170 protein-coding genes, 5 tRNA genes and 1 riboswitch are annotated in these 164,049 nt (G+C 63.5%); of the genes, 51 read left to right on the top strand and 124 right to left on the bottom strand.

The window, feature by feature from the left end:
• Positions 1-111 precede the first annotated feature (111 nt).
• Positions 112-888, bottom strand: a complete 777-nt coding sequence (locus tag HDG34_RS31155) for an enoyl-CoA hydratase (protein ID WP_184065709.1) — start codon at positions 886-888, stop codon at positions 112-114.
• Positions 889-1,023: 135 nt separating this feature from the next.
• Between HDG34_RS31155 and paaN the strand changes: the two genes are divergently transcribed.
• The 4 genes from paaN (at position 1,024) to paaK (ending at position 5,562) form a co-directional block, all read left to right on the top strand.
• Positions 1,024-2,724: a phenylacetic acid degradation protein PaaN gene (paaN, locus tag HDG34_RS31150; RefSeq protein ID WP_184065706.1), complete on the top strand. Its 1,701-nt coding sequence runs from the start codon at positions 1,024-1,026 to the stop codon at positions 2,722-2,724.
• Positions 2,725-2,890: 166 nt separating this feature from the next.
• Positions 2,891-3,682, top strand: coding sequence for a 2-(1,2-epoxy-1,2-dihydrophenyl)acetyl-CoA isomerase PaaG (gene paaG / locus HDG34_RS31145; RefSeq protein ID WP_184065703.1), 792 nt, complete (start codon positions 2,891-2,893; stop codon positions 3,680-3,682).
• A gap of 1 nt (position 3,683) precedes the next feature.
• Complete coding sequence (gene paaI / locus HDG34_RS31140) at positions 3,684-4,145, top strand: hydroxyphenylacetyl-CoA thioesterase PaaI (protein ID WP_184065700.1); 462 nt, start codon at positions 3,684-3,686, stop codon at positions 4,143-4,145.
• Between the two features lie 112 nt (positions 4,146-4,257).
• A complete protein-coding gene (gene paaK / locus HDG34_RS31135; protein ID WP_184065698.1) occupies positions 4,258-5,562 on the top strand; it encodes a phenylacetate--CoA ligase PaaK in 1,305 nt (434 codons plus the stop codon).
• 188 nt (positions 5,563-5,750) lie between these two features.
• Here the strand turns inward: paaK and HDG34_RS31130 are convergent, their stop codons facing one another.
• Positions 5,751-6,869, bottom strand: a complete 1,119-nt coding sequence (locus HDG34_RS31130) for a murein transglycosylase A (protein ID WP_221309309.1) — start codon at positions 6,867-6,869, stop codon at positions 5,751-5,753.
• Between the two features lie 28 nt (positions 6,870-6,897).
• Here HDG34_RS31130 and HDG34_RS31125 point away from each other — a divergent pair, with 28 nt between their 5' ends.
• A complete protein-coding gene (locus HDG34_RS31125) occupies positions 6,898-7,059 on the top strand; it encodes a hypothetical protein (protein ID WP_176078910.1) in 162 nt (53 codons plus the stop codon).
• A 145-nt stretch (positions 7,060-7,204) separates the two neighbouring features.
• On the opposite strand, the gene apaG is transcribed toward HDG34_RS31125, so the two are convergent.
• Positions 7,205-7,579 (bottom strand): Co2+/Mg2+ efflux protein ApaG, encoded by a 375-nt coding sequence (gene apaG / locus HDG34_RS31120; RefSeq protein WP_184009102.1) that lies wholly within the window; start codon positions 7,577-7,579, stop codon positions 7,205-7,207.
• Between the two features lie 327 nt (positions 7,580-7,906).
• On the opposite strand from apaG, the gene rpe reads away from it, so the two are divergent.
• From rpe to HDG34_RS31080, 8 genes are all read left to right on the top strand, one after another.
• Positions 7,907-8,590: a ribulose-phosphate 3-epimerase gene (gene rpe, locus HDG34_RS31115; protein WP_018420129.1), complete on the top strand. Its 684-nt coding sequence runs from the start codon at positions 7,907-7,909 to the stop codon at positions 8,588-8,590.
• Positions 8,591-8,603: 13 nt separating this feature from the next.
• Complete coding sequence (locus tag HDG34_RS31110) at positions 8,604-9,320, top strand: phosphoglycolate phosphatase (protein WP_184065695.1); 717 nt, start codon at positions 8,604-8,606, stop codon at positions 9,318-9,320.
• A gap of 376 nt (positions 9,321-9,696) precedes the next feature.
• Positions 9,697-11,190: an anthranilate synthase component I gene (gene trpE / locus HDG34_RS31105; RefSeq protein ID WP_184065692.1), complete on the top strand. Its 1,494-nt coding sequence runs from the start codon at positions 9,697-9,699 to the stop codon at positions 11,188-11,190.
• Between the two features lie 13 nt (positions 11,191-11,203).
• Positions 11,204-11,821: an aminodeoxychorismate/anthranilate synthase component II gene (locus tag HDG34_RS31100; RefSeq protein ID WP_184065689.1), complete on the top strand. Its 618-nt coding sequence runs from the start codon at positions 11,204-11,206 to the stop codon at positions 11,819-11,821.
• A gap of 19 nt (positions 11,822-11,840) precedes the next feature.
• Positions 11,841-12,872 carry an anthranilate phosphoribosyltransferase gene (trpD, locus tag HDG34_RS31095; protein WP_184065686.1) on the top strand — a complete coding sequence of 344 codons (1,032 nt, stop codon included), beginning with the start codon at positions 11,841-11,843 and terminating at the stop codon, positions 12,870-12,872.
• An 18-nt stretch (positions 12,873-12,890) separates the two neighbouring features.
• Positions 12,891-13,676: an indole-3-glycerol phosphate synthase TrpC gene (gene trpC, locus HDG34_RS31090; RefSeq protein ID WP_090802017.1), complete on the top strand. Its 786-nt coding sequence runs from the start codon at positions 12,891-12,893 to the stop codon at positions 13,674-13,676.
• Between the two features lie 62 nt (positions 13,677-13,738).
• The gene (locus tag HDG34_RS31085; protein ID WP_090802018.1) at positions 13,739-14,365 is read left to right on the top strand and encodes a CYTH domain-containing protein; all 627 of its coding nucleotides are present in this window, start codon (positions 13,739-13,741) and stop codon (positions 14,363-14,365) included.
• Between the two features lie 85 nt (positions 14,366-14,450).
• Positions 14,451-15,266: a uracil-DNA glycosylase gene (locus tag HDG34_RS31080; protein WP_184035969.1), complete on the top strand. Its 816-nt coding sequence runs from the start codon at positions 14,451-14,453 to the stop codon at positions 15,264-15,266.
• 126 nt (positions 15,267-15,392) lie between these two features.
• On the opposite strand, the gene HDG34_RS31075 is transcribed toward HDG34_RS31080, so the two are convergent.
• From HDG34_RS31075 to HDG34_RS31055, 5 genes are all read right to left on the bottom strand, one after another.
• Positions 15,393-15,989, bottom strand: a complete 597-nt coding sequence (locus HDG34_RS31075; RefSeq protein ID WP_184065683.1) for an FMN-dependent NADH-azoreductase — start codon at positions 15,987-15,989, stop codon at positions 15,393-15,395.
• A gap of 191 nt (positions 15,990-16,180) precedes the next feature.
• Complete coding sequence (locus tag HDG34_RS31070; protein WP_184065680.1) at positions 16,181-17,971, bottom strand: M61 family metallopeptidase; 1,791 nt, start codon at positions 17,969-17,971, stop codon at positions 16,181-16,183.
• 145 nt (positions 17,972-18,116) lie between these two features.
• The gene (locus HDG34_RS31065; protein ID WP_090802025.1) at positions 18,117-18,842 is read right to left on the bottom strand and encodes a DsbC family protein; all 726 of its coding nucleotides are present in this window, start codon (positions 18,840-18,842) and stop codon (positions 18,117-18,119) included.
• 205 nt (positions 18,843-19,047) lie between these two features.
• Positions 19,048-20,220 carry a UbiH/UbiF family hydroxylase gene (locus tag HDG34_RS31060; RefSeq protein ID WP_184065676.1) on the bottom strand — a complete coding sequence of 391 codons (1,173 nt, stop codon included), beginning with the start codon at positions 20,218-20,220 and terminating at the stop codon, positions 19,048-19,050.
• A 235-nt stretch (positions 20,221-20,455) separates the two neighbouring features.
• A complete protein-coding gene (locus tag HDG34_RS31055) occupies positions 20,456-20,824 on the bottom strand; it encodes a hypothetical protein (RefSeq protein WP_260321397.1) in 369 nt (122 codons plus the stop codon).
• A gap of 268 nt (positions 20,825-21,092) precedes the next feature.
• Here HDG34_RS31055 and ychF point away from each other — a divergent pair, with 268 nt between their 5' ends.
• Positions 21,093-22,187, top strand: coding sequence for a redox-regulated ATPase YchF (gene ychF / locus HDG34_RS31050; RefSeq protein WP_184009123.1), 1,095 nt, complete (start codon positions 21,093-21,095; stop codon positions 22,185-22,187).
• Positions 22,188-22,264: 77 nt separating this feature from the next.
• Here the strand turns inward: ychF and HDG34_RS31045 are convergent, their stop codons facing one another.
• Positions 22,265-22,504 (bottom strand): hypothetical protein, encoded by a 240-nt coding sequence (locus HDG34_RS31045; RefSeq protein ID WP_184065673.1) that lies wholly within the window; start codon positions 22,502-22,504, stop codon positions 22,265-22,267.
• A gap of 317 nt (positions 22,505-22,821) precedes the next feature.
• On the opposite strand from HDG34_RS31045, the gene ugpB reads away from it, so the two are divergent.
• The 6 genes from ugpB to HDG34_RS31015 all read left to right on the top strand — a co-directional run bounded on the left by ugpB (position 22,822) and on the right by HDG34_RS31015 (position 30,261).
• The gene (ugpB, locus tag HDG34_RS31040) at positions 22,822-24,147 is read left to right on the top strand and encodes a sn-glycerol-3-phosphate ABC transporter substrate-binding protein UgpB (protein WP_184052405.1); all 1,326 of its coding nucleotides are present in this window, start codon (positions 22,822-22,824) and stop codon (positions 24,145-24,147) included.
• Positions 24,148-24,219: 72 nt separating this feature from the next.
• Entirely contained in the window at positions 24,220-25,104 is an 885-nt protein-coding gene (ugpA, locus tag HDG34_RS31035) for a sn-glycerol-3-phosphate ABC transporter permease UgpA (RefSeq protein ID WP_184065670.1), read from the top strand.
• Entirely contained in the window at positions 25,101-25,946 is an 846-nt protein-coding gene (ugpE, locus tag HDG34_RS31030) for a sn-glycerol-3-phosphate ABC transporter permease UgpE (protein ID WP_184065667.1), read from the top strand. Before ugpA ends, ugpE begins: the two co-directional genes overlap by 4 nt.
• 50 nt (positions 25,947-25,996) lie before the next feature.
• A complete protein-coding gene (locus HDG34_RS31025) occupies positions 25,997-27,085 on the top strand; it encodes a sn-glycerol-3-phosphate import ATP-binding protein UgpC (RefSeq protein ID WP_184065664.1) in 1,089 nt (362 codons plus the stop codon).
• Between the two features lie 230 nt (positions 27,086-27,315).
• Positions 27,316-28,980: an energy-dependent translational throttle protein EttA gene (gene ettA, locus HDG34_RS31020; protein ID WP_184035945.1), complete on the top strand. Its 1,665-nt coding sequence runs from the start codon at positions 27,316-27,318 to the stop codon at positions 28,978-28,980.
• 156 nt (positions 28,981-29,136) lie between these two features.
• Positions 29,137-30,261 (top strand): DUF748 domain-containing protein, encoded by a 1,125-nt coding sequence (locus tag HDG34_RS31015; RefSeq protein ID WP_184065661.1) that lies wholly within the window; start codon positions 29,137-29,139, stop codon positions 30,259-30,261.
• Between the two features lie 14 nt (positions 30,262-30,275).
• Here the strand turns inward: HDG34_RS31015 and HDG34_RS31010 are convergent, their stop codons facing one another.
• Genes HDG34_RS31010 through HDG34_RS31000 form a run of 3 tightly spaced genes read right to left on the bottom strand, consistent with a single transcriptional unit; the run spans position 30,276 to position 33,044 of the window.
• On the bottom strand, positions 30,276-30,899 hold the full coding sequence (locus HDG34_RS31010; RefSeq protein WP_184065659.1) for an HAD family hydrolase: 624 nt from the start codon (positions 30,897-30,899) through the stop codon (positions 30,276-30,278).
• A 33-nt stretch (positions 30,900-30,932) separates the two neighbouring features.
• Positions 30,933-32,747 (bottom strand): aminopeptidase P family protein, encoded by a 1,815-nt coding sequence (locus tag HDG34_RS31005; protein ID WP_184065656.1) that lies wholly within the window; start codon positions 32,745-32,747, stop codon positions 30,933-30,935.
• An 18-nt stretch (positions 32,748-32,765) separates the two neighbouring features.
• Positions 32,766-33,044, bottom strand: a complete 279-nt coding sequence (locus HDG34_RS31000) for a hypothetical protein (RefSeq protein ID WP_184009140.1) — start codon at positions 33,042-33,044, stop codon at positions 32,766-32,768.
• Positions 33,045-33,273: 229 nt separating this feature from the next.
• Between HDG34_RS31000 and HDG34_RS30995 the strand changes: the two genes are divergently transcribed.
• From HDG34_RS30995 to HDG34_RS30965, 7 genes are all read left to right on the top strand, one after another.
• The gene (locus tag HDG34_RS30995) at positions 33,274-33,984 is read left to right on the top strand and encodes a response regulator transcription factor (RefSeq protein WP_184065653.1); all 711 of its coding nucleotides are present in this window, start codon (positions 33,274-33,276) and stop codon (positions 33,982-33,984) included.
• A 79-nt stretch (positions 33,985-34,063) separates the two neighbouring features.
• Positions 34,064-35,350, top strand: a complete 1,287-nt coding sequence (gene hemA, locus HDG34_RS30990) for a glutamyl-tRNA reductase (protein ID WP_090802047.1) — start codon at positions 34,064-34,066, stop codon at positions 35,348-35,350.
• A gap of 121 nt (positions 35,351-35,471) precedes the next feature.
• The gene (gene prfA / locus HDG34_RS30985) at positions 35,472-36,554 is read left to right on the top strand and encodes a peptide chain release factor 1 (RefSeq protein ID WP_184065650.1); all 1,083 of its coding nucleotides are present in this window, start codon (positions 35,472-35,474) and stop codon (positions 36,552-36,554) included.
• An 11-nt stretch (positions 36,555-36,565) separates the two neighbouring features.
• Positions 36,566-37,453 carry a peptide chain release factor N(5)-glutamine methyltransferase gene (gene prmC / locus HDG34_RS30980; protein WP_184065647.1) on the top strand — a complete coding sequence of 296 codons (888 nt, stop codon included), beginning with the start codon at positions 36,566-36,568 and terminating at the stop codon, positions 37,451-37,453.
• A gap of 112 nt (positions 37,454-37,565) precedes the next feature.
• Positions 37,566-37,877, top strand: a complete 312-nt coding sequence (grxD, locus tag HDG34_RS30975) for a Grx4 family monothiol glutaredoxin (RefSeq protein WP_018420101.1) — start codon at positions 37,566-37,568, stop codon at positions 37,875-37,877.
• Positions 37,878-37,917: 40 nt separating this feature from the next.
• Positions 37,918-38,520: a UbiX family flavin prenyltransferase gene (locus HDG34_RS30970; RefSeq protein WP_184065644.1), complete on the top strand. Its 603-nt coding sequence runs from the start codon at positions 37,918-37,920 to the stop codon at positions 38,518-38,520.
• Positions 38,521-38,654: 134 nt separating this feature from the next.
• Positions 38,655-39,440 (top strand): class III extradiol ring-cleavage dioxygenase, encoded by a 786-nt coding sequence (locus HDG34_RS30965; protein WP_184065641.1) that lies wholly within the window; start codon positions 38,655-38,657, stop codon positions 39,438-39,440.
• Positions 39,441-39,557: 117 nt separating this feature from the next.
• Here HDG34_RS30965 and HDG34_RS30960 read toward each other — a convergent pair whose 3' ends face one another.
• Positions 39,558-41,153, bottom strand: coding sequence for an APC family permease (locus HDG34_RS30960; RefSeq protein WP_184065637.1), 1,596 nt, complete (start codon positions 41,151-41,153; stop codon positions 39,558-39,560).
• A gap of 431 nt (positions 41,154-41,584) precedes the next feature.
• On the opposite strand from HDG34_RS30960, the gene HDG34_RS30955 reads away from it, so the two are divergent.
• Complete coding sequence (locus HDG34_RS30955; protein ID WP_007180251.1) at positions 41,585-41,788, top strand: cold-shock protein; 204 nt, start codon at positions 41,585-41,587, stop codon at positions 41,786-41,788.
• A 134-nt stretch (positions 41,789-41,922) separates the two neighbouring features.
• On the opposite strand, the gene HDG34_RS30950 is transcribed toward HDG34_RS30955, so the two are convergent.
• Entirely contained in the window at positions 41,923-43,173 is a 1,251-nt protein-coding gene (locus tag HDG34_RS30950) for an Hsp70 family protein (RefSeq protein ID WP_090802057.1), read from the bottom strand.
• 188 nt (positions 43,174-43,361) lie between these two features.
• Here HDG34_RS30950 and HDG34_RS30945 point away from each other — a divergent pair, with 188 nt between their 5' ends.
• A complete protein-coding gene (locus HDG34_RS30945) occupies positions 43,362-44,855 on the top strand; it encodes an MFS transporter (RefSeq protein WP_184065633.1) in 1,494 nt (497 codons plus the stop codon).
• Positions 44,856-44,958: 103 nt separating this feature from the next.
• On the opposite strand, the gene HDG34_RS30940 is transcribed toward HDG34_RS30945, so the two are convergent.
• Positions 44,959-45,576, bottom strand: coding sequence for a nitroreductase family protein (locus HDG34_RS30940; protein ID WP_260321396.1), 618 nt, complete (start codon positions 45,574-45,576; stop codon positions 44,959-44,961).
• 169 nt (positions 45,577-45,745) lie between these two features.
• Positions 45,746-47,029 (bottom strand): MFS transporter, encoded by a 1,284-nt coding sequence (locus HDG34_RS30935; protein WP_184065630.1) that lies wholly within the window; start codon positions 47,027-47,029, stop codon positions 45,746-45,748.
• Positions 47,030-47,182: 153 nt separating this feature from the next.
• Between HDG34_RS30935 and HDG34_RS30930 the strand changes: the two genes are divergently transcribed.
• The gene (locus HDG34_RS30930) at positions 47,183-47,830 is read left to right on the top strand and encodes a TetR/AcrR family transcriptional regulator (protein ID WP_184065627.1); all 648 of its coding nucleotides are present in this window, start codon (positions 47,183-47,185) and stop codon (positions 47,828-47,830) included.
• 58 nt (positions 47,831-47,888) lie between these two features.
• Positions 47,889-48,443 (top strand): DUF1415 domain-containing protein, encoded by a 555-nt coding sequence (locus HDG34_RS30925; protein WP_184065625.1) that lies wholly within the window; start codon positions 47,889-47,891, stop codon positions 48,441-48,443.
• A gap of 20 nt (positions 48,444-48,463) precedes the next feature.
• Here HDG34_RS30925 and HDG34_RS30920 read toward each other — a convergent pair whose 3' ends face one another.
• The gene (locus tag HDG34_RS30920) at positions 48,464-49,306 is read right to left on the bottom strand and encodes an SAM-dependent methyltransferase (protein ID WP_184065621.1); all 843 of its coding nucleotides are present in this window, start codon (positions 49,304-49,306) and stop codon (positions 48,464-48,466) included.
• A 388-nt stretch (positions 49,307-49,694) separates the two neighbouring features.
• Between HDG34_RS30920 and HDG34_RS30915 the strand changes: the two genes are divergently transcribed.
• Positions 49,695-50,015 carry a DNA-binding protein gene (locus HDG34_RS30915; protein ID WP_090802066.1) on the top strand — a complete coding sequence of 107 codons (321 nt, stop codon included), beginning with the start codon at positions 49,695-49,697 and terminating at the stop codon, positions 50,013-50,015.
• A gap of 132 nt (positions 50,016-50,147) precedes the next feature.
• Here HDG34_RS30915 and HDG34_RS30910 read toward each other — a convergent pair whose 3' ends face one another.
• Positions 50,148-50,357: a DUF1059 domain-containing protein gene (locus tag HDG34_RS30910; RefSeq protein WP_090805487.1), complete on the bottom strand. Its 210-nt coding sequence runs from the start codon at positions 50,355-50,357 to the stop codon at positions 50,148-50,150.
• A gap of 442 nt (positions 50,358-50,799) precedes the next feature.
• On the opposite strand from HDG34_RS30910, the gene HDG34_RS30905 reads away from it, so the two are divergent.
• Positions 50,800-52,071, top strand: coding sequence for a TIGR03862 family flavoprotein (locus HDG34_RS30905; RefSeq protein ID WP_184065618.1), 1,272 nt, complete (start codon positions 50,800-50,802; stop codon positions 52,069-52,071).
• A 15-nt stretch (positions 52,072-52,086) separates the two neighbouring features.
• On the opposite strand, the gene HDG34_RS30900 is transcribed toward HDG34_RS30905, so the two are convergent.
• Complete coding sequence (locus HDG34_RS30900) at positions 52,087-53,211, bottom strand: class I SAM-dependent methyltransferase (RefSeq protein ID WP_184065615.1); 1,125 nt, start codon at positions 53,209-53,211, stop codon at positions 52,087-52,089.
• Positions 53,212-53,398: 187 nt separating this feature from the next.
• On the opposite strand from HDG34_RS30900, the gene HDG34_RS30895 reads away from it, so the two are divergent.
• A complete protein-coding gene (locus tag HDG34_RS30895; protein WP_184065612.1) occupies positions 53,399-53,632 on the top strand; it encodes a hypothetical protein in 234 nt (77 codons plus the stop codon).
• A 10-nt stretch (positions 53,633-53,642) separates the two neighbouring features.
• On the opposite strand, the gene HDG34_RS30890 is transcribed toward HDG34_RS30895, so the two are convergent.
• The 7 genes from HDG34_RS30890 to HDG34_RS30860 all read right to left on the bottom strand — a co-directional run bounded on the left by HDG34_RS30890 (position 53,643) and on the right by HDG34_RS30860 (position 58,763).
• Positions 53,643-53,718 (bottom strand) — tRNA-Thr (locus HDG34_RS30890).
• 19 nt (positions 53,719-53,737) lie between these two features.
• Complete coding sequence (locus HDG34_RS30885) at positions 53,738-54,244, bottom strand: ClpXP protease specificity-enhancing factor (protein WP_184065609.1); 507 nt, start codon at positions 54,242-54,244, stop codon at positions 53,738-53,740.
• 66 nt (positions 54,245-54,310) lie between these two features.
• Entirely contained in the window at positions 54,311-54,922 is a 612-nt protein-coding gene (locus tag HDG34_RS30880) for a glutathione S-transferase N-terminal domain-containing protein (RefSeq protein WP_006052302.1), read from the bottom strand.
• A 95-nt stretch (positions 54,923-55,017) separates the two neighbouring features.
• On the bottom strand, positions 55,018-55,773 hold the full coding sequence (locus HDG34_RS30875; protein ID WP_184065606.1) for a cytochrome c1: 756 nt from the start codon (positions 55,771-55,773) through the stop codon (positions 55,018-55,020).
• 23 nt (positions 55,774-55,796) lie between these two features.
• Positions 55,797-57,176 (bottom strand): cytochrome bc complex cytochrome b subunit, encoded by a 1,380-nt coding sequence (locus tag HDG34_RS30870; RefSeq protein WP_184065603.1) that lies wholly within the window; start codon positions 57,174-57,176, stop codon positions 55,797-55,799.
• Positions 57,176-57,796, bottom strand: a complete 621-nt coding sequence (gene petA / locus HDG34_RS30865) for a ubiquinol-cytochrome c reductase iron-sulfur subunit (protein ID WP_184065716.1) — start codon at positions 57,794-57,796, stop codon at positions 57,176-57,178. The genes HDG34_RS30870 and petA overlap by 1 nt, the downstream gene beginning before the upstream one ends.
• Positions 57,797-58,016: 220 nt before the next feature.
• Positions 58,017-58,763, bottom strand: a complete 747-nt coding sequence (locus HDG34_RS30860) for a Nif3-like dinuclear metal center hexameric protein (protein ID WP_090802074.1) — start codon at positions 58,761-58,763, stop codon at positions 58,017-58,019.
• A gap of 19 nt (positions 58,764-58,782) precedes the next feature.
• Between HDG34_RS30860 and HDG34_RS30855 the strand changes: the two genes are divergently transcribed.
• Entirely contained in the window at positions 58,783-60,006 is a 1,224-nt protein-coding gene (locus HDG34_RS30855) for a Do family serine endopeptidase (protein WP_184065600.1), read from the top strand.
• A 90-nt stretch (positions 60,007-60,096) separates the two neighbouring features.
• Here the strand turns inward: HDG34_RS30855 and tatC are convergent, their stop codons facing one another.
• The 28 genes from tatC to HDG34_RS30715 all read right to left on the bottom strand — a co-directional run bounded on the left by tatC (position 60,097) and on the right by HDG34_RS30715 (position 81,941).
• Positions 60,097-60,882 carry a twin-arginine translocase subunit TatC gene (tatC, locus tag HDG34_RS30850; protein WP_184065597.1) on the bottom strand — a complete coding sequence of 262 codons (786 nt, stop codon included), beginning with the start codon at positions 60,880-60,882 and terminating at the stop codon, positions 60,097-60,099.
• A 34-nt stretch (positions 60,883-60,916) separates the two neighbouring features.
• Positions 60,917-61,459 carry a Sec-independent protein translocase protein TatB gene (gene tatB, locus HDG34_RS30845; protein WP_090802078.1) on the bottom strand — a complete coding sequence of 181 codons (543 nt, stop codon included), beginning with the start codon at positions 61,457-61,459 and terminating at the stop codon, positions 60,917-60,919.
• A gap of 48 nt (positions 61,460-61,507) precedes the next feature.
• On the bottom strand, positions 61,508-61,753 hold the full coding sequence (gene tatA, locus HDG34_RS30840) for a Sec-independent protein translocase subunit TatA (RefSeq protein ID WP_184065594.1): 246 nt from the start codon (positions 61,751-61,753) through the stop codon (positions 61,508-61,510).
• Positions 61,754-62,021: 268 nt separating this feature from the next.
• The gene (locus HDG34_RS30835; protein WP_184035806.1) at positions 62,022-62,387 is read right to left on the bottom strand and encodes a histidine triad nucleotide-binding protein; all 366 of its coding nucleotides are present in this window, start codon (positions 62,385-62,387) and stop codon (positions 62,022-62,024) included.
• Positions 62,388-62,480: 93 nt separating this feature from the next.
• Positions 62,481-62,876 (bottom strand): hypothetical protein, encoded by a 396-nt coding sequence (locus HDG34_RS30830; protein WP_184065591.1) that lies wholly within the window; start codon positions 62,874-62,876, stop codon positions 62,481-62,483.
• A 90-nt stretch (positions 62,877-62,966) separates the two neighbouring features.
• On the bottom strand, positions 62,967-63,362 hold the full coding sequence (locus HDG34_RS30825; RefSeq protein WP_184065588.1) for a phosphoribosyl-ATP diphosphatase: 396 nt from the start codon (positions 63,360-63,362) through the stop codon (positions 62,967-62,969).
• A complete protein-coding gene (hisI, locus tag HDG34_RS30820; protein ID WP_184065584.1) occupies positions 63,359-63,769 on the bottom strand; it encodes a phosphoribosyl-AMP cyclohydrolase in 411 nt (136 codons plus the stop codon). Before hisI ends, HDG34_RS30825 begins: the two co-directional genes overlap by 4 nt.
• A 1-nt stretch (position 63,770) precedes the next feature.
• Positions 63,771-64,544 carry an imidazole glycerol phosphate synthase subunit HisF gene (gene hisF, locus HDG34_RS30815; protein ID WP_184065581.1) on the bottom strand — a complete coding sequence of 258 codons (774 nt, stop codon included), beginning with the start codon at positions 64,542-64,544 and terminating at the stop codon, positions 63,771-63,773.
• 246 nt (positions 64,545-64,790) lie between these two features.
• The gene (gene hisA, locus HDG34_RS30810; protein WP_090802089.1) at positions 64,791-65,543 is read right to left on the bottom strand and encodes a 1-(5-phosphoribosyl)-5-[(5-phosphoribosylamino)methylideneamino]imidazole-4-carboxamide isomerase; all 753 of its coding nucleotides are present in this window, start codon (positions 65,541-65,543) and stop codon (positions 64,791-64,793) included.
• A 181-nt stretch (positions 65,544-65,724) separates the two neighbouring features.
• The gene (hisH, locus tag HDG34_RS30805) at positions 65,725-66,366 is read right to left on the bottom strand and encodes an imidazole glycerol phosphate synthase subunit HisH (RefSeq protein ID WP_184065578.1); all 642 of its coding nucleotides are present in this window, start codon (positions 66,364-66,366) and stop codon (positions 65,725-65,727) included.
• A gap of 161 nt (positions 66,367-66,527) precedes the next feature.
• Complete coding sequence (hisB, locus tag HDG34_RS30800; RefSeq protein ID WP_013090696.1) at positions 66,528-67,115, bottom strand: imidazoleglycerol-phosphate dehydratase HisB; 588 nt, start codon at positions 67,113-67,115, stop codon at positions 66,528-66,530.
• 115 nt (positions 67,116-67,230) lie between these two features.
• On the bottom strand, positions 67,231-68,301 hold the full coding sequence (hisC, locus tag HDG34_RS30795; protein ID WP_184065575.1) for a histidinol-phosphate transaminase: 1,071 nt from the start codon (positions 68,299-68,301) through the stop codon (positions 67,231-67,233).
• A 253-nt stretch (positions 68,302-68,554) separates the two neighbouring features.
• Complete coding sequence (gene hisD, locus HDG34_RS30790; protein ID WP_184065572.1) at positions 68,555-69,889, bottom strand: histidinol dehydrogenase; 1,335 nt, start codon at positions 69,887-69,889, stop codon at positions 68,555-68,557.
• Between the two features lie 58 nt (positions 69,890-69,947).
• A complete protein-coding gene (gene hisG / locus HDG34_RS30785; RefSeq protein WP_090802096.1) occupies positions 69,948-70,649 on the bottom strand; it encodes an ATP phosphoribosyltransferase in 702 nt (233 codons plus the stop codon).
• The gene (gene murA, locus HDG34_RS30780) at positions 70,646-71,908 is read right to left on the bottom strand and encodes a UDP-N-acetylglucosamine 1-carboxyvinyltransferase (RefSeq protein WP_090802097.1); all 1,263 of its coding nucleotides are present in this window, start codon (positions 71,906-71,908) and stop codon (positions 70,646-70,648) included. Before murA ends, hisG begins: the two co-directional genes overlap by 4 nt.
• A 111-nt stretch (positions 71,909-72,019) precedes the next feature.
• Positions 72,020-72,259 carry a BolA family protein gene (locus HDG34_RS30775; protein WP_008918725.1) on the bottom strand — a complete coding sequence of 80 codons (240 nt, stop codon included), beginning with the start codon at positions 72,257-72,259 and terminating at the stop codon, positions 72,020-72,022.
• 15 nt (positions 72,260-72,274) lie between these two features.
• Complete coding sequence (locus tag HDG34_RS30770; RefSeq protein WP_184052306.1) at positions 72,275-73,039, bottom strand: ABC transporter permease; 765 nt, start codon at positions 73,037-73,039, stop codon at positions 72,275-72,277.
• Positions 73,036-73,968: an ABC transporter ATP-binding protein gene (locus HDG34_RS30765; protein WP_090802100.1), complete on the bottom strand. Its 933-nt coding sequence runs from the start codon at positions 73,966-73,968 to the stop codon at positions 73,036-73,038. The genes HDG34_RS30770 and HDG34_RS30765 overlap by 4 nt, the downstream gene beginning before the upstream one ends.
• Before the next feature lie 191 nt (positions 73,969-74,159).
• Positions 74,160-74,480 carry an STAS domain-containing protein gene (locus HDG34_RS30760; RefSeq protein ID WP_184065569.1) on the bottom strand — a complete coding sequence of 107 codons (321 nt, stop codon included), beginning with the start codon at positions 74,478-74,480 and terminating at the stop codon, positions 74,160-74,162.
• The gene (locus tag HDG34_RS30755) at positions 74,477-75,109 is read right to left on the bottom strand and encodes a phospholipid-binding protein MlaC (protein ID WP_184065566.1); all 633 of its coding nucleotides are present in this window, start codon (positions 75,107-75,109) and stop codon (positions 74,477-74,479) included. The genes HDG34_RS30760 and HDG34_RS30755 overlap by 4 nt, the downstream gene beginning before the upstream one ends.
• A 114-nt stretch (positions 75,110-75,223) precedes the next feature.
• On the bottom strand, positions 75,224-76,204 hold the full coding sequence (locus HDG34_RS30750) for a VacJ family lipoprotein (protein WP_184065563.1): 981 nt from the start codon (positions 76,202-76,204) through the stop codon (positions 75,224-75,226).
• Positions 76,205-76,223: 19 nt separating this feature from the next.
• A complete protein-coding gene (gene mlaD / locus HDG34_RS30745) occupies positions 76,224-76,754 on the bottom strand; it encodes an outer membrane lipid asymmetry maintenance protein MlaD (protein WP_187612918.1) in 531 nt (176 codons plus the stop codon).
• A gap of 90 nt (positions 76,755-76,844) precedes the next feature.
• Positions 76,845-77,612 carry a lipid asymmetry maintenance ABC transporter permease subunit MlaE gene (mlaE, locus tag HDG34_RS30740; protein ID WP_018420057.1) on the bottom strand — a complete coding sequence of 256 codons (768 nt, stop codon included), beginning with the start codon at positions 77,610-77,612 and terminating at the stop codon, positions 76,845-76,847.
• Positions 77,609-78,433 (bottom strand): ABC transporter ATP-binding protein, encoded by an 825-nt coding sequence (locus HDG34_RS30735; RefSeq protein WP_018420056.1) that lies wholly within the window; start codon positions 78,431-78,433, stop codon positions 77,609-77,611. Before HDG34_RS30735 ends, mlaE begins: the two co-directional genes overlap by 4 nt.
• A gap of 91 nt (positions 78,434-78,524) precedes the next feature.
• The gene (gene thiE / locus HDG34_RS30730; RefSeq protein ID WP_184065558.1) at positions 78,525-79,628 is read right to left on the bottom strand and encodes a thiamine phosphate synthase; all 1,104 of its coding nucleotides are present in this window, start codon (positions 79,626-79,628) and stop codon (positions 78,525-78,527) included.
• The gene (locus HDG34_RS30725; protein ID WP_184052290.1) at positions 79,625-80,440 is read right to left on the bottom strand and encodes a thiazole synthase; all 816 of its coding nucleotides are present in this window, start codon (positions 80,438-80,440) and stop codon (positions 79,625-79,627) included. The genes thiE and HDG34_RS30725 overlap by 4 nt, the downstream gene beginning before the upstream one ends.
• Positions 80,441-80,547: 107 nt before the next feature.
• The gene (gene thiS, locus HDG34_RS30720; protein ID WP_026225709.1) at positions 80,548-80,745 is read right to left on the bottom strand and encodes a sulfur carrier protein ThiS; all 198 of its coding nucleotides are present in this window, start codon (positions 80,743-80,745) and stop codon (positions 80,548-80,550) included.
• A gap of 59 nt (positions 80,746-80,804) precedes the next feature.
• Positions 80,805-81,941, bottom strand: a complete 1,137-nt coding sequence (locus HDG34_RS30715; RefSeq protein WP_184065555.1) for an FAD-dependent oxidoreductase — start codon at positions 81,939-81,941, stop codon at positions 80,805-80,807.
• A gap of 221 nt (positions 81,942-82,162) precedes the next feature.
• Positions 82,163-82,286: riboswitch (TPP riboswitch) on the bottom strand.
• A gap of 431 nt (positions 82,287-82,717) precedes the next feature.
• Here HDG34_RS30715 and HDG34_RS30710 point away from each other — a divergent pair.
• From HDG34_RS30710 to HDG34_RS30690, 5 genes are all read left to right on the top strand, one after another.
• Positions 82,718-84,469 (top strand): ABC transporter ATP-binding protein/permease, encoded by a 1,752-nt coding sequence (locus tag HDG34_RS30710; RefSeq protein ID WP_184065552.1) that lies wholly within the window; start codon positions 82,718-82,720, stop codon positions 84,467-84,469.
• Positions 84,466-85,269, top strand: coding sequence for an SDR family NAD(P)-dependent oxidoreductase (locus HDG34_RS30705; protein WP_090802109.1), 804 nt, complete (start codon positions 84,466-84,468; stop codon positions 85,267-85,269). The genes HDG34_RS30710 and HDG34_RS30705 overlap by 4 nt, the downstream gene beginning before the upstream one ends.
• Before the next feature lie 205 nt (positions 85,270-85,474).
• Positions 85,475-85,948: a hypothetical protein gene (locus tag HDG34_RS30700; RefSeq protein WP_184065549.1), complete on the top strand. Its 474-nt coding sequence runs from the start codon at positions 85,475-85,477 to the stop codon at positions 85,946-85,948.
• A gap of 64 nt (positions 85,949-86,012) precedes the next feature.
• Positions 86,013-86,681 (top strand): hypothetical protein, encoded by a 669-nt coding sequence (locus HDG34_RS30695; protein ID WP_184065548.1) that lies wholly within the window; start codon positions 86,013-86,015, stop codon positions 86,679-86,681.
• Positions 86,682-86,782: 101 nt separating this feature from the next.
• Positions 86,783-87,526 carry a response regulator gene (locus HDG34_RS30690; protein ID WP_184065545.1) on the top strand — a complete coding sequence of 248 codons (744 nt, stop codon included), beginning with the start codon at positions 86,783-86,785 and terminating at the stop codon, positions 87,524-87,526.
• A gap of 94 nt (positions 87,527-87,620) precedes the next feature.
• On the opposite strand, the gene HDG34_RS30685 is transcribed toward HDG34_RS30690, so the two are convergent.
• The 4 genes from HDG34_RS30685 to HDG34_RS39935 form a co-directional block, all read right to left on the bottom strand.
• On the bottom strand, positions 87,621-88,292 hold the full coding sequence (locus tag HDG34_RS30685; RefSeq protein ID WP_184035706.1) for a flagellar basal body L-ring protein FlgH: 672 nt from the start codon (positions 88,290-88,292) through the stop codon (positions 87,621-87,623).
• A gap of 121 nt (positions 88,293-88,413) precedes the next feature.
• Positions 88,414-89,127, bottom strand: a complete 714-nt coding sequence (locus tag HDG34_RS30680; protein ID WP_184065542.1) for a hypothetical protein — start codon at positions 89,125-89,127, stop codon at positions 88,414-88,416.
• A 3-nt stretch (positions 89,128-89,130) separates the two neighbouring features.
• The gene (locus tag HDG34_RS39940) at positions 89,131-89,328 is read right to left on the bottom strand and encodes a DUF6726 family protein (RefSeq protein ID WP_184070632.1); all 198 of its coding nucleotides are present in this window, start codon (positions 89,326-89,328) and stop codon (positions 89,131-89,133) included.
• A 15-nt stretch (positions 89,329-89,343) separates the two neighbouring features.
• Positions 89,344-89,535, bottom strand: coding sequence for a hypothetical protein (locus tag HDG34_RS39935; protein ID WP_260331864.1), 192 nt, complete (start codon positions 89,533-89,535; stop codon positions 89,344-89,346).
• Positions 89,536-89,927: 392 nt separating this feature from the next.
• Between HDG34_RS39935 and HDG34_RS30670 the strand changes: the two genes are divergently transcribed.
• Entirely contained in the window at positions 89,928-90,668 is a 741-nt protein-coding gene (locus HDG34_RS30670; protein ID WP_184065535.1) for a response regulator, read from the top strand.
• Positions 90,665-91,972, top strand: coding sequence for an ATP-binding protein (locus HDG34_RS30665; protein WP_184065532.1), 1,308 nt, complete (start codon positions 90,665-90,667; stop codon positions 91,970-91,972). The genes HDG34_RS30670 and HDG34_RS30665 overlap by 4 nt, the downstream gene beginning before the upstream one ends.
• A gap of 190 nt (positions 91,973-92,162) precedes the next feature.
• Here HDG34_RS30665 and HDG34_RS30660 read toward each other — a convergent pair whose 3' ends face one another.
• A complete protein-coding gene (locus tag HDG34_RS30660) occupies positions 92,163-93,038 on the bottom strand; it encodes a tyrosine-protein phosphatase (protein ID WP_184065529.1) in 876 nt (291 codons plus the stop codon).
• Between the two features lie 353 nt (positions 93,039-93,391).
• On the opposite strand from HDG34_RS30660, the gene HDG34_RS30655 reads away from it, so the two are divergent.
• Complete coding sequence (locus tag HDG34_RS30655) at positions 93,392-94,651, top strand: MFS transporter (RefSeq protein WP_184065526.1); 1,260 nt, start codon at positions 93,392-93,394, stop codon at positions 94,649-94,651.
• Positions 94,652-94,678: 27 nt separating this feature from the next.
• Positions 94,679-95,944 (top strand): D-amino acid dehydrogenase, encoded by a 1,266-nt coding sequence (locus HDG34_RS30650; protein WP_184065523.1) that lies wholly within the window; start codon positions 94,679-94,681, stop codon positions 95,942-95,944.
• Between the two features lie 197 nt (positions 95,945-96,141).
• Here HDG34_RS30650 and HDG34_RS30645 read toward each other — a convergent pair whose 3' ends face one another.
• From HDG34_RS30645 to HDG34_RS30635, 3 genes are all read right to left on the bottom strand, one after another.
• On the bottom strand, positions 96,142-97,611 hold the full coding sequence (locus HDG34_RS30645; protein ID WP_184065521.1) for a glutamate synthase subunit beta: 1,470 nt from the start codon (positions 97,609-97,611) through the stop codon (positions 96,142-96,144).
• Positions 97,612-97,717: 106 nt separating this feature from the next.
• Positions 97,718-102,421: a glutamate synthase-related protein gene (locus HDG34_RS30640; RefSeq protein ID WP_184065518.1), complete on the bottom strand. Its 4,704-nt coding sequence runs from the start codon at positions 102,419-102,421 to the stop codon at positions 97,718-97,720.
• Positions 102,422-102,773: 352 nt separating this feature from the next.
• Positions 102,774-103,481 (bottom strand): transposase, encoded by a 708-nt coding sequence (locus tag HDG34_RS30635; protein WP_013090727.1) that lies wholly within the window; start codon positions 103,479-103,481, stop codon positions 102,774-102,776.
• A 187-nt stretch (positions 103,482-103,668) separates the two neighbouring features.
• On the opposite strand from HDG34_RS30635, the gene HDG34_RS30630 reads away from it, so the two are divergent.
• Positions 103,669-104,394: an OmpW family protein gene (locus HDG34_RS30630; RefSeq protein ID WP_184065515.1), complete on the top strand. Its 726-nt coding sequence runs from the start codon at positions 103,669-103,671 to the stop codon at positions 104,392-104,394.
• A 367-nt stretch (positions 104,395-104,761) separates the two neighbouring features.
• A complete protein-coding gene (locus HDG34_RS30625; RefSeq protein ID WP_090802126.1) occupies positions 104,762-105,142 on the top strand; it encodes a YqjD family protein in 381 nt (126 codons plus the stop codon).
• A 103-nt stretch (positions 105,143-105,245) separates the two neighbouring features.
• Here HDG34_RS30625 and HDG34_RS30620 read toward each other — a convergent pair whose 3' ends face one another.
• The 7 genes from HDG34_RS30620 to pilM form a co-directional block, all read right to left on the bottom strand.
• On the bottom strand, positions 105,246-106,448 hold the full coding sequence (locus HDG34_RS30620) for a deoxyguanosinetriphosphate triphosphohydrolase (RefSeq protein ID WP_311734890.1): 1,203 nt from the start codon (positions 106,446-106,448) through the stop codon (positions 105,246-105,248).
• A 144-nt stretch (positions 106,449-106,592) separates the two neighbouring features.
• A complete protein-coding gene (gene aroB, locus HDG34_RS30615; protein ID WP_184065510.1) occupies positions 106,593-107,678 on the bottom strand; it encodes a 3-dehydroquinate synthase in 1,086 nt (361 codons plus the stop codon).
• The gene (locus tag HDG34_RS30610) at positions 107,678-108,229 is read right to left on the bottom strand and encodes a shikimate kinase (RefSeq protein WP_090802131.1); all 552 of its coding nucleotides are present in this window, start codon (positions 108,227-108,229) and stop codon (positions 107,678-107,680) included. Before HDG34_RS30610 ends, aroB begins: the two co-directional genes overlap by 1 nt.
• A gap of 114 nt (positions 108,230-108,343) precedes the next feature.
• Entirely contained in the window at positions 108,344-110,062 is a 1,719-nt protein-coding gene (gene pilQ / locus HDG34_RS30605; RefSeq protein ID WP_184065507.1) for a type IV pilus secretin PilQ, read from the bottom strand.
• The gene (locus HDG34_RS30600) at positions 110,059-110,991 is read right to left on the bottom strand and encodes a hypothetical protein (protein ID WP_184065504.1); all 933 of its coding nucleotides are present in this window, start codon (positions 110,989-110,991) and stop codon (positions 110,059-110,061) included. Before HDG34_RS30600 ends, pilQ begins: the two co-directional genes overlap by 4 nt.
• A complete protein-coding gene (locus HDG34_RS30595) occupies positions 110,988-111,674 on the bottom strand; it encodes a fimbrial assembly protein (protein WP_184065501.1) in 687 nt (228 codons plus the stop codon). The genes HDG34_RS30600 and HDG34_RS30595 overlap by 4 nt, the downstream gene beginning before the upstream one ends.
• The gene (pilM, locus tag HDG34_RS30590; RefSeq protein ID WP_184065498.1) at positions 111,671-112,660 is read right to left on the bottom strand and encodes a pilus assembly protein PilM; all 990 of its coding nucleotides are present in this window, start codon (positions 112,658-112,660) and stop codon (positions 111,671-111,673) included. Before pilM ends, HDG34_RS30595 begins: the two co-directional genes overlap by 4 nt.
• A gap of 270 nt (positions 112,661-112,930) precedes the next feature.
• Here pilM and HDG34_RS30585 point away from each other — a divergent pair, with 270 nt between their 5' ends.
• Positions 112,931-115,327 (top strand): penicillin-binding protein 1A, encoded by a 2,397-nt coding sequence (locus HDG34_RS30585; protein ID WP_184065495.1) that lies wholly within the window; start codon positions 112,931-112,933, stop codon positions 115,325-115,327.
• Between the two features lie 94 nt (positions 115,328-115,421).
• Here the strand turns inward: HDG34_RS30585 and cyaY are convergent, their stop codons facing one another.
• A complete protein-coding gene (cyaY, locus tag HDG34_RS30580) occupies positions 115,422-115,742 on the bottom strand; it encodes an iron donor protein CyaY (protein ID WP_184065492.1) in 321 nt (106 codons plus the stop codon).
• Positions 115,743-115,777: 35 nt separating this feature from the next.
• On the opposite strand from cyaY, the gene lptM reads away from it, so the two are divergent.
• Positions 115,778-116,122 (top strand): LPS translocon maturation chaperone LptM, encoded by a 345-nt coding sequence (gene lptM / locus HDG34_RS30575; RefSeq protein ID WP_184035642.1) that lies wholly within the window; start codon positions 115,778-115,780, stop codon positions 116,120-116,122.
• A 9-nt stretch (positions 116,123-116,131) separates the two neighbouring features.
• Positions 116,132-117,394, top strand: coding sequence for a diaminopimelate decarboxylase (gene lysA / locus HDG34_RS30570; RefSeq protein ID WP_184065489.1), 1,263 nt, complete (start codon positions 116,132-116,134; stop codon positions 117,392-117,394).
• 111 nt (positions 117,395-117,505) lie between these two features.
• Here lysA and msrQ read toward each other — a convergent pair whose 3' ends face one another.
• The 5 genes from msrQ to HDG34_RS30545 all read right to left on the bottom strand — a co-directional run bounded on the left by msrQ (position 117,506) and on the right by HDG34_RS30545 (position 123,612).
• Positions 117,506-118,201 carry a protein-methionine-sulfoxide reductase heme-binding subunit MsrQ gene (msrQ, locus tag HDG34_RS30565; protein ID WP_184065486.1) on the bottom strand — a complete coding sequence of 232 codons (696 nt, stop codon included), beginning with the start codon at positions 118,199-118,201 and terminating at the stop codon, positions 117,506-117,508.
• Positions 118,202-118,211: 10 nt separating this feature from the next.
• Entirely contained in the window at positions 118,212-119,207 is a 996-nt protein-coding gene (gene msrP / locus HDG34_RS30560) for a protein-methionine-sulfoxide reductase catalytic subunit MsrP (RefSeq protein WP_184065483.1), read from the bottom strand.
• Positions 119,208-119,413: 206 nt separating this feature from the next.
• On the bottom strand, positions 119,414-120,625 hold the full coding sequence (gene ccsB / locus HDG34_RS30555) for a c-type cytochrome biogenesis protein CcsB (protein ID WP_184065481.1): 1,212 nt from the start codon (positions 120,623-120,625) through the stop codon (positions 119,414-119,416).
• A gap of 4 nt (positions 120,626-120,629) precedes the next feature.
• A complete protein-coding gene (locus tag HDG34_RS30550; RefSeq protein ID WP_184065478.1) occupies positions 120,630-122,840 on the bottom strand; it encodes a cytochrome c biogenesis protein ResB in 2,211 nt (736 codons plus the stop codon).
• Between the two features lie 118 nt (positions 122,841-122,958).
• A complete protein-coding gene (locus HDG34_RS30545) occupies positions 122,959-123,612 on the bottom strand; it encodes a cytochrome c (RefSeq protein ID WP_184036008.1) in 654 nt (217 codons plus the stop codon).
• A gap of 220 nt (positions 123,613-123,832) precedes the next feature.
• Here HDG34_RS30545 and yihA point away from each other — a divergent pair, with 220 nt between their 5' ends.
• Together yihA and hemB are read left to right on the top strand one after the other, a co-directional pair.
• On the top strand, positions 123,833-124,495 hold the full coding sequence (gene yihA / locus HDG34_RS30540) for a ribosome biogenesis GTP-binding protein YihA/YsxC (protein ID WP_018420165.1): 663 nt from the start codon (positions 123,833-123,835) through the stop codon (positions 124,493-124,495).
• Positions 124,496-124,773: 278 nt separating this feature from the next.
• Positions 124,774-125,772 (top strand): porphobilinogen synthase, encoded by a 999-nt coding sequence (gene hemB, locus HDG34_RS30535; RefSeq protein WP_184065475.1) that lies wholly within the window; start codon positions 124,774-124,776, stop codon positions 125,770-125,772.
• Positions 125,773-125,895: 123 nt separating this feature from the next.
• Here hemB and dsbD read toward each other — a convergent pair whose 3' ends face one another.
• The 49 genes from dsbD to HDG34_RS30290 all read right to left on the bottom strand — a co-directional run bounded on the left by dsbD (position 125,896) and on the right by HDG34_RS30290 (position 163,849).
• Positions 125,896-127,776, bottom strand: a complete 1,881-nt coding sequence (gene dsbD, locus HDG34_RS30530; protein WP_184065471.1) for a protein-disulfide reductase DsbD — start codon at positions 127,774-127,776, stop codon at positions 125,896-125,898.
• Positions 127,769-128,101, bottom strand: a complete 333-nt coding sequence (gene cutA / locus HDG34_RS30525) for a divalent-cation tolerance protein CutA (protein WP_409259630.1) — start codon at positions 128,099-128,101, stop codon at positions 127,769-127,771. The genes dsbD and cutA overlap by 8 nt, the downstream gene beginning before the upstream one ends.
• A gap of 189 nt (positions 128,102-128,290) precedes the next feature.
• Positions 128,291-128,683, bottom strand: coding sequence for a 50S ribosomal protein L17 (gene rplQ, locus HDG34_RS30520; protein ID WP_013090750.1), 393 nt, complete (start codon positions 128,681-128,683; stop codon positions 128,291-128,293).
• Between the two features lie 192 nt (positions 128,684-128,875).
• Complete coding sequence (locus tag HDG34_RS30515; protein ID WP_007730697.1) at positions 128,876-129,853, bottom strand: DNA-directed RNA polymerase subunit alpha; 978 nt, start codon at positions 129,851-129,853, stop codon at positions 128,876-128,878.
• A 124-nt stretch (positions 129,854-129,977) separates the two neighbouring features.
• A complete protein-coding gene (rpsD, locus tag HDG34_RS30510; protein ID WP_013090752.1) occupies positions 129,978-130,601 on the bottom strand; it encodes a 30S ribosomal protein S4 in 624 nt (207 codons plus the stop codon).
• A gap of 147 nt (positions 130,602-130,748) precedes the next feature.
• Entirely contained in the window at positions 130,749-131,153 is a 405-nt protein-coding gene (rpsK, locus tag HDG34_RS30505; protein WP_006052224.1) for a 30S ribosomal protein S11, read from the bottom strand.
• 28 nt (positions 131,154-131,181) lie between these two features.
• On the bottom strand, positions 131,182-131,547 hold the full coding sequence (rpsM, locus tag HDG34_RS30500; RefSeq protein WP_013589830.1) for a 30S ribosomal protein S13: 366 nt from the start codon (positions 131,545-131,547) through the stop codon (positions 131,182-131,184).
• Positions 131,548-131,588: 41 nt separating this feature from the next.
• The gene (gene rpmJ / locus HDG34_RS30495; RefSeq protein ID WP_004199844.1) at positions 131,589-131,705 is read right to left on the bottom strand and encodes a 50S ribosomal protein L36; all 117 of its coding nucleotides are present in this window, start codon (positions 131,703-131,705) and stop codon (positions 131,589-131,591) included.
• 20 nt (positions 131,706-131,725) lie between these two features.
• Complete coding sequence (gene infA, locus HDG34_RS30490; RefSeq protein ID WP_004521905.1) at positions 131,726-131,944, bottom strand: translation initiation factor IF-1; 219 nt, start codon at positions 131,942-131,944, stop codon at positions 131,726-131,728.
• An 8-nt stretch (positions 131,945-131,952) separates the two neighbouring features.
• On the bottom strand, positions 131,953-133,299 hold the full coding sequence (gene secY / locus HDG34_RS30485; protein WP_090802158.1) for a preprotein translocase subunit SecY: 1,347 nt from the start codon (positions 133,297-133,299) through the stop codon (positions 131,953-131,955).
• A gap of 46 nt (positions 133,300-133,345) precedes the next feature.
• Positions 133,346-133,780, bottom strand: a complete 435-nt coding sequence (rplO, locus tag HDG34_RS30480; RefSeq protein ID WP_075303261.1) for a 50S ribosomal protein L15 — start codon at positions 133,778-133,780, stop codon at positions 133,346-133,348.
• A gap of 29 nt (positions 133,781-133,809) precedes the next feature.
• Positions 133,810-133,992 (bottom strand): 50S ribosomal protein L30, encoded by a 183-nt coding sequence (gene rpmD / locus HDG34_RS30475; RefSeq protein WP_008923335.1) that lies wholly within the window; start codon positions 133,990-133,992, stop codon positions 133,810-133,812.
• 11 nt (positions 133,993-134,003) lie between these two features.
• A complete protein-coding gene (rpsE, locus tag HDG34_RS30470; protein WP_184065468.1) occupies positions 134,004-134,522 on the bottom strand; it encodes a 30S ribosomal protein S5 in 519 nt (172 codons plus the stop codon).
• Positions 134,523-134,536: 14 nt separating this feature from the next.
• Complete coding sequence (gene rplR, locus HDG34_RS30465; RefSeq protein WP_134169729.1) at positions 134,537-134,902, bottom strand: 50S ribosomal protein L18; 366 nt, start codon at positions 134,900-134,902, stop codon at positions 134,537-134,539.
• Positions 134,903-134,914: 12 nt separating this feature from the next.
• The gene (gene rplF, locus HDG34_RS30460; protein WP_018420154.1) at positions 134,915-135,445 is read right to left on the bottom strand and encodes a 50S ribosomal protein L6; all 531 of its coding nucleotides are present in this window, start codon (positions 135,443-135,445) and stop codon (positions 134,915-134,917) included.
• A gap of 18 nt (positions 135,446-135,463) precedes the next feature.
• Positions 135,464-135,859 carry a 30S ribosomal protein S8 gene (rpsH, locus tag HDG34_RS30455; protein WP_006052216.1) on the bottom strand — a complete coding sequence of 132 codons (396 nt, stop codon included), beginning with the start codon at positions 135,857-135,859 and terminating at the stop codon, positions 135,464-135,466.
• 14 nt (positions 135,860-135,873) lie between these two features.
• Positions 135,874-136,179, bottom strand: a complete 306-nt coding sequence (gene rpsN, locus HDG34_RS30450) for a 30S ribosomal protein S14 (RefSeq protein WP_090802162.1) — start codon at positions 136,177-136,179, stop codon at positions 135,874-135,876.
• A gap of 7 nt (positions 136,180-136,186) precedes the next feature.
• Complete coding sequence (gene rplE, locus HDG34_RS30445; RefSeq protein ID WP_090802163.1) at positions 136,187-136,726, bottom strand: 50S ribosomal protein L5; 540 nt, start codon at positions 136,724-136,726, stop codon at positions 136,187-136,189.
• A 16-nt stretch (positions 136,727-136,742) separates the two neighbouring features.
• Positions 136,743-137,051, bottom strand: coding sequence for a 50S ribosomal protein L24 (rplX, locus tag HDG34_RS30440; RefSeq protein WP_184035555.1), 309 nt, complete (start codon positions 137,049-137,051; stop codon positions 136,743-136,745).
• Positions 137,052-137,060: 9 nt separating this feature from the next.
• The gene (gene rplN, locus HDG34_RS30435) at positions 137,061-137,429 is read right to left on the bottom strand and encodes a 50S ribosomal protein L14 (RefSeq protein WP_006998478.1); all 369 of its coding nucleotides are present in this window, start codon (positions 137,427-137,429) and stop codon (positions 137,061-137,063) included.
• 290 nt (positions 137,430-137,719) lie between these two features.
• Complete coding sequence (gene rpsQ / locus HDG34_RS30430; RefSeq protein WP_007180129.1) at positions 137,720-137,992, bottom strand: 30S ribosomal protein S17; 273 nt, start codon at positions 137,990-137,992, stop codon at positions 137,720-137,722.
• Positions 137,989-138,183 (bottom strand): 50S ribosomal protein L29, encoded by a 195-nt coding sequence (gene rpmC, locus HDG34_RS30425; protein ID WP_007180130.1) that lies wholly within the window; start codon positions 138,181-138,183, stop codon positions 137,989-137,991. Before rpmC ends, rpsQ begins: the two co-directional genes overlap by 4 nt.
• Positions 138,184-138,193: 10 nt before the next feature.
• The gene (rplP, locus tag HDG34_RS30420; protein ID WP_008923342.1) at positions 138,194-138,610 is read right to left on the bottom strand and encodes a 50S ribosomal protein L16; all 417 of its coding nucleotides are present in this window, start codon (positions 138,608-138,610) and stop codon (positions 138,194-138,196) included.
• A gap of 2 nt (positions 138,611-138,612) precedes the next feature.
• Positions 138,613-139,419 carry a 30S ribosomal protein S3 gene (rpsC, locus tag HDG34_RS30415; RefSeq protein WP_012434570.1) on the bottom strand — a complete coding sequence of 269 codons (807 nt, stop codon included), beginning with the start codon at positions 139,417-139,419 and terminating at the stop codon, positions 138,613-138,615.
• An 11-nt stretch (positions 139,420-139,430) separates the two neighbouring features.
• Entirely contained in the window at positions 139,431-139,760 is a 330-nt protein-coding gene (gene rplV / locus HDG34_RS30410) for a 50S ribosomal protein L22 (RefSeq protein WP_004199272.1), read from the bottom strand.
• Between the two features lie 12 nt (positions 139,761-139,772).
• Positions 139,773-140,048: a 30S ribosomal protein S19 gene (rpsS, locus tag HDG34_RS30405; RefSeq protein WP_006998484.1), complete on the bottom strand. Its 276-nt coding sequence runs from the start codon at positions 140,046-140,048 to the stop codon at positions 139,773-139,775.
• A gap of 10 nt (positions 140,049-140,058) precedes the next feature.
• Positions 140,059-140,886: a 50S ribosomal protein L2 gene (gene rplB / locus HDG34_RS30400; RefSeq protein ID WP_184065465.1), complete on the bottom strand. Its 828-nt coding sequence runs from the start codon at positions 140,884-140,886 to the stop codon at positions 140,059-140,061.
• Between the two features lie 2 nt (positions 140,887-140,888).
• On the bottom strand, positions 140,889-141,203 hold the full coding sequence (gene rplW / locus HDG34_RS30395) for a 50S ribosomal protein L23 (protein WP_008923345.1): 315 nt from the start codon (positions 141,201-141,203) through the stop codon (positions 140,889-140,891).
• Positions 141,200-141,820: a 50S ribosomal protein L4 gene (gene rplD / locus HDG34_RS30390; RefSeq protein ID WP_090802165.1), complete on the bottom strand. Its 621-nt coding sequence runs from the start codon at positions 141,818-141,820 to the stop codon at positions 141,200-141,202. The genes rplW and rplD overlap by 4 nt, the downstream gene beginning before the upstream one ends.
• On the bottom strand, positions 141,820-142,479 hold the full coding sequence (gene rplC / locus HDG34_RS30385) for a 50S ribosomal protein L3 (RefSeq protein WP_090805499.1): 660 nt from the start codon (positions 142,477-142,479) through the stop codon (positions 141,820-141,822). The genes rplD and rplC overlap by 1 nt, the downstream gene beginning before the upstream one ends.
• Before the next feature lie 201 nt (positions 142,480-142,680).
• Positions 142,681-142,992, bottom strand: a complete 312-nt coding sequence (gene rpsJ / locus HDG34_RS30380; protein ID WP_006998489.1) for a 30S ribosomal protein S10 — start codon at positions 142,990-142,992, stop codon at positions 142,681-142,683.
• Positions 142,993-143,119: 127 nt separating this feature from the next.
• A complete protein-coding gene (gene tuf / locus HDG34_RS30375) occupies positions 143,120-144,310 on the bottom strand; it encodes an elongation factor Tu (protein WP_090802167.1) in 1,191 nt (396 codons plus the stop codon).
• Positions 144,311-144,358: 48 nt separating this feature from the next.
• Positions 144,359-146,461: an elongation factor G gene (gene fusA, locus HDG34_RS30370; RefSeq protein WP_184065462.1), complete on the bottom strand. Its 2,103-nt coding sequence runs from the start codon at positions 146,459-146,461 to the stop codon at positions 144,359-144,361.
• 131 nt (positions 146,462-146,592) lie between these two features.
• A complete protein-coding gene (gene rpsG, locus HDG34_RS30365; RefSeq protein WP_006053291.1) occupies positions 146,593-147,063 on the bottom strand; it encodes a 30S ribosomal protein S7 in 471 nt (156 codons plus the stop codon).
• 181 nt (positions 147,064-147,244) lie between these two features.
• Positions 147,245-147,625, bottom strand: coding sequence for a 30S ribosomal protein S12 (gene rpsL, locus HDG34_RS30360; RefSeq protein ID WP_006053290.1), 381 nt, complete (start codon positions 147,623-147,625; stop codon positions 147,245-147,247).
• A 218-nt stretch (positions 147,626-147,843) separates the two neighbouring features.
• Complete coding sequence (recQ, locus tag HDG34_RS30355) at positions 147,844-149,691, bottom strand: DNA helicase RecQ (RefSeq protein WP_184065459.1); 1,848 nt, start codon at positions 149,689-149,691, stop codon at positions 147,844-147,846.
• A gap of 224 nt (positions 149,692-149,915) precedes the next feature.
• Positions 149,916-154,154 (bottom strand): DNA-directed RNA polymerase subunit beta', encoded by a 4,239-nt coding sequence (gene rpoC, locus HDG34_RS30350; protein ID WP_184065456.1) that lies wholly within the window; start codon positions 154,152-154,154, stop codon positions 149,916-149,918.
• Between the two features lie 21 nt (positions 154,155-154,175).
• Complete coding sequence (rpoB, locus tag HDG34_RS30345; protein WP_090802173.1) at positions 154,176-158,282, bottom strand: DNA-directed RNA polymerase subunit beta; 4,107 nt, start codon at positions 158,280-158,282, stop codon at positions 154,176-154,178.
• 369 nt (positions 158,283-158,651) lie between these two features.
• Complete coding sequence (gene rplL / locus HDG34_RS30340) at positions 158,652-159,029, bottom strand: 50S ribosomal protein L7/L12 (protein ID WP_018420143.1); 378 nt, start codon at positions 159,027-159,029, stop codon at positions 158,652-158,654.
• 63 nt (positions 159,030-159,092) lie between these two features.
• The gene (rplJ, locus tag HDG34_RS30335) at positions 159,093-159,596 is read right to left on the bottom strand and encodes a 50S ribosomal protein L10 (protein ID WP_062129470.1); all 504 of its coding nucleotides are present in this window, start codon (positions 159,594-159,596) and stop codon (positions 159,093-159,095) included.
• Between the two features lie 304 nt (positions 159,597-159,900).
• Positions 159,901-160,599 carry a 50S ribosomal protein L1 gene (gene rplA, locus HDG34_RS30330; protein ID WP_184065453.1) on the bottom strand — a complete coding sequence of 233 codons (699 nt, stop codon included), beginning with the start codon at positions 160,597-160,599 and terminating at the stop codon, positions 159,901-159,903.
• Complete coding sequence (rplK, locus tag HDG34_RS30325; RefSeq protein ID WP_008922976.1) at positions 160,600-161,031, bottom strand: 50S ribosomal protein L11; 432 nt, start codon at positions 161,029-161,031, stop codon at positions 160,600-160,602. It lies immediately after the preceding gene.
• 161 nt (positions 161,032-161,192) lie between these two features.
• On the bottom strand, positions 161,193-161,750 hold the full coding sequence (gene nusG, locus HDG34_RS30320; RefSeq protein ID WP_075303275.1) for a transcription termination/antitermination protein NusG: 558 nt from the start codon (positions 161,748-161,750) through the stop codon (positions 161,193-161,195).
• Between the two features lies 1 nt (position 161,751).
• Entirely contained in the window at positions 161,752-162,132 is a 381-nt protein-coding gene (gene secE / locus HDG34_RS30315; RefSeq protein ID WP_184040841.1) for a preprotein translocase subunit SecE, read from the bottom strand.
• A 34-nt stretch (positions 162,133-162,166) separates the two neighbouring features.
• A tRNA-Trp gene (locus HDG34_RS30310) sits at positions 162,167-162,242 on the bottom strand.
• A 64-nt stretch (positions 162,243-162,306) separates the two neighbouring features.
• Positions 162,307-163,497: an elongation factor Tu gene (gene tuf / locus HDG34_RS30305; RefSeq protein ID WP_090802167.1), complete on the bottom strand. Its 1,191-nt coding sequence runs from the start codon at positions 163,495-163,497 to the stop codon at positions 162,307-162,309.
• A 62-nt stretch (positions 163,498-163,559) separates the two neighbouring features.
• Positions 163,560-163,634, bottom strand: a tRNA-Thr gene (locus HDG34_RS30300).
• A gap of 16 nt (positions 163,635-163,650) precedes the next feature.
• A tRNA-Gly gene (locus HDG34_RS30295) sits at positions 163,651-163,724 on the bottom strand.
• Between the two features lie 39 nt (positions 163,725-163,763).
• Positions 163,764-163,849, bottom strand: a tRNA-Tyr gene (locus HDG34_RS30290).
• Positions 163,850-164,049 lie beyond the last annotated feature (200 nt).

Genomic DNA, 164,049 nt, shown 5'->3' with positions numbered 1-164,049 from the left:
CCCACGCCATCAAAGGCTTCCCGCTTCTCCGCACCCCGGCGTCCGGAGCGCGAAAGTGCGGAATTCTAGTCGCCGACATCGGGACTTGCAAGCGATATTTTGACAAGCGTATTAACGGTGCTTGAAAACCGGTTTGCGCTTCTCCACGAACGCGGCCATGCCCTCTTTCTGGTCTTCGGTGGCGAAGAGCGAATGGAACAGGCGGCGCTCGAAATGCACGCCCTCCGCGAGCGTCGTTTCAAAGGCTCGGTTGACCGACTCCTTGACCATCAGCACCGCCGGCAGCGGGAATTCCGCAATGGTGGCGGCCGCGCCGACCGCTTCGTCAAGCAGCGATGCCTCCGGGATCACGCGCGAAACCAGTCCGGCGCGCTCCGCTTCGGCGGCATCCATGAAACGGGCGGTTAAACAGAGGTCCATCGCCTTCGCTTTTGACACCGCCCGCGGCAAGCGCTGCGTGCCGCCCGCGCCCGGCATGATCCCGAGCTTGATTTCCGGTTGACCGAACTTCGCCGTGTCGGCGGCGAAAATGATGTCGCACATCATCGCCAGTTCGCAGCCGCCGCCGAGCGCGAAGCCCGCCACCGCGGCAATGATCGGCTTACGGATCGAGCGAACCGTTTCCCAATTGCGCGTGATGTAGTCGCCCTTGTAGACATCCATATAGGAGTACGACGCCATCATCCCGATGTCCGCACCCGCCGCGAATGCTTTCTCGCTGCCCGTCACGACGATTGCGCCAATCGACTCGTCGCCGTCGAACTCGCGCAACGCTGCGCCTAGTTCGTCCATCAGCGCGTCGTTCAGTGCATTCAGAGCCTTCGGACGGTTGAGCGTAATCAGTCCGACCCGTCCCCGCGTCTCAACCAGAATGTTTTCGTAAGCCATGCCGCCTCCATAAGGGTTAATCGCACGCGAAAAACGCTTCGCGCATCGTCTGTGGTGATGCTACCATTCCCCAACCAACCGGTCGGTCAATTATTCGACAGGTATTTCCCCAACGTACAGCCGAGCCTCTTTGCCATGACACATCCGCTATTCACCAAGCACGAAGACACGCTGCACAAAGCGCTCGCCGCGCTCGAAACGCGCGGCTACTGGAGCCCGTTCGTCGAGATGCCCAGTCCGAAAGTGTACGGGGAAACAGCTAACGCGGACGGCGAAGCCGCGTTCAAGGCGCTTCTAGACAAAACGTTCGACCTGGACCAACCGTCGACGGGAGAGACCGTCGGCGCAGAGGTTTCGCCGTTCGGCTTCCAGCTCGGCGTGCGTTACCCGAAAGCCGACCCGAGCGCGCTCATCGCCGCATCTGCCGCGGCGCAACGCGATTGGCGAGCCGCCGGCTCGCAGGCATGGATCGGCGTGAGCCTCGAAATCCTCGCGCGCCTGAATCGCGCCAGCTTCGAGCTCGGCTACAGCGTGATGCACACGACCGGTCAGGCGTTCACGATGGCCTTCCAGGCAGGGGGCCCACACGCGCAGGATCGCGCGCTCGAAGCGGTCGCGTATGCCTGGGATCAGCTGCGCCGTATCCCCGCCGACGCGTACTGGGAAAAGCCGCAAGGCAAAAACCCGCCGCTCGCGATGCACAAGCGCTACACCGTCGTGCCGCGCGGCATCGGCCTCGTGCTCGGCTGCTGCACATTCCCGACGTGGAACGGCTATCCGGGCCTGTTCGCCGATCTGGCCACCGGCAACACGGTGATCGTCAAGCCGCATCCGGGCGCGATCCTGCCGCTCGCGCTGACCGTGCGCATCGCGCGTGACGTGTTGCGCGAAGCAGGCTTCGATCCGAACGTCGTCACGCTGCTGGCCACCGCCCCGAACGACGGCGCCCTCGTCCAGCAACTGGCCCAGCGCCCCGAGATCAAACTGATCGACTTCACGGGCAGCACCCAGAACGGCACCTGGCTCGAGCGCAACGCGCACCAGGCGCAGGTCTACACCGAAAAAGCTGGCGTCAATCAGATCGTCATCGACTCGGTCGACGACATCAAGGCGGCCGCGCGCAACATCGCGTTCTCGCTGGCGCTGTACTCAGGCCAGATGTGCACCGCGCCGCAAAATATCTACGTACCGCGAGACGGCATTCGCACCGCGGAAGGCACGCTCAGCTTTGACGATGTCTCCCAGGCGCTTGCCGGCGCGGTGCAAAAGCTCGTCGCCGATCCGGCCCGCGCCGTCGAACTGCTCGGCGCGATCCAGAACGAAGGCGTCGTGCAGCGCATCGACGAAGCCGCCGGGCTCGGCCGCGTTCTCGTCGCGAGCCAGACGCTCGACCATCCGTCCTTTCCGGGCGCTCGCGTGCGCACACCGCTCGTATTGCAACTCGACGCCTCGACCGACCGCGCCCAGTTCACGAGAGAATGGTTCGGGCCGATCTCGTTCGTCATCGCGACGGACTCGACCGCGCAGTCACTCGACCTCGCTGGCGACATTGCTGCCGAGCACGGCGCGCTAACGCTGGCGGTCTACAGCACGGACGACGCCGTGCTCGACGCCGCGCACGAAGCGTCGATTCGCGGCGGCGTCGCACTGTCGATCAACCTGACCGGTGGCGTGTTCGTCAACCAGTCCGCGGCTTTTTCGGACTTTCACGGCACCGGCGCCAACCCGGCCGCGAATGCCGCGCTTGCCGATGCCGCTTTCGTCGCCAACCGCTTCCGTGTCGTTCAAAGCCGCGTTCATGTTGAACCGAAAGCGGCGCCCGCGGTAGCTGGCTGAACGGCATAAGAAGGCTTCAGCGCAACGCACGACTTCGTCCTATGCCGTTCGGCGGATGGACCGAGTCGTGCGCTCTGACTAACATCAGACATCGGATCGGCATCACGCGCCGACGCTAGTCGAGCGACCGTGCCCATCGGCCAAAGAGAGTTTGAGGAGACACCCCATGTCATATGAAGCGATCCGGCTGGACATCGACTCATCGAGCCACGTCGCCACCATCACGCTGAACCGCCCGGACAAGCTCAACAGCTTCACGCGCGCGATGCATCAGGAACTCGGCGCGGCACTCGACCAGGTCGAAAAGTCCGGCGCCCGTGCGCTCGTGCTCACCGGCGCGGGACGCGGCTTCTGCGCCGGCCAGGATCTCGCCGACCTCGATTTCACGCCCGGCGCGATGACCGACCTCGGCGCCGTGATCGATGAATACTTCAATCCGTTGATCCGCCGTCTGCAAGCGCTACCGTTTCCGGTGATCGCCGCGGTCAACGGCACGGCCGCCGGCGCGGGCGCCAATCTCGCGTTGGCCTGCGACCTGGTGCTCGCAGCTCGCTCCGCGAGTTTCATCCAAGCGTTCGTGAAGATCGGCCTCGTGCCGGATTCGGGCGGGACGTGGTTCCTGCCGCAACGCGTTGGCATGGCACGCGCGCTCGGCCTCGCGATCACCGGCGACAAGCTCAGCGCCGACACAGCCGAAAGCTGGGGCTTGATCTGGCAAGCGCTCGACAACGCCGAACTGGCTCCGGCCGCGGCAAAACTCGCGGCCCAGCTTGCCCAGCAACCGACGCGCGCGATCGCCGCGATCAAGCAGGCGATGCGTGCCGGCACGACGCAATCGCTCGACCAGCAGCTCGATCTCGAGCGTGATCTGCAGCGCCAACTAGGCGCCTCGCACGATTACGCGGAAGGCGTGCAGGCATTTATCGAAAAGCGCGCGCCGCGCTTCGAGGGGCGTTGAGATGTCCACGCAAACCACCCGCCCCGACCAGATGACTGCCGACGAACTCGCCCGCGCGACAGCTGCCGCGATGTACGAAAACGACGCCTGCAGTCGCGCTATCGGGCTCGAGATTCTCGACGTGCGCCCCGGCTATGCGCGGCTGCGCATGGCGGTGCGCGACGACTTCCTGAACGGCCATCAGATCTGCCACGGCGGCCTGATCTTCACGCTCGCCGATTCGACCTTCGCGTTCGCCTGCAACACTTACAACATCAATACGGTTGCCGCCGGCTGCTCGATTGAATACCTCCGGCCGGTCTACGGCGGCGACGTGCTGAGCGCCGAAGCGGTCGAGCAGACATCGAGCGGGCGCACTGGCATCTACGATATTCGCGTCACGAATCGCGCCGGCGAGACCGTCGCGATGTTTCGCGGCAAGTCGGCGCAAATCAGGGGCCACCTGATTCCCACCGGCGACTGACATTGAGCGGCGGCAAGCCAGAGCCGCCCTCGCGGACGACTGTCTGCGTGGCTCTCTGACGCCAACGCGTTACATATCAAACTCAGATACTGAGGCAGCAAGGAGACATTCGATGAGCACCGCTCTTCCGCTCGATCCGATCGAGACCGCCAGCCGCGACGAGCTCGCCGCGCTCCAACTTGAACGGCTCAAATGGTCACTCACCCATGCGTATGAAAATTCGCCGGTGTACCGGCGCAAGTTCGACGAAGCCGGTGTTCATCCGGGCGATGTCAAGTCGCTCGCGGACCTCGCGCGCTTACCGTTCACGACGAAGAAGGATTTGCGCGACAACTATCCGTTCGGCATGTTCGCGGTGCCGCAGGAGCAGATTTCGCGAATCCATGCATCGTCTGGGACGACCGGCAAGCCGACCGTCGTCGGCTATACGGCGCGCGACATCGACACGTGGGCGAATCTCGTCGCCCGTTCGATACGCGCCGCCGGCGCGAAGCGCGGCGACAAGGTGCACGTGAGCTACGGCTACGGCCTCTTCACGGGCGGCCTCGGCGCGCATTACGGCGCCGAGCGCGCGGGGCTCACCGTGATTCCGTTCGGCGGTGGTCAGACCGAAAAGCAGGTGCAGCTGATCCAGGACTTCCGGCCGGACATCATCATGGTGACACCGAGCTACATGCTGTCGATCGCCGACGAACTCGAGCGCCAGGGTATCGACCCGGCTAGCTGCTCATTGCGCATCGGCATCTTCGGCGCTGAGCCGTGGACCAACGAAATGCGCGAGGCGATCGAAAAACGCATGGGCATCGACGCGGTCGACATCTACGGTCTCTCCGAAGTGATGGGCCCGGGCGTCGCCTCGGAGTGCATCGAGACCAAAGACGGCCCGACGATCTGGGAAGACCATTTCTATCCCGAGATCATCGACCCCGAAACGGGCGAGGTGCTGCCCGATGGCGAACTCGGCGAACTCGTGTTCACGTCGCTGACGAAAGAAGCGCTGCCGATCATCCGCTACCGCACGCGCGATCTCACGCGCCTGCTGCCGGGCAGCGCCCGCACGATGCGGCGTATGGAAAAAATCACGGGCCGCTCGGACGACATGATGATCGTCCGTGGCGTCAATGTGTTCCCGACGCAGATCGAAGAGTTGCTGCTCAAGCAGCACGCGCTCGCGCCGCACTATCAGATCGTACTGACGAAGGAAGGGCCGCTCGACGTGTTGACGCTGAACGTCGAACCGTGCCCCGAAAGCGCGCCGGATACTTCCGCGCTAACCACCGCGAAAAACGCGCTGGCGTACGACATCAAGGCGCTGATTGGCGTAAGCGCGGTGGTGAACGTGCTGGCCGTGAATGGGATCGAGCGCTCGGTGGGCAAGGCGCGGCGGGTGGTCGACAAGCGCAGTTCGGGGCTCTAAGTCAGGCAACGGGCAGCGACGCGCAGCGTAAGAGCCCAACAAAAAACGGCGTCACGCACGGATCCTGATCCAAACGTGACGCCGATTTCCACGACTTCTATTAGCGGCTTCGCGGCAGCCTCCAACCCGCCTCCCGAAAACCGCTCTAACTCAAACGGCAGTCACGCTTCCGCCTGCGCCCCACCGCCTCACGAATTCGGCAGCAGCAACCACATCCGGCCACCCTGCTTCATCTTGCCAGCCAGATCACCGGCATCGTCGCCGAGGCCCCAGAAGTAGTCGGCGCGCACGCCGCCTTTGATCGCGGTGCCCGTGTCCTGCGCGAACACGAGGCGGTTCATCGGCGAGTTCGTCAGCGGCCGTGTGGTCTGCAGGAACACCGGCGTGCCGAGCGGAATCGCGCTCGGGTCGACCGCAATCGAGCGCTCCGGCGTCAGCGGCACGCCGAGCGCGCCGATCGGACCGTCCGCGCCACCGCTCGGCATACTTTCGGCCGACGGCATCTCGCGAAAAAACACGAAGCGCGGATTGGTGTCGAGCAATCCATCGACGCGCGTCGGATTCGCGCGTGCCCATGCCTTGATGCCCTGCATCGTCGCCTGCGCGGGTGTGATCTCGCCATGATCGAGCAGCCAGCGCCCGATCGACTTGTACGGCTGATCGTTGGTACCGCCAAAGCCGACGCGCATCACACTGCCGTCTTCCATCACGATGCGCCCGGAGCCCTGCACCTGCAAAAAGAATGCTTCGATCGGATCGTCGACCCACACGAGTTCGTTGCCGCTGAGCGCGCCCGAGCGTTCGAGTTGGGCGCGCGCCGGCAACGGCGCCCCCACGCGATAGCCGGCGGGCCAGCGGTACAGCGCGGTCTGATATACCCCATGCCGCGTGCGCGAGCCCCGCAGCAGTGGCTCGTAGTAACCGGTGACCAGACCGTCGAGCGTGCCGTCGCTATTCGCGAGCTGGAACGGCGTGAAGTAGGCTTCGAAGAAGGCGCGCGCGCCGGTGACGTCGAGATCGTCGATTTGCGCGGCGGCCGCGCATGCACGCGACCAGTTCGGCTGACGCGCGAGCCTCGTGCAGTTTTGCCGCAACGCGGCCGTCGCGCCGATCAGCGAGTCGTCCTGCCAGCCCGGCACCTGCTGCCACGCAACCGCGGTCAAGCGCGACGACGCGATCTGGCCGGGGATGATCGCAGCGCCGCTCGGCGGCGAAGGCCGGAGCGCGCCGCCGCCACCGCAGGAGGCAAGCAACACCGCAACCGACAATGCACCGACCCACGCGCCGGCTCGGCGGACAAAACGCATACAATGTTCGTTCTTGATGGAAACCGCCATGTCTGATTTGTTCGACGAATACCCGATGCTCATCTTCGCGCTGGAATCGCTGCTCGCGCTGTTCCTGCTCGTCTTTATTGTTGTGTGGACGTCGTCTGGCAAGAAAAAAGCGCGACGTGCCAAGCCGGCGGAACGGTCCCAACAGCAAAAGCCGCAGTGACCCTGGCCGGCGGGTTGCATACAGAACCGCGCAACCCCTCGCGCCTCAAGCGCTCGTCTGAGCGCTCATCCAACCACCCACTCAACTGCCCGCTGCGCCGCGCGCCGATACGAACTCATTAAAGACCGCGCAACACCGCGCCGGTTCAATGCAACGTTCGCGGCATGCGCAACACGAACTCCGGCACCGGCGCCTCGAAGCGCTCACCATCCTCCGCCACGCAGAAGTAATCGCCGCGCATCGTGCCGACCGGCGTCGCGATCACTGCCCAACTCGTGTATTCGAAATGCTCGCCCGGCTTGAGCAGCGGCTGATGACCGACCACGCCCAGACCTTTGACTTCCTGGACGGTGTTTTCGCTGTCGGTGATGATCCAGTGACGCGCGATCAACTGTGCGGGCACCTGGCCGGTGTTACGGATGGTCAGCGTGTAGGCAAAGGCGTACTGGCGACGCTCCGGGTCCGATTCTTCGGGCAGGTAGTGCACCTGCGCCGAGACGCTGAATTCGTACTGGCTCATCCTGATTCCGATCTGATCAAACGGGCTGTGAAAAATCGTGGAAGGCCCGAACGCCAATGGTCTGCGGGTGCAGCGGCGATGCGGCGCTCATGGAATGGCATTCTGCTTGATGCGCGGCATGGCCGCAACCGGATACGCCTTTCGGCCAGCTGTGTCTAAGACGTTGGGACACGGCTGCTTTGCCGCGCCCAGTCTCCATGTCGTTTTTGCGCCGGTACTTTGCGAAGTTTCATCGCGCGATTCCGCCACGCCAACCGCGGCCAGCACCCCGGTCTGCACGCGCAAAACCGGTAAAATGGCGCTTTCCCGCTTGCATCGGCCCCTGTCATGACGCAATTTCGCATCGCCCCCAGCATTCTCTCCGCCGACTTCGCCCGCCTGGGCGAAGAAGTCCGCAACGTCGTCGCCGCCGGCGCCGACTGGATCCACTTCGACGTGATGGACAACCACTACGTGCCGAACCTGACCATCGGCCCGCTCGTATGCGAAGCGATCCGCCCGCACGTGGACGTGCCAATCGACGTGCACCTGATGGTGCGTCCCGTCGACCGCATCGTGCCGGACTTCGCGAAAGCCGGCGCGAACCTGATCAGCTTTCACCCGGAAGCGTCGGATCACATCGACCGCACGCTGTCGCTGATCCGCGACCACGGCTGCAAGGCCGGCCTCGTGTTCAATCCGGCGACGTCGCTGAACTATCTCGATCATGTGATGGACAAGGTCGACCTCGTGCTGATCATGTCGGTGAACCCGGGCTTCGGCGGCCAGTCGTTCATCCCCGAGGCGCTCAACAAGCTGCGCGAAGCGCGCAAACGCATCGACGCGTACACCGAGCGCACCGGCCGCGACATCCACCTCGAAGTGGACGGCGGCGTGAAGGTCGACAACATCGCGGAAATCGCGGCGGCCGGCGCGGACACGTTCGTGGCCGGCTCGGCGATCTTTGGCCAGCCCGATCACAAGGTCGTGATCGACAAGATGCGCGCCGCCCTCGCGACCGTCCAGCGTTAAAAACCAGCGCCTCATGACCACTTCGTATCCCGCCCCGACGTTTACCGGCGCGCGCCTCGAAGCCGCGATCATCGACCTCGACGGCACGATGATCGACACGGCCGACGACTTCACCGCCGGCCTGAACGGTATGCTCGCTCAGCTCGACGCGGAGGAAACGACGCGCGAGGAAGTGGTCGGCTACGTCGGCAAGGGTTCGGAGCATCTGATCCGCAGCGTGCTTGCGCCGCGCTTCGAAGCCGAGCACGCGCAAGAGCGCTTCGACGAAGCGCTCGCGATCTATCAGGCCGAGTACGCGAAGATCAACGGCGTGCACACGCGGCTTTATCCAGACGTCGAGGCCGGTCTGCGCGCGCTGCGCGACGCGGGCCTGAAGCTCGCCTGCGTGACCAACAAGCCGCACCGCTTCGCGCTCGAATTGCTGCAGCAGTACCGGCTTGCACCGTATTTCAGCGTCGTGCTCGGCGGCGACAGTCTCGCGAAAAAGAAACCGGACCCGCTGCCGATGCTGACCGCCGCCGCGCAGCTCGGCGTCGAGCCGAGCGCCACGGTGGCGATCGGCGACTCGGAAAACGACGCGCTGGCGGGCCGCGCGGCCGGTATGGCGACGCTGACCGTGCCCTACGGGTACAACCACGGCCAAGCTATACAAACGATAAAATCCGATGGTATAGTTGCCTCGCTGCTCGACGCCGCCAGGGCGATCGCAGCGCATCAATCCACGACTTAACAGTCCTTCATCCTCATGTTTCTGAATAAAAAACGGAGTCTGATTAGCATCGACCGGGGAGCCTGGCCCTGGCGTCGCTGGTCGCGCTAACCTCGCCTGAGGTACGCTGAAGCTCGTCTTCGGCAACCGTTTTTTACTTCGCTGCGCTCACGCGCTTTTTCCATCGATCTGTTTTTGCGCAGCTGCATCGGCTGATTGAGCCTGCGCGTACCCGCAAGGTACCGTTGCTCGCCCGCACCGCTCGCACGCGCCGATGGAAGACCCGCGCCGGTCGGTATCATTGTGTCGAGAACGTCGACCCACGCCCTGACCGGAGGCGCTTAGCCCCGCTTTGCCCGACGCTTGCTGCCGCCGGACCACCGTACAGGATCGGAACATGACCGAACTCGAATTCCAGTCCCTCGCCAACGAGGGTTTCAACCGCATCCCGCTGATCGCCGAAGCGCTCGCCGACCTCGAGACGCCGCTGTCGCTGTACCTGAAGCTCGCGCAGACCGAGCGCAACGGCGCGAACTCGTTCCTGCTGGAGTCGGTGGTCGGCGGCGAACGCTTCGGGCGTTATTCGTTCATCGGCCTGCCGGCGCGGACTCTCATGCGCACGCGCAACGGCGTGTCGGAAGTGGTCCGCGACGGCAAGGTCGTCGAGACGCACGAGGGCGATCCGCTCGCGTTCATCCAGCAATTCCAGGCGCGCTTCAAGGTCGCGCAACGCCCGGGGCTGCCGCGCTTCACGGGCGGTCTCGCCGGCTATTTCGGCTATGACGCGGTGCGCTATATCGAGAAGAAGCTCGCGCACAGCGCGCCGAAAGACGACCTCAATCTGCCCGACATCCAGCTGCTGCTGACCGAGGAAGTCGCCGTCATCGACAACCTCGCCGGCAAGCTCTATCTGGTGGTCTACGCCGACCCGACCCAGGCTGAGGCCTACACGAAAGCGAAGCACCGTCTGCGCGAACTGCGCCAGCGGCTGCGCGTCACCGTCGAGCCGCCCGTCGTGTCGGCCAGCGTACGCACCGAGATCTACCGCGAATTCGCGAAAGACGATTACCTGGCGGCCGTGCGCAAGGCGAAGGAATACGTCGCCGCCGGCGAACTGATGCAGGTGCAGGTCGGTCAGCGCCTGATCAAGCCGTACCGCGACAATCCGCTGTCGCTGTATCGCGCGCTGCGCTCGCTGAATCCGTCGCCGTACATGTACTACTACAACTTCGGCGACTTCCACGTGGTCGGCGCGTCGCCGGAGATTCTGGTGCGCCAGGAAAAGCGCGGCGAGGACCGTATCGTCACGATCCGCCCGCTGGCCGGCACCCGTCCGCGCGGCAACACGCCCGAGCGCGATGCCGCGCTCGCTACCGAGCTGCTGAACGATCCGAAGGAAATCGCCGAGCATGTGATGCTGATCGACCTCGCGCGCAACGACGTCGGCCGCATCGCGCAGATCGGCTCGGTGGTCGTGACCGACAAGATGGTGATCGAGAAGTACTCGCACGTGCAGCACATCGTCAGCTCGGTCGAAGGCAAGCTCAAGAACGACATGACCAATTTCGACGTGCTGCGCGCCACCTTCCCGGCCGGCACGCTGTCGGGCGCGCCGAAGGTCCGCGCGATGGAGCTGATCGACGAGCTCGAGCCCGTCAAGCGCGGCCTGTACGGCGGGGCGGTCGGCTATCTGTCGTTCACCGGCGAGATGGATCTGGCCATCACGATCCGCACCGGCGTGATCGCGAACGGCAATCTGTATGTGCAGGCGGCCGCGGGCGTGGTCGCCGATTCGGTGCCCGAATCCGAATGGCAGGAGACCGAGAACAAGGCACGCGCGGTAATGCGCGCCGCCGAGCAGGTCCAGGACGGCCTCGATAGCGACTTCTGACCGGAGACACACCATGCTGCTCATGATCGACAACTACGACTCGTTCACCTACAACCTGGTGCAGTACTTCGGCGAACTCGGCGAAGACGTGCGCACCTATCGCAACGACGAAATCACGCTCGACGAAATCGCCAGGCTGAACCCCGAGCGCATCTGCCTGTCGCCGGGCCCAAGCAATCCGCAACACGCGGGCATCACGCTCGACGTGCTGCGCGAATTCGCCGGCAAGACGCCGATTCTCGGCGTGTGCCTCGGCCATCAGGCGATCGGCGAGGCGTTCGGCGGCCGCGTCGTGCGCGCGCAGACCATCATGCACGGCAAGGTCAGCACGATCGAAACCGACTGCAAGGGCGTATTCGAAGACCTGCCGAAGCATTTCACGGTGACGCGCTACCACTCGCTCGCGATCGAACGCGAATCGCTGCCCGACTGCCTCGAAGTATCGGCATGGACTGAAGACGGCGAAATCATGGGCGTGCGCCACAAGGAACTGGCCGTGGAAGGCGTGCAGTTCCACCCGGAATCGATCCTGTCCGAACACGGCCACGCGCTGCTCGAAAACTTCGTCAAGCAGTCGAAGCTCGCCGTCGCCGGCAAGGCCTCGCATCACGCGGCGCCGCGCAATGCCTGACACAAAGGGAGACGAGATCATGTCCATTACGCCCCAGGAAGCCTTGCAGCGGACCATCGAGCACCGCGAGATTTTTCACGACGAAATGCTGCACCTGATGCGCCTCATCATGCGCGGCGAACTCTCGCCCGTGATGTCGGCGGCGATCATCACCGGCCTGCGCGTCAAAAAAGAGACCATCGGCGAAATCACCGCGGCCGCCACGGTGATGCGTGAATTTGCCCGGCACGTCGACGTGCAGGACAACTCGAACTTCGTCGATATCGTCGGCACCGGCGGCGACGGCGCGCACACGTTCAACATTTCCACCGCGACGATGTTCGTGTCGGCCGCGGTGGGCGCGAAGGTCGCAAAGCACGGCAATCGCGGCGTATCGAGCAAGTCGGGCAGCGCGGACGTGCTCGAAGCGCTCGGCGTCAACATCGATCTGCAACCGGAGCAGGTCGCGGCATCGATTGCGGAAACGGGCATGGGCTTCATGTTCGCGCCGAACCATCATCCGGCGATGAAAAACGTCGCGCCGGTACGCCGGGAACTCGGCATCCGCACGATCTTCAATATCCTCGGGCCGCTCACCAATCCGGCCGGCGCGCCGAATCAGCTGATGGGCGTGTTTCACCCCGACCTCGTCGGCATTCAGGTGCGCGTGATGCAGCGCCTCGGCGCCAAACACGTGCTCGTCGTGTACGGGATGGACGGCATGGACGAAGTGTCGCTCGGCGGCGCCACGCTGGTCGGCGAGTTGCGCGACGGCGAGATCCGCGAGTACGAGATCCATCCGGAAGACTTCGGCATGCAGATGGTGTCGAACCGCACGCTCAAAGTCGCCGACGCGGGCGAGTCGAAGGTCATGCTGCTCGACGCGCTCAGCAACAAGCCCGGCGTCGCGCGGGAAATCGTCACGCTGAACGCCGGCACGGCACTCTATTCGGCGAACGTCGCGGCCACGATCGCGGACGGCATCGAGCTCGCGCGCGAAGCGATCGCGAGCGGCAAGGCACGCGCGAAGGTCGACGAACTGGTGCGCTTCACCCAGCAATTCAAGCAGTAATCACGTAGCGAGACATTTATGAGCGACATCCTCGACCGCATCATCGCGGTCAAACGCGAAGAAGTCCGGGCGGCCGAGCAAAGCGTGCCGCTCGAAGAACTGCGGCTCGAAGCGTCGTCGCGCGATCTCCGCGACTTCGTCGGCGCATTGCGCGCCAAGCACACGGCGGGTCTCGCCGCGGTGATCTCCGAAGTGAAGAAGGCGAGCCCGTCGAAGGGCGTGCTGCGCGAGCACTTCGTGCCGGCCGACATCGCGCGTTCGTATGAGAAGCACGGCGCGGCGTGTCTGTCCGTGCTGACCGACGTGCAGTTCTTCCAGGGCAGCGTCGCCTATCTGCAGCAAGCGCGCGCCGCGTGCCAGTTGCCGGTGATACGCAAGGACTTCATCGTCGATCCGTATCAGGTGGTCGAAGCACGCGCGATGGGGGCCGACGCGATCCTGCTGATCGCCGCCGCGCTCGAAACCGCCGAGATGCAGGACCTCGAAGCGCTCGCGCATTCGCTGGGTCTCGCGGTGCTCGTCGAAGTGCACGACAGCGATGAACTCAAGGAAGCGCTGACGCTGAAGACGCCACTGATCGGCATCAACAACCGCAATCTGCGCACCTTCGAAACCTCGCTCGACACGACGCTCGGCATGCTCGACGCGATTCCCGACGATCGCATCGTCGTGACCGAATCGGGCATCCTGTCGCGCGACGACGTCGAGCGCATGCGCGCGCGGAATGTGCATACCTTCCTCGTCGGCGAAGCGTTCATGCGCGCGGACGAGCCGGGCGTGGAACTCGCGCGGATGTTTTTCTGAGCGTCGTATCGACGTATCCGCGTATCGGGCGCAGAGAAATCCACGCAACGAGGACACCCAGCATGGGCATGGAACGCGAAATCAAGCTGGCGCTGCCGGCTTCGCAGGTGCAGGCGGCGACGCAGTGGTTCGCCGCGCGCGCCGGCAAGAACGGACGCGCGATCAAGCTCGTGAACATTTACTTCGATACGCCGCAGTTGACGCTGGCGTCGTCAAAGAGCGCGCTGCGTCTACGGCAGACCCCGGACGGCTGGCTGCAGACCTTCAAGACGGTCGGCACGGCGACGAACGGCTTGCATAGCCGGCACGAATGGGAATTGCCGGTCGCGGGCGCGAAGCTCGAAATCGAATCGTTGCTGAGCGCTTGCGACGAACCCGCCGCCGCGGATGCACTGAAACAGGCCGCGCCTGCGCTGATCGAGCTGTTCCACACCAATTTCACGCGCACGCTATGGCTGCTCGACTCCGACGGCGCTCAGATCGAGGCGGCGATCGATCAGGGCGACGTGCTTGCCGAAGTCGACGATGAAGCGCGCCGTGCGCCGATCTCGGAGATCGAGCTCGAACTGAAATCGGGCGACGAAGCGGCGCTTCACACGCTCGCCGCCGAACTCGGCAAACGGATTGCCGGCCTCGCGCCGGATGACATCAGCAAGGCGCAGCGCGGGTATCGGTTGCGCGCCAGGTGAGCGCGTTGCCCGAAACCCGCGGCACCTCATGCGCTCGCTTGCCGCAACTTGAGCTAGTCCGCGTTTGCTGCGACACTTCCCCGCCATGACCTCCGCTTCCCGCACCCGCTCCAGTTTGCCGCAGGCATCGCTGTTCGACGATGTCGCGCCCGCCCCGGCCTCTGCCGCCCCCACCGCCGCCCCGCCCACGCTCGAAGCACAATTCGCCGCGCTACCAGCGGCCTGGCGCGCGCACCTGAAACCCTTCATCGACAGCGACACCTACGCGCCGCTGTGCCGCTTCGTCGACGGTGAGCGTGCCGCCGGCAAAACGATCTATCCGGCCGACGTGTTCCGCGCGCTCCGCCTGACGAGCCCCGACGAAGTGAAAGTCGTCATCCTCGGCCAGGACCCGTACCACGGCGAAGACCGCGGCACGCCGCAGGCGCACGGTCTCGCGTTTTCGGTCGCGCCGCACGTGCGGCCGCCACCGTCGCTGCGCAACATCTTCAAGGAAATCGCCGCGAGTCTCGGTCACCAGACGCCGCAGCACGGTTGCCTCGACAGCTGGGCCAAACAGGGCGTGCTGCTGCTGAACACGGTGCTGACCGTCGAGCGCGACAGCGCCGCGAGCCACGCGAAACGCGGCTGGGAAAAATGTACCGACACGCTGATCCACGAACTCGCGACGCGGCATCAGAACCTCGTGTTCATGCTGTGGGGCGCGCATGCGCAGGCAAAGCGCGCGCTACTCGGCGGCAAGTCGCACTATGTGCTGGAGGCGCCGCATCCGTCGCCGCTGTCCGCGCATCGCGGCTTTCTCGGTTGCGGGCATTTCGCGAAGGCGAACGAATATCTGTTGCAGCACGGGCGGGAGCCGATCGACTGGCGTCTACCGGACGACGCGCAAATGCTTGCGTGAGAGCGTCGTCGTCAGAAGATTGCGATACACAACGAAAACGCCACGGAGGATGAACCCATCCGTGGCGTTATTCTTTTCACCGCTCGCGCCGCATCGAAGCTGCGCAATGCGGCAGGACAAACCCGCTTAAACCGCGGCGATCGCTTCGCGTGCCGAGCTCAGCGCGGCGTTCGCGGCGTCCGGGCCCAGGTTCAGGCCTTCGGCGTAGATGAAGTTCACGTCGGTCATGCCGAGGAAGCCGAGGAAGCTCTTCAGGTACGGCGTCTGGCTATCGTTCGGCGTGCCGAGATACTTGCCGCCGCGCGCCGACACGACGTGGACCTTCTTGCCCGTCACGAGGCCTTCCGGGCCGGTCGCGGTGTAACGGAACGTGATGCCCGCACGTGCGATGAAGTCGAAGTACGTCTTCAGTTGCGACGAGATGCCGAAGTTGTACATCGGCGCACCGATCACGATGACGTCGGCGGCTTGCAGTTCGGCGATCAGCGCTTCGCTGCGTGCGGCGATGGCGGCCTGTTCCCGGGTGCGCTGGTCGGCCGGCGTGAAGAACGCGCCGAGCACGGCGTCGTCGAGGTGCGGCAGCGGTTCGGCTTGCAGGTTACGGACGACGACTTGCGCGCCCGGATTCGACTGTTGCAGCTTTTCCGTCAGCTCGTTGACGAGAAGCGTCGAGTTCGCGCCTTGCGAACGGGCTGCCGAGTTGATTTGCAGGATCGTGGTCATGGTTGACTCCAGTAGGGGCGCGCAGTGTTGCGCGAGTGAAGTCATTGTGTTTTTTTACCGGCCGGCGAAAAAGCCGTCCGGCGGCGAAGGATTGTTGCATGGGTAGAACAATCAACCGCCCTCCTCCGCCGATTGACGACGGGACAGGCGACGATCGGTGGACCGTCCGGTGCGGCCCACCACCACGCCGATCACTTCGTCAGCCAGCGCTCAAGGGCTTTGCGCGCGGCGGGACGGTGATCGCTGACCGTGAGCTTGTAGCGCGCCACTTCGGGACCGTCGAGCTTCACCTGCGTGACGCGCAGCTCGTCGCGGCGGAACGCGTGCACGTCGACTTTCGCGCCCGGCTGATAGCGCGACAGCAGAGCATCGATATTCCCGCCGGTCACGCGCAGACCATCGATCGCGATCAGCACGTCGCCAGCGGAGAGGCCGGCCTTCTGCGCGGCGCTGCCCTCGTGCACGGTCGCGAGCGCGCAATCCGCGCCGCCGCGTAGCCGCACGCCGAGCGACGGCTTGCCGTTTTTGTCGACGTCCGGCGCGAGCGCCACGCCGAACGGCGCGAGCAGCGCGTCGAGCGGCAGATCGCGCGTGCCGCGCACGCCCTCGGCGAACAGTTCGGCCAGTTGCGCGCCGCTCGCTTCCGCGAAAATCGCCTCGATCTCGCTTTCGTCGACGCCGACCGGCTTGCCTCGATAAAAGTCACGGCCAAAGCGCTTCCACAGCAGACGCATCACGTCGTCGAGCGATTTCTGGTTGCCGGTCTGCGCGCGGATCGTCAGGTCGAAGGCGAGCGCGATCAGCGAGCCCTTCGTGTAATAGCTGACGATCGCGTTCGGCGCGTTCTCGTCCTGCCGGTAGTACTTGACCCACGCATCGAACGAGCTTTCGGCGACGCTCTGCTTGAGGCGCCCGCTGCCGCGCTGCACCCCGCCGATCACCTTGCCGACCAGGCCGAAATAGTCGTCCTGCGAGATCACGCCGCTGCGTACAAGAATCAGGTCGTCGTAATACGACGTGAAGCCCTCGAACAGCCACAGCATCGACGTGTAGTTTTCGACGCCGAGGTCATACGGCGCGAACACGGCCGGCTTGATCCGCTTCACATTCCACGTGTGGAAATACTCGTGGCTGCACAGACCGAGATAGGTCCGGTAGCCCTCGCTCATCGGCTCGCGGCCCTGCACCGGCAGATCGGTGCGATTGCAGATCAGCGCGGTCGACGCGCGATGCTCGAGCCCGCCGTAACCGTCGGTGACAGCCTGCGTCATGAACACGTAGCGCTCGACCGGCGCCTTCTTCGACTTCGGTTCGAACAACGCGATCTGCGCTTCGCAGATGCGCTTCAGGTCCTTGCACAGACGCTCCATGTCGAGCCCGATCACGCGACCGCCGATCACGACGTCGTGCGGCACGCCGTGCGCCTTGAACGTCGCGAGCGCGAATTCCCCGAGCGTCACAGGATGGTCGATCAGTTCGTCGTAGTTCTGCGCGCGGTATTCGCCGAAGCCGTAGCGCTTCGTGCCGCGCGCTTCCGGCAGCGCGGTCGCGACGCGCCAGCCGCGATACGCGGCGCCCTGCGGCTTCTGGATATCGACCACGCACTGCGCGTCCTCATGGCCGAGCGGCGACAGGAACACGCTGGTGCCGTTGAAAAAGCCGATCGTGTCGTCCAGATGCGCGGCGCGCACCGACAGGTCCCATGCGTACACCTCGTAGCGCAGCGTCAAGGCTCCCTTGACCGGCGCGGCCTGCCACGTGTGCTTGTCGATCTTCTCGACGCGCACCTTGCGGCCCGCGTCGTTCACCGCGCGCAGCGTGACGATGTTGCGCGCGAACTCGCGCACCATGTAGCTGCCCGGAATCCACACCGGCAGCATGAAACGCTGGCCGGCCGGATCGGGATCGGCGACGGTCACGGTGACTTCGAACAGGTGGGCGGCGGGGTTACCCGGAACGATGGTGTAGCGGATCGGCTTCATCGGCGGCGCTTGGGAGTGTCAGGAGAGTGAGGCGGAGAAGTTCGGGGCTCGATGCGAAAGGAGGCGCTGCGTGCGCCTCCTTCAGTTTGAACGTTGCATCTGTTGCGCGCCCGGGGCGGGCGTGGCGCTGTGGCCAGCGCGCTGTTCAGTGCACGGCCGACAGTTCCTTGTCGAGCCGATCTGCCGGCACCGCGCCGGGCAGGCGGCGACCGTCGGCGAGAAACACCGTCGGCGTGCCTTCGACGTTCATCGAACGGCCGAGCGCGAGGTTCTTGTCGATCGCGGCGGTGTCGCAGGTGGCGGCGGCGGTCGGCGCCTGACGGTCCTGCATCCACGATTCCCACGCCTTCGCGCGATCGGCCGAGCACCAGATCGACTTCGACTTGGCCGTCGAATCGGGCGACAGCACCGGGTACAGGAACGTGTAGACCGTCACGTTGTCGATCGACAGCAGCGTTTTTTCGAGCTGCTTGCAGTACGGGCAGTTCGGATCGGAGAACACCGCGATCTTGCGCGCGCCATTGCCGCGCACGACCTTCACCGCGTTGCCGAACGGCAGGCTCGCAAAGTCGATGCGGTTGGTTTCCGACAGGCGTGCCTCGGTCAGATTCTTGCGCGTCTTCGAGTCCACCATGTCGCCGAGCATCAGGTAGTCGCCGCTCGCATCGCTGTAGACAATCTGCGTGCCGAGATTCACTTCGTACAGGCCCGCGATCGGCGTCTTCGACACGCTTTTGATCGTCACGTCGGAAAGACGGGTTTGCAAGGTGGCCTTGAGCTTGTCGGTGGTCTGGTCGGCCTGCGCCGAGCAGCCGAGCATAGCGGCACCGATCGCGAGCGCGGCGGCGGCGATGCGGAAGGTCTTTTTCATGCTGGAGTCCTGGAGTCAGTCGCGCACCTGCGCGTTTTTTACGTTCCGGCCGCGAGTTTCGGCCGCCTATCTGTTCAATCAGGCTCGATCAGGTTCGATCGGGGGTCGGATAAGGGGCGGATCGCAGCGCTTCGATCCGGTCATGATACCTGTCCCGGGCGCCGGTGACCGGCCATCGGCTATCCGCCCGACGCCTCGTCGCGGTTTACCCCAGCGCGGCCGACACGAGCCAGCGCTTGATGAATGGCTGCGCGCCGACGAACGCCATGCCGGTATTGCGCACGGCGCGCGCGAGCGGACCGGGCACCGAGAACAGTTTCTGCAGACCGTCGGTGGCGATCATCAGCGCGCGAATGTCTTCGCGGCGCGCGCGTTCGTAGCGACGCAGCAGCACCATGTCGCCGAGATCGCGGAACGACTCCTTGCCGCCGATCGTGCTCGCGAGCGCGGCGACGTCGCGCAAGCCGAGGTTCATGCCCTGTCCTGCCAACGGATGGATCAGATGTGCGGCATCGCCGACCAGCGCGACCCGCGGGGCGACGAGCCGGTCCACGGTCTGCAACGCGAGCGGGAAGCCCTGCGCGGGCGTCACGCAGTCGAGCGCACCGAACTGTTCACCGCTCACGTGCTCGACTTCGGCGGCGAGCCGCTCGGGATCGAGCGCGAGCAACTGCTCGGCGTGTTCGGTGCGCGCCGACCAGACCAGCGACACGTGGCCGTCCGGCATCGGCAGCAACGCGATGATCTCGCCCTCGCGGAACCACTGATACGCGGTTTCGCCGTGCGGCTTCGCAGCCTTGAAATTGGCGACCACACCGATCTGTCTGTAGTCGCGGCGCACCATCTTCGAGCCGATCTGCGCGCGCACCCACGAGTGCGCGCCGTCCGCGCCGACTATCAGATCCGCTTCGAGCACGCTGCCGTTCGCGAGGCCGACGCTCGCGTTGTCGACGGAGAAATCGAGCGCCTGCGCGCGCGTGTCGATCCACGTGAGGTTCGGCTGGAAGCGCAGCGCGGCATCGAGCGCGCGCTCGATCACCGACGACTCGACGATCCACGCAAGCTGCGGCACCGATGCCTGAAACGCCGAGAAATGCAGCTCGGCGTGCGCGTCGCCATAGACGCGCATGTCGTAGACGGGACCGAGCCGTGTGTGATCGAGCGCCTGCCAGACCCGCAGCCGTTCGAACAAGGCCTGCGAACTCGACGACAACGCGTAGACGCGCGAGTCGAAGACAGCACCGGCGGGCAGCGCCGCGCAAGGCTGCGCGAGCAGTGCGACGCGCAGTCCGGCTTGCGTGAGCGCGAGCGCCGCGGTCTTGCCGACGAGCCCGCCGCCGATCACGGCGGCATCAAAGGTCTGGTGGTGTGCGTTCATGCGCGCATTATAGCCGCGGGGGTGCGGGGGACGGATCGACGGGCGCGGCCGTTGGGCGCTGTGCGCGGGGCCTCGCGGGCTCGTGCCGGACATGGTGTCTGGGGGCAGAGCCTGAGGTTGTCGGCGGGACTGTGCGAGTCTGACGCCGACCGCTCGCGTAACCCGCACTTCATGCGTTGGCGGCCACGCGCATTTGAGTCCCGGGCCGCTGGCCGCGCGGCCTCGATGCGTCGTGCTAATGCGTCGCGGCGCTTGCCGCGAGCGCCGCGTTCGCCTCGCGCATGCGCATGAAGTCGCGATTGGACGAGAGGTTGCGCCACGCGGCCGCCTCGAGCTCCGCCTTGCGATCGCGCTGATCGCTGCGTACCGCGCAGTCGGGGAACACGCGGTCGAACACGCGCCATAGCGAGTCGTAGTCGTTCTTATCGGCGAACCGCGCGATGTCGGCGTGATCTTCGTGCGACAGGTGGGTCGTCAAACAATCGATGGTCTGCCGGTCCGTGGTGGCCTGCGCTTCGTCGAAATTCGGCGCGACCCATGTCGCGACCGAGCCCACCACGACCGCGGCGACGACGCCGATCCCAACCCATCTGATGAGTCCCACGTTGCTCCCCCGGAAATTGAGCGCTGCCGACTCTGAACTGACGATTCTACAGTGGCTTCGCGCCAATGCGCCGGCGGGTCCGCGCGGGCGAACGGGTTACAATTGCGCTTTCCGTGAAAACTCGCACTCAATCGTCGAGCCAACGCCCCGATTCGGTGTCTTGTCCGCTCCGCTGAGCCCGCCGCGCCCCACCTTACGCGAAGGCTGTCCGAATCCGCGCGCAGCGTCGAGCGCATCACGCAACCTACTGATTCACTGAAGGATTTCCATGAGCCTCAAATGCGGCATCGTCGGCCTGCCCAACGTCGGCAAGTCCACCCTGTTCAACGCGCTGACCAAGGCGGGAATCGCCGCCGAAAACTATCCGTTCTGCACGATCGAGCCGAACGTCGGCATCGTCGAGGTGCCGGACGCGCGGCTGAAGGCGCTCGCCGAAATCGTCAAGCCAGAGCGCATCCTGCCGGCCGTGGTCGAGTTCGTCGACATCGCCGGTCTGGTGGCCGGCGCGAGCAAGGGCGAGGGCCTCGGCAACCAGTTCCTCGCGAACATCCGCGAAACCGACGCGATCACGCACGTCGTACGCTGCTTCGAAGACGACAACGTGATTCACGTCGCGAACAAGATCGATCCGCTGTCGGACATCGAGGTGATCAACACCGAGCTCGCGCTTGCCGACCTCGCCACCGTCGAGAAGGCGCTCGCGCGCTATTCCAAGGCGGCCAAGTCGGGTAACGACAAGGAAGCCGCGAAGAACGCGGCGGTGCTGGAGAAGGTCCGCGCGCAGCTCGACCAGGCGAAGCCGGTCCGCGCGCTCGATCTGACCGATGAAGAAAAGGCTACCCTCAAGCCGTTCTGCCTGATCACCGCCAAGCCGACGATGTACGTCGCCAACGTGAAGGAAAACGGCTTCGAGAACAACCCGCACCTCGACGCGATCACGAAGTTCGCGGCTGCTGAAGGCGCGCCGGTCGTGGCCGTGTGCGCGGCGGTCGAAGCGGAAATCGCCGACCTCGACGAAGCCGACATGGAAGTCTTCCTCGCCGACATGGGCATGCATGAGCCGGGCTTGAACCGCGTGATCCGCGCGGGCTTCAAGCTGCTCGGCCTGCAGACCTACTTCACGGCCGGCGTGAAGGAAGTGCGCGCGTGGACGATCCACGTCGGCGACACGGCGCCGAAGGCGGCCGGCGCGATCCACACCGACTTCGAGCGCGGCTTCATCCGCGCGCAGACGATCAGCTTCGACGACTACATCACCTACAAGGGTGAACAAGGCGCGAAGGAAGCCGGCAAGATGCGCGCGGAAGGCAAGGAGTACGTCGTGCATGATGGCGACGTGATGAACTTTTTGTTCAACGTCTAAGCGCGAAGCAGCGCAAACTGCGCTGCGCGCTTAAGGCCCGCGAACCCTCAGGGGTTGCGGGCTTTTTTGTTTGCGCGCTACGACCTCCGCAACGCGTCGAGACAACGGACCTTGGCAGTCGTGACCGCCGAAACACCGTGCAACGCTTTGGCCTTGTAGTTTTTCGGCGCATCGTCAATAAACGGAATGCCGCACACACGCGATACCGCGAGAATGTGACTGTCGCCTTCGACAGGGTCTACGACCTTCAGCACAGCTGTGGGATTTCTCGGCAACGCATAGGCAAGAGCGATTCCCGGATTAGGCGTCAATGGCATGCCGAAAGCTCCGACATGATGGGAATGCCTTGGCGACCCAATCGTGTACGAACCTTCAGGTATCGGCCCGACCGATCGGACGTGTTGCATGAGGCGATTGCTTTTGCCCGCGCCGTGGCCCGAGTTGCATCACCCGTGATCTTCCCGAATAGATTCCCGTTTATTTCCTTTCCGTGACAGCCAATGCTAAATTTCGGCTTCCGGCGCGCCGCCACCCTTGGTCCGCGCCGCCCGGCGCGCCGCCGCCGGAATGTCATCGAACACAACTAGAATCGCGCGATTCGCGTCCGCGCCCCTTCCGAACCGGAGACAAATCGATGAATTACAAGCCGCTGTTCCGTTCACTTTCCGTCGCCGCTGTATTGAGCATCGGCGTCAGCCAGGCGGCTCACGCCGCGACCGAAATCCAGTTCTGGCACGCCATGGAAGCCGCACTGGGTGAACGTCTGAACGACATCGCGAACGACTTCAACAAATCGCAAAACGACTACAAGATCGTGCCCGTGTTCAAGGGCACCTACGACCAGACCCTCGCCGCCGGCATCGCCGCCTATCGCAGCGGCAATGCGCCCGCCATCCTGCAGGTCTACGAGGTCGGCACCGCGACGATGATGCAGGCGAAGAAAGCCATCGTCCCGGTCACGCAGGTATTCAAGGATGCGGGCCTGCCGCTCGATCAGAAAGCCTTCGTGCCGACCATCGCGAGCTATTACAGCGACTCGAAAACCGGCGAACTGATCTCGATGCCGTTCAACAGCTCGACGCCGGTGCTGTACTACAACAAGGATGCGTTCAAGAAGGCTGGCCTCGATCCCAACCAGCCGCCGAAGACCTGGGCCGAGTTGCACACCGATGCGCAGAAGCTGAAGGCCTCGGGCATGTCGTGCGGCTACTCGTCGGGCTGGCAAAGCTGGATTCAGCTCGAGAACTACAGCGCGTGGCATGCGGCGCCGTTCGCGTCGCGTAACAACGGCTTCGACGGCATGGACGCGCAGCTCGAATTCAACAAGCCGCTGCAGGTCGCGCACATCCAGTTCCTGCAGAACATGGCGAAGGACGGCACGTTCACCTATGTCGGCCGCAAGGACGAACCGGTGTCGAAGTTCTATAGCGGCGACTGCGGCATCATCACGAACTCGTCAGGCTCGCTCGCGACGATCAAGAAATACGCGAAGTTCAACTTCGGCACCGGCATGATGCCGTACGACGACAGCGTGAAGGGCGCGCCGCAGAACGCGATCATCGGCGGGGCGAGCCTGTGGGTGCTGTCGGGCAAGGATCCGGCCGTCTACAAGGGCGTCGCGAAGTTCCTCGCCTATCTGGCCACGGCGCCAGTCGCCGCGAAGTGGCATCAGGACACCGGCTATCTGCCGATCACGACCGCCGCGTATGACCTGACGCGCCAGCAGGGCTTCTACGACAAGAACCCCGGCAGCGACACCGCGATCCGCCAGATGCTGAACAAGCCGCCGCTGCCGTTCACGAAGGGCCTGCGTCTGGGCAACATGCCGCAGATCCGCACCGTGATCGACGAAGAACTCGAACAGGTGTGGGCGGACAAGAAGACGCCGCAACAGGCGCTCGACTCGTCCGTCGCGCGCGGCGACGACCTGCTGCGCCGCTTCGAAAAGGCCGGTAACTAAGCATCGCCTGCAGGCAGGGTTCCGGCGCTCCCGCGCGGGAACCCGTCGTTGCAGCACACTCTGGACATTCCGATGGAAAAGCGCCCCTACTTCGGCACCAGCGTGCTGCCCTACCTGCTCGTCGCGCCGCAGCTGCTCATCACGCTCGTGTTCTTCCTGTGGCCGGCGGGCGTCGCGCTCTGGCAATCGACGCAAACCCAGGACGCGTTCGGTACGTCGAGCGCGTTCGTCGGACTCGCGAACTTCAAACAGCTGTTCGCCGACCCGCTGTATCTGGCGTCGTTCAACACGACAATCGTGTTCTGCACGCTCGTCACCGTGTCGGGCCTCGTGATCTCGCTGTTGCTCGCGGTCTGCGCGGATCGCGTGACGCGCGGCGCGAAGGCCTATCAAACGCTGCTGATCTGGCCGTACGCGGTCGCGCCCGCGATCGCCGCGGTGCTGTGGTCGTTCCTGTTCAACCCGAGCATCGGCCTCGTCACGTATGCGCTCGCGAAATACGGCATCGTGTGGAATCACGCGCTAAACCCCGGTCAGGCGATGTTCCTCGTCGTGCTCGCGTCGGTCTGGCAGCAGATCAGCTATAACTTCCTGTTCTTCTATGCGGGCCTGCAGGCGATTCCGCGCTCGCTGATCGAAGCGGCCGCGATCGACGGCGCCGGTCCGGTGCGCCGCTTCTTCGGCATCGCCCTGCCGCTGCTGTCGCCGACCACGTTCTTTCTGCTCGTGATCAACATCACCTACGCGTTCTTCGACACCTTTCCCGTGATCGACGCGGCGACCGGCGGCGGCCCCGGCCAGGCCACCCGCACGCTGATCTACAAGATTTTCGCCGAAGGCTTCCAGGGGCTCGACATCGGCAGCTCGGGCGCGCAGTCGGTCGTGCTGATGATCATCGTCGTGGCACTGACCGTCGTGCAATTCCGCTTCATCGAACGCAGGGTTCAATACTCATGATCGAGAACCGACGCGGTTTCGACCTGTTCTGTCACGCGGTGCTGATCATCGGCGTCGCGCTGGTGGTGTTTCCGGTGTACGTCGCGTTCTGCGCGGCGACGATGAGCGAGCACGAGGTGTTCACGGTGCCGCTGTCGCTCGTGCCGAGCACGCATCTGTTCGAGAACATCGTCACGATCTGGACGCAGGGCACCGGCAACGCCGCGGCGCCGTTCAATCGCATGCTGATCAACAGCCTCGTGATGGCGCTCGTCATCGCGATCGGCAAGATCGCCGTGTCGATGATCTCCGCGTACGCGATCGTCTACTTCCGCTTTCCGTTTCGCACGCTCGCGTTCTGGCTGATCTTCATCACGCTGATGCTGCCGGTCGAAGTGCGGATTTTCCCGACCGTGCAGGTGGTGTCGTCGATGCATCTGAGCAATACATATACCGGTTTGACGCTGCCTTTGATCGCGTCGGCGACCGCGACGTTCCTGTTCCGCCAGTTCTTCAAGACGCTGCCGGACGAGCTGATGGAAGCCGCGCGCATCGACGGCGCGGGCGCGCTGCGCTTCTTCTGGGACGTCGTGCTGCCGCTGTCGCGGACCACGATGGCGGCGCTCTTCGTGATCACGTTCATCTACGGCTGGAACCAGTATCTGTGGCCGATCCTGATCACCAGCCAGCAGTCGCTGATCACCGCGGTGATCGGCATCAAGGGAATGATCGCCTCGGGCGATACCGCGACCGAATGGCATCTGGTGATGACGGCCACGCTGCTCGCGATGCTGCCCCCGCTCGCCGTCGTGCTGACGATGCAGCGCTGGTTCGTGCGCGGCCTCGTGGATTCGGAAAAATGATCCGGTATGGCGGACAGCGACAAGCACTCAAAATCAAAGGCTAGAACGGCATGGCTGCACTGACTCTGCAAAGCGTTAAGAAAACCTACGACGGCAAACAGTTCGTGTTGCACGGCATCGACGTCGACGTCGCCGACGGCGAATTCGTCGTCATGGTCGGCCCGTCCGGCTGCGGCAAATCGACCTTGCTGCGGATGGTCGCCGGGCTCGAGCGCATCTCCGACGGCAGCATTTCGATCGCCGGCAAGGTCGTCAACGAGCTGGAGCCGAAGGATCGCAACATCGCGATGGTGTTCCAGAACTACGCGCTGTATCCGCATATGAGCGTGGCCGAGAACATGGGTTACGCGCTGAAGATCGCGGGCGTCGATCGTGCGCAGATCGCGAAACGCGTCGAAGCCGCCGCGCAGATTCTCGAGCTCGGCGCGCTGCTGCAGCGCAAGCCGCGCGAGTTGTCGGGCGGGCAGCGGCAGCGCGTCGCGATGGGCCGCGCGATCGTGCGCGAGCCGGCGGTGTTTCTGTTCGACGAGCCGCTGTCGAATCTCGACGCGCGTCTGCGCGTGCAGATGCGCCTCGAAATCCAGCGCCTGCATGCGCGCCTCAAGACCACGAGTCTGTACGTCACGCACGATCAGATCGAAGCGATGACGCTGGCGCAGCGCGTGATCGTGATGAACCAGGGCCACGCCGAGCAGATCGGCGCGCCGACCGAAGTCTACGAGCGGCCGGCCACGGTTTTCGTCGCGAGCTTCATCGGCTCGCCGGGGATGAACCTGCTCGAAGGCCGTGTCGCGGACGACGGCTCGACCTTCGACGTCGCCGGCAACGGCCCGAAGCTGCCGCTCGCGGGCGTGCCGTCGATCGGCCGCGAAGTCGCGACAGGCCGCGAGTGGACGCTCGGCATTCGCCCCGAGCATCTGAGCCCGGGCACGGCCAACGCACCGTTCGCGACACTGAGCGTCGATTCTTGCGAAATTCTCGGCGCGGACAATCTCGCGCACGGCCGCTGGGGCAAGCACGATGTGACCGCGCGGCTGCCTCACGCGCATCGTCCCGCGGCCGGCGAGGCGCTGCAGGTCGTGCTGCCCGCGCAGCATCTGCACTTCTTCGATCCGGCGACTGGACGGCGCGCGAACTGAGACGCCCGCGGCGCGACGCGACGGCGGCCCGCCGCCGGCCCCCCTGCCGCCCGGCCCTCGCCGCGAAGTACAATGCCACCTGAACCACATGCCGCGCGCGGCAGCGTCGTCGAATCCGACGCCGCGCCGGCCGGCGCCGGGTGTTCCGCCCGGCCCTCACACCGACTACCCATTCACCCCCGACTGCCCGCCCGCACGCGGCCGGCGTCGTCAACGTCTACTGCAAGCTAATGGCCCAATACGTTTTCACCATGAACCGGGTCGGCAAAATCGTGCCGCCCAAGCGCCAGATCCTGAAAGACATTTCGCTTTCGTTCTTCCCCGGCGCGAAGATCGGCCTGCTCGGCCTGAACGGCTCGGGCAAGTCGACCCTGATCCGCATCATGGCCGGTGTGGACACGGAGATCGAAGGCGAAGCGACACCGATGCCGAACCTGAACATCGGCTATCTGCCGCAGGAGCCGCAACTCGATCCGCAGAAAACCGTGCGTGAAGCGGTCGAGGAAGGCCTCGGCGACGTATTCAAAGCGCAGAAGAAGCTCGACGAAATCTACGCGGCCTACGCGGAGCCGGACGCCGACTTCGACGCGCTGGCCGCCGAGCAGGCGAAGTACGAAGCGATCCTCGCAACGACCGACGGCAGCGCCGAGCAGCAGATCGAAATCGCCGCCGACGCACTGCGCCTGCCGGCATGGGACGCGAAGATCGAGCATCTGTCGGGCGGCGAAAAGCGCCGCGTGGCGCTGTGCAAGCTGCTGCTGCAAAAGCCCGACATGCTGCTGCTCGACGAGCCGACCAACCACCTCGACGCGGAATCGGTCGAATGGCTCGAGCAGTTCCTGACGCGCTTCCCGGGCACCGTGGTCGCCGTCACGCACGATCGCTACTTCCTCGACAACGCCGCCGAGTGGATTCTCGAACTCGACCGCGGTCACGGCATTCCGTGGAAGGGCAACTACAGCAGTTGGCTCGATCAGAAGGAAGAGCGTCTGAAGCAGGAAGAAGCGTCGGAGTCCGCGCGCCAGAAGGCGATCAAGAAGGAACTCGAGTGGGTGCGCCAGAACCCGAAGGGCCGCCAGGCGAAGTCGAAGGCGCGTATCGCGCGCTTCGAGGAACTGAACAGCCAGGACTACCAGAAGCGCAACGAAACGCAGGAAATCTTCATTCCGGTCGGCGACCGCCTCGGCAATGAAGTGATCGAGTTCAAGAACGTCAGCAAGTCGTACGGCGACCGGCTGCTGCTCGATAACGTCAGCTTCAAGATCCCGGCCGGCGCGATCGTCGGCATCATCGGTCCGAACGGCGCCGGCAAGTCGACGCTGTTCCGGATGCTGACCGGTCGCGAGCAACCGGATTCGGGCGAAATCGTGCAGGGTCCGACCGTCAAGCTCGCGTACGTGGACCAGAGCCGCGAAGCGCTCGCAGGCACCAAGACCGTGTTCGAGGAAATCTCGGGCGGCGCGGACGTGCTGACGGTCGGCAAGTACGAAACACCATCGCGCGCGTATATCGGCCGCTTCAATTTCAAGGGCGGCGACCAGCAGAAGATCGTCGGCAATCTGTCCGGCGGCGAGCGCGGTCGTCTGCATCTGGCGAAGACGCTGATCGCGGGCGGCAACGTTCTGCTGCTCGACGAACCGTCGAACGACCTCGACGTCGAAACGCTGCGCGCGCTCGAAGACGCGCTGCTCGAATTCGCGGGCTCGGTGCTCGTGATTTCGCACGATCGCTGGTTCCTCGATCGCATCGCGACGCATATCCTCGCGTTCGAAGGCGACTCGCAAGTCACGTTCTTCGACGGCAACTACCAGGAATACGAAGCGGACAAGCGCGCGCGTCTCGGCGAGGAAGGCGCGCGGCCGAAGCGCCTGCGCTACAAGCCGATCTCGCGTTAGGAAGCGGGCGGACGACGGCCCGTCTGGCGCGATGCCGGACGGGCCGCGGGGCATGCGCGTTGCTAACCGTCGCTAGATGGAGGCGCGCGTGAAAGTCTCGCGCACGCGACAGACGGTCAACACAGCGCCGCGCGACGCGGCAACGAGGAGACAGGCATGGCGATGTCGAAGGGCAGGCGCTGGATCGTCATCGTGGGCGGAACGCTTTTGGCGTTGGTTCTGATCGCGATCGGCGCGATGCAATTCGCGCAACAGGAAGTCAAGAATCGCGTCAGCGCGGCGCTCGGGCCGCTCGGCAGCGCCGACAGTATCGACGTCGGCCTCACCTCGGTACACCTCACCCACGTCGTGCTAAAAGCGCCGCCTGGCTGGCCAGCGGGTGAACCGCTACGCGCCGACGAAATCACGATCACCCCCGACGTGCGCGATCTGATCGCGCGGCGCATGCATATCCGCGAGGTCGTCGTGCGCGGCTTCGACATGGCCGTGTTACGCACGAAGGACGGCTCGCTGAACCTGCTGCCGAACCTGCGCGAATCGCTGAACCGCGCCGATCAGCCGGGCAACACCGGCACGGCGCCGCCGATCCCGCGCGAAAAGCTGGTCGACCATATCCGCTTCGAACACGGCAACTTCCATTTCTACGACATGACTGTCGGGCCACCGCCGTTCAAGGTCACGGTCAGCAACGCCAACGCGAGCGTCGACCATCTGCATCTGCCGGCGCTTACCGAACCGACCCATGTCAGCGTTCGCGGCTCGATGAAGGGGCCAGCGCATACGGGCACCGTGACGTTCGACGGCTGGATCAAAATCGCCAGTCGCGATTCGCAGACGACGAGCACGTTGCACGGCGTCGATATTGCGATGCTCGATCAGTATCTGCTGAAGAAGGCCGGCACGCGCGCACAGGTGACGGGCGGCACCGTCGATCTGACGATCGAATCGACGGTGCGGAACTATCATCTCCATGCGCCCGGCACGGTGACGGTCCACAACCTGCAGCTCGCCGAATCCGACAATCCGCTCGAGACGTTCATGTCGATTCCGACCCGCGCCGCCGTCGCGGCGCTGAAGACGCATAACGGCAATATCACGCTGCATTTCGTGCTCGACGGCGATCTGCGCGATCCGAAGTTCTCGGTGCGCGAAGGGATCCTCACGCGCATCGGCGCGGGGTTTGCGCAGGCGCTCGGGGTCAGCGTCGAAGGCGTCGCGAAGGGTGCGGGCGAGACCGTCAAGGGTCTCGGTAATGCGCTGAAGAATCTGCTGGGGCAGTAGCGGCGGTGGTCAGCTCAAACCGGCAAGCCCAACTCGCGCAGCTCGGCTTCCGTTTGCGCGGCGCTCGTGTGATGCACGCCGTGCCAGCCGAGCGCCGTCGCGGCTTCGGCGTTCTTCGCGTTGTCGTCGATGAAGACGAGTTCGGCCGGCTCGACACTGGGCATTTGCAGTTCGATGCGCCGGCGCATCTCCGCGAAGATCGCCGGGTCGGGCTTCACGAGTTTCACGCGCCCCGACACGACGACGTCGCGAAACCGCCGCAGCACCGGATAGTGCTCCCACGCGTACGGAAACGTTTCGGCCGACCAGTTGGTCAGCCCGAAGAGCGGCACCTCGGCCGCTTCGAGCTTTTCCATCAGCGCGATGCCGTCGTCGAGCACCCCCGCCACCATCTGGTGCCAGCGCTCATAGAACGCGCGGATCAGCGGTTCGTGATCGGGAAACCGCGCGATCAGCTCGTCGGTGGCTTCGACGATCGGCTGGCCGCCATCCTGGCGGATCACCCAGTCCATCGAGCAGACGTGCGTGAGGAACCAGCGGCGCTCGAGTTCGTCGGGAATCAGCTCGCGGTACAGGTACTCGGGACTCCAGTCGATCAGCACACCGCCGAAATCGAACACCACTGCCTTGATCGCCATGCACCTCGCTCCTTTGGAAGGTCGCCGCTATGCTCAGATGGGTTGCGTGCGCAGTTCCAGCCACGCTTTCGCGTCGCCCGATACATGCGGCGCGAGGCGCGCGCGCACCGTCTCGTGATACGCGTTGAGCCACGCGCGCTCGTCGTCGCGCAGCAGCGACAGCTCGATGCAGCGCGCGTCGATCGGGCATAGCGTCAGCGTTTCGAACTTCAGGAAGTCGCCGAATTCGGTTTTTTCCGCGGCCACGTTCAGCACGAGGTTTTCGATTCGCACGCCCCACTTGCCCGGCCGATACAGACCCGGCTCGTTCGACGTGATCATGCCCTCCTCCATCGCGGTCCACGGTTCGGCCGGCGCGTAGTGCGAGATCACCTGCGGGCCTTCGTGCACGTTCAGGAAGTAGCCGACCCCGTGACCGGTGCCGTGGCCATAGTCGGCGCCGGCCTGCCAGATCGGCGCGCGCGCGATGGCGTCGAGCATCGGCGAGCGGATGCCGCGCGGGAATTGCGCGCGTGACAGCGCGATCATGCCCTTCAGGACGACGGTGAAATCGCGGCGCTGTTCGCTGCTCGGCGTGCCGACCGGGACGACGCGTGTGATGTCGGTCGTGCCGCTCAGATACTGGCCACCCGAATCGATCAGCAGCAGGCCATTGCCTTCGATCACCGCATGCGACTCCTCGGTCGCGCGATAGTGCGGCATCGCGCCGTTCGCATTGAAGCCCGCGATCGTCGCGAAGCTCAGCGACACGAAGCCGGGACGGCGCGCGCGAGCTGCCGTCAGACGCTCGTCGATCGTCAGCTCGGTGATGCGCTCGCGGCCGAGCGCGCTTTCGAACCATGCGAAGAATTCGGCGAGCGCGGCGCCGTCCTGCTCCATCGTCTCACGCACGTGCGCGGCATCGGCGGCGGTCTTGCACGACTTCAGGAAAGTGGACGGATTGACCGCCTCGACCACCTTGACCGACGACGGCACCGCCTGCAGCGAGCCGTACGTGATGCGGCGCGGATCGATCAGCAGCGTGCTGCCGGCTGGCAGCGCAGCAAGCGCGTCGGCGGTTTTCGCGTACGGCTCGACGCTGATGCCGTCGCGCACGAGCACTTCGGCGAGCGCCGGCGACACCTTGCCGTCGGCGATAAATAGCGACGCCCGATCCACGCCGATCAGCGCGTGCGCGACGAACACCGGGTTGTAGCTGACGTCGGCGCCGCGCAGATTCAGCAGCCAGGCGAGGTCGTCGAGCGTCGAGATGAAGTGCCACTGCGCGCCTTTCTCGACCATCGCGCGACGCACCTGCGCAAGCTTGTCCGCACGTGTGACGCCCGCTTGCGGCGCGGCGTGCTCGAAGACGGCGTCGGCGGGCAGCGCCGGGCGCTGCGCCCAGATCGCGTCGAACAGGTCGAGGTCAGTGCGCAATTGCACGCCGCGCGCGTTCAGTGCGGCGCTCAACGCGCGTGCGGCCGCGACGCCCAGCACCGCGCCGTCCACACCGACCGTGCCGCCGCTCGCGACGTTCTGCGCGAGCCATTCGAAATGCGGCGTCGTGAGCTGGCCGCCGGTCATCTTCATCAGCTCGACACCGCTGGCGGCGAGCTGCGCACTCGCCTGCTCCCAGTAGCGGCTGTCGGTCCAGACGCCGGCGAAATCGGCGGTGACGATCAGCGTGCCGGCCGAGCCGGTGAAGCCCGACAGCCACTGGCGGCCTTGCCAGCGCCCTGGCAGATACTCGGAAAGATGCGGATCCGCCGACGGCACGAGGTAAGCGGCAATGCCCTCGCGCGCCATCGCGGCGCGCAGGCTCGCGAGGCGCTCGGGAATGGAGGAGGTTTCGGGAAGTCGGGCGTTCATGGAGTTACCTGCAAGGATTCATCGACGGATTGACCGGCGCGTTGATTGACGCGACAAGAGGCCGACCGTCACGGCGACGGCGATGAGCGCGACGGCGGTGCATACCGGCCATTCGAGCATGTCGCCGTCATGGAAAAGACTTGTCACATTGCCGGCCATCCGCGCGACGCTCGTGCCGAGCACACCGGCCAACAGCGCGGCCCACCAGCGGGCGCGGCTCGCGCGGCGCTGCGGATGCAACCACCAGCCCGCGAGGCCGATCACCGCGCCGAGTACGAGAATGCCTGGCCAACCCATCAGGCGTCGACTCCAGACTGGGCGCTCAAACATGGCAAGATCAATTTCGGATTCGTCTCATAGGCGAAAGGAGCCGCCAACGCTAGCATTTTTGCCTCCTCAACTATACAAGTTCAGCACGGCGCTTTCCGCATAGCGGTTGAGTTTAGGGATCGGGGTGTGCTTAGGCAAGTTGTAAGTCTGACGAAAACGCCTCATGCTTCGCCCGTTGCCAGGCTGACGCAGCGCCATGCGCATCGCCCTTATCGAACCCGACGTGCAACACGCCAAACTGGTCGACCGGCTCATTTTCGCCGGCGGCCACGCGTGCCAGCACTTCACCACTAGCGCCACCTTCCTGCAGCGCGCTACCGACGAATTTTTCGACCTGTTGATCACCGAAAGTTGGGCCGGCGACCATTGCGCCGAAGACGTGATCCCGCGCGCGCGCTCCATTCTGCCGGGCCTGCCCATCATGATGCTGCTGAGCGCGCCGCGCGAATGCCAGATCGTCGCCGCGCTGCATGCCGGCGCCGACGACTGTCTCAGCAAGCCAGTGCGCGGCCCCGAAATGCTCGCGCGTGTCGAGGCGCTGCAGCGCCGTGCGGGCCTGCGGCGGCCGCCCAACCGTCGACGCGACGTGATCGGCGGCTATACGTTCGACGCGGCGAATTTGGCCGTGACATTCCGCGACCTGACCGTGATCCTGACGCCGAAGGAATTCCGCCTCGCGCTGGTGCTGTTCAACAATCTCGCGCGGCCGGTGTCGCGCGCGCATATTCTCGAAACCGTGTGGGCCCGCCGCCGTGACGTAAATTCGCGCACCATCGACACCCACGCGTCGCGCGTGCGCAGCAAGTTGCAACTGCGCCCGGAGCTTGGTTACACGCTGACGCCGGTCTATGGTTACGGTTACCAGCTCGACGCGATCCCGCCGGAGAGCCTGACAGGCGCGAACTGACGCATGCGGGATATATGGCGGGCAGAATGTGAGTATCGTGGAAACGCTATAATATATGGCTGAACGATAGCTCCCCCAAATGCAGCTTCTAACGATCGGAATCAACCATCACACTGCGCCTGTCGCCTTGCGCGAACGCGTGGCGTTTCCGCTCGAACAGATAAAGCCCGCTCTGGATACGTTCAAAGGCATCTGGCTGGGCCACATGGCCCCCAACGCGCCCGAGGCGGCAATTCTGTCCACCTGCAACCGCACCGAACTCTACTGCGCGACCGACGACCTCGCCGCGCGCGAAGCCTCGGTGCAGTGGCTGTCGAAGTACCACAACCTCCCGATCGATGAACTCGCGCCGCACGTCTATGCGCTGCCGCAGTCCGAAGCCGTGCGCCATGCGTTCCGCGTCGCGTCGGGGCTCGATTCGATGGTGCTCGGCGAAACGCAGATCGTCGGACAAATGAAGGACGCGGTGCGCACCGCCTCCGAAGCCGGCGCCCTCGGCACCTACCTGAATCAGCTATTCCAGCGCACCTTCGCCGTCGCGAAGGAAGTGCGCAGCACCACCGAGATCGGCGCGCAGTCGGTGTCGATGGCCGCCGCCGCGGTACGCCTCGCCCAACGCATTTTCGACAAGATCGCGAACCAGCGCGTGCTGTTCATCGGTGCTGGCGAAATGATCGAGCTTTGCGCGACGCACTTCGCGGCGCAGCATCCGCGGGAACTCGTCGTCGCGAACCGAACCGCCGAGCGCGGCATGCGGCTCGCCGAGCGCTTCAACGGCCGCGCCATTCCGCTCTCCGAGCTCCCCGCGCGGATGCACGAATTCGACATCATCGTGTCGTGCACGGCGTCCACGTTGCCGATCATCGGTCTTGGCGCGGTCGAGCGCGCGGTCAAGGCGCGCCGTCACCGGCCGATTTTCATGGTCGACCTCGCGGTGCCGCGTGACATCGAACCCGAAGCCGGCCAGCTCGAAGACGTGTTCCTGTACACCGTCGACGACCTCGGCGCGATCGTCCGCGAAGGCAATGCGTCGCGCCAGGCCGCGGTCGCGCAGGCCGAAGCGATCATCGAAACGCGCGTGCAGAACTTCATGCAGTGGCTTGATGCGCGCAGCATCGTGCCGGTGATCCGCCACATGCACACGCAGGCCGACACGCTGCGCCGCGCAGAGGTCGAACGCGCGCAGAAAATGCTCGCGCGCGGCGACGATCCGGCCGCAGTCCTCGAGGCACTGTCGCAATCGCTCACCAACAAGCTGATCCATGGTCCTACGCACGCGCTGAATCGCGCGAGCACCGACAACCGCGACAAGCTGATCGAGCTGATGAGCGGCTTCTACAAACACCCCGGCTCTACCGAGCGTTAGCGGCGCAGTGCTCGCCGCACCCCCGCGCGCCACCGCCGTGGCTCGCAAAGTGCTTCCGCCCCGGGCATTCGCCCGTTCCCCTGGCCGCATCCATTCCGGAGTCCGCTCCGCTACCCGCCCGATGAAAACGAGCATGCAACGCAAGCTCGACCAGCTGACCACCCGGCTGGCCGAACTGAACGACCTGTTGAGCCGCGAGGACATCACCGCCAACCTCGACCAGTACCGCAAGCTGACGCGCGAACACGCGGAGCTCGACCCGGTCGTCGAGCATTACGGGCTGTGGCGCCAGGCGCAAAACGACGCCGCCACCGCGCAGGAACTGCTCGCCGACGTGTCGATGCGCGATTTCGCCGAAGAGGAAATCCGCGCAGCACGCGATCGTATGGAGACGCTCGGCGTCGAACTGCAGAAAATGCTGCTGCCGAAAGACCCGAACGACGAGCGCAACATTTTCCTCGAAATCCGCGCGGGCACCGGCGGCGACGAATCCGCGCTGTTCGCGGGCGATCTGCTGCGCATGTATCTGCGCTATGCCGAGCGCAACCGCTGGCAGGTCGAGATGATGTCGGCGAGCGAATCGGACCTCGGGGGCTATCGCGAAGTGATCGTGCGAATTGCCGGCGATGCCGCGTATTCGAAGCTGAAGTTCGAGTCGGGCGGGCATCGCGTGCAGCGCGTGCCAGCCACCGAAACGCAGGGCCGCATCCATACCTCGGCGTGCACGGTCGCGGTGATGCCGGAAGCGGACGAGATCGGCGAAGTCGAGATCAATCCGGCCGATCTGCGTATCGACACGTTCCGCGCGTCGGGCGCGGGCGGCCAGCACATCAACAAGACCGACTCGGCGGTGCGCGTCACGCACTTGCCGACGGGCATCGTCGTCGAATGTCAGGACGACCGCTCGCAGCACAAGAACAAGGATCGCGCGCTGAAGGTGCTCGCCGCTCGCATCAAGGACAAGCAGGCGCACGAGCAGCAGGCGAAGGAAGCGGCGACGCGCAAGAACCTGATCGGCTCGGGCGACCGTTCGGAGCGCATCCGCACGTACAACTTCCCGCAGGGGCGCCTCACCGATCACCGCATCAACCTGACGCTGTATCGCCTCGACGCGATCATGGACGGCGATCTCGAAGAACTGATCGCGGCGCTCGTCAGCGAGCATCAGGCCGAACTGCTGGCTTCGCTCGGCGACGCGGACTAACGGCCCCGACAATGACCGACGCCTCCCCGGCTCCGCTCGACCCCACCGCTCTGCCCGCCACGGCCGAGGCGCTATTGCGCGCATCGCCGCTGCCGCCGCTCGAAGCGCGGATTCTGCTCACCCATGTGCTCGGTTGGCGGCGCACGCAGCTGATCACGCGCGGCGAGGAGCCGCTGGAACGCGCAAGCGTCGAGCGTTATCGCACGCTCGAGGCGCGGCGCATGGCCGGCGAGCCGGTCGCGCAGCTCGTCGGTGCGCGCGAGTTCTTCGGGCTCGAATTCGAAGTGACGCCGCACGTGCTGATTCCGCGTCCTGAGACCGAGCTGCTGGTGGAGACCGCGCTCGCGGCGATCGAACCTCGGCCGCGCCCACGTGTGCTCGATCTCGGCACCGGGACCGGCGCAATCGCGGTGGCGATCGCGTCGATGCGGCCCGACGCGCAGGTCTGGGCGCTCGACCGCTCGGCCGACGCGCTCGCCGTCGCCGCGCGCAACGGTGCGCGCCTGCTCGACGTGAAACGCCCGGGGGGCGCCGTCGTTTTCCTGCCCAGCGACTGGTACGGCTCGCTCGACGCCGCGTTGCGCTTCGATGCGATCGTCAGCAATCCACCGTATATCGCGAGCGGCGACCCGCATCTGCGTGAGGGCGATCTGCGCTTCGAGCCGCGCGGCGCGCTCACCGACGAGGCCGACGGCCTCAGCGCGATCCGCGCGATCGTCGCCGGCGCCCCCGAGCGTCTCGCCGCCGACGGCACGGTTTGGATCGAACATGGCTACGACCAGGCCGAAGCCGTGCGCGCATTGTTGAGCGAACGCGGTTTTGCCGAGGTCCGCTCGGCGCGCGATCTCGCCGGCATCGAGCGGATCAGCGGCGGCGTGCTGCGCGCCGCTGCGGCCTGAGCGCGGTCGCCGAGGCTAAAACCCCAGGCGCGACGTGGCTGCGGCCGCCCGTAGCGAAATCCGCTATCATTTCAGCCTATTCCCATCCTTTATCGGAACCGCAAGGTCAGTCATGGATACGCAACAACGCATCAAGCAAATCGTCGACGGCAACAACGTCGTTCTCTTCATGAAGGGCACGGCCCAGTTCCCGATGTGCGGTTTTTCCGGCCGCGCCATCCAGATCCTGAAGGCGTGCGGTGCCGGTGAAATCAAGACCGTCAACGTGCTCGAAGACGACGAAATCCGTCAGGGCATCAAGGTGTTCTCGAACTGGCCGACCATTCCGCAGCTGTACGTGAAGGGCGAATTCATCGGCGGCTCGGACATCATGATGGAGATGTACGAATCGGGCGAACTGCAGCAGCTGTTCGCCGCGGCCTGAGCGTTCTACGCTTCGTTCGCTTCATCAGGCGCCGCAAGCCATGCAGCAAGCACGCACCGCGGTGCCTCGCCGGCTGATCGTCGCGATCACCGGCGCCACCGGCGCCATCTACGGCATCCGGCTGCTCGAGACGCTGCGGCGGCTCGGCGGCGTCGAGAGCCACCTGCTGATTTCGAGCGCGGGTTGGCTCAACATCCAGCATGAACTCGAGTTGGGCAAGGAAGACGTGCATCCGCTCGCGGATGTCGTCCATTCGGTGCGTGATGTCGGCGCGAGCATCGCGTCCGGCTCGTTCACGACCGACGGCATGATCGTCGCGCCCTGCTCGATGAAAACACTCGCGAGCATCGCGCACGGTTTCGCCGACAACCTGATCACCCGCGCCGCCGACGTCACACTGAAGGAGCGTCGCCGTCTCGTGCTGCTGGTGCGCGAAACGCCGTTCAATCTCGCGCATCTGCGCAATATGACGGCCGTCACCGAAATGGGCGGAGTGATCTTCCCGCCGCTGCCCGCGTTCTATAACCGGCCTGCTTCGATCGACGGGATGGTCGACCACACTGTCGCACGCGTGCTCGATCTGTTTGCGCTGGGGCCGGCGTTGTCGCCAGCGTGGGAAGGATTGCGGGGCGCGCAGGAGTAACCGCGACAACGCGGATTAACAACGGCTGCGACGCAATCAATTCCCGCCGAGCCCATTTATCAAGCTGGCGTGCGGACCTATATTGGTAGCAACCCAATTTCTCCGTGCCGTGCTTACACGGCCGCGTTGCTGTCATGAACCGCTTACCTTCGCTTTTCCTGTCTCACGGCGCACCCACGTTGCCGATCGATCCGTCAATGCCGTCCGCCGAGTTCGGCGCGCTCGCCACGCAATTGCCGCGTCCCGAGGCAATCCTGATGTTGTCGGCGCACTGGGGTACCGCGCAGCCACTCGCGAGCATCGCGACGGCGCCTGAAACCATCCACGATTTTTATGGTTTTCCGCGCCAGCTCTATGAAATCCAATATCCGGCGCCGGGCGCGCCCGACATCGCACGTAGCGCCGCCGCGCTGCTCGGCGCGAGCGGCATCGTCGCGGACGTGCAGCCGCACGGACTCGACCACGGCGCATGGGTGCCGATGCTGCTGATGTTTCCGCGAGCGGACGTGCCAATCGCGCAACTGTCGATCCAACCGCACAAGGACGCCGCGCATCATTTCCGCGTCGGCCGCGCGCTGCGCGCGCTAAAAGACGAAGGCGTGATGGTGATCGGCTCCGGCCAGATCACCCATAACCTGCGCGCCGCCGATTTCTCCGCGCGCCCGGAAGACGCCGATCCGCGTGTGGCCGAATTCACCGACTGGTTCGAGGACAAGCTCGTCGCGCGCGATATCGACGCGCTGCTCGACTATCGCCGCCAGGCGCCGCACGCGGTGTTGATGCATCCGACCGACGAGCATCTGTTGCCGGTATTCGCCGCGCTCGGTGCCGCCGACGACGACTATTCGCTCGCGATCCAGTCGCTCGGCACCTACCAACGCTCGCTCGCGATGACGAACTACGTGTTCGGGACCGCATGATCCGGCGCGGGGTCGCGCACAAAGGTCAACAAAAAGCCCGCCTGATCATCGATCGGGCGGGCTTTTTATCGGCCCCGAAAGACCCGCGTCGAGCGGATCTTCGGTTTCGACCGGCGCTCAATGCGCGCCGACAACTTCGAGCACTTCGTCGTGCACGAGCCGCTCGTCCAGATACTCCGAACGATAGCCGCTGTTCACGCCCCAGAAGTAGAACACCAACGCGAAGGCGATCACGACGAGCATGTCCCAGCCGTAAGGCAGAATGCCGAAGCCGCCAAACTCCTTGCTGCCGATCAGCGACAGGATCGCCATGATCGGCAGATACGCGACCAGCCACCAGGCGGCCTTCAGGTCACGGCCCCAGCCCTCGAAGCCCGACTTCGCCTGGAAGTAGAAATACACCGGCAGCGCGACGACCATCAGCAGAATGATTTCGCCGGTCAGCGGCCACCTCGCCCAGTACAGGATCAGCGACGCGCAGACGAACGCGAACGGCGCGATCACCTTCATGCCGGCGATGTGCAGCGGGCGCTCGAGATCGGTTGCCGCGCGGCGCAGTGCCATCAGGCTGATCGGGCCGGTCAGGTACGAGATCACGGTCGCGACCGAAATCACCGCCGCGAGCGAACTCCAGCCGCGGAAGAAGAACAGGAAGATGAACGAGACGAGCAGGTTGAACCACATCGCGTTGCGCGGAACGCCATAGAACGGGTGCACGTTACCGAACATCTTCGGCATCGTGTTGTTGCGCTCCATCGCGTAGATCATGCGCGAGGTGGTTGCCATGTAGGTCGTACCGGTGCCGCTCGGGCTCACGAACGCGTCGACGTACAGCAGGATCGCCAGCCAGTTCAGGTTCAGCGCAATCGCCAGTTCCGCGAACGGCGAAGCAAAGCTGAAGTGGCTCCAGCCCTTCATCACGTCGGCCGGATTCACGGCACCGATGTATGCGATCTGCAGCAACACGTAGATCACGAGCGCGAGCAGGATCGAGCCGATCACCGCGAACGGCACGCTCCTGGCCGGATTTCGCGCTTCACCGGCCAGGTTGATCGGGCTCTGGAAACCGTTGAATGCGAACACGATGCCGCTCGTCGCGACCGCGGTCAGCACCGCCGACCAGCCGTACGGCGCGAACGTGGTCGTCTGACCAAAGTTCTCGGTGTGGACGCCTGTCATCATCAGGCCGACGATCGTTGCGCCCGGGATCAGGAACTTGAAGATCGTGATCGCCGAGTTAGCGCGCGCGAACAGCTTGACGCCCCAGTAGTTGAGCAGGAAATAGATGATGACGAGCCCGGCGGACAACAGCAGGCCGTTGGTCGTCAACGACCCGTCGACGAACAGCGCATGCGCCCAGGGATAGGGCCAGGTACTCATATATTGGATCGATGCTTCGGCCTCGATCGGGATCACCGACACGATCGCGATCCAGTTGGCCCACGCGCTGATGAAACCGACCAGCGCGCCGTGCGAGTAGCGCGCATAGCGCACCATCCCGCCAGATTCCGGAAACATCGCGCCAAGTTCCGCGTAGGTCAGCGCAATCGCGAGAATCACGACCGCACCGATGATCCATGCGCAAATCGCAGCCGGACCGGCAATTTTTGCAGCCTTCCACGCGCCGAACAGCCAACCCGAACCGATGATCGAGCCCAGACCGGTCAGCATCAGCGCGAATGGCCCGATGTTCCGTTGTATAGAACTTTTCAAGTCTTCTCCTAAATCAGAACCATGTCGGCACCGCGTGACATCGCTTGTGGCGGTGGGGACGGGGTGACGCGCATGTAAGCGCGTCCAGATGCGGAATAGGTGCAACCGACGCGCGGCGCGTAGTTTAACGGTTGCACCGTGTTACTGCAGCGAAACCGCAGCCGAACTCAGGGTTCTCCCTAGCAAAAAGTTGTCCCCCTGCGCAAGCTTTGTAAGAAAATTTCGGATCAGTCCGGCAAAGTTTCGTCTAGACTGTTGACCTTCGTCCGAATTCGCCGTATAACGTTCGGGCAGGATTTCAAGTGGCGAGTGAAGTGGTTCTTTCGTAGTTCGCCCATCAACGGTACTCCGGTTGGTCCCATTACCCCCTTCCTTGATTTTCATGCACCCCGGGCTTCGGCCTTATTCACCATTTTTAGGAAAAAAGTAATATGGAAACCGGTACCGTCAAGTGGTTCAACGACGCTAAGGGCTTTGGCTTCATCACTCCGGACGGCGGCGGTGAAGATCTGTTCGCGCATTTCTCGGAAATTCGCACTGAAGGCTTCAAGACGCTGCAAGAAAACCAGAAGGTCACGTTTGAAGTGAAGACGGGCCCGAAGGGCAAGCAAGCGGCTAACATCAAGCCGGTGTAAGCTCCGCGCTTCCTTCTGGACGCAAAAAAACCCCGCCTCGGCGGGGTTTTTTATTACGGCGGCCAATCTGAATGCGCCGATTAACTTCGCGTTACTTCGCAATCCGCGGCGGATTATTTGTTGATTATTCGGGATTATCCGAATACACGCCGCGCATGAATACCGAGGCCGGTCGCAACGCTCGCGAGACGATCGCCGAATACCGCTTGCGCGTCTGGAAACGCCGCGGCCAACGCGCCCGACAGAAACGCGAGGCCGGTTGACCCGCCGGTGAAATAGATCGCGTCGACATCGCGCGGCGCGACGCCCGCGGCCTGCACCGTATCGCGCGCGGCCTGCACGATGCGTCGCGTTTCTTCCTCGCCCGCTTTGACGAGCTGCGCTTCGTCGAACGCGAGACGCAGATCCTCTTCCACCTGCTCGAGATCGATCACGGTCTCGCCGCCCGCCGCCACGCCGATCTTCGCCTCTTCCGCGTGGGCGGCGAGCGCGTGCCCGAAACGCTGCTCGACCACGCGCATCAGCCGGTCGTGGTGCTTCGTCTCCGTGAAAAGGTGCCGCATCAGCGCGAGTTCGCTGACGCGCTTCGGCGTGTAGACGGTGTTGATCAGGTGCCAGGTCGCGAGATCGAAATAAATCCGGTTCGGGATTTCGCGCCCTTGCGGATCGAGCGACTGGTAGCCGAGTTCGCGCAGTATCGTGGCGAGTTCGACGCGGCGGTCGAAGTCCGTACCCGCGACGTGCACGCCGTGGTGCGCGAGCACATCGTCCTTGCGCTCGACGCGCTTCATCCGTTCCGGCCCCACTCGCACGAGCGAAAAGTCCGACGTACCGCCGCCGATGTCCGCCACAAGCACGAGCCCCTCGGCGCTCAGGTGCGATTCGTAGTCGAACGCAGCCGCTATCGGTTCATACTGAAAGTGGATGTCGCGCAAGCCGGCCGTGCGCGCGGCGGCTTCGAGCTGTTGCTGCGCCATCTGGTCGGCGCGCGGGTCGTCGTCGACGAAGAACACCGGGCGGCCCAGCACCGCGCGGTCGATCGCGCCGCCGGCGCTCGCCTCGGCCGCGCGCTTCAGGTGAGTCAGGAACGTCGCGATCACGTCGGTGTACTTGATCGCACTGCCGTCGCCGAGATCGGTCGTATTCTCGGCGAGCGGCGAGCCGAGAATGCTTTTCATCGAGCGCATCAGCCGGCCGTCGAAACCGTCGATGTAAGCAGCGAGCGCCGCGCGCCCGAATTCGCTGGTGTGTTCGTCGGTATTGAAGAAGACCGCGGTGGGCAGCGTCGTGTACGCGCCTTCGACCGGCGCCAGCTTCAGCTGCGGGCCGATCGGAACCGCGACGGCCGAATTGGAAGTACCGAAGTCAATCGCGCAATAGTTCATGGCAGGAATGGCCGCTCACGGCTGGCGCGCAAAGAAAGGGGAGCGGCTTTGTATCACGAAAACTCCGGCAGCATCAACTGAAGCTGCCGGGACGGCCGCAAGATCGTTTGAAATCATGGCGCGGAATGGATGTTGCTACGTCCGACCGAATATGCCGCCCCATTTCGCCATCGAGGAGACTTCGCGTCATGAGCGTGCCGCCCACCGCCGCCGTCGATGACCAGCACGCCACGCTGATCGAAACCGATCTGCCGTCGCGGCTAGACCGTCTGCCGTGGGGCCGCTTTCATACGCTGATCGTGGTTGCGCTCGGCGTGACGTGGCTGCTCGACGGCCTCGAGGTGACGCTCGCCGGCGCGGTCGCGAGCGCGCTGAAAACCAGCCCGGCGCTGCGCTTTTCGAATGCCGACGTCGGCCTCGCGGGCAGCGCATACATTGCCGGCGCGGTGCTCGGTGCGCTCGGTTTCGGCTGGCTGACCGACCGGCTCGGCCGCCGCAAGCTGTTTTTCATCACGCTGACGCTGTATCTGGCCGCGACCGCGGCGACCGCGCTGTCGTGGAATCTGATGAGCTTCATGCTGTTCCGCTTCCTGACCGGTGCGGGTATCGGCGGCGAATACACGGCGATCAACTCGACGATCCAGGAATTCACGCCGGCACGCGTGCGCGGCTGGACCGACCTCGGCATCAACGGCACGTTCTGGGTGGGCGCGGGGCTCGGCGCCGCGGGCTCGCTGGTGCTGCTCGATCCGCACCTGCTGCCTTCCGACTGGGGCTGGCGCGCGTGTTTTTTCATCGGCGCGGTGCTCGCGCTGGTGATCCTGCCGATGCGCATCTGGATACCCGAAAGCCCGCGCTGGCTACTCACGCACGGCGACGAGCGCGACGCCCGCACGATCGTCGAGGGCATCGAGACGCGTTTTCGCAACGACGGCCACACGCTTGCCGACGACGCCCTCACGCGGCTGCGCCTGCGCGCGCGCGACCATACGCCGTTGCGCGAGGTGTTCCACACGCTGTTCAACGTGCACCGGCGCCGCGCGCTGGTCGGTCTCACGATGATGACCGCGCAGGCATTCTTCTACAACGCGATCTTTTTCACCTACGCGCTCGTCCTCACCGACTTCTATCACGTGCCGGGCGACGACATCGGCTGGTATCTGCTGCCTTTCGCGCTCGGCAATTTCCTGGGGCCGCTCGTGCTCGGGCGGCTGTTCGACGTGATCGGCCGACGCAAGATGATCGCCGCGACCTACGCGATGTCGGCGATCCTGCTGACGCTGTCCGGTTATCTGTTCGAGCAGCAACTGCTGAGCGTCGTCACGCAGACGGTCGCCTGGATGGTCATTTTCTTCTTTGCGTCGGCGGCCGCGAGTTCCGCGTATCTGACCGTGAGCGAATCGTTTCCGCTCGAAATCCGCGCGCTCGCGATCGCGGTTTTCTATGCGTTCGGCACCGCGCTCGGCGGCATCATCGGGCCGGCGTTTTTCGGTCGGCTGATCGATACGCATCAGCGCAGCGAGGTGTTTTCGGGCTATCTGGTCGGCTCGGCGTTGATGCTCGCGGCGGCGCTCGTCGCGGCGATGTGGGGTGTCGACGCGGAGCGCAAGTCGCTCGAACATGTGGCCGCGCCGCTGTCCAGCGTGACGGAGGGCGAGAACGGCATGGACGGCGCTGCATGAAAAACGCGCGGACCGTGCCGCGCGTGCCTGACTGCTTCGTTGCTCATCGACTGCTTTCTTCCCTTTACGCGAAATCGCGCGGCAAGCGCGGCGAATCCATCGCTCAGAACGCCTTCTTCCAGGCGCCGGCGTACGCGATATCCGCGAGCGCCGCGCGTTGACGCGGCGCCTTCTCGCGTTCGCGCAGGACCGGGTCCAGTTTGTCGACGTCGCCGTAATGGCCGAGCGAGATCATCGCGATCGGCTCGACGTCCTTTGGTAGTTCGAAGGTGGTACGGAACGCGTTCACGTCGAAGCCGCTCATCTGGTGCGCGGCGAGGCCAAGCGCGTGCGCCTGCAGCACCAGCGACATCGCCGCCGCGCCGGCGTCGTAGAACGCGCAGCGGTTTACGTCGCCCTTGTTGGTCAGTGTGTGCGCGGTCACCGCGATCAGCACCGGCGCGAGCGCATTCCAGCCCTGGTTGAACGGCACCAGCGTGGCGAAAGCCTTCTTGAACGCGACTTCGTCGACGCTGCGATCGAATACCACAAAACGCCAGGGCTGCACGTTATATGAAGACGGCGCCCAGCGCGCCGCTTCGAGCACGGCGCGCAACTGATCGCGGCTCACCGGCTCGCTCGAATACGCGCGAGGGCTCCAACGGCCTGCAATCAGCTCGTGAATGGCAACTTCGGTTGAGGCGGGTTTGGTGGCCATGCGCTTCTCTCGGTAGATATTCATGTTCTCCGGGCGGCTGCCCGAGGCCACATAGCATAACGGGCTTTCGGTGCGCGCTCCAAGTTGCGGCGCGGCGCTATGCGTGCTGGCTGAGAAAACGCGCACGGCCCCGTTATGGGGCCGTGCGTCGTTGCTTCGCTGACGGTGAATCCGCGCGGCTCGCGAGGGCGCCTCAGATTGCCTGCGGCGTCGGCACCTTGGCCGGGCGGTTGATGCGCAGCACGATCACCGCGGCGATCAAACACAAGCCGCCGGAAATCATCGATGCGACCGTGTAGGTGCCAAGACTCGCGCGCAGCATGCCCGCGCCGAGCGCCGCGAACGCCGCGCCGAGCTGGTGGCCCGCGACCACCCAGCCGAACACGATCGGCGCCGATTCCTTGCCGTAGACGTCGGTCGCAAGACGCACGGTCGGCGGCACGGTGGCGATCCAGTCGAGACCGTAGAACACCGCGAACAGCGGCAGTCCGAAAAAGTCGATGCCGAACGCGTGCGGCAGATACATCAGCGACAGCCCCCGCAGCCCGTAATACCAGAACAGCAGCACGCGGCTATTGAAGCGGTCCGACAGCCAGCCCGACATCGTCGTGCCGAACAGGTCGAACACGCCCATCGCCGCGAGCAACGACGCGCCCTGCACTTCGGTCATCCCGTAGTCGCCGCACATCGCGATCAGATGGGTGCCGACATAGCCATTGGTGCTCGCGCCGCAAATGAAGAAGCTGAAGAACAGCAGCCAGAAGTCGCGCGTTTTGCTCGCCGACGCGAGCGTGCCGAATGCGATCGCGAGCGGATTCTGCCTGGTGACGGTCGTCGTGATGGGCGCGTCATGGGGTTCGCCGTACGGGCGCAGCTGCATGCTGGCCGGATGCTCGGGCAGCAGGAACGCGACGAGCGGAATCACGACGGCCGCCGCGAGCGCGACGACCCACACGACCTGACGCCAGCCGTAATGCTCGGCGATGGCCGCGAGCAGCGGCAGAAACACCAGCTGGCCGGTCGCCGAGCTGGCGGTCAGGATACCCATCACGAGACCGCGGCGCGTCGTGAACCAGCGCGTCACGACCGTCGCCGACAGCGACAGCGCCGCTACCCCGGTCGAGCCGCCGACCATCACGCCCCAGATCAGCACCATTTGCCACGGATGAGTCATCAGCGACGACAGCGCGACACCCGCGGCCATCGCGCCGAGCGCGCTCAGCAGCGTGGGGCGCACACCGAAGCGCTGCATCGCGGCGGCCGCGAACGGCCCCATCAACCCGTACAGCGCGATGTTCACCGAGATCGCGAGCGAAATCGTCGCGCGGCTCCAGCCGAATTGGTGCTCGAGCGGCACCATCATCACGCTCGGTGTCGCTCGCGTACCCGCAGCCGCGAGCAACACCAGGAACACCACGGCGACGGTCAACCAGCCGTAGTGGAAACGCCCGCCTATCAGTCGCGCAGCCCAGTTCATCGATTCTCCCATCGACGCGGCCCGGGTGGCGGCGTCGTTCGTATTATTACGGCCTCGGTGAATGTCTTGTGACAGATCGGTCACAATTGTGTTGCGATCTTAGTTACTGGTCGGTAACATGTCAAGGCGTCAATCTCATTCGAGTGACTTGCCATGTCCGACAGCGAAACCCCCAAGCCCGCCCCTACTCGTGCGCGGCGCGCGCGCGGCGCACAGACCGCCGGGCCGCAGGCGCAGCTGCATCTGCTGCGCGCGGCCAGCGAGTTGTTCTATCGCGAGGGCGTGCGCACGGTCGGCGTCGATGCGGTGGTCGAGCGCGCGGGCGTGAACAAGATGAGTCTGTACCGGCAGTTTTCGTCGAAGGACGAGCTCGTGATGGCGTATCTGGAGCAGAAGGACGAGCAGTTCTTCCGCTACGTCGAGAAGAGCTTCGCGAAGCATCCTGGCGAGCCGGCGAAGCAGCTTCAGCAGTATTTCGACGACCTCGCGGTGCGCGCCTCGGTCGACGATTACCGCGGCTGCCCGTTCGTGAACGTGTCGGTGGAGTTTTCGGATACCGCGCATCCGGCGCGGCAGTTCGTGTTCCGCAACAAGCAGCGCTTGATGGCGCGCCTCGTCGAACTGTCGACAGCGGCCGGCGCCGGCGATCCGCAAGCGCTGGCCGATGGGCTCGGTCTGCTGATCGAGGGCGTGTACGCGGCGAGCCAGACTTACGGGCCGGGCTGCGGGCCGATCCTCGCCGCGCCGAAAGTCGCCGCGCAGTTGATAGCGGCCGCTTGCGCGGAGAAGCCGGTTCGCTGAGCCAGTCCGTCAGCTGGGTCCTTTAGAATTGCGCGTTTTCCCGTCACATCCGTCCGCCATGCCGTTGCCCGCCGAATCCCACGATGCCGTTATCGCCGCGACCCGTCATTGGCTGACGGAGGCCGTGATCGGCCTGAACCTGTGTCCGTTCGCGAAGGCCGTGCATGTGAAGGGGCAGATTCGCTATGCGCTCAGCGAAGCGGACACGCTCGAAGCGGTGCTGGCCGACCTGGAAGCCGAGTTGCAGACCCTCGTCGCCGCCGACCCCGCCGCCATCGACACGACGTTGCTGATCCTGCCGTGCGCGTTCGAGGACTTTCTCGGCTTCAACGACTGCCTGCTCTTCGCCGACCGGCTGGTCCAGCAACTGCGGCTCGAAGGCGTCATCCAGATCGCGAGCTTTCATCCGCATTACCAGTTCGAAGGCAGCGAGCCCGACGATATCGAAAACTACACGAACCGGGCGCCCTATCCGATCCTGCATCTGCTGCGCGAGGACAGCATCGAGCGGGCCGTGCAGGCCTTTCCCGACGCGGAAGAGATCTACGAGCGCAATCAGGAAACGCTGCGGCGCATTGGCCTCGCGGGCTGGGATGCGTTGATGAAGCGCTAAGTGAAGCGCCAGGCCGCGCCTCAGGCCGGCACGAAAAATCGCTCCTTCAGCGCATCGAGCCCGAGCGCGTCCAGCACTTCGCCGAGCCGCTCAGCGGGCCGGCGCCGCGGCAGGTCCTTGTACTGCGCGATGATCAACTCGTTTTTCATCGAGTGTTCCCAGCCGACCAGCTCGGTCACGCTGACCTGATAGCCATGCGCTTCGAGCTGCAGGCAGCGCAGCACGTTCGTGATCTGGCTGCCGAATTCGCGCGTGTGCAGCGGATGCCGCCAGATTTCCGTCAGCGCGTTCTTCAGATCCTTGCCCTTGTTCTGCCGCAGCACGCCGGCCACCTCGGCCTGGCAGCACGGCACGACGACGATGTACTTCGCGTGCTTTTCGAGCGCGAAACGGATCGCGTCGTCGGTGGCGGTATTGCACGCGTGCAGCGCGGTCACGATGTCGATTTCGGCGGGCAGCCGCGTCGACGTGATCGACTCCGCCACCGACAGATTCAGAAACGACATCCCCTTGAAGCCGAGCCGCGCCGCCAGCTCTTCGGACTTCGTCACCAGCTCTTCGCGCGTTTCAATGCCGTAAATGTGCGAAGCCCCACCAGCCACGTCCTGAAACTCCTTGAAAAACAGGTCGTACAGGATAAAACCGAGGTATGACTTGCCCGCGCCGTGATCGACGAGCGTCAGCGCCCCCTGCTGGTCCTTCAGGTCCTTGAGTAGCGGCTCGATGAACTGGAACAGATGGTAGACCTGCTTCAGCTTGCGACGGCTGTCCTGATTCATCTTGCCGTCGCGCGTGAGGATGTGGAGCTCTTTGAGCAGTTCGACGGACTGGTTGGGACGGATTTCGTGGGTTTTGCCGGACATCGTATGGGCCGCCATCAATTGCAGTGCGAACGTGCGACAGATGACGGAAAAAGAGAAAGGTTGCTGCCAGTTTACCCAAAGTGCGGCAATCCCAGCGAGTACGCTGCCTGGGTCACGCGAGATAGGCGGTCCACCGGGAACACTTCCTGCTCGAAAGGCGCTGCGCGGAAGTGTCTCGATAATGGCTGAAAACAGCTTGAGCGCCGGCTGAGCCTGCGGGTGCAAGCCGCGTCGCCGAAAACAGGAAGCTGTCCGGCCGTGCAACCGGACATGCGAACCGGATGCATGTGGGGAGAGCGGTCCCGCAACAAGGGGCGAACGTTACGTAACCAGCAGCGGCCGGCTTTGCAACGGGTCGCGCGCTCGGATGATCACAGAAGAGGCGGCAATGGATACGGTACCCAACGGAAATGTCGAACAGAAGTTTCAGGAAATGATGGCGAAGCTCACCGCCGCGCCGGCATGGTCGGAGAAACAGCAACTCGAACTGGAGATGGCTCGCGACATCTCCACGGAAATGCTGCGGCTCGCCGAGGTCATGCGTGACGGCAACGTCGACCTCGAGACCTGCCTGACGATGCTCAAGTACGCCAAGGTGCTCGACTTCGTGATGACGACGCTCGCGTCGCGACGCGACATCAAGCCGCAGACGTTGCGGGTGATCTTCAAGCTCGCCGGGCTGAAGGTCGATGAGGCGTATCCGGGTTAGCGCGTCGGCATCCTGGTTAGATTGGCTTGGTATCGCGTTTCTCGTGTCACGCAAGACTGCTGCAACACGCCCGCACGCGGGCGGCTGGATGCCGCTCGCGACGCGGGCTTCCACTCCCCTTCCACGGGTGTCTCAAGCGTGCCGCGCCTCGACGGGCGGCGTTCCCTCATGAAATAGCGTCTTCAGCTGCTCGCGCAGCTCCGGCGAATCCGCGTGCTTGTGAACGCTGACGGCATGCTGGACCGCGGCTTCGAGCAGTTCGCCGTCGCTGTCGGCGGATAGCGCGACAGTGCAGTTCGTTTCGCTCGGAAACTCGCGACAGTCGATATATTTGCGGGTCATGGCAATCTCCTTGAACCAGACGATCGACTCTTCCATCGATGCATCAGGCGCTTCGCGTCGGCTGCCGGCGCGCGGCAGTGAAGCGCGCCGCAGCGGCTGCGTCGCAAGCGACGTGATGGGGGATTGACGCGAGGAACGACGCGAACGGCGTCCGATGGAAGATGTTTGAAAAGTATAGGTCGCGTGCGGCGCGGGCCAAGCGGTGAATGCGATGCGCAACGGCCGGGAGAAAGACTGAATCCAGTATTTTCCGGTCTGGGGCGATCGAGCCCGGTCGCCTGGCCGAATAGCCGCCTGTTTGCCAGTACCGAGCACAGTTCGACAGAGTTTGTCGGCGTTTGCCGCGCGCCGCGCGCGGTGTGACAATAGCGCCCTTCGCGCCGCATATCCGTTCGGTCACCGCGGCGCACCGCCTTTTCTCCCCGTTGATCCGCTGAACCGCATGTCATTCTCGCTCGATTCCGCCCGCGTCGCCGTGATCGGCGGCGGCCCCGCCGGCCTGATGGCCGCCGAGACGCTTGCCGGACGCGGCGTGCAAGTCCACGTATATGACGCGATGCCGTCGGTCGGCCGCAAATTCCTGATGGCGGGCAAAGGCGGCATGAACATCACGCATTCGGAAGCCCTCGCGCCGTTTCTCGACCGCTACGGCTCGCGCCGCGAGCGCATCGCGCCGTTACTCGACGCGTTCGGTCCCGACGCGCTGCGCACATGGTTGCGCGAGTTGGGCGTCGAGACGTTCGTCGGCAGTTCGGGGCGCGTATTTCCGTCCGACATGAAGGCCGCGCCGATGCTGCGCGCGTGGCTGCATCGGCTGCGCGAAGCGGGTGTGCAGTTTCATATGCGTCACAAGTGGAGCGGCTGGGCGTCAACATCCGAAGACGGTGCCGCCCACGCGTTGCGCTTCGACACGCCCAACGGTGAGCAGACGATCAGCTGCGACGCGGTCGTGTTCGCGCTCGGCGGCGCCAGTTGGCCGCGTCTCGGCTCCGACGCCGCGTGGGTGCCGCTGATGACGTCGCGCGACGTGCCGGTGACGCCGCTGCGTCCCGCGAACTGCGGCTTCGACGCGGACTGGAGCCCGTATCTGCGCGAGCGTTTCGCGGGTCAGCCGATCAAGACGGTCGCGATTTCCGTCACCGGCGTAGACGGAAAAGTCCACAATCGACAAGGTGAAATACTTTTGACCGAAACGGGCCTCGAAGGGAGCCTGATTTACGCGTTGTCGGCGCTGATCCGCGAGCGGATTCTCGCCGGCGGCGAGGTCACGATCGCGCTGGATCTCGCGCCAGGCTTGCCGCTCGAGCGAGTCGTGGAGGAAGTGACGCGGCCGCGCGGCTCACGCTCGATCGCGAGTCATCTGCACGGGCGAATCGGAATCGGCGGGGTCAAGCTGGCGTTGTTGCACGAGATTCTGTCGAAAGAAGCCTTCGCCGATGCACGCGGCCTCGCCCACGCGATCAAGGCGCTGCCGATGCGACTGCTGCGCGCGCGACCGATCGAGGAAGCGATCAGTACGGCGGGCGGAATCCCGTTCGAGGCGTTGGACGCGCATCTGATGATCGACCGGATGCCCGGCGCATTCTGCGCGGGCGAAATGCTCGATTGGGAGGCGCCGACCGGTGGTTATCTGTTGACCGCCTGCTTTGCCAGCGGGCTGGTCGCTGGCCGGGGCGCGTGCGCGTATCTGGAAGCGCACGGCACGTCGGCGTGACGCGCGCAGTCGCCGTCACCGCGCCTTGAGCCGCCACAACGACGTGACCTCGGCCGCTCGCGCAACATACAACGGATCGTTCTGATCGCTGGCCTTCGGATGCCGTGGACGAATGTCCTCGCGCCCCACGACACTGAGCCCCGCGTGCTCGATCGCCGTGAGCAGCCACTCGCGCGTACGCAGCCCAAGGTGCTCGGCGAAATCCGAAATGATCAGCCAGCCCTCGCCGCCCGGCGTCAGATGATCGGCGAGGCCGTTCAGGAAGCCGACCAGCATGCGGCTGTCCGGATCGTAGACCGCGTATTCGAGCGGCGACGCGGGCCGCGCCGGAACCCACGGCGGATTGCAGACGACGAGCGGTGCCCGACCGTCCGGAAACAGATCGGCCTGTACGATCTCGACCTGCTCGGCATAACCAAGACGCGCGAGATTTTCACGAGCACACGCAAGCGCGCGCGCATCCTGGTCCGTCGCGACGATCTTGCGCACGCCGCGTTTGGCCAGCAGCGCGGCCAGCACGCCAGTGCCGGTGCCGATATCGAACGCGAGGTCCGGCGACGGCAGCGGCGTGCGCGCGACCAGATCGACGTACTCGCCGCGAACCGGTGAGAACACACCGTAGTGCGGATGGATGCGCTCGCCGAGCGCCGTAATCTCGACGCCCTTCTTGCGCCATTCGTGCGCGCCGATCAAACCGAGCAACTCACGCAACGACACGACCGACGCGTCACCGCTCGCCGGTCCATAAGCTTCGATGCAGGCCTGCCGCACGTCGGGCGCGCGACGCAGCGGAATGGCGTAGTCGGCATCGAGCGGAATCAGGATCATGCCGAGCGTGCGCGCGCGCTGCGACTGCGCCTGCCGATGCTGGTTGAACGCGTCGAGCGGTGTGGCTCCCTGCTTGCGCGGCTTGCGTTCGAGCCGGCGCGTGACGGCCTGCAGCAGTTGGCGCGCGTTCTGGAAGTCGCCGCGCCATAGCAGCGCGGTGCCTTCGCAGGCGAGGCGGTAGGCCGAATCGGCGGTGGTGCGGTCGTCGGCGACGACGACGCGCTTCGGCGGCGGCACGGCCGCTTCGGAACGCCAACGTACGGTGCGCGGGCCGTCGGCTTCTGGCCAGGTGAGAGTTGCGGGGCTGGTCATGGTGCAATGGAGTCGATGTGACGTCGCCGGCGACGTGGACCGCGACAGCGGACCGGAATGTCCGGCGGCTGCCCGCCATCCCGGGCGACGCCCGAATAGTAACGTACCGCCGCCGTGCGGATTCGCGGCGCGGCATGAATTGGTGACGGTGATGAGGTGAGTCTAGACGCACCGAAAGTAGACAATAATGTCTACAATCGACAAGGTGAAAGAGATATCGTGGTTTTTGAGCCATCGCGCGGCTCACCTCACGCTGCCTTCGCACGTTTTGACGTGCGTGAAACCCTCGTCGCAAACAAGCCGGGCCAAGGCTTCGGTGATCGGCATCAGCAACGATCCGGGCAATTTCCACCGAAAAAAGAAAAACCCCGCCAAAGCGTGTGCTTCGACGGGGTTTTCTAGCATTTCCAGTTACTGCTGATAACGCAATCTGGTGCCGGCTGCAGGACTCGAACCCGCCACCTCATGATTACAAGTCAAGCGCTCTACCTGATGAGCTAAGCCGGCATGAGGCCGTGATTCTACTTCATTTCACGATCTTAAGGCGAGCCCTTCCGCCGCCTTTCGAGCCATCGTCGTCGGGCTGCGGTTTGTCGGCGGCGTCGGTGGCCGCGGCAGGGTCGGCAGGGGCGGCGGGGGCGGTTTCGACGGCGCGCGGAGCCGCCGGCGTGTCAGCTTCGTCCGCGGCATCCGCGCCCGAATCCTGAGCCTCGCCGCCCGCCGATTCGACCGGGAACGCCATACCCTGGCCGTTCTCGCGCGCGTAGATCGCAAGAATATTGGCGACCGGCACTTCGATCTTGTGGGACTTGCCGGAGAAGCGCGCGTTGAACTCGATCCACTCGTTGCCCATCTGCAGCTGGCTGGTCGCCTCGAAGCTGATGTTCAACACGATCTCGTTGTCGCGCACGAACTGACGTGGCACGCGCGTCTGATTGTCGACGCGGACCGCGATATGCGGCGTGTAGCCGTTATCCGTGCACCACTCGTAGAGCGCGCGCAACAGATAAGGCTTCGTGGAAATCTCTTGCATCAACAGTCCTCTTGCGGGCGCGGGCGCGCATCGAAGCGATGCGGCGTCCGCGCTCCAAAGCCAAACTCAACGACGCATCACCTTTTCCGACGGCGTCAGCGCTTCGATATAAGCCGGGCGGCTGAAAATGCGCTCGGCGTACTTCATCAGCGGCGCGGCGTTCTTCGACAGCTCGATACCGTAGTGGTCAAGGCGCCAAAGCAGCGGCGCGATCGCGACGTCGAGCATCGAGAACTCTTCGCCGAGCATGTACTTGTTCTTCAGGAAGATCGGCGCGAGCTGCGTCAGGCGATCGCGGATCGCGAGGCGCGCCTTCTCGTGATTCTTCTCCGCTGCCTTGCCCTTCTCGTTTTCGAGCGTGCCGACGTGGACGAACAGCTCTTTCTCGAAGTTGAGCAGGAACAGGCGGGCACGCGCGCGCTGGACCGGATCGGCCGGCATCAGCTGCGGGTGCGGGAAGCGCTCGTCGATGTACTCGTTGATGATGTTCGATTCGTACAGAATCAGGTCCCGTTCGACGAGAATCGGCACCTGACCATACGGATTCATCACGGCGATGTCTTCCGGCTTGTTGAACAGGTCGACGTCGCGGATCTCGAAGTCCATGCCCTTTTCGAACAACACCAGCCGGCAACGCTGGGAGAACGGGCAAGTAGTGCCGGAATACAGAACCATCATGTTTACGTTTCCTCAAAAAGCTGAAGGGCCAGCGCGCGGAAAAACCGTTCAGCAGGTTTTTCCTGGCGCCGGCCCCACGCCATGTAGCGGCGTGATTATTTGATATGTTTCCAGTACGCGGCGTTCAGTCGCCAGGCGAAAAAGCTCAGGATACCGAGGAACAACAGCACCCACACGCCAAGTTGCCTGCGGGTTTGCTGCGTCGGTTCGGACATCCATGACAGGTACGACACGAGGTCGGCCACAGCAGAATCATAATCTACCGGCGACATCGTCCCCGGAGTCAGTTGCTGGAAGCCGAGGAATTTGTGTACTTTTTCGCCGGTTCTTTCGTCGGTTTCGTCGCCGAATTTCGCCGCACGCTGCCCCTGAAGCTGCCACAGCACGTGAGGCATGCTCACGTTTTGGTACACCAGATTGTTCCAGCCGGTCGGCCGCGTATCGTCGCGGTAAAAACTTCGCAGATACGTGTAAAGCCAGTCCGTGCCGCGCGCCCGCGCCTCCACCGACAGATCCGGCGGCGTCGCCCCAAACCACGCTTTCGCGTCCTCCGGGCGCATCGCCACGGTCATCGTGTTGCCGACCTTGTCGGTGGTGAACAGCAGGTTCGCCTGGATTTCGTTCGGCGTGATGCCGAGATCGGTCAGGCGGTTGTAGCGCATCAGGTTCGCGCTGTGGCAATTCAGGCAGTAGTTTACAAACAATTGCGCGCCGCGCTGCAAAGAAGCGAAATTGTTCGTGTTGTCCGGCGCGCGATCGAGCGGGAAATTCTCGTCCGCGTGAACCGGAGCGGCCAGCAGCGCAAGCACGGTCGCGCCGACCAGCGCGCACATCGAAAGCAGTTTTTTCATCTTCATGTTCTCCTGGCTCGCGATTAGTGAGGCTTGAACCGCACCCGTTCCGGCGGCTGCTTGAACTTGCCAAGCCGGGTCCAGAAGGGCATGCCGAGGAAAAACGCGAAGTAGATCAGCGCGCAGATCTGGGCGATCAGCGTCGCGGCCGGCGATGGCGGTCGCGTGCCGAGGAAGCCGAGCGTCAGGAACGCGATCACGAAGATCCCGAAGAAAACCTTGTGGAAGAACGGCCGGTAGCGAATAGACCTGACCGGCGACCGGTCGAGCCACGGCAGGAAGAACAGCGAAATCACCGCGCTGCCCATCACCACGACGCCCCAGAACTTCGATTCGGTGAACACCATCGCGACGATCACCAGCACCGCAAGCACCGGCAGACCGAGCTTCCACTTGCCGCGCGCGCGCACGAGCGCCAGCAACCCGAGTAGCGCGATGACGATCATCAGCACGATCTTGAATGGATCGGTAGTGGCGCGCAGCATCGCATAAAAGGCGGTGAAGTACCACACAGGCGCAATTTCCGGCGGCGTCTGCAGCGGATTCGCGGGGATGAAGTTGTTGGCTTCAAGGAAGTACCCACCCATTTCCGGCGCGAAGAAGATGATCGCCGCGAAGATCAGCAGGAAGATCGTTACGCCCATGAAGTCGTGCACCGAGTAGTACGGGTGGAACGGAATGCCGTCGAGCGGCACGCCATCCGGGCCCTTCTTGGCCTTGATCTCGATGCCGTCCGGGTTGTTCGAGCCGACTTCGTGCAGCGCGACGAGGTGGGCGATCACGAGGCCGACCAGCACCAGCGGAATCGCGATCACGTGGAACGCGAAGAAGCGGTTCAGCGTGACGTCGGACACGACGTAGTCGCCGCGAATCCACAGCGACAGATCCGGCCCGATGAACGGAATCGCCGAGAACAGGTTCACGATCACCTGCGCGCCCCAGAACGACATCTGCCCCCACGGCAGCAGATAGCCGAAGAATGCCTCGGCCATCAGGCTCAGGAAGATCAGGCAGCCGAAAATCCACACGAGCTCGCGCGGCTTGCGGTACGAGCCGTACATGAGCCCGCGGAACATGTGCAGATACACGACGACGAAAAACATCGACGCACCCGTCGAGTGCATGTAGCGGATCAGCCAGCCCCACGGCACCTCGCGCATGATGTACTCGACCGACGAGAACGCGAGCGTCGCGTCGGGCTTGTAGTTCATCGTCAGGAAAATGCCGGTGACGATCTGGTTGACCAGCACCAGCAACGCAAGCGAACCGAAGAAGTACCAGAAGTTGAAGTTCTTCGGCGCGTAGTACTCGGAAACGTGCTTCTTCCACGTGGCAGTCATCGGGAAGCGCTGGTCGATCCAACCAGCCAGCCCGGTCGTCTCTACTTCGTGTTCGCTCGCCATTACGCTTCTCCTTTTTCGTCCTTCCCGATCACAAGGGCCGTCGCCGACGTGAACATGAAGCGCGGGATGTCGAGGTTCTGCGGAGCGGGTTTGTTCTTGAAGACGCGGCCGGCCATGTCGTAGGTCGAGCCGTGGCACGGGCACAGGAAACCGCCGGGCCAGTCGTCGGGGAGATTCGGCTGCGGGCCTTCCTGGAAGCGCGGCGTCGGCGTGCAGCCCAGATGCGTGCAAACGGCGACGGCAACCAGCAGATGCTTGTTCTCGGCGCGTGAACGGAATTCGTTGTTGCAGTAGTCCGGCAGCGGCATCGAAAACGGATTCAGCGAGTGGGGGTCCGCTACCTGGCTGTCGGCTTTTTGAACATCGGCGAGCATGCGGTCCGTGCGGTTGATGATCCACACCGGCTTGCCACGCCAGGCGACCGTCATCATGTCGCCGGGCTTCAGACCACTGATATCGGCTTCGACCGGGGCACCTGCGGCCTTGGCCTTTTCGGATGGTGCAAAGGAACTAACAAAGGGTACGACAACGGCAACACCTCCTATGCCGCCTGCTACGGTCGTCGCTACCAGCCAGTTACGGCGGCTGCCATCGACGCGTTCCTCTTCTTTGTCTCGCATCACACGCCCCACTTCTGAGTTGGATTTTTCCTTCACGTCGCTTCTACCGCCGCTAGTTTGCTCGAATGGAGTCGCCATTTACAAGGGCCGATTGCCAAAAACCGTGCGAAGCCCTTGATAACTCAGGGTTTGTCCGTACCGATCGCAAACTTTTTCGCACCTCCTTTTAAGTGCCTTCTGCGGTATTCCTGCTTTGTTCTTCGTTAATGCAATTCGCAATTCAAACGGGATTGGGGATATCGATAAACAGATGTTCGATATCGAACGATTCGGACAGATGCTTGCCCACCGCCTGCACGCCGAAGCGCTCGGTCGCGTGGTGGCCAGCTGCCAGAAACGCGACGCCGCTTTCCGCCGCCGTATGCATGACCGACTCCGATACCTCGCCGGTCACGTAGACGTCGACACCCGCGTTGATCGCCGCGTCGAACATGCCTTGCGCGGCGCCCGTGCACCAGCCGACGCGGCGCAGCTCCATATCCGGATCGCCGAACACGAGCGGCGTGCGGCCCAGTGTCTGCGCGATCTCCGCGGTGAGGTGCGACAGCGTGATCGGCATTGGCAGCGTGGCGAGCCAGCCGAGATCGTTGTCGCCGAAACGCGCGTCGCTGATCCAGCCCATCTTCTCGCCGATCTGCGCGTTGTTGCCGAACTCGGGATGATCGTCGAGCGGCAGATGGTAGGCGAACAGGTTCAGGTCGTTGGCGAGCAGCAGCTTCAAACGAGCATGTTTGCGGCCAGTGATCTGCGGTGCCTCGTTGCGCCAGAAGTAGCCGTGATGGACCAGCACGGCGTCCGCGCCCCAGTCGAGCGCGGCCTCCAGGAAGGCCACCGACGCGGTCACGCCGGTCGCGAGCTTGTTGATCCGGCGGCGTCCTTCGACCTGCAATCCGTTCGGGCAATAGTCCTTGAAGCGCGCGGTTTCAAGGAGATTGTTCAAGTACAATTCAAGTTCAATCCGATCCATATAGACCTCTAGTCTTCAGATGCTTAGACGCTTCTGGCTGTTATTTGCCCAAGCGGTGACGGTGCTGTTGGCGCTGATGTTCATCATTGCGACCCTCAAACCGCAGTGGCTGCAGCGTCAAGGACAATTCGGCAGACAACTCGCCGAACCGATCGTCGCGCTACGGGAAGTGGCGCCGGGCATCGGCACTGGCCATGCCGAAACGTCCTATGCCGAAGCGGCGCAAAAGGCCATGCCCGCGGTCGTCAACGTGTTCTCCAGCAAGGATGGCTCGCTGCCTCCCGACCCGCGCGCCAAAGACCCGCTGTTCCGCTACTTCTTCGGCGACAGGAACAATCGCAAGCAGCAGGAGCAGCCTGCCTCGAATCTCGGCTCAGGCGTGATAGTGAGTTCGGAAGGTTACATTCTAACGAACCAGCACGTCGTCGACGGCGCCGATCAGATCGAAATCGCGCTCGCCGATGGCCGCACCGCCAGCGCGAAGGTCATCGGCATCGACCCCGAAACCGATCTGGCCGTGCTCAAGGTCAATATGACCAATCTGCCCACCATCACGCTCGGCCGGATGGACCAGACCCGCGTCGGCGACGTCGTGCTCGCGATCGGCAATCCGTTCGGCGTCGGGCAGACCGTAACGATGGGCATCGTCAGCGCGCTCGGCCGCAACCATCTCGGCATCAATACGTTCGAAAACTTCATTCAGACCGACGCCCCGATCAACCCCGGCAATTCGGGCGGTGCGCTCGTCGACGTGAACGGCAACCTGCTCGGCATCAACACCGCAATCTACTCGCGCTCGGGCGGCTCGCTCGGCATCGGCTTCGCGATTCCGGTGTCGACCGCGCGCAGCGTGCTCGAGAGCATCATTACGACCGGCACGGTCACGCGCGGCTGGATCGGCGTCGAACCGCAGGACGTCACGCCGGAAATCGCGGAGTCGTTCGGGCTCGATCAGAAGTCGGGCGCGATTGTCGCGGGCGTGCTGAAAAGCGGCCCGGCCGACCGCGCGGGCATCAAGCCCGGCGACATCCTGACGAGCGTAAACGGCCAGGCGATCACCGATACCACGCGTCTGTTGAACGTGATCGCGCAGATCAAGCCCGGTACGGCGGCGAAAGTGCATCTGGTGCGCAAAGGTCATCAGATCGATCTCGACGTGAAGATCGGCAAACGCCCGCCGCCGCCGAAACAGACGGAAGACGAGAACGGCGGCGGCGATCAGCCGGATGACGAAGGCGGTTGAAGCTAACGCCGCGATTCCACGCAATGAAAAAGGGCAGTCCGCAATGAACTGCCCTTTTTCATTCGACACCCGGCACTGACTCGCGACACCTCAACTGGACGGCGGCGGACTCGCATCCTCCACGACCACCGGCTGCTTGCCGACGATCAACCGCGCCGCGACGATGCCAGCTTCGTACAGCAGAATCAGCGGAACCGCGAGGATCAGCTGCGAAAACACGTCCGGCGGCGTTACGACGGCCGACACCACGAACGCGCCGACGATCACATACGGCCGGATCTCCTTCAGCTTCTTCAGCGTCACCACGTTCATCCGCACCAGCAGCACGACGACGATCGGTACCTCGAACGTGACGCCGAACGCGATGAACATCGTCAGCACGAAGCTCAGGTAATTGTTGATATCGGTTGTCATCTCCGCGCCGAGCGGCGCATTGTAGTGCGCCATCACGCGGAAGATGGTCGGAAACACGACGAAGTACGCGAACGCCATGCCGCACAGGAACAGCGTGTAGCTGCTCGCGACGAGCGGCGCGACGAGCTTCTTCTCGTGCTGATAGAGCCCAGGCGCGACGAACGCCCAGATCTGGTACAGCACGACCGGCAGCGCGATCACGAAGGCGACCAGCATCGTCACCTTCATCGGCACGAAGAACGAGCCGGTGACGTCGGTGACGATCATCTTGCCGTCCTTCGGCAGATTCATCATCAGCGGACGGGCGAGCAGTTTGAAGATGTCCGGCGCCCAGTACACGAGCCCGACGAACACGACGACGACGGCAAGCCCCGCACGGATGATGCGGTCACGCAGTTCGACGAGGTGGGAAATGAAGGTCTCTTCAGTGCCTTCGTTCTGGGATTGCTGGGGGTCGCTCACACCGGCCCTCGGTTGGGGATTGTCGATCTGAACATCAGAAAAACCGCGTCGGACGACGCAGGTTGGCAGGTGTGTGCCGCGCAACGCGCGCGGCGCCCGACTGCACGCGCGTGCGCCGCAGGCTCGCTCGCTTGTACCAGGTGGGCGTGGCGCTCTGCTGGACGCGCCAGGTCTTGCGTTTGGGCGCGGCGGCCGGCGTACTGACGGGCCACGAGGTGGCACCCGCGCTGCCGCTGGCTCCGCTGCCGGCGTCTTCGAGTGCGCCGCCGGCGATGCTCGGCGATACCGACGTACCGCTATTCCATGCTTCGTTCAGTTCATTCTCGTGCTTGCGCAGATTGTCCTGAACTGCCGTTTCGACATTGCTCGCGGCCTTCTCGAACTCGGTCTTCATGCGCCGCAATTCGTCGAGCTCGATTTCGCGCGTGACTTCGGCCTTGACGTCGTTGATGTACCGCTGTGCGCGGCCGAACAGCGCGCCGGCCGTGCGAGCGACACGCGGCAGGCGCTCAGGCCCGAGGACGACCAGCGCGACGACGCCGATCAGCGCCATCTTGGTTAGACCGAGGTCCAGCATGAAGTGAAATGTCCGTCAGAAACGCGGGAACGGCGCGAAGGCCGCGGCTTAGCGGTAATCGCTCGATTGCTGCCTCTTTTCCTTCGCTTCGACGTCCACCGCGCCGTTGCGCGGCAGCTCGCGCTGCTGCTGTTGCGCGTCGGCCGACGACGAATCGGCTTCCTTCACGCCTTCCTTGAAGCCCTTCACGGCGCCGCCCAGATCGCTGCCGATGTTGCGCAGCTTCTTCGTGCCGAACACGAGCGCGACGATCAACAGAACGATCAACCAATGCCAAATACTCAACGAACCCATGACTACTCTCCTTAACCCCGGCGCCGCATCTTGATGCGGCCAATTTGCATAACCTGAAGCGCGTGCGCTTCGTCTCGATATATCTCTACGTTACATCAGGCTGCACCGCCTCGCTCGCAATGCGGCCATCTTCGCCTGTCATTGTGGCCACACGATCGCGTCGACGTTATTACACAGCGGTAAAAACAACGAAGGCGCTATTGTCCTCGACCAAAACTCGCGGCGGTGCGCACTTGCCACGCAGCGCGCATGACGCGTGAACCGGCGCTCAGCCCATGCGTTGCCAGGGACGCGGTCCCGCGAGAATGTGCGCGTGCAGGTGATACACCTCCTGACCACCGCCCGGACCGGTATTGATTACCGTGCGAAAGCCCGTTTCGCCGCCGTTATAGGCGACCCCCAATTGTTCGGCCAGTCGCGCGGCCAGGACAAGCATTCTACCAAGCAGAGGCGCGTCGCTTTCCGTGCAGTTCGACAGCGTTGCAATGTGCTTGCGAGGAATCACCAGCACATGCGTTTCGGCCGCCGGACGGATGTCGCGGAAGGCGACGAACTCGTCGTCTTCGTGGACCCTGGTCGACGGGATTTCGCCAGCGGCAATCTTGCAGAAAAGGCAGTTCGGATCGTGACTCATCATATTCCTGACGCGGTATGACTTGGGCGAGCGAAGCCGCCCGCGCCGAAGTTCGATCCGAAAGCCGGCCCGCCCATACGGACCGGCTAGCGTTCAGACCCAACTGGCCGGATTCGCGAACGACTTGTTATCGTACAGATACAGCCAGCCTTTGATAATACGGTACAACATCCATATGCTGACTGCCCACAGCACCGGAATGCCGATCACGACGAGCAGCAGCAACGCGCCGATCGCGTAACCGACGAGGCCCAGCCAGAACGTGCGGATCTGCCATTCGAAGTGCGCTTCGTACGGCGTGCCGGCCACATCCGACCGTTTGACGTAGTTGATGATGATCGCGACCAGAATGGTGAGCCCGCCGGTCAGCCAGTGGACCGCATACAGCGCGTACAGCACGTGCGTGAGCGTGCGCAGGCTGCGCTCGCGCTCAGGCTCCATCGCGTGGCGGTAGACCGGCGGCGGATAGCTTCCCTGCGGCTGTTCCATGCTTGCGTCCTCCCGGAGGTGCGGTTACCGCTATATTGGTGCCGGCGCGCGCGACTTCAAGCGGAAACGCCAGATTTCCGCTCCGGCTGCTCAGTCGCCGTTTTCCTCGCGCTCGCGGCTCTTGCGCAGCGCCTTTTCCTCGATGCCCGACAGGCCTTCGCGACGCTCGAGTTCGGCGATCACGTCGGCGGGGCTCAGATCGAAATGCGACAGCATCACGAGGCAGTGAAACCACAGGTCCGCAACCTCGCCGACCAGCGCCTTCGGTGCGCCGCCCTGGCGCACGTCCTTCGCGGCCAGCACGACTTCGGTGGCTTCTTCGCCGATCTTTTTCAGCACCGCGTCGTCGCCCTTGTGGAACAGGCGCGATACATACGAGATGTCCGGATCGCCGCCCTTGCGGCTGTCGATCACCGCCGCGAGGCGCAGCAGCGTGTCGAGCGTGGAAGCCGTGGTGGGCGACGGGTTTTGCGTGGATTGCGTCATTTGTAGATGTGTTCGGGGTCTTTCAGCACGGGATCGACGGCCAGCCAGTCGCCATCGTCCACCGAGCCTTCGAATTTCTGGAAAAAGCACGAGTGGCGGCCGGTATGGCACGCGATGCCCGATACCTGCTCGACTTTCAGCAGCACGACGTCTTCGTCGCAATCGAGTCGCACTTCATGCACATGCTGCACGTGGCCCGACTCCTCACCCTTGAACCACAGGCGCTGGCGCGAGCGCGAGAAATACACCGCGCGGCCGGTCTCGACGGTCTTCGCGAGGGCCTCTCGGTTCATCCACGCGAACATCAGCACGTCGTTCGTCGACGCTTCCTGCGCAATCACCGGCACGAGGCCGTTCGCGTCCCACTTGACCTTGTCGAGCCAGTTCACTGCCGAAGGATTCGTCACGTCACAACCTCACCGAAATGCCCTGATCGGCCATGAAGCGCTTGGCCTCGCCGACCGTGTGTTCGCCATAGTGGAAGATGCTCGCGGCGAGCACCGCGTCCGCGTGACCGCTCTTGATGCCGTCGGCGAGATGCTGCAGATTGCCGACGCCGCCCGAGGCGATCACCGGCACCGGCACCGCGTCCGACACCGCGCGCGTGAGCGCAAGGTCGAAGCCGCTCCTGGTGCCGTCGCGATCCATGCTTGTCAACAGGATTTCGCCCGCGCCCAACTCGGCCATCTTGCGCGCCCATTCGACCGCATCGAGACCGGTGGCCTTGCGGCCGCCGTGCGTGAACACTTCCCAGCGCGGCGTTTCGCCGTCGGCCGACACGCACTTCGCATCGATCGCGACGACGATGCACTGCGAGCCGTATTTGTCGGTCGCGTCCTTCACGAGTTGCGGATTCGCTACCGCCGACGAATTCATGCTGATCTTGTCTGCGCCCGCGTTCAGCAGGCGCCGCACGTCTTCGACCGCGCGCACGCCGCCGCCGACCGTCAGCGGAATGAACACCTGCGAAGCGACCGCCTCGATGATCGGCAGAATCAGGTCGCGCTGATCCGAGGTCGCGGTGATGTCGAGGAACGTCAGTTCGTCGGCGCCCTGATCGTCGTAACGGCGCGCGATTTCGACCGGGTCGCCCGCGTCGCGCAGTTCGACGAAGTTGACGCCCTTGACCACGCGGCCCGCGGTGACGTCGAGACAGGGGATGATGCGTTTAGCTAGAGCCATGATCGTGCAATTCTGCCAATACCGCTGATGAGGCCGCTCGCTTGCGGGCAAGCGGCACGGTGCCGGCGCGAGCGGTTGCGTCGCGCCGCGAGTGAGGTGCCGGCCGGAAGCTGGCGAGGTTCCGGGCGCTTAATCGTGCGACGCGCGTTACAGGCAAGCCATCGGTCGAGCGAGTGCCGCAAGCCGAGGTGAGCGCAACGCCGGCGGCGTGCGCAACCTGCCCAGCACGTGCGGCCGACGCCGTGCTTAAGCGTCGTCGGCTTCGCGCAGCTTGTCCGCGAGCGTCTGCGCGGCCGCGAAGTCGAGGTCGCCCGAATAGATCGCGCGACCGCAGATTACGCCCTCGATGCCCTCGCCTTCGACTTCGCACAGCGATTCGATGTCCGCGAGGTTCGACAGGCCGCCGCTCGCGATCACCGGAATCTTGACCGCGCGCGCAAGGCGCACCGTCGCTTCGATGTTGATGCCTTGCAGCATGCCGTCACGGCCGATGTCGGTGTAGATGATCGACTCGCAGCCGTAGTCCTCGAACTTGCGCGCGAGGTCGGCCACTTCGTGACCAGTCAGCTTGCTCCAGCCGTCGGTGGCGACCTTGCCGTCTTTCGCGTCGAGGCCGACGATGATGTGACCGCCGAACGCGGTGCACGCGTCCTGCAGAAAGCCGGGGTTCTTCACCGCGGCCGTGCCGATGATCACGTACGACAAACCGTCGTCCAGATAGCGCTCGATCGTGTTCAGGTCGCGGATGCCACCGCCCAACTGAACCGGAATCGCGCCGCCCACTTCATCGATGATCGCCCGGATTGCATCGCCGTTCTTCGGCTTGCCGGCGAACGCGCCATTCAGATCGACGAGATGCAGACGACGCGCGCCGCGGTCGACCCAATGTCGGGCCATTGCCGCCGGTTCCTCGGAGAAAATCGTCGCCTGGTCCATATCGCCCTGTTTGAGGCGTACACACTGACCGTCTTTCAGGTCGATGGCGGGAATCAGCAGCATAGCAATCGGGTGTTATCTGGGAGTGGATTGAAGGTCGGCGGCAGCGGCTGGCGAGTCAGCCCGCCGCAATACCGTCTCGCTAGTTTAGTACAACTCGTTCGGCGCTCCAGTGGGGCGCCGGTCGGATGCGGGACCGCGGCACCGCGCCACGCGCGCGCGGCAACGGGATGAAAAAAGGCGTTCACGGGTTCCAGTGCACGAAGTTGCGATACACGCGCAAACCCGCCTCGGCGCTCTTTTCAGGGTGGAATTGGGTGGCAAAGATGTTATCCCGCGCTACCGCCGAGGTAAAGGGCACGCCGTAGACCGTTTCGCCCGACGTATGCGCCGGGTTGTCCGGAACCACGTAGTAGCTGTGCACGAAGTAGAAGAACGCGTTGTCGGCGACACCGTCCCACAGCGGATGCGGCTGCGCCTGACGCACGCGGTTCCAGCCCATCTGCGGGACCTTGAAGCGCGAGCCGTCGTCCTGCACCTGGCCTTCGAGCTCGAAGCGCACCGCCTTGCCGGGCAACAGACCCAGACCCGGCGTGTTGCCCTCGGCGCTCCAGTCGAACAGCATCTGCTCGCCGACGCACACGCCCATCAGCGGCTTGCTGCGCGACGCCTCGACGACCGCTTCCTGCAAACCGGACGCGCCGAGACTGCGCATGCAGTCGGGCATCGCACCCTGGCCCGGCAGCACCACGCGGTCGGCCGAGCGGATCGCTTCCGGACGATCGACGATCGCCACCTCCGCTTCCGGCGCCGCTTTACGCAGTGCCTGGGCAACCGAGCGCAGGTTGCCCATTCCGTAATCCACAATCGCTATCGAAGTTTTCATTTCAAGTTTGGCCGCTCTGCCCTCGATCCATCGATGCCGCCGCGCGGCGTCAAACGACGTGCCGGCAAATGCGGTCCTGCCCGATGAATCGCCTGAAGGTGAGTGGCCTGAAGACGTTGGAGGCGGTGAAACCCGTGTTAAGGCCTGCTACGGCCGTTACGTTAGAGGCTGCCCTTGGTCGACGGAATCTGTCCGGCCGCGCGCTCGTCGAGTTCGACGGCCATGCGCAGCGCACGCCCGAATGCCTTGAACACCGTTTCGAGCTGATGGTGCGCGTTGATGCCACGCAGGTTGTCGATGTGCAGCGTCACGCCGGCATGGTTCACGAAGCCGCGGAAGAATTCGATCGACAGGTCGACGTCGAACGTGCCGATGCGCGCGCGCGTGAACGGCACGTGAAATTCGAGGCCCGGACGGCCGGAAAAATCGATCACGACGCGCGACAGCGCTTCGTCGAGCGGCACGTAGGAATGGCCGTAGCGGCGGATGCCCTTGCGATCGCCGATCGCCTTCGCGACGGCCTGGCCGAGCGTGATGCCGGTGTCTTCGACCGTGTGATGGTCGTCGATATGCAGGTCGCCATGCGCTTCGATCTCGAGGTCGAACAACCCGTGGCGGGCGATCTGGTCGAGCATGTGGTCCAGGAACGGCACACCGGTGGCCAGCTTCTGCTGGCCGGTGCCGTCCAGGTTGATCTTCACACGGATCTGCGTTTCGCTGGTGTTGCGAACGACTTCCGCAAGGCGCATGGCAATTCCTCGAATCTGGCTTAAAAGCGCTAGTAATGTGGGATGGACAAACTGGCGGGCTGCTCAGTGCAGCCGTTCAACGCAGCGGCTCAGTGCCGCCGCTCGATGCGGCGGGTTACCGCAACACGAGTTTCAGGCCGGCGAGCAACTGGGCGTTCTCGTTCGGCGAACCGACGGTCAAACGCACGCAATTGGCCAGCAATGGATGCATTTTACTCACGTTTTTGATCAGAATCCGCGCCGTTAGCAGGGTTTCGAACAATACCGACGCATCGGGCACCCGCACGAGCAGGAAGTTGCCCGCGCTAGTGAACACTTCGGCGCCCGGCAGCGCGGCCACCGCCTGCGCGAGTTTCTCGCGTTCGTCGCGCAATTGCGCGGCCTGCGCATCGAGCACGCCGATGTGGTCGAGCAGGAAATCAGCGGCGGCCTGCGTCAGCACGTTGGTGTTGTACGGCGGGCGGACCTTGTCGAACTCGGTCAGCCACGCGGGCTTGCCGACCAGGTAACCGAGGCGAATGCCGGCGAGGCCCAGCTTCGACACCGTGCGCATCACGACGACGTTGTCGAACTGGTCGGCGCGCGGCAGCCAGCTCTTCTGCGCGAACGGCTGATACGCCTCGTCGATCACGACGAGGCTCTTGCCCGCCGCGGCGATGATGCGCTCGATTTCGGCGTCATCGAACAGCGTGCCGGTCGGGTTGTTCGGATACGCGAGATAGATGATCGCCGGTTCATGCTCGGCGATCGCCGCGAGCATCGCGTCGGTATCGAGCGTGAAGTCGGCTTTGAGCGGCACGCCGACGAATTCGAGATTCGCCAGCTTCGCCGACATCTGATACATGACGAAGCCCGGCACCGGCGCGAGCACCTTCGCGCCCGGCTTCGCGCACGCGACCGACATGATGCTGATGATTTCATCCGAGCCATTGCCGAGCAGCACGTCGCACCCCGCCGGCACGCCCATCACGTGACGAATGCGCTCGATCAACTGCTCGGGGCGCGGCGCCGGATAACGGTTCAACGCGACGCCGGCCAGACGCTCGCCGAGATGCGCGGCAAGTTCCGGCGGCAGCGGAAACGGGTTTTCCATCGCGTCGAGCTTGATGAAGCCGGTGGCGTCGGGAACCGGATAGCTCGTCATTGCGAGCACGTCGCTGCGGATGATGTCTTGAGGTGTCGTCATAGGTTCGGGGGCCGGGCCGTGCGAAAGACGCCGGGTCGGCGTCGTCAGTGCTCGGCGTGGGGCGCTCGGGTTGGTCTCTTTCGTCGTTATTGAATGGGGCGGGTGGGCTCGAGCCGTCGCTCGAGCGGGTGGAGGAAGCCGGAAAACATGGAAGCCGGTCGATGCGGCGGCGGTTGCCGCCCTCGCCGCTTCTCCTGCTCCCGCTTACGCCTGCTTGAGTTCCGCCGCGCGCCAGCGCGATCAGCGCTCCGCCTCAGCCGCGTTCGTTGTTGTTCTGCCGCATCCGGTATTCGGCGCTGCGTGCGTGCGCTTGCAGACCTTCGCCGTATGCCAGTTCCGCGGCAATCTCGCCGAGCGTCTGCGCACCTTCCGCGCTGACCTCGATCAGGCTCGAACGCTTGAAGAAATCATAGACGCCGAGCGGCGACGAAAACCGTGCGGTACGCGACGTCGGCAGCACATGATTCGGGCCCGCGCAGTAGTCGCCGAGGCTCTCGCTCGTGTAACGGCCAAGGAAGATCGCGCCTGCGTGACGGATCTGTTGCGCCCACTGATGCGGCTCCAGCGCCGAAATTTCAAGGTGCTCCGGCGCGATGTCGTTGGCGATCGCGCAGGCCTCGGCCATGTCGCGCACCTTGATCAGCGCGCCGCGGTTTTCGAGCGACGTGCGGATCACTTCGCGGCGCGGCAGGGTGGGCAGCAGTTCGTCGATCGCTTCCTGCACGCGCGCGATGAACGCGTCGTTGGGGCACAGCAGGATCGATTGCGCGAGCTCGTCGTGCTCGGCTTGCGAAAACAGGTCCATCGCGACCCAGCGCGGGTCGGTCGTGCCGTCGCACAACACGAGGATTTCCGACGGCCCGGCGATCATGTCGATGCCGACCGTGCCGAACACGCGACGCTTCGCCGACGCGACGTACGCGTTGCCGGGGCCGCAGATCTTGTCGACCGCGGGCACAGTCTGCGTGCCGTACGCGAGTGCAGCTACCGCCTGCGCGCCGCCGATCGTGAACACGCGATCGACGCCACCCAGCAGAGCCGCCGCGAGCACGAGCGGATTCTTCACGCCTTCCGGCGTCGGCACGACCATCACGATTTCGCGCACGCCGGCCACCCGCGCCGGTATCGCGTTCATCAGCACCGACGACGGATACGCGGCCTTGCCACCCGGCACGTAGATCCCCGCGCGATCGAGCGGCGTGACCTTCTGGCCGAGCACGGTGCCGTCCGCTTCGGTGTACTGCCAGCTATGGCTGCCGCACTCGATCTTCTGCTTCTCGTGATAGCCGCGCACGCGTGCCGCCGCCGCTTCGAGCGACGCGCGCCGCTTCGGCTCGAGACTTTCGAGCGCCGCCTCGAGTTCGGCCATCGGCAGTTCGAGCTCGGCCACGCTTTTCGCATCGACGCGATCGAAGCGATTCGTGTACTCGAGCACCGCCTCGTCGCCGCGCGCCTTCACGTCGTTCAGAATCTGCGCGACCGCGCGCTCGATGGCTTCGTCTTCGCTAGCCTCGAACGCGAGCACCGCATGCAGCGACTTGTGGAAGTCGCGAGCGGTGGAATCGAGTTTGCGAATCTTGGTAGACATACAGGTATCCGTTTCGGTAAGGCGCGCTATCAGTGCAACGTCACATTGCCATCGTCAGTCAGGCCGCCGGGGCGGCGGTTTTCGACGAAGCATTGGCAAACGCGTCGAGAATCGGCCGCAACGCGGCGCGTTTGAGCTTCAGCGCTGCCTGGTTCACGACGAGACGCGACGAAATCTGCATGATCTCTTCCACCTCGACCAGATTGTTCGCGCGCAGCGTATTGCCCGAGCTGACCAGGTCGACGATCGCGTCGGCGAGACCAACCAGCGGAGCGAGTTCCATCGAACCGTACAGCTTGATCAGATCGACGTGAACGCCCTTGGCGGCAAAATGCTCACGAGCGGTTTCAACATACTTGGTCGCGACCCGCAGACGCGCGCCCTGGCGCACCGCGTTCGCATAATCGAAACCGGCCGCGACCGCGACCGACATGCGGCAACGCGCGATGTCCAGATCCACCGGCTGATACAGGCCGCTGCCGCCATGCTCGAGCAGCACGTCCTTGCCGGCCACGCCGAAGTCGGCCGCGCCGTACTCGACATAGGTCGGCACGTCGGTCGCGCGCACGACGATCACGCGCAGGTTCGGGTCGGTGGTCGGCAGAATCAGCTTGCGCGAGCTCTCCGGATCTTCCGCTACCTCGATGCCGGCCGCCGCGAGCAGCGGCAGCGTTTCCTCGAAGATACGCCCTTTCGACAACGCGAGCGTGAGCGGCGCGCTGACCGCCGGCGACGACGACGTTTGCGGCATCGAACTCATGCCCCGCTCCCGGAAACCCGGCGCACCTTCGCGCCGATCGCATTGAGCTTCGCTTCCATGCGGTCGTAGCCGCGATCGAGGTGATAGATGCGGTCGATCAGCGTCTCGCCCTCGGCGCGCAGCGCGGCGATCACAAGACTCGCGGACGCGCGCAGATCGGTGGCCATCACCTTCGCGCCGGACAGTTTTTCGACGCCGGTTACGAGCGCGGTGTTGCCGTCGATCGTGATGCTCGCGCCGAGACGGTTCAGCTCCTGGACGTGCATGAAACGGTTTTCGAAGATCGTCTCCACGACTTGCGACGTACCGTCGGCGATCGTGTTGAGTGCCATGAACTGCGCCTGCATGTCGGTCGGAAACGCCGGGTATTCGGAGGTGCGGAACGTGACCGCGCTCGGGCGCTTGTCCATGCGCACGCGCATCCAGTCGTCGCCTTCCTCGACCGTGACGCCCGCTTCGCGCAGCTTTTCCGTGACGGCTTCGAGCAGCAGCGGACGCATCTTGCGCAGCATGACGTCGCCGCCGGCCGTCGCGACCGCGCACAGGAAAGTGCCCGCTTCGATGCGGTCCGGAATCACCGTGTGCTTCGCACCGTGCAGCTTGTCGACGCCATGGATCACCAGACGGTCGGTGCCGATGCCTTCGATCTTCGCGCCCATCGCGACGAGCAGACGCGCGAGGTCGACCACTTCGGGTTCGCGCGCTGCGTTCTCGATGACCGTCTCGCCTTCGGCGAGCACCGCCGCCATCAGCAGGTTCTCGGTACCGGTCACGGTGATCATGTCGGTGACGATGCGCGCGCCCTTCAGACGCTTCGCGCGCGCTTCGATGAAGCCGTGCTCGATCGTGATCTCGGCGCCCATCGCCTGCAGACCCTTGATGTGCTGATCGACCGGACGCGCGCCGATCGCGCAGCCGCCCGGCAGCGACACGCGCGCATGACCGAAGCGCGCGACGAGCGGACCGAGCACGAGGATCGACGCGCGCATCGTCTTCACCATTTCGTACGGCGCGACGAGGTTGTCGACCTTCGACGCGTCGAGCGCGACGCGCCCTTCGCCGGCTTCGATACGCACGCCCATCTGGCCGAGCAGCTTGAGCATCGTGCGCACGTCCTGCAGATCGGGCACGTTCTCCAGATGCACCGGATCGGCGCTCAGCAGAGCCGCGCACAGGATCGGCAATGCCGCGTTTTTCGCACCCGAGACGACAACTTCACCGGAGAGCGGGTAGCCACCTTCAATGATGAGTTTATCCATGCCTGTCGGTTCCTGATCGGCCCGGTTCGCGTCCGGACCTGCTTTGTCTGTGTTCGGCGCGCCGCTAGCGGTGTCGCGCCCTTCCTGAGTAATTCGCACTAAGTTTCCAGATTACGCGTTCTGCCATTCGGCGGGCGTCAGCGTCTTCATGCTGAGCGCGTGGATTTCTTCGCGCATGCGGTCGCCGAGCGCCGCATACACGAGTTGGTGACGCTGGATCAGGCGCTTGCCTTCGAAGTTCGGCGAGACGATCGTCGCAAAGAAATGCTGACCGTCGCCTTCGACTTCGAGATGCTCGCACGCGAGTCCAGCTGCAATGTACTGTTTGACCTGTTCGGGAGTCGGCAACATGAGAGAAGCTCCTCGTCAGTGGCGCAGCTTGTAGCCGGTAGCGAGCATGCGCATCGCCACGGCGGCCAGCACCACGAAGAAACCGGCGACGATCGCGAGGCTCACCAGCGGGTCGATATCCGACACGCCGAAAAAACCATAGCGAAAGCCGTCGATCATGTAGAAAAACGGATTGAGCCGCGATACTTCGCGCCATACGGGCGGCAGCGTATGCGTCGAGTAGAACACGCCCGACAGGAACGTGAGCGGCATGATCAAAAAGTTCTGGAACGCGGCGAGCTGGTCGAACTTCTCGGCCCAAATGCCGGCGATCAGACCCAGCGTGCCGAGAATCGCCGAGCCGAACATCGCGAACACGATGATATAGAGCGGCGCGGTGAAGGCGAGCGGCACGAACCAGATCGTCACGATGAACACGCCGAAGCCGACACACAGCCCGCGCGCCACGGCCGCGAGCACGTAGGCCGCGAACATCTCGTGGTGCGACAGCGGCGGCAGCAGCACGAACACGAGGTTGCCGGTGATCTTCGATTGAATCAGCGACGAAGAACTATTCGCGAACGCGTTCTGCAGCACGCTCATCATCACGAGGCCCGGAATCAGGAAGCTCGTGTATTCGACGCCCGGATAGACCTGCACGTGGCCGCGCAGCGCGTGGCCGAAGATGGTCAGGTAAAGCAGCGCGGTGATGACCGGCGCGAGCACGGTCTGGAAAGACACCTTCCAGAAGCGCAGCAGTTCTTTGTAAAACAGCGTGCTAAATCCACTGTACCCGCTCATGCAAGCCCCTCGATCACTTCTGGACCGTTCATCACCTGAACGAATACGTCTTCGAGGTCGGCCTTGCGGACCTCGATTTCTTCGAATGTACAACCGGCCGCGCGGCACTGCGCGAGGATGCGCTCGACGTCGTCGTAGCTCGTCAGGCGCAGCAGATGCTGGCGGCCATTGCCGTTGCCGGCGCCGCTTTCCGCCTCGAGCGGACGCAGCTCGGCGGGCAGCACGCCCTGCGCGAAGCGCACGAACAGTTGCATGCCGGCGAAACGCTGCAGCAGTGTGCTGGTGCGATCGAGCGCAACGACCTCGCCACGGCGCAGCATCGCGATGCGGTCGCACAACGATTCGGCTTCTTCCAGATAGTGCGTGGTCAGCACGATCGTGTGGCCTTCGCGATTCAGGCGCGAGATGAACTTCCACAGCGTCTGGCGCAACTCGACGTCGACACCCGCGGTCGGCTCGTCGAGCACGATCACCGGCGGGCGGTGCACGAGCGCCTGCGCGACCAGCACGCGGCGCTTCATGCCGCCCGACAGCGCGCGCATGTTGGCATCGGCCTTTTCGGTGAGATCGAGATTGGCCATGATCTCGTCGATCCACGCGTCGTTGTTGCGCAGCCCGTAGTAGCCGGACTGGATGCGCAAGGTTTCGCGCACCGTGAAGAACGGATCGAACACGAGCTCCTGCGGCACCACGCCGAGCGCGCGGCGCGCGTTGCGGAAATCGTCGACCACGTCGTGACCGCGCACCGCGATGCTGCCTTCGTCGGCGCGCGCGAGACCCGCGAGTATGCTGATGAGCGTCGTCTTGCCCGCGCCGTTCGGACCGAGCAGTCCGAAGAACTCGCCTTCTTCGACCGTGAGGCTGACGCCCTTGAGCGCCTGCAAGTCCTTGTAGCGCTTCTTGACGTTACGAATTTCTATGGCTGACATGACTATGGGCCGCGTGCGTCGCGGCGCCTGAAGTAGCCCCAATGGAGCTTGGGGACGCGCAAATGCTGGAAGTAACGGGAACCGGGGCCGATTAGGGGGCCAGTTCGACGCCCCAAAAAAACGTTTGATTATAGGGCAAAAACTGACACCCCCGGCCTGGCCGGAAAGGGGGAGACGACGCTAGAGGAGCGTCAATGTCGCGCTGACGCAACCATGCTGGAGGCGCCAGAAGAGAGAAGTGTATCGACGCCGTAGGCCTGCGCGAGACTGGCGAGCCCAGCCGGCAGATTGACGATTTCGAACTTGCCGCCGCGCGCCGCCGCGGCCCGCACCCACGCGAGCAGGACGGCGAGCGCCGACGAATCGAATTGCGTGAGCGGCGCGCAATCGACGCCGCCCGCACCCGCCGCGATGCGTTGCAGACCCGCTGCGAGCGCGGCCTTCGCGCTCTCGTGGGTCAGCGTCGTGCCGCTGTCGAAGCGGTTCGCCACCGGGTTCAGCACGTCGCTCACGACTGCTTGCCCGCGGCGAGTTGCTGATTGCGCTGCGTGAGGAACTGGATCAGTCCGTCCACGCCCTTCTGCTGGATCTGCTCGTTGAACTGCTGCTGATACGCCTGGATCAGCCACGCGCCGAGCACGTTGATGTCATACACGCGCCAGCCCTGTGCCGTCTTGTACAGGCGGTAGTCGAGTTCGATCGGCTGGCCGTTGTTCATCACGACCGAGCGCACCACCGTGTCGGTGTCGTCCGGGTTCATGCGGAACGGCTTGTACTGGATCTGCTGGTCGCGCACCTGCGCGAGCGCGCCCGCGTACGTGCGGATCAGCAGCATCTTGAACTGCTCGACCACCTGGTTCTGCTGTTCGGGCGTCGCGGTGCGCCAGTTACGGCCCATCGCGAGCTGGGTGGTGCGGCGGAAATCGGTGTACGGCAGGATCTTTTCGTTGACGAGCGCCGTAATGCGCGTGATGTCGCCCTGCTGGATCGACTTGTCGCCGCGAATCGCGTCCATCACCTGCTGGGTGACGGTCTTGATCAGCGCGTCGGGCGCGCTGGTGTCGACGGTTTGCGCCGATGCGCCCGCGCTGATGAACGAAAACAAGGCGGCAAACAACGGAATCAGGAAGATTTTTTTCATATCGAGCTTTGCCTCAAAAATAGTGCAACAGGTTGAACCGACCTTATCACGCGAGTTCGACGGCAATCCATGCGCAAACTGCGAGAGTCGTATCGATCTGTTACGGCTGCACGTTCAATGCAATCTTAAGGACGGGAAGTTGAAGTGCGTGGGCGGCACCAACTGACCGGCCGGAATTTGCGTTTCCGGGCCGCCTTTCAGGTCGAGAGGCGGTGTTTGGGCGCCCGACGCGGCCTCCGGTGCCGACGCGCCTTGCGGCGTGCCCACGGCCGCGCCGGATGCGGGAGCCGGCTTGGCCGGCGCACCTGCCGCGCCCGTCTCGCCTTCGTCGTACTTCGGCAGCGGCGCTTCCTCGTCGTAGCTCGGCAGTTCCTGCGGAAGCCGGCGGTTATCCGACAACAGATACTGCCGGCGCTGCAGATACGCGTTACGCACGAACGAGTATTTGTCGAGTGCCGCGCCTTCCAGCAGGTTGCTCGCTCCGAGCAGGTTCGCGCGCGTGTTGACGATGTTCAGGCCATACAGCGCCCAGCTCAGGCCCGGCGGGTCGACGTAGCTGATCGGGTTCACGTAGTAGTTGCCGAGCGAGCCGACCGCATCGCGCACCGTGCTCGGCCCGAACAGCGGCAGCACCAGATAGGGGCCCGCCGGCACGCCGTAGTGGCCGAGCGTCAGACCGAGGTCGTTGTCGTGCTTCGGGAGCTTCGCGAGCGTCGCGACGTCGAACAGGCCGCCGACGCCGAACAACGTGTTGATCACGATCCGCATGATGTCGGACACGCCGTCGGCGATGCGCAGCTGCAGCAGGTTGTTCGCCGCAATATAGACGTCGCCGATGTTCGAGAAAAAGTTCGTCACGCTGTCGCGAACCGGCTGCGGCGTGACCCAAACGTAGCCCTGCGCAACCGGCTTCAGCGCGTACTGGTCGATCTTGTCGTTGACGGTGAAGATCGTACGGTTCAGCCCTTCGAACGGGTCGCCCTTGGTAGGCGTCTGCACGGTCGTGCAACCGGCGAGCAGCGCAGCCGCCACGGCGACCTTGCCGAACTGTAGGACGCGCGCGCCGCTGCGCGCGGTCTGCAGTGTCGTCTGCATCTAATTCTCCTTGTTGGCCTTACTGGCCGGCAGCGCCGGAGGCCGGCGCGCCCGGCGCCGGTGCAGGGGCGGATGCGGCGGGCTTCGCCGCGCCGGAATCCGCGGCCTTGCTATACAGGAACTGGCCGATCAGGTTTTCCAGCACGATCGCCGATTGCGTCATCGAGATCGTATCGCCGGCCTTCAGCATTTCCGAGTCGCCCCCCGGCTCGAGCCCGATGTACTGCTCGCCGAGCAGACCCGAGGTCAGGATCTTCGCCGAAGTGTCCCTCGGAAACTGATATTGCTTGTCGATATCGATCGTGACGAGCGCCTGGTAGGTGTTGCTGTCGAAGCCGATCGACGCGACCCGGCCGACCGTCACGCCGGCGCTCTTCACCGGCGCGCGTGGCTTCAGCCCGCCGATGTTGTCGAACTTCAGCTTGACCGGGTAGGTTGCCTGGAACGACAACGAGCTCATATTGCCGGCCTTCAGCGCAAGAAACAGCAACGCCACGAAACCCAGCACCACGAACAGGCCGACCCAGAAGTCGAGAACATTCTTTTTCATCGTCATCCCAAAGTGAATCCGCCGCGCCGCGACCACCTCCGCCGTGCGCGGCGCATCATGCACCGCCGGCAGCCGGCATGCTGCGCGGTCTTAGCTGAACATTAGTGCGGTCAGCAGGAAATCGAGCCCGAGCACCGCGAGCGACGCGTACACGACCGTGCGGGTCGTCGCGCGCGACACGCCTTCCGGCGTCGGCTTCGCCTCGTAGCCCTGAAACAGCGCGACGAAGGTCACCGCGAGGCCGAACACCACACTCTTGACGACCCCGGCGCCGACATCGCGCCACACGTCGACGCCGCTTTGCATCTGCGACCAGAACGCGCCGGCATCGACGCCGATCAGCAGCACGCCCACCACGTAACCGCCCAGAACGCCGACCGCGCTGAAGATCGCGGCGAGGATCGGCATCGACACGATGCCGGCCCACAGGCGCGGCGCGATCACGACCTTGACCGGATCGACGGCCATCATTTCCATCGCGGTGAGCTGCTCGCCCGCCTTCATCAGGCCGATTTCGGCGGTCAGCGACGTGCCCGCGCGCCCGGCAAACAGCAGCGCGGTCACGACCGGCCCGAGTTCGCGCACGAGCGACAGCGCGACCAGCAACCCGAGCGCCTGCTCGGAGCCGTAACGGTTCAGCGTGTAATAGCCCTGCAGCCCGAGCACGAAGCCGACGAACAGCCCCGACACCGCGATGATCACGAGCGAATAATTACCGACAAAGTGGATCTGCTTCGTGACAAGACGCGGGCGGCGCAGCAGCGGGAAAAACTCGAGCACGAGCCGCAGGAAGAAGCGCGTCGCGTAGCCGGCGGTGCCGAGCCCGGTGATGACCGAGCGACCGATCGTACTGATCATGACTGGCCTCCGCCGATGCCGAAGTCCGCCGCGAGCGGCGTCTGCGCCGGATAGTGGAATCTGAACGGGCCGTCCGGCGCGCCGTCGATGAACTGCCGCACGGTCGGATCGGTCGACGCGCGCAGTTCGTCGGGCGTGCCCTCGGCAAGCACACCGCCGTTGGACAGGAAGTACACGTAGTCGGCGATCGCGAATGATTCCGGCACGTCGTGCGTGACGAGAATCGACGTGGCGCCGAGCGCCCGGTTCAGCGTGCGGATCAGGTTCGCGGTGATGCCGAGCGAGATTGGGTCGAGACCGGCGAACGGCTCGTCGTACATCATCAGTTCGGGGTCGAGCGCGATTGCGCGCGCGAGCGCCACGCGCCGCGCCATGCCGCCGGAAATCTCGGACGGCAGCAGGTCACGCGCGCCGCGCAGACCGACCGCGTTGAGCTTCATCAGCACGAGGTCGCGCAGCAGTTCTTCGGGGAGATCGGTATGCTCGCGAAGCGAGAAGGCGACGTTTTCGAACACCGACATGTCGGTGAACAGCGCGCCGAACTGGAACAGCATGCCCATCTTGCGGCGCAGCGCGTAAAGGCCTTCGCGCGTCTGCTCGCCGATGTCCTCGCCATGGAACAGCACCTGGCCGCGCTGGGCGCGCACGAGGCCGCCGATCAGCCGCAGCACCGTGGTCTTGCCGCAACCCGAGCCGCCCATGACCGCGACGACCTGACCGCGACGAAAGCGCAGATTCAGATTCGACAGGACGAGCCGGTCGCCGTAACCGAAGTCGACGTCGCGCAGCTCGAGTAAGGTCTCGGGATAGGAAGGCACCAAACTGACAATCCTTTTACAGGGAAGGCCGAATTATAGGGCCATCGTGCAAAAGCTGCCGTGAGGTGCCCCGTTCCTTGACTATGCCTGACGATTATTGCGTAAACGTGTGTTGCAGTGCAGAAACGGCGGCGGCCGGGTCGGCCGCTTCCGTCACCGCGCGCACCACGGCCGCGCAGCCGACACCGGTCGCGAGCACGTCCGGCAGCACCTGCAGATCGATCCCGCCGATCGCGACGAGCGGCACCACGCCGTCGAGCAGCCGCACATAGCGTGCGAGGCGGCGCAAGCCCTGCGGCGCGGTCGGCATGACCTTGGTCGTGGTCGGGAACACGGCGCCCAATGCAATGTAGCTCGGCCGGAAATGCAGCGCCTTCAGCATCTCGTAGAAGCCATGAGTGGACAGGCCCAGGCGGATGCCCGCGTCGGCCAGCGCGGACAGATCCGCGGTATGCACGTCTTCCTGGCCGAGGTGCACGCCGTATGCGCCCGCCTCGAGCGCCGCCAGCCAGTGATCGTTGATGAACACCTGCGCGTCGTGCGCGCGGCCGGCCGCCACGCAGCGCGCGATTTCGCGCTTCAGCTCGTCGGCGGGTTCGGCCGACTTGCGGCGCAACTGCACCGTCTTCACGCCGAAGCCGACCACCCGTTCGACCCAGTCCGCGGTCGGCAACACCGGATACAGGCCGAGCCTTGCCGGGCAGCGCGGGAACGCCTTGGCGGGTGCCGCCGGCAGGTCGGTAAGGCGCGGAAAGCGAGCGAGGTCGGCCGGGAAAGCATCGTCGGCGCGGGTCTCGTCGCCATCGCGCCACGCGAGCGCGAGCACCAGCGCGTCGTGCGGATCGAAACCGCAGTCGAGGAACGCGGCAAGCGCGGGAATCCAGTCTTCCGCCAGATGGCCTTCGAGGCCGTACTTCTCGCCGCCCAGATGCAGCGTCGCGCGGTTTTCCGCGGCGACGATCACGCCCGCACCCCGCGTCAGCCAGCGCGCGATTTGCTCGCCGTGCTGCTGTGCGTCGGCGGTTACGATCAGGTCGCCACCGTTCGGTTCGTCGGGTGCGATCAGGCAGATGCGCCACGGCGCGTGCGTCGGCGGCCAGTCGCCGAGACGTGCGCGGATGCGCTCGGCGGCTTCGATGAGTTCGTCGGCCGTCGGCCAGAACAGATCGCGGTCCTTCAGCGTCAACGACTGAGTCATGCGGCACCTCCATCCTGATGCCAGAACGGCATGCCGATCACCGGCGTGCTCGCGTGCGCGCTCTCGCGCTCGGCCATCGGGCCCGCGAGATACGCTTGCCGACCCGCCTCGACGCCCAGCGCGAACGCGCGCGCCATCGCGTCGGGGTGCGTCGCCTGCGACACGGCCGTGTTCAGCAGCACGCCGTCGAAGCCCCACTCCATCACCTGGGCCGCATGCGACGGCACGCCGAGCCCGGCGTCGACGATCAGCGGCACGTCCGGCAGCCGCTCGCGCAACACGCGCAGCCCGTATGGATTGATCACGCCCTTGCCGGTGCCGATCGGCGCGCCCCACGGCATCAGCGCCTCGCAGCCGGCGTCGAGCAGACGGCGGCCGATCACCAGATCTTCGGTGCAGTACGGCAGCACCTTGAAGCCATCCTTGACGAGCCGCGCGGCGGCTTCGATCAGGCCGACCGGGTCGGGCTGCAGTGTGTAGTCGTCGCCGATCAGTTCGAGCTTGATCCACTCGGTCTCGAAGATTTCGCGCGCCATGTGCGCGGTCGTCACCGCTTCACCGACGCTCAGGCAACCCGCCGTGTTCGGCAAGAGCGGCACGCCATGGCGCTTGAGCAGATCGAAGAAGCCGGCTTCGGCGTGGCCCTCGTTCATCTGACGGCGCAGCGCGACCGTCACCATGCCGGGGCGCGCGGCGTCGATCGAATCGGACAGCGATTGCAGCGACGGATAGCGCGATGTGCCGAGCAGCACGCGGCTTGCAAAAGTTTGACCGTATAGCGTCAGCGCGTCGGCGGTCTCGTGAGAAGTCATTTGCATCATCCTGGTTTGCCCTCGCGGCTAGAACCGACCGCGTTGCGGCAATGGGTTTTCGGCGACGGTTGTTGCGTTCGGTAAGCGAGAGGCTGGCGCGGTCGCGCTCAGCCGCCCGCGACCGGCTGCACGACGTCGAGCCGGTCGCCCGTTTGCAACGCGCGCGCCGCATGCTGCGCACGCGCGACGAAATCGCCGTTGAGCGCGACCGCGAACGGCGGACGCGCGCCAAAGGCGGCGAGCGCATCGGCGACAGTCGCGCCCTCGGGCAGCGACAACGGCTTCTGATTGATGTGAATGTCCATGGTGTTCGAATACGGTTCAATCGATGGCGCAAGCGGCATCGCGCGCGGCACGTTGGCCGCTACGCTCGGGCCGGCTCGCGCGCGAAATGCTGCTGGAACAGCTCGCTCCAGCGTGAGTCGCGCCGCCAGCCGGCGAATGCGTCGGCATCACCGACGCGGCCGTCGAGCAGCGCGCTCGCGAAGCGCACGGCTTCGTCGGCGACTTCGGGCGCGATCATGTAGCCGTGCCGGTACAGGCCGTTCACGCGCAGCGTGCGCGCGCCGTCCCACAGCAGCGCGGGGCGATGATCGGGCAAGGTCGGCCGGCACTGCGAATTCAGCTCGAGAATGCGCGCCTCGCCGAAGCCCGGGTGCACCGAAAACGCCGCGCTCAGCAACTCGAGCGCCGAACGCACGCTGACGGGCGACATGTCCTCGCCCTCCACCTCGGTCGCGCCGATCACGTAGAGGCCGTTCTGCTTCGGCGCGATATACAGCGGGTAACGCGGATGCAGTAGCCGCACCGGGCGCGTCAGCTGCAGGTGAGGCGCATGCACGCGCGCAACTTCGCCGCGGATGCCGCGCAGCGTCGGCAGCACCGGCTTCGCGCCGAGCCCGCGGCAATCGATGGTGATGCCGGCCTCGGGCAGCGACGCGTCGTCGATCGGCGTGTTCCAGTGCGTGTCGACGCCGCGCTCGGCAAGCCCGGCCGCGAGCGCGGACAGCACCTGGCGGTTGTCGAGCTGGCCTTCTCGCGGCAGCAGCCAGCCTTGGCTGAAGCGGCCGGCCAACGCGGGTTCGGCGGCGCCGAGCTGCGCGCCCGCCAACGCGACGAAGCCGCCGTCGAGCAACTCGGCCGGCGCGTTCGCACGCACGCGCCGCTCGAATAGCGGCGCCTCGGTGCGATCCGCGTGATGCCAGACGACGAGCGTGCCGTTGCGCTGGAAAAACACCGGCTCCGGCAGTTCGGCAAGCACGCGCGGCCAGCTTTCGAGCGAACTCGCGCCAAGCCGGGTGATCAGCGGCTCGGCGCTCGCGGCCTCTGCCAGCGGCGCGAGCATCGCGGCGGCGACCCACGCGGCAGCCTGCGAACCGGCGGCATCGCCGCGCTCGTAGAGCGCCACGCGATGCCCGTCGCCAGCGAGGCGCCACGCGACCAGGCGGCCGCACAGGCCGCCGCCGAGCACGGCGAAATCGGGTCGGGCGGGACGGTTCATCGCGCGCGCTCCGTTCGACTGCGGTGGGCAAAACCAAAACGGCACGGCTCGCCCGAGGCGGCGTGACGAAGGGAAAAATGCATGTCTGAAGAATAGGCGGTCATCGAGTCCTTTCCGTACGGCCAAAAACGCACGTACCCAGGACGAAACCGGCGGGTGAAGCCGGCCGGTCACGACGTGCACATGTGAGCTGCGCTCGCCGCCCGGCGGGGAATGGAAGACGGTTGCTTCCGGAAACTTCCCGCGCCGGTATTACCCGGATCGGGTGCAAAGGGTCTCTCTCAGCCTCGCCGCCACGGCATGAAAGTCATGCCGCCTGTGGGCGAAGCACCCCTGTTTCGTCGCAGGTCATTAGACCATAAAAGGCGCGGCGCCCGCAAACCAGCGCTCCACGGTCGCCACCCCAATTTTGATCTGGCACCGTCTATCGAGATGCCGGTGCGAAGCGGCCCGGCGCTCTGGCACAATGCCGTGACCGGTGCCGCAAAAACGCGGCGCGCGCGACGCTCGTGGCCGCATGCGTGGCGGCGGCACCGCAGCGGATGCCGGCCCCGAAAATTAATTTTCGCTTAAGGGCGTCACGCCAGAATCGGGCGCCCGTCCGGACTCGCGTTCATCGAGCGTGATGGCGCGATGCCCGGCCAGGTATCGCAGACCCGCGGCAGCCACGCCCTCGCAAAGGCGCCTGCTGTTCGCGGGATCGCCCGACATGGGTCAACCAGATCGGACCCGTACGCCGGAATGGCACTTCGGGTCAGCACTTCATCAGGATGCTCATGACACCACATACTTCCGCCAGCCCCGCGCTGCCGCCCGACGAAAAGGTCTCCGCGTGGACCCTGATCAAGCCCTACTGGGTTTCCGAGGAACGAGGCATCGCGTGGGGGCTGCTCGTCACGATCATCGTGATGAACCTGCTCGTCGTCTGGATCAACGTGCGCCTGAATAGCTGGAGCAGGGACTTCTACAACGCGCTGCAGGCGAAGAACGTCCACGACTTCCCGCACCTGCTGATGATCTTTACCGGACTCGCGTTCGGTTTCATCATCCTCGCCGTGTATGGACGCTATCTGCGCCAGATGCTCGGCTTCCGCTGGCGCCAGTGGCTGACCACCCGCTACCTGAACGAGTGGCTCGACGACAGCGCGTTCTACCGCATCGAGCGCGACCGTCTCGCCGACAACCCCGACCAGCGGATCAGCGACGACCTGCAGTCGTTCGCGACCACCACGCTGTCGCTAACGCTCGATCTGCTGTCGACCGTCGTCACGCTCGTGTCGTTCATCACGATCCTGTGGTCGCTCGCGGGCGCGTTGAGCATCTCGCTCGGCGGCATGCCGCTGCAGATCCCCGGCTACATGGTGTGGGCCGCGGCGCTGTATGCGGTGGGCGGCTCGCTCGTCACGCAGAAGGTCGGCCATCCGCTCGTGTCGATCAACTATCAGGCGCAGAAAGTCGAGGCCGATTTCCGTTTCGGCTTGATCCGGCTGCGTGAGAACGCCGAGCAGATCGCGTTCTACAACGGCATGGAAACCGAGAAGACGAACGCGCGCACGCTGTTCGGCCGCATCCGCGACAACTGGTGGCAGGTGATGAAGTACACGAAGCGCCTGACCTTCGTGCTGAGCTTCTACGGCCAGATCGCGATCATTTTCCCGATCGTCGTCGCCTCGCCGCGCTACTTCGCGGGCGCGTTCACGTTCGGCGTGCTGATGCAGATTTCGAGCGCGTTCGGCACGGTCAGCGATTCGTTCTCGTGGTTCATCAACAGTTATACGAGCCTCGTCGAATGGCGCGCGACCGTGAACCGGTTGCGCGAATTCAAGCGCGTCGTGCATTCGCCGCGTCTGAAGGAATCGGTGTCGCCGGCCACGGAACATGGCGGCATCAATCTGCATTTCGTCGACAGCAACACGCTTACCACCGACAGCCTCCAGCTCGCCCTGCCCAATGGCAACCCACTGTCGCGCATCCGCGATATCGCGATCCGGCCGGGCTCGCGCTGGCTCGTGCGCGGTCCGTCGGGCGCCGGCAAGAGCACGCTGATGCGCGCGCTCGCGGGCCTGTGGCCGTTCGGCGACGGCTCGATCGACGCACCGGTCAACGCGCGCATGATGTTCATCCCGCAGATCAGCTACATGCCGATCGGCACGCTGAAGGCGGCGCTCGCGTATCCGTCGGCGGCGGACACCTATGGCGACGACGAATGCCGCGACGCGCTCATCACCTGCCATCTGTCGGAATACGCGGACCGTCTGCAGGAAACGGCGCACTGGACTCGCGTGCTGTCGCCGGGTGAGCAGCAGCGCTTCGCCGCCGCGCGCGTGCTGCTGCACAAGCCGGACTACCTGTTCCTCGACGAAGCGACCAGCGCGCTCGACGCGGAAAACGAGGCGCGGCTCTATCGGCTGTTCACCGAGCGGTTGCCGAAGGCTGCGATCGTCAGCGTCGCGCATCGCGAATCGCTCGCAGCGTTCCATGACGAAACGCTCGACGTCGAGCGTTCTGTCGAAGCGGTAGCGGCGTGAGCGACGCGAGCGGCGCTCACGTCAGCGAAGCGCACGGCACCGCCGCTCGCGTCGTGCTGATCACCGGCGCCGGTTCCGGCATCGGCGCGGCGCTCGCACGGCGCCTCGCGGCGCCGCATACGTCGTTGATGCTGCACGCGCGCGGCGCAGACGACGCCTCCCGTCGACGGCTCGTGCAGGTTGCCGCCGACTGCACGGCAAGCGGCGCACGCTGCGCGACCGTGTTCGGCGACCTCGCCGAGCGCGGCGCGGCGGAGCACGTGATCCATCAGACGCTCGCGAGCTTCGGCGCACTCGATCAACTGGTCGCGAACGCCGGCCATGCGCAGCGCCAAACGCTGGCCGCGCTCGATCCCGACACCTTCGGCGCCGCCTTCGCCGCGATGCCAGCCGCCTTCGCCGCGCTCGTGCGGCGCGCGATGCCCGCGCTCGAAACATCGAAGCGCGGTCGCGTGGTCGCCTTGAGTTCGTTCGTCGCGCATCGCTATCGCGCGGATGCGCCATTCGCCGCGACGGCGGCCGCGAAAGCGGCACTCGAAGCGCTTGCGAAAACGGCGGCCGCGGAGCTCGCGCCGCTCGGCGTGACCGTCAATTGCGTGGCGCCGGGCTACACGCGCAAGGATCGCGGCCCAAGCGCCGACAACGCGGCCGTGTGGGCGCACGCCGCCGAAGCCACGCCGCTCGGTCATGTTGCCGAACCGGACGACGTCGCCGCGCTGATCGCATTCCTGCTGTCCGACGCGGCACGCCACATCACCGGCCAGGTGATTCACATCGATGGCGGCTTGACGCTCGGTTAAGCCTCGCCTGCGCGCCGGCACCTCCGGGCGCAACATCCGGAAAGACACGAGAAGAGTTCGAAAGCATTTGCGGAGCGCGCAAGCTGTTCCGCGCTTTGAAAATGCCGGCGAGCAGCGACGATAGTCGTACGGGCCGCGCCATGCGCCGGCCGTCGTTGATGTCAGTCACGTCTTTCATCGCAACCGCTCTTCGGACTCCTCGCCCATGTCATTCGCTCGCCGTGTTTCACCTTTGCTCCCGTCTTTGCTCCCGCGCATCGCGCTCACCTGCGGCGCGGCGCTGCTGCTCACGAACGCCGTCGATGCCGCGCAAACGACCGAGCCGAACCAACCCGCCGATATCTGCGCGGCGCTCACGCACATCGTCGATGCGAGCGATTTCCGGCGACTGCCAAACGAGACCGCCGCGCAACTGCCGGGCGTCTCCAATACGGACGATTGCCGCGCCAGCCCGCACGCGTACGACTGCCACTGGCGCGCGCACTGGCAAGCCGACGGCGTCATCAACGATCCGCTCGAAGAACTCGGCGCCGACATCGCCGCCTGCTTTCCGCGCGTCGTGCATGACGTCAACACACCGGTGCGCCAGCATTTCGTCGTGACCACCGACGCCCGTCGCGTGAACGTCACCGCGAGCGTGCAAGGTCAGAACGAACTGCGACTGCGCGTGACGCGCTGAGCGCGCGGCCGTCGCTGCTTTTGATGCTCCATCGCATTTCGTGACCGGGATCGGGCGCTGCCTCATGACCTCGTCGCCGACCGTGCGCGCGCCAGCGGCAACCAGGCATTCGCGCCTGGGTCTGGTCGCCTCGCTGATATGCCGGCGTCGTTGCGCCCTCGCCGCCTTCGCCGCGACGCTGACGCTCGCGCTCGACGGCTGCGCCTGGACGCTGATCCAGGCCGCCGACGCCACCGGCTCGGTCATCCAGGCCGGCTACGCGATCGCGTCGAACTACTCGTCGCCGACCTTCGTCAACGGGCGGCCCGCGGATTTGCGGCACCTCTGCATCGAAGTGAACCCGACGGTGTCGGTCGGCGATTTCGTGCCGGCGCTGCAGCTCGCGCTCGAGCGGCGCGGTATTCGTTCGGACGTCTACAATCCGGGTACCTCGCCGGCCGGCTGCGAAGCGCGGCTCGTCTACGACGCCGCGATCGACTATGGCCGCCGCTCGTTCAGCGACGAATCGATCCAGTACCTGTCGATCATCGATCTGACGCTGATCCAGAGTGGCCGCATTCTGGTCACCGCGCGCTATCAGACCGGCGGCCTGAACACCGACCGTTTTTCGTCGGCCTCGGTCAAGCTCGGCGGGCTGATCGAGCGGATGGTGGTCGATCGGACCGATTTCCCGCGTCAAGCGCAGCAACAGCAGACCCTGCAAACCTCGCAGGCCTTCCCGCCGCCCCACTGAGTGCTTGCGGCTTTGCTTTCGCTTGCAGCGCCTTACACGGGAAAGGATTGGAAAGCGGTATACGCTTTGCGCGGCCCGTGCGCATCACTAAGATGACCTGAATGAACCAGACCATCCTGATCGTCGATGACGATCCCGTCGTACGCGAGCTCGTCAGCGAATATCTGCACGGCCGCGGCTTCAAGGTCGCCATGCTGGAAAATGGCTTGGCGTTGCAGCGCAGATTGCAGCAGGAGCGTCCCGCGCTCGTCGTGCTCGACATCATGATGCCGGAGCTCGACGGCATCAGCGCGCTGCGCGCCTTGCGTGTCGCCGGCGACGACATTCCCGTGATCCTGCTGACCGCGCGCGCTGATCCGATCGATCGCGTGATCGGCCTCGAACTCGGCGCCGACGATTATCTCGGCAAGCCTTTCGAACCGAGCGAGCTCGTCGCGCGGATTCGCACCGTGCTGCGGCGTCGCGGCTCGATCGCGCCGGGCGCGCCCGAACAGCGCGCGCCCTATCATTTCGGCCGCTTCGAAGTGAACTTCCCCGCGCGCGAACTGCGCCGCGACGGCGAACGCATCACGCTGCGTTCGAGCGAATTCGCGATGCTGAAGGTGTTCGTCACGCACGCGATGACCGTGCTCACGCGTGCGCAGCTGCTCGAAAAACTGCACGGCAATAGCGAAGCGCATCGCAATCGCAGTCTCGACGTATCGATCTGGCGCTTGCGTCGATTGATCGAAGTGGACCCGTCGGAACCGCGCTACGTGCAGACGGTGTGGGGACACGGCTACGTGTTCGTGCCGGACGGCGAGATCGGCGCGGCCGAACGCGGGCTTGCGCCGCCGCTCGGTTAGCGGCGCCTGATGGTCGAAGCCGGTTGATGCGGCCCACGCGTCGCACGTAACGCGCAGCGCGGTGTCGCGCGCACCGCGCTGACCCGGCTGACGGTCAAAACGTCAGCACACTCAGAAACATCCTCTGCAGCCAGCCCATCGTCGTCGCATCGTTGACCATGCCGAGGCCCGCCTGCTCGATGCGCGCGTTCGCGACCTTGCTCGACGCGACGTAATTGCCTGCTTCGATGTCCTTGGGATTGACGATGCCCGAGAGTCGAAGACGGTCGCGGGTCCCGCTCATCGCGATCACCTTCTCGCCTGACACGACGAGATTGCCGCCCGACACCGTGCCGATCACGGTCACGGCTAGCGTGCCCGTCATGTCGCTGATGTCGCTCAGATTGCCCTGCCCTTTGTAGTCGGTGCTGGCAGAGCCGATGTTGAATAGTTTGGCGAGTCGCGCGGCGGCATTCGTCGATTGATCCGCGGCAGTCGCGGTGATGCTGCTCGTGCGGTTCGCCGACGCGCTCGCGCTGTTGTTGCCGCTATACGATTCCGACAGCCGGATCGTCAGCACGTCGCCGACGTGCTGCGCGCGCGGCGTCTCATACAGCAGCAACGGCGCGCCGGCCTGATAGATCGCGCCTTGCGTGTTGACGTTCAACGGCGCGGACGCGAGCGGCGGCGCCATCGGCGTTTCGACGATCGACCTGGTCTGCGCGCTCGAACAGGCCGCGAGACAGCTCGCGGCGCCGAGCACGAGGGTGAGACGTAGCGCGGTCATGCTGGCTCCGTGGCGGAAAGGATGAAAGGAGTCGAAGTGAGGCGGCCTATCCGGACACCGCCCGGTTTCGGCGTTGGGATCGCACCGGTAATCAGGGTTGCCTGGCAAACGTCAGCCCGCGTCAGCCCGCGTCGGCGCCGCTCGCCTGCCATTGCCGCACGACCGCTTTCATCCACGCATCCGAGCCCTTCAGCAGATACGTGAGCGTGCCGTTGCGGCTGCCGGGCAGAAAGCACAGAGTGATCGAACTCACCGCGTTCTCCCATACGTACATCGGCATCGCGCCCGGCGCCGCCGCGTTGCGGGTCGCGAGACGCGGCGGCCCGTAACGATCCTCGAGCGCGTCGCGCAGATCCTCCGCGGTCAGCTCGTCGATCACGAACGACATCTCGTAGAGACGCAGCGCGCCCTGCCCGTCGATGCGCGCGAAGCGCATCACGTGTTCGAGCGCCGGCGCACCATCGACCACGGCCTGCGACACCGCCCAGCGTTCATCATCGCGATGCGCCCAGCGGCATGCGACGCTCAGGCTATCGTGCGACTTCAGCCGCATGCCGAGCGCTCCGGCCTGCACGTCCGTCTCGCAGATCGGCACGCTGCCGACCGGCGTCGCGCGCACGGTCGAGCCCGCACGGAATTCGTCGATCGTGATGCCGAGCGCGACGCCGCGAAACGAAAACGGCGCGTCCGGCGAGCGCCGCCGCGTGTCGGTGACGACGCTATTCGATGCCGCGCTGGCCGCCTTCGCACTGCGCGCGACGAACTGTGCATGCGCGGCGCACGACAGCACGCCGCCGAGCAGCATCAGTGCACCAACCATCCGGGTAAGCGTCATGATTCAATCGATCGCGGAAGCGCACATGTCGAAAGGCGTCGCCGCCGCATGGCCGACGACCGGCAGCACTTTCAGGGTCGCCGCCGTGACCCGGCACGGCAGCGCCGCGGCGCCGCAGCCGCCGAGCGGCAACAGCAGCGCGCCGGCAACGAGCCACGCCACGGCGCGCCGCCGCTGCTCAGTAGTTCTGGATAACGGCACGCGGACCTCGCCGATTCACGCAGTCGTGTTGAGCAGATGGCCGATGAGCCCCGTGCCCGGCGCAGGCAGTGCAGGCTTCCCGAGCCCGGCGCTCTGCTGCGATTTCGCCGCTGCGCCCGTGGAGTTTGAACTGGCGGATTTCTCCGTGGCCGGCTTATTCGCCAGCGAGGAGAAAGGCGTGGAACTGAGCGTATTGTGGATCGTCATGATGGACCTCGCGAAGGTGCGCATTGCGCACCGGTGTCGGTTGAACGCCGCGCGCCGTCGTCCGAGGCAGCGGGCCTCGTTCGGCGTGCGGCGCGACTTGCTGCGGAACCAATCATCGCGCCGCGCGGGTGCCGACGATGGGCGAAGCAAAGCACGCTTTCGCGCGGTTGTTACGATCCGTTCCGTGGGCTTGCGAGGGCTTTCGAGTGCTTGCCAACTGTTGTCATCGCGTGCCTGTCGTCGCGCAGAGCCGGATCAGGCAGTGCTAAAGTAAGCGCTGCACCTTCGCTGATCCGCCCCGGCGCGAGCCCGCCAGCACCGAGCGGCACACAGTAAGCGTTGGTAAGGAAATGCCCGGTCGCGCGTCGGGCGGGCCAGTCTAGAATTTCGCCATGAATCCACAGGTCCTTATCGTCGACGACGATCCGGTCGTACGCGATCTGCTTTGCAAGTTTCTGCAGTCGAACGGCTTCGATGCGTCCGTGCTGCATGACGGCACCCATTTGCAGCGTCGTCTCGAGCGTGAGCGGCCGTCGGTCGTCGTGCTCGACATCATGATGCCGAACACCGACGGCCTGCGCGCGCTCACCGCGTTGCGCGCCGCCGGCGACGACATCCCGGTGATCTTCGTGACCGCGCGCGGCACGGTGGCCGACCGCATCGTCGGCCTGTCGCTCGGCGCGGACGACTATCTGACCAAGCCGTTCGATCCGCGCGAACTGCTCGTGCGGATCCAGACCGTGTTGCGCCGGCGCGGGCCGTCCACCACGAGCGCGCCCGAAGCACGCAAGCGCTATCGCTTCGGTCCATTCGAACTGGACTTCGCCACGCGCTCGCTGAGCCGCGACGACGCCAAGCTGCCGCTGCGCGACAGCGAATTCGCGCTGCTGAAGATCTTCGTCAACAATCCGTACAAGGTGCTGTCGCGCGTGCTGATTCACGATCTCGTGCATCGCGACAACCTCGCGTTCCGCGACCGTAGCCTCGACGTACCGATCTGGCGCCTGCGCCGCGTGATCGAGGACGATCCGTCGAACCCGTGCTACGTGCAAACGGTGCGCGGCAAGGGCTACGTGTTCGTGCCCGACGCCAACGGCGCACCCTTCGAGGACGGGGCCGCCCCGAGCGCATGAGAAATCCGCTGAACACGCTGTTCGGCAGAATGGCGTTGCTGTCGGCGGCGGTGCTGTTCGCGATTCAGGCGAGCTGGTTCGTGCTGGTGACGATGCAGCCGCCGCGCCATGAAATCGACGGCTTCGCGCGCGGCATTCTGCTCGTGCTGCAGGCGATCAACGGCGAGCCGATCAAGGGCGCCGCGCTCGCGCCGGCGATGCGCGTACATCTGGTGCCCACCTGGAACATGCCGACCAGCGTGCATCTGGGCGAGCCGCACGAGCATATGGTGGTCGAACTGAGCCGGCACCTGCGTGAGAACCTGCCGGCCGGCACGCAGATCGCCGTCGACGATCTGCGTCCGCCGCAACTGTGGGTGCTGGTCCCGGGCAAGTCGAACTGGGTCGTCGTGCCGGTCGACCTGCCGCCGCCGCCGCGCTTTCTGATCGAATCGGTGTCGATGCTGATCGCCGGGCTGATCCTGTCGTTGTTCGCGGTGTGGCAGATGCAACGGCCGTTGTCGCGCGTGGCCGATGCGTCGCGCGCGTTCGGCTCGGGCGGCCGGCCCCAACCCGTGCCGGTGCAGGGCCCGCGCGAGCTGCGTGAGCTGATCGGCTCATTCAACGACATGATGCGGCGCCTGAACGAAGCCGGCGACGACCAGGCGGTGATGCTCGCCGGCGTCGCGCACGATCTGAAGGCGCCGCTCACGCGCCTGAAGCTGCGCGCAAGCGTGCTGGTCGACGAAAACGAGCGCGCGGGCCTGATCCGCGACGTCGATTCCCTGACCAACATCGTCCAGCAGTTCCTCGAATTCGCGGGCCAATCGGCGGACGCCGGACCGCCCGTCGAAGTCGACGAGTTCTTGCGCGAGCAGTTTTCCTCGGGCGATTACGCGGAGGCCGCTGAAACCGCCGAAGCGGCGGACCCCGCCGAAACCCCGCTGTTCGCGCTCGATCTGCGCGCCGGCCCCTCGTTCACGCTGCCGCGCACGCTGCTCGACCGGCTCGTGACGAACCTCGTCGACAACGCGCTCGAACACGGCATGCCGCCCGTGGAAATCTCGACCGCGTGCAGCGACCGTCATTGGACGATCAGCGTGCGCGACCACGGCGCCGGCATTCCCGACGACCGCATTGCCGCGGCGATGAAGCCGTTCGTGCGGCTCGACGCCGCGCGCGGCGGCGAAGGCCATTGCGGGCTCGGTCTCGCGATCGTCGCGCGGCTCGCGCACGATCGCGGTGGACGCTGCCTCGTGCGCAATCACGCGCAGGGGGGGCTCGAAGTACGGATCGAATTGCCGGTGGACCCGGCGCTGTCGTAAGGATGCTCGCAGGCAAACGCGGCGCGGACCGGACACTTACCTGCCCTTACCGCATCGACTGTCGCGCGGGGTGCGGCCTTATAGTCACCCCCGGCAACCTTGATGCAGCCCTTCCCGGTCCGCCCGCACCTCTGCGGCGGACTTTTTTTTGCCCTGTAGGAAGGCCACCAAAGCGCGCCAGCGAAGCGCGTCAATGCACGAGCCGATTGCGCAGCGCGTCGACCGTCGCCGTGGAAAGACCGAGGCCTTGCGTCAGGTAGCTCGCCATCGTGCCGTAGCTCGCCTGCACCTGGTCGAAGCCCGCCTGCAGATAGTTCTCGTCCACGTCGAGCAACGGCGCTCTCGCCGTCGCGATGGCCGCGCCTTCCTGCGCGCGCAGCGTGGTGGTTTGCGCGGCGATCGATGGCGCGAGATAGACGTTGCTGAGCAGGTAGTCCTGCATGATCACGTCGAGCGGAACGTTGGCGATGCTGAGCAGCAGCGCCGCGACCCAGCCCGCGCGATCCTTGCCCGCGTTCGAGTGGAATAGCTGCGCGCCCGTGCCGTCGGCGAGCGCGCCGAGCAACGCCCCATAGGCGGCTCGCTGCGGGCCGCCCGTCACATACGCGCGCGCCTGCGCCTGCATGAACGCGACGGCGTCGACGGGAGAATCGACCGGGGGCGCGACGAAGTCGTTCATGCCGAGCACGTTCAGCGTCGAGGATGTCGCGCCGCTCGGCAGCACGTCGGCGGCGCGTGCGATTTCGGCGGGCGTGCGCAGGTCGTAGACCGACACGATACCGAGCTTGTCGAGCGTCGCCGTGTCGGTGCCGCTCAGCGTCAGCGCGTTCGCGCGATAGAACACGCCGCGCCGCATCTGTTTGCCGTCGACGGTCAGGTAGCCGGCACCCGCGCCGCCGACATCGCGGAAGTTGCTGACCGACACGAGCCGCGGCGTAGCCGGCTGATCGGCTTCGAGACTACCGCCGCAGGCGGACAGCAGCGTGCTGCCGAAACCCGCGGCCAGCATCGCACCGGCCGAGCCCCTCAGAAAGCGTCGCCGCGCCGCCGACGCTTCGCCGGGCATGCCGCGCTCCACGGGCACGGTCGTGCTCGCAAAGGCGCGGAAAGGCGAACGGTTTTTCGCGGTAACGGACATCGGGGCGACAGGTGTATAGGAGGATTGCGTGGGGCAGCCGGGGCTGCAGACGCAGTTTAACGTTGACCAGAAAGTTTTGCGTTACATCGTAGGGGTTAGTAAGAAAAAAGAGGGACGGTTGGCCCACCGATTTCCGTTCCCTTGCGGTGCCTTATCGGCCGTTACCGCGCGCACGCCCTTTTTGACCCCAACTGGCCTCACGACGCCGCATCCCCGTAGAATACTGACACCCTCCCATCCGGCCCCCGCAGGCACAAGAAACCTGGAGACCACAACAAAACATGTCTTCTCTCCAATGGTTCACCGAGCTGACCCCGCGCGAGCGTCGCACGCTATTCGCCGGTTTCGGCGGATACGCGGTCGACGCGTTCGACTTCATGATCTACTCGTTCCTCATCCCGACGCTGATCGCGACGTGGGGCATGAGCAAAAGCGAAGCAGGCATGATCGCCACCAGCTCGCTGATTTCGTCGGCGATCGGCGGCTGGCTCGCCGGCATTCTTGCCGATCGCCACGGCCGCATCCGTGTATTGCAATGGACGATCGCCACCTTCGCGATCTTCACGTTCCTGTCTGGCTTCACGCAGTCGTTCTGGCAGTTGCTCGCCACGCGTACGCTGCAGGGCATCGGCTTCGGCGGTGAGTGGTCGGTCGTGACGATCATGATGGCCGAGACGATCCGCTCGCCACAGCATCGCGCAAAGGCGGTCGGCACCGTGCAGAGCAGCTGGTCGTTCGGCTGGGCGGCCGCGGCGATCGTCTACTGGGCGGCTTTCGCGCTGCTGCCCGAGCAGTACGCGTGGCGCGCGTGTTTCTGGGTTGGCCTGCTGCCCGCCGCATGGATCATCTATATCCGCCGCAACGTCAGCGACCCCGACATCTTTGTCGCGACGCGTCGCGCGCGCGAAAGCGGCATCAACACGTCGCACTTCATGCAGATCTTCTCAGCCGAGCATCTGAAGACAACTGTGCTCGGCAGCGCGCTGTGCACCGGCATGCTCGGCGGCTACTACGCGATCACGACGTGGCTGCCCACTTATCTGAAGACGGAGCGCCATCTGTCGGTGTTCAATACGAGCGGCTATCTGATCGTGCTGATCGTCGGTTCGTTCGCCGGCTATATCGTCGGCGCGATTCTGTGCGACAGGATCGGCCGGCGCGCGTCGTTCGTGCTGTTCGCGGTCGGCTCGTTCGTGCTCGGCATGGTCTACACGATGCTGCCGATCACCGACACGATGATGCTCGCGCTCGGCTTCCCGCTCGGCATCGTCGTGCAGGGGATTTTCGCGGGCATCGGCGCGTATCTGTCGGAGCTGTATCCGAACGAAATCCGCGGCTCGGGGCAAGGCTTCTGCTACAACCTCGGGCGCGGGCTCGGTTCGTTCTTCCCGATACTCGTCGGCACCTTCGCGCAGACGATGACGCTCGTGAAGGCGATGGGCATCGTCGCGGGCGCGGGGTATCTGCTCGTGATCGTCGCCGCGTTGTGCCTGCCGGAAACGAAGGGCAAGGTGCTAGGGGCGGCTGGCTCCGCCGCTTGAGATCGTCTGACACCGCAGTTCCCAATCATGAAAACGATCGTACTCGGCGGCGGCGTCATCGGCGTCGCCACTGCTTTTTATCTGTGCCAGCAAGGCTGCGACGTGACGGTGATCGAGCGCGAACCCGACGTCGCCCTGTCCACGAGTTTCGGCAACGCCGGCGTGATCGCGCCGGGCTACGTGACGCCATGGGCCGCGCCCGGCATGCCGGTGAAAATCCTCAAGTACCTGTTCAAGCCGGCCTCGCCGCTGATCTTCCGGCCGACGCTCGATCCGGCCCAATGGCGCTGGATCGCGCGCTGGCTTCGCGAGTGCGACCTCGACCGCTTTCGCGTGAACAAGCAGCGTATGCAGCGCATCGCGTACTACAGCCGCGCTTGCCTGCACGAATTCCGCGGCCGTCATCCGTTCGACTACGGCCGCAGCCAGGGCTATCTGCAACTGTTTCGCAGCGAGTACGACGTCGAACTCGCGCAGCCGGCGCTTGCGGTGCTGCGCGAGGGGGGCATCGTGCATCGGGAAGTCAGCGCCGCGCAGTGCGCGGAGATCGAGCCCGGTCTGCGCTGGGCGCGTCAAGCGCCGTTCTCGGGCCTCTATCTGCCCGACGACGAAGCCGGCGACTGCGCGCGCTTCACCCGCGAACTGCGCGCGATCTGTGAACGCAATGGCGTGAGCTTTCGCTTCGACACGCGCGTCACGTCGCTCGATGTCGAGGGAGCGACGGTGCGCGGCGTGCATATTCAAAGCGAGCAGGGCGCGCAGACGCTGCCGGCCGACGCGGTGGTCGTCGCGCTCGGCGTCGATAGCGCGGCGCTGCTCGCGCCGCTCGGCGTGAAGGTGCCGCTCTATCCGGTGAAGGGCTATTCGGCCACGCTGCCTGTGACCGACGAGGAAAAAGCGCCACGGGCGGCACTGATGGACGAATCGCTGAAGACGGCGATCACGCGCTTCGGCAACAACCTGCGCATCGCGGGTACAGCGGAGCTCGGCAATCGCCAGACGACGTTGCGCGAGCAGGCGCTGCAAACGCTGCTCACGGTGCTGCGCGACTGGTTTCCGCACGCGGCCAATCCGACTTCCGCGCACTTCTGGGTCGGCCACCGGCCGATGACGCCCGATGGCACGCCGCTGCTCGGCCCGTGCAACATCGACAACTTATGGCTGAACCTCGGGCACGGCTCGACGGGCTGGGCGATGTCGATGGGCTCGGCGCGCGTGGTCGCGGATCTGATCGCGCAGCGCAAACCGGAGATCGATCTCGACGGTCTGACGCTCGCGCGCTATCGCCAATGAGGCGGACATAACGCACCGCGACGGGATAAAAGAAAACCGGGCTCCCCCTTTCAGGCGAGCCCGGTTTCTTTTTTACTGCATTGCTTTCCCGCTACAGGTGCCATTCATGGGGCGCCTTGTCGTCTCCACGTCTTCCTGCAAATCGTGGCCGGCGCGCGCGGCCTGGAACGCCAGGCACGCACACCGGCTGAAGACGCTTAACGCGGCAGTTCCGAATGCCCCATCAGGAACGCATCGACCGAACGTGCGCACTGACGGCCTTCGCGAATCGCCCACACCACGAGCGACTGGCCGCGGCGCATGTCGCCTGCCGTGAACACCTTGTTCACCGACGTGTAGTACGCCTTGTCGCCCTCGGTCGTGGCGCGCACGTTGCCGCGCGCATCCTTGTCGACGCCGAACGCTTCGAGCACCGGCGACACCGGCTGCGTGAAGCCCATCGCGAGCAGCACGAGGTCGGCCTTCATTATGAATTCGGAGTTCGGCACTTCGACCATCTTGCCGTCCTTCCATTCGACGCGCGCGGCGATCAGCTTCTCGACCTTGCCGTTCTTGCCTTCGAGACGCTTGGTCGCGACCGCCCAGTCGCGCTCGCAGCCTTCCTCATGCGACGACGACGTGCGCAGCTTGATCGGCCAGTACGGCCATACGAGCGGCTTGTTCTCTTCTTCCGGCGGCTGCGGCAGCAGTTCGAACTGCGTGACGCTCTTCGCGCCGTGACGGTTCGACGTGCCCACGCAGTCGGAACCGGTATCGCCGCCGCCGATCACGACGACGTGCTTGCCCTTCGCGACGAGCTGGTTCGGCACTTTGTCGCCGGCGTTGACCTTGTTCTGCTGCGGCAGGAATTCCATCGCGTAGTACACGCCTTCGAGCTCGCGGCCCGGCACCGGCAGATCGCGCGGCATTTCGGAACCACCGGCGATCACGACCGCGTCGAACTGTTCGTTCAACTCGGCCGGCGTGATGGTTTCCTTCGCCGTGTTGCCGATGTGCGCCGGCAGCGAGTCCGGCTTGCCGACGAACACGTTGGTGCGGAACGTCACGCCTTCGCCTTCCATCTGGCGCATGCGGCGGTCGATCTGCCACTTCTCCAGTTTGAAGTCGGGGATGCCATAACGCAGCAGGCCGCCGATCCGGTCGTTCTTCTCGAACACGGTCACGTCATGACCGGCGCGCGCGAGCTGCTGCGCGGCCGCGAGACCCGCGGGGCCCGAGCCGACCACGGCGACCTTCTTGCCGGTCTTGTGCTTCGGCGTTTGCGGCGCGACCCAGCCTTCGGTCCAGGCTTTGTCGATGATCGCGTGCTCGATCGACTTGATGCCGACCGGGTCGTCGTTGATGCCGAGCGTGCACGCCGCTTCGCACGGTGCCGGGCAGATGCGGCCCGTGAACTCGGGGAAGTTGTTGGTCGAATGCAGCACTTCGATCGCGTTCTTCCAGTCCTGACGGAACACCAGGTCGTTGAAGTCCGGGATGATGTTGTTGACCGGGCAGCCGCTGTTGCAGAACGGAATGCCGCAGTCCATGCAACGCGCGCCTTGAATCTTCGCTTCGTCGTCGGTCAGTGCCGCGACGAATTCCTTGTAGTGCTTCACACGCGTGAGCGGAGCCTCGTACGTCTCGTGGCGACGTTCGAACTCGAGAAAACCGGTTGCCTTGCCCATGTGGTTCTCTTCTCTATCTGTATCTAGGGGGGTAATCTGGACCCGCCACGCGTCGATTGGTCGGAACGCGGCGGGTACGTCTAAAGTTGACTTCCGTGAAGGCAGCTCAGGCGGCGAGCACTTCGCTGTTCGCCTTCTTCGCGGCGAGTTCGCCGAGCGCGCGCTTGTATTCGGTCGGGAACACCTTCACGAACTGACGGCGTGCCGCGTCCCAGTTTTCGAGCAGCGCCTTCGCGCGCGGAGAGCCCGTGAACTGGAAGTGACGCTCGATGAGCCCCTTGAGCAGCGCTTCGTCGGTCATGCCGCGATGCCACACGCCCTGATCGACCGTGCGCTCCTGTTCGGCCTGTTGCAGCACCGGTTCGAGCGCGACCATCGACTTGTTGCACTTGCTCGCGAACATGCCGTCCGGATCGAACACGTACGCGATGCCGCCCGACATACCGGCCGCGAAGTTACGGCCCGTCTCGCCGAGCACGACGACCGTGCCGCCCGTCATGTATTCGCAACCGTGGTCGCCCGTGCCTTCGACGACCGCCGTCGCGCCCGAGTTACGCACGCAGAATCGCTCGCCGGCCACGCCGCGGAAGAAGGCTTCGCCTTCGATCGCGCCGTACATCACCGTGTTGCCGCAGATGATGTTCTCTTCCGACTTGCCGCGGAAATCGTTGGTCGGACGGATGATGATGCGGCCGCCCGACAGGCCCTTGCCCACGTAGTCGTTGCCGTCGCCGACCAGATCCAGCGTGATGCCCTTCGCGAGGAACGCGCCGAAGCTCTGACCCGCGGTGCCCTTCAACTGGATGTGGATCGCGTCGTCCGCGAGTCCTTCGTGGCCGTACTTCTTCGCGATCGTGCCCGACAGCATCGCGCCGACCGTGCGGTTCACGTTGCGCACCGGCTGGATGAACGACACGTGCTCGCCTTTTTCGATCGCGGCCTTCGCCTTCTCGATCAGCGTGTGGTCGAGCGCGCGGTCGAGGCCGTGATCCTGCACGTCGACGTGCTTGCGCGCGACTTCCGCCGGCACTTGCGGCTGGTAGAACACACGCGAGAAGTCGAGGCCCTTCGCCTTCCAGTGCTCGATACCCTTCTTCGTGTCGAGCAGTTCCGCGCGACCGATCAGGTCGTCGAACCTGCGGATACCGAGTTGCGCCATGATTTCGCGCGCCTCTTCCGCAATGAAGAAGAAGAAGTTCACGACGTGTTCCGGCTGGCCCTGGAACTTCGCGCGCAGCACCGGATCTTGCGTCGCGACGCCGACCGGGCACGTGTTCAGATGGCACTTGCGCATCATGATGCAGCCTTCGACGACGAGCGGCGCCGTCGCGAAGCCGAACTCGTCAGCGCCGAGCAGCGCGCCGATCACGACGTCGCGGCCGGTCTTCATCTGACCGTCGGCCTGCACGCGGATACGGCCGCGCAGCCGGTTCAGCACCAGCGTCTGCTGCGTTTCGGCGAGACCCAGTTCCCACGGCGTGCCCGCATGCTTGATCGACGACAGCGGCGATGCACCCGTGCCGCCGTCATGACCGGCGATCACGACGTGGTCGGCCTTCGCCTTCGCGACACCCGCGGCAACCGTACCGACGCCCGACTCCGACACGAGCTTCACCGAGATGCTCGACGACGCGTTCACGTTCTTCAGATCGTGAATCAGCTGCGCCAGATCTTCGATCGAGTAGATGTCGTGGTGCGGCGGCGGCGAAATCAGGCCGACGCCCGGCACCGAGTAACGCAGCTTGCCGATGTAGTCCGACACCTTGTGACCCGGCAGCTGACCGCCTTCGCCCGGCTTCGCGCCCTGCGCCATCTTGATCTGGATCTGGTCGGCCGACACGAGGTACTCCGCCGTCACGCCGAAGCGGCCCGACGCGACCTGCTTGATGCGCGAGCGCAGCGAATCGCCTTCCTTCAACGGAATGTCGACGACCACTTCGTCGCCGATCACGGACTTCATCGTGTCGCCGTTCTTGATCGGAATGCCGCGCAGTTCGTTGCGGTAACGGTTCGCGTCTTCACCGCCTTCACCGGTGTTCGACTTGCCGCCGATGCGGTTCATCGCGACGGCGAGCGTGGCGTGCGCTTCGGTGCTGATCGAGCCCATCGACATTGCGCCGGTCGCGAAACGCTTGACGATTTCCTTCGCCGGTTCGACTTCGTCGAGCGGGATCGCCTTGGTCGGATCGAACTTGAACTCGAACAGGCCGCGGAAGGTCATGTGGCGCTTGGTCTGATCGTTGATCAGATGCGCGTATTCCTTGTACGTCTGGTACGAGTTGCTGCGCGCCGAGTGCTGCAGCTTGGCGATCGCATCCGGCGTCCACATGTGTTCTTCGCCGCGCACGCGGTATGCGTACTCGCCGCCCGCGTCGAGCATGTTCGCGAGGACGGGGTTGTCGCCGAATGCTTCGCGATGCAAACGGATCGCTTCTTCCGCGACGTCGAACAGACCAATGCCGCCGACTTTCGACGACGTGCCGTGGAAGTACTTCGACACCAGATCCGCGGCGAGACCGACCGCTTCGAAAATCTGCGCGCCGGTGTACGACATGTAGGTCGAAATACCCATCTTCGACATGACCTTCTGCAGACCCTTGCCGACTGCCTTCGTGAAGTTGTAGACCGCCTTCTCCGCCGACAGGTCGCCCTTCAGGCCGGCCGCGAGCTGGCTCAGCGTTTCCATCGCGAGGTACGGGTGCACGGCTTCCGCGCCATAGCCCGCGAGCAGCGCGAAGTGGTGCGTTTCACGCGCCGAACCGGTTTCGACGACGAGACCCGTGCTCGTGCGCAGACCCTGCTGCACGAGGTGCGTATGGATCGCGGCCGTAGCGAGCAGCGCCGGAATCGCGACGTTGTCGCGATCGGTCTTGCGGTCCGACACGATCAGCATGTTGTAACCGGACTTGACCGCATCGACGGCTTCCGCGCACAGCGACGCAAGGCGTGCCTCGATGCCTTCCTTGCCCCAGGCGACCGGATAGCAGATGTTCAGTTCGTACGAGCTGAACTTGCCGCCCGTGTACTGATCGATCGCGCGGATCTTCGCGATGTCCTTGAAGTCGAGCACCGGCTGCGACACTTCGAGACGCATCGGCGGGTTGATGTTGTTCGTGTCGAGCAGGTTCGGCTTCGGGCCGATGAACGACACGAGCGACATCACCATGTTTTCACGGATCGGATCGATCGGCGGGTTCGTGACCTGCGCGAACAACTGCTTGAAGTAGTGATAGAGCGTCTTGTTCTTGTTGGACATGACCGCGAGCGGCGAGTCGTTGCCCATCGAGCCGACGGCTTCCTCGCCCGCTTGCGCCATCGGCGCCATCAGGAACTTCAGGTCTTCCTGGGTGTAGCCGAACGCCTGCTGGCGATCCAGCAGCGCAGCAGCTTCGCGGCGTTCCGTCACGACGTCTTCGGCCTTCGCCTCGATCTCGTCGAGCTTGATGCGCACGGCGTCGATCCAGCTCTTGTACGGCTTGGCGTTCGCGAGGTTGTCCTTCAGTTCCTTGTCGTCGATGATGCGGCCGTGCTCCATGTCGATCAGGAACATCTTGCCCGGCTGCAGACGCCACTTCTTGACGATTTTCGACTCGGAAATAGGCAACGTGCCGGCTTCCGACGCCATGATGACGAGGTCGTCGTCGGTGACGATGTAGCGCGCCGGGCGCAGACCGTTACGGTCGAGCGTCGCGCCGATCTGGCGGCCGTCGGTGAACGCGATGGCGGCGGGGCCGTCCCACGGCTCCATCATGGCGGCGTGGTATTCGTAGAACGCGCGGCGATTTTCGTCCATCAGCGTGTGCTGTTCCCAGGCTTCCGGAATCATCATCATCATCGCGTGGACGAGCGGGTAGCCGGCCATCACCAGCAGTTCGAGACAGTTGTCGAACGATGCCGTATCCGATTGGCCCGGATAGATCAGCGGCCACAGCTTCGGCAGATCGTCGCCGAGTACGTGCGAGGCGATCGCGCCGGTACGCGCGTTCAGCCAGTTGACGTTGCCCTTCACCGTGTTGATTTCGCCGTTGTGGGCGATCATGCGGTACGGGTGAGCCAGTTCCCACGCCGGGAACGTGTTGGTCGAGAAGCGCTGGTGCACGAGTGCGAGCGCCGAGATGGTGCGGTCGTCCTGCAGGTCGCGGTAGTACACGCCGACCTGGCCCGCCAGCAGCAGACCCTTGTAGACGACCGTGCGCGCCGACATCGACGGCACGAAGTATTCCTTGCCGTGCTTGAGCTTCAGCGCCTGGATGCGATGGCTCGCGGTCTTGCGGATGATGTACAGCTTCCGCTCGAGCGCGTCGGTCACCATGATGTCCTTGCCGCGGCCGATAAAGATCTGGCGGATCAGCGGCTCGCTCGCCTTCACGGTCGGCGAGATCGGCATGGCGTGGTCGACCGGCACGTCGCGCCAGCCGAGCACGACCTGACCCTCGGCCTTCACCGTGCGCTCGAGCTCCTGTTCGCAGGCGATGCGCGACGCGTGCTCCTTCGGCAGGAAAATCATGCCGACGCCGTATTCGCCAGCCGGCGGCAGCGTCACGCCCTGCCGGGCCATCTCTTCGCGATAGAAGCCGTCCGGAATCTGGATCAGGATGCCCGCGCCGTCGCCCATCAGCGGATCGGCGCCGACGGCGCCCCGGTGATCGAGGTTCTCGAGAATCTTCAGGCCCTGCTGGATGATTTCGTGACTCTTGTGTCCCTTGATATGGGCGACGAAGCCGACGCCGCAGGCATCATGCTCGTTTTGCGGGTCGTACAGACCTTGGGCGGCGGGAACCGGGTGAATCGGTTGCTGATGATCGTTCATGGGGACACCGTCTGTGAGGAGGCCGGACAGGCCGTTAAACCATTGTGCTTTTGCCGCAGTGCGCTTCGGGACCACGACGGCGCTCTTCTCGCAGCAAGACTGCGCGGGACGAAAAGCGTCGGAAATCGGAATATACGCGACGAATCAAGGAAATAGCAAATAAAACCTAATGATCAGCCCCCGATTATCAAATTGGTGCAGTGCGGTTATTTTTTATTGGTGCCACATCAATTTGGGGCAAAAGAAAACGGCATCCGACGTGCCGTCTTCATGCAGTCCCTTGATGCAAAACACTTTAATCGGATTTAAAGCGGCTCTATCGGCGCCGCCGGGGTATCGCCCTGCCGCCGCCTCACTGCGTATGCGGCGTCTCGCGCACCTTGCGTGGCCGGCCACGCGGTAGGGGTGACACACGTCGGTTGGCGGCGCGCGCCGCCCATTCGCGGTACGTGTCGCTGCCGAGCACCCAGCCCTTCAACGTGGCTTGCTGAAGCTGACTTGCCTCGCGCTCGTCGAGCGGCTGCTCGCACAGTTCGCGATAAGCACGCTGTCGCTCGAACGGCGTATTGCCGAGCGACCAGTAAAGGGGGTGATCCGTGATCAGACTGTCGAGGGTGAGGCCGATGTGATGACGGTAGCTCGACCAGCGATAATCCTCGGCCGCGTTGACCAGCTGCAAGCGCACCGGACACATTTCCACAACCCGGCTCGCAAGCAGGAAGTAGCGCTCACCCTCGATCACGGTGGCCCGGTAACGGCCTTCCCACAAGGTGCCGCGACGCGCATAGCGCCGGTTGAAGTGCGCGACATAACGCCGCCCGACGGCCTGCATCGCCTTGGGCAGGCTCGACTCCTCGGTGGGCGTGACGAGCAGTTGCACGGCGCCCGGCATCAAGGCGTAAGCGTGGATGGAAAGGTGATGGTCCCGGGAGGCCGCCTTCAGACAGTCGATGAAAAGCTCGTAGTCCTGGTCGTCGACGAAGGCGGGCTGCTGGTCGAGCCCGCGGAGGATGACGTGCTGCGGCTGGTCGGGGACATAAAGACGTGCAAGCCGTGCCATGCTGGAGTGTCCAATAGTCGCGTTGGTATATACCCGAAGGTCCGAAGAGCCGCATGGGCGCAAGGTTCGGCGCCATGCGGCCAAGCCAGAAACCACGCGGTGCTTAGGGAGAAAACTCTAACCGCCGCGTATGGTTTGTTTCAAACGTTGTAGTCATAATGAGCGGGCCTTTTTTGGAGGAGCACATATGAAATTAAAACAGGCCGTAACGGGGATGGCAGTGCTAGCCTGCATGAGCACGGTAGCGCACGCACAATCGGCCGGCACCATTTACTTCTCGACGGGCTGGTTCCATCTGGCGCCCCAATCGAGCAGCGACCCACTGACCGTGACCAGCATTGGCGGTAGCCCAACCAACATCACCGAAGCCAACACCGGCGCCTCGCTGAGTTCGGCCGATACCATCGGTTTCACCGCCGGCTACTTCGTCACCGACCATATCGCAACCGAATTCGTCATTGGCGTCCCCCCTACTTTCGATCTGTTCGGCACGGGCAGCTTCGCGCAGTTCGGCAAGCTCGGGCAGGCCAAACAGTGGAGCCCGACGCTGCTGTTCAAGTACTACTTCAACGCGCCGACCGCTTCGTTCCGCCCGTATCTCGGTCTCGGTGTGAGCCGCATCTGGTTCACCGACGAACACATTTCCAACAGCGCATTCGAAGCCAACGTTCTGCATGGTCCGACCAGTGTGTCGACGGATAGTTCGTGGGAACCCGTGTTTAATGCGGGCTTCACGTACGCCTTCAATCAGCATTGGTTCGCCGGCGTGTCGATCTCGTACCTGCCGCTCAGCACGACCGCAAAGCTCAGTTCGGCATCGGCCACGCCGGTCGGCACGCTGACCGTGCAATCGCAAACCAAGATCAAGCTGAACCCGATCGTCACTTACGTCAACGTCGGTTACCGTTTCTAACGCTTCGCTAAAGCAGGTAGCTTGAATTAGGGTAGTCGAATTTTCGCGACCTGGGGAACGCCGTCATCGAACCGATCACGGCGTTTGCATTTGGCGTCTCTGTTGCATCGGGATGGCAGCGTCATCCGGCATCAGCGTTTGTAAATTTGACGCGAATTCGGCGCGTCCATGTGCAAAATCCGGCGACGATACGGGCACGCCCCATCCTGTCGCGAGCCGCACGCGTGCAGCGGTGCCGGCAATGCAGCGCTTGGCATCGAAGTTGCGTTTAGATGGCGTTTCCTATGCGACGACGTGATACTGCGTCTACGCATAGCGTGTCCGCGCGACGATGCGCGGGGCCTTTCAACTCATCGACGGAGCGACCATGACAGCACTTCCAAATACGCGAGACGCCCTCGGCGAATCCTGGACCAGCGCGAGTCGCCGCGCGCGGCGCATCGCTCGCCACAGCCGCCACGCGGCCGAAGATATCGCGGTCGAGTTGCGCACCCTGCTGTCGGAACTCGAATCGACCTTGGCCGACGGCACGCAGGCCGACGCCGTGGCCCTGCGCGGCAGGCTGCGCAAACAGTTGGACGCCGCGCGCGAGCGGCTGAACGACACGCGCGACGCGATGCGCGATCGGGCGGGCGTCGCGATCTCGGACGCCGATCACTACGTGCATGAAAATCCGTGGCAGACGATTGCGATCGTCGGCGGGCTTGCGCTGGTGCTGGGGGCGCTGTTCGCGTCCCGTTCGCGATGACACTGGCTTGCCCGGTTTGACGGTGCTGGCAAGGGGGCGCGACGGCCGCTTCGATGCGGCAACGCTGAACGTTACACCCCTTGCCGCGCCCAGCCGCCAGCGGCTAGTTATCGTCGATCACGAACAGCCGCCGATACTCCTTCAGCGCGTAACGATCGGTCATCCCCGCGATGTAATGCGCGATCAAACGCGGCTGACGCGTCGCATCGGCCGACTGATAGTCCGGCGGCAGCAGCCGCGGGTCGTCGGTGAACGCGTCGAACAGGCCGACCACGACGCGGCGTGCCTTGTTGGCCATGCGCATCACGCGATAGTGACGGTACATGTTTCTGAACAGGAAGCGCTTGAGCGCCGCGGCCTGCGCGGCGATCGCATCACTGTGCGCGACGAGCGGGGGCGCCGCGCGCACGTCGTCGAGTGACGCCGGCGCGTAGCGCGCGAGATTGGCCCGCGTCGTTTCGATCAGATCGACGATCAGCGTATTGATCACGCGCCGCACCGTCTCGTGAATCAGCCGACGCCCCTCGATCTGCGGATAGTCGCCGCGCGCCGCCTCGCAGTGCGTCTGCCAGAGTTCCACTTCGGCGAGCTGCTCGAGCGACAGCAGACCGGAGCGCAGACCGTCGTCGACGTCGTGATTGTTGTACGCGATTTCGTCGGCGACGTTGGCGATCTGCGCTTCGAGCGACGGTTGCCGCCCTTCGAGAAAGCGCTCGCCCAATGTCCCGAGCCGGCGCGCGTTGTCGCGTGAGCAGTGCTTGAGAATGCCCTCGCGCGTCTCGAAGCACAGGTTCAACCCATTGAACGCTCCGTAGTGCTCTTCAAGTTCGTCGACGACCGTGAGGCTCTGCAGGTTGTGCTCGAAACCGCCATGCTCGCGCATGCATTCGTTCAACGCATCCTGGCCGGCATGGCCGAACGGCGTATGGCCGAGATCGTGCGCCAGCGAAATCGCTTCGACGAGATCTTCATTGACGCGCAGATTGCGCGCAACCGAGCGCGCGATCTGCGCAACTTCGAGGCTATGGGTGAGGCGCGTGCGAAACAGGTCGCCCTCGTGGTTGACGAATACCTGAGTCTTGTATTCGAGCCGCCGGAATGCGGTCGAGTGGACGATGCGGTCGCGGTCGCGCTGAAACTCGGTACGCGCGCTCGGCGCGGTTTCCGCATAGCGACGCCCACGCGACTGGCTCGAATGCGCCGCGTACGGCGCGAGATGCGCTTCGAGCGCCTGCTGGGTCGGCGCGGGGGCGGCGGGTGTGGCAACCGCGGCAGCGGCATCCGCGGTGCTGACCGTGGCGGCGATGACGCCGTTCCCGGCGCCTGCGCGCGCGCTCGTCGTGTCATGCTGGATATCGTCGCTGCGCCTGTCAGTCACCGGGTCCTCCGAAACATGGGCGGCGCCTCGTGACGCGGGTGCGTGAAGCGTGGCTGCAGGGCCGTGTTGAATCTAGACGGCGGCGGCCAGCGTCGCATGCACGTCGGCGTCGGGCGCGCGGGTGATCAGTGTCTCACCGAAACGCTTCAGCAGAATGAACTTGATCGCGCCGGCTTCCGCCTTCTTGTCGATCTGCATCAGCTCGATGTAACGATCCGCGCCGAGCGCGGGAGCACGAGTGGGCAGATGCGCGGCAAGCACGACGTCGACGAGCCGCTTGCGCGACGCTTCATCGAGATGGCCGAGCCTCACCGACAGATCCGCCGCCATCACCATTCCGCAGCCGACCGCCTCGCCGTGCAGCCACTCGCCATAGCCGAGTCCGGCTTCGATCGCGTGGCCGAACGTGTGACCGAAGTTGAGGATCGCGCGCAGACCACCTTCGCGCTCGTCCTGCGCCACCACCGACGCCTTGATCTCGCACGAGCGTTTGACTGCTTCAGTCAACGCCTGCGGTTCGCAGCGGTTCAAAGCCTCGATATTGGCCTCGATCCAGGTGAAGAATCCGGCGTCGGCGATTGCGCCGGTCTTGATGACCTCGGCGATGCCCGCCGCGAGTTCGCGTTCGGGCAACGTACGCAATGCGCCGATGTCAGCGATCACCGCCCGAGGCTGGTAGAACGCGCCGATCATATTCTTGCCCAGCGGATGATTGATGCCGGTCTTGCCGCCGACCGACGAATCCACCTGCGACAGCAACGTGGTCGGCACCTGGATGAACGGCACGCCGCGCATGTAGCAGGCGGCGGCAAACCCGGTCATGTCGCCGATCACACCGCCACCGAGCGCGATCAGCGTGGTCTTGCGGTCGGCGCGCGAGCCGAGCAGCGCGTCGAAGATCAGGTTCAGCGTCTGCAGATTCTTGTGTGCTTCGCCGTCCGGCAAAACCACCGTGGACACCTGCTTATTCAGCGGCGCAAGCGCTGCGCGCAGCTTGTCGCCGTAGAGCGGATCGACGGTGCTATTGGTGACGATCGTGACCGAGTTGCCGGCGATATGCGGCGCGAACAGCGCGGTCTGGCCGATCAGGCCGGCACCGATATGGATGGGGTAGGCGCGCTCGCCCAGTTCGACGTTGACGGTAATCATACGGTCCATTATGAAGCAGGATGTTTGGCGACGCCGGCCATCTCGAGCTGCATCAGAACCATGTTGACGAGTCCGTTGACCGAGGGCCGGCCGGTTTCGATCACGAAGTGCGCGCATTCGCGGTACAGCGGGTCGCGCACTTCATAGAGCGCTTCGAGGCGCGCCTTGGGGTCTTCCGTTTGCAGCAGCGGGCGATTCTTGTCGCGCCGCGTGCGCAGCCACAGGTCATGCGGATTGGCGCGCAGATAGATCACGAGGCCACGGCTTTTCAACGCTTCGCGGTTTTCCGGCCGCAGGACTGCACCGCCGCCGGTCGCGAGCACGATATTGTCGCGCCCGGTCAGCTCGGAGATCACGCTCGCTTCGCGATCGCGAAAGCCCGCTTCGCCCTCGAGCTCGAAGATCACGGGAATGCGCGCGCCCGTGCGCGCCTCGATTTCATGGTCGGAATCGAAGAACGGGCGCTCGAGACGGCGCGCAACCGCCCGACCCACAGTGGTTTTTCCTGCCCCCATGAGCCCTACGAAAAAAACATTGGCGTGTGCGTCCCGCGCTTGCAACGGTGTCCTCTGGCTAATCCGGTGTAGTTCGTGCCGCAGCTTACTGGCAAAGCGGCTGCCTTGTCGAGCCTGCGCGCCGCCGGCGGACGGCGGTGCATGCGTGCCCTATATGCCCTAATTTTCCCGCACCACGCGCGGCGTGATGAAAACCGCCAGTTCGCTACGCGTGTCGCGATGAGTCCGATGGCGGAACAATGCGCCCAGAACCGGTATTTTGCCGAGGAGGGGCACCCGCTCGACGTCGTCACGGTCGTCGGTCTCGTAAATTCCGCCGATCGACACCGTACCACCGTCCTCGACCTCGACGCGCGTTTGCACGTGCTTGGTGTTGATCGCGGGCCCGGCGTCGGTCTGCTCGCCGACGCTGTCCTTCGCGACGTCGAGATCGAGCACCACGCGGCCATCCGGCATGATCTGCGGCTCGACCTCCAGTTTGAGCGTCGCCCGGCGAAACTGCACGCCCGATACGCCCTGGCCGACCTTCGCCTGATACGGCAGCTCGGTGCCCTGCTCGACGATCGCCTTCATCCGGTCCGCGGTGACGACCCGTGGGCTCGACACGATTTTCCCATGCCCTTCGGACTCGAGCGCCGAGAGTTCGATATTCAGCAGCCGGGTCGCGTGAGCCGCGAACAGCGTGAGGCCGGCGGTCGCGGCATCGAATCCGGAGATCGGTCGGGCCGACAGATCGTACACGGAGCCGTCCGTCCCACCCGTCAGCCCTCTCGACGTACCGTCCGCACTGGTGCCGGCGAGCGACAGCCGCACCCCGAGATTGCGCGAAAAGCCTTGGTCGCCTTCGACGATCTGAGCCTCGATCAGCACCTGGCGAGTCGGCCGGTCGACGGAAGCGATCAGCGTCGCGATCTGCTCGAGCCGCCCCGCGAGATCGGTGACGAACAGCAGGTTGGTGCGCGGATCAGCGGTGACGGCGCCACGTTTGGACAGCACGCGCTGCGTGCCGGAACCGGTCAGCAGGCGACGCACGTCCTCGGCATGCGCGTAGTGCAGCTCGAACGTGCGGCTCGCGAGCGGCTCGAGGTCCGCGGCGCGCGCGTGGGCTTCGAAGCGCTGACGTTCGCGCGCGGCGAGCTCGGCGGCAGGCGCGACCCAGATTACGTTGCCGTGGCGCTCCATCGCCAGATTGTTGACGTCGAGCAAGGTGTCGAACGCGGTGCGCCACGGCACCTTGTCGAGACGTATCGACACGGCGCCGCGCACTTTGTCGCTGGCGACGATGTTCAGGCCGGTGAACTCGGCGAACGCTTTCAGGACCGCGCCAAGTTGCGCACGCTGAAAGTTCAGCGAGATCGGCTCGTTGCCCGCGGGAAGGCCCGAGTCCGCACTCGCCGATGCGTCGGCGAGGCGCGGCCGCGGCGGCAGCGGGACCGGCGGGCCTTCGAGACCAGGCGTGCCGGCACTGTCGTCGCGAGCCGGGGTGGCGGGTTGTCCTGGCGAAGGCGGCGGCATCGGGCCGTTGGCGAGGTCGTCCGGGGAAGCGTCGGGCGCTATCGCGGAACGCGCGGCCGGCTGGAGCGTGTCCGGCTCCTGGGCCGCGCCTGGCGTGGAAACATCGCCGAACGGATTCGCCGCCTGGCCGATGCCGCCGCTCGGCAGCGGCGCCGTCTCGTAGGCGGTGTTGGCCGATACGGCCGGGTCGTCGAGCGCCGCGTAAGTCGGCAACGGCGGCGGCAGCAGTGGCGTCGCTGCCTGTGCGACGCCGGCACCCAGCGTCGCGGCGACGTAGAGCCCGAAACACCGTCCGGAGACGACGCGGACCTCGCGTCCGACACCCAGCGTCGCGACGCTCCATCGCTTGAGCGGGCGCATCATGACGCCTCCGTCAGCGTCAGCGTGCGCGTCGCGCCGCCGTTCGCGAGCGTAATGCCAAGCGCGTCGAGCTGTGTGACCCGCTCGACGCCCAGTCGTTGCCCGGCCGCGACCGTCGTCGTGCCGTCTGGCGTGTCGAGCAGCGCGAGCCCGCGGGTACGATCGCGCAGCAAACCGACAAGGCGCAACTCGGAAGCATCGCCCAGCTCGCCGCTCGCGGAGATCTGCGACTTCGCAAACGGATCGAAAAACACGAGGCCTTCGTCGTCATCGTCGGCAGCCTCGTCGGCGTCAGGGCTCGCCTCGGCGCTCGCAGCCGGGGTGTCGGGCACCGGTCGCAGCGCGGCGTACACCTGCAGCGTCGCGGCCACCGCGAGCCCTTTGCCGTCCTGCTTGACGGTCACGTCGACGGGAACGATCAGCACCGGCAGTTGCGCGAGCCCGTGGAAAAACGCCATCAGGTGAACGAAGTCGGTGCGCGCGGTGAGCTGCAGCACGCGCATCCGCTCGACGCCCTCGCCGCTCGCCGCGCCCGGTTCCACCGCAAGCAGCGCGACGCCGCTTTGCGTGGCCAGCTCGGAGACGATGCGCACGTCGTCGGCGGAGTTCCACGACACGGCGCTCGACGCCGTGGCCGGCATCGCCGCGGCTGCACGGCGCAGCGACGGCAGCTGTGCGAGCGTGTGCCGCGCGTGTGCGAGACGCTGCGTGCTGACCGCGAGCGCCGCGCGGCTCGCTTCCAGTCCGGCGAGATCAGCCGCGTTCCAGCCGTACGCGCCGACGCCGAACACGAGCGCGGCAAGCGTCGCCGCGACGAGCCAGCGACGGCGCCGGCTCCACGCCTCGAGCGGCATACGCGCCTGCTTGACCCAGCGCGAAAAACCCGCGGATCCATGCGCCGCACCACCCGCCTCGAAAAAGGTCGTGCTCATCGCGCACCTCCCGTTGCTGCGGCCTTCAGGGCGCGCGTCGCTTTGTGCGGCGGATCGCCCCAGCGCAGGCGCGCATCGAACTCCACGGGTCCGCCTATCGCCTGTTCCGTCGACGCGCCGCCCTTCCCCGTCGGCCGATGCAGATCACGCATCTCCGCGCCCTGCACGCCGTGGATCGCGCCGAGCCGCTTGAGCCACTCAGCCGACGCGATATGGTCACTCGAAGTCGCCAGCAATTCAGTCTCGTACTCGCGCTGGCGCAGCTGCCGCAACACGACGCGATCGCCGGGTTCGAAGCTCAGCGCGTCGAGCAGATCGCGCAGATGTGCGAGCGGCCTCGCGAGACTCGCGGCGCGCGCCGCGGCTTCGCGCTCATCCTGTTCGGCCCGCGACAGCTTCGCGTGCTCCGCGAGCGGCACGGCGAGCGGAGTCAGCGCCTGCCCGGCCGCCGCGCGCCGCGCATCGAGTCGCGCTGCGGCGAAGCTCTGCCAACCGGCGACGAGCGACACACCCGCGGCACCGACACAAGCAGCCACAGCCCAGTCGCGCATACAGCGGCGCCGCGCGAGTCGCGCGTTGCGTTGGCGATACGGCAGCAGATTGAAGCCGCCCAGCCACGGTACAGCGGCGCGCTGATCGGCACTCGCGGCGACGCCAGACGAAAACGACAGAACGGCCTTCATTCCAGCACCCCGCGCAACGCGAGCCCAAACGCGACCGCGCCAGCCGGCTCGTGCAGCAAGGCGTCGTCGAGCGGCCGCGCGTGGCTGCCGAGCAGCGCGCATTCGAACGGCAGCGCCGAGCAGCCGAGCACGTCGCCAATATCGGCGAGTGAAAAGCCGACGCCGTCGAGCAGATCGATTTCGCCGCCAATCAGCGCGCAGTCGAACTCCGGCCCGCGCATGAGATCGCGCAACGCGTCGGCGAGATCGGCATGCTCCGGCGCCGGGTAGCGCGTCTCGCCGACGCTCGCGCCATCGACGACGCTCCAGCCGTACACGCCGTCCGTACCGACCCACACCGCCGCGTACGGCTCGTTCGGGTCGAGCTCGCGACTGGCCGCGTGGCGCAGCGCGCGCAATGCCGCGTGCGGTTCGCCATCGATCGCGGACAGCGAAATCCCTGCGGTCGCGGCGCATTCGATCCGCGCTTCGAGATGCTGACGCGCGGTCGCGGCGATCTTGACCGAGCGCACCGGCGACGGCGTCTCGTCGACGTACCAGTCGACCGCGAGCGCATGACGCTCGAGGCCGGCGATGCGCTCCGCCTCTCCCATCACCGCGGGCGCAAGTCCGGCGAGCGCAACGCCGCCGTCCTCCGCCTCGCAGTCGCTCTGAGCGGCGAGCCGCGCGAGCGGCACTGTCGTCGTCAGCGTGGCCGACGAAGGCACGGCCATCGCGCAGCGCAGCGCGTGCGTCGCGCATACGCGCGGCAAACCGGCGAACGCATCGCGCAACGCCCGCGCGACGGCCTGCCGATCGACGATCTCGGCGCCCGCCATGGTGCCGGCCGCGAACGGCACCGTGCTCATATGTTCGAGATGCAGCGCGCCCCGGGCGCGTTGACTCACCACGACGAGACGCACGTTTTGCGAACCGACATCGATGCCGGCGGCGAAACGCTGCCGGCCCTCCCGCACCGCCTGAAGCCACGAATTTTTATAGGCCATACCGCCCTCCCTCTGACTCACGCGACGAACCATTCGAACGCGAGTAACGAGGGATCATTGTCGGCAGACGCGCGTCCTAACGACATTCAGCCGAATGGCTAACGCGGATGCGAAGCCGCCCCGAGCGACATCAAAGCGACTACAGTTGGGACTACAGCGAAGTCATTCCCGCGCCGCCTGGCGTGTGCCGATTGCACGTTATTCGTAAGCTTGTCGAAAGCAGAAAAACCCTGGCGGCTATAATCGCGGGACTGTTTTTCCGGTACTCCTATGCAAGCCACGTCTCCTGCGTCCCCACCGCCCGCGCCGAAGAAGCGCAAACGTCCGTTATGGCTGAAACTGATACTTGGCTTTGTCGGGTTGATCGTGGCGGGCATCGTATGCGTGGCGCTGGTGCTCGGCTATGCGCTCGTCGTCGCGACGCCGAACCTGCCGTCACTCGATGCATTGACCGACTATCAGCCCAAAGTGCCGCTGCGAATCTATACGGCCGACCACGTGCTGATCGGCGAATTCGGCGCGGAGCGACGCGACATCGTGCACATCCAGGACGTGCCCGACAGCCTGAAGAAAGCGATCCTCGCGATCGAGGACGCGCGCTTCTATGAGCACGGTGGCGTCGACCTCACCGGCATCGCGCGAGCCGGCATCGTCGCGCTGACCAACGGACATGCGACGCAAGGCGCGAGCACGATCACGATGCAGGTCGCGCGCAATTTCTTTCTGTCCAGCGAGAAGACGTACACGCGCAAGATCTACGAGATGCTGCTCGCGTACAAGATCGAGTCGAAGCTGAGCAAGGATCAGATTCTCGAGGTGTACATGAATCAGATCTATCTCGGTCAGCGCGCGTACGGTTTCGCGAGTGCCGCGCGCGTGTACTTCGGCAAGGATCTGAAGGACCTGACGCTCGCCGAATCGGCGATGCTCGCCGGTCTGCCGAAGGCGCCCTCCGCGTATAACCCGGTCGTCAATCCGAAGCGTGCGAAGGTGCGCCAGGAGTACATCCTGCAGCGCATGTACGAATTGCACTACATCACTCAGGAACAGTACGACGAGGCGAGCCGGCAGCGGCTCGTCGTGAAGGGCATGGGCAAGGAGTACAGCGTGCACGCGGAATACGTCGCGGAAATGGTGCGGCAGATGATGTACGCGCAGTATCGCGAGGAAGCCTACACGCGCGGCCTGAACGTCGTGACCACGATCGACTCGGCCGATCAGGACGTCGCCTACCACGCGGTGCGCAAAGGCCTGATGGACTACGAGCGCCGTCACGGCTATCGCGGCCCGGAGGCGTTCATCGATCTGCCGGCCGACGCCGACGAGCGCGAGCAGGCCATCGACGACGCGCTGCTCGAACATCCCGACAATGGCGAAATCATCGCGGCCGTCGTCACGGCGGCGAGCCCGAAGCAGGTCCAGGCGGCGTTCATCGACGGCAATGTCGCGACCATTCAGGGCGACGGCCTGCGCTATGCGCAGTTCGCGCTCGGCCCTCGCGCGCAGCCGAATCAGCGCATCCGGCCCGGCGCGATCGTGCGGCTCGTGAAGAACGACGAGGGCGACTGGTCGATCACGCAATTGCCCCAGGTGGAAGGCGCGTTCATCTCGGTGGTGCCGCAGGACGGTGCGATCCGCTCGCTGGTCGGCGGCTTCGACTTCAACAAGAACAAGTTCAATCACGTGACGCAGGCGTGGCGTCAGCCGGGCTCCAGCTTCAAGCCGTTCATCTATTCGGCGTCGCTCGAAAAGGGCCTCGGGCCCGCCACGATCATCAACGACGCGCCGCTCTTCTTCAGCGCCGCCGAAACCGGCGGCCAGGCGTGGGAGCCGAAAAACTACGGCGGCGGCTTCGACGGTCCGATGACGATGCGCACCGCGCTGCAGAAATCGAAGAACCTCGTGTCGATCCGCATCCTGAACCAGATCGGCCCGAAGTACGCGCAGCAATACATCACGCGGTTCGGCTTCGACGCGGACCGCCATCCCGCCTATCTGCCGATGGCGCTCGGCGCGGGCCTCGTGACGCCGCTGCAAATGGCCGGCGCGTTCTCGGTGTTCGCCAACGGCGGCTACCGGATCAATCCGTATCTGATCGCGGAGGTCACCGATCAGCGCGGCATCGTCGTCGCGCACGCGCAGCCGCTCGTGGCCGGGCAAAGCGCGCCGTTCGCGATCCAACCGCGCAACGCCTACGTGATGAACAGCCTGCTGCAAAGCGTCGCGCAGCACGGCACCGGGGCGAAGAGCAACGTGCTCAAGCGCACCGATCTCGCCGGCAAGACCGGCACGACCAACGATTCCCGCGACGCGTGGTTCGCCGGCTATCAGCACACGCTCACCGCGATCGCGTGGATCGGCTACGACAACCCGCGCAGCCTCGGCGACAAGGAAACCGGCGGCGGCCTGGCGCTGCCGGTGTGGATCGAGTACATGGGACGCGCGCTGAAGGGGGTGCCCGAGTACAAGATGCCACGCCCCGACGACGTCAGCGAAATCGGCTCGGAGCTTTATTTCGACGAGTTCACACCGGGCCACGGTTTCATCGCGACGGTCGGCGTCAGTCAGGCGACGCTCGATGCGGAGGCGAGCGCGGCAGCCGCCGCTCCGGAACAGGTTGGCGAACAGGAAAAGCAGGACATCATGAATCTGTTCCGCGGGCACTGAGGCTGCGTCGATGTCCCGCTAGAAAAGAAAAAACCGCCGCGTTCGTTACGCGGCGGTTTTGTTTTGAGAGCGTCTCGCGCTTATTACACCGCGCTCATAGCGCGGCGATCCGCACCGGCTCGCCAGCCTGCTGCGTCGCATACTGCGACAGCGCCGCGAAAAACTCCGCGCCGCTGCGCGTGTCGCGCCATTCACCGTCGACGAAACGGAAGTGGAAACCGCCGGCCTTCGCCGCGATCCAGATCTCGCTCAGCGGCGGCTGAAGGTTGACGATGATCTTCGTGCGGTTCTCGAATTCGAGCGTCAAAACGTTGCCGCTGCGCTCGAGCTCGATGTCGGCGTCGATGTCGTCGAGCGCGCTCTCGATGGCGGCCAGCACGGCTTCCGCACGGGTCAGGTAATCACTATCGGACATGCTAAACTCCATCGATTATTCATTCAGGGACAGTCATGCGAGTCGTAACTCGGATGCGCGCGGCAGCGCCCGGCCGCGCGATTGTAGCGGTTTTAGTCATTCTCGCAGGTTGTGCGCTTACCGGCTGCGGCCAACGCGGTGCACTCTATCTGCCGACCGTACCGCCGATGCCTGCCCCGCCGGCTCACCGCACGCAAACGCCATCGACCGATCGAAGCCAACCGGCTAGCGGCAGCGCGGCCGACACGGGTTCGATCCCGGACACCTCGGGCACGCCGCTCACGCTCGCCCCCGAAGACCAGCTCGCGGCGCCGCCCGCTTCGGCGGCATCGGCTCCCGCAGTGCCGCTGCCCGCCTCTGCCGTCCCTTCCGTTCAATAAGACTTTCGCATGACTCGATCCGCATTTGACTACGTCGACGGCGTATTGCACGCCGAAGGCGTGTCCGCCGTTTCCCTCGCCGAGCAGTTCGGCACGCCGCTCTACGTCTATTCACGCGCCGCGCTCACCGCTGCGTGGAACGCCTATGCGGGCGCCTGCGCGGGGCGTCGCGCGAGCGTGCACGTGGCCGTCAAGGCCAACAGCAATCTCGCGGTGCTGAACGTGTTCGCGCGCCTCGGCGCGGGCTTCGACATCGTGTCGGGCGGCGAGCTCGCGCGCGTGCTCGCGGCTGGCGGCAAAGCGGAAAACACCGTGTTTTCGGGCGTTGGCAAGCAGGCAAGCGAAATGCGCGACGCGCTCGCGGCGGGCGTCAAATGCTTCAACGTCGAATCGATTCCCGAACTCGACCGCCTCAATTCGGTGGCGGGCGAGATGGGCAAGAAAGCGCCGGTGTCGCTGCGCGTGAATCCCGATGTCGATGCGAAAACGCATCCGTACATTTCCACCGGACTCAAGACCAACAAGTTCGGCGTCGCGTTCGAAGATGCGCGTGCCACCTACCAGGCGGCCGCGGCGATGTCGAATCTCGAGGTGATCGGCATCGACTGCCATATTGGCTCGCAGATCACCGAAGTCGCGCCCTATCTCGACGCGATCGACAAGGTGCTGGAACTCGTCGAGCAGATCGAGCAGGACGGCGTGTCGATTCGCCATATCGACGTCGGCGGCGGTCTGGGCATCACCTACGACGACGAAACGCCGCCGGAAATCGGTGAGTTCGTGCGCACGGTGCTCGATCGCATCGAAGCGCGCGGCCACGGTCACCGCGAAGTCTATTTCGAGCCGGGCCGCTCGCTGGTCGGCAATGCGGGCGTGCTGCTCACACGTCTCGAGTTTCTGAAGCCGGGCGAGGACAAGAACTTCGCGATCGTCGACGCGGCGATGACCGATCTCGCGCGCCCCGCGATGTACGACGCCTATCACGCCATCGAGCCGGTCGTGAAGCGCGACGTCCCCGCGCATGTGTACGACGTGGTCGGCCCGGTCTGCGAAAGCGGCGACTGGCTCGGCCGCGAGCGGCTGCTCGCGGTCGAACCCGGCGATCTGCTCGCGATCCGCTCGGCCGGCGCGTACGGCTTCGTGATGAGCTCGAACTACAACACCCGTGCGCGCGCCGCCGAGGTGATGGTGGATGGTACACAGGCGCATGTGGTTCGCGCGCGCGAAGAGCTCAAGCAGCTGTTTGCGGATGAAACGATACTGCCGGCGTAAACGTCGGTACCTGCGGCAGAGCGCGAAGGTCGAGCGCAGCAACGAAAATGGCGATGCCACGGTGGCATCGCCATTTTTATTTGAAACAGCGTGACGCCAATAAACTCGCCATCATCGTCGGCGCGTTCCCATCCTCCGCTCACGTATCCACACCACCAGCCGCCATCCCAGCAACGCGATCATCACCGCGCCGTAGATCTTCGGCAGCAGCAGGTCGTGCTTGCCCGCCTTCATCCACCAGAAATGCAGGATCGCGAGCACGCCGATCGCATAGATCGCGCGATGCAGCGTCTGCCAGCGACGTCCGAGCTTGCGCACCATCGCGCGCGGCGACGTGACCGCGAGCGCGATCAGCAGCACGAACGCGGCGAAGCCCACCGTGATGAACGGCCGCTTGCCGATGTCCTTCAGAATCTCCGCAACATCGAACCACTTGTCGAACCACAGGTACGTGGTGAAATGCAGCGTCGCGTAGAAGAACGTGTAGAGCCCGAGCATGCGGCGCAAACGCACGAACGCGGCGACGCCGGTCAGACGGCGTAGCGGCGTCACCGCGAGCGTGATGCACAGGAACACGAGCGTCCACAGGCCGGTCGAGCGTGTGATGAATTCAATCGGATTCGCGCCGAGCCGGTCGGTCAGGCCGAACAGCACGAGGCGCGCGAGAGGATAGAGCGCCGCGATGAAGACTGCGACTTTGGTGGGCACGACCCAGCGCGCGCCGCCGGTGGAACGCGGCTTCGCCGCCGACGCCATCCGCCGCGTCGCAGGCTCGGTGCGGGTGACAGTTTGCGTATCGGAAACCATCGCGCTCGCCCTAGAAGTTCTTCTTCAGGTCCATGCCCTGATAGAGCGACGCGACCTGATCGCCGTAACCGTTGAACATCAGCGTCTTGCGTTTCGGCGTGAAAAAGCCGTCTTCGCCGATGCGCCGTTCAGTGGCTTGACTCCAGCGCGGATGATCGACATTCGGATTCACGTTCGAATAAAACCCATATTCGTTCGACGCGTACGTGTTCCAGCTCGTCGGCGGCTGCTTCTCGACGAAGCGGATTTTCACGAGCGACTTCGCGCTCTTGAAGCCGTACTTCCACGGCACCACGACGCGCACCGGCGCGCCGTTCTGATTCGGCAGCACCTGGCCGTAGAGGCCCATCGTCAGTAGCGTCAGCGGATGCATCGCCTCGTCCATCCGCAGGCCTTCGGAGTAAGGCCAATCGAGTATGGGTGCCGACAACCCTGGCATCTGCGACGGATCGGCGAGCGTGATGAACTGCACGTACTTTGCATTGCCGGTCGGTTCGACGCGTTTGATCAGCTCCGACAGCGAGACGCCGATCCACGGCACCACGATCGACCAACCTTCGACGCAGCGATGCCGGTACACACGCTCCTCGAGCGGCGCGAGCTTCAGCAGATCGTCGATGTCGTACACCTTCGGATTCTTGATCTCGCCCTCGACGCTCACCTTCCACGGATGCGGCCGCAACGTGCCCGCGCGCTGCGAGGGGTCGGATTTATCGGTGCCGAACTCGTAGAAATTGTTGTAGGTGGTGATGTCCTTGTACGGCGTGATCTTGTCGAGCGCGACGAACCTGGTGTTGGTTTTCGCCGCGAGCTTCTGCGCCTTCGGATCGGGCGACGAGTAGGTCGCGAGCGCCTCGCCGCTCACGCCGATCAGGCCGCCGAGCGCCATCGCGCCCGCCGCCTGCAGGATGCGTCGCCGGTTCTCGAACACGTGCCGCGGCGCGATTTCGCTGCGCGCGATGTCATCGCCGGTCAGTTGAATTCTGTCGCTTCGCTTGATCCACATCGTGCTACTCCTTGCCGGCCCGCCGCGTCGCGCGCGTTGCGGAGCCTTATTGATGATCGCCCCTTTGGGGGCGTCTGTCATCCATGGGTAGTTGCTCTGGTGCTCGACTGGCGAACACCGGGGAGCAACGAATATTCCATCGGCCATAAAAAAACCGCCGGTGCGAAAGCACGCGGCGGTTCTTAGTCGGTTCAGCGCGGCGGATCTTACAGCTTGCCGTAGCTATGCAAGCCCGACAGGAACATGTTCACGCCGAGGAACGCGAAGCTCGTGACCAGCAGCCCGGTCAGCGCCCACCACGCGGCGAGCGCGCCGCGCAGGCCCTTCATCATACGCATGTGCAGCCAGGCCGCGTAGTTCAGCCACACGATCAGCGCCCACGTCTCCTTCGGGTCCCAGCTCCAGTAGCCGCCCCAGGCTTGGGCGGCCCACAGCGCGCCGAGAATCGTCGCGATCGTGAAGAACGCGAAGCCGACCGCGATCGACTTGTACATCACGTCGTCGAGCACGTCGAGCGCCGGCAGACGATCCGCGAGCACGCCGCGTTCCTTCGCCAGATATGCGACGCCGACCATCGCCGACAGCGCGAAGCTGCCATAGCCGATGAAGTTCGCCGGCACGTGAATCTTCATCCACCAGCTTTGCAGCGCCGGCACGAGCGGCTGGATCTGCTGCGCGTCGCGCGCGACCGAGTACCACATCAGGAAGCCGACGGCTGCGCTGATCACGAGCAACACGAACGCGCCGAGCGCGCGCGTGTTGTAGTGCTGCTCGTAGTACAGATAGAACAGCGCGGTGATCAGGCTGAACAGCACGAACACTTCATAGAGGTTCGAAATCGGAATATGGCCGACGTCCGCGCCGATCAGATACGACTCGTACCAGCGCACCATCATGCCGACGAAGCCCATCAGCACCGCCGCCCACGTCATCGTCGAGCCGATCGCGGCGCCGGTCGGCGAGCGCGACAGCAGCGCGATCCAGTAGAACCCGGTCGCGAATACGAAGAGCGCGCTCATCCACAGGATCGCGGACTGGCTCGACAGGAAATACTTGAGGAAGAAAGCGTTGTCGGCGCGGCTCAGATCGCCGTGGTAGATCTGGATTGCGAGCAGCGACAGCGCGGCGATTCCGACCATCAGCGGACGCACCGGCTTCCAGCGCCAGCCGAGCACGACGAAAACCGGCACCGAGCACATCAGCACCAGTTTGTCGTAGTAGTTCATGAACGGGTAATAGCGCGACAGCGCGAACCCGGCGCCCCCGACGAGCGCGAGCGCGAACAGCCAGTCGACGATACCCAGGCGTTTCAGGAACGGCCGTTCGTCGAAGTTCGGGAGTTCGGGCGTGCTGCTCGCAAACGCCTTGTCGGCGCGTGAAGCAGAAGAAGAGGAGGAGGAAACCTGAGTCAAGTCCATGATCTTACCGGGTCGAATCCTGTGAGCTTGCCGACGCAGCGGCGGCCTGGCCGGCCGGGCTGGCATCGGCTGCTTCGATGAGTTTCGCGCCCAATGCGGCGCTCACGGCGGCCCGCGTCTGGACGAACTCTTTCTCGAAGTCTAGCGTCTTACGCGCGCTCGACATCGCCATTACGACGCTCGTGCCGTGGTCCGTGTCCTTGAGCCAGAACCACAGACGCCGTTCGCGAACGTAGAACATCGAGAAGATGCCCAATACGAGAAGCAGGCTGCCAAGATACACGACTTTTTTGCCCGGCGCGCGCGTCAACTGAAATACCGAAGCTTGCACCTGCTTGAATGAGTCAAGCTGCAAATAGACCGGCGATCCATACAGAAAGCTGTCGGAAATCGCATTAAGCGAACTCTGGATGAAGCGGCTCGTGTCCGCATCGGCCGGCGCGGCGGGCTCGCCGAGCCGCTGGCGCGACAGTTGCCACAAGTCCCACGTCACGCCTTCGAGCATGCGAAGCAGCAGGCCCGCCGCCTTTTCCTGCTCGCCCTTCGGTACCGAGCGGTCGATAAACCCAGCGACCGCCTGGAAGCCGCCGAGCGTTTCGCCATTCGGCATCTTCATGCTGCTGTCGGCGCCCGCAAAAAGGGTCAGCACGCGCAAGGCGCTTTCCTCCAGATGTTGCTGCAACTCCGCATTTGAACCCGGCACCGAACGCTGCGCGAATTGATGAGCGGCGATGGCCCGTTGGTTCGGGTCTTCCAGCGTGGCGCGCAGATTCATCCATTCCTTGAGCGTGCCGCCGCTGTCGGCGGGAATGCGCAGGTAGCGGAACGGGTCGTCGGGATTCAAGCGCATGCCGGCGAGGAACATTTTCTCGCCGTTCACGTCGACGGGCAGCATGTAGTTGTTGTACTCGCGCGCCTGGCCATCCTTGCCGCGAATCTTGTACTGCACCGACGGGCCGACGTTGTGCAGATCGAGCGGCTTCGACGTTTTCGCGCCGGAGCCGAGGCGCTCGTCGAACGCCTCCTTCAGCGAGTGCTGCGCGACAACCCCGCGCGCATCGTTCTGCCCGTTGCCGTTCGAGATGTTTTCGACGTTGATCGCGCGGAAGTCGGTGAATTCGACGGTCTGGCCATCGGCCAGCGGCGTGGCCGAGCTCAACGGCGCGCTGCCGCCGATCGTGCCGCCAAACGGCGCGGGCTTTGCACTCGGGCCGGACATCGGGAAGGCAGTCATCTGCATCTGCGAGCCGCCGTCCTGGAAGCTCGATTGATAAATCGACACGCCGTCGTATTCGAACGGCTTGTTGACCTCGACGCGCGCCGGCACGCGCGCGCCGGTCTTGTGATCGATCACGACGATGTCGCTCGCGAACAGCTTCGGCATGCCGGTCGAGTAGTAATCGACGATGAACTTGTTGAGCTCGATCGAAAACGGCAGGTCCTGGATCAGCGAACCATTGGGCTGATTCAGGATCGCGGTCGACACGTGCTGCCCTTCGGGTACCCACGCGTAGCCGCGGAACGTCGGGTTCGATTGCGACAGCCGATGCTCGGGCGAAATCTCGTTGATCACCGTGTTCGAGTTGATCGGCGACTTATCGAACAGCCACATTTGCAGCTTGATCGGCAGATTGCTGTCGAGCAGGCCGCCGAGGCAGATCACGACGATCGCGAGGTGCGCGGAGATGTAGCCGAACTTCGTCAGCGCGCCACGCTTCGCGGCGATCAACGTCGCGCCGTCCGACTCGCGCGTGACGAACTTGTAGCCGAGCTTCGCCGACAACCTTACGAGCACCGCCGCCGACTGCGCGCGCGTGCCGTGCACCGCGAACTCACCCTTGTGATGGAACGCGCGCAGGCTGCCTTCTCGAACCTTGTCCTTCCAGCTCTTCGCGTCGGCGACCATCTTCGGCGCATTTCGGATCACGCAGAGCGACACAGACACCATCAGGAAGCCGAGAATCAGCATGAACCACCACGAGCTGTACACCGTGTAGAGGCTCAGCGCGCGGAAGATGTCCGCCCAGAACGGACCGAACTGGTTGACGTAGTTGGGATACGGATCGTCCTGCGTGAGGACGGTACCGATGATGCTGGCGATCGACAGAATGACGAGCAGCGCAATGGCGAAACGCATCGAGCTCAGGAGCTCGATGGCGCTGCGCATGACGCGATTGCCCGACTTCGACTGCAGACCCGACGTGGTGACGCTCATTCAATCTCCGACTGAACAGCAAAAAAGGGTGAAGGGCTGTCGTAGCGACGACACCCTCACCCTTTTCTTGTTTTTCACCGGCCTCGCCGGGCCGGTTGGATTTGCGCGGACGAAGCGCTTAATGCAGGCCCGCGATGTAGTCGGCAACCGCTTTGATTTCGTTGTCCGACAGACGCGATGCTATCGCATGCATCGCGTCGTTGTTATTACGAGCGCCCGGACCTTGCGTGAACGCGGTCAATTGCGTCACCGAGTACTCGGCCCACTGCCCCGACAGGCGTGGATACTGGATCGGAATGCCCTGCCCCGTGGGCCCGTGACAGGCCGCGCAGGCCGGCACCCCGCGGTCGGCAATCCCACCGCGATAGATCTGCTGCCCCACCGCGACGGTCTTCTTGTTGTGCGCATAGCCTGGCTTTGGCGTCTGCGTCGAGAAGTAAGCCGCGACGTTGATCATGTCCTGATCGGAAAGCGCGGCGGCCATGCCCGCCATGATCGCATTGTTGCGCGCGGCCTGTTTGGCGCCCGGCTGCGCCTTGAAATCTCTGAGCTGCTTGACGAGGTACTCAGGATGCTGGCCCGCCAGTTTCGGGTATGCGCCGCCGGCACTGTTGCCGTCTGCGCCGTGACATGACGCGCATACCTGTACCGCGATTGCCTGCCCCCGATTGATGTCCGGCTTTGCCGGATCTGCTGCTCGTGCCTGAATTGCCAAACCTGAAAGACCTGCCGTTACATGAAGCACCATCAGAGTCTTGCACAGTCGATTCATTCGCACACCCTGTCTCGTCTTGTGGGATTTTAGATGTTCTGCAAAGTACGACGACGGCGACCGAGTGACCGCCAGGAGCCGCCAAGGCACGTGGGGCGGCCTCCTAAGGTTTTCAGTAAACCATCGTATTGTACAATAACTCGCTAATCGCTTAGACGCCAGTCGGGCTTGACCCCGTTCCCGCTGCGGGCTCCGCAGCTTCTCCAATCTGGCTTCCACCATGCCCTTCCTGCTCCACGAATCCCGCTTCTATACCACCGTCAATCATCTGCGCGACCTGCCGGCCACCGCGCAGCCCGAGATCGCTTTCGCGGGACGCTCGAACGCGGGCAAATCGACCGCGATCAACGTGCTCTGCAATCAGAAGCGACTTGCATTCGCAAGTAAGACGCCTGGCCGCACGCAGCACATCAATTATTTTTCGGTTGGCAAGGCGGATGAGCCGACCGCCTATCTGGTCGACCTGCCGGGCTACGGTTATGCGGAAGTGCCGGGTGCGGCGAAGGCGCACTGGGAAGCGCTGCTGTCCACGTATCTGCAATCGCGCTCGCAACTGCGCGGCATGATCCTCATGATGGATTCGCGCCGCCCTCTGACGGATCTCGATCGGCGCATGATCGAGTGGTTCGCGCCGACCGGCAAGCCGATCCACACGCTGCTCACCAAATGCGACAAATTGACGCGTCAGGAAAGCACGAACGCGTTGCGCACCGCGCAGAAGGGGCTGGCCGAATATCGGGCTGCGGGCTATCGCGGCGAACTCACCGCGCAACTGTTTTCGGCGCTCAAGCGAACGGGGCTCGATGAAGCGCATGAGCTGATCGAGAGCTGGCTGATCCCGGAGGCAGCGGGCGAAACAGGCGAAACGCCGGCCGCGGGCTGAACGCATATCAATGCAGGAATCCCGCGGCACGCGTGATATGCCTGTAAAACCCGCGTCAGAGCGCGTTTGCGGCCGCGCATAAAAAAACCCGCCGCTTGAACGGCGGGTCAAACAGCCTAATCGAAAAACGACAGGCACCCGCTCAGGGAGGAGAAGCGGGGAGGTCAGCGCTAGGCGCCTTGCTCGATCGGTATGATATACCATTGTCTCGAAAAGTTTCCGGGAGCGGAGCCAGGTGCTATTTGTCCACTCCACCTATCCACGATCTTCGATTCGATATGAGCTTCTACCCGCACTACCGTCCGCGCCGCATGCGCCGTGACGACTTCTCGCGTCGCATGATGCGCGAAAACATCCTCACGACCAACGATCTGATTTACCCCGTATTCATCGTCGAGGGAACCAACGTGCGGCAAGCCGTGCCGTCGATGCCGGGCGTCGAGCGCGTGTCGGTCGATCTGCTGATGGGCGTCGCCGGGCAGTGCGTCGAACTGGGCGTGCCGGTGTTGTCTCTGTTTCCCGCGATCGAGCCCTCGCTGAAGACACCCGAAGGCCGTGAAGCGGCCAACCCGGCGGGCCTGATCCCACGCGCGGTGCGTGAGCTGAAGAAGAATTTTCCGGAGCTCGGCGTGCTCACCGACGTGGCGCTCGATCCGTATACGAGCCATGGTCAGGACGGCGTGCTCGACGAAGCCGGCTACGTGATCAACGACGAAACCGTCGAGATCCTCGTCGAGCAGGCTCGTGCGCAGGCGGAAGCCGGCGTCGACATCGTCGCGCCGTCGGACATGATGGACGGACGCATTGGTGCGATCCGCGAAATGCTCGAGAGCGAGGACCACATCCACACGCGCATCATGGCGTACGCGGCGAAGTACGCTTCGGCGTTCTACGGCCCGTTCCGCGATGCCGTCGGTTCCGCGACGAACCTCGGCAAGAGCAACAAGATGACCTACCAGATGGACCCGGCAAATTCCAACGAGGCGCTGCGCGAAGTGCAGGCCGACATCAACGAAGGCGCGGACATGGTGATGGTCAAGCCGGGCATGCCGTATCTGGACATCGTGCGTCGCGTGAAGGACGAGTTCCAGTTCCCCACCTACGTGTACCAGGTAAGCGGCGAATACGCCATGCTGAAGGCCGCCGCGCAGAATGGCTGGCTCGATCACGACAAGGTGATGATGGAATCGCTGCTCGCGTTCAAGCGTGCAGGCGCGGACGGCGTGCTGACGTATTTCGCGCTGGATGCCGCGAAGATCCTGCGTTCGCAGAAGTAAACCAGGCGCGGTTTAGCGCGCGGCCGTCGAGAAAAAAACGGAGGCGAACCTTACGGTTTCGCCTCCGTTTTTTTGTGCTGCCGTTTGCGAAGCGGCGGTCTTGCTACGCCCCGCGGCCTTCGATTACACCCCCGATGCACTCGCCCGATCCAGTGTGCGCAGGAATTTATCCGCCGATTCGTAGCCGACCTCCCGCAACACTTCCTTGCCACCCTGATCGAAAAAAATAATCCCCGGCGGCCCGAACAGATTGAAGCGCTTGAGCAGCGCCTGGTCGTCGGTATTGTTCGCAGTGACGTCGGCGCGCAGCAGATTCATCTGCTTCAGCTTCGCCTGAACGCGCGGGTCGCTGAAGGTGAATTTCTCCATCTCCTTGCAGCTCACGCACCAGTCCGCGTAAAAATCGAGCATGGCTGGCTGCGCCGCCGTTTTGACGGCCTGGTCGAGCTGATCCGATGAACGTACCGGCGCGAACGTCAATTCGCTTTGCGGCGCCGTTGCGGCCGCGCTGGAGCCATCCTTCGCGATGCTCGCCTGATTGCCGACGCGAGCCGCGAGCACCGCCAGCGGTCGCAGCGGATCCAACGATCCCGCCGCGAGGCCAACTAGAAGCGCGGCTGCCCAAACCGCCATCACGACGCCGACCGCCCGCCCAAGCCGGTGCCATATCGAGGCGCCTGCAACCGACTTGGAAAACAGGCCGAGCGCAACCGCGGCGATCAGCAGCCAGAGGGCGCTCAACAGCATCGACGCCGCCCCGCCGAGCACCGGCCAAACAATCCACAGCGCCGCGGCCAGCAGAACGACGCCAAAGAACACTTTTACGCTGTCCATCCACTTGCCCGCGCGCGGCAGCAGTGTACCCGCGCCGAGGCCAATGATCAGCAGCGGCAGCCCGAGCCCGATGCCCATCGAGAACAGCGCCGCGCCACCGAGCACGGCGTTGCCGGTATGCGCAATGAACGCGAGCACCGCAAAAAGCGGCGCGGTCATGCAGGCGCCGACCACCAGCGCCGACAGCGCGCCCATCACGGCGACCGCGGTAAATTTGCCACCCGAGCGTCCCGCTGACCCGCTCGACATGCGATCGCGCCAGCGCGGCGGCAGTTCGAGATCCACACCGGCGATCAGCAGCAGCGCGAAAATCGTCAGAAGCCCGCCGAACGCGCCGAGCACCCACGGGTTCTGCAGCCATGCGCCGAGACTCTGCCCGACGAGTGCCGCCACGACACCCAGCACCGTGTACACGAGCGCCATCCCGACTACATACGCGAGCGACAGCGCGAAGCCACGCCTGCGCGTGACGCGCGCTCCCTCACCGATGATGATCGCCGACAGAATCGGAATCATCGGATACGAGCACGGCAGCAAGCTCAGAATGGCGCCGGCAACGAAATAAAGCCCGACGATCGCAAAAAAACCGCCACGCTGCAGCAGCGACTGCGCGTAATCGGCGCTGGTGGCGCGTTCGTACCAAGGTTCGTCGTCAGCGGCGGCCGATTGTTGCGCGCTTGGGGTCGCCGCCCTGCTGCCAGCCAGCTGCAGCGCCTCGCTGCTCACGTGGTACACGCGCTCCATCGGGGGGTAGCAGATGCCCGCGTCGGCGCAGCCCTGCGACGTCACCGCAAGATCGAACGGTCCGGCAGCCTGCTTGACCGGAATACGAATCGTCAGCTCGTTGCGATACGTCTCGACATTCTTGTTGAATGTCTGATCGAACTTCACATGACCGCCTGGCAGTTCAGGCTCGCCAAGCGTCGCCGTGCCGTTGCGGGTCGCGAACGCGAAGCGCTCGCGGTACATGTAGTAGCCGTCCGCAATCTTGTAGGTGACGACGACTTGGCCGGGGGCCTCGGTCGCGCTGAACCGGAACGCGACGGACGGGTCGAGGAAGTCGTCCGCGGCGCGCGCGAGCGTGGCGACTTGCGCGAGGAACACCCAGCCGAGCAGAAAGAATGCGGTGCGCAGCGCAGCGCGCGCGCGCCGGTCGAGACCGTTAAACATGAACAGGGCGTTGGGTTTCAGCAGTGATCCACTGCCCGTAGGCGGCGGAGGCCGTCGCTTGCCATGAGAGGATTTCCGGCGTGCCGTAGGGATGGTGAGCCTGAATGTATTGCTCCAGTTCGAGCGCGCGAGCGGCGCTGGTCTTGAACAGCAGCTGGATTTCCTGCGCGGTTTCGATCGCGCCCTGCCAGTGATAGCTCGACTGCACGCTGCGTAGCTGGGTGACGCACGCGCAAAGGCGAGCGGCGAGCGCGTCGGCTGCGAGCTTTTGAGCGCCGGCCGCATCCGGCACCGTTGTCAGCACCAAGGTCACATTCACACTCACACCAAGCTCCGGCGGCGCAGGATTTCGATCCCGATATCGTATCACCTGGCCCTGTCGCCCTGCAGGGCGCCACGCGGTGCGGCCGCGACATTTGGTCACTGCGAAGCGGCTTTCGCTATCAATGAAAAATCCGCCGCAGAAAACAAAAAAGCCAGGCGATGCGCCTGGCTTTTTGTCGAAGCAGAAAGCTTACTCAGCTTCTTGCACTTCCGTTTCTTCGACTTCCGGACGGTCGAGCAGTTCGACCAGTGCCATCGGCGCATTGTCACCGACGCGGAAGCCGAACTTCAGCACGCGCAGGTAGCCGCCCGGACGGTTTGCGTAGCGCGGGCCGAGCACGTCGAACAGCTTCGTGACCGAGTCACGATCGCGCAGGCGGTTGAACGCCAGACGACGGTTTGCGAGCGACGGCTTCTTGCCGAGCGTGATCAGCGGCTCGACGACTTTACGAAGTTCCTTGGCCTTCGGCAGCGTGGTCTTGATGACTTCGTGCTCGATCAGCGAGTTGGACATGTTACGGAGCATTGCCAAACGGTGGCTGCTCGTGCGGTTCAGTTTCCGCAGACCATGACGGTGACGCATGTTAATTCCTTCAGTTCAAAGTTTTGGTCCAGCTCTTCTATCGCACTCGTTCTGCAGCATCGACTACAAACAGTGAGCGCACGGGCCGGTAGTGACAAAAGACAAGACGCGGATTTTAAAGGAAAATCCGCGCCTTTGCCAGTACAGTACAGCGGTGCAATTCGCGGGTCCACACCCGACCGAGTTGTCCGCTTACTTGTCGAGACCAGCCGGCGGCCAGTTTTCGAGCTTCATGCCGAGCGTCAGCCCACGCGATGCCAGAACTTCCTTGATCTCGTTCAGCGACTTGCGACCCAGATTCGGAGTCTTGAGCAGTTCGTTCTCGGTACGCTGGATCAGGTCGCCGATGTAGTAGATGTTCTCGGCCTTCAGGCAGTTCGCGGAACGAACCGTCAGTTCGAGATCGTCGACCGGACGCAGCAGGATCGGATCGATCTGCGGTGCGCGCGACGGCGCTTCCGCCGCTGCTTCGGTACCTTCCAGCGCCGCGAACACCGACAACTGATCGACCAGAATGCGCGCCGATTGTCGGATCGCTTCTTCCGGCGAAATCACACCGTTGGTCTCGATGTTCATCACGAGCTTGTCGAGGTCGGTGCGCTGCTCGACGCGAGCGCTTTCGACCGCGTAGCTCACGCGACGAACCGGCGAAAACGAGGCGTCCAGCACGATCCGGCCGATGATCTTGGCCGACTCTTCACCGTAACGACGCACATTGCCCGGCACATAGCCGCGGCCCTTTTCGACCTTGATCTGCACGTCGAGCTTGCCGCCCTTCGACAGATGCGCAATCACGTGATCGGGATTGATGACTTCGCAATCGTGTGCGAGTTCGATATCGCCGGCCGTGACCACGCCTTCGCCTTCCTTCCGCAGCGTAACCGTCACTTCGTCACGATTATGCAGCTTGAAGACGACGCCCTTCAGGTTCAACAACAGGTTGACCACATCCTCTTGCACACCGTCGAGCGTCGAATACTCGTGCACGACGCCTGCAATCGTCACCTCGGTCGGGGCATAGCCCACCATCGACGACAACAGCACGCGCCGAAGCGCGTTGCCCAAGGTGTGGCCATAACCGCGTTCAAACGGCTCCATGACCACTTTCGCGTGGCTTTCGCCAAGCGATTCAACTGCAATAATCTTGGGCTTCAACAAACTGGTTTGCATAGGTTTTCCTTTTCAATACCCTCGGCTCGTTACACCGATAAGGCTGACCGGTAACAACCTGAAAATAAACAGCCGAGACGCCCCCTTGCGCAACGCAATCAGGGCGCCCCGGCCGTCAATCCGATTACCGCGAATACAATTCGACGATCAGGCTTTCGTTGATGTCGCCAGCGATGTCGCTGCGTTCCGGCTTCTGCTTGAAGGTACCTTCGAACTTCTTCGCGTCGACCGCGACCCAGCTCGGCATGCCGCCTTGCTCAGCGAGCGACAGCGCCTCAATGATGCGAGCCTGCTTGCGCTTCTGTTCGCGCACGGCGACGACGTCCCCAGCCTTCACCTGCATCGACGGGATGTTCGTTACGACGCCGTTCACCGTGATTGCCTTGTGGCCAACGAGCTGACGTGCTTCAGCGCGCGTCGAGCCAAAGCCCATGCGATACACGACGTTGTCCAGACGCGATTCGAGCAGTTGCAGCAGGTTCTCACCCGTGTTGCCCTTCAGGCGGTCTGCTTCAGCGAAGTAGCGACGGAACTGGCGCTCGAGGACACCGTAGATACGCTTTACTTTTTGCTTCTCGCGCAGCTGAGTGCCATAGTCGGACGTACGTGCGCCCGAGGTACGGCCGTGCTGGCCGGGCTTGCTGTCAAGCTTGCACTTGTCAGCGAGCGAACGGCGCGCGCTCTTCAGGAAGAGGTCAGTGCCTTCCCGGCGGGACAGCTTGGCCTTGGGGCCGATATAACGTGCCACGTTGATTCCTTCTGTGATTTATCACGCGAATGCTTCCACTCGCGCTAGTCCGAACCCTTTGAGTCGAACGGTGGGCTTAGTCAATTCAATAACACGCGCAGCCCGCCACCGCGCAAGGCGGGAACAGGCGCTCGAAATACCAGCGTCTTAGATACGACGACGCTTCGGCGGACGGCAGCCGTTATGCGGGACCGGCGTCACGTCGGAGATCGCGGTGATCTTGATGCCAAGACCATGCAGCGCGCGCACCGCCGATTCCCGGCCAGGACCGGGGCCCTTGATCCGCACTTCGAGGTTCTTCACGCCGTATTCCATCGCCACGCGGCCAGCTGATTCAGCTGCGACCTGAGCTGCAAACGGAGTCGACTTACGCGAACCCTTGAAGCCCTGACCGCCCGACGTTGCCCAGGCAAGCGCGTTGCCTTGACGGTCGGTGATCGTGATGATGGTGTTGTTGAACGACGCGTGAACGTGAACCACGCCCTCGGCGACGTTCTTCTTGACCTTCTTGCGAACGCGTTGCGCCGCGGAGTTGTTCGAAGCCTTAGCCATTACGTTTTCCTGTAACTGTCAGTTCCGCTTACTTCTTCAGCGATTGCGCTGCACGACGCGGACCCTTGCGCGTACGGGCATTCGTACGCGTACGCTGGCCGCGCAGGGGCAGACCCTTACGATGCCGCACGCCACGATAGCAGCCGAGATCCATCAGGCGCTTGATGTTCATCGTCGTTTCACGGCGCAGATCGCCTTCAACGATGAACTTGCCGACTTCTTCACGCAGCTTTTCGAGGTCTGCGTCAGTCAGGTCTTTGACCTTCTTCGAAAATGCCACACCAGCAGCGACGCAAATGTCGCGCGAGCGCGTGCGACCGACACCGTAAATAGCCGTCAGGCCGATTTCAGTATGCTGGTGATTCGGGATGTTAACCCCTGCGATACGAGCCATTGTTTTTCCTCAAACAAAAAGCGCAAGCAAAAGCGCGGCGTTCAGCCTTGACGCTGTTTGTGGCGCGGATCAGAACTGCAAATCACGCGCACAACGCCTTTGCGCTTGATAATCTTGCAATTGCGGCAAATGCGCTTAACCGATGCCATCACTTTCATGATATTACCCTTTTTTCAAATCACTTCGCCCGGAACACGATCCGCGCACGCGACAGATCGTAAGGCGTCAATTCAACCGTCACCTTGTCGCCCGGCAAGATCCGGATGTAGTGCATCCGCATTTTGCCGGATATGTGTCCCAACACGACATGGCCGTTTTCCAGCTTCACCCTGAAGGTAGCATTAGGCAGGTTCTCGATTACTTCGCCCTGCATCTGGATAACATCGTCTTTGGCCATAAGTCCTTTCAACGCATCGGGACGCCGCCGCCTTTGAAATTAGCTTTCTTCAGCAGCGATTCATACTGTTGCGACATAACGTACGACTGCACCTGCGCCATGAAATCCATTGTGACGACGACAATGATCAGCAGCGACGTTCCACCAAAATAAAACGGCACGTTCCAGCGTAGCACCAGAAATTCAGGCAGCAGGCAAACGAACACGATGTAGATCGCACCGGCAAGCGTCAAACGCGTGAGGATGCGGTCGATATATCGCGCCGTCTGATCGCCCGGGCGGATACCTGGGACGAAAGCGCCGCTCTTTTTCAGGTTGTCGGCCGTTTCCCTGCTGTTAAACACCAGTGCAGTGTAAAAGAAGCAGAAGAAGACGATCGCCAACGCGTACAGCAACACGTACACCGGTTGACCGGGCTTCAGGGCTTCGGCAACGTTGTGCAACGTGTCTGCGAACCAGCTGGTACGCGAACCCGAACTGAACCAGTTCAGGATAGTTGCCGGGAAGAGAATGATCGACGATGCGAAGATCGGTGGAATCACGCCCGACATATTCAGCTTCAGCGGCAAATGCGAAGACTGGCCGCCGTAAATCTTGTTGCCCACCTGCCGCTTCGCATAATTCACAAGTATCTTGCGCTGGCCGCGTTCGATGAACACCACCACATAGGTCACAGCAGCAATCAGCGCGACGACGATAATCGCCGAGATGATGCTCATCGAGCCGGTTCGCACCAGTTCAAAGAGACCACCGATTGCGTTCGGGAAACCCGCCGCAATACCGCCGAATATGATGATCGAGATACCGTTGCCAAGCCCGCGCTCCGTGATCTGCTCACCCAGCCACATCAGGAACATCGTGCCGGTCACCAGCGTCACAACCGTCGTCAAGCGGAATACCATCCCCGGATCGATCACGAGGCCCGGCTGATTTTCCAGAGCGACGGCAATACCGAACGCCTGGAACGTCGCCAGCACAACCGTGAAGATCCGCGTGTACTGCGTAATCTTTCGCTGACCTGCCTGCCCTTCCTTTTTCAGCGCTTCGAGCTGCGGCGAAACAATCGCCAGCAACTGCATGATGATCGACGCCGAAATGTACGGCATGATCCCCAGCGCGAAAATCGTGAACCGCGAAAGTGCGCCACCCGAGAACATGTTAAACATGCCAAGGATGCCGCCCGACTGGCTTTGGAACAGTTTCGCCAGTTGGTCCGGGTCGATACCCGGCACCGGAATATGCGCGCCGATACGGTAGACGACTAGCGCCAGCAGCAGGAACACTGCTCGCCGGCGCAAATCGCCAAACTTCGCCGCGCTGCGACCGGGTTTTGCGAGACTCGGGCTGTTAGCCAAGTACCTTCTCCGATGCAAGTGCTAGTGACGGCAATTAACTCGCGCGTTACTCGGCAAAAGAGCCACCGGCTGCCTCGATAGCAGCACGTGCGCCCTTCGTCGCACCCAGACCTTTCACAACGACCTTGCGCTTGAGCTCGCCCGTTGCAATGATCTTGGCGCTACGGATCAGCTCGCCGACGAGGCCGGCTTGCTTGAGAGCCAGCAGATCGATTTCGTCGACCGGCAGCTTCTCCAGATCCGAAAGACGTACTTCACCGACGAATTCCTTCGTCAGCGAGGTGAAGCCACGCTTCGGCAGGCGACGTTGCAGCGGCATTTGACCGCCTTCAAAGCCAACCTTGTGAAAGCCGCCCGAACGCGACTTCTGACCCTTGTGACCACGGCCAGCGGTCTTGCCGAGGCCGGAGCCGATGCCGCGACCAACGCGGCGCTTTGCGTGCTTCGCGCCTTCGGCCGGCTTCAGGTTATTCAATTCCATTATCAACTCCTTGAGTCCTGGTCAGCCGCTTAGCTGATGACCTTAACGAGGTACGAAACCTTGTTGATCATGCCGCGCACAGCCGGCGTATCCTGCAACTCGCTAACCGAGTTGAGTCGGCGCAGGCCCAGGCCACGCACCGTTGCACGGTGCGATTCACGGGTGCCGATCAGGCTCTTGACGAGCTGGACCTTGACAGTTTTATCAGACATGGTGTCCACCTTTAGCCCAGAATTTCTTCGACGGACTTGCCACGCTTCGCAGCGATGTCGGCCGGCGTGGACTGCTTGCGCAGACCATCGAGCGTCGCACGAACGAGGTTGTACGGGTTCGTCGAGCCGTGGCTCTTGGCCACAACGTTCTGCACGCCCATCACGTCGAACACGGCGCGCATCGGGCCGCCTGCGATCACGCCGGTACCGTCCTTCGCCGGAGCGAGGAGGACCATCGATGCGCCGTGCTTACCGTGCACTTCGTGTTGCAAGGTACCGTTCTTCAACGGCACCTTGAACATGTTGCGGCGAGCCTGTTCCATCGCCTTCTGGACAGCGACCGGCACTTCCTTCGCCTTGCCCTTGCCCATACCGACGCGGCCATCACCGTCGCCAACCACGGTCAGTGCAGCGAAGCCGAGAATACGGCCACCCTTCACGACTTTGGTCACGCGGTTAACCGCGATCATTTTTTCACGAAGGCCGTCGTCGCGTTCGTCAGCCTGAACTTTAGCTTGCATCTTTGCCATGACGAATTCTTCCCTTAGAACTTGAGTCCGGCTTCGCGCGCCGCGTCAGCCAGCGCTTTCACGCGGCCGTGGTAACGGAAACCCGAACGGTCGAAGGCGACGGATTCGATGCCGACAGCCTTAGCCTTTTCTGCAATGCGCTTGCCGATCAGGGTTGCAGCAGCAACGTTGCCGCCCTTTCCCGATTGATCGGCCAGTTGCGCACGCACTTCGGCTTCGAGCGTCGACGCGCTAGCGAGCACCTTGGTGCCGCACGGCGAGAACACTTGCGCATAGATGTGCGTGTTCGTGCGATGCACGGCGAGACGCGCGACCTGCAGCTCAGCGATCTTGATACGCGTCTGACGAGCGCGGCGCAGGCGAGATTGAGTCTTATCCATGATTGCGCACCCTTACTTCTTCTTCGTTTCTTTGAGGATCACAACCTCATCGGCGTAACGCACGCCCTTGCCCTTGTAGGGCTCCGGCGGGCGGTAGCCGCGCACTTCTGCAGCGACTTGACCGACTTGTTGCTTGTTGATCCCCTTGATCACGATTTCGGTTTGCGACGGGGTTTCTGCCTTGACGCCAGCCGGCATCTGGTGCACCACCGGGTGCGAGAAACCCAGCGACAGGTTCAGCTTGTCGCCTTGCGCTTGTGCGCGGTAACCGACGCCGACCAGCGTCAGCTTGCGCTCGAAACCCTTCGTCACGCCGTGCACCATGTTCGCAACCAGCGCGCGCATCGTGCCCGACATCGCATTCGCCTCGCGACTTTCATCGACCGGCTCGAACTTCAGCGTGCCGCTGTCGTTCACTACCTTCACGAGGCTGTTGGCAGCCTGCGAAATCGTACCCAGCGGACCCTTGACAGTAATGCTGTCGGCGCTCAGGGCCACTTCCGCGCCTTGCAGCGCGATTGGGCTCTTACCTACTCGAGACATGTTTCTCTCCTTTCGGCCTTAAGCGACATAGCAGATGACTTCGCCGCCAACGCCCGTTGCACGTGCCTTGCGGTCCGTCATCACGCCCTTCGGCGTCGACACGATTGCCACGCCCAAGCCATTCATGACCACGGGGATGTCGTTACGGCCGCGGTACACACGCAGACCAGGCTTCGAGACGCGTTCAATGCGCTCGATGACCGGACGGCCAGCGTAATACTTCAACACGATGTTCAATTCCGACTTCGCACCTTCGGACTTCACTGCGAAATCGTCGATATAACCTTCGTCCTTCAGGACCTGCGCAATCGCAACCTTGACTTTCGACGAGGGCATAGTCACCGAAACCTTCTCGACCATCTGCGCATTGCGGATGCGAGTCAGCATATCGGCGATAGGATCACTCATGCTCATTTATGTTTCTCCTATTACCAGCTCGCCTTGGTCAGGCCAGGGATCTCGCCGCGGAACGCGATTTCGCGAATCTTGTTACGCGCCAGCCCGAATTTACGGAACGTGCCGCGCGGACGACCGGTAATTGCGCAACGGTTGCGCTTACGGGTCGGGTTAGAGTTTCGCGGCAGTTGCTGCAGTTCCAGGCGTGCTGCGTAATGCTCTTCTTCCGACTTGCTCGTATCGCCAATGATTGCCTTCAATGCTGCACGCTTGGGAGCGTACTTGGCGGCGAGGCGAGCACGCTTCTTTTCACGTTCGATCAGTGCCAGTTTAGCCACGGTAACCTCAGTTTCTGAACGGGAACTTGAAGCTGGCGAGCAGAGCCTTTGCTTCGTCGTCAGTCTTCGCAGTCGTCGTGATGCTGATGTTCAGCCCACGCAGTGCGTCGATCTTGTCGTAGTCGATTTCGGGGAAAATGATCTGCTCTTTCACACCGACGTTGTAGTTGCCGCGACCATCGAACGCCTTGCCCGACACGCCACGGAAGTCGCGCACACGGGGGAGCGCAACCGTCACGAAACGGTCCAGGAATTCGTACATTGCCTGGCCACGCAGCGTGACCATTGCACCGATCGGATAGCCCTGACGGATCTTGAAGCCAGCGATTGCCTTGCGTGCCTTCGTGATCACCGGCTTCTGGCCCGCGATCTTCGTCAGATCGCCAACGGCGTTTTCGATGATCTTCTTGTCAGCAACGGCTTCGCCAAGGCCCATGTTCAGGGTGATCTTGGTGATGCGCGGCACTTCCATCACGGACTTGTAACCGAACTTCTCGATGAGGCCGGGTACAACCTTCTCTTTGTAAAACTCTTGCAAACGAGCCATTTTTTACTCCGCAGCGTCAGGCGCTCAGTACGGCACCGGTCGTCTTCAGGAAACGGACCTTCTTGCCCCCTTCGACCTTGATGCCTACACGCGATGGCTTGCCATTCGCGTCCACCAATGCGACGTTCGAAATTTGCAGCGGCATCGTCTTGGCTTCCACGCCGCCCGTCGTACCCTTCATCGGGTTCGGCTTGACGTGCTTCTTGACGAGGTTGATGCCCTCGACAGTCACGGTCTCGCCGTGAACGGCCAGCACCACGCCACGCTTGCCCTTATCTTTGCCGGTGATGACGATAACTTCGTCACTCTTGCGAATCTTGTTCATCGCGACTCCTTACAGCACTTCAGGCGCCAGCGAAACGATCTTCATGAATCGTTCGCTACGCAACTCGCGCGTGACAGGCCCAAAAATACGGGTACCGATCGGTTCGAGCTTGGTGTTGAGCAACACAGCCGCGTTGCCGTCGAACTTGATCAGCGAGCCGTCCTGACGACGCACGCCCTTGGCGGTGCGAACCACCACGGCGTTGTAGATTTCGCCTTTCTTCACGCGCCCGCGCGGCGTTGCCTCTTTGACAGTCACCTTGATGATGTCGCCAATGCTGGCATAACGACGCTTCGAGCCGCCGAGCACCTTGATGCACATGACTTCACGTGCACCCGTGTTGTCGGCCACTTCAAGCCGAGTTTCGGTCTGGATCATGGTTTATCTTTCCCAACTTAATCCGGTCACGCCACCATGGCGCTTCCCGGTCAGTCTTGGTCCCGTCAGCCGATCGGCTGCTTGGGTTAGAACAGCAGCGACGGCAAACGAAACCCGCCATCGCAATCCGGTGAATCCTTCGGTCTGGGCTGGCGCCCGAACCGCTTCCCCCACCAACTTCGCCCGCGACGGGGCTCCCACAAAGAGGGAAGACCGAAATTATATCAAATAATCTCGGTCTTGCAAGCGAAACTTACTGCGATTTCAACTACTTCTACAGCTTTGCGACATTAGATGACGCGAGCAGCCTCGACCAGGCGAGCCACAACCCAAGCCTTCGTCTTCGAAATCGGACGAGTTTCCTGGATTTCAACGAGGTCACCCTCGTTGTAGGTGTTCGCGTCGTCATGCGCGTGGTACTTCTTCGACCGCACGACGTACTTGCCGTAGATCGGGTGCTTCACGCGGTGCTCGACCAGCACGGTAACCGTCTTGTCCATCTTGTTGCTGACGACCTTGCCGACCAGCGTCCGCTTGAGCGAGGTTTTTACGCTATCGTTCATTTCTGGTTCGCCTTCTCAGTCAGGACGGTCCGCACACGCGCGATGTCGCGACGGACCTTCTTCAGCTGGCTCGTGTTCGTGAGCTGCTGGGTCGCGAGTTGCATGCGCAGGCCGAATTGCGCCTTCAACAGGTCCGACAGCTCCTTGTTGAGCGCGGCCTGATCTTTCTGGTGAAGTTCGGAAGCCTTCATCATTTGCTCCTTAGGCGCCGAGCTGACGCACGATAAACGTCGTCTTCAGCGGCAGCTTCGCTGCAGCCAGACGGAACGCTTCGCGCGCCAGTTCTTCGGTTACGCCGTCCATTTCGTACAGCATCTTGCCCGGTTGAATCTCAGCGACGTAGTACTCCGGGTTACCCTTACCGTTACCCATACGCACTTCCGCCGGCTTGGTCGAGATCGGCTTGTCCGGGAAGATCCGGATCCAGATGCGGCCACCGCGCTTGATGTGACGCGTCATTGCACGACGCGCCGCTTCAATCTGGCGCGCGGTCAGACGGCCACGACCGACAGCCTTCAGGCCGAACTCACCGAACGACACCGCGTTGCCGCGGGTAGCAACGCCGGTGTTACGACCTTTCTGCTCTTTGCGATACTTTCTGCGTTTCGGTTGCAGCATCGTTATTCTCCAGTCTTCCCGTCGCCGCCGGCACCGCCAGCACGTCGGGGAGCGCCACGGCGTGCACCTGCCGGGCCACCACCTTCGCCATCACGACGCGGACGGCGATCGCCACCCGGACGTGCATTGCGGCGCGGACGCTTTTCTTCGGCGACTTCTTCGACCACCGGTGCGTCGTTGCGGCCGAGCGTGTCGCCCTTGTAGACCCACACCTTCACGCCGATGATGCCGTACGTCGTCTTTGCTTCCGACGTTGCGTAGTCGATATCCGCACGCAGCGTATGAAGCGGCACGCGACCTTCGCGATACCATTCCGTACGGGCGATTTCGATACCGTTCAGACGGCCAGCGCTCATGATCTTGATGCCTTGAGCACCCAGACGCATCGCGTTCTGCATCGCACGCTTCATCGCGCGGCGGAACATGATCCGGCGCTCGAGCTGTTGCGTGATCGAATCAGCGATCAGTTGCGCGTCCGTTTCCGGCTTGCGGATTTCTTCGATGTTGACGTGAACCGGAACGCCCATGCGCTTTTGCAGCTCGGACTTCAGCAGTTCGATGTCTTCACCCTTCTTGCCGATCACGACACCCGGACGCGAGCTGAAAATCGTGATACGCGCGTTCTTTGCAGGACGCTCGATCACAACGCGGCCGACGGACGCGTTCTTCAGCTTCTTCTTCAGGTATTCACGAACACCGATGTCTTCCTGCAACATCGCCGCGAAATTGTTGTTGTTCGCGTACCAACGCGAAGCCCAATTGCGGCTGACGGCCAAACGGAAGCCAGTCGGATGAATTTTCTGTCCCATCGTATGACCCCTTAATTCCCGACCGTCACAGTGATGTGACAGGATTGCTTCTCGATGCGGTTACCGCGGCCTTTAGCGCGCGCGGTGAAACGCTTCAGCGATGCTGCCTTGTCGACGTAGATGCTCTTGATCTTGAGCTCGTCGATATCGGCGCCTTCATTGTGCTCCGCATTCGCGATCGCCGACAGCACGACCTTTTTCACGATCCCCGCAGCCTTCTTCGGCGAGAACGTCAGAACGTTCAGCGCCTTGTCGACCGGCAAACCGCGGATCTGGTCAGCCACAAGGCGCGTTTTCTGCGCCGAGATGCGGGCACCGCGATGAATTGCTTTCACTTCCATCTTGATTGCCCCTTATTTCTTGGCCTTCTTGTCGGCCGCGTGTCCCTTGAACGTACGGGTCAGTGCGAACTCGCCAAGCTTGTGGCCGACCATGTTTTCCGTGACATACACCGGAACGTGTTGACGGCCGTTGTGAACGGCGATCGTCAGGCCGATGAAGTCCGGCAGGATCGTCGAGCGACGCGACCAGGTCTTGATCGGTTTCTTGTCACGCGATGCTGCAGCCGCCTCAACCTTCTTCAGCAAATGGGCGTCGCAGAACGGACCTTTCTTAATAGAACGTGCCATTGCCTACTCCTTAACGCTTGTGACGGCGCTGGACGATCATGCTCGTCGTGCGCTTGTTGCTGCGGGTGCGATAGCCCTTCGTCGGCGTGCCCCACGGGCTCACCGGATCGCGGCCTGCCGCAGTCTTGCCCTCGCCACCACCGTGCGGGTGGTCGACCGGGTTCATTGCAACGCCACGCACCGTCGGGCGGATACCGCGCCAGCGGTTCGCACCAGCCTTACCGATTTGACGGAGGCTATGCTCTTCGTTGCCTACTTCACCGATCGTTGCGCGGCATTCAACGTGAACGCGGCGGATTTCGCCCGAACGCAGACGAACCTGCGCGTAGATGCCTTCGCGAGCCAGCAGCATCGCCGACGTACCCGCCGAACGCGCCATTTGCGCGCCCTTGCCCGGCAGCATTTCGATGCAGTGAATCGTCGTACCGACCGGGATGTTGCGGATCGGCAGCGTGTTACCTGCGCGGATCGGCGCCTCCGAACCCGACATCAGCTGTTGACCGACGGCAATACCCTTCGGAGCGATGATGTAGCGGCGCTCGCCGTCTGCGTACAGAACCAGCGCGATGTTCGCGCTACGGTTCGGGTCGTACTCGAGACGCTCGACCTTTGCGGGAATACCATCCTTCGTGCGACGGAAGTCGACGACACGATAGTGATGCTTGTGACCACCACCCTTGTGACGCGTGGTGATGTGACCGTTGTTGTTACGGCCGGCGGTCGACGACTGCGTGTCGAGCAGCGCTGCGAACGGCTTGCCCTTGTGCAGTTCCTTGTTGACCACCTTGACCATCGCGCGGCGACCCGGCGAAGTCGGCTTAACTTTCACGATTGCCATGATTACTTGGCCTCCGCTTCAAAGTTGATTTCCTGGCCGGGCTTCAGGCAGACGTACGCCTTCTTCACGTCCTTGCGCTTGCCCATGAAGCGACCAAAGCGCTTGGCTTTGCCCTTCGCGACCAGCACGTTGACGGAATCGACTTCCACCTTGAACAGCAGCTCGACTGCAGCTTTCACTTCCTGCTTCGTGGCATCCGGCGCGACTTCGAACACAACCTGTTCGTTCTTGTCGGCCACCAGCGTCGCCTTTTCGGAGACCACCGGCGCGAGCAGGACCTGCATCAAACGATGATCGTTCTTGCGAATCTCGCTCATGACAGCAACTCCTCGATCTGGGCGACCGCAGCCTTCGTGATCAGGATCTTCTTGAAGTAGATCAGCGACAGCGGGTCGGCGTAACGCGGCTCCACAACCGCCACGTGGGCGAGGTTGCGCGACGCGAGGTACAGGTTTTCGTCAACCGTGTCGGTAATCACCAGCACGGAATCGAGACCCATCGCCTTGAATTTTTCGGCCAGCAGCTTCGTCTTCGGCGCTTCGAGCGTCAACTCATCGACCACCGAGATGCGGCCTTCGCGGGCCAGCTGCGAGAAGATCGAGCAGAGACCTGCACGATGCATCTTCTTGTTGACCTTGTGCGAAAAGTTTTCTTCCGGCGAATTCGGGAAAATACGGCCACCGCCGCGCCACAGCGGGCTCGACGACATACCGGCACGGGCGCGGCCCGTACCCTTCTGGCGCCACGGCTTCTTGGTCGTGTGTTTGACCTGCTCACGATCCTTCTGCGCGCGGTTGCCGCTACGGGCATTCGCCTGGTACGCAACCACCACCTGGTGAATCAGGGCTTCGTTGTAGTCGCGGCCGAACACGACGTCCGACGCGCTAACGCCTGCACTTTCCTGACCATTGGCATTCAGGAGCTTAAGTTCCATTATTTCGCTCCTTTCACGGCACGCGTCTTCACGGCCGGCGTAACGAATACCTTGCCACCCTTCGCACCCGGAACGGCGCCCTTGACCAGCAGCAACTTGCGGTCAGCATCGATACGAGCGATTTCGAGGTTTTGCACCGTTACCTTCTCATCACCCATGTGACCGGTCATGCGCTTACCCGGGAAAACACGACCCGGATCCTGCGCCATACCGATCGAGCCCGGCACATTGTGCGAGCGCGAGTTACCGTGTGATGCACGGCCAGACGAGAAGTTATAACGCTTGATGGTACCGGCGTAGCCTTTACCGATCGACACGCCTTGCACGTCGACCTTCTGGCCCACTTCGAACAGCTCGGGACCAACCACGGCGCCGCTCGACAGTTCGGCAGCCTTAGCGGCATCGATCTGGAATTCTTTGAGGATTTCACCGGCTTGAACACCGGCTTTGGCGAGATGACCTGCCAACGGCTTCGTCACGCGGGATGCACGGCGCGTACCGAAGGCAACCTGCACGGCCGTGTAGCCGTCGGTTTCAACAGTCTTGATCTGCGTCACGCGGTTGTCGGACACGTCCAGCACGGTGACGGGAATTGAATCCCCTTCAGCCGTGAAGATACGGGTCATACCAACCTTGCGACCTACGAGTCCAAGGCTCATCGTTTTCTCCATTCCCGACTGCGATTGGTCGGGGCTAATTTACAAAATGCCGGCACCGCTTCGGGCATGAAACCATGCTGCAGGACGCCGACTTTTTTACGCAAATGCGCGAAAAGCTGAACAGTATAGCGAGCCTTTTCGTTTTCCGCAAGCAATCAATGACTTAGCGTTGCCCGGGTGGCCGGGCAAGGGCTGGAAGCCTTACTGCAGCTTGATTTCAACGTCCACGCCAGCCGGGAGATCCAGCTTCATGAGCGCGTCGACGGTCTTGTCCGTCGGGTCAACGATGTCCATCAGACGCTGGTGGGTGCGGATTTCGAGCTGGTCACGCGAGGTCTTGTTGACGTGCGGCGAACGCAGGATATCGAAGCGTTGAATGCGGGTCGGCAGGGGTACGGGACCACGAACAATCGCGCCAGTCCGCTTTGCCGTATCGACGATTTCAGCTGCCGATTGGTCGATCAGGCGATAGTCGAAAGCCTTCAGGCGAATGCGGATTTTCTGGTTCTGCATGACAAATTCCTTGAAAAGAGCGAGGCGATATTGCACCGCCGATTAGAAAAAGAACGTAGGCTCGGACGCTCGCGCAGAGCGAGTGCCCGAGCCCGGGCGCTACAGACTGCTACAGCAATCGTCGATGTTACTCGATGATCTTGGCGACGACACCAGCGCCGACCGTACGGCCACCTTCGCGAATTGCGAAGCGCAGACCTTCTTCCATCGCGATCGGGTTGATCAGTTTCACCGTGATCGACACGTTGTCGCCCGGCATCACCATTTCCTTGTCCTTCGGCAGCTCGATCGAGCCCGTCACGTCCGTCGTACGGAAGTAGAACTGCGGACGGTAGTTGTTGAAGAACGGCGTGTGACGGCCGCCTTCGTCCTTGCTCAGCACGTACACTTCAGCCGTGAAGTGCGTGTGCGGGTTGATCGAACCCGGCTTGGCCAGAACCTGGCCACGCTCCACGTCTTCACGCTTCGTGCCGCGCAGCAGGATACCAACGTTGTCGCCTGCCTGACCCTGGTCGAGCAGCTTGCGGAACATTTCCACGCCCGTGCAGGTCGTCTTGGCCGTTGCGCGGATACCGACGATCTCGATTTCCTCGCCAACCTTGATCACGCCGCGCTCGACGCGACCCGTCACCACCGTGCCGCGACCCGAGATCGAGAACACGTCTTCCACCGGCATNAGGAACGCACCGTCAACCGCGCGCTCCGGCGTCGGGATGTACGTGTCCAGCGCATCGGCCAGGTTCATGATCGCTACCTCGCCCAGCTCGCCCTTGTCGCCTTCCAGCGCCAGCTTGGCCGAACCCTTGATGATCGGCGTCTCATCGCCCGGGAAGTCGTACTTCGACAGAAGTTCGCGAACTTCCATCTCGACGAGTTCCAGCAGCTCGGCGTCGTCCACCATGTCGCACTTGTTCAGGAACACGATGATGTACGGAACGCCAACCTGACGCGCCAGCAGGATGTGCTCACGCGTTTGCGGCATCGGGCCGTCGGCAGCCGAGCACACCAGGATTGCGCCGTCCATCTGCGCCGCGCCCGTGATCATGTTCTTCACGTAGTCTGCGTGGCCCGGGCAGTCGACGTGTGCGTAGTGGCGGTTAGCCGTTTCGTACTCGACGTGCGCGGTGTTGATGGTAATGCCACGCGCCTTTTCTTCCGGCGCCGCGTCGATCTGGTCGTACGCCTTCGCTTCGCCGCCAAACTTCTGCGTCAGGACCGTCGTGATCGCTGCCGTCAGCGTGGTCTTGCCGTGGTCAACGTGACCGATCGTGCCCACGTTCACGTGCGGCTTGGTCCGCTCGAATTTACCTTTAGCCATGTTTCTCTTCTTTCAGAAAGTTAATCGTTGAATGACTTTGCCGCGCGATTACTTCGACTTCGCGTTGATGATCGCTTCCGACACGTTACGCGGAGCTTCAGCGTAGTGCTTGAACTCCATCGTGTACGTTGCACGGCCTTGCGTCAGCGAACGCAGAGACGTCGAGTAGCCGAACATTTCCGACAGCGGCACTTCGGCGCGAACGATCTTGCCGCCGCCAACCATGTCATCCATGCCCTGAACAATACCGCGACGGCCAGAGAGGTCACCCATCACGTTGCCCATGTAGTCTTCCGGCGTTTCGACTTCGACAGCCATCATCGGTTCGAGGATGACCGGCTGTGCCTTGCGCATCGCTTCCTTGAACGCCATCGAACCGGCCATGCGGAACGCGTTTTCGTTCGAGTCGACATCGTGGTAGGAACCGAACGTCAGGTGAACCTTCACGTCCACGACCGGGAAGCCCGCCAGCACGCCGGCCTTCAGCGTTTCCTGGATACCCTTGTCGACTGCCGGGATGTATTCACGCGGAATCACACCGCCCTTGATCTCGTCCAGGAACTCGTAGCCCTTGCCTTGCTCGTTCGGCTCGAGCGTGATGACCGCGTGACCGTACTGGCCGCGACCACCCGACTGCTTGACGAACTTGCCGTCAACGTCTTCCGCCTTGCCGCGAATCGTTTCGCGGTAAGCCACCTGCGGCTTGCCAACCGTTGCTTCGACGCCGAACTCACGCTTCATCCGGTCGACCAGAATTTCCAGGTGGAGCTCGCCCATGCCCGAAATAATGGTTTGACCCGATTCTTCGTCCGTTTGAACGCGGAACGACGGATCTTCCTGCGCCAGACGGTTCAGGGCCAGACCCATCTTTTCCTGGTCCGGCTTCGTCTTCGGCTCAACAGCCTGCGAAATCACGGGTTCCGGGAAAACCATGCGCTCGAGCACGATCGGGCTCGTCGGATCGCACAGCGTGTCGCCCGTGGTCGCGTCCTTCAGGCCGACCGCAGCGGCGATGTCGCCTGCGCGCACTTCCTTGATTTCTTCGCGCTGGTTCGCGTGCATCTGCAGAATACGGCCCAGACGTTCCTTCTTGTCCTTGGTCGCGTTCAGCAGGGTGTCGCCCGAATTCACAACGCCTGAGTAGACACGGAAGAAGATCAGTTGGCCGACGAACGGGTCGGTCATGATCTTGAATGCCAGTGCCGAGAACTTTTCGTCGTCAGCAGCGCGGCGCTCACCCTTTTCACCGTTTTCCAGCTCGCCGGTAACCGGCGGGATGTCGACCGGCGACGGCAGGAAGTCGAGCACGGCGTCCAGCATGCGCTGCACCCCCTTGTTCTTGAACGCGGTGCCGCACAGCATCGGCTGGATTTCGCAGGCGATCGTACGGTCGCGCAGACCCTTGATGATTTCCTCTTCGGTCAGCTCACCCGACTCGAGGTACTTGTTCATCATGTCTTCGTTCGCTTCCGCCGCGGCTTCGACCATCTTTTCACGCCATTCGTTGCATGTGTCGACGAGCTCTGCCGGGATGTCTTCGTACGAGAACTTGGTGCCTTGGGACGCGTCGTCCCAAATGATCGCCTTCATCTTCATCAGATCGACGACGCCCGTGAAGTTCTCTTCCGCGCCGATAGGCACGACGACCGGAACCGGGTTCGCCTTCAGACGCAGCTTGAGCTGGTCGTAGACCTTGAAGAAGTTCGCGCCGGTACGGTCCATCTTGTTGATAAACGCGAGACGGGGAACCTTGTACTTGTTAGCCTGACGCCACACGGTTTCCGACTGGGGCTGCACGCCGCCCACAGCGCAGTACACCATGCACGCGCCGTCGAGCACGCGCATCGAGCGCTCGACTTCAATCGTGAAGTCGACGTGACCCGGGGTGTCGATGATGTTGATGCGGTGTTCGGCGCGGTCGCCCGCCATGCCCTTCCAGAACGCCGTGGTAGCAGCGGAAGTAATCGTGATGCCGCGCTCCTGTTCCTGCTCCATCCAGTCCATGGTGGCAGCGCCGTCGTGAACTTCACCAATCTTGTGGTTCACGCCCGTGTAGAACAGAATGCGCTCGGTCGTCGTCGTTTTGCCGGCGTCGATGTGAGCGCTAATACCGATGTTACGGTAGCGCTCGATAGGAGTCTTGCGAGCCACTTTGATCCTCTATTGGGATGACGCGATGCGAGAGATGCCCATCGCGCTGTAACACAAACGGGCGAGGCGCCTTTGAAGCGCACCCGCCCGGAATTTCTTTCCGTTTTCCGCTAAACCCGGGGTGGGGAAGCTTAGAAACGGAAGTGCGAGAACGCCTTGTTGGCTTCTGCCATCCGGTGAACTTCGTCGCGCTTCTTCATCGCGCCGCCACGGCCTTCGGCCGCTTCGGAGAGCTCACCTGCCAGACGCAGGGCCATCGACTTCTCGCTGCGCTTCTTCGCGGCTTCACGCAGCCAACGCATCGCCAATGCCATACGACGCGACGGGCGCACTTCGACCGGAACCTGATAGTTCGCACCACCAACGCGGCGGCTCTTCACTTCGACCACCGGCTTGACGTTGTTGAGCGCCACCGTGAACACTTCCAGCGGGTCCTTGCCACCCTTGGTCTGGATCTGTTCGAAAGCGCCGTACACGATACGCTCGGCAACCGACTTCTTGCCGGAGAGCATCAGCACGTTCATGAATTTTGCTACATCAACGTTGCCAAACTTCGGATCCGGCAACACTTCCCGCTTGGGGACTTCGCGACGACGCGGCATGTTTCTTCCTTTACTTTTCAGTTGGAGCTGTTTACAGCCCCGCGGCCACCAACTAACCCGATTCATCCGTAAGACTAACCAGCCTGGTCGGGTGACCACTTACTCGATAGCACCGGCGATTCCGGCACCATCGCTATTACCGCCTTTGCAGGCGACCTGAAACTACGATCGACCGGCTAAACTACTTGCCAGCCTTGGCACGCTTCGCACCGTACTTCGAGCGAGCCTGCTTACGATCCTTGACGCCCTGGGTATCCAGCGAGCCGCGAACCATGTGGTAACGCACACCCGGCAAGTCCTTCACACGGCCGCCGCGAATCAGCACGACCGAGTGTTCCTGCAGGTTGTGGCCTTCGCCACCAATGTACGAAATGACTTCGAAGCCGTTCGTCAGACGAACCTTGGCGACCTTACGGAGTGCCGAGTTCGGCTTCTTCGGTGTCGTGGTGTACACACGGGTGCACACGCCGCGACGCTGGGGGCAGTCCTGCAAAGCCGGGCTCTTGCTCTTCGTCGTTTCCGACGTGCGGCCTTTGCGAACCAGTTGATTGATGGTTGGCATTGATTATTCCTGAAATTGAACAAAATCGACGCATCGGTTTCCGGGCAAAGCAGAAACGCCCGCGCATCGAACTTCCGGCTGGCCCGCTCACGCACGAACTGAAGTTGCGCGTAGGCATTCCAAGAACCGGAACCTAGCATAATATTCCGAAAATACTAAGGGAGTCAACAGGTTGCGGTGTTTCGCCCCTGTCAATCCGGCTAAACAGCCAGACGACGTCAGTCTGCCGCTACGACGTGCAGCAATTCGTAGCCGAAACGGTCCAGTTTACGCGCCCCCATGCCCGGAATCCCGCGCAGATCGTCGATTGAATTGGGGCCGAGACGGGCGATTTCCGCGAGCGTCGCGTCATGGAAAATCACATAAGCCGGCACTCCGTCGCTCTTCGCGGTTTCTGTGCGCCACATGCGTAGGCGCTCCCAGCGGGCCCGCTCGCGAGGGCCCATGCCAATGGTCGGATCGGCGCGCTCGCTCGTACGACCCGACGATTGACGCGTGCGTGTCGGCTTGACGTAGCGACGCATCGTCACCTTCTGCTCGCCCTTGAGCACCGGCTTGCTCGCCTCCGTCAGCACGAGCGAACCGAAGCCCTCGTGGTCGACCGTCAGGTAACCGAACGCGACGAGTTGACGAAAGATCGCACGCCACTCCGGCTCACCGAGCGCCGCGCCGATACCGAACGTGGTCAGCTTCTCGTGGCCGCGCTGCAGGATTTTTTCGCTGCGGTTGCCACGCAAAATATCTATCAGGTGCCCGGCTCCGAAATGAAAGCCGCTCGCACGCTGCGCGCGAAACACGCACGACAGCGCCATCTGAGCCTCGCGCGTTGCATCCCAGGTTGGCGGCGGCTCGAGGCAGTTGTCGCAGTTGCCGCACGGCTGGCTCGTTTCGCCGAAGTACGCGAGCAGGCGCACCCGCCGGCAAGTCGCCGTTTCGCACAAACCGAGCAGCGCGTCGAGCTTGCCGGTCTGGACGCGCTTGTGCGCGTCGTCTGCTTCGGATTCGTCGATCATCTTGCGCTGCTGCACGACGTCGCCGAGCCCGTAGGCCATCCACGCGTTCGACGGCAGTCCGTCGCGGCCCGCGCGGCCGGTCTCCTGGTAGTACCCTTCCACGCTCTTGGGCAAATCCAGATGCGCGACGAACCGCACGTCGGGTTTGTCGATGCCCATGCCGAACGCAATCGTCGCGCACATCACGATGCCTTCCTCGCGCTGGAACATCTCCTGATGTTTCTGGCGCACCTCGAACTCCATGCCGGCGTGGTACGGCAGCGCGCGCATGCCCTTTTCCTTCAGCCACTCCGCGGTTTCCTCGACCTTGCGGCGCGACAGGCAATAAACGACGCCCGCGTCGGTCGTACCGTCGGCTTTCGTATGCTCGGCGCGGATGAAGTCGAGCAGTTGCGTGCGCGCGTTGTCTTTTTCGGCGATGCGATAGCGGATGTTCGGCCGATCGAAACTCGACACGAACACGCGCGCGTCTTCGAGCGCGAGACGGTGGATGATTTCGTCGCGTGTGATCGCGTCGGCGGTCGCCGTCAGCGCGATGCGCGGGACATTCGGAAAGCGCTCGTGCAGCACCGACAACTGAATATATTCGGGCCGGAAATCGTGTCCCCATTGCGACACGCAGTGCGCTTCGTCGATCGCGAAAAGACCGATGCGCGTGCGTTCGAGCAGTTCCTGGAAGCGCGGCGTCATCAGCCGCTCCGGTGCGACGTAGAGCAGATCGATGTCGCCGTCGCGGAGCGCCCGCTCGGTGGCCACCGCCTCCGCGCTCGACAACGTTGAGTTCAGGTACGCGGCCCGCACGCCGACTTCGGTCAGCGCGGCCACCTGATCCTGCATCAGCGCGATCAGTGGCGACACCACGATGCCGGCGCCAAAGCCGCATTCGCGCCGCACCAGCGACGGGATCTGATAGCACAGCGATTTGCCGCCGCCCGTCGGCATCAGCACAAGGCAATCGCCACCGTCGGCGACGTGCTCGACAATTTCGCCCTGCTGCCCTCTGAACGCGGGATAACCGAAGACTTCATTGAGGATTTCGAGCGGTCGGGACATGTATTTGAGAGAGACGGCGAAAGGAACGGCACGCAGGCGGTGAGACGGATTTTACCAACCCATTCGTGCCGCGCCCGCGCTTTGCGACAACGTTAGCCATCGGGCCTAGGACTGCTCCGGCACGTCGCACCCATGCACGTGCAAAAAGAGCAAAAAAAAACCGCTCAGTCGAAACTGAGCGGCCTTCGTGGCTCATGAGGCAAGGCGGCTTGCGCCGCCAGCACTTACTCGCCCGAGTGTTGCTGTTCGGCAGCCGGCGTTTCCGGCGTACCGAATTCGAACGACTCTTCCGCCGCGATCTGATCGAAACGCTCGCGGTCGGCCAGTTCCTTGCTCTTGCGCGCCTTGTGGAACGCGAGACCCGTACCGGCCGGAATCAGGCGGCCGACGATCACGTTTTCCTTCAGGCCACGCAGGTCGTCGCGCTTGCCCATGATCGCCGCTTCGGTCAGCACGCGGGTCGTTTCCTGGAACGACGCCGCGGAGATGAACGAATCGGTCGACAGCGACGCCTTCGTGATACCGAGCAGCACGTTTTCGTACGTTGCCGGACGCTTGTCTTCCGCGATCATACGGTCGTTCTCGTCGAGCATGTCCGACCGCTCGACCTGTTCGCCCGGGATGAAACGCGTGTCGCCGTTGTCCGAAATCTGCACGCGGCGCAGCATCTGACGCACGATCACTTCGATGTGCTTGTCGTTGATCTTCACGCCTTGCAGACGGTACACGTCCTGCACTTCGTCCACGATGTAGCGCGACAGCGCCTCGACGCCCTGCAGACGCAGGATGTCGTGCGGATCCGCCGGTCCGTCGACGATCATTTCGCCCTTGTTGACGACCTGACCATCGTGCACCAGAACCTGCTTTTCCTTCGCGATCAGGAACTCGTGCTGGTTGCCCTCGAGGTCCGTGATAACGAGACGCTGCTTGCCCTTCGTGTCCTTACCGAACGACGTCGTACCCGTGACTTCCGCCAGGATACCCGCGTCCTTCGGCGAACGTGCTTCGAACAGTTCCGCCACACGCGGCAGACCACCGGTAATGTCACGCGTCTTCTGCGATTCGGTCGGGATACGTGCGAGCACTTCGCCGACCTGCACCTGCTGACCGTCCTTCACGGTGATCAGAGCGCCGACCTGGAAGCCGATCTGCACCGAGTGCTCGGTGTTCGGGATCTTCACTTCCTCGCCGTTCGCATCGAGCAGCTTGACCTGCGGACGCACCGTCTTCGACGCCTGCGAACCACGACGCTTCACGTCGATCACGACAAGCGTGGACAGACCCGTCACGTCGTCGATCTGTTTCGCGACCGTCACGCCTTCCTCGACGTTCTCGAACTTCACCGTACCACCGTACTCGGTGATGATCGGACGCGTCATCGGATCCCACGTGGCCAGTTGCGTGCCAGCCTTGATCTGCGCACCGTCGAGCTGCAGCAGCGTGGCGCCGTACGGCACCTTGTGACGCTCGCGCTCGCGGCCGTGATCGTCGGTGATCATCGCTTCACCCGAACGCGAGATGACGATCTGCTCGCCCTTCGCATTCGTGACGTAACGCATCGTCGACGTGAAACGCACCGTACCGTTCGACTTCGCTTCGACCGACGATGCCACCGCCGCACGCGACGCCGCGCCACCGATGTGGAACGTACGCATCGTGAGCTGCGTGCCCGGTTCACCGATTGACTGCGCCGCGATCACGCCGACCGCTTCGCCGACGTTCACCAGCGAGCCGCGGCCGAGGTCGCGACCGTAGCAGGCCGCGCACAGACCGTAGCGCGTTTCGCAGGTCAGCGGCGTGCGCACGCGCACTTCGTCGATGCCGAGGCGTTCGATGTCTTCGACCGCGTCTTCGTCGAGCAGTGTGCCCGCTTCGAACAGCGTTTCCTGCGATTCCGGGTTGACGATGTCAGCCACGGCCACGCGACCCAGGATACGGTCACGCAGCGCTTCGACCACTTCACCGCCTTCCACGAGCGCCTTCATCGCCACGCCGTTCGACGTACCGCAATCTTCCTCGACGACGACCAGATCCTGCGTCACGTCGACGAGACGACGCGTCAGGTAACCCGAGTTCGCGGTCTTCAGTGCCGTATCAGCCAGACCCTTACGTGCACCGTGGGTCGAGATGAAGTACTGCAACACGTTCAGACCTTCGCGGAAGTTCGCCGTAATCGGCGTCTCGATGATCGAGCCGTCCGGCTTCGCCATCAGACCGCGCATACCGGCCAGCTGACGGATCTGAACCGCGGAACCACGAGCGCCTGAGTCCGCCATCATGTAGATGGAGTTGAACGACTCCTGACGCGTCTGGTTGCCGTCGCGGTCCGTGACCGGTTCCGTCGACAGCTGCTCCATCATTGCCTTGCCGACCGCTTCCGACGTCGCCGACCAGATGTCGACCACGTTGTTGTAGCGCTCCTGCGCAGTGACGAGACCCGACATGTACTGACGGTCGTATTCCTTCACCTTCTTCGCGGCGTCGCCAACGATGGTTTCCTTCTGCGGCGGTACGAGCATGTCGTCGACGCAAATCGAAATACCAGCACGCGTTGCCAGACGGAAGCCCGACTGCATCAGTTGGTCGGCGAAAATCACCGTCTCACGCAGACCGCACTTGCGGAACGCGGTGTTGATCAGACGCGAGATTTCCTTCTTCTTCAGCGGCTTGTTCAGCACCGAGAACGGCAGACCCGGCGGCAGGATTTCCGACAGGATCGAGCGGCCAACCGTGGTCGCATACAGCGTGATCTTCGGTACGAACGCCGGCCCGCCTTCCAACTTGTCTTCGTTGTGGACCATTTCGGTGATCCGAACGTTGACGCGCGAGGCCAGTTCGACTTCCTTGTTCTCGTACGCGCGCAGCACTTCCGACACGCCCGTGAACGTCAGGCCTTCGCCCTTGCCGTTCACCGCTTCACGCGTCGCGTAGTACAGGCCGAGCACGATATCCTGCGACGGCACGATCGACGGATCGCCGTTAGCCGGGAACAGTACGTTGTTCGACGCGAGCATCAGCGTGCGCGCTTCCATCTGCGCTTCGAGCGACAGCGGCACGTGAACGGCCATCTGGTCACCGTCGAAGTCGGCGTTGAACGCCGCGCAAACGAGCGGGTGCAGCTGGATTGCCTTACCTTCGATCAGCACCGGCTCGAAAGCCTGGATGCCGAGACGGTGCAGCGTCGGCGCACGGTTCAGCATGACCGGATGTTCGCGGATCACCTCTTCGAGGATGTCCCACACCACCGGTGTCTGGTTCTCGACCTCCTTCTTCGCGGCCTTGATGGTGGTAGCGACACCCATCACTTCGAGCTTGTTGAAGATGAACGGCTTGAACAGTTCGAGCGCCATCAGCTTCGGCAGACCGCACTGATGCAGCTTCAGCGTCGGGCCGACCACGATCACCGAACGGCCCGAGTAGTCGACACGCTTACCGAGCAGGTTCTGACGGAAGCGACCGCCCTTACCCTTGATCATGTCCGCGAGCGACTTCAGCGGACGCTTGTTCGCACCGGTCATCGCCTTGCCGCGACGGCCGTTGTCGAGCAGCGAGTCGACGGCTTCCTGCAGCATCCGCTTTTCGTTGCGGACGATGATTTCAGGCGCCTTCAGCTCGAGCAAACGCTTCAACCGGTTGTTACGGTTGATCACGCGGCGATACAGGTCGTTCAGGTCCGACGTCGCGAAACGGCCGCCGTCGAGCGGGACGAGCGGACGCAGTTCCGGCGGCAGCACCGGCAGCACTTCGAGGACCATCCAGTCCGGCTTGATGCCCGAACGCTGGAACGCCTCGAGCACTTTCAGGCGCTTCGCGTACTTCTTGATCTTCGCTTCCGAGCCGGTGTTCTTGAGCTCCGTGCGCAGCAGCTCGACCTGCTCGTCGATGTTGATCGCGCGCAGCAGTTCGCGAATACCTTCCGCGCCCATTTCGGCACGGAATTCGTCGCCGTATTCCTCGACCTTGTTGTAGTAATCCTCTTCGGTCATGATCTGCCGCGCTTTGAGCGGCGTCATGCCCGGATCGATCACCACGTATGCTTCGAAGTACAGCACGCGCTCGATGTCGCGCAGCGTCATGTCGAGCACCATGCCCAGACGCGACGGCAGCGACTTCAGGAACCAGATGTGCGCGACCGGCGAGGCCAGCTCAATGTGGCCCATTCGCTCACGACGCACCTTCGCGAGCGTCACTTCGACGCCGCACTTCTCGCAGATCACGCCGCGGTGCTTCAGGCGCTTGTACTTGCCGCAAAGGCATTCGTAGTCCTTGATCGGACCGAAAATCTTCGCGCAGAACAGACCATCGCGCTCCGGCTTGAACGTGCGGTAGTTGATGGTTTCCGGCTTCTTGACTTCACCGAACGACCACGAACGGATCTTGTCCGGCGAGGCCAGACCGATCTTGATCGCGTCGAAAACTTCAGGTTGTTGGACTTGCTTGAATAGATCGAGCAAAGCTTTCATCGCTTCTCTCCAGTAGTCCGATTAGTTCCGGTCCAGGTCGATGTCGATACCCAGCGACCGGATTTCCTTCACCAACACGTTGAACGACTCAGGCATGCCGGCATCGATCACGTGATCGCCCTTGACCAGGTTCTCGTAAACCTTGGTCCGGCCCGTCACGTCGTCCGACTTCACCGTCAGCATTTCCTGCAGCACGTACGATGCGCCGTACGCTTCGAGCGCCCACACTTCCATTTCACCGAAACGCTGGCCACCGAACTGCGCCTTACCGCCCAACGGCTGCTGCGTGACGAGCGAGTATGGGCCCGTGGAACGCGCGTGCATCTTGTCGTCGACCAGGTGGTGCAGCTTCAGGTAGTGCATGTAGCCGACCGTCACCGTACGTTCGAACATCTCGCCCGTGCGACCGTCGAACAGACGCACCTGGTTCTTCGACGGCGTCATGCCGAGGTTTTCAGCGATGTCGTCCGGGAACGCCAGGTCCAGCGCGCGGGACATTTCTTCTTCCGTCGCACCGTCGAACACCGGCGTTGCGAACGGCACGCCTTCGCGCAGGTTCTTCGCCAGTTCGAGGATTTCGTCGTCGCTGAAGCTGTCCAGCTCTTCGGCGCGGCCCGATTCGTTGTAGATCTTGATCAGGAATTCGCGCAGTTCAGCGATCTTCGCCTGACGCTGCAGCATTTCGCCGATACGCCAGCCGAGACCCTTCGCGGCCCAACCCAGATGCACTTCGAGAACCTGACCCACGTTCATCCGCGACGGCACGCCGAGCGGGTTCAGAACGACGTCAGCCGGACGGCCGTCGGCCATGTACGGCATGTCTTCGATCGGCACGATCTTCGACACGACACCCTTGTTACCGTGACGGCCTGCCATCTTGTCGCCAGGCTGCAGACGGCGCTTCACCGCCAGATACACCTTGACCATCTTCAGCACGCCCGGCGGCAGTTCGTCGCCTTGCGTGAGCTTCTTGCGCTTCTCTTCGAACGCGAGGTCGAACTGGTGACGCTTCTCTTCGATCGAGTTCTTGATCGCTTCGAGCTGGGCCGCTGCTTCTTCATCCGCGAGGCGGATGTCGAACCAGTGATAGTGGTCCAGATCTTCGAGGTAAGCGCGGTCGATCTTCGTGCCCTTCGCGAGCTTCTTCGGACCGCCGTTCACCACCTTGCCTTCGAGCATGCGTGCGAGACGCTGGAACGCATCGCCTTCCACGATACGCAGCTGGTCGTTCAGGTCGAGACGATAGCGCTTCAGTTCATCGTCGATGATCTGTTGCGCGCGCTTGTCGCGCTGGATGCCTTCACGCGTGAATACCTGCACGTCGATCACAGTGCCGCTCATGCCCGACGGCACGCGCAGCGACGTGTCCTTCACGTCCGACGCCTTCTCACCGAAGATCGCGCGCAGCAGTTTTTCTTCCGGCGTCAGCTGGGTTTCGCCCTTCGGCGTGACCTTGCCAACCAGCACGTCGCCCGCCTCGACTTCCGCGCCGATGTACACGATGCCCGACTCGTCGAGACGGCCAAGCTGCACTTCGGCGAGATTCGAGATGTCGCGCGTGATTTCTTCCGGTCCGAGCTTCGTGTCGCGTGCAACGACGTTCAGTTCTTCGATGTGAATCGACGTGTAACGGTCGTCCGCAACGACCTTCTCCGAAATCAGGATGGAGTCTTCGAAGTTGTAGCCGTTCCATGGCATGAACGCGATCAGCATGTTCTGGCCGAGCGCGAGCTCGCCCAGATCGGTCGATGCGCCGTCAGCCAGCACGTCGCCGCGCGCAACCTTGTCGCCCATCTTCACGATCGGACGCTGGTTGATGTTCGTGTTCTGGTTCGAACGCGTGTACTTGATCAGATTGTAGATGTCGACGCCGACTTCACCCGCGACCGCTTCGTCGTCGTTCACGCGAATCACGATACGGCCCGCGTCGACGTAATCGACCACACCGCCACGCAGTGCCTGAACCGTCGTGCCCGAGTCGACCGCCACGGTGCGTTCGATGCCCGTACCGACGACCGGCTTTTCCGGACGCAGACACGGGACGGCCTGACGCTGCATGTTCGAGCCCATCAATGCGCGGTTCGCGTCGTCGTGCTCGAGGAACGGAATCAGCGAAGCTGCGACCGACACGATCTGCGACGGCGCCACGTCCATGTACTGAATGCGGTCCGGCGTGACCATCAGCGTTTCGCCCGCTTCACGCGACGACACGAGTTCGTCGGTCAGCGTGCGGTCGTCGGCCACCGCCGCGTTCGCCTGAGCGATCACGTAACGGCCTTCTTCGATCGCCGACAGATAGTCAATCTGGTCGGTCACCTTGCCGTCCGCCACCTTGCGATACGGCGTTTCGAGGAAGCCGTATTCGTTCAGGTGCGCGTACAGAGCGAGCGAGTTGATCAGACCGATGTTCGGACCTTCCGGCGTTTCAATCGGACACACACGGCCGTAGTGAGTTGGGTGCACGTCGCGGACTTCGAAGCCTGCGCGCTCACGAGTCAGACCGCCCGGGCCTAGTGCAGAAACACGACGCTTGTGCGTGATTTCCGACAGCGGATTGGTCTGGTCCATGAACTGCGACAGCTGCGACGACCCGAAGAACTCGCGAATCGCCGACGAGATCGGCTTCGAGTTGATCAGGTCGTGCGGCATCAAGTTTTCGCTTTCGGCCTGGCCGAGGCGTTCCTTCACAGCACGTTCGACACGCACGAGGCCCGCGCGGAACTGGTTCTCAGCGAGTTCGCCGACGCAGCGCACACGACGGTTGCCGAGGTGGTCGATGTCGTCCACTTCGCCCTTGCCGTTGCGCAACTCGACGAGGATCTTGATCGTCGCGAGAATGTCGTCGTCCTGCAGCGTCATCGGACCGACGATTTCATCACGGCCGACGCGCCGGTTGAACTTCATACGACCCACCTTCGACAGGTCGTACGCTTCTTCGCTGTAGAACAGACGGTTGAACAGTGCCTCGACCGCTTCTTCGGTTGGCGGCTCGCCCGGACGCATCATGCGGTAGATCGCGATACGCGCGGCCATCTTGTCGGCCGTTTCGTCGATACGCAGCGTCGACGAGATGTACGGACCCTGGTCCAGATCGTTCGTGTAGAGCGTCTGGATGTCCTTGATCTTCGCTTCGCGCAGCTTCTCGAGCACGGATTCGGTAATTTCGTCGTTGGCGTTCGCGATGACTTCACCCGTATCGCCGTCGATCACGTTCTTCGCGAGCACGCGGCCGAGCAGATAATCTTCCGGCACCGAGATGAACTTGGTCTTCGCGTTATCGAGGTCGCGAATGTGCTTGGCATTGATCCGCTTGTCCTTCTGGACGATCACGTTGCCATCGCGGTCCGTGATATCGAAGCGCGCGACTTCACCGCGCAAACGCTCCGGCACGAATTCCATCTGCGCGCCTTCCGGCATCAGCGTGAAATTGTCGAACACGAAGAAGTTTGCGAGGATCTGTTCCGGCGTCAGGCCGATTGCCTTTAGCAGGATCGTAACCGGCATCTTACGACGACGGTCGACGCGGAAGTACAGCACGTCCTTCGGGTCGAACTCGAAGTCGAGCCACGAGCCACGGTAGGGAATGATACGTGCCGAAAACAGCAGCTTGCCCGAGCTGTGCGTCTTGCCCTTGTCGTGTTCGAAGAAAACACCCGGCGAACGGTGCAGCTGCGAAACGATCACACGTTCCGTGCCGTTGATGACGAACGAACCGGTCGGCGTCATGAGCGGGATTTCGCCCATGTACACTTCCTGTTCCTTCACTTCTTTGACGACCGGCTTGCTCGGTGATTCTTTGTCGAGCAGCACCAGACGCACCTTGGCGCGCAGCGCCGAGCAGTACGTCAGACCGCGCTGCTGGCATTCCTTGATGTTGAATGCCGGCGGCGACAGCATGTAGCTGACGAACTCAAGGCGCGCGAAGCCGTTGTGCGAAACGATCGGAAAAACGGAAGTAAACGCGGCCTGCAAGCCTTCCGGCTTGCGTTGCGTAGATGACGTGTCTGCTTGCAGAAACGTGCTGAATGATTCAAGCTGGGTAGCCAGCAGGAAAGGTACTTGGTGAACGATGGGGCGCTTCGCAAAACTCTTGCGAATACGCTTCTTCTCGGTGAAGGAATATTGCATACGATCTCCGAATCACGGCGGGCATAGTTGTCGAGGCAGGATACCTTGATGAGACAACCCGAGTGTTCACCGACTGAGACCCGATGGCCGTCCGATGGCTTGAACGAACCTAGAAGCTTGGTGGTTGGCCGCTACCAACCGCTGGCTGACGGCAGCGGATGCCTGTGTTGCCCGCTACCCGACCAAACTTGCCTTCTGCAGTCGCTTCAGAAGACAAAGAGAAATGCCGGTCAAAATTACCGTGGGCGTTTTTCTTTGGCTTCTGGGAATCACATTCCTGCCGGCATACGCCCGCAAAAACGCGTCCTCCACAAAGCACAAAAAGGCCGGCGGTGAAAAACCGCCAGCCTTCGCACAGCGCGTTGAAGCTTACTTGATTTCAACCTTCGCGCCGGCTTCTTCCAACTTCTTCTTGGCTTCTTCAGCAGCAGCCTTGGGCACCGCTTCCTTAACGGGCTTCGGTGCACCGTCGACCAGATCCTTCGCTTCCTTCAGGCCGAGACCCGTCAGTTCGCGAACAGCCTTAATGACCGAAACCTTGTTTGCACCGGTTTCAGCCAAGATGACCGTGAATTCGGTCTGCTCTTCAGCAGCAGCAGCGCCGCCGGCTGCACCTGCCGGGCCAGCCACTGCAACAGCAGCTGCCGAGACGCCAAACTTTTCTTCGAACGCCTTGACCAGCTCGTTCAGTTCCAGAACCGACATCGAGCCTACGGCTTCGAGGATGTCTTCTTTTGCGATTGCCATTTGAAATACTCCTAAATTGAATTCGGATACAGCCAGCGATCAATCACGCTCGACTGAAGTGCATCACGCAGCGGCTTCTTCGCCTTGCTTCTTTTCTGCCAGCGCGGCCAGAGCGCGCGCGAAGCCAGAAACAGGTGCCTGCATAACGTACAACAGCTTAGAGAGCAGTTCTTCGCGGCTCGGGATGCTTGCCAGCGCTTGCACGCCAGCCTTGTCCATCACCTTGCCTTCGTAGGAACCAGCCTTGATGACCAACTTGTCATTGCTCTTGCTGAAGTCATTGACGACCTTAGCAGCAGCAATCGCATCTTCCGAGATGCCGTAGATCAGGGGGCCAGTCATCTGCTCTGCCAGCGGAGCAAACGGGGTACCCTCGACGGCGCGACGCGCCAGCGTGTTCTTCAACACGCGAAGGTAAACCTGTTGCTCACGCGCTTTCGCGCGCAGCTTGGTCAGATCGCCAACCGCGATTCCACGATACTCAGCCAGAACCACGGTCTGAGCTTTCGCGACTTGCGCGGCAACCTCAGCGACGACGGCCTGCTTGCTTTCTTTGTTTAGTGGCACGGTTAACCTCCAGATTCGATACACGCAGCGTGCGCCTTGTGTACCGCATTCAATAACGGCGTCCGACCAGTCAGGAGTATTTCGACCGTCAAAAATCCGTATCGCTACAGACATCCAACGGCTTCATCACTACAAAACCTTTTCGGGTTCGCCATCTGCGTTGGCTTTACATTAAGGGCCCGCCTACTTGCTGCGTGCCCACCAACGGTCTTTGACAACCGGTCGCGCGATGCAGACTGCCACCTCGCAACCGCCCAAAGCCCTTAAAAGCCGCCCCAACTCGCGCCGGAGCGGCGAAAATTCATTACTGGGCAGCGATCGACGTCTGGTCGACACGAACACCAACACCCATCGTGCTCGACAGAGCGACCTTGCGCAGATACACGCCCTTGCTCGTTGCCGGCTTCGCCTTCTGCAGCGCTTCGATCAGCGCATTCAGGTTGTTGCGCAGTGCTACCGGTTCAAACGAAGCGCGGCCGATCGTTGCGTGGATAATGCCGGCCTTGTCGACACGGAATTGCACCTGACCAGCCTTGGCGTTCTTGACCGCGGTCGCGACGTCCGGCGTGACCGTGCCAACCTTCGGGTTCGGCATCAGGCCACGCGGGCCGAGAATCTGCCCGAGCGTACCGACGATACGCATCGTGTCCGGCGAAGCGATCACGATGTCGAAGTTCAGGTTCCCGGCCTTGACCTGTTCGGCCAGGTCTTCCATACCGACGACGTCAGCACCAGCGGCACGAGCCTGCTCAGCCTTTTCGCCCTGCGCGAACACAGCGACGCGGACCGACTTACCGGTACCAGCGGGCAGCACGACCGAGCCGCGAACCACTTGATCCGACTTCTTTGCGTCAATGCCGAGTTGCACGGCGACGTCGATCGACTCGTCGAACTTCGCGCTTGCGCATTCCTTCACGAGCGACAGAGCGTCTTCGATCGGGTACAGCTTCTGACGATCCACTTTGGCTGCAAATGCTTGCAGACGCTTCGAAAGCTTAGCCATTTACACGCCCTCCACGGTGATGCCCATCGAGCGGGCGCTACCAGCGATCGTACGAACCGCTGCGTCCAGATCAGCAGCCGTCAGATCGGGCATCTTGGTCTTGGCGATATCTTCAGCTTGAGCGCGGGTGATCTTGCCGACCTTGTCGGTATGCGGCTTGCTCGAACCCTTGTCGAGCTTCGCTGCCTTCTTGATCAGAACCGTAGCCGGCGGCGTCTTCAGAACGAACGTGAAGCTCTTGTCCGCGAATGCCGTGATCACGACAGGAATCGGCAGACCCGGTTCCATCGCTTGAGTCTGCGCGTTGAACGCCTTGCAGAACTCCATGATGTTCAGGCCGCGCTGACCCAGCGCCGGACCAACCGGCGGCGACGGATTGGCTTTACCTGCAGGAATCTGCAGCTTGATAAAGCCGATAATTTTCTTTGCCATTTCGAGAACCTCTGTGGAACGCCGCCTTACGGGCGGACGCTCAGTGAGTAGTAGCGCGTGTTCGCCGACAAACTGGCTAGTTACGCTCCTCAACGGCCATTACGCGGACCGTAAGCGCGAAATACGGAACGCACCTAGCGGTGCGTTCCGTAAAATCTAGACTACAACTTTTCGACTTGGCCGAATTCCAACTCGACCGGCGTTGCGCGGCCGAAGATTGTAACGGAAACACGGACTCGCGACTTTTCGTAGTTCACTTCTTCGACGCTGCCGTTGAAATCTGTGAACGGGCCTTCTTTCACGCGCACCATCTCGCCTACCTCAAACAGGGTCTTCGGACGCGGCTTCTCCACGCCCTCCTGCATCTGCGACATGATCTTTTCAACTTCCCTAGGGGAGATCGGGCTCGGCCGATTACGCGCCCCGCCGACGAAGCCGGTCACCTTCGCCGTATTTTTCACGAGATGCCACGTTTCGTCTGTCATTTCCATTTCGACTAAAACATAGCCCGGGAAGAAACGACGTTCGGTTACTGATTTGTGACCGCCCTTTACCTCAACAACCTCTTCCGTTGGAACGAGGATCTGGCCGAACTGATCCTGCATACCAGCCCGCTCGATGCGCTCCTGAAGCGCTCGTTGCACGCTCTTCTCCATACCGGAATATGCGTGCACTACGTACCAACGTTTGCCGCTCGGGGATGCCGGAGTATCACTCATATCATTTCCAACCCAGAATCGCCGAGAAAATCGCCCACTCAATGGATTTATCACAAACCCAGAGGAAGATAGCCATCACGACTACGAAGCCGAAGACCACGAGTGTTGTTTGGGTCGCCTCTTTGCGACTCGGCCAAACTACCTTGCGGACCTCTTTGTATGAGTCATTGGCGAAAGCGATGAAACCCTTGCCAGGCGCCGAGAGAAGACCGACTGCGACACCCGCGATCGCACCAACAGCCAAGGCGGCTCCGCGGATGTACCATTCCTGGCCATTAAGCCAGAAGAACCCCACGAACCCGGCCAAGACCAGCAACACACCTGCGATCAACATCAACTTGTCGCCGGATGTATTTACAGTTTCGACGGAAGGATTCGCCATAACACCTTAACAAGCGCCACTACGGCGCGATAGTTGGCAGGGGCAGAGGGAATCGAACCCCCAACCTTCGGTTTTGGAGACCGACGCTCTGCCAGTTGAGCTATACCCCTAAACCATTTGGGGTTGACGACACCGCCAACCCCGATACAACCGATTATCGAGAACTCTCTGGCGTTACTCGATGATCTTGGCGACGACACCAGCGCCGACCGTACGGCCACCTTCGCGAATTGCGAAGCGCAGACCTTCTTCCATCGCGATCGGGTTGATCAGTTTCACCGTGATCGACACGTTGTCGCCCGGCATCACCATTTCCTTGTCCTTCGGCAGCTCGATCGAGCCCGTCACGTCCGTCGTACGGAAGTAGAACTGCGGACGGTAGTTGTTGAAGAACGGCGTGTGACGGCCGCCTTCGTCCTTGCTCAGCACGTACACTTCAGCCGTGAAGTGCGTGTGCGGGTTGATCGAACCCGGCTTGGCCAGAACCTGGCCACGCTCCACGTCTTCACGCTTCGTGCCGCGCAGCAGGATACCAACGTTGTCGCCTGCCTGACCCTGGTCGAGCAGCTTGCGGAACATTTCCACGCCCGTGCAGGTCGTCTTGGCCGTTGCGCGGATACCGACGATCTCGATTTCCTCGCCAACCTTGATCACGCCGCGCTCGACGCGACCCGTCACCACCGTGCCGCGACCCGAGATCGAGAACACGTCTTCCACCGGCATCAGGAACGCACCGTCAACCGCGCGCTCCGGCGTCGGGATGTACGTGTCCAGCGCATCGGCCAGGTTCATGATCGCTACCTCGCCCAGCTCGCCCTTGTCGCCTTCCAGCGCCAGCTTGGCCGAACCCTTGATGATCGGCGTCTCATCGCCCGGGAAGTCGTACTTCGACAGAAGTTCGCGAACTTCCATCTCGACGAGTTCCAGCAGCTCGGCGTCGTCCACCATGTCGCACTTGTTCAGGAACACGATGATGTACGGAACGCCAACCTGACGCGCCAGCAGGATGTGCTCACGCGTTTGCGGCATCGGGCCGTCGGCAGCCGAGCACACCAGGATTGCGCCGTCCATCTGCGCCGCGCCCGTGATCATGTTCTTCACGTAGTCTGCGTGGCCCGGGCAGTCGACGTGTGCGTAGTGGCGGTTAGCCGTTTCGTACTCGACGTGCGCGGTGTTGATGGTAATGCCACGCGCCTTTTCTTCCGGCGCCGCGTCGATCTGGTCGTACGCCTTCGCTTCGCCGCCAAACTTCTGCGTCAGGACCGTCGTGATCGCTGCCGTCAGCGTGGTCTTGCCGTGGTCAACGTGACCGATCGTGCCCACGTTCACGTGCGGCTTGGTCCGCTCAAACTTACCCTTGGCCATTTTCGACTCCTAAGAGGATTTTCCGTACGTTGCGCCGGGCGCAAACAATCACCGATTACTTCTGGTGCCCATGGGCAGGATCGAACTGCCGACCTCTCCCTTACCAAGGGAGTGCTCTACCACTGAGCCACATGGGCGCTACCTCTGTGTTGCTGGAGCGGGTGAAGGGAATCGAACCCTCGTCGTAAGCTTGGAAGGCTTCTGCTCTACCATTGAGCTACACCCGCAGGATCATGGATTCCCAACAACTGCTACATCTTGCATTCTGGTGGAGGAGGTTGGATTCGAACCAACGTAGGCGTAAGCCAACAGATTTACAGTCTGCCCCCTTTAGCCACTCGGGCACCCCTCCGCAGAGAACTGACGATTATGGGGGAACAATGTCTCTTTGTCAAGGGCTGCTTGACCGTTCCGATCCCAACGCTCTCATTTATATAGTGATTGACTGTTAGCCGTCCGTAAACGCAAAAACCCCACCGCGGCGGGTGGGGTTTCTGACTGGGGGGGAGCCTGACGATTACCTACTTTCACACGGGCAATCCGCACTATCAT

The organism is Paraburkholderia sp. HC6.4b, assembly GCF_014200875.1.
GTDB lineage: Bacteria > Pseudomonadota > Gammaproteobacteria > Burkholderiales > Burkholderiaceae > Paraburkholderia > Paraburkholderia tuberum.
The sequence above is the reverse complement of the archived record's forward strand: the minus strand, read 5'-3'. Positions and strand labels throughout refer to the sequence as shown.

What these genes read in the sequence shown, in the direction of transcription:
- HDG34_RS31155 (WP_184065709.1), bottom strand. Translation starts at nt 888, where the DNA reads ATGGCTTACGAAAACATTCTGGTTGAGACGCGGGGACGGGTCGGACTG.
- paaN (WP_184065706.1), top strand. Translation starts at nt 1,024, where the DNA reads ATGACACATCCGCTATTCACCAAGCACGAAGACACGCTGCACAAAGCG.
- paaG (WP_184065703.1), top strand. Translation starts at nt 2,891, where the DNA reads ATGTCATATGAAGCGATCCGGCTGGACATCGACTCATCGAGCCACGTC.
- paaI (WP_184065700.1), top strand. Translation starts at nt 3,684, where the DNA reads ATGTCCACGCAAACCACCCGCCCCGACCAGATGACTGCCGACGAACTC.
- paaK (WP_184065698.1), top strand. Translation starts at nt 4,258, where the DNA reads ATGAGCACCGCTCTTCCGCTCGATCCGATCGAGACCGCCAGCCGCGAC.
- HDG34_RS31130 (WP_221309309.1), bottom strand. Translation starts at nt 6,869, where the DNA reads ATGCGTTTTGTCCGCCGAGCCGGCGCGTGGGTCGGTGCATTGTCGGTT.
- HDG34_RS31125 (WP_176078910.1), top strand. Translation starts at nt 6,898, where the DNA reads ATGTCTGATTTGTTCGACGAATACCCGATGCTCATCTTCGCGCTGGAA.
- apaG (WP_184009102.1), bottom strand. Translation starts at nt 7,579, where the DNA reads ATGAGCCAGTACGAATTCAGCGTCTCGGCGCAGGTGCACTACCTGCCC.
- rpe (WP_018420129.1), top strand. Translation starts at nt 7,907, where the DNA reads ATGACGCAATTTCGCATCGCCCCCAGCATTCTCTCCGCCGACTTCGCC.
- HDG34_RS31110 (WP_184065695.1), top strand. Translation starts at nt 8,604, where the DNA reads ATGACCACTTCGTATCCCGCCCCGACGTTTACCGGCGCGCGCCTCGAA.
- trpE (WP_184065692.1), top strand. Translation starts at nt 9,697, where the DNA reads ATGACCGAACTCGAATTCCAGTCCCTCGCCAACGAGGGTTTCAACCGC.
- HDG34_RS31100 (WP_184065689.1), top strand. Translation starts at nt 11,204, where the DNA reads ATGCTGCTCATGATCGACAACTACGACTCGTTCACCTACAACCTGGTG.
- trpD (WP_184065686.1), top strand. Translation starts at nt 11,841, where the DNA reads ATGTCCATTACGCCCCAGGAAGCCTTGCAGCGGACCATCGAGCACCGC.
- trpC (WP_090802017.1), top strand. Translation starts at nt 12,891, where the DNA reads ATGAGCGACATCCTCGACCGCATCATCGCGGTCAAACGCGAAGAAGTC.
- HDG34_RS31085 (WP_090802018.1), top strand. Translation starts at nt 13,739, where the DNA reads ATGGGCATGGAACGCGAAATCAAGCTGGCGCTGCCGGCTTCGCAGGTG.
- HDG34_RS31080 (WP_184035969.1), top strand. Translation starts at nt 14,451, where the DNA reads ATGACCTCCGCTTCCCGCACCCGCTCCAGTTTGCCGCAGGCATCGCTG.
- HDG34_RS31075 (WP_184065683.1), bottom strand. Translation starts at nt 15,989, where the DNA reads ATGACCACGATCCTGCAAATCAACTCGGCAGCCCGTTCGCAAGGCGCG.
- HDG34_RS31070 (WP_184065680.1), bottom strand. Translation starts at nt 17,971, where the DNA reads ATGAAGCCGATCCGCTACACCATCGTTCCGGGTAACCCCGCCGCCCAC.
- HDG34_RS31065 (WP_090802025.1), bottom strand. Translation starts at nt 18,842, where the DNA reads ATGAAAAAGACCTTCCGCATCGCCGCCGCCGCGCTCGCGATCGGTGCC.
- HDG34_RS31060 (WP_184065676.1), bottom strand. Translation starts at nt 20,220, where the DNA reads ATGAACGCACACCACCAGACCTTTGATGCCGCCGTGATCGGCGGCGGG.
- ychF (WP_184009123.1), top strand. Translation starts at nt 21,093, where the DNA reads ATGAGCCTCAAATGCGGCATCGTCGGCCTGCCCAACGTCGGCAAGTCC.
- HDG34_RS31045 (WP_184065673.1), bottom strand. Translation starts at nt 22,504, where the DNA reads ATGCCATTGACGCCTAATCCGGGAATCGCTCTTGCCTATGCGTTGCCG.
- ugpB (WP_184052405.1), top strand. Translation starts at nt 22,822, where the DNA reads ATGAATTACAAGCCGCTGTTCCGTTCACTTTCCGTCGCCGCTGTATTG.
- ugpA (WP_184065670.1), top strand. Translation starts at nt 24,220, where the DNA reads ATGGAAAAGCGCCCCTACTTCGGCACCAGCGTGCTGCCCTACCTGCTC.
- ugpE (WP_184065667.1), top strand. Translation starts at nt 25,101, where the DNA reads ATGATCGAGAACCGACGCGGTTTCGACCTGTTCTGTCACGCGGTGCTG.
- HDG34_RS31025 (WP_184065664.1), top strand. Translation starts at nt 25,997, where the DNA reads ATGGCTGCACTGACTCTGCAAAGCGTTAAGAAAACCTACGACGGCAAA.
- ettA (WP_184035945.1), top strand. Translation starts at nt 27,316, where the DNA reads ATGGCCCAATACGTTTTCACCATGAACCGGGTCGGCAAAATCGTGCCG.
- HDG34_RS31015 (WP_184065661.1), top strand. Translation starts at nt 29,137, where the DNA reads ATGGCGATGTCGAAGGGCAGGCGCTGGATCGTCATCGTGGGCGGAACG.
- HDG34_RS31010 (WP_184065659.1), bottom strand. Translation starts at nt 30,899, where the DNA reads ATGGCGATCAAGGCAGTGGTGTTCGATTTCGGCGGTGTGCTGATCGAC.
- HDG34_RS31005 (WP_184065656.1), bottom strand. Translation starts at nt 32,747, where the DNA reads ATGAACGCCCGACTTCCCGAAACCTCCTCCATTCCCGAGCGCCTCGCG.
- HDG34_RS31000 (WP_184009140.1), bottom strand. Translation starts at nt 33,044, where the DNA reads ATGGGTTGGCCAGGCATTCTCGTACTCGGCGCGGTGATCGGCCTCGCG.
- HDG34_RS30995 (WP_184065653.1), top strand. Translation starts at nt 33,274, where the DNA reads ATGCGCATCGCCCTTATCGAACCCGACGTGCAACACGCCAAACTGGTC.
- hemA (WP_090802047.1), top strand. Translation starts at nt 34,064, where the DNA reads ATGCAGCTTCTAACGATCGGAATCAACCATCACACTGCGCCTGTCGCC.
- prfA (WP_184065650.1), top strand. Translation starts at nt 35,472, where the DNA reads ATGAAAACGAGCATGCAACGCAAGCTCGACCAGCTGACCACCCGGCTG.
- prmC (WP_184065647.1), top strand. Translation starts at nt 36,566, where the DNA reads ATGACCGACGCCTCCCCGGCTCCGCTCGACCCCACCGCTCTGCCCGCC.
- grxD (WP_018420101.1), top strand. Translation starts at nt 37,566, where the DNA reads ATGGATACGCAACAACGCATCAAGCAAATCGTCGACGGCAACAACGTC.
- HDG34_RS30970 (WP_184065644.1), top strand. Translation starts at nt 37,918, where the DNA reads ATGCAGCAAGCACGCACCGCGGTGCCTCGCCGGCTGATCGTCGCGATC.
- HDG34_RS30965 (WP_184065641.1), top strand. Translation starts at nt 38,655, where the DNA reads ATGAACCGCTTACCTTCGCTTTTCCTGTCTCACGGCGCACCCACGTTG.
- HDG34_RS30955 (WP_007180251.1), top strand. Translation starts at nt 41,585, where the DNA reads ATGGAAACCGGTACCGTCAAGTGGTTCAACGACGCTAAGGGCTTTGGC.
- HDG34_RS30950 (WP_090802057.1), bottom strand. Translation starts at nt 43,173, where the DNA reads ATGAACTATTGCGCGATTGACTTCGGTACTTCCAATTCGGCCGTCGCG.
- HDG34_RS30945 (WP_184065633.1), top strand. Translation starts at nt 43,362, where the DNA reads ATGAGCGTGCCGCCCACCGCCGCCGTCGATGACCAGCACGCCACGCTG.
- HDG34_RS30940 (WP_260321396.1), bottom strand. Translation starts at nt 45,576, where the DNA reads ATGAATATCTACCGAGAGAAGCGCATGGCCACCAAACCCGCCTCAACC.
- HDG34_RS30935 (WP_184065630.1), bottom strand. Translation starts at nt 47,029, where the DNA reads ATGAACTGGGCTGCGCGACTGATAGGCGGGCGTTTCCACTACGGCTGG.
- HDG34_RS30930 (WP_184065627.1), top strand. Translation starts at nt 47,183, where the DNA reads ATGTCCGACAGCGAAACCCCCAAGCCCGCCCCTACTCGTGCGCGGCGC.
- HDG34_RS30925 (WP_184065625.1), top strand. Translation starts at nt 47,889, where the DNA reads ATGCCGTTGCCCGCCGAATCCCACGATGCCGTTATCGCCGCGACCCGT.
- HDG34_RS30920 (WP_184065621.1), bottom strand. Translation starts at nt 49,306, where the DNA reads ATGTCCGGCAAAACCCACGAAATCCGTCCCAACCAGTCCGTCGAACTG.
- HDG34_RS30915 (WP_090802066.1), top strand. Translation starts at nt 49,695, where the DNA reads ATGGATACGGTACCCAACGGAAATGTCGAACAGAAGTTTCAGGAAATG.
- HDG34_RS30910 (WP_090805487.1), bottom strand. Translation starts at nt 50,357, where the DNA reads ATGACCCGCAAATATATCGACTGTCGCGAGTTTCCGAGCGAAACGAAC.
- HDG34_RS30905 (WP_184065618.1), top strand. Translation starts at nt 50,800, where the DNA reads ATGTCATTCTCGCTCGATTCCGCCCGCGTCGCCGTGATCGGCGGCGGC.
- HDG34_RS30900 (WP_184065615.1), bottom strand. Translation starts at nt 53,211, where the DNA reads ATGACCAGCCCCGCAACTCTCACCTGGCCAGAAGCCGACGGCCCGCGC.
- HDG34_RS30895 (WP_184065612.1), top strand. Translation starts at nt 53,399, where the DNA reads ATGTCTACAATCGACAAGGTGAAAGAGATATCGTGGTTTTTGAGCCAT.
- HDG34_RS30885 (WP_184065609.1), bottom strand. Translation starts at nt 54,244, where the DNA reads ATGCAAGAGATTTCCACGAAGCCTTATCTGTTGCGCGCGCTCTACGAG.
- HDG34_RS30880 (WP_006052302.1), bottom strand. Translation starts at nt 54,922, where the DNA reads ATGATGGTTCTGTATTCCGGCACTACTTGCCCGTTCTCCCAGCGTTGC.
- HDG34_RS30875 (WP_184065606.1), bottom strand. Translation starts at nt 55,773, where the DNA reads ATGAAAAAACTGCTTTCGATGTGCGCGCTGGTCGGCGCGACCGTGCTT.
- HDG34_RS30870 (WP_184065603.1), bottom strand. Translation starts at nt 57,176, where the DNA reads ATGGCGAGCGAACACGAAGTAGAGACGACCGGGCTGGCTGGTTGGATC.
- petA (WP_184065716.1), bottom strand. Translation starts at nt 57,796, where the DNA reads ATGCGAGACAAAGAAGAGGAACGCGTCGATGGCAGCCGCCGTAACTGG.
- HDG34_RS30860 (WP_090802074.1), bottom strand. Translation starts at nt 58,763, where the DNA reads ATGGATCGGATTGAACTTGAATTGTACTTGAACAATCTCCTTGAAACC.
- HDG34_RS30855 (WP_184065600.1), top strand. Translation starts at nt 58,783, where the DNA reads ATGCTTAGACGCTTCTGGCTGTTATTTGCCCAAGCGGTGACGGTGCTG.
- tatB (WP_090802078.1), bottom strand. Translation starts at nt 61,459, where the DNA reads ATGCTGGACCTCGGTCTAACCAAGATGGCGCTGATCGGCGTCGTCGCG.
- tatA (WP_184065594.1), bottom strand. Translation starts at nt 61,753, where the DNA reads ATGGGTTCGTTGAGTATTTGGCATTGGTTGATCGTTCTGTTGATCGTC.
- HDG34_RS30835 (WP_184035806.1), bottom strand. Translation starts at nt 62,387, where the DNA reads ATGAGTCACGATCCGAACTGCCTTTTCTGCAAGATTGCCGCTGGCGAA.
- HDG34_RS30830 (WP_184065591.1), bottom strand. Translation starts at nt 62,876, where the DNA reads ATGGAACAGCCGCAGGGAAGCTATCCGCCGCCGGTCTACCGCCACGCG.
- HDG34_RS30825 (WP_184065588.1), bottom strand. Translation starts at nt 63,362, where the DNA reads ATGACGCAATCCACGCAAAACCCGTCGCCCACCACGGCTTCCACGCTC.
- hisF (WP_184065581.1), bottom strand. Translation starts at nt 64,544, where the DNA reads ATGGCTCTAGCTAAACGCATCATCCCCTGTCTCGACGTCACCGCGGGC.
- hisA (WP_090802089.1), bottom strand. Translation starts at nt 65,543, where the DNA reads ATGCTGCTGATTCCCGCCATCGACCTGAAAGACGGTCAGTGTGTACGC.
- hisH (WP_184065578.1), bottom strand. Translation starts at nt 66,366, where the DNA reads ATGAAAACTTCGATAGCGATTGTGGATTACGGAATGGGCAACCTGCGC.
- hisB (WP_013090696.1), bottom strand. Translation starts at nt 67,115, where the DNA reads ATGCGCCTTGCGGAAGTCGTTCGCAACACCAGCGAAACGCAGATCCGT.
- hisC (WP_184065575.1), bottom strand. Translation starts at nt 68,301, where the DNA reads ATGACGACACCTCAAGACATCATCCGCAGCGACGTGCTCGCAATGACG.
- hisD (WP_184065572.1), bottom strand. Translation starts at nt 69,889, where the DNA reads ATGTCTACCAAGATTCGCAAACTCGATTCCACCGCTCGCGACTTCCAC.
- hisG (WP_090802096.1), bottom strand. Translation starts at nt 70,649, where the DNA reads ATGAGTTCGATGCCGCAAACGTCGTCGTCGCCGGCGGTCAGCGCGCCG.
- murA (WP_090802097.1), bottom strand. Translation starts at nt 71,908, where the DNA reads ATGGATAAACTCATCATTGAAGGTGGCTACCCGCTCTCCGGTGAAGTT.
- HDG34_RS30775 (WP_008918725.1), bottom strand. Translation starts at nt 72,259, where the DNA reads ATGTTGCCGACTCCCGAACAGGTCAAACAGTACATTGCAGCTGGACTC.
- HDG34_RS30770 (WP_184052306.1), bottom strand. Translation starts at nt 73,039, where the DNA reads ATGAGCGGGTACAGTGGATTTAGCACGCTGTTTTACAAAGAACTGCTG.
- HDG34_RS30765 (WP_090802100.1), bottom strand. Translation starts at nt 73,968, where the DNA reads ATGTCAGCCATAGAAATTCGTAACGTCAAGAAGCGCTACAAGGACTTG.
- HDG34_RS30755 (WP_184065566.1), bottom strand. Translation starts at nt 75,109, where the DNA reads ATGAAAAAAATCTTCCTGATTCCGTTGTTTGCCGCCTTGTTTTCGTTC.
- HDG34_RS30750 (WP_184065563.1), bottom strand. Translation starts at nt 76,204, where the DNA reads ATGCAGACGACACTGCAGACCGCGCGCAGCGGCGCGCGCGTCCTACAG.
- mlaD (WP_187612918.1), bottom strand. Translation starts at nt 76,754, where the DNA reads ATGAAAAAGAATGTTCTCGACTTCTGGGTCGGCCTGTTCGTGGTGCTG.
- mlaE (WP_018420057.1), bottom strand. Translation starts at nt 77,612, where the DNA reads ATGATCAGTACGATCGGTCGCTCGGTCATCACCGGGCTCGGCACCGCC.
- thiE (WP_184065558.1), bottom strand. Translation starts at nt 79,628, where the DNA reads ATGACTCAGTCGTTGACGCTGAAGGACCGCGATCTGTTCTGGCCGACG.
- HDG34_RS30725 (WP_184052290.1), bottom strand. Translation starts at nt 80,440, where the DNA reads ATGACTTCTCACGAGACCGCCGACGCGCTGACGCTATACGGTCAAACT.
- thiS (WP_026225709.1), bottom strand. Translation starts at nt 80,745, where the DNA reads ATGGACATTCACATCAATCAGAAGCCGTTGTCGCTGCCCGAGGGCGCG.
- HDG34_RS30715 (WP_184065555.1), bottom strand. Translation starts at nt 81,941, where the DNA reads ATGAACCGTCCCGCCCGACCCGATTTCGCCGTGCTCGGCGGCGGCCTG.
- HDG34_RS30710 (WP_184065552.1), top strand. Translation starts at nt 82,718, where the DNA reads ATGACACCACATACTTCCGCCAGCCCCGCGCTGCCGCCCGACGAAAAG.
- HDG34_RS30700 (WP_184065549.1), top strand. Translation starts at nt 85,475, where the DNA reads ATGTCATTCGCTCGCCGTGTTTCACCTTTGCTCCCGTCTTTGCTCCCG.
- HDG34_RS30695 (WP_184065548.1), top strand. Translation starts at nt 86,013, where the DNA reads ATGACCTCGTCGCCGACCGTGCGCGCGCCAGCGGCAACCAGGCATTCG.
- HDG34_RS30690 (WP_184065545.1), top strand. Translation starts at nt 86,783, where the DNA reads ATGAACCAGACCATCCTGATCGTCGATGACGATCCCGTCGTACGCGAG.
- HDG34_RS30685 (WP_184035706.1), bottom strand. Translation starts at nt 88,292, where the DNA reads ATGACCGCGCTACGTCTCACCCTCGTGCTCGGCGCCGCGAGCTGTCTC.
- HDG34_RS30680 (WP_184065542.1), bottom strand. Translation starts at nt 89,127, where the DNA reads ATGACGCTTACCCGGATGGTTGGTGCACTGATGCTGCTCGGCGGCGTG.
- HDG34_RS39935 (WP_260331864.1), bottom strand. Translation starts at nt 89,535, where the DNA reads ATGACGATCCACAATACGCTCAGTTCCACGCCTTTCTCCTCGCTGGCG.
- HDG34_RS30670 (WP_184065535.1), top strand. Translation starts at nt 89,928, where the DNA reads ATGAATCCACAGGTCCTTATCGTCGACGACGATCCGGTCGTACGCGAT.
- HDG34_RS30665 (WP_184065532.1), top strand. Translation starts at nt 90,665, where the DNA reads ATGAGAAATCCGCTGAACACGCTGTTCGGCAGAATGGCGTTGCTGTCG.
- HDG34_RS30660 (WP_184065529.1), bottom strand. Translation starts at nt 93,038, where the DNA reads ATGCCCGGCGAAGCGTCGGCGGCGCGGCGACGCTTTCTGAGGGGCTCG.
- HDG34_RS30655 (WP_184065526.1), top strand. Translation starts at nt 93,392, where the DNA reads ATGTCTTCTCTCCAATGGTTCACCGAGCTGACCCCGCGCGAGCGTCGC.
- HDG34_RS30650 (WP_184065523.1), top strand. Translation starts at nt 94,679, where the DNA reads ATGAAAACGATCGTACTCGGCGGCGGCGTCATCGGCGTCGCCACTGCT.
- HDG34_RS30645 (WP_184065521.1), bottom strand. Translation starts at nt 97,611, where the DNA reads ATGGGCAAGGCAACCGGTTTTCTCGAGTTCGAACGTCGCCACGAGACG.
- HDG34_RS30640 (WP_184065518.1), bottom strand. Translation starts at nt 102,421, where the DNA reads ATGAACGATCATCAGCAACCGATTCACCCGGTTCCCGCCGCCCAAGGT.
- HDG34_RS30635 (WP_013090727.1), bottom strand. Translation starts at nt 103,481, where the DNA reads ATGGCACGGCTTGCACGTCTTTATGTCCCCGACCAGCCGCAGCACGTC.
- HDG34_RS30630 (WP_184065515.1), top strand. Translation starts at nt 103,669, where the DNA reads ATGAAATTAAAACAGGCCGTAACGGGGATGGCAGTGCTAGCCTGCATG.
- HDG34_RS30625 (WP_090802126.1), top strand. Translation starts at nt 104,762, where the DNA reads ATGACAGCACTTCCAAATACGCGAGACGCCCTCGGCGAATCCTGGACC.
- aroB (WP_184065510.1), bottom strand. Translation starts at nt 107,678, where the DNA reads ATGGACCGTATGATTACCGTCAACGTCGAACTGGGCGAGCGCGCCTAC.
- pilQ (WP_184065507.1), bottom strand. Translation starts at nt 110,062, where the DNA reads ATGATGCGCCCGCTCAAGCGATGGAGCGTCGCGACGCTGGGTGTCGGA.
- HDG34_RS30600 (WP_184065504.1), bottom strand. Translation starts at nt 110,991, where the DNA reads ATGAGCACGACCTTTTTCGAGGCGGGTGGTGCGGCGCATGGATCCGCG.
- HDG34_RS30595 (WP_184065501.1), bottom strand. Translation starts at nt 111,674, where the DNA reads ATGAAGGCCGTTCTGTCGTTTTCGTCTGGCGTCGCCGCGAGTGCCGAT.
- pilM (WP_184065498.1), bottom strand. Translation starts at nt 112,660, where the DNA reads ATGGCCTATAAAAATTCGTGGCTTCAGGCGGTGCGGGAGGGCCGGCAG.
- HDG34_RS30585 (WP_184065495.1), top strand. Translation starts at nt 112,931, where the DNA reads ATGCAAGCCACGTCTCCTGCGTCCCCACCGCCCGCGCCGAAGAAGCGC.
- cyaY (WP_184065492.1), bottom strand. Translation starts at nt 115,742, where the DNA reads ATGTCCGATAGTGATTACCTGACCCGTGCGGAAGCCGTGCTGGCCGCC.
- lptM (WP_184035642.1), top strand. Translation starts at nt 115,778, where the DNA reads ATGCGAGTCGTAACTCGGATGCGCGCGGCAGCGCCCGGCCGCGCGATT.
- lysA (WP_184065489.1), top strand. Translation starts at nt 116,132, where the DNA reads ATGACTCGATCCGCATTTGACTACGTCGACGGCGTATTGCACGCCGAA.
- msrQ (WP_184065486.1), bottom strand. Translation starts at nt 118,201, where the DNA reads ATGGTTTCCGATACGCAAACTGTCACCCGCACCGAGCCTGCGACGCGG.
- msrP (WP_184065483.1), bottom strand. Translation starts at nt 119,207, where the DNA reads ATGTGGATCAAGCGAAGCGACAGAATTCAACTGACCGGCGATGACATC.
- ccsB (WP_184065481.1), bottom strand. Translation starts at nt 120,625, where the DNA reads ATGGACTTGACTCAGGTTTCCTCCTCCTCTTCTTCTGCTTCACGCGCC.
- HDG34_RS30550 (WP_184065478.1), bottom strand. Translation starts at nt 122,840, where the DNA reads ATGAGCGTCACCACGTCGGGTCTGCAGTCGAAGTCGGGCAATCGCGTC.
- HDG34_RS30545 (WP_184036008.1), bottom strand. Translation starts at nt 123,612, where the DNA reads ATGAATCGACTGTGCAAGACTCTGATGGTGCTTCATGTAACGGCAGGT.
- yihA (WP_018420165.1), top strand. Translation starts at nt 123,833, where the DNA reads ATGCCCTTCCTGCTCCACGAATCCCGCTTCTATACCACCGTCAATCAT.
- hemB (WP_184065475.1), top strand. Translation starts at nt 124,774, where the DNA reads ATGAGCTTCTACCCGCACTACCGTCCGCGCCGCATGCGCCGTGACGAC.
- dsbD (WP_184065471.1), bottom strand. Translation starts at nt 127,776, where the DNA reads ATGTTTAACGGTCTCGACCGGCGCGCGCGCGCTGCGCTGCGCACCGCA.
- rplQ (WP_013090750.1), bottom strand. Translation starts at nt 128,683, where the DNA reads ATGCGTCACCGTCATGGTCTGCGGAAACTGAACCGCACGAGCAGCCAC.
- HDG34_RS30515 (WP_007730697.1), bottom strand. Translation starts at nt 129,853, where the DNA reads ATGCAAACCAGTTTGTTGAAGCCCAAGATTATTGCAGTTGAATCGCTT.
- rpsK (WP_006052224.1), bottom strand. Translation starts at nt 131,153, where the DNA reads ATGGCTAAGGCTTCGAACAACTCCGCGGCGCAACGCGTTCGCAAGAAG.
- rpsM (WP_013589830.1), bottom strand. Translation starts at nt 131,547, where the DNA reads ATGGCTCGTATCGCAGGGGTTAACATCCCGAATCACCAGCATACTGAA.
- rpmJ (WP_004199844.1), bottom strand. Translation starts at nt 131,705, where the DNA reads ATGAAAGTGATGGCATCGGTTAAGCGCATTTGCCGCAATTGCAAGATT.
- infA (WP_004521905.1), bottom strand. Translation starts at nt 131,944, where the DNA reads ATGGCCAAAGACGATGTTATCCAGATGCAGGGCGAAGTAATCGAGAAC.
- rplO (WP_075303261.1), bottom strand. Translation starts at nt 133,780, where the DNA reads ATGGAATTGAATAACCTGAAGCCGGCCGAAGGCGCGAAGCACGCAAAG.
- rpmD (WP_008923335.1), bottom strand. Translation starts at nt 133,992, where the DNA reads ATGTCTGATAAAACTGTCAAGGTCCAGCTCGTCAAGAGCCTGATCGGC.
- rpsE (WP_184065468.1), bottom strand. Translation starts at nt 134,522, where the DNA reads ATGGCAAAGATGCAAGCTAAAGTTCAGGCTGACGAACGCGACGACGGC.
- rplR (WP_134169729.1), bottom strand. Translation starts at nt 134,902, where the DNA reads ATGGATAAGACTCAATCTCGCCTGCGCCGCGCTCGTCAGACGCGTATC.
- rplF (WP_018420154.1), bottom strand. Translation starts at nt 135,445, where the DNA reads ATGTCTCGAGTAGGTAAGAGCCCAATCGCGCTGCAAGGCGCGGAAGTG.
- rpsH (WP_006052216.1), bottom strand. Translation starts at nt 135,859, where the DNA reads ATGAGCATGAGTGATCCTATCGCCGATATGCTGACTCGCATCCGCAAT.
- rplE (WP_090802163.1), bottom strand. Translation starts at nt 136,726, where the DNA reads ATGGCTCGTTTGCAAGAGTTTTACAAAGAGAAGGTTGTACCCGGCCTC.
- rplX (WP_184035555.1), bottom strand. Translation starts at nt 137,051, where the DNA reads ATGAACAAGATTCGCAAGAGTGACGAAGTTATCGTCATCACCGGCAAA.
- rplN (WP_006998478.1), bottom strand. Translation starts at nt 137,429, where the DNA reads ATGATCCAGACCGAAACTCGGCTTGAAGTGGCCGACAACACGGGTGCA.
- rpsQ (WP_007180129.1), bottom strand. Translation starts at nt 137,992, where the DNA reads ATGAACGATAGCGTAAAAACCTCGCTCAAGCGGACGCTGGTCGGCAAG.
- rpmC (WP_007180130.1), bottom strand. Translation starts at nt 138,183, where the DNA reads ATGAAGGCTTCCGAACTTCACCAGAAAGATCAGGCCGCGCTCAACAAG.
- rplP (WP_008923342.1), bottom strand. Translation starts at nt 138,610, where the DNA reads ATGCTGCAACCGAAACGCAGAAAGTATCGCAAAGAGCAGAAAGGTCGT.
- rpsC (WP_012434570.1), bottom strand. Translation starts at nt 139,419, where the DNA reads ATGGGACAGAAAATTCATCCGACTGGCTTCCGTTTGGCCGTCAGCCGC.
- rplV (WP_004199272.1), bottom strand. Translation starts at nt 139,760, where the DNA reads ATGGAAGTGAAAGCAATTCATCGCGGTGCCCGCATCTCGGCGCAGAAA.
- rpsS (WP_006998484.1), bottom strand. Translation starts at nt 140,048, where the DNA reads ATGGCACGTTCTATTAAGAAAGGTCCGTTCTGCGACGCCCATTTGCTG.
- rplB (WP_184065465.1), bottom strand. Translation starts at nt 140,886, where the DNA reads ATGGCAATCGTGAAAGTTAAGCCGACTTCGCCGGGTCGCCGCGCGATG.
- rplW (WP_008923345.1), bottom strand. Translation starts at nt 141,203, where the DNA reads ATGAGCGAGATTCGCAAGAACGATCATCGTTTGATGCAGGTCCTGCTC.
- rplD (WP_090802165.1), bottom strand. Translation starts at nt 141,820, where the DNA reads ATGGAACTTAAGCTCCTGAATGCCAATGGTCAGGAAAGTGCAGGCGTT.
- rplC (WP_090805499.1), bottom strand. Translation starts at nt 142,479, where the DNA reads ATGAGCCTTGGACTCGTAGGTCGCAAGGTTGGTATGACCCGTATCTTC.
- rpsJ (WP_006998489.1), bottom strand. Translation starts at nt 142,992, where the DNA reads ATGCAGAACCAGAAAATCCGCATTCGCCTGAAGGCTTTCGACTATCGC.
- rpsG (WP_006053291.1), bottom strand. Translation starts at nt 147,063, where the DNA reads ATGCCGCGTCGTCGCGAAGTCCCCAAGCGGGAAGTGTTGCCGGATCCG.
- rpsL (WP_006053290.1), bottom strand. Translation starts at nt 147,625, where the DNA reads ATGCCAACCATCAATCAACTGGTTCGCAAAGGCCGCACGTCGGAAACG.
- recQ (WP_184065459.1), bottom strand. Translation starts at nt 149,691, where the DNA reads ATGTCCCGACCGCTCGAAATCCTCAATGAAGTCTTCGGTTATCCCGCG.
- rpoC (WP_184065456.1), bottom strand. Translation starts at nt 154,154, where the DNA reads ATGAAAGCTTTGCTCGATCTATTCAAGCAAGTCCAACAACCTGAAGTT.
- rpoB (WP_090802173.1), bottom strand. Translation starts at nt 158,282, where the DNA reads ATGCAATATTCCTTCACCGAGAAGAAGCGTATTCGCAAGAGTTTTGCG.
- rplL (WP_018420143.1), bottom strand. Translation starts at nt 159,029, where the DNA reads ATGGCAATCGCAAAAGAAGACATCCTCGAAGCCGTAGGCTCGATGTCG.
- rplA (WP_184065453.1), bottom strand. Translation starts at nt 160,599, where the DNA reads ATGGCTAAGCTTTCGAAGCGTCTGCAAGCATTTGCAGCCAAAGTGGAT.
- rplK (WP_008922976.1), bottom strand. Translation starts at nt 161,031, where the DNA reads ATGGCAAAGAAAATTATCGGCTTTATCAAGCTGCAGATTCCTGCAGGT.
- nusG (WP_075303275.1), bottom strand. Translation starts at nt 161,750, where the DNA reads ATGAGTGATACTCCGGCATCCCCGAGCGGCAAACGTTGGTACGTAGTG.
- secE (WP_184040841.1), bottom strand. Translation starts at nt 162,132, where the DNA reads ATGGCGAATCCTTCCGTCGAAACTGTAAATACATCCGGCGACAAGTTG.
- tuf (WP_090802167.1), bottom strand. Translation starts at nt 163,497, where the DNA reads ATGGCCAAGGGTAAGTTTGAGCGGACCAAGCCGCACGTGAACGTGGGC.